This window comes from Acinetobacter sp. KB005, assembly GCF_049949095.1.
In the GTDB taxonomy this organism is placed as follows: Bacteria; Pseudomonadota; Gammaproteobacteria; order Pseudomonadales; family Moraxellaceae; genus Acinetobacter; species Acinetobacter calcoaceticus.
Genome location: NZ_CP188191.1, coordinates 3,285,202 through 3,515,887, shown reverse-complemented (window position 1 = coordinate 3,515,887; position 230,686 = coordinate 3,285,202). Strand labels below are relative to the sequence as shown.

General features: G+C 38.2%; 213 protein-coding genes, 4 tRNA genes and 4 pseudogenes (2 of these 221 running past the window's edge). 122 read left to right on the top strand and 99 right to left on the bottom strand.

The features are described 5' to 3' along the window. On the bottom strand, nt 1-964 hold the 5' portion of the coding sequence (gene mrcB, locus ACPF64_RS16835) for a penicillin-binding protein 1B (protein ID WP_426454679.1). It extends 1,433 nt beyond the left edge of the window; the window shows 964 of its 2,397 coding nt (coding positions 1-964); it begins with the start codon at nt 962-964; the stop codon falls past the left edge of the window. Between the two features lie 185 nt (nt 965-1,149). Between mrcB and ACPF64_RS16830 the strand changes: the two genes are divergently transcribed. The 3 genes from ACPF64_RS16830 to ACPF64_RS16820 all read left to right on the top strand — a co-directional run bounded on the left by ACPF64_RS16830 (nt 1,150) and on the right by ACPF64_RS16820 (nt 2,797). Next, nucleotides 1,150-2,058 carry an NAD(+) kinase gene (locus ACPF64_RS16830; RefSeq protein WP_003650688.1) on the top strand — a complete coding sequence of 303 codons (909 nt, stop codon included), beginning with the start codon at nt 1,150-1,152 and terminating at the stop codon, nt 2,056-2,058. Then, a complete protein-coding gene (locus ACPF64_RS16825; RefSeq protein WP_004643467.1) occupies nt 2,055-2,327 on the top strand; it encodes a YeaC family protein in 273 nt (90 codons plus the stop codon). Before ACPF64_RS16830 ends, ACPF64_RS16825 begins: the two co-directional genes overlap by 4 nt. A gap of 62 nt (nt 2,328-2,389) precedes the next feature. Further along, the gene (locus tag ACPF64_RS16820; protein ID WP_426454676.1) at nt 2,390-2,797 is read left to right on the top strand and encodes a hypothetical protein; all 408 of its coding nucleotides are present in this window, start codon (nt 2,390-2,392) and stop codon (nt 2,795-2,797) included. Nucleotides 2,798-2,835: 38 nt separating this feature from the next. Here the strand turns inward: ACPF64_RS16820 and ACPF64_RS16815 are convergent, their stop codons facing one another. Further along, nucleotides 2,836-3,831, bottom strand: a complete 996-nt coding sequence (locus tag ACPF64_RS16815) for a glycosyl transferase family protein (RefSeq protein WP_426454674.1) — start codon at nt 3,829-3,831, stop codon at nt 2,836-2,838. Between the two features lie 505 nt (nt 3,832-4,336). Between ACPF64_RS16815 and ACPF64_RS16810 the strand changes: the two genes are divergently transcribed. Together ACPF64_RS16810 and ACPF64_RS16805 are read left to right on the top strand one after the other, a co-directional pair. Next, a complete protein-coding gene (locus tag ACPF64_RS16810; protein WP_133746983.1) occupies nt 4,337-5,695 on the top strand; it encodes a dicarboxylate/amino acid:cation symporter in 1,359 nt (452 codons plus the stop codon). Nucleotides 5,696-5,858: 163 nt separating this feature from the next. Beyond that, complete coding sequence (locus ACPF64_RS16805) at nt 5,859-7,004, top strand: acyl-CoA dehydrogenase family protein (protein WP_056481145.1); 1,146 nt, start codon at nt 5,859-5,861, stop codon at nt 7,002-7,004. 50 nt (nt 7,005-7,054) lie between these two features. On the opposite strand, the gene ACPF64_RS16800 is transcribed toward ACPF64_RS16805, so the two are convergent. Both ACPF64_RS16800 and ACPF64_RS16795 read right to left on the bottom strand, forming a co-directional pair. Next, nucleotides 7,055-7,681: a hypothetical protein gene (locus ACPF64_RS16800; RefSeq protein WP_426454671.1), complete on the bottom strand. Its 627-nt coding sequence runs from the start codon at nt 7,679-7,681 to the stop codon at nt 7,055-7,057. A 107-nt stretch (nt 7,682-7,788) separates the two neighbouring features. Beyond that, entirely contained in the window at nt 7,789-8,733 is a 945-nt protein-coding gene (locus ACPF64_RS16795; protein WP_005046107.1) for an alpha/beta hydrolase, read from the bottom strand. A 185-nt stretch (nt 8,734-8,918) separates the two neighbouring features. On the opposite strand from ACPF64_RS16795, the gene pheA reads away from it, so the two are divergent. From pheA to ACPF64_RS16775, 4 genes are all read left to right on the top strand, one after another. After that, on the top strand, nt 8,919-10,028 hold the full coding sequence (pheA, locus tag ACPF64_RS16790; protein WP_003650703.1) for a prephenate dehydratase: 1,110 nt from the start codon (nt 8,919-8,921) through the stop codon (nt 10,026-10,028). Nucleotides 10,029-10,135: 107 nt separating this feature from the next. Continuing rightward, entirely contained in the window at nt 10,136-12,382 is a 2,247-nt protein-coding gene (locus ACPF64_RS16785) for a bifunctional prephenate dehydrogenase/3-phosphoshikimate 1-carboxyvinyltransferase (RefSeq protein WP_426454668.1), read from the top strand. Between the two features lie 127 nt (nt 12,383-12,509). Further along, nucleotides 12,510-12,893 carry a hypothetical protein gene (locus ACPF64_RS16780; protein ID WP_005046110.1) on the top strand — a complete coding sequence of 128 codons (384 nt, stop codon included), beginning with the start codon at nt 12,510-12,512 and terminating at the stop codon, nt 12,891-12,893. A gap of 170 nt (nt 12,894-13,063) precedes the next feature. Then, the gene (locus ACPF64_RS16775; RefSeq protein WP_426454665.1) at nt 13,064-14,524 is read left to right on the top strand and encodes an aminoacyl-histidine dipeptidase; all 1,461 of its coding nucleotides are present in this window, start codon (nt 13,064-13,066) and stop codon (nt 14,522-14,524) included. Between the two features lie 34 nt (nt 14,525-14,558). On the opposite strand, the gene rtcA is transcribed toward ACPF64_RS16775, so the two are convergent. The 5 genes from rtcA to ACPF64_RS16750 all read right to left on the bottom strand — a co-directional run bounded on the left by rtcA (nt 14,559) and on the right by ACPF64_RS16750 (nt 19,205). Next, entirely contained in the window at nt 14,559-15,605 is a 1,047-nt protein-coding gene (gene rtcA / locus ACPF64_RS16770) for an RNA 3'-terminal phosphate cyclase (protein ID WP_426454663.1), read from the bottom strand. Nucleotides 15,606-15,864: 259 nt separating this feature from the next. Continuing rightward, nucleotides 15,865-16,323, bottom strand: a complete 459-nt coding sequence (locus tag ACPF64_RS16765) for a DIP1984 family protein (protein WP_426454661.1) — start codon at nt 16,321-16,323, stop codon at nt 15,865-15,867. A gap of 18 nt (nt 16,324-16,341) precedes the next feature. Then, nucleotides 16,342-16,704, bottom strand: coding sequence for a hypothetical protein (locus ACPF64_RS16760; RefSeq protein ID WP_426454659.1), 363 nt, complete (start codon nt 16,702-16,704; stop codon nt 16,342-16,344). A 2-nt stretch (nt 16,705-16,706) separates the two neighbouring features. Further along, nucleotides 16,707-17,975 carry an RtcB family protein gene (locus ACPF64_RS16755; protein WP_426454657.1) on the bottom strand — a complete coding sequence of 423 codons (1,269 nt, stop codon included), beginning with the start codon at nt 17,973-17,975 and terminating at the stop codon, nt 16,707-16,709. A 255-nt stretch (nt 17,976-18,230) separates the two neighbouring features. Continuing rightward, nucleotides 18,231-19,205 (bottom strand): ribonuclease Z, encoded by a 975-nt coding sequence (locus ACPF64_RS16750; RefSeq protein ID WP_426454655.1) that lies wholly within the window; start codon nt 19,203-19,205, stop codon nt 18,231-18,233. Between the two features lie 67 nt (nt 19,206-19,272). On the opposite strand from ACPF64_RS16750, the gene rtcR reads away from it, so the two are divergent. Then, nucleotides 19,273-20,877: an RNA repair transcriptional activator RtcR gene (rtcR, locus tag ACPF64_RS16745; protein WP_426454653.1), complete on the top strand. Its 1,605-nt coding sequence runs from the start codon at nt 19,273-19,275 to the stop codon at nt 20,875-20,877. Between the two features lie 60 nt (nt 20,878-20,937). Here the strand turns inward: rtcR and ACPF64_RS16740 are convergent, their stop codons facing one another. After that, nucleotides 20,938-21,570, bottom strand: coding sequence for an alpha/beta hydrolase (locus tag ACPF64_RS16740; RefSeq protein ID WP_004643457.1), 633 nt, complete (start codon nt 21,568-21,570; stop codon nt 20,938-20,940). Between the two features lie 125 nt (nt 21,571-21,695). Between ACPF64_RS16740 and yaaA the strand changes: the two genes are divergently transcribed. Continuing rightward, nucleotides 21,696-22,469, top strand: coding sequence for a peroxide stress protein YaaA (gene yaaA, locus ACPF64_RS16735; protein WP_426454650.1), 774 nt, complete (start codon nt 21,696-21,698; stop codon nt 22,467-22,469). 19 nt (nt 22,470-22,488) lie between these two features. Next, nucleotides 22,489-23,118 carry an HD domain-containing protein gene (locus ACPF64_RS16730; protein WP_426454648.1) on the top strand — a complete coding sequence of 210 codons (630 nt, stop codon included), beginning with the start codon at nt 22,489-22,491 and terminating at the stop codon, nt 23,116-23,118. A 129-nt stretch (nt 23,119-23,247) separates the two neighbouring features. Here ACPF64_RS16730 and ACPF64_RS16725 read toward each other — a convergent pair whose 3' ends face one another. From ACPF64_RS16725 to ACPF64_RS16705, 5 genes are all read right to left on the bottom strand, one after another. Beyond that, the gene (locus ACPF64_RS16725; protein ID WP_003650728.1) at nt 23,248-24,033 is read right to left on the bottom strand and encodes a thiazole synthase; all 786 of its coding nucleotides are present in this window, start codon (nt 24,031-24,033) and stop codon (nt 23,248-23,250) included. A gap of 13 nt (nt 24,034-24,046) precedes the next feature. After that, nucleotides 24,047-24,244 carry a sulfur carrier protein ThiS gene (thiS, locus tag ACPF64_RS16720; protein WP_003650729.1) on the bottom strand — a complete coding sequence of 66 codons (198 nt, stop codon included), beginning with the start codon at nt 24,242-24,244 and terminating at the stop codon, nt 24,047-24,049. Nucleotides 24,245-24,257: 13 nt separating this feature from the next. Beyond that, a complete protein-coding gene (locus tag ACPF64_RS16715) occupies nt 24,258-24,623 on the bottom strand; it encodes a DUF423 domain-containing protein (protein ID WP_004643452.1) in 366 nt (121 codons plus the stop codon). Between the two features lie 110 nt (nt 24,624-24,733). Next, entirely contained in the window at nt 24,734-25,600 is an 867-nt protein-coding gene (gene rpoH / locus ACPF64_RS16710; RefSeq protein ID WP_003650733.1) for an RNA polymerase sigma factor RpoH, read from the bottom strand. Nucleotides 25,601-25,733: 133 nt separating this feature from the next. Further along, nucleotides 25,734-25,979: a sulfurtransferase TusA family protein gene (locus ACPF64_RS16705; protein WP_004643450.1), complete on the bottom strand. Its 246-nt coding sequence runs from the start codon at nt 25,977-25,979 to the stop codon at nt 25,734-25,736. A gap of 374 nt (nt 25,980-26,353) precedes the next feature. Here ACPF64_RS16705 and ACPF64_RS16700 point away from each other — a divergent pair, with 374 nt between their 5' ends. Further along, on the top strand, nt 26,354-26,566 hold the full coding sequence (locus ACPF64_RS16700; RefSeq protein ID WP_000126912.1) for a cold-shock protein: 213 nt from the start codon (nt 26,354-26,356) through the stop codon (nt 26,564-26,566). Nucleotides 26,567-26,668: 102 nt separating this feature from the next. After that, nucleotides 26,669-27,820 carry an ATP-dependent RNA helicase RhlB gene (gene rhlB, locus ACPF64_RS16695; protein WP_003650737.1) on the top strand — a complete coding sequence of 384 codons (1,152 nt, stop codon included), beginning with the start codon at nt 26,669-26,671 and terminating at the stop codon, nt 27,818-27,820. Nucleotides 27,821-27,856: 36 nt separating this feature from the next. Here rhlB and ACPF64_RS16690 read toward each other — a convergent pair whose 3' ends face one another. Next, nucleotides 27,857-28,237, bottom strand: a complete 381-nt coding sequence (locus tag ACPF64_RS16690) for a hypothetical protein (RefSeq protein WP_003650739.1) — start codon at nt 28,235-28,237, stop codon at nt 27,857-27,859. 210 nt (nt 28,238-28,447) lie between these two features. On the opposite strand from ACPF64_RS16690, the gene ACPF64_RS16685 reads away from it, so the two are divergent. The 12 genes from ACPF64_RS16685 (at nt 28,448) to ACPF64_RS16630 (ending at nt 40,802) form a co-directional block, all read left to right on the top strand. Then, nucleotides 28,448-29,023, top strand: a complete 576-nt coding sequence (locus tag ACPF64_RS16685) for a nitroreductase family protein (RefSeq protein WP_426454643.1) — start codon at nt 28,448-28,450, stop codon at nt 29,021-29,023. Between the two features lie 34 nt (nt 29,024-29,057). Further along, the gene (locus ACPF64_RS16680; protein WP_003650743.1) at nt 29,058-30,131 is read left to right on the top strand and encodes an NAD(P)H-dependent glycerol-3-phosphate dehydrogenase; all 1,074 of its coding nucleotides are present in this window, start codon (nt 29,058-29,060) and stop codon (nt 30,129-30,131) included. Nucleotides 30,132-30,187: 56 nt separating this feature from the next. Beyond that, a complete protein-coding gene (locus ACPF64_RS16675) occupies nt 30,188-30,643 on the top strand; it encodes a SixA phosphatase family protein (protein WP_426454641.1) in 456 nt (151 codons plus the stop codon). Nucleotides 30,644-30,666: 23 nt separating this feature from the next. Then, nucleotides 30,667-31,806, top strand: coding sequence for a type II secretion system protein GspL (gspL, locus tag ACPF64_RS16670; protein ID WP_426454639.1), 1,140 nt, complete (start codon nt 30,667-30,669; stop codon nt 31,804-31,806). Further along, nucleotides 31,806-32,285, top strand: coding sequence for a type II secretion system protein GspM (gene gspM / locus ACPF64_RS16665; RefSeq protein WP_426454637.1), 480 nt, complete (start codon nt 31,806-31,808; stop codon nt 32,283-32,285). The genes gspL and gspM overlap by 1 nt, the downstream gene beginning before the upstream one ends. A gap of 89 nt (nt 32,286-32,374) precedes the next feature. Further along, nucleotides 32,375-33,379 carry a quinone-dependent dihydroorotate dehydrogenase gene (locus ACPF64_RS16660; protein ID WP_017391991.1) on the top strand — a complete coding sequence of 335 codons (1,005 nt, stop codon included), beginning with the start codon at nt 32,375-32,377 and terminating at the stop codon, nt 33,377-33,379. A gap of 6 nt (nt 33,380-33,385) precedes the next feature. Beyond that, nucleotides 33,386-33,973 carry a CvpA family protein gene (locus tag ACPF64_RS16655; protein ID WP_198079786.1) on the top strand — a complete coding sequence of 196 codons (588 nt, stop codon included), beginning with the start codon at nt 33,386-33,388 and terminating at the stop codon, nt 33,971-33,973. 25 nt (nt 33,974-33,998) lie between these two features. Continuing rightward, nucleotides 33,999-35,540, top strand: a complete 1,542-nt coding sequence (purF, locus tag ACPF64_RS16650) for an amidophosphoribosyltransferase (RefSeq protein ID WP_003650754.1) — start codon at nt 33,999-34,001, stop codon at nt 35,538-35,540. A 78-nt stretch (nt 35,541-35,618) separates the two neighbouring features. After that, nucleotides 35,619-37,508, top strand: a complete 1,890-nt coding sequence (locus ACPF64_RS16645) for a M48 family metalloprotease (protein WP_426454633.1) — start codon at nt 35,619-35,621, stop codon at nt 37,506-37,508. A 100-nt stretch (nt 37,509-37,608) separates the two neighbouring features. Beyond that, nucleotides 37,609-38,256, top strand: coding sequence for a hypothetical protein (locus tag ACPF64_RS16640; protein ID WP_426454631.1), 648 nt, complete (start codon nt 37,609-37,611; stop codon nt 38,254-38,256). A gap of 11 nt (nt 38,257-38,267) precedes the next feature. Further along, complete coding sequence (locus ACPF64_RS16635) at nt 38,268-39,233, top strand: 2-hydroxyacid dehydrogenase (protein ID WP_003650760.1); 966 nt, start codon at nt 38,268-38,270, stop codon at nt 39,231-39,233. 141 nt (nt 39,234-39,374) lie between these two features. Further along, entirely contained in the window at nt 39,375-40,802 is a 1,428-nt protein-coding gene (locus tag ACPF64_RS16630; RefSeq protein WP_426456167.1) for a M48 family metalloprotease, read from the top strand. A 90-nt stretch (nt 40,803-40,892) separates the two neighbouring features. Here ACPF64_RS16630 and ACPF64_RS16625 read toward each other — a convergent pair whose 3' ends face one another. Both ACPF64_RS16625 and rpsU read right to left on the bottom strand, forming a co-directional pair. After that, nucleotides 40,893-41,339 carry a GatB/YqeY domain-containing protein gene (locus ACPF64_RS16625; RefSeq protein ID WP_003650763.1) on the bottom strand — a complete coding sequence of 149 codons (447 nt, stop codon included), beginning with the start codon at nt 41,337-41,339 and terminating at the stop codon, nt 40,893-40,895. 25 nt (nt 41,340-41,364) lie between these two features. Next, entirely contained in the window at nt 41,365-41,580 is a 216-nt protein-coding gene (gene rpsU, locus ACPF64_RS16620) for a 30S ribosomal protein S21 (RefSeq protein WP_001136722.1), read from the bottom strand. 145 nt (nt 41,581-41,725) lie between these two features. Here rpsU and tsaD point away from each other — a divergent pair, with 145 nt between their 5' ends. Continuing rightward, nucleotides 41,726-42,736, top strand: a complete 1,011-nt coding sequence (gene tsaD, locus ACPF64_RS16615; RefSeq protein ID WP_003650765.1) for a tRNA (adenosine(37)-N6)-threonylcarbamoyltransferase complex transferase subunit TsaD — start codon at nt 41,726-41,728, stop codon at nt 42,734-42,736. Between the two features lie 8 nt (nt 42,737-42,744). Here tsaD and ACPF64_RS16610 read toward each other — a convergent pair whose 3' ends face one another. Both ACPF64_RS16610 and ACPF64_RS16605 read right to left on the bottom strand, forming a co-directional pair. Continuing rightward, nucleotides 42,745-43,842, bottom strand: coding sequence for a DUF6670 family protein (locus ACPF64_RS16610; protein ID WP_426454628.1), 1,098 nt, complete (start codon nt 43,840-43,842; stop codon nt 42,745-42,747). Nucleotides 43,843-43,952: 110 nt separating this feature from the next. Next, nucleotides 43,953-44,834, bottom strand: a complete 882-nt coding sequence (locus tag ACPF64_RS16605) for an ATP-binding protein (protein ID WP_426454626.1) — start codon at nt 44,832-44,834, stop codon at nt 43,953-43,955. Nucleotides 44,835-45,011: 177 nt separating this feature from the next. On the opposite strand from ACPF64_RS16605, the gene ACPF64_RS16600 reads away from it, so the two are divergent. The 8 genes from ACPF64_RS16600 (at nt 45,012) to ACPF64_RS16565 (ending at nt 49,387) form a co-directional block, all read left to right on the top strand. Then, nucleotides 45,012-46,520 carry a DUF3336 domain-containing protein gene (locus tag ACPF64_RS16600; protein ID WP_005306944.1) on the top strand — a complete coding sequence of 503 codons (1,509 nt, stop codon included), beginning with the start codon at nt 45,012-45,014 and terminating at the stop codon, nt 46,518-46,520. Then, nucleotides 46,507-47,310: a protein kinase domain-containing protein gene (locus tag ACPF64_RS16595; RefSeq protein WP_426454623.1), complete on the top strand. Its 804-nt coding sequence runs from the start codon at nt 46,507-46,509 to the stop codon at nt 47,308-47,310. Before ACPF64_RS16600 ends, ACPF64_RS16595 begins: the two co-directional genes overlap by 14 nt. Before the next feature lie 105 nt (nt 47,311-47,415). Beyond that, nucleotides 47,416-47,500, top strand: a tRNA-Leu gene (locus tag ACPF64_RS16590). Nucleotides 47,501-47,553: 53 nt separating this feature from the next. Further along, nucleotides 47,554-47,627, top strand: a tRNA-Trp gene (locus tag ACPF64_RS16585). 27 nt (nt 47,628-47,654) lie between these two features. Continuing rightward, nucleotides 47,655-47,739: transfer RNA gene (locus tag ACPF64_RS16580), tRNA-Leu, on the top strand. Nucleotides 47,740-47,807: 68 nt separating this feature from the next. Further along, nucleotides 47,808-47,881 (top strand) — tRNA-Trp (locus tag ACPF64_RS16575). A gap of 458 nt (nt 47,882-48,339) precedes the next feature. Then, entirely contained in the window at nt 48,340-48,549 is a 210-nt protein-coding gene (locus tag ACPF64_RS16570; protein ID WP_003650775.1) for a cold-shock protein, read from the top strand. Between the two features lie 367 nt (nt 48,550-48,916). Then, nucleotides 48,917-49,387 (top strand): AnBLUF65 family BLUF photoreceptors, encoded by a 471-nt coding sequence (locus tag ACPF64_RS16565; RefSeq protein WP_045430269.1) that lies wholly within the window; start codon nt 48,917-48,919, stop codon nt 49,385-49,387. Here ACPF64_RS16565 and ACPF64_RS16560 read toward each other — a convergent pair. The 6 genes and pseudogenes from ACPF64_RS16560 to ACPF64_RS16535 form a co-directional block, all read right to left on the bottom strand. After that, entirely contained in the window at nt 49,362-49,709 is a 348-nt protein-coding gene (locus ACPF64_RS16560; RefSeq protein WP_045430280.1) for a hypothetical protein, read from the bottom strand. The genes ACPF64_RS16565 and ACPF64_RS16560 overlap by 26 nt on opposite strands. A gap of 533 nt (nt 49,710-50,242) precedes the next feature. Further along, nucleotides 50,243-50,848, bottom strand: a complete 606-nt coding sequence (locus tag ACPF64_RS16555) for a LysE family translocator (protein WP_426454620.1) — start codon at nt 50,846-50,848, stop codon at nt 50,243-50,245. Between the two features lie 50 nt (nt 50,849-50,898). Beyond that, on the bottom strand, nt 50,899-51,732 hold the full coding sequence (locus tag ACPF64_RS16550) for an AraC family transcriptional regulator (RefSeq protein WP_013197262.1): 834 nt from the start codon (nt 51,730-51,732) through the stop codon (nt 50,899-50,901). A 123-nt stretch (nt 51,733-51,855) separates the two neighbouring features. Then, nucleotides 51,856-53,217 (bottom strand): annotated as a pseudogene (locus ACPF64_RS16545) (MATE family efflux transporter). 1,075 nt (nt 53,218-54,292) lie between these two features. Beyond that, nucleotides 54,293-55,573, bottom strand: a complete 1,281-nt coding sequence (locus ACPF64_RS16540) for an OmpP1/FadL family transporter (protein ID WP_426454617.1) — start codon at nt 55,571-55,573, stop codon at nt 54,293-54,295. Between the two features lie 151 nt (nt 55,574-55,724). Further along, the gene (locus tag ACPF64_RS16535; protein WP_426454615.1) at nt 55,725-57,161 is read right to left on the bottom strand and encodes an efflux transporter outer membrane subunit; all 1,437 of its coding nucleotides are present in this window, start codon (nt 57,159-57,161) and stop codon (nt 55,725-55,727) included. A gap of 127 nt (nt 57,162-57,288) precedes the next feature. On the opposite strand from ACPF64_RS16535, the gene ACPF64_RS16530 reads away from it, so the two are divergent. The 4 genes from ACPF64_RS16530 to ACPF64_RS16515 all read left to right on the top strand — a co-directional run bounded on the left by ACPF64_RS16530 (nt 57,289) and on the right by ACPF64_RS16515 (nt 63,024). Next, on the top strand, nt 57,289-57,909 hold the full coding sequence (locus ACPF64_RS16530) for a TetR/AcrR family transcriptional regulator (protein ID WP_426454613.1): 621 nt from the start codon (nt 57,289-57,291) through the stop codon (nt 57,907-57,909). An 82-nt stretch (nt 57,910-57,991) separates the two neighbouring features. Further along, the gene (locus ACPF64_RS16525; protein ID WP_426454611.1) at nt 57,992-59,116 is read left to right on the top strand and encodes an efflux RND transporter periplasmic adaptor subunit; all 1,125 of its coding nucleotides are present in this window, start codon (nt 57,992-57,994) and stop codon (nt 59,114-59,116) included. After that, entirely contained in the window at nt 59,113-62,178 is a 3,066-nt protein-coding gene (locus ACPF64_RS16520; protein ID WP_426454609.1) for an efflux RND transporter permease subunit, read from the top strand. The genes ACPF64_RS16525 and ACPF64_RS16520 overlap by 4 nt, the downstream gene beginning before the upstream one ends. Before the next feature lie 39 nt (nt 62,179-62,217). Next, on the top strand, nt 62,218-63,024 hold the full coding sequence (locus ACPF64_RS16515) for an oxidoreductase (RefSeq protein ID WP_426454607.1): 807 nt from the start codon (nt 62,218-62,220) through the stop codon (nt 63,022-63,024). A 200-nt stretch (nt 63,025-63,224) separates the two neighbouring features. On the opposite strand, the gene ACPF64_RS16510 is transcribed toward ACPF64_RS16515, so the two are convergent. Both ACPF64_RS16510 and ACPF64_RS16505 read right to left on the bottom strand, forming a co-directional pair. Then, complete coding sequence (locus tag ACPF64_RS16510; protein ID WP_426456166.1) at nt 63,225-63,698, bottom strand: hypothetical protein; 474 nt, start codon at nt 63,696-63,698, stop codon at nt 63,225-63,227. A gap of 118 nt (nt 63,699-63,816) precedes the next feature. After that, entirely contained in the window at nt 63,817-64,902 is a 1,086-nt protein-coding gene (locus ACPF64_RS16505; RefSeq protein ID WP_426454605.1) for a hypothetical protein, read from the bottom strand. Between the two features lie 242 nt (nt 64,903-65,144). On the opposite strand from ACPF64_RS16505, the gene ACPF64_RS16500 reads away from it, so the two are divergent. Next, nucleotides 65,145-65,768, top strand: a complete 624-nt coding sequence (locus ACPF64_RS16500; protein WP_426454603.1) for a TetR/AcrR family transcriptional regulator — start codon at nt 65,145-65,147, stop codon at nt 65,766-65,768. 16 nt (nt 65,769-65,784) lie between these two features. On the opposite strand, the gene ACPF64_RS16495 is transcribed toward ACPF64_RS16500, so the two are convergent. Beyond that, entirely contained in the window at nt 65,785-66,804 is a 1,020-nt protein-coding gene (locus ACPF64_RS16495; RefSeq protein ID WP_426454601.1) for an AraC family transcriptional regulator, read from the bottom strand. Nucleotides 66,805-66,911: 107 nt separating this feature from the next. Here ACPF64_RS16495 and ACPF64_RS16490 point away from each other — a divergent pair, with 107 nt between their 5' ends. Continuing rightward, a complete protein-coding gene (locus ACPF64_RS16490; RefSeq protein WP_426454599.1) occupies nt 66,912-69,152 on the top strand; it encodes a fatty acid desaturase in 2,241 nt (746 codons plus the stop codon). A gap of 114 nt (nt 69,153-69,266) precedes the next feature. Here the strand turns inward: ACPF64_RS16490 and ACPF64_RS16485 are convergent, their stop codons facing one another. After that, nucleotides 69,267-70,418, bottom strand: coding sequence for an alpha/beta fold hydrolase (locus tag ACPF64_RS16485; protein WP_426454597.1), 1,152 nt, complete (start codon nt 70,416-70,418; stop codon nt 69,267-69,269). Nucleotides 70,419-70,778: 360 nt separating this feature from the next. Here ACPF64_RS16485 and gltS point away from each other — a divergent pair, with 360 nt between their 5' ends. Then, nucleotides 70,779-72,014, top strand: a complete 1,236-nt coding sequence (gene gltS / locus ACPF64_RS16480) for a sodium/glutamate symporter (protein WP_003650798.1) — start codon at nt 70,779-70,781, stop codon at nt 72,012-72,014. A 113-nt stretch (nt 72,015-72,127) separates the two neighbouring features. After that, nucleotides 72,128-73,954 (top strand): monovalent cation:proton antiporter-2 (CPA2) family protein, encoded by a 1,827-nt coding sequence (locus ACPF64_RS16475; RefSeq protein ID WP_004643402.1) that lies wholly within the window; start codon nt 72,128-72,130, stop codon nt 73,952-73,954. A gap of 125 nt (nt 73,955-74,079) precedes the next feature. Here the strand turns inward: ACPF64_RS16475 and ACPF64_RS16470 are convergent, their stop codons facing one another. From ACPF64_RS16470 to ACPF64_RS16455, 4 genes and pseudogenes are all read right to left on the bottom strand, one after another. Continuing rightward, nucleotides 74,080-74,913 (bottom strand): SDR family NAD(P)-dependent oxidoreductase, encoded by an 834-nt coding sequence (locus ACPF64_RS16470; protein ID WP_426454594.1) that lies wholly within the window; start codon nt 74,911-74,913, stop codon nt 74,080-74,082. A gap of 50 nt (nt 74,914-74,963) precedes the next feature. Next, nucleotides 74,964-75,341, bottom strand: coding sequence for a DoxX-like family protein (locus tag ACPF64_RS16465; RefSeq protein ID WP_426454592.1), 378 nt, complete (start codon nt 75,339-75,341; stop codon nt 74,964-74,966). A 334-nt stretch (nt 75,342-75,675) separates the two neighbouring features. Further along, nucleotides 75,676-77,163, bottom strand: coding sequence for a glycine betaine/L-proline transporter ProP (gene proP / locus ACPF64_RS16460; RefSeq protein WP_004643398.1), 1,488 nt, complete (start codon nt 77,161-77,163; stop codon nt 75,676-75,678). Between the two features lie 447 nt (nt 77,164-77,610). Continuing rightward, nucleotides 77,611-77,747: pseudogene (locus ACPF64_RS16455) on the bottom strand (ADP-ribose pyrophosphatase); the annotation flags it as partial. A 636-nt stretch (nt 77,748-78,383) separates the two neighbouring features. Here ACPF64_RS16455 and ACPF64_RS16450 point away from each other — a divergent pair. After that, on the top strand, nt 78,384-78,938 hold the full coding sequence (locus ACPF64_RS16450) for a TetR/AcrR family transcriptional regulator (RefSeq protein ID WP_426454590.1): 555 nt from the start codon (nt 78,384-78,386) through the stop codon (nt 78,936-78,938). Nucleotides 78,939-78,988: 50 nt separating this feature from the next. On the opposite strand, the gene ACPF64_RS16445 is transcribed toward ACPF64_RS16450, so the two are convergent. The 4 genes from ACPF64_RS16445 to ACPF64_RS16430 form a co-directional block, all read right to left on the bottom strand. After that, nucleotides 78,989-80,587 (bottom strand): bifunctional aspartate transaminase/aspartate 4-decarboxylase, encoded by a 1,599-nt coding sequence (locus ACPF64_RS16445; RefSeq protein WP_045430334.1) that lies wholly within the window; start codon nt 80,585-80,587, stop codon nt 78,989-78,991. A 56-nt stretch (nt 80,588-80,643) separates the two neighbouring features. Next, nucleotides 80,644-82,329 carry an aspartate-alanine antiporter gene (gene aspT, locus ACPF64_RS16440; protein ID WP_426454587.1) on the bottom strand — a complete coding sequence of 562 codons (1,686 nt, stop codon included), beginning with the start codon at nt 82,327-82,329 and terminating at the stop codon, nt 80,644-80,646. Between the two features lie 572 nt (nt 82,330-82,901). Then, complete coding sequence (locus ACPF64_RS16435; protein ID WP_426454585.1) at nt 82,902-83,312, bottom strand: tautomerase family protein; 411 nt, start codon at nt 83,310-83,312, stop codon at nt 82,902-82,904. Next, on the bottom strand, nt 83,303-83,620 hold the full coding sequence (locus ACPF64_RS16430; protein ID WP_004643395.1) for a carboxymuconolactone decarboxylase family protein: 318 nt from the start codon (nt 83,618-83,620) through the stop codon (nt 83,303-83,305). Before ACPF64_RS16430 ends, ACPF64_RS16435 begins: the two co-directional genes overlap by 10 nt. Before the next feature lie 93 nt (nt 83,621-83,713). Here ACPF64_RS16430 and ACPF64_RS16425 point away from each other — a divergent pair, with 93 nt between their 5' ends. From ACPF64_RS16425 to ACPF64_RS16405, 5 genes are all read left to right on the top strand, one after another. Continuing rightward, nucleotides 83,714-84,598 (top strand): LysR substrate-binding domain-containing protein, encoded by an 885-nt coding sequence (locus ACPF64_RS16425; protein ID WP_426454583.1) that lies wholly within the window; start codon nt 83,714-83,716, stop codon nt 84,596-84,598. Between the two features lie 278 nt (nt 84,599-84,876). Then, nucleotides 84,877-85,485, top strand: a complete 609-nt coding sequence (locus ACPF64_RS16420; protein ID WP_045430345.1) for a paraquat-inducible protein A — start codon at nt 84,877-84,879, stop codon at nt 85,483-85,485. After that, nucleotides 85,482-86,291 carry a paraquat-inducible protein A gene (locus ACPF64_RS16415; protein WP_426454580.1) on the top strand — a complete coding sequence of 270 codons (810 nt, stop codon included), beginning with the start codon at nt 85,482-85,484 and terminating at the stop codon, nt 86,289-86,291. The genes ACPF64_RS16420 and ACPF64_RS16415 overlap by 4 nt, the downstream gene beginning before the upstream one ends. Before the next feature lie 7 nt (nt 86,292-86,298). Further along, entirely contained in the window at nt 86,299-87,966 is a 1,668-nt protein-coding gene (locus ACPF64_RS16410) for an intermembrane transport protein PqiB (RefSeq protein WP_416658399.1), read from the top strand. Next, a complete protein-coding gene (locus ACPF64_RS16405; protein WP_426456165.1) occupies nt 87,956-88,663 on the top strand; it encodes a PqiC family protein in 708 nt (235 codons plus the stop codon). Before ACPF64_RS16410 ends, ACPF64_RS16405 begins: the two co-directional genes overlap by 11 nt. Before the next feature lie 59 nt (nt 88,664-88,722). Here ACPF64_RS16405 and uraH read toward each other — a convergent pair whose 3' ends face one another. Beyond that, a complete protein-coding gene (gene uraH, locus ACPF64_RS16400; RefSeq protein WP_151743222.1) occupies nt 88,723-89,124 on the bottom strand; it encodes a hydroxyisourate hydrolase in 402 nt (133 codons plus the stop codon). A gap of 10 nt (nt 89,125-89,134) precedes the next feature. Then, on the bottom strand, nt 89,135-89,602 hold the full coding sequence (locus ACPF64_RS16395; protein ID WP_426456164.1) for a GlcG/HbpS family heme-binding protein: 468 nt from the start codon (nt 89,600-89,602) through the stop codon (nt 89,135-89,137). A 125-nt stretch (nt 89,603-89,727) separates the two neighbouring features. On the opposite strand from ACPF64_RS16395, the gene ACPF64_RS16390 reads away from it, so the two are divergent. From ACPF64_RS16390 to ACPF64_RS16345, 10 genes are all read left to right on the top strand, one after another. Next, entirely contained in the window at nt 89,728-90,399 is a 672-nt protein-coding gene (locus ACPF64_RS16390) for a heavy metal response regulator transcription factor (protein WP_045125699.1), read from the top strand. Next, entirely contained in the window at nt 90,396-91,799 is a 1,404-nt protein-coding gene (locus ACPF64_RS16385) for a heavy metal sensor histidine kinase (RefSeq protein WP_426454577.1), read from the top strand. Before ACPF64_RS16390 ends, ACPF64_RS16385 begins: the two co-directional genes overlap by 4 nt. Before the next feature lie 96 nt (nt 91,800-91,895). Further along, nucleotides 91,896-92,459 carry a lipocalin family protein gene (locus ACPF64_RS16380; RefSeq protein ID WP_004643384.1) on the top strand — a complete coding sequence of 188 codons (564 nt, stop codon included), beginning with the start codon at nt 91,896-91,898 and terminating at the stop codon, nt 92,457-92,459. 120 nt (nt 92,460-92,579) lie between these two features. Then, nucleotides 92,580-93,551, top strand: coding sequence for an acyl-CoA desaturase (locus ACPF64_RS16375; RefSeq protein ID WP_426454574.1), 972 nt, complete (start codon nt 92,580-92,582; stop codon nt 93,549-93,551). Then, a complete protein-coding gene (locus ACPF64_RS16370; protein ID WP_426454572.1) occupies nt 93,548-94,810 on the top strand; it encodes an NAD(P)/FAD-dependent oxidoreductase in 1,263 nt (420 codons plus the stop codon). Before ACPF64_RS16375 ends, ACPF64_RS16370 begins: the two co-directional genes overlap by 4 nt. A gap of 22 nt (nt 94,811-94,832) precedes the next feature. Then, nucleotides 94,833-95,624, top strand: coding sequence for a DUF1365 domain-containing protein (locus tag ACPF64_RS16365; protein ID WP_426454570.1), 792 nt, complete (start codon nt 94,833-94,835; stop codon nt 95,622-95,624). Further along, nucleotides 95,621-96,820 (top strand): class I SAM-dependent methyltransferase, encoded by a 1,200-nt coding sequence (locus tag ACPF64_RS16360; protein WP_426454568.1) that lies wholly within the window; start codon nt 95,621-95,623, stop codon nt 96,818-96,820. The genes ACPF64_RS16365 and ACPF64_RS16360 overlap by 4 nt, the downstream gene beginning before the upstream one ends. Before the next feature lie 29 nt (nt 96,821-96,849). Next, nucleotides 96,850-97,629 carry a DUF1295 domain-containing protein gene (locus ACPF64_RS16355; RefSeq protein WP_426454566.1) on the top strand — a complete coding sequence of 260 codons (780 nt, stop codon included), beginning with the start codon at nt 96,850-96,852 and terminating at the stop codon, nt 97,627-97,629. 8 nt (nt 97,630-97,637) lie between these two features. Next, nucleotides 97,638-98,687: an SAM-dependent methyltransferase gene (locus ACPF64_RS16350; RefSeq protein WP_426454564.1), complete on the top strand. Its 1,050-nt coding sequence runs from the start codon at nt 97,638-97,640 to the stop codon at nt 98,685-98,687. Between the two features lie 29 nt (nt 98,688-98,716). Beyond that, the gene (locus ACPF64_RS16345; RefSeq protein ID WP_426454562.1) at nt 98,717-100,045 is read left to right on the top strand and encodes a sensor histidine kinase; all 1,329 of its coding nucleotides are present in this window, start codon (nt 98,717-98,719) and stop codon (nt 100,043-100,045) included. Here ACPF64_RS16345 and ACPF64_RS16340 read toward each other — a convergent pair. From ACPF64_RS16340 to ACPF64_RS16315, 6 genes are all read right to left on the bottom strand, one after another. Further along, entirely contained in the window at nt 100,042-100,737 is a 696-nt protein-coding gene (locus ACPF64_RS16340; RefSeq protein WP_426454560.1) for a response regulator transcription factor, read from the bottom strand. The genes ACPF64_RS16345 and ACPF64_RS16340 overlap by 4 nt on opposite strands. Before the next feature lie 17 nt (nt 100,738-100,754). Continuing rightward, nucleotides 100,755-101,249 (bottom strand): chalcone isomerase family protein, encoded by a 495-nt coding sequence (locus ACPF64_RS16335; protein WP_426454557.1) that lies wholly within the window; start codon nt 101,247-101,249, stop codon nt 100,755-100,757. Beyond that, nucleotides 101,216-101,788, bottom strand: coding sequence for a nuclear transport factor 2 family protein (locus ACPF64_RS16330; protein WP_426454556.1), 573 nt, complete (start codon nt 101,786-101,788; stop codon nt 101,216-101,218). Before ACPF64_RS16330 ends, ACPF64_RS16335 begins: the two co-directional genes overlap by 34 nt. Nucleotides 101,789-101,945: 157 nt before the next feature. Next, on the bottom strand, nt 101,946-102,440 hold the full coding sequence (locus tag ACPF64_RS16325) for a GNAT family N-acetyltransferase (RefSeq protein WP_209733978.1): 495 nt from the start codon (nt 102,438-102,440) through the stop codon (nt 101,946-101,948). 10 nt (nt 102,441-102,450) lie between these two features. Beyond that, nucleotides 102,451-103,011 carry a shikimate kinase gene (locus ACPF64_RS16320; protein WP_426454553.1) on the bottom strand — a complete coding sequence of 187 codons (561 nt, stop codon included), beginning with the start codon at nt 103,009-103,011 and terminating at the stop codon, nt 102,451-102,453. 32 nt (nt 103,012-103,043) lie between these two features. After that, nucleotides 103,044-103,697: an NUDIX hydrolase gene (locus ACPF64_RS16315; RefSeq protein ID WP_426454551.1), complete on the bottom strand. Its 654-nt coding sequence runs from the start codon at nt 103,695-103,697 to the stop codon at nt 103,044-103,046. A gap of 143 nt (nt 103,698-103,840) precedes the next feature. On the opposite strand from ACPF64_RS16315, the gene ACPF64_RS16310 reads away from it, so the two are divergent. From ACPF64_RS16310 to ACPF64_RS16275, 8 genes are all read left to right on the top strand, one after another. Beyond that, the gene (locus ACPF64_RS16310) at nt 103,841-104,584 is read left to right on the top strand and encodes an aspartate/glutamate racemase family protein (RefSeq protein WP_426454549.1); all 744 of its coding nucleotides are present in this window, start codon (nt 103,841-103,843) and stop codon (nt 104,582-104,584) included. A gap of 136 nt (nt 104,585-104,720) precedes the next feature. After that, on the top strand, nt 104,721-105,707 hold the full coding sequence (locus ACPF64_RS16305) for a quinone oxidoreductase family protein (protein ID WP_126645863.1): 987 nt from the start codon (nt 104,721-104,723) through the stop codon (nt 105,705-105,707). An 11-nt stretch (nt 105,708-105,718) separates the two neighbouring features. Continuing rightward, nucleotides 105,719-106,567, top strand: coding sequence for a TauD/TfdA dioxygenase family protein (locus ACPF64_RS16300; RefSeq protein ID WP_004643366.1), 849 nt, complete (start codon nt 105,719-105,721; stop codon nt 106,565-106,567). A 60-nt stretch (nt 106,568-106,627) separates the two neighbouring features. After that, nucleotides 106,628-107,680, top strand: a complete 1,053-nt coding sequence (locus ACPF64_RS16295) for a 3-keto-5-aminohexanoate cleavage protein (RefSeq protein WP_426454545.1) — start codon at nt 106,628-106,630, stop codon at nt 107,678-107,680. Between the two features lie 117 nt (nt 107,681-107,797). Next, on the top strand, nt 107,798-109,147 hold the full coding sequence (locus tag ACPF64_RS16290; protein ID WP_426454543.1) for an MFS transporter: 1,350 nt from the start codon (nt 107,798-107,800) through the stop codon (nt 109,145-109,147). Then, nucleotides 109,144-109,800 (top strand): DsbA family oxidoreductase, encoded by a 657-nt coding sequence (locus ACPF64_RS16285; protein WP_426454541.1) that lies wholly within the window; start codon nt 109,144-109,146, stop codon nt 109,798-109,800. The genes ACPF64_RS16290 and ACPF64_RS16285 overlap by 4 nt, the downstream gene beginning before the upstream one ends. A gap of 14 nt (nt 109,801-109,814) precedes the next feature. Beyond that, entirely contained in the window at nt 109,815-110,123 is a 309-nt protein-coding gene (locus ACPF64_RS16280; RefSeq protein ID WP_426456163.1) for a Rieske (2Fe-2S) protein, read from the top strand. Continuing rightward, nucleotides 110,116-111,126: a YeiH family protein gene (locus tag ACPF64_RS16275; RefSeq protein ID WP_426454539.1), complete on the top strand. Its 1,011-nt coding sequence runs from the start codon at nt 110,116-110,118 to the stop codon at nt 111,124-111,126. The genes ACPF64_RS16280 and ACPF64_RS16275 overlap by 8 nt, the downstream gene beginning before the upstream one ends. A gap of 109 nt (nt 111,127-111,235) precedes the next feature. On the opposite strand, the gene ACPF64_RS16270 is transcribed toward ACPF64_RS16275, so the two are convergent. After that, the gene (locus tag ACPF64_RS16270; RefSeq protein WP_426454537.1) at nt 111,236-112,246 is read right to left on the bottom strand and encodes an AraC family transcriptional regulator; all 1,011 of its coding nucleotides are present in this window, start codon (nt 112,244-112,246) and stop codon (nt 111,236-111,238) included. A gap of 291 nt (nt 112,247-112,537) precedes the next feature. Between ACPF64_RS16270 and ACPF64_RS16265 the strand changes: the two genes are divergently transcribed. From ACPF64_RS16265 to ACPF64_RS16230, 8 genes are all read left to right on the top strand, one after another. After that, a complete protein-coding gene (locus tag ACPF64_RS16265) occupies nt 112,538-113,143 on the top strand; it encodes an RBBP9/YdeN family alpha/beta hydrolase (protein WP_426454534.1) in 606 nt (201 codons plus the stop codon). 102 nt (nt 113,144-113,245) lie between these two features. Next, nucleotides 113,246-115,075 (top strand): DUF1302 domain-containing protein, encoded by a 1,830-nt coding sequence (locus tag ACPF64_RS16260; RefSeq protein ID WP_426456162.1) that lies wholly within the window; start codon nt 113,246-113,248, stop codon nt 115,073-115,075. A gap of 70 nt (nt 115,076-115,145) precedes the next feature. Further along, on the top strand, nt 115,146-115,556 hold the full coding sequence (locus ACPF64_RS16255; protein WP_426454532.1) for a PH domain-containing protein: 411 nt from the start codon (nt 115,146-115,148) through the stop codon (nt 115,554-115,556). 70 nt (nt 115,557-115,626) lie between these two features. Continuing rightward, nucleotides 115,627-117,003 carry a PQQ-dependent sugar dehydrogenase gene (locus tag ACPF64_RS16250; RefSeq protein WP_426454530.1) on the top strand — a complete coding sequence of 459 codons (1,377 nt, stop codon included), beginning with the start codon at nt 115,627-115,629 and terminating at the stop codon, nt 117,001-117,003. A gap of 179 nt (nt 117,004-117,182) precedes the next feature. Further along, complete coding sequence (salA, locus tag ACPF64_RS16245; RefSeq protein WP_426454528.1) at nt 117,183-118,460, top strand: salicylate 1-monooxygenase; 1,278 nt, start codon at nt 117,183-117,185, stop codon at nt 118,458-118,460. 42 nt (nt 118,461-118,502) lie between these two features. After that, nucleotides 118,503-119,858 carry an MFS transporter gene (locus ACPF64_RS16240; protein WP_426454526.1) on the top strand — a complete coding sequence of 452 codons (1,356 nt, stop codon included), beginning with the start codon at nt 118,503-118,505 and terminating at the stop codon, nt 119,856-119,858. Between the two features lie 90 nt (nt 119,859-119,948). Then, nucleotides 119,949-120,839 (top strand): LysR family transcriptional regulator, encoded by an 891-nt coding sequence (locus ACPF64_RS16235; RefSeq protein WP_003652524.1) that lies wholly within the window; start codon nt 119,949-119,951, stop codon nt 120,837-120,839. Nucleotides 120,840-120,993: 154 nt separating this feature from the next. Further along, on the top strand, nt 120,994-122,145 hold the full coding sequence (locus ACPF64_RS16230) for a sterol desaturase family protein (protein ID WP_426454524.1): 1,152 nt from the start codon (nt 120,994-120,996) through the stop codon (nt 122,143-122,145). Between the two features lie 38 nt (nt 122,146-122,183). On the opposite strand, the gene ACPF64_RS16225 is transcribed toward ACPF64_RS16230, so the two are convergent. Beyond that, entirely contained in the window at nt 122,184-123,386 is a 1,203-nt protein-coding gene (locus tag ACPF64_RS16225; RefSeq protein ID WP_426454522.1) for an MFS transporter, read from the bottom strand. Nucleotides 123,387-123,520: 134 nt separating this feature from the next. Here ACPF64_RS16225 and ACPF64_RS16220 point away from each other — a divergent pair, with 134 nt between their 5' ends. Continuing rightward, nucleotides 123,521-124,093 carry a TetR/AcrR family transcriptional regulator gene (locus ACPF64_RS16220; RefSeq protein WP_045125675.1) on the top strand — a complete coding sequence of 191 codons (573 nt, stop codon included), beginning with the start codon at nt 123,521-123,523 and terminating at the stop codon, nt 124,091-124,093. Between the two features lie 446 nt (nt 124,094-124,539). Next, nucleotides 124,540-125,838 carry a dicarboxylate/amino acid:cation symporter gene (locus tag ACPF64_RS16215; protein WP_151743196.1) on the top strand — a complete coding sequence of 433 codons (1,299 nt, stop codon included), beginning with the start codon at nt 124,540-124,542 and terminating at the stop codon, nt 125,836-125,838. Between the two features lie 172 nt (nt 125,839-126,010). Here ACPF64_RS16215 and ACPF64_RS16210 read toward each other — a convergent pair whose 3' ends face one another. The 11 genes from ACPF64_RS16210 to ACPF64_RS16160 form a co-directional block, all read right to left on the bottom strand. Further along, nucleotides 126,011-126,214: a hypothetical protein gene (locus ACPF64_RS16210; protein ID WP_003652518.1), complete on the bottom strand. Its 204-nt coding sequence runs from the start codon at nt 126,212-126,214 to the stop codon at nt 126,011-126,013. A 345-nt stretch (nt 126,215-126,559) separates the two neighbouring features. Then, nucleotides 126,560-127,291, bottom strand: a complete 732-nt coding sequence (gloB, locus tag ACPF64_RS16205) for a hydroxyacylglutathione hydrolase (protein ID WP_426454519.1) — start codon at nt 127,289-127,291, stop codon at nt 126,560-126,562. 158 nt (nt 127,292-127,449) lie between these two features. Beyond that, nucleotides 127,450-128,145 (bottom strand): methionine ABC transporter permease, encoded by a 696-nt coding sequence (locus tag ACPF64_RS16200; protein ID WP_017392060.1) that lies wholly within the window; start codon nt 128,143-128,145, stop codon nt 127,450-127,452. Continuing rightward, the gene (locus ACPF64_RS16195; RefSeq protein ID WP_045430473.1) at nt 128,142-129,167 is read right to left on the bottom strand and encodes a methionine ABC transporter ATP-binding protein; all 1,026 of its coding nucleotides are present in this window, start codon (nt 129,165-129,167) and stop codon (nt 128,142-128,144) included. Before ACPF64_RS16195 ends, ACPF64_RS16200 begins: the two co-directional genes overlap by 4 nt. 75 nt (nt 129,168-129,242) lie before the next feature. Next, nucleotides 129,243-130,115: a MetQ/NlpA family ABC transporter substrate-binding protein gene (locus tag ACPF64_RS16190; protein WP_424607675.1), complete on the bottom strand. Its 873-nt coding sequence runs from the start codon at nt 130,113-130,115 to the stop codon at nt 129,243-129,245. A gap of 485 nt (nt 130,116-130,600) precedes the next feature. Then, nucleotides 130,601-131,884, bottom strand: a complete 1,284-nt coding sequence (purD, locus tag ACPF64_RS16185; RefSeq protein ID WP_045430478.1) for a phosphoribosylamine--glycine ligase — start codon at nt 131,882-131,884, stop codon at nt 130,601-130,603. A 124-nt stretch (nt 131,885-132,008) separates the two neighbouring features. Next, complete coding sequence (purH, locus tag ACPF64_RS16180; protein WP_035361157.1) at nt 132,009-133,583, bottom strand: bifunctional phosphoribosylaminoimidazolecarboxamide formyltransferase/IMP cyclohydrolase; 1,575 nt, start codon at nt 133,581-133,583, stop codon at nt 132,009-132,011. 85 nt (nt 133,584-133,668) lie between these two features. Next, a complete protein-coding gene (fis, locus tag ACPF64_RS16175; RefSeq protein WP_001086304.1) occupies nt 133,669-133,938 on the bottom strand; it encodes a DNA-binding transcriptional regulator Fis in 270 nt (89 codons plus the stop codon). Nucleotides 133,939-134,314: 376 nt separating this feature from the next. Beyond that, a complete protein-coding gene (locus tag ACPF64_RS16170) occupies nt 134,315-135,160 on the bottom strand; it encodes a zinc-ribbon and DUF3426 domain-containing protein (RefSeq protein ID WP_003652503.1) in 846 nt (281 codons plus the stop codon). 13 nt (nt 135,161-135,173) lie between these two features. Further along, nucleotides 135,174-136,079: a 50S ribosomal protein L11 methyltransferase gene (prmA, locus tag ACPF64_RS16165; RefSeq protein ID WP_045430485.1), complete on the bottom strand. Its 906-nt coding sequence runs from the start codon at nt 136,077-136,079 to the stop codon at nt 135,174-135,176. Between the two features lie 154 nt (nt 136,080-136,233). Continuing rightward, a complete protein-coding gene (locus tag ACPF64_RS16160; protein ID WP_004643338.1) occupies nt 136,234-136,527 on the bottom strand; it encodes a hypothetical protein in 294 nt (97 codons plus the stop codon). A gap of 232 nt (nt 136,528-136,759) precedes the next feature. On the opposite strand from ACPF64_RS16160, the gene mnmG reads away from it, so the two are divergent. Further along, on the top strand, nt 136,760-138,640 hold the full coding sequence (gene mnmG / locus ACPF64_RS16155; RefSeq protein WP_017392063.1) for a tRNA uridine-5-carboxymethylaminomethyl(34) synthesis enzyme MnmG: 1,881 nt from the start codon (nt 136,760-136,762) through the stop codon (nt 138,638-138,640). A gap of 376 nt (nt 138,641-139,016) precedes the next feature. On the opposite strand, the gene ACPF64_RS16150 is transcribed toward mnmG, so the two are convergent. Next, nucleotides 139,017-140,024, bottom strand: coding sequence for a helix-turn-helix transcriptional regulator (locus ACPF64_RS16150; RefSeq protein WP_426454513.1), 1,008 nt, complete (start codon nt 140,022-140,024; stop codon nt 139,017-139,019). Nucleotides 140,025-140,251: 227 nt separating this feature from the next. On the opposite strand from ACPF64_RS16150, the gene ACPF64_RS16145 reads away from it, so the two are divergent. From ACPF64_RS16145 to ACPF64_RS16130, 4 genes are read left to right on the top strand one after another with little or no spacing between them, the layout of a single operon-like run. Then, nucleotides 140,252-141,802, top strand: a complete 1,551-nt coding sequence (locus tag ACPF64_RS16145; RefSeq protein ID WP_426454511.1) for a circularly permuted type 2 ATP-grasp protein — start codon at nt 140,252-140,254, stop codon at nt 141,800-141,802. A gap of 22 nt (nt 141,803-141,824) precedes the next feature. Beyond that, complete coding sequence (locus ACPF64_RS16140; protein ID WP_045430497.1) at nt 141,825-142,421, top strand: alpha-E domain-containing protein; 597 nt, start codon at nt 141,825-141,827, stop codon at nt 142,419-142,421. A 2-nt stretch (nt 142,422-142,423) separates the two neighbouring features. Next, nucleotides 142,424-143,203, top strand: coding sequence for a transglutaminase family protein (locus ACPF64_RS16135; protein WP_004643331.1), 780 nt, complete (start codon nt 142,424-142,426; stop codon nt 143,201-143,203). 16 nt (nt 143,204-143,219) lie between these two features. Beyond that, a complete protein-coding gene (locus ACPF64_RS16130) occupies nt 143,220-143,954 on the top strand; it encodes a proteasome-type protease (protein WP_005039584.1) in 735 nt (244 codons plus the stop codon). A 60-nt stretch (nt 143,955-144,014) separates the two neighbouring features. On the opposite strand, the gene alr is transcribed toward ACPF64_RS16130, so the two are convergent. The 12 genes from alr to ppsA all read right to left on the bottom strand — a co-directional run bounded on the left by alr (nt 144,015) and on the right by ppsA (nt 156,420). Then, nucleotides 144,015-145,085, bottom strand: a complete 1,071-nt coding sequence (gene alr / locus ACPF64_RS16125; protein ID WP_205468905.1) for an alanine racemase — start codon at nt 145,083-145,085, stop codon at nt 144,015-144,017. A 32-nt stretch (nt 145,086-145,117) separates the two neighbouring features. Beyond that, the gene (dnaB, locus tag ACPF64_RS16120) at nt 145,118-146,563 is read right to left on the bottom strand and encodes a replicative DNA helicase (RefSeq protein ID WP_005039587.1); all 1,446 of its coding nucleotides are present in this window, start codon (nt 146,561-146,563) and stop codon (nt 145,118-145,120) included. Between the two features lie 198 nt (nt 146,564-146,761). Next, nucleotides 146,762-147,208: a 50S ribosomal protein L9 gene (gene rplI / locus ACPF64_RS16115; RefSeq protein WP_004700828.1), complete on the bottom strand. Its 447-nt coding sequence runs from the start codon at nt 147,206-147,208 to the stop codon at nt 146,762-146,764. A gap of 8 nt (nt 147,209-147,216) precedes the next feature. Then, nucleotides 147,217-147,444, bottom strand: a complete 228-nt coding sequence (gene rpsR, locus ACPF64_RS16110) for a 30S ribosomal protein S18 (RefSeq protein ID WP_004791454.1) — start codon at nt 147,442-147,444, stop codon at nt 147,217-147,219. A gap of 11 nt (nt 147,445-147,455) precedes the next feature. Continuing rightward, nucleotides 147,456-147,839: a 30S ribosomal protein S6 gene (rpsF, locus tag ACPF64_RS16105; RefSeq protein ID WP_003652481.1), complete on the bottom strand. Its 384-nt coding sequence runs from the start codon at nt 147,837-147,839 to the stop codon at nt 147,456-147,458. 184 nt (nt 147,840-148,023) lie between these two features. Then, nucleotides 148,024-148,902, bottom strand: a complete 879-nt coding sequence (gene cyoE, locus ACPF64_RS16100) for a heme o synthase (RefSeq protein WP_004643327.1) — start codon at nt 148,900-148,902, stop codon at nt 148,024-148,026. Between the two features lie 10 nt (nt 148,903-148,912). After that, complete coding sequence (locus ACPF64_RS16095; protein ID WP_005039594.1) at nt 148,913-149,242, bottom strand: cytochrome o ubiquinol oxidase subunit IV; 330 nt, start codon at nt 149,240-149,242, stop codon at nt 148,913-148,915. Further along, nucleotides 149,242-149,862, bottom strand: coding sequence for a cytochrome o ubiquinol oxidase subunit III (gene cyoC, locus ACPF64_RS16090; protein WP_004643324.1), 621 nt, complete (start codon nt 149,860-149,862; stop codon nt 149,242-149,244). Before cyoC ends, ACPF64_RS16095 begins: the two co-directional genes overlap by 1 nt. Before the next feature lie 4 nt (nt 149,863-149,866). After that, the gene (gene cyoB, locus ACPF64_RS16085; protein WP_003652474.1) at nt 149,867-151,858 is read right to left on the bottom strand and encodes a cytochrome o ubiquinol oxidase subunit I; all 1,992 of its coding nucleotides are present in this window, start codon (nt 151,856-151,858) and stop codon (nt 149,867-149,869) included. 3 nt (nt 151,859-151,861) lie between these two features. Further along, nucleotides 151,862-152,896: a ubiquinol oxidase subunit II gene (gene cyoA, locus ACPF64_RS16080; RefSeq protein WP_004643323.1), complete on the bottom strand. Its 1,035-nt coding sequence runs from the start codon at nt 152,894-152,896 to the stop codon at nt 151,862-151,864. 316 nt (nt 152,897-153,212) lie between these two features. Then, nucleotides 153,213-153,968 carry an RDD family protein gene (locus ACPF64_RS16075; RefSeq protein ID WP_426454503.1) on the bottom strand — a complete coding sequence of 252 codons (756 nt, stop codon included), beginning with the start codon at nt 153,966-153,968 and terminating at the stop codon, nt 153,213-153,215. 64 nt (nt 153,969-154,032) lie between these two features. Beyond that, the gene (ppsA, locus tag ACPF64_RS16070; RefSeq protein WP_171066174.1) at nt 154,033-156,420 is read right to left on the bottom strand and encodes a phosphoenolpyruvate synthase; all 2,388 of its coding nucleotides are present in this window, start codon (nt 156,418-156,420) and stop codon (nt 154,033-154,035) included. Nucleotides 156,421-156,567: 147 nt separating this feature from the next. Here ppsA and ppsR point away from each other — a divergent pair, with 147 nt between their 5' ends. From ppsR to pgaD, 5 genes are all read left to right on the top strand, one after another. Beyond that, the gene (ppsR, locus tag ACPF64_RS16065) at nt 156,568-157,404 is read left to right on the top strand and encodes a posphoenolpyruvate synthetase regulatory kinase/phosphorylase PpsR (protein WP_003652470.1); all 837 of its coding nucleotides are present in this window, start codon (nt 156,568-156,570) and stop codon (nt 157,402-157,404) included. A gap of 386 nt (nt 157,405-157,790) precedes the next feature. After that, the gene (gene pgaA / locus ACPF64_RS16060) at nt 157,791-160,232 is read left to right on the top strand and encodes a poly-beta-1,6 N-acetyl-D-glucosamine export porin PgaA (protein ID WP_426454500.1); all 2,442 of its coding nucleotides are present in this window, start codon (nt 157,791-157,793) and stop codon (nt 160,230-160,232) included. Next, the gene (gene pgaB, locus ACPF64_RS16055; protein ID WP_426454498.1) at nt 160,232-162,058 is read left to right on the top strand and encodes a poly-beta-1,6-N-acetyl-D-glucosamine N-deacetylase PgaB; all 1,827 of its coding nucleotides are present in this window, start codon (nt 160,232-160,234) and stop codon (nt 162,056-162,058) included. Before pgaA ends, pgaB begins: the two co-directional genes overlap by 1 nt. Next, a complete protein-coding gene (gene pgaC / locus ACPF64_RS16050) occupies nt 162,058-163,305 on the top strand; it encodes a poly-beta-1,6-N-acetyl-D-glucosamine synthase (protein WP_270902639.1) in 1,248 nt (415 codons plus the stop codon). Before pgaB ends, pgaC begins: the two co-directional genes overlap by 1 nt. Continuing rightward, a complete protein-coding gene (pgaD, locus tag ACPF64_RS16045) occupies nt 163,302-163,760 on the top strand; it encodes a poly-beta-1,6-N-acetyl-D-glucosamine biosynthesis protein PgaD (protein ID WP_005039615.1) in 459 nt (152 codons plus the stop codon). Before pgaC ends, pgaD begins: the two co-directional genes overlap by 4 nt. A 38-nt stretch (nt 163,761-163,798) precedes the next feature. Here pgaD and ACPF64_RS16040 read toward each other — a convergent pair whose 3' ends face one another. The 5 genes from ACPF64_RS16040 to ACPF64_RS16020 all read right to left on the bottom strand — a co-directional run bounded on the left by ACPF64_RS16040 (nt 163,799) and on the right by ACPF64_RS16020 (nt 167,914). After that, nucleotides 163,799-164,362, bottom strand: coding sequence for a flavoprotein (locus ACPF64_RS16040; RefSeq protein WP_426454495.1), 564 nt, complete (start codon nt 164,360-164,362; stop codon nt 163,799-163,801). Nucleotides 164,363-164,510: 148 nt separating this feature from the next. Beyond that, entirely contained in the window at nt 164,511-165,515 is a 1,005-nt protein-coding gene (locus ACPF64_RS16035) for an LLM class flavin-dependent oxidoreductase (protein WP_080027404.1), read from the bottom strand. A 133-nt stretch (nt 165,516-165,648) separates the two neighbouring features. After that, entirely contained in the window at nt 165,649-166,158 is a 510-nt protein-coding gene (locus tag ACPF64_RS16030; RefSeq protein ID WP_005039624.1) for a hypothetical protein, read from the bottom strand. Nucleotides 166,159-166,395: 237 nt separating this feature from the next. After that, nucleotides 166,396-166,815: a glycine zipper domain-containing protein gene (locus ACPF64_RS16025; protein WP_005039626.1), complete on the bottom strand. Its 420-nt coding sequence runs from the start codon at nt 166,813-166,815 to the stop codon at nt 166,396-166,398. A 196-nt stretch (nt 166,816-167,011) separates the two neighbouring features. Then, entirely contained in the window at nt 167,012-167,914 is a 903-nt protein-coding gene (locus tag ACPF64_RS16020; protein ID WP_426454492.1) for a LysR family transcriptional regulator, read from the bottom strand. Nucleotides 167,915-168,032: 118 nt separating this feature from the next. Here ACPF64_RS16020 and ACPF64_RS16015 point away from each other — a divergent pair, with 118 nt between their 5' ends. The 3 genes from ACPF64_RS16015 (at nt 168,033) to prmC (ending at nt 171,068) form a co-directional block, all read left to right on the top strand. Next, nucleotides 168,033-168,872, top strand: coding sequence for a type 1 glutamine amidotransferase domain-containing protein (locus ACPF64_RS16015; protein WP_426456161.1), 840 nt, complete (start codon nt 168,033-168,035; stop codon nt 168,870-168,872). A 292-nt stretch (nt 168,873-169,164) separates the two neighbouring features. Next, nucleotides 169,165-170,253, top strand: a complete 1,089-nt coding sequence (gene prfA, locus ACPF64_RS16010) for a peptide chain release factor 1 (RefSeq protein WP_003652455.1) — start codon at nt 169,165-169,167, stop codon at nt 170,251-170,253. Then, entirely contained in the window at nt 170,253-171,068 is an 816-nt protein-coding gene (gene prmC, locus ACPF64_RS16005; protein WP_426454489.1) for a peptide chain release factor N(5)-glutamine methyltransferase, read from the top strand. Before prfA ends, prmC begins: the two co-directional genes overlap by 1 nt. Before the next feature lie 2 nt (nt 171,069-171,070). Here the strand turns inward: prmC and ACPF64_RS16000 are convergent, their stop codons facing one another. The 3 genes from ACPF64_RS16000 to ACPF64_RS15990 form a co-directional block, all read right to left on the bottom strand. Then, nucleotides 171,071-171,910 carry an ABC transporter permease gene (locus tag ACPF64_RS16000; RefSeq protein WP_426454487.1) on the bottom strand — a complete coding sequence of 280 codons (840 nt, stop codon included), beginning with the start codon at nt 171,908-171,910 and terminating at the stop codon, nt 171,071-171,073. 3 nt (nt 171,911-171,913) lie between these two features. Next, nucleotides 171,914-172,888 carry an aliphatic sulfonate ABC transporter substrate-binding protein gene (locus ACPF64_RS15995; RefSeq protein WP_426454485.1) on the bottom strand — a complete coding sequence of 325 codons (975 nt, stop codon included), beginning with the start codon at nt 172,886-172,888 and terminating at the stop codon, nt 171,914-171,916. A 237-nt stretch (nt 172,889-173,125) separates the two neighbouring features. Beyond that, nucleotides 173,126-174,154 carry an AraC family transcriptional regulator gene (locus ACPF64_RS15990; RefSeq protein ID WP_426454483.1) on the bottom strand — a complete coding sequence of 343 codons (1,029 nt, stop codon included), beginning with the start codon at nt 174,152-174,154 and terminating at the stop codon, nt 173,126-173,128. 169 nt (nt 174,155-174,323) lie between these two features. Here ACPF64_RS15990 and ACPF64_RS15985 point away from each other — a divergent pair, with 169 nt between their 5' ends. Together ACPF64_RS15985 and ACPF64_RS15980 are read left to right on the top strand one after the other, a co-directional pair. After that, the gene (locus ACPF64_RS15985) at nt 174,324-175,094 is read left to right on the top strand and encodes a 3-hydroxyacyl-CoA dehydrogenase (protein ID WP_209831082.1); all 771 of its coding nucleotides are present in this window, start codon (nt 174,324-174,326) and stop codon (nt 175,092-175,094) included. A gap of 19 nt (nt 175,095-175,113) precedes the next feature. Next, on the top strand, nt 175,114-176,250 hold the full coding sequence (locus ACPF64_RS15980) for an acyl-CoA dehydrogenase family protein (protein ID WP_198077694.1): 1,137 nt from the start codon (nt 175,114-175,116) through the stop codon (nt 176,248-176,250). Nucleotides 176,251-176,380: 130 nt separating this feature from the next. On the opposite strand, the gene ACPF64_RS15975 is transcribed toward ACPF64_RS15980, so the two are convergent. Further along, on the bottom strand, nt 176,381-176,959 hold the full coding sequence (locus tag ACPF64_RS15975; protein ID WP_426454480.1) for a flavin reductase family protein: 579 nt from the start codon (nt 176,957-176,959) through the stop codon (nt 176,381-176,383). Nucleotides 176,960-177,130: 171 nt separating this feature from the next. Between ACPF64_RS15975 and ACPF64_RS15970 the strand changes: the two genes are divergently transcribed. The 9 genes from ACPF64_RS15970 to ACPF64_RS15930 all read left to right on the top strand — a co-directional run bounded on the left by ACPF64_RS15970 (nt 177,131) and on the right by ACPF64_RS15930 (nt 188,110). Next, nucleotides 177,131-177,907, top strand: a complete 777-nt coding sequence (locus ACPF64_RS15970) for a HesA/MoeB/ThiF family protein (RefSeq protein WP_056480978.1) — start codon at nt 177,131-177,133, stop codon at nt 177,905-177,907. A gap of 58 nt (nt 177,908-177,965) precedes the next feature. After that, entirely contained in the window at nt 177,966-179,264 is a 1,299-nt protein-coding gene (locus tag ACPF64_RS15965; protein WP_426454477.1) for an ABC1 kinase family protein, read from the top strand. 15 nt (nt 179,265-179,279) lie between these two features. Further along, nucleotides 179,280-179,660, top strand: a complete 381-nt coding sequence (gene folB / locus ACPF64_RS15960; protein ID WP_426454475.1) for a dihydroneopterin aldolase — start codon at nt 179,280-179,282, stop codon at nt 179,658-179,660. Beyond that, nucleotides 179,617-180,054: a 2-amino-4-hydroxy-6-hydroxymethyldihydropteridine diphosphokinase gene (locus tag ACPF64_RS15955; RefSeq protein ID WP_045125662.1), complete on the top strand. Its 438-nt coding sequence runs from the start codon at nt 179,617-179,619 to the stop codon at nt 180,052-180,054. Before folB ends, ACPF64_RS15955 begins: the two co-directional genes overlap by 44 nt. Before the next feature lie 258 nt (nt 180,055-180,312). After that, complete coding sequence (gene kdpA / locus ACPF64_RS15950) at nt 180,313-182,022, top strand: potassium-transporting ATPase subunit KdpA (protein WP_426454472.1); 1,710 nt, start codon at nt 180,313-180,315, stop codon at nt 182,020-182,022. Between the two features lie 8 nt (nt 182,023-182,030). Further along, on the top strand, nt 182,031-184,070 hold the full coding sequence (gene kdpB, locus ACPF64_RS15945) for a potassium-transporting ATPase subunit KdpB (protein ID WP_426454470.1): 2,040 nt from the start codon (nt 182,031-182,033) through the stop codon (nt 184,068-184,070). 13 nt (nt 184,071-184,083) lie between these two features. Continuing rightward, nucleotides 184,084-184,689: a potassium-transporting ATPase subunit KdpC gene (gene kdpC / locus ACPF64_RS15940; protein ID WP_426454468.1), complete on the top strand. Its 606-nt coding sequence runs from the start codon at nt 184,084-184,086 to the stop codon at nt 184,687-184,689. Nucleotides 184,690-184,727: 38 nt separating this feature from the next. Then, nucleotides 184,728-187,382 carry an ATP-binding protein gene (locus ACPF64_RS15935; protein ID WP_426454465.1) on the top strand — a complete coding sequence of 885 codons (2,655 nt, stop codon included), beginning with the start codon at nt 184,728-184,730 and terminating at the stop codon, nt 187,380-187,382. An 11-nt stretch (nt 187,383-187,393) separates the two neighbouring features. Further along, nucleotides 187,394-188,110, top strand: a complete 717-nt coding sequence (locus ACPF64_RS15930; protein ID WP_426454463.1) for a response regulator — start codon at nt 187,394-187,396, stop codon at nt 188,108-188,110. A 101-nt stretch (nt 188,111-188,211) separates the two neighbouring features. On the opposite strand, the gene ACPF64_RS15925 is transcribed toward ACPF64_RS15930, so the two are convergent. Further along, nucleotides 188,212-189,636 (bottom strand): glutamine synthetase family protein, encoded by a 1,425-nt coding sequence (locus tag ACPF64_RS15925; protein WP_426454461.1) that lies wholly within the window; start codon nt 189,634-189,636, stop codon nt 188,212-188,214. Nucleotides 189,637-190,040: 404 nt separating this feature from the next. Between ACPF64_RS15925 and ACPF64_RS15920 the strand changes: the two genes are divergently transcribed. Next, nucleotides 190,041-190,589: a DUF2799 domain-containing protein gene (locus ACPF64_RS15920; RefSeq protein WP_426454459.1), complete on the top strand. Its 549-nt coding sequence runs from the start codon at nt 190,041-190,043 to the stop codon at nt 190,587-190,589. A 45-nt stretch (nt 190,590-190,634) separates the two neighbouring features. On the opposite strand, the gene coq7 is transcribed toward ACPF64_RS15920, so the two are convergent. Together coq7 and ACPF64_RS15910 are read right to left on the bottom strand one after the other, a co-directional pair. Continuing rightward, complete coding sequence (coq7, locus tag ACPF64_RS15915) at nt 190,635-191,270, bottom strand: 2-polyprenyl-3-methyl-6-methoxy-1,4-benzoquinone monooxygenase (RefSeq protein WP_426454457.1); 636 nt, start codon at nt 191,268-191,270, stop codon at nt 190,635-190,637. A 3-nt stretch (nt 191,271-191,273) separates the two neighbouring features. Continuing rightward, nucleotides 191,274-192,596 (bottom strand): MFS transporter, encoded by a 1,323-nt coding sequence (locus tag ACPF64_RS15910; protein WP_151743163.1) that lies wholly within the window; start codon nt 192,594-192,596, stop codon nt 191,274-191,276. Between the two features lie 166 nt (nt 192,597-192,762). Here ACPF64_RS15910 and ACPF64_RS15905 point away from each other — a divergent pair. The 6 genes and pseudogenes from ACPF64_RS15905 to ACPF64_RS15880 all read left to right on the top strand — a co-directional run. Then, a pseudogene (locus ACPF64_RS15905) lies at nt 192,763-194,344 on the top strand (POTRA domain-containing protein); the annotation flags it as partial. Between the two features lie 35 nt (nt 194,345-194,379). Further along, nucleotides 194,380-195,495, top strand: a complete 1,116-nt coding sequence (locus ACPF64_RS15900) for an autotransporter assembly complex protein TamA (RefSeq protein ID WP_426456160.1) — start codon at nt 194,380-194,382, stop codon at nt 195,493-195,495. Nucleotides 195,496-195,521: 26 nt separating this feature from the next. Next, on the top strand, nt 195,522-200,027 hold the full coding sequence (locus tag ACPF64_RS15895; RefSeq protein ID WP_426454454.1) for a translocation/assembly module TamB domain-containing protein: 4,506 nt from the start codon (nt 195,522-195,524) through the stop codon (nt 200,025-200,027). Between the two features lie 318 nt (nt 200,028-200,345). Continuing rightward, nucleotides 200,346-201,581: a lactonase family protein gene (locus ACPF64_RS15890; protein WP_426454452.1), complete on the top strand. Its 1,236-nt coding sequence runs from the start codon at nt 200,346-200,348 to the stop codon at nt 201,579-201,581. 133 nt (nt 201,582-201,714) lie between these two features. Further along, nucleotides 201,715-202,077, top strand: coding sequence for a hypothetical protein (locus tag ACPF64_RS15885; protein WP_017392095.1), 363 nt, complete (start codon nt 201,715-201,717; stop codon nt 202,075-202,077). Nucleotides 202,078-202,328: 251 nt separating this feature from the next. Then, complete coding sequence (locus ACPF64_RS15880; RefSeq protein WP_004643279.1) at nt 202,329-204,968, top strand: bifunctional aconitate hydratase 2/2-methylisocitrate dehydratase; 2,640 nt, start codon at nt 202,329-202,331, stop codon at nt 204,966-204,968. A 160-nt stretch (nt 204,969-205,128) separates the two neighbouring features. On the opposite strand, the gene ACPF64_RS15875 is transcribed toward ACPF64_RS15880, so the two are convergent. Continuing rightward, entirely contained in the window at nt 205,129-205,878 is a 750-nt protein-coding gene (locus ACPF64_RS15875) for a hypothetical protein (protein ID WP_426454449.1), read from the bottom strand. An 88-nt stretch (nt 205,879-205,966) separates the two neighbouring features. Between ACPF64_RS15875 and ACPF64_RS15870 the strand changes: the two genes are divergently transcribed. Then, nucleotides 205,967-206,188: a hypothetical protein gene (locus tag ACPF64_RS15870; protein WP_426454447.1), complete on the top strand. Its 222-nt coding sequence runs from the start codon at nt 205,967-205,969 to the stop codon at nt 206,186-206,188. Between the two features lie 109 nt (nt 206,189-206,297). Here the strand turns inward: ACPF64_RS15870 and ACPF64_RS15865 are convergent. After that, nucleotides 206,298-207,755 (bottom strand): annotated as a pseudogene (locus tag ACPF64_RS15865) (DASS family sodium-coupled anion symporter). 669 nt (nt 207,756-208,424) lie between these two features. Between ACPF64_RS15865 and ACPF64_RS15860 the strand changes: the two are divergent. Both ACPF64_RS15860 and ACPF64_RS15855 read left to right on the top strand, forming a co-directional pair. Further along, nucleotides 208,425-208,859, top strand: coding sequence for a hypothetical protein (locus ACPF64_RS15860; protein WP_426454445.1), 435 nt, complete (start codon nt 208,425-208,427; stop codon nt 208,857-208,859). Between the two features lie 122 nt (nt 208,860-208,981). Then, nucleotides 208,982-209,965, top strand: a complete 984-nt coding sequence (locus ACPF64_RS15855) for an ion transporter (protein ID WP_005039691.1) — start codon at nt 208,982-208,984, stop codon at nt 209,963-209,965. A 26-nt stretch (nt 209,966-209,991) separates the two neighbouring features. Here ACPF64_RS15855 and ACPF64_RS15850 read toward each other — a convergent pair whose 3' ends face one another. After that, nucleotides 209,992-211,191, bottom strand: coding sequence for an MFS transporter (locus ACPF64_RS15850; protein ID WP_005039694.1), 1,200 nt, complete (start codon nt 211,189-211,191; stop codon nt 209,992-209,994). A 289-nt stretch (nt 211,192-211,480) separates the two neighbouring features. On the opposite strand from ACPF64_RS15850, the gene ACPF64_RS15845 reads away from it, so the two are divergent. Continuing rightward, a complete protein-coding gene (locus ACPF64_RS15845) occupies nt 211,481-212,278 on the top strand; it encodes a DUF4198 domain-containing protein (protein ID WP_426454442.1) in 798 nt (265 codons plus the stop codon). Nucleotides 212,279-212,573: 295 nt separating this feature from the next. Then, nucleotides 212,574-213,494, top strand: a complete 921-nt coding sequence (locus tag ACPF64_RS15840; RefSeq protein WP_003652415.1) for a LysR family transcriptional regulator — start codon at nt 212,574-212,576, stop codon at nt 213,492-213,494. Between the two features lie 65 nt (nt 213,495-213,559). Here ACPF64_RS15840 and ACPF64_RS15835 read toward each other — a convergent pair whose 3' ends face one another. Then, nucleotides 213,560-214,012: a DUF441 domain-containing protein gene (locus tag ACPF64_RS15835; RefSeq protein ID WP_003652413.1), complete on the bottom strand. Its 453-nt coding sequence runs from the start codon at nt 214,010-214,012 to the stop codon at nt 213,560-213,562. A gap of 254 nt (nt 214,013-214,266) precedes the next feature. Here ACPF64_RS15835 and ACPF64_RS15830 point away from each other — a divergent pair, with 254 nt between their 5' ends. Together ACPF64_RS15830 and ACPF64_RS15825 are read left to right on the top strand one after the other, a co-directional pair. Further along, complete coding sequence (locus ACPF64_RS15830; RefSeq protein WP_004643270.1) at nt 214,267-214,485, top strand: hypothetical protein; 219 nt, start codon at nt 214,267-214,269, stop codon at nt 214,483-214,485. A gap of 89 nt (nt 214,486-214,574) precedes the next feature. Continuing rightward, entirely contained in the window at nt 214,575-215,279 is a 705-nt protein-coding gene (locus ACPF64_RS15825) for a pseudouridine synthase (protein ID WP_311075433.1), read from the top strand. Here ACPF64_RS15825 and ACPF64_RS15820 read toward each other — a convergent pair. The 3 genes from ACPF64_RS15820 to ACPF64_RS15810 all read right to left on the bottom strand — a co-directional run bounded on the left by ACPF64_RS15820 (nt 215,272) and on the right by ACPF64_RS15810 (nt 217,142). Further along, nucleotides 215,272-215,715 carry a GNAT family N-acetyltransferase gene (locus ACPF64_RS15820; RefSeq protein ID WP_004643268.1) on the bottom strand — a complete coding sequence of 148 codons (444 nt, stop codon included), beginning with the start codon at nt 215,713-215,715 and terminating at the stop codon, nt 215,272-215,274. The two genes, ACPF64_RS15825 and ACPF64_RS15820, sit on opposite strands and share 8 nt — an antisense overlap. Before the next feature lie 98 nt (nt 215,716-215,813). Further along, nucleotides 215,814-216,122, bottom strand: coding sequence for a type II toxin-antitoxin system RelB/DinJ family antitoxin (locus ACPF64_RS15815; RefSeq protein ID WP_004643266.1), 309 nt, complete (start codon nt 216,120-216,122; stop codon nt 215,814-215,816). A 111-nt stretch (nt 216,123-216,233) separates the two neighbouring features. Continuing rightward, a complete protein-coding gene (locus ACPF64_RS15810) occupies nt 216,234-217,142 on the bottom strand; it encodes a pseudouridine synthase (RefSeq protein ID WP_426454438.1) in 909 nt (302 codons plus the stop codon). A 120-nt stretch (nt 217,143-217,262) separates the two neighbouring features. On the opposite strand from ACPF64_RS15810, the gene tsaE reads away from it, so the two are divergent. From tsaE to ACPF64_RS15785, 5 genes are all read left to right on the top strand, one after another. Further along, on the top strand, nt 217,263-217,736 hold the full coding sequence (tsaE, locus tag ACPF64_RS15805; RefSeq protein ID WP_035360207.1) for a tRNA (adenosine(37)-N6)-threonylcarbamoyltransferase complex ATPase subunit type 1 TsaE: 474 nt from the start codon (nt 217,263-217,265) through the stop codon (nt 217,734-217,736). Beyond that, nucleotides 217,729-219,678, top strand: a complete 1,950-nt coding sequence (gene mutL / locus ACPF64_RS15800; RefSeq protein WP_426454435.1) for a DNA mismatch repair endonuclease MutL — start codon at nt 217,729-217,731, stop codon at nt 219,676-219,678. The genes tsaE and mutL overlap by 8 nt, the downstream gene beginning before the upstream one ends. 6 nt (nt 219,679-219,684) lie before the next feature. Next, nucleotides 219,685-220,629, top strand: coding sequence for a tRNA (adenosine(37)-N6)-dimethylallyltransferase MiaA (gene miaA, locus ACPF64_RS15795; RefSeq protein WP_004643262.1), 945 nt, complete (start codon nt 219,685-219,687; stop codon nt 220,627-220,629). 94 nt (nt 220,630-220,723) lie between these two features. Next, nucleotides 220,724-221,248, top strand: a complete 525-nt coding sequence (hfq, locus tag ACPF64_RS15790; protein ID WP_209831057.1) for an RNA chaperone Hfq — start codon at nt 220,724-220,726, stop codon at nt 221,246-221,248. 141 nt (nt 221,249-221,389) lie between these two features. After that, complete coding sequence (locus ACPF64_RS15785; RefSeq protein WP_426454432.1) at nt 221,390-222,250, top strand: EamA family transporter; 861 nt, start codon at nt 221,390-221,392, stop codon at nt 222,248-222,250. A 35-nt stretch (nt 222,251-222,285) separates the two neighbouring features. On the opposite strand, the gene nfsB is transcribed toward ACPF64_RS15785, so the two are convergent. Further along, nucleotides 222,286-222,939 carry an oxygen-insensitive NAD(P)H nitroreductase gene (gene nfsB / locus ACPF64_RS15780; RefSeq protein WP_045430645.1) on the bottom strand — a complete coding sequence of 218 codons (654 nt, stop codon included), beginning with the start codon at nt 222,937-222,939 and terminating at the stop codon, nt 222,286-222,288. Between the two features lie 139 nt (nt 222,940-223,078). On the opposite strand from nfsB, the gene ACPF64_RS15775 reads away from it, so the two are divergent. Next, complete coding sequence (locus ACPF64_RS15775) at nt 223,079-223,309, top strand: hypothetical protein (protein WP_004643258.1); 231 nt, start codon at nt 223,079-223,081, stop codon at nt 223,307-223,309. 7 nt (nt 223,310-223,316) lie between these two features. Here the strand turns inward: ACPF64_RS15775 and ACPF64_RS15770 are convergent, their stop codons facing one another. Together ACPF64_RS15770 and ACPF64_RS15765 are read right to left on the bottom strand one after the other, a co-directional pair. After that, nucleotides 223,317-224,036 carry a UDP-2,3-diacylglucosamine diphosphatase gene (locus tag ACPF64_RS15770; RefSeq protein WP_426454429.1) on the bottom strand — a complete coding sequence of 240 codons (720 nt, stop codon included), beginning with the start codon at nt 224,034-224,036 and terminating at the stop codon, nt 223,317-223,319. A gap of 15 nt (nt 224,037-224,051) precedes the next feature. After that, nucleotides 224,052-224,561 carry a peptidylprolyl isomerase gene (locus ACPF64_RS15765; protein ID WP_003652397.1) on the bottom strand — a complete coding sequence of 170 codons (510 nt, stop codon included), beginning with the start codon at nt 224,559-224,561 and terminating at the stop codon, nt 224,052-224,054. Between the two features lie 168 nt (nt 224,562-224,729). Here ACPF64_RS15765 and ACPF64_RS15760 point away from each other — a divergent pair, with 168 nt between their 5' ends. After that, nucleotides 224,730-226,457: a glutamine--tRNA ligase/YqeY domain fusion protein gene (locus ACPF64_RS15760; RefSeq protein WP_426454427.1), complete on the top strand. Its 1,728-nt coding sequence runs from the start codon at nt 224,730-224,732 to the stop codon at nt 226,455-226,457. A 104-nt stretch (nt 226,458-226,561) separates the two neighbouring features. Here the strand turns inward: ACPF64_RS15760 and ACPF64_RS15755 are convergent, their stop codons facing one another. The 5 genes from ACPF64_RS15755 to eat form a co-directional block, all read right to left on the bottom strand. Next, nucleotides 226,562-226,675: a hypothetical protein gene (locus ACPF64_RS15755; protein WP_080592263.1), complete on the bottom strand. Its 114-nt coding sequence runs from the start codon at nt 226,673-226,675 to the stop codon at nt 226,562-226,564. A gap of 170 nt (nt 226,676-226,845) precedes the next feature. After that, the gene (locus tag ACPF64_RS15750) at nt 226,846-227,568 is read right to left on the bottom strand and encodes a glutamine amidotransferase (protein WP_419297616.1); all 723 of its coding nucleotides are present in this window, start codon (nt 227,566-227,568) and stop codon (nt 226,846-226,848) included. A 166-nt stretch (nt 227,569-227,734) separates the two neighbouring features. After that, nucleotides 227,735-228,550 carry an ethanolamine ammonia-lyase subunit EutC gene (gene eutC, locus ACPF64_RS15745; RefSeq protein ID WP_426454424.1) on the bottom strand — a complete coding sequence of 272 codons (816 nt, stop codon included), beginning with the start codon at nt 228,548-228,550 and terminating at the stop codon, nt 227,735-227,737. A 10-nt stretch (nt 228,551-228,560) separates the two neighbouring features. Further along, the gene (locus ACPF64_RS15740; protein WP_426454422.1) at nt 228,561-229,946 is read right to left on the bottom strand and encodes an ethanolamine ammonia-lyase subunit EutB; all 1,386 of its coding nucleotides are present in this window, start codon (nt 229,944-229,946) and stop codon (nt 228,561-228,563) included. 16 nt (nt 229,947-229,962) lie between these two features. Next, nucleotides 229,963-230,686, bottom strand: the 3' portion of a protein-coding gene (eat, locus tag ACPF64_RS15735; protein ID WP_426454419.1) for an ethanolamine permease. 713 nt of this gene lie beyond the right edge of the window; 724 of the gene's 1,437 nt are visible here — the last part of the coding sequence; the start codon falls outside the window, past its right edge — the gene reads right to left on this strand; the stop codon is at nt 229,963-229,965.

Sequence of the window (230,686 nt, the reverse complement as noted above, 5' to 3'; positions counted from 1 at the left end):
TATTTAACACTGTATCGCGGCGTTTTTTTGCCCCTTCAGGATTTTTCCAAGGGTTATATAAAGAAGGGCCTTGCACTAAACCGACTAAATAAGCTTGTTGTGCAACACTTAGCTCACGTAATGGCAAACCGAAATAAAATTGTGAAGCCAAACCATAACCATTAATTGAATAGCTACCATTTTGGCCCAGATTCACTTCATTTAAATACGCTTCTAAAATTTCATCTTTGCTGTAATGCAGTTCGATGAGTAAAGCCATTAATGCTTCATTGACTTTACGTTTTAGTGTGCGTTCAGGGGTGAGATAGAAGTTTTTAACTAATTGTTGGGTCAGGGTTGAGCCACCTTGACGTTTTCCACCAGTGACATTACTCACTAGTGCACGAGCCGTACCGCGAATTGAAATACCATGATGATGATAAAAATTACGGTCTTCTGTAGAAATTAAAGCTTCAATGAGTGGTTTAGGAACATTATTCAGTTTAATGAGTACACGGTCTTCATTGTGTTGAGGATAAATTCCTCCAATGAGTAGCGGTTCTAAGCGTGCAACGCCGGTTGAAGAAGGTTTAGTACTTCTAACTTCAACAACTTGATCATTTGCAAAACTTAACTCTAAGACTTGTTCAGGTTCAACACTATCACCGTAGTCAAAACCACGTGTGTGGATATACATATTGCTGCCTTGAGCAACATAGCTTCCAGACTTGTCATAATTACTTGAAGTTTTGTAACCCAATAACTTTAATTCTTGAGTGAAATTTGCTTGAGAAATAGGCGCGTTGTTATAAATTTCCAAAGGTCGTGCAAACACTTTGGCAGGAATATCCCACCGCTGTCCTTCAAATTTTTCACGGATAATATTATCTAAACGAATCAGATAGATACTAAGAGCAATAAAAGCACCAATGACCAAAATGGAAAAGATTAGTGCAAAGAAACCGATACCACGTTCAAACTTCATAAAAATGAGATAAAACCCTAACAATGCCTGTAATGATGCGATAGCTTGTCATCAATTTGCAATGATAAAACTGTGAATAATTGGAAAAGTTAGATTGAATTTTACAGCATCTTGTAGTTATGTTTTTTTAAATTAATCGGGTTAATGTTATTATAGCCGAGTATCGCAGCGGAGCTTACTCATTCGTGCAAATTTCACATAAGTCCTTCAGAAACGTCGGGTTAATCGGTCGACCAGATAAATCATCAGTTGTAGAAACACTATGTTTAATTCATGATCATTTGTTGAACTTAGGTTTGAACCCCATTTTTGATCAGGAAACAGCCGAATTAGTGCCTTATGATCATGCACAGATAGTAAGCCGTCATCTATTAGGTGAAGTTGCTGATTTAGTTATTGTGGTTGGAGGCGATGGTTCTCTACTCCATGCAGCGAGAGCATTGGTCCGTTATAATACCCCTGTTATTGGCATTAACCGTGGGCGATTAGGTTTTTTAACTGATATCAAACCTTCAGAAGCCATTTTTAAACTTGACCAAGTGCTTCAAGGGCATTTCCAGCTTGATCGCCGTTTCTTACTTGAAATGGAAGTACGAACAAATGGCGAAGTTATTTATGATGCAATCGCTTTAAATGATGTTGTTTTGCATTCGGGTAAGTCCGTCCATATGATTGACTTTGAACTCAACATTGATGGTCAATATGTCTATCGCCAGCATAGCGATGGTTTAATTGTTTCTACTCCAACAGGATCAACGGCTTATGCGTTGTCAGGTGGTGGACCAATTTTACATCCAAGTATGGATGCGATTGCATTAGTTCCAATGCATCCCCATACATTGTCATCACGTCCCATCGTAGTCGGCGGGCAAAGCGAAATTAAAATTGTTATTCGCGAAAATCGAGTTTTGCCGATGGTGAGTGCTGATGGACAACATAGTATATCGCTGAATGTCGGAGATAGTTTACACATTCGTAAACATCCATTTAAACTAAGTTTATTGCATCCACCAGGTTATGATTTCTATATGGCCTGCCGTACCAAACTTGGTTGGAACCAAGATTTTGAATCTTTTCAAAGAGATGAATCATGAATATTGAACAAATGCTATCTGTTTTAAACCCTGAAATTGTAGAGCGTTTAAAAACAGCAGTAGAAATTGGTAAATGGCCAAATGGCGTTGTTTTAACAAAAGAGCAGCGTGAGACTTGTATGCAAGCTGTCATTGCTTGGGAGTTGAAAAACTTACCAGAAGAACAGCGTAGCGGCTATATTGACCGTGGTACGAAAGAAGAAGGTGAAGAGTGTGATGATGATCATCACAAGCATGAGCCAGAATTTAAACCAATTCGTTTTGTTTAATTTAAGAAGCTCAGTGATTACTGGGCTTTTTTTATGTTTATCAAAATATAATAAAGAATCCTATGAAACGTTTAAAACCTATTTACGTACTATTATTTCTAATATTGTTTAGTGGTGCTGCATCAGCCAAACAGCCGATTGAATGTTTACTCAACGTGAAGGTTGTTGCGAGTCGGAAATACACTTCACCTCAGGCTAAATATACAAGTATAAAGAACGACGGTTATCCCATGTTATTGATTGGGATTCAGGTGCTGGAGTCGCAAACAATACGAAGCTCCCAAAAGATCAAAGCGCATCATTTATATTGTAAGACACTTATTGGTCAACAACGAGATGCTTATCTTTCGGGTTCCTACGATTCTAATAAGATTACAATCAAAATAGGTGATCACTTGAAACTAAGAAATATTCATTCTTCAGGTCAGGAATATCCATTTTGGCCAGATTTTTATTATATTGAATCTTAAAACCAAGGCTATCCGATATAACCTTGGTCATTCATATATTAGAAACGACTATTCCATAACGCTTTTGCTTTCAGCATTGCCTCTTCAAAACTAGGAACAACTCCCATGGTATATAGTGCAATTCCGATGGTTTCTGTTACTGCCATTTCACCGTATTCATGGTGCTGCTGACCTAACCATACTGCTTTAAAAGTTGCTAAATCTAATTCTTCTTCAGTTGGACTACGTTCAGGTGTGAGCTTTGGTAACTCATGTTCATAGAGTTCACCATTTTTAATACCGCAAATAAGTGTTTTTGCATCTGGATTTCGCTCAAATTCACCGCCTTCACCCTTAATGACTGCACTATTTTGATAGCCTAAGCGCAGTGCACTATGTTGATGGGAAGTTCTATAAGCTGGATGGAATATGGCTTGTAAGGTGGCTTTCGCATTAAAAGGATTTATTAAGCGGGCTAAAGTATGAATAGGTGAGCGTAATCCCATCACATTTCTTAAAGAAATCAGTTCACTTAAAACAGGTGAAATCACGTCTAAAGGTAAGTAAGCGAAATTTTGCTCTGCTAACTGAGTACGCACTTCTTGTTCTGAATGACAAATTGGATAACCAAGATATTCTAAAACCTGCTCGGTATAGACGCGGTTAAGGGTATGGCCTGATGCACCGTGCATAACAATTTTATAACCGTGTTGAGCAAGGGTGAGGACTGCTAACAAGAACCACGGATAATGTTTACGTTTACCTGCATAAGATGACCAGTCTAAATCAACTTCTAAAGGTTGGAAATTAAGCTGGTCTCTAGTCGCTTGAACAAATCCTGCGAGTTCATCAATAGATTCTTCTTTAACCCGAAGCAGCATTAAAAAAGCGCCTAACTGCACATCAAGCACTTCACCTTTTAAAATCATGGTAAATGCTTGATAAGCTTCTTCATAGCTTAAAGAGCGTGAACCACTTTTTCCTTTACCTAAAATACGGACATATTGAGCAAAGGGATGTTCAGCATCTTTATAGATATTACGTTTAGTATTCATCGTAGTTCAAAAACAATAAAAATGATGGGATGCAGGCAGCTCAAAATGAAATGTCCACAAGTATTTAATCAATATGACATAAAAAACTGTCGAAAAAATATCAAAAGTGTTTCTTATACTAAAGTCTTAGGGCCACATGAGTGTTTTTTGCGCGTATTAGCCAAAAATTTAATCGAATCATTATTTAATTCGAGTACACTTTCTCGTGCTTTTTTGAGCACTCATATCATAATTTTCTGTGATTCTCCTATATCTTCAGCTTTTTATTGAAAAAGTAAGAGGTTATTTCTAACTACTCAAAGTAGTTAGGAACTTCAGGTATTCTCCTGTTTTAGAAAACAACTTTTTTTGTTTTCATTGAGGTAGTAGGAAGGTTTTTTGTTTACAAAGAACCGTTTCCCTTTTGCGGTGTTCATGTGAAAGGTTAGGGCTGTGTATTCGTAAAGAATAGACGTTTCATTTTGGTATTTCCAACGGACTTGGAAATATAGATTGAAGTAAAGTTATGGCTAAAAAACCGATTTATAAATCACTTTATTTTCAAGTGATTATTGCGATTATTGCGGGTATCTTGGTAGGGCATTTTTCCCCAAGCTCAACGCAAATTGTCAATGGTGTCGAACAGCATATTCCAGGTTTAGGTGAAAAACTCAAGCCATTAGGTGATGCCTTTATTCGTTTGATCAAGATGATCATCGCTCCAGTTATTTTCTGTACCGTGGTGAGCGGTATTGCTGGCATGGAAAGCATGAAGTCAGTCGGAAAAACTGGCGGCGTTGCCTTGTTATACTTTGAAATTGTTTCAACAATTGCACTTCTAATTGGCCTTGTTGTAATTAACATCGCTAAACCGGGTGTAGGGATGAATGTTGACCCTACCACTCTTGATACTTCGGGCATTCAAAAATACGTCAGTTCTGGTGAGTCACAATCTACCATTGATTTCTTAATGCATATCATCCCTGATACGGTGGTTGGTGCATTTGCAAATGGTGAAATCTTACAAGTCCTTCTTTTTGCAATTCTCTTTGGTTTTGCTTTACATAAATTAGGTGATGCAGGACGTCCAGTTTTAAAATTTATTGATCAAGTTGCACATGTGTTCTTTAACATTGTGAACATGGTCATGAAACTCGCTCCGATTGGCGCATTTGGTGCGATGGCATTCACTATCGGTAAATATGGTGTTGGTTCACTCGTACAATTAGGGCAACTCATCATTTGCTTCTATATTACGTGTTTACTCTTTATCTTCTTGATCTTGGGTACAATCAGCCGTATTAGTGGATTTAGTATCCTCAAGATGATTCGCATGATTCGTGAAGAGTTATTAATTGTACTTGGTACATCTTCTTCTGAATCTGTTTTGCCGCGTATGTTGCGTAAACTCGAAATTGCAGGTTGTGAAAAATCTGTAGTCGGTTTAGTTATTCCAACAGGTTATTCATTTAACCTTGATGGAACATCAATCTATTTGACCATGGCTGCAATCTTTATTGCCCAAGCAACGAATACTCAGCTTGATATTCAACATCAGATCACTTTGTTATTGGTACTCTTAATCTCATCTAAGGGGGCGGCGGGTGTAACTGGCTCTGGCTTTATTGTTATGGCAGCAACTTTGTCTGCTGTAGGACATATTCCTGTTGCAGGCTTGGCATTAATCTTAGGTATTGACCGTTTCATGTCAGAAGCACGTGCTTTAACCAACCTTGTCGGTAACTCTTTAGCAACGATTGTGGTTGCTAAATGGGTGGGGGCTTTAGATAAAGATAAGCTGAATGAAGCGTTAAATAATCCGGATGAAGTCGACAGAAAAATGATGGAACAAAAAACTCCTCAAGTCGCTGAAGGTCTAGATTAATTCGAATAAACCTATATAAAAAAGGAAGCTGTGGCTTCCTTTTTTATTGGCTGACTGAAAAGTACAGTTTTAATGAGCAGCTATGCCATGACAGTTGCTTGAAAAATGATTAGCATGCACAACAACGAGATTCGATAAAACAATAAAGCTGAAGGAAAATATTATGTTGGCATACGATGCAGATTTAGAATTATTCCGTGATAATTTTAAACGTTTTATGAGTGAGCATATTGCACCACACTACGACCAATGGGAACGTGAAGGCATTATGCCTCGTTCTGTTTGGAACCAATTGGGCGAAAATGGCTATTTATGTGTGGATGTCCCTGAAGAATACGGTGGTTATGGGGTACCGACATACTATTCATTAATGTTGGTTGAAGAGTCTGCACGTGCTGGTTTTTGTGCATTATCGACAGCTATTTCTTGTCATTCTGAAATTGCTGCACCATATATTTTACATATCGGGACAGAAGAGCAGAAACAATATTGGTTGCCGAAAATGGTAACAGGTGAAGTGGTTGGTGCAATTGGTATGACTGAACCTGGAGCAGGCTCGGATTTGCAATCAATGCGTACTAGTGCCATTTTGCAAGATGACCATTATGTGTTAAATGGTTCAAAAACCTTTATTTCAAATGGCCAACATGCTGATCTTGTTGTGCTCGCAGTAAAAACTGATCCTCAAGCCCGTGCTAAAGGCGTGTCTTTATTATTGGCAGATACACATCTGGAAGGCTTCAAAAAAGGTACAAATTTAGACAAAATCGGCCTGCATTCTCAAGATACATCTGAGCTGTTTTTTGACAATGTGAAAGTGCCTAAAAACCAGCTACTTGGTCAAGCTGGGCAGGGTTTTGCTTATTTAATGCAAGAATTACCACGTGAACGTACTGCAATTGCATCCACTGCAATTGGTGCAATCCGTGGTGCAATTGATTTGACAACGGCTTATGTAAAAGAACGCCAAGCATTTGGTCAACCCATTTCACAATTCCAAAATACGCGTTTTGTTTTGGCGCAAGCGAAAATTGATGAACTTGCTACAGCGGCTTTTTATGAAAGAAATATTGCTCTATATCAAGAAGGTAAACTAGATGTAGAAACGGCTGCAGCATTGAAAAGTTTCAGTAGCGATATGCAAATGAAAGTTGCAGATAACTTGCTTCAGCTTTTTGGTGGTTATGGTTATATGACTGAATATCCAATTTCTCGTTTCTTTGTAGATGCCCGAATTCAGCGTATTTACGGTGGTACAAATGAAATTATGAAAGAAATCGTAGCGCGTGGATTAATTGGCAAAGCCTAATTAAGCAGAGTAAAAACAGCCTGTCCTAGAACAGGCTGTTTTGTTTTTAACTATTTGGTCTTTTGTTGAATGACAGGGTAGTCTTGTTGTTTCGGTAATTGCTGTAATGCATGATTCATCTTTTTTAAAAACTCATCGGCTTCATCTTGACGAAATGAGTCTTCGGTATACTCACTGCGTTTTTGAAAGACGACACCACAACCAGTTATTTCCATATTTTTAGGATTAAATGACCAGTCATTAGGATCCTTTAGGTTAATGTTTAAATCACTTTCACAACTTTCCCATAAACGTAAAAACTCATTTGATAATTCTGTTTTAAATCCTTTCGCAGGATAGACTGAAAATCCTTTCATTTCGGGATTATAAAACTGTATAAACATGTCTACTGGCATGCCTCCCCAAACGATTGCCGTATTTTCTGGTAACGCGATAGCTGTTAAATTTTTCTCTTTTAAGGCATGTATTTGCTGAAATTCCTGCCTAAAATGTTGTGACTTGTAGGTGAGTTTAGTCTGGGCTGGCACGGGAATGCCCCGAACTTGATTGCTGGCAGTAGTTGTATAGTACGGGGACGGATCAGTACCATTGCACCCCGCGATGAGGGGGCAGCCACCACAAGCCGTTAGACTGACACTAATTAAACTCAGTAGACCTAAAACAATAATTTTATTCATTCTATTTTACTGTTGTTATGACATCTTCAGACAGTATAACTAATTCTCTCGATTAAGAGCTTTGTCTTTAAGAGGAGTGAATGCTCCTCTTAAAATTTAAGTGGGTTTTATTCAGTTGTTTGCTCTGTAGGCTCATCAAATAAAGATTTGCAGTTTTCTAAATTTTGGCATGCGGCAAACATAAGTGCTTTCGGCAAACTCGCATACAAATTGGTAATATGTTGTTCAGCAGGATTGTAAAAATGCCAATAAACAAATTGGGCTGAGCGGCGGTTTTCCAAAGCTTTAAAGAAATCTTTCTCGTTAAAGTTATGAGCAGATTGAGTACGAGGTCCGCCTTGCTCATGGGTGCCGACTGTAGTCAAAAGCATAGGAGAATTAATTTGTTTTTGACTCTGCCAATAGGTTAATTTTTGAAATAGCATGCCTTGATCAAACCAGAGGGAAGGGCTGGCTGCGATGTAACGTTGAAATGCTTCAGGTTTTTGAAAAAATTGATAAAGCACAAATAACCCTCCAAATGAGTGGCCATAAATACTTTGCTGCTGGCTATTAATTGGAAACTGTTTTGCAATTTCAGGTTTGAGTTCGTTATTTAAAAATGCAATAAACTGATCAGCACCACCATATTTATATTTACCTTGAGCCTGAAATTCAGCAGAAGGTTTAGGGGTGTAGTCATAAGCACGTTTTTGTACATCAAAAGTTTTTTGTTTAGGGTAACCGACCGCGACGATCATGAGCGGGTCTAGACCTAATTTTGTAGAACCTGCCCCAATAGATTGAGCAATATTGACTGCACTTGGAAAGGTTGCATTTCCGTCTAATATATAAAGTACGGGATAACCATGTTGGGGTGGGGCAATGGGTGGTTTATAAATTTGAATAAGATAATCATGGCCTGTATTTTTAGAGTTAATTTGAAATTGTGCTTGATTGTTTTGAAAAACGATTTTTGATTGATTTTGTGTAGAAGTTTGAGCCAAAACAGAGCCACTTACTAATGAGCTCAAAAGAAAACTGCAAGATAAAAAGAAAAATGAGTTATGCATAATAAACAAGAATAAAATTTATTATGCAAATGATAAATGAAAATCATTATCAAATAAAGCGATCTGAGGAATCCGATCAAGATGGTTTAATGAAAAAAGCCAATACAGCCATATTGCCTAACAAATCAAAGCAGACTATTGTTATACTCTCGTTTAAAAGATGATTTTGCTGAGGCTGCATTCCAATGATCAACGATGATCAAAACAAAACGACTTCTCTTAGTTTAGAACAAATTCGCGAAGATATTGATAGCGTGGATCAACAGATTCAAGAATTATTAAATCGACGCGCAAGCCTTGCTGAAGCAGTTGCGAAAGCTAAATTTGCTTCCGAAGAGAATCCTTTGTTTTATCGTCCTGAACGTGAAGCACAAGTCTTACGTAAAGTCATGGAGCGCAATCAAGGTCCTTTGTCTGATGTAACCATGGCGCGTTTGTTCCGTGAAATTATGTCTGCTTGCCTTGCTTTAGAAGCGCCGCAAAGTATTGCATTTTTAGGGCCAGAAGGTACTTTTACTCAATCTGCTGTACTTAAGCATTTTGGTAAAGATGCGGTTGTACGCCCACTTCCAACAATTGATGAAGTCTTCCGTGAAGTAGAAGCAGGTAGTGCACATTACGGTGTAGTTCCAGTTGAAAACTCATCTGAAGGTGTTGTAAACCATACTTTAGATTGCTTTAAAACATCGAATTTAAACGTGATTGGTGAAGTTGAATTACGTATTCATCATCAATTCCTTGTTTCTGAAAATACACGTAAAGACAGTATTAAGCAGATTTATGCGCATCAACAAACTTTGGCTCAATGTCGCCAATGGTTAGATGCACATTATCCGGGTGTTGAGCGCGTTGCTTTAAACTCAAATGCAGAAGCTGCACGTCGTATTCGTAATGAATGGCATTCGGCAGCGATTGCATCTGATATTGCAGCAGGCATGTATAACCTTGAAATCTTACATAGCAATATTGAAGATAATCCGGAAAATACAACACGTTTCTTAGTGATCGGCCGTGAAAAAATTCCACAAAGTGGCAATGATAAAACCTCATTATTGATTTCAGCGCATGATCGTGCGGGTGCTTTATTAGAAATTTTAGCGCCATTTGCAAAACATAATATTAGCTTAACAAGTATTGAGACTCGTCCAGCATTACCTGAAAAGTGGGCATATGTATTCTTTATCGATTTAGAAGGTCATATCGAACAAGAGAATGTTGCTGCTGCGATTAATGATATTCGCCCAATGGTGAAAGAGATTCGTATTTTAGGTTCTTATCCTGCTGCTGTTCTGTAATCACTTATGTTGGAATAATGACATGCATTAAGATAAGCATGTCATTATGCTTAAAAACAAATTGCTCAATGATTTAAATATCTTTGAGCAAAAGCAAAGTTGAAGTTATGTCACAACCCCTATTTAAAAAAGTTGCATTTATTGGTTTAGGACTCATCGGGTCGAGTTTAGCTCGTGTTATTGTTGCAGAAAAGTTGGCGACAACTATTGTGGCATCTACACGCTCACAGAAAACTTTAGAAGATGCAAAATCACTTGGCTTAATACACGAAGGATTTTCTGATCCAGTTGAAGCCGTGAAAGGGGCAGATTTAGTCGTTTTAGCCTTGCCAGTGCGTGCTACGCAAAAAGTGCTTGAGCAAATTAAACCTTATTTGTCAGAAACCACAATTTTAACCGATGTGGGAAGTACAAAAGGTAATGTCGTTGATGCAGCAAAAGCTGTATTTGGTGAAGATTTACCAGAAGGTTTTGTGCCAGGGCATCCTATAGCGGGTAGTGAACATACAGGCATTCACGCGGGCAAAGTTGACTTATTTGCAAATCATAAAGTGATTTTAACGCCGTTACCAACAAGTGCAGAATGGGCTGTTGATAAACTGATTCAACTTTGGTCGGCAGCAAAAGCTGAAGTCATTTGTATGGATGTTGCCAAGCATGATGAAGTGCTGGCACATACGAGTCATCTACCACATTTAATGGCATTTAATCTGGTCGAGCAACTTGCGAATCGTGAAGATAATCTTGATATTTTCCGTTATGCAGCAGGTGGTTTTCGTGACTTTTCGCGAATTGCGGCTAGTGACCCCCAAATGTGGCATGACATTTTCTTTGCCAATAAAACAGCTATATTAAATGCTGTAGATGGCTTCGAAAAGCAGCTTACTGTACTTAGAAAATTGATTGAAAATGAAGACTCTCATGCATTAATGGGTTTGCTTGGCCATGCTCAGGCAGCCCGTCAGCATTTCAATCATATGTTAGCCAAAAAACCTTTAATGGAGAAAAATAAGGTGACACAGCAATTCAGTATCTTACCGGGAAATAAAACTTTTAAAGGTAAATTTACCGTACCGGGTGACAAATCTGTGTCACATCGCTCCATTATGTTTGGTGCTATTGCCGAAGGCACGACTCATGTAACTGGCTTCCTTGAAGGTGAAGATGCATTAGCAACTTTGCAAGCATTCCGTGATATGGGTGTAAGCATTGAAGGCCCTAAAAATGGTGAAGTGACCATTCACGGTGTAGGCATGCATGGTTTAAAAGCACCAGCAAGTGCATTGTATATGGGTAACTCTGGAACAAGTATGCGTTTGCTTTCAGGTATGTTATCTGCACAGAAATTTGATTCAGTCATGACAGGTGATGCTTCACTTTCTAAACGTCCAATGGAGCGTATTGCTAAACCATTGCGTTTAATGGGGGCGCAAATTCAAACTACAGGTGAAAAAGGTACACCACCTGTAAGTATTACTGGTGCTCAGCAATTAAAAGGTATTCAATACGATTTACCTATGGCATCGGCTCAAGTGAAGTCTGGTATTTTACTTGCGGGCTTATGGGCTGAAGGCGAAACTTCGGTAACTGAACCAGAGCCAACTCGTGATCATACTGAACGCATGCTTCGTGCATTTGGTTATGATGTTAAGACTGAAGGCAACAAAATTTCCCTTGTTGGTGGCGGTAAATTAGTGGGTACTGACATTCAAGTACCATCGGATATTTCATCTGCTGCTTTCTTTATGGTGGGTGCTGCAATTACTGAAGGCGCCGACGTTGTGCTTGAAGCGGTAGGGATTAACCCAACACGTACTGGTGTAATTGAAATTTTAAAACAGATGGGTGCTGACCTAACTGTTGAAAATGAGCGCATTGCTGGTGGTGAACCTATTGCTGATATTCATATTAAAGGCTCGCGTACACTTAAAGGCATTCATATGCCAGAAGACCAAGTGCCTTTAGCAATTGATGAATTCCCAGCATTATTTATTGCAGCAGCTTGTGCAGAAGGACAGACCGTATTAACTGGCGCAGCAGAGCTTCGTGTGAAAGAGTCTGACCGCATTCAAGTGATGGCAGATGGCTTAAAAATCATGGGTATTGACTGCACACCAACTGAAGATGGCATCATTATTGAAGGTAAGGGTAAGTCTGGCGATTGGTCACCAATTTTTACTGGCGGTGAAGTTGAATCACACCATGACCACCGTATTGCCATGAGCTTTAGTATGGCAGGCCTTCGTAATTCTGGTCCGATTACGATTCAGGGCACTGAAACAGTTGCGACAAGCTTCCCAACTTTTACTGAGTTGGCGAATCGTGCAGGCTTAACGATTGAAGTTAGCCAATAACTTTTTACCTAACACATTTTATAATTGCTAACACAATAGCAACGGCAGCAGCGGGCTAAAGGCTTGGCTGCTGTTTGTTTATTGCTTATGCTAAGCGCAGATAATGATAATAGTGTTAGGACAAAGGATGAAAAAATTACAATTTATTGCCAGTTGCCCACAACATGGGGTGCTTGATCATCCACCAAATGAATGCCATATCACTCAAGAATATGTAGCGGCTTTATTATTTAAACAATTGGGGCATTATGGTTTTGATGCACAACATATTGTGCATGAACATGAAAAAGTAGAAGTGAGTATTGATAATCATCTTTTACCCTTGTCTATTACTTGCCAAAAAACAGACCATGATGGGCATTTGATGTGTGAAATCTCTGCCAACCCAGATGAAGAACAAGACTGGTTTGAGAAAATTGAAACACAAAGCATTATTCGTCAGCTTGCACAGGCTGTTGAAAATAGTTTGAAAGCCGATCAAAGTTTTTCCGCATTTGAATGGAAAAGTTAAATAAAACGTTTCTTAAGACTCTTTCATTAAGTACGACTTTTAGAAAAGTCGTACTTTCTATTTAAATTAAATATAAAAATACAAAATCTTTACTCAAACCTCTACCTATCTTTAATGTGTTGTGTATATTGAAATTATTAAGATATTTACATAATTAGAGTGTGGTTTTCATGACACAAGTTGATATTGCAGCGTTATCTCCTCAAGTCGTTTGGCAGCATTTTCAAACACTTTGCACAATTCCTCGACCATCAAAGCATGAACAGCAACTTCGCGAGTTTTTGCAAAACTGGGCTGAAAGTCGGCATCTAGAAACTTACGTAGACGAAGTAGGAAATTTGATTATCCGTAAAAATGCGACTGCGGGTAAAGAACATGTATCTGGGGTCATTCTTCAAGGCCATTTAGATATGGTCACACAAGCCAATACGGGCACAGCACATGACTTTTTTAAAGACCCGATTCGCCCAATACTCGAAGATGGCTGGTTAATCGCTAAAGACACCACTTTAGGTGCTGATAATGGCATTGGGGTAGCCTTGGCTTTAGCAGTTTTAGATTCAAATGACATTGCTCATGGCCCTATTGAAGTTCTTTTAACAGTGGACGAAGAAGCAGGCATGAGTGGTGCGCGGCTTTTACAGGCAGGTGTGCTAAAAGGTAAATGGTTATTCAATATTGATACAGAAGAGTGGGGCGAGTTATATCTCGGATGTGCTGGAAGTATTGATGTTGAAGTCGAGCAGCCACTTAATTATGAAAAAATCCCTGAAAACTTGAGTGTTGTGAACATTCAGGTTGCTGGTCTTAAAGGTGGTCATTCTGGTGTAGATATTCATTTAGGACGTGGCAATGCCAACGTTATTTTAGCTCGCTTTTTAAATGAGTATTTAGCAAAGTTTGGTGGAAGGCTTGTCGAGTTTAGTGGTGGTTCAGCTCGTAATGCACTACCTCGCGAAGCTGTAGCAACCATTGCAATTTCATTTAACCAATTACCTGAACTAGAAAAATTACTTGCTGAATATCAAACGACATGGAAAAAACAGCTACAGGGTATTGATGACAATCTACAATTAACTATTCAACCGAATAGCGCTGACGTGACGGGAGTGATTGCTCAACAGCAGCAAAACGAATGGTTGCAAGCTTTGGCAACAAGCCCATACGGCGTTGCAAGTATGAGTCAAGCTCTTCCAGATGTGGTTGAGACTTCAAATAATATTGGGGTTGTAAAATTAAATCGAGAGGGTGGAAAAGCTGTCTTAATGGTCCGCTCCATGGTGAACCAAGAAGCTGAAGATTTTGCAAAGAAGATTCAGGCACATTTTAGTCAATTTAATATCGCCTCTACACTCACGCCGTTAGTTTCGGGGTGGACGCCAAATCCAGATTCGGCTGCTTTAAAGTGTTTACAACAAGCCTATCAAAAGGCGTTTAACATTGAGCCAAATCTTAAAGTGATTCATGCAGGCTTAGAGTGTGGGATTATTGCTGAGCATTATCCACATTTACAGATGGTTTCATTTGGACCTGATATTCAAGGTGCACATGCACCGGGTGAGCGAGTAAAAGTTGATACTGTAGATAATTGCTGGAAGTTGTTGGTGACGGCTTTGGCATCTGTAGAGTAATTTTTTAGAAATAAGAAGCTCATTAGTGAGCTTCTTAAACTTTGACCTTTACATGAAAATGATTTGTACCTAACTCGATAAATTCGATTTCACAATCAATAAATTTTTCAATCATAGCTGCTTGAGTACGCGTATGCTCGCTAATACATTGTGCGGTGAACTCACCACCTTGACCCAAGGCTAACGGCAATAACAACTGATCTGCTAAATACTCATCCACAGCAGCATTAGTTTCCATATAATGCTTCACTTGTTCAGCCAAATGATTGGCAATTTGTTCTGCACTTTTTCGCATTTCGCCTAAAGAGGTAAATAGCTGGGTATGATGTTTGTGTTCAAGTTTGACATACACCGTATTGCCTTGGCTGATTCCATTCAGCTGAAATTGCTTTTGTGTATCCAATTTCAGTCTTTTATTTAAAGTTGCTAATTCTCGTTGTGCAATTTGCGCTTCTTCTGAAAGATTTAATACTGCTGCAAAAGCCTCAGTACATTGCAAAGCACCACGATCTAATAAATTTAGTTTGTTGCGATGTTGCCACGGCTGAATCGTAACTTGAATTTCACCTGCACCAATAGGAAAGAAGCCTGCTTTATTTAATTTAAAGTCGACGTGAATTCCAATTTTTGTTAGAGCAGGTAAAAAGCACTGTTCAATAAAATCCGCCGTTGGTGCAAGCGGGTTATGTGTGCCACCTGAAATAGTAAGCTCAGAGACTTCATTTTGTAATAACAAAACAGGTAGAAGCGTTTGTAAAACCAGTGTTGTACTACCTGCGGAACCGATTTGAAATTGATATTTCCCACTTTGAACATGTTGAGGTGCGAAATATAACCGTTGGCTATGTAACTCAGTACCTTCAACATAAGCTTGGCTAATTTGTTGAGATGCCTGTACACAAACCAAATGTTGACGCATTAAACCTGGTTTTTTACGCCCAGCACGTATATTAATTAATTCAAACGGCTGGCCTGTAATCATTGAAAGGGCAAGGGCAGTTCTTAAAATCTGCCCACCGCCTTCACCTTGTGAGCCATCAATTTGAATGGTTGTTGGCATATTTGCCAAAGCTTTATTCACTTCTATTTTCCTTATTTTCTAATTTAATGAACATACTGTCAGTACATGGTGGTGCGAAGTAACGCGTGACTTTGCTTTCGACAAAGGTTTGCTAGGTGCATAGTGCTGAGCCTGATAAGTGAATATCGATGCACGGCTCACATGCTGCCATAGCCGCCTGAATTGTTTTCAATCCCTCAGATCGGAGTAACGCGGGATCTTGTACTCGCCCAGTATGCCCAAACTTTGATTGTGAAAATGATTCCACAAAATTTGTTGTTTAATCAACTAAATCGATCTGCCAATTGGCAGCTTGAATTTTGATATTTAAATCACGCAATTTCGCACTGATATCATCCGCCTGCTTTTGTAAGCTAGAAACAGGAATGACTTTCTTCCACTTAATTTCACGTGAGCTATAACGATCAGATTCACGATGTGTATTGGCAATCGCATCCATTAAGATCTTATGCTGTTCAGCATAACTATCTCTTAAGCTCAGTAGTGATAATAACGTTTTTCCATCTTCTAACTTTGCTTGAGCATTGGTTAGATGAATACGATAAATCAACTGATTGCTTTCTTGGGTTAAAGCAAACACCTGTTTGATGAGCTCATTTGGCTCTTCACTTGGTTCATCACCATCTTGTACCAATACATTGGCATTGATACGTTGTTTTAACGAAGCGAGCTTTTTTTGTTGATCGCTTCGCAGTAAAAGAGCTTCTGCGAGTTTCATTATTCTATTTCCTTAATATTAGAAATAACCACCTGAGGCCTCTTGCCACATTTTATAACCCTCAAGTTCTTCTTCACCTGTTATGCCGCTTTGAACAAAAAGTAATTTATAGGTCGCTAATGCTGAATAAGAAAGTGGTAAGTGCCCAATACTTAAAACTTCATTAGTTGTATTGTATTTTCCAAAAGTTAATGTCGTCTCATCTATATATTTGGGAAAATGCTTATATTGATTTTCATACATTGCAATATGAGCGCCATAGTCATCAAGTTTTAATATTTTGATGACTTGTAACTTGCCATTATCAGAAGGAGAGACATATAAGCTACCTTCTTCGAGTTTGATTGACTCTAGTTGCAAGGGGAAAAATAAATTTTTCATAATCACCCTTTAACACACACCACTTGTCTTAATGTATAAACCACTTCAACCAAATCGCTTTGGGCTTTCATTACATCTTCAATAGGCTTATATGCCGAAGGAATTTCATCAATGACTGCTGCATCTTTACGGCATTCCACACCTTCAGTTTGTGCAATTTGATCCTCAACAGTAAAGCGTCGTTTTGCTTCAGTACGGCTCATAACACGGCCTGCACCATGCGAACATGAACAGAAAGATTCCTGATTTCCAAGCCCACGGACAATAAACGACTTCGCTCCCATTGAACCTGGAATAATTCCATATTCACCTAGACGTGCACGGACAGCACCTTTACGGGTGACCATTACTTCTTCACCGTAGTGCTCTTCCTTTTCCACATAGTTATGGTGACAGTTCACTGCTTCCAAACGTGCTTGAAAAGGCTTCGGTACAATCGTAGCCAAGGCTTTAATTGCAGATTGCATCATGATTTCTCGGTTCTTCATGGCAAAGCGCTGAGCCCAACCTACAGCAAACCAGTAATCATCAAAGTGTTCAGTTCCTTCGACTAAATATGCTAAATCTTTATTTGGCAAATTAATAAAATGCTTCTGCATGTCTTTACGGGCAAGTTCGATAAAATGATTACCGATAGCATTTCCTACACCACGAGAACCTGAGTGCAACATAATCCACACATGTTCATGTTCATCTAAACAGATTTCGACAAAGTGGTTTCCTGTACCTAAAGTTCCCAAATGCTTGCGGTTATTGGTGTTTTTCAAACGTGGATGTTTGGCACAAATGTATTCAAAATCTGCAACCAAATCCGCCCAAGCTTGATCTACCATTTCTGGTGGAGTTTCCCATGACCCACGATCGCGTCCGCGTTTAGTCATTCCATGTGGAATTAAACGTTCAAGTTCAGTACGTAAAGAATGTAAGTTATCTGGTAAATCTGAGGCAGTTAAACTTGTACGGGTTGCCATCATTCCACACCCAATATCTACACCCACAGCAGCAGGAATAATTGCCCCTTTGGTTGGAATCACACTACCAATAGTTGCGCCTAAACCGAAGTGTACATCTGGCATTACAGCCATCCATTTATAAATAAAAGGCATTTGAGCAGTTTGCAATAATTGTTGTTTTGAGTTGTCATCAACAAGCACGCCTTTAGTCCACATTTTGACTGGCATAGTTTTTTCATTTTGCAGAACTTGGTAAGCACGTTCTTGCTGCTTTTGTTCAAACTGAGCTTGTTGGTTAATTTCTTCAACGACAGACATTTTCTTTTCCTTTCAAAGCCTGCCTGCCAAGCGTTTGCAGGCAGGTGTTATTCACAATATCCCAATGATGTTGTGTGCTTTGTACTATTGCACTGAGTGTGCCAACTTTTTGAAAAAGCACTTAATTAAAATATAAGTTATTGAAAATAATATATAAAAATAATTAATTTCTCTGTGTGATTAATTTTTATTGGAGATTTTAATTTTTAAAATGTATCTAAAAAGATATTTAAATATCTTTTTAGATATGTATTATTAATGGGCTTTACGATTTTTATCGACTTTTAAAAGCTGTCCAGCTTCGTTTAAGGTAAAATCATCAAAATCATTTGCTAAATAAAAATGACCTTTATAAAACTGGCGAACTTCTTCAATAATAGCTTGCTGTCCAGTTCTATCCTGATGTCTAGGGCTAAAATGCGTCAGAATTAAATTACCCAGAGATTGCTGTTCTGCAAATTCAGCCACCATTTTTGCTGAACTATGCATTGGACCTTTGCCGACTTTATCTAAAACCGTTTGCAAGTATGTTGATTCATGAATAAGGAGTTGAGCATCTTTGCAAGCGTCTGCTAACAGTTTAGGTTGGTCATTATCTCCACCTATAACTGCATGAATTTGCTGGTTTTGAACTTTGATAAGGTCTTGAGCTTTTAGAGTTTGTCCCTCAAATTCAACATTGTAGCCTCGTTTTAAATGGCCCCACATATCGCCTTGAGGTACGCCAAGCTGAGTTAGAGCTTGGGTATCTAACTTCTTCTGAATGGATTTGATATAAATGCTAAAAGCAAAACTTGGAACACGATGGCTTAGTGGGGGTGCTTGAACAATGAATTCATCGGTGATCTGTTGTGGTTGAGTTGCTTCATTCACATCAATAAAATGGAGTGAATAGGGTAAATGTAAATCTGTAAGTTGGGCAGTGATTTCAAACCATTGCTGAATTTCTTTCGGTGCAATCACGATTAAGGGTTTGCTACGGGCATTCATGCCTGCACTTGCAAGTAAACCAACTAGACCATAACAATGATCACCGTGAACGTGTGTAATACAAATGGCAACTAGGTTTTGTAAGGAAAGTTTGGCTTGTTGAATGCGGTGTTGTGTCCCTTCGCCTGCATCAATTAAAATCCAGTCCTTATTCTTGTTATTACGAACTGCTAATCCTGAAACATTACGTGTCAGGGTGGGTACACCTGAAGATGTGCCTAAAAAAGTAAAATGAAGCATATTCTTGGAATTTTTTGGTCAAATGCGTATTGTATATTATAGACACTTATAAAATTTTATAGAAATTATGGCGGATGCAAAGAAAACAGTCGTTATTGGCTTTGTCGGTTCTACACTTGATCAGGGAAGAAAGCCAGATCGCTGGCAGCGTTGGCGTCCTACAATTAGCCTGTTAATGCATGAAGATTTGCTTGTAGATGAATTGGTGTTGTTACATGATCGGCAACATCATAATTTAGTTAAATCTATAGCAGCAGACGCGAAAGAAATTTCTCCACAAACACAGATTTCTGGACATAAAGTCAGTATTAAAGATCCTTGGGATTTTGCTGAAGTTTATGGGGCACTTTATGATTTTGTAAAAACATATCCGTTTGATGTCGAAAAAAATAACTATTTATTGCATATCACTACGGGAACACATGTTGCTCAAATTTGTTGGTATTTATTGGTCGATGCACATTATTTGCCAGCTCAACTTATTCAGAGCTCTCCTAATGAACAAAAGACCTCAGAAGGTGAATATAGAATTATTGATCTGGATTTATCTCGATACGATGTTTTAAAACAGCGATTCGATGATGAACAAAAGCAAAATTGGCAACAACTTAAAGCAAATATTTCTACTCATAATAAAGCCTTTAATCAGCTTATTGAGGAGGTTGAATTAGTTGCAACTCGCTCTAGTGCGCCTATTTTAATTATGGGTGCAACAGGTGTTGGTAAGTCTCATTTGGCAAAACAGATTTTTCAGTTAAAGAAAGATAAATTTCAATTAAGCGGTCGTTTTATTGATGTTAACTGTGCGACTTTACGTGGTGATAGTGCCATGTCCACTTTATTTGGTCATATAAAAGGTGCATTCACAGGAGCAGCTGCTTCTCGTGCTGGTCTACTAAAAAGTGCTGACCAAGGCATTTTGTTTTTAGATGAAATTGGTGAGTTAGGGCTTGATGAACAAGCAATGCTTCTTAAAGCGCTTGAAGACAAAAGCTTCTTTCCAGTTGGAAGTGATAAGGAAATTCAGGCAGATTTTCAGCTGATAGCGGGTACCAACCGTGATTTACGTAATGAAGTTCAGGCTGGTCGTTTTCGTGAAGATTTATGGGCCCGTTTGAATACATGGACATTCTTTTTACCAAATTTAAAAGACCGTATAGAAGATATTGCCCCCAACATTGATTTTGAGCTACAACGTTTTGCAGCAATTCATCAAAGACAATTACGTTTTCAACGTGATGCTTTAGAAATGTATTTAAAATTTGCTAAGTCAGCAGATGCATCATGGCAAGGAAATTTTAGAGATCTAGCCGCGAGCGTGACTCGTTTAGCAACTTTATCGCAAGGTGAGTTAATTCGCCGTGAAACTGTAGAAAAAGAAATTCAACGGTTAAAGCAACTTTGGCTTATTCAGACCGCATCTTGCAATGATGGAAATAGAGATGTAGACATTCTATTGAACTATTTGAGTTCTGAACAACTAGAGCAAATAGATGAATTTGACCAGATTCAATTACGTGGGGTACTTGAGGTTTGTGAAAATTCAAAATCAATGGCAGAGGTGGGAAGACAACTCTTTTCGGTGTCTCGTCAACAACGTAATACAACGAACGATAGTGATCGAGTGAAAAAATATTTGGCCCGTTTTGGATTAAGTTGGAATAATTTTTAGTAGTTACAGGGCTTATGAAATGATGGACATAGACTCAATCTATGTCCATCAAACTACTGCTTATTTCATAATAATAAAGCGTGTAATGATTTGGCGAAGCTGTTTTAAATACCCTGTAAAGAAGTGGTTAGCGCCCGGTAAAATCGTAATTGGGTGCTTTTGTGGTTTTGCCCATGCAATTGCATCTGAAAGCAAGGTAATGTCATCTTGCTCACCATGAATGAGTAGAATATCACCTTGAATTTCTGGAGTTTTATAGTGGCGCAAACCCACTACGGTAGCCGTTGGTAAACCACACAAAATTAACTGTACAGGTCGTAATTCAGGATTAAGCTGTGCAAAGCATTTTGCCAAAACATGTGAGCCGAAGCTAAAGCCACCTGCATAAAATGGCAGACCTTCATGAAGCTTACGAACATGCTCAATTACAGCTAAGATATCTTCAGTTTCACCATGGCCTTCATCATGAATACCTTCACTGCCGCCTAAGCCACGGAAACTAGGGCGATAAACAATACAGCCATATTCATTAAAGATTTGGGTTAAAAGGGCAGGGACTTTATGTTGAGGGGTTCCACCTTGCAATGGGTGCGGATGACAAACAACCGCAAAGCCTTTGATTTCACCTTCAGGGCGGTCAACGAAAAGTTCAATTTTACCTACTGGACCCTGGATGAAAGTTTGCTCAGACATATAAGAACCGCTAAATAACAATACGTGATGCTATTTTACCGATAGTCGTCATTGAAAACACGAGTTAGCATTAAAAAATATCTACTGTTATAGTTGGGATTAAGAATAATTTTTTCAGGTTGTCTATGCTTGCTTTAATTTCTCCTGCAAAAACTTTAGATTATGAAACAGCTTTACCTACAGATGAGTTTACTCAGCCTCGCTTGTTAGAACACTCAGCACAATTAATTGAGGTTTGCCGAAAACTTTCTGCTTCCGAAATTGCCAATTTAATGAGTGTCAGTGAAAAAATTGCCACGCTAAATGCAGACCGATTTAGAGATTGGAAGCCTGAGTTTGATTTTTCAAATGCTCGTCAGGCAATTTATGCATTTAAAGGTGATGTGTATACAGGTTTAGATGCGTACCATTTAAAAGATAAAGATATTGATTTTGCACAGCAGCATTTGCGTATGCTATCTGGCTTATATGGTTTATTACGTCCTTTAGATTTAATGATGCCTTATCGTCTTGAGATGGGCACTAAATTAAAAAATTTACGTGGTCATAATTTGTATGAGTTCTGGGGGGGAATTATTACGAACCAGATTAATGAAGATTTGGCGGCAATTAAATCTGAATTACTCGTAAATCTTGCTTCAGATGAGTATTACAAATCAGTCAATGAGAAGAAAATTAAGGCTGAAATTGTTAAGCCTGTTTTCCTTGATCAGAAAAATGGCAAATATAAAGTCATTAGTTTCTATGCGAAAAAAGCACGTGGTTTAATGGCTCGTTTTATGATTGAAAACCAATTAAATAAAGCTGAGGATATTAAAGCCTTCAATACCGATGGATACTACTTTGATGCTGAAAACTCATCAGCAAAAGAGCTAGTATTTAAACGCGATGAGCAATAATCCTGAGCGTGGTTAATATATGATGATGCAGCTTTACTTATTAAAACTGGAACATGTTTGGTTTGAGCTGCATCAGCATTATCATTTTTCTGACCCACAAAAAATCTTAAATATACTCATCGCTGCCTATAGTGAAAAGCAGCGGGCCTATCATACTATTCAACATTTATATGAATGCTTGGCTTTACTCGAATCAGTTCGATCTGATTTGAATGATGCCTATGCGGTTGCATTGGCACTCTGGTTTCATGATGTTATCTATGATCCACAAGCTAAAGACAATGAGTTTAAAAGTGCTGAACTCTTTGAGCAATGTATGGCTCAAGATTTACCAGTAAATACGGTTCAGAAAATAAAACAGTGGATTCTTGCCACGCAAAAGCATATAGCGACTGATGAGTTAGATTTACAATTTTTATTGGATATCGATTTAGCCATTTTAGCAGCTACACCAGAACGTTTTATGCAATATGAACAGCAAATCCAGCAGGAATATGCTTGGGTCGATCCAGAAGTATATTCAATCAAAAGAAAAGAAGTTCTAGCGCATTTTTATCAGTCAGACCCACTTTATCAGACGACTTATTTTCAACAGAATTTTGAGTTAAGAGCAAAGCAAAATTTACAGAGGACATTAGGCATAGCCTAAGTAAATATAAGAATTTAGATCTGTTGATTTGAATAAAGCGATATAGATTTTAAAACTTTTAGAAAATTAAAAATGGTTATATGAGGGGGAGAGGAACCACTGAAAAATCAGTGATTCCTTAGAAATAAATTATTTAAAGAAATAACCTGTTTCTGGCGAGCTCGCATTTGCCATACGTTTACGTGGCATACGACCTGCTAAAAATGCTTCACGTCCTGCTTCAACAGCTTTTTTCATTGCAGAAGCCATCAAAATAGGATTCTGAGCAGCTGCAATCGCAGTATTCATTAATACGCCGTCACAACCGAGTTCCATAGCAATTGCGGCATCACTTGCTGTACCAACGCCTGCATCTACCAAAACTGGTACTTTCGCATTTTCTTTAATAATTGAAATGGTATGCGGGTTTAAAATTCCTAAACCTGAACCAATGAGACTGCCTAAAGGCATAATTGCAACACAGCCCATACTTTCAAGTTCTTGAGCAATGATCGGGTCATCAGAGGTGTAAACCATAATCTCAAAACCGTCATCAATCAAAGTACGTGCCGCTTTTAAAGTCTCGGTTACATTTGGATATAAGGTCTTTTCGTCACCCAAAACTTCAAGTTTTACCAAGTTGTGACCGTCTAGAAGTTCACGCGCTAACATGCAAGTACGAATTGCGCTGTCAGCATCAAAACAACCTGCGGTATTTGGTAAAATTGTATACTTTTCTGGCGGAATGACAGAGAGTAAATTTGGCTGATCTGGATGTTGTCCAATATTCACACGGCGGATTGCAACAGTAACGATTTCTGCACCACTCGCTTGAATGGCTAAATCTGTTTCATTTAAGTCTTTATATTTGCCAGTTCCTACCAATAAACGAGATTGAAAAGAACGTGAACCAATAATGAGAGGTGTGTCTTGCATGGATAACTCCGACTTAGCCGCCGCCAACAGCGTGAATAATTTCGATACGGTCATGTTGAGCGATAGAAATCTGCTCTAATTTGCTTTTTGGAATAATTTGCTGGTTGTATTCGACCGCAAATCTTTTTCCTTCAAGTGCCAAAGCCTGAATGAGCTGCATTAGGTTTTGACAAGGCGTGTCCGTTAATTCGCCATTTAAATAAATTTGCATGATCACATTCCAATTATTTTGCGTATTTGAGGGCATTCCAAGCCAAAACGAGCCATCCAGCTATCATAAATGCTCCACCAATTGGGGTAATTGCCCCTAAAATTCTCGGTAATCCAAGCGCCATGATATAGAGTGAACCACAGAAGAATAAAATACCAATCTGAATCAATATGAATGGCAATTTAATGGGGAACGTAAGGATAACTTTGCTTAAAATACCAAGTGCTAAGAGACCTAAAGCATGGTAAAAAAAGTAGTCGGTTGCAGTATGCCACCAAACAAGTTGCTCAGGACTCGCATGAGCTTTAAGACCATGTGCTCCAAAAGCACCCAACATGACTGCAAAGGCAAGATTAAGGGCTGAAATGGCAATCCACATAACAAAAAACGCAAATGAATAATGAAGGGCAACGTTATCATAGATTGGGTTGGCTAAACATAGCCAGATAAAACAAAAGGGCTAATCGCCCTTTTATTTTTAAACTTATTTTAGCTTGCAGACATGGCAATTTTAATTTTTTCCATTGCATTCTTTTCAAGCTGGCGAATACGTTCTGCTGATACATTATATTCGGCCGCTAACTCGTGGAGAGTAGATTTGTCATCATCTAACCAACGACGTTGTAAAATATTACGCGAACGGTCATCTAACTGATCCATTGCATTATGTAGGGCAGATGTACTTTGCTCTTCCCAGTCCTCATTTTCGACTAAACGGGCTGGATCATAGCGATTATCTTCAAGATACAATGCCGGTGCAGTATGTGGGGTGTCATCGTCGTCGTCGCCTTGAGCTTCGAAAGCAGCATCATAAGCGGTTAAACGACCTTCCATCTCCAGAACTTGTTCTGCAGTTACATTTAAGTCATTCGCAATCGATTGAGCTTCTTCGAGCGTTAATTTTTTACTCGATTTTTTTAAACTCCGTAAATTGAAAAATAATTTACGCTGTGCTTTGGTCGTTGCAATTTTGACAATACGCCAGTTACGGATAACGTATTCGTGAATTTCTGCCTTAATCCAGTGGACGGCAAAAGATACAAGACGCACGCCCATATTTGGGTCGAAACGCTTCACGGCTTTCATTAAGCCTAAATTACCTTCTTGAATAAGGTCGCCTTGTGGTAGGCCATAACCTGCATAGCTGCGCGCAATGTGAACGACGAAACGTAAATGCGACATTACCAGCATTTTTGCGGCATCAAGATCTTGGTCATAATAATAACGTTCAGCAAGTTCTTTTTCTTGCTCGGCCGTTAAAATAGGAATCTGATTGACAGTACTGATATATGCACCAAGGTTTACACCGGGCGCAGACAATGACAGGGGCATCAATTGATTGCTGCTGTCACTCATGATTTCTCCTTATAGGATCGGATGGGATAACCAATAAATTCATCTTAGTTTGAATCAGCTTCATAATTAAGGAAAATTGGGTAGAGAAATGTAAAATTTTATGCAATTTCTAATCTTTTAGTTTATCAAAGAATTATTGAGTTTCAATTAAATAGTGAAATTCTCTTTCGGATATATGTGTGGTTTGACACATAAAATGATGTAAACCACAGTAACGAGTTACATCTATTTCACTATGGGGGTCAGAAGATTTTAATAAAAATAGCTGTTTACCCGATACTTTTTTGAGTTCGCGTTTAAGCATTAATAAAGGCATCGGACAAGGTTGGCCCAAGGCATTAATTTCAATAAGTGCTGTAGTAGAGGAAGTGTTGGTCATTCATCATCAAAACAACTAAAAAGATTATTCTAACAAATTTTTTATAAACACCGCACATTTTATAAAAGAAGAAACAAGCAATTACCTATAAAAAATATTGTAATAAGCTGTTTAAAAAAAGGACTAAAAATAGGGGGAATAATTGAAAAAAATTCTATTAATTGTCATAAACCCGTGGTAAGCTCGAACCGTTTTAGGATTTACCACACACTTAAATTGGTTTAAAAATCTTATAACAAATGGATGTAACCGGAAATTGTTGATAGTTTCACAGAATGATTACAAGCTTTAAGATTATAAATATTTTAAAAACTTGTTTGCTCTGCTGTTTGCAACACCGGAAGGTCCTTTTTTCAACATCTGAGGATTGACTTATGACAGCTCGCGAACAAGGCGTAGTAAAGTGGTTTAACGACACTAAAGGTTTTGGCTTTATTCAACGTAACGGCGGTGACGACGTATTCGTTCATTTCCGTGCAATCGTTGGTGACGGTCACCGTTCTTTACGTGACGGCCAACGCGTAGAATTTAGTGTAGTACAAGGTCAAAAAGGTTTTCAAGCTGAGAACGTTCAGCCTTTAGACTAATTCATCTTTTGATGAATCACGGACGCTCCAATTTTTGAATTGGGGCGTTTTTGTTTATAATGATCTTCTCATTAGAGAGATTGTTTGTTAGAGCACGTATTTATGACATCTGGTTTTGAAACCTTGAATTTACATCCGCAACTTAAAAAGGCGATTGATGCTTTAGGGTTTAAGCAAATGACCCCGATTCAGCAAAAGGTTTTAAAATATACGTTGGGCGGGCATGATGCAATTGGTAGAGCACAAACAGGAACAGGTAAAACTGCTGCTTTCCTGATTAGTGTAATTAATGACTTGTTACATAACCCGATTCAAGAACAGCGCTTTCGTGGTGAGCCACGTGCCTTGATTTTGGCGCCTACTCGTGAATTGGCATTGCAAATTGAAAGCGATGCAAAGTTACTCACAAAATTTTCAGATTTACACGTCGTGACATTGTTAGGTGGTGTAGATTTTGATAAGCAAAAGAAACAGCTAGATGCTAATTTTGTCGATATCATGGTTGCAACACCTGGGCGTCTAATTGATTTTGTAGAACAAAAAGAAGTTTGGCTCGATCAAATTGAATTCCTTGTCATTGATGAAGCAGACCGCTTATTGGACATGGGTTTTATTCCGTCTGTAAAACGTATCGTGCGTTATTCCCCGCGTAAGGAAGAACGTCAAACCCTCATGTTCTCGGCTACTTTTAGTTATGACGTGCTTAATTTGGCGAGACAATGGTTGTTTGAGCCAATCACTGTTGAAATTGAGCCTGAGCAAAAAACCAATAACGATGTTGAGCAACGTGTTTATGTAGTAGCTAAACAAGATAAATATCGTTTGCTACAAGATATTTTGCGTGAAGAGCCTATCGATAAAGTCATGATTTTTGCTAATCGACGTGATCAAGTGCGCCGTCTTTATGACCATTTAAAGAGAGATGGGTATCGGGTCGGGATGCTTTCAGGTGAAATTGCTCAAGATAAACGTTTAAAAATGTTAGACCAGTTTAAGCAGGGTAAAAATAACATCATGATCGCAACTGATGTTGCTGGTCGTGGTATTCATGTTGATGGCGTATCTCATGTGGTTAACTATACCTTACCTGAGCAGTCAGACGACTATGTGCACCGTATTGGCCGTACAGGCCGTGCTGGGTCACAAGGTGTAAGTATTAGTTTTCTTTCAGAAGATGATGCTTTTTACTTGCCGGAAATTGAAAAAGCAATTGGTAAGAAATTGCCATTAACCCGTATAGAGGGTTATTGCTAATAAAAATCCCAATCATTTGATTGGGATTTTTTTTGATTAATTAATTTTGCAATAGAAGGTAAGTGTTGTTTGATAATCATCATCTTTTGCTAGAGATGCATTTTTACCAGTTAATGTGCCAATCACACCAGCTGCTGCTTCAACCATTTGGCCTGTTTTCTCGCTTACTACATCTTTTAATACACCGTTGTATGTTGTTTTTTCATCTACCACAACAGGGCTGGTGCTTTTTGAACAAGTTTTTTGAGCGGCAGTAATCGCATTATTTTTTGCAATTAGATTTGTTTTACCAATGCCTGTGACTTCAAATTGATTATTTTCTTTTTGAACCGCCAAGGTGTTTTTAGGGGTAGTGGCACAAGCTCCTAGTAATAAAACAACACTGCTCAACGCACTCGCTAAAATTATTTTTTTCATGTTTCACCTAATATCGTTAATCGTAAAAAGATCTCACTATTTGAACACAAGTTTTCTAATTGACTTTGAAGACGTTGTATTAGTTTTGATGTTTTGTCTTAAAAATATGTCAAAGCATGAGCTCGTTGTTTTTTATGTTCTAGATACAATGGTGGATTATCTGTAGATTATGCTAATCTATTTTGAATTTTTTGAGTTAGATCAATATTAATGACGGATTCAGCAACACATATAATTCATCAGAATATTCACCAACGTCAATCTATTGGTCAATTGATTGAGCCTGCACCAAATGCAGATCAATTAGAGTTGGCCTTTCAAGCTGCTTTAACTGCTCCTGACCATCATAGACTTAAACCAACACGTTTTGTCGTTATCGAGTCTGAACAACGTGCTGCATTTGGTGAGGTTTTAGCAAAAGCACTGGCTGATTTGGGTGAAACTGACTCAGCGCAACTTGAACGAGTTAAGCAACATCCTTTCCGCGCGCCTTTACTCATTTTAGCGCTTACGCAATTGCAAGACCATCCTAAGGTTCCGCATTTTGAACAGATTTTAAGTACAGGGGCTGCCGTACAGAACCTTTTATTGTCTTTACAAGTTCAAGGCTTTTCCACCATGTGGCGTAGTGGTGCGGTTGTTGAATCAAATTGGCTAAAGCAGCATTTAGGATTGCAACCACATGATTTAATTTCAGGTATTATTTATGTGGGCACGGCAGCTAAAGCGATTGCACCGCGCGCAGAGATTGAAAGTAAAGAATTTGTAAAAGTTTGGCAGGCTTAATGAGCCTCAAAAGTAAGAAATAGGATAATAAAGCATGGCTGAATTTAAGTTTACAGATTTAGTGGAACCTGTTGCTGTCGATAAAAAAACGGCATTACGTATTACCGTGTTGGGTGGAGGTAGCTTTGGTACGGCGATGGCCAATTTAGCTGCACGTAATGGTTGCGACACCATGATCTGGATTCGTGATGCCGAAACAGCAGAAGAAATCAATAAAACCCATATTAATAAACGTTATTTGCCAGACTTTGTTTTAGAGTCATCATTACGCGCTGTGTCTGATCTAGAACAAGCCGTGTGTGATCGAGATATTATTTTGGTGGCAATTCCTAGTCATTCATTTCGTGATGTATTAAAACAAATTGCGCCTTTTATTACTGCACAAGCGGTTGTTTCTCTAACGAAGGGCGTCGAGGCTAAAACTTTTAGCTTCATGAGCGATATTATTCGTGAAGAATTGCCAGAAGTTCCTTATGGGGTGTTATCTGGTCCAAATCTCGCTAAGGAGATTATGGCAGGTATGCCATCTGGTACTGTTATTGCCAGTGATTCTGAATTAGTTCGTTATGCTGTGCAGCATGCTCTTCATAGTGCCTTATTCCGAGTTTTCGGTAGTGATGATGTGCATGGTGTTGAACTAGGGGGCGCACTTAAAAATATTTATGCAGTTGCAATGGGAATTGGTGCTGCTTACAAGATTGGTGAAAACACCAAGAGTATGATTTTAACGCGTGCCTTGGCCGAAATGAGTCGTTTTGCAGTCAAACAAGGGGCAAATCCGCTAACGTTCTTAGGTTTATCTGGCGTTGGTGATTTATTTGCAACCTGTAATAGTCCTTTAAGCCGTAATTATCAGATTGGTTATGCTTTGGGTTCAGGTAAAACACTTGACCAAGCGAGTAAAGAGTTGGGGCAAACCGCTGAAGGAATTAATACCATTGTTCAGGTGCGTGGTAAAGCAGAAGAACTAGACGTATATATGCCTATTACCAATGCCTTATATGAGGTTATTTTTGAGGGTGCGCCACCTTTAAATATTGCTTTATCTCTTATGAAAAATGGACACCGTAGTGATGTTGAGTTTGTTTTACCTCATCATGAAGTCTGAAGAAGAAATGTCATAAATTACGGTTATAATGCAAGAATTATTAACAAGGAATATTTATGCAACTGACATTGGTTCGTCATGGGGAAGCCGCTCCTCCAGTGAATGGTAATGACACTAAACGTCCACTTACCGCTCGTGGGCATGCTCAAGCTGGGCAGACAGCAACATTTTTAAAAGATATTGTTAAGCCTGATATTTTTGTAGTTAGTCCTTTATTGCGTGCTCAAGAGACATTGGCGCATATTCAAGCTTATTTTAAAGATGTTCCTGTGCTGTTATGCGATAAAATTAAACCAGATGATAATGCGAAAGAAGCAGTTGAGTGGTTGTCTCAGATTCCTTATGAGTCAATTGTAGTCGTGTGTCATATGAACGTGGTAGGGCATATTGCTGAACTACTAACACATGAAAACTTTAATCCATTTGCACTTGCCGAAGCTCGAATTTATGATCAGGCTGTTATTGCAACTGGTTTATCAACACAAAAAAATAGTTTTATACCCACAATATAATTAAAAAGGTCATTTAGCCCATTATGCTGTATTTATGGATGCCTGAAACCAATGGAATATGGCATTGGTCTAACGGAGAAAACTGGTTGCAGGCAGCAAGTCTTGATCAATTAATACAAGACCTGCAATTACATCAAGGAAAAGAAGCTGTCATCTTTTTCCCTAGTCGCCATGCTCAGGTACTCCAGCAGCAGATGGCAAAGTCTCATTACAAGCAACTAGGGGCAGATGGTGTTAAATATTTGCTTGAAGAATTTGTAACTTTGCCTATTGATCATATGAAAGTAGTGCATCATTTTCATGCTGATCAATTAACCGTATTGGGAGTGGCAAAAACAACAGTTGAAACATGGCAGCATGCAATGGCTTTGCTGCCTATTAAACTCGTTGCTTTATTGCCAGACTTTCTGATTTTACCTGAACCTCAAGAGCAGCAAGTGGTTTTGTGTAATATTGACCAGAAATTACTTGTGCGTGAAAGTAAATGGGTGGGTAATTCGCTAGATGATTTAGCATTATTTTTAGAGTTTCAATCAGTCGAAACTCATTATCAATATAGTGGTTTGACAACAGAGCAACTCGAAAGCTTGGTGGCAGCCTCGGATGCAGAACATCATTCTGAATTTATTTATCAATTTCAGGGTTTAGATAAACCCAAACAGCATCCTTTTAATGTTCTGCCTAAAGCTAAAGGACAAGAGCATACTGTTTCTGGTTATTGGAAAGCGTGTGCCGCTATTGTTTTAGCAATTATAGTGGTTCAGTTTAGTTATGATTTTTTGCGTTGGATAAAGTTAAGAAATGTGGCTAATCAAACCGCCGAACAGACGGTCGAGCAATATAAATATTGGTTTGGCCCTTCTAGTCGGGTAAATGAGCAAAATATAAAAAGCCAGTTTGAAAGTCATTTACGCATGAGTAAGCAAGGTGATACACAAGCACTTTCTTTATTGAGCCGTGTTGGTCCTATTTTAATGCAAAGACAAATTTTAGCTCAGCAGTTAGCTTATGATGCTTCAACACTGACCATGGCATTAAAAGCAAAGTCAGCAGATGATTTGCAAGCTTTAACACAGCAACTTAACCAGCAGGGATTCAAAGCGGAGCTAGGTAATGTTCAAGCCGATGGTAGTGGGGCAATTGGGGTGGTGAAAATACAATAATGAAAATGATAACTCAATTGCAAAACCGCTTTGATCAGTGGATTGAACAAGTCACTCAATATTTAGACCGTTTGACTGTGCGTGAGCGGGTTATGGTGGTCTTTACTACAATTTTTGTTGTGGTTGTCATTGTGGGTGCTTCACTTTGGAAAATGCATTCCTTGGCAGAACAACAGCAAAAACGGTTAAATGATTTAAAAGATTTGATGGTATGGATGCAGAGTAATGCAGTTACCATGAAACCAGCGAATGAACTCGAATTAGGCCAATCGGAAAAAATACAACGAGTAGCTCAGCAACAAGGCTTAACGGTCACTTCTCAACAAAATGGTGAGCAGTTACAAATTATTGTTACTCATCAGAATTATGCAATTTTAGCGAACTTTTTAACCCAACTTGCGCAAATGGGCTTAAGTATTGAAAAAATGGAAATGGTTTCAAGTGATGGACAGATTAAATTAACAGCGACGGTTCAATAACATATTAAAATATGGTGTTCTTAAGCATGGTGTTTTGTGCTACCTGTGCCTATAATATGCCTACCTAAAATCAGTAGACTGTGATTGGTATGTTATATTCACTTGCTCGCCCGATGTTGTTTAGTTTAGCACCAGAGCGTGCCCATGAATTAACATTATCTATGCTTGATAAAGCGCATAAGTTCGGCCTGCTGCGCCAGAGCGTAGAATCAAAACCGACAACCTGTATGGGAATTGAATTTCCAAATCCGGTAGGTTTAGCGGCTGGGCTTGATAAGAATGGTGCACATATTGATTCTTTAGCCGGACTGGGTTTCGGTTTTATTGAAATTGGAACAATTACACCTCGTCCTCAGTCGGGTAATCCACAACCACGATTGTTCCGTATTCCTGAAGCGAAAGCCATTATTAACCGCATGGGTTTTAATAATGATGGTGTTGATAAACTTGTTGAGAATGTTAAAGCTTCAAAATTTAAAGGAATTCTAGGTATCAATATTGGTAAGAATGCAGATACGCCTGTAGAAAAGGCTGTTGATGATTACCTGATTTGCCTTGAGAAAGTTTATAACTACGCTTCTTATATTACCGTTAATATCTCATCTCCAAATACTAAGAACTTAAGAAGTTTACAAAGTGGTGATGCATTAACTGAATTATTGCAAACCTTAAAAGAAAGACAACTTGAGCTTGCCGAGCAATATAACCATTATGTTCCTTTAGTTTTAAAAGTTGCGCCTGATTTAACAGCAGAAGATGTTGAGTTTATTGCAGCGCAATTATTGCAATTTAAAATTGATGGTTTAATCGTTACCAATACGACTTTATCTAGAGAGGGTGTAGAAAATCTTCCTTATGGTAATGAGTCGGGTGGCTTATCAGGTGCGCCTGTTTTTGAAAAAAGTACCGAATGCTTACGTTTATTTGCCCAAACGTTAAAAGGACAAATCCCGTTAATTGGCGTGGGTGGAATTTTGTCGGGTGAACAAGCAGCAGCCAAACAGCAAGCTGGAGCAACACTAGTACAGATCTATAGCGGATTGATTTATACCGGTCCTATATTAGTGAAACAATGTGTTGCAGCCATGACTTAAGTGAATATGAACACAATTGATATCATTATTCTGATACTTTTGCTCATTGGGGGGCTAAACGGTTTGCGACAAGGATTTATCAAAGCCTTTGCGAACTTGGTAGGATGGATCATTGCATTAATTATGGGTGCAAAATATGCTGTCCTCCTTGCGCCGTCCATGTCGGGTTTAAGTCATGATCCGGTTGTTCAAAAAATTGCAGCTTTCGCATTTATAGCACTTATGATCATTGTTTTAACATGGATCGTCACTGCATTTTTAAATGGCCTCTTGAAAAGTCTAAAATTGGGGCCATTAAATCGTTTAGCAGGTGGTGCTTTTGGTTCCTTAAAAGGCTTGTTAGTTGTGTTGATTACAATGCAGGGCGTAGGGCCTTGGGTTGAAAGTTCACCAAACTGGAAACAGTCCATACTTATACAATTTTTACTGCCTTATGCACCTTTAGCGACTGAGTTGTCTAAAGATGCAGCGAGTGAGGCATTTCATCAAATAACATCTGGAGGTAGTGCATCAAGCACCCCTTCAAAAACAATGGACGAATCGGAAGATTTAGAAAACCGATCCGACCATTCGACAAAGAATCCTTTTTATTAATTCCTAGCTTGTCTGCGAGGTTGCTATGTGTGGAGTTGTTGGTATAGCCGGTAAATCGCCAGTGAACCAAATGTTGTTTGATGCTTTAACGATGTTGCAACATCGTGGGCAAGATGCAGCTGGAATAGTAACCTGCCATGAAGGCCGTCTTTTCCTTCGTAAGGATAACGGTATGGTGCGTGATGTTTTTCATACTCGTCATATGAGAGCATTACTTGGTAATTATGGTATTGGCCATGTACGTTACCCAACTGCTGGTTCTGCTAGCAGTGCTGAAGCACAACCATTTTATGTGAACTCACCTTACGGTATTACGCTTGCACATAATGGTAATTTAACCAATGCCGAAGATATTCATGATGACCTGTTTAAAACAGATTTACGTCATATGAATACTGATTCTGACTCAGAAGTTCTTTTGAACGTATTCGCGCATGAGTTGCAGAAGAACGGTACTTTAAACCCTACACCAGATGATATTTTCCATACAGTTACTCGTGTACACGAGCGCTGTCTAGGTGCATATGGCGTAGTGGCGATGATTACCGGTCATGGTTTGGTTGGTTTCCGCGATCCAAACGGTATCCGCCCACTCATTTATGGTTCACGTATGACTGAACAAGGTGAGATGGAATACATCATCGCTTCTGAATCAGTTGCTATTACAGCGCTTGGTTTTAAAATTGAGCGTGACATTGAACCTGGTGAAGCAATTTTTATCACTGCTGATGGTGAGTTGTTCACAAGACAATGTGCAGCTAATCCAAAATACCGTCCATGTATTTTTGAATATGTTTATTTTGCACGCCCTGATGCCATCATTGACGGAATTTCAGTTTATAAAGCCCGTTTAAAAATGGGTGAAAAGCTTGCTCATAAAATTTTACGTGACTGGGGTGAGGACCATGATATTGATGTGGTTATTCCAATTCCAGATACGAGCCGTACTTCAGCATTAGAACTTGCAAATATTCTAGGTGTTAAGTTCCGTGAAGGTTTTATGAAAAACCGTTATATCGGTCGTACCTTCATTATGCCAGGTCAGCAACAGCGTAAAAAATCTGTACGTCAGAAATTAAACCCTGTTGAGTTGGAATTTAAAGGCAAGAACGTTTTATTGGTTGATGACTCAATTGTTCGTGGTACAACCTGTAACGAAATCATCCAGATGGCCCGTGATTCTGGTGCAAAAAAAGTATACTTTGCATCAGCTGCACCTCAGGTTATGTATCCAAACGTTTACGGTATTGATATGCCTGCTAAAACTGAGCTAATTGCTTCAGAACGCAGCGTAGAAGAGATCCAAGAAATTATTGGTGCAGATCGTTTGGTTTTCCAAGAATTGGAAGACTTGAAAAATGCTGTACGTACCAGCAAAGTGCCTGATCTAACTGAGTTTGATTGCTCTGTATTTGATGGAATTTATGTAACAGGTGATATTGATGGTGCTTATCTAAATAATTTGGAGCAGAAGCGTAATGATTCTGCTAAAAAGAAAAAAGATGGTTACATTGATGTGAATGTTGATGCTGCTTCTGTAGATTTAACAGGCATTAAAGAAGAATAGGAATAGCTGAAAAAAGCGGGTGTTTCCCGCTTTTTTCTTTTATGATGAAACCTAACAATGTAATTGGGATTATTTACATTGAAAGAAGTAAGCCACTATCTAATCGAAAATAAGAATATGGCATGGTCCATCACTATGTGTTTGGTTGCTGTGCTGCTTACTATTTTTATTTTAAATTTAATTTTAGGTTTGCTCGTTCATTTTTTTGATTATAGTCAGCCAATTTGGTGGCACACTTTAAGTCCTTATTTTGTCGCACTATTACTTTTTATTATGGTTTGGTCTGTAGTTACCGAACTTTATATCCTGCGTAAAGGTGGGCATTCTTTAGCGAAACAACTTAAAGCACGTCGTTTGGTGAAAGAAGAAAGTACCCCAGAAGAACTTGCAGCATTAAAAATTACAGAAAATTTGGCGCAGAATTTCTCACTAAAAGTTCCAACCTTGTATGTTTTACCTGATGAGGTCGGGGTCAATGCACTCACAGCAGGTTTTCACCCTAAAGATATTGTGATTATTCTGACATGGGGAGCCTTGCAGAATCTGGATAAACTTGAACTATATGGCTTGTTGGGCCATGAGTTTAATCAGATTTTATCGGGTGAAGCTGTTGAAAACACTAAATTAAAGATTTTATATAGTGGTTTAACAACCTTTAGTCAGTGGGGTAGTAAATTAGCGAAACAGGGGTTTAAACGCTATAGCCCAGGTTATAAGCATAAGTTTGAAACCGTCTTTGTTGCGGTGGGTGGTGTAATTTGGTTAGCGGGTAGCCTTGGGGTATTGATCACTCGATTTATTAAATACTTAACTCTGAGTGGTCGCACATTTCGTAATGACCAAAAAACAGTACGATTATTAAAAAATAGTTCGAATACTCAGACTTTATTGCGTATTTATGTTCACCATTCGGGTTCTCAAATTCATAGTGCTTATTCAGAATCAATCGCACATATGTGTTTTGCAAACTCACTTAGCCCTCAAAGCTGGATGAATATTCATCCGAGTATTCGTGAACGCATTTATGAATTAAACCCGACTTTGCTTCAAGATTTACAATTAGAAAATTTGAAAAAACTACGTAACCGTCCGTTACTTAGCTTATTTCATTTTTTAGAAGAATCTGAAAAAGAGATTTATATTCCATGGTCATCTCCACAGCCCCTACCTTTACTAAGGTTGTCGCCTATTAGTTTTGCACTAAATGATGCCATCAAGCCTCTTAGTAGTGATGTGCGTCGCAATAAAAAGCGTCCTGAGTTAATTCAGCGTGCGCTACAAACAGCTACAGGGTCACGTGAAGTAATGGTGGCTATTTTGATGATTCGTCAATATCGAGAATTCATCCCTAAAGATGCGCCAGTTAGCCATGCCATTATTGATGCCTTATTAAATCTGGATGGTCGTATTCATATTCAGATATTTCATGATGCCTGTAAAAACATTGGACATATGCCGGCAAGCATTGCGCGGCAATTTCTCACAAAACTAGCACTCATTATTCAAGAAGATGGCGAGATTGGGTTGCTGGATGCGCTTTTGTTAGAGCGGGTTAAATATGAACTGAATTTGATGCCGCTGCATTTACCAACTGCATTTGAAGAAGTAAAACCCCAAATTGTTCGCTTGGTTGATGCTTTACTTCATGTTCAACAAATTAACAGCCCAAATCAGTTAGAAGTCCGTGATCGTATTTTACGTTCTTTGCTCAATCCTGATGAAATGAATATTTATGATGAAATTTCGGATGAGCCTTTAGATCTTGCTGAAATTTTAAATGATATTGCGGGTTTATTGTTACGTGACCGTCTGAGTATTTTAGCGATTGCGGAAATGTGCTTGTGGAGCGATCGCATTATTACTCAAGATGAGTTGGATGTACTTGAATTACTTTATTGGCGTTTCGGCTTTGAGACAGAAGAAATTGTTGAGCAAATGCAAAAAAGAAATAGTGTTATGATTATTTAAAAGACATCTACGATTATAAAAACAGCTGAACGAAATAAAAAACTGAAAAAAAAACTGAAGCCCGTTAGAATGTAGATTGAGTAGAGGTATTGATTCAAACATGATTGGGCAGCAAAGAAATATACTGGCAACTTTAGGAATTGATTTATGGATTCCTAAGACACAGGTGTGCCAAAAAAATAATGCTCAAAGCCTTTGGCGAGATCATGTTGTTGAAGAACCTGAACCGATTATATTGCCTTCTGTAGAACCAGTCGTTCTTGAGCAGCCTACAAAGCCACAAATCAACGATATTCCAAAAGTTGAACCTGAAATTGTGGCGCCAGTCTCAATAGATGTTCAGCCCGTTATAGCACCTCACAATGAAGTGCAAGCACCTGTAATTAAGATTGCATCATTTGAGTTGCAGGCTTTTTCTCTTGAAAAATGTGTTATTTTTTTAGATGTTACGAATTTAAGCGAAGAAGAAAAACAGCTTTGGAGTAACATACAAAAAGCAAAAATAGGGCAGTATGCTGAATTAAAATGGCCTTTTCCTTTAGCGACTTATCAAGATCAACGGGGCGCTGGTTCATATATACAAGGTTTTTTAGATGCTCTCGCAGCAGAGAAAAAGATATTGTGTCTTGGTGACTGTTCTTATATTCAACATGCGAATATTATTTATTTAGCAAGTTTAAAAGAAATGCTGGAGAAACCACTCCTTAAAAAAAGGTTATGGAAATTAATGCAAGATAACAACGAGTAGTAGGGATTTACATGAAAAAAGTTGTAGTATTTAGCCAAATTGATGAAGAAATTTTGTCTCGATTACAACAGAATTATCATGTTGTAGTTCTTAACCCAAAACTGGGTGATATTAATGAACAAATACGACAACACGTTGTAGATGCTGACGGGATGATTGGTGCAGGACGGTTACTCAATGAAAATAACCTTGCGCCAGCCCAAAAACTAAAAATTATTTCATCTGTAACGGTGGGCTATGACAATTATGATCTGGCTTATTTAAATCAAAGAAAAATCTGGTTATCAAATACGCCTCATGTTTTAACAGAAACAACAGCTGATCTTGCTTTTACATTATTACTAAGCGCTGCTAGAAAAGTTCCTTTTCTTGATCATTGGACAAAGCAAGGTGAATGGAAAAGAACTGTAGGGCCTCAGCAATTCGGTTTAGATGTTTTTGGAAAAACACTAGGAATTATTGGACTTGGCAATATTGGGGCTGCAATTGCTCGACGTGGTTTTTATGGATTTAACATGAATATTGTTTACCATAATCGTCGTGAAAAGCCTGAATTAGCTGAGCCATTAAACGCACAATATCTTGGTTTGGATCAATTACTACAACAGTCTGATTTTGTAGTAACCGCAGTTGATTTAAATAACGAATCGAAAGCTTTAATGGGCAAAGCTCAATTTGAGCTTATGCAAAAACACGCTATTTTTATTAATATTGCGCGCGGTTCGGTAGTTGATGAGCAAGCTTTGATTGAGGCTTTGCAGCAAAATCAGATCTTTGCTGCTGGTTTAGATGTGTATGAAAAAGAACCTTTACAAGATTCAGCACTTTTTAAATTGCCGAACGTAGTCACTTTACCTCATGTGGGTTCAGCTACTGCTGAAACCCGTAAAAAAATGGCAAATCTTGCCTATAAAAATCTGGTTGAGGCTTTAGAGGATAAAACACCTAGATATCTGGTAAACCCAAACTTTATATAAGTGATGAATAACACTTCATTGCAAAACTAGTCGATTTCCAGTGATATAGTAAAAGTCTATTGATTGAACATCATTTTTATGGTTCACATCAGTAGACTTTTTTTATGGTTTAATTTTAATAGAGAAAAATTTTTGAGATTTTTGCCAGTTATTTTAAGTGCGACTTTTATAGCAAATGCTGCGTATGCACAGTCTTTCGACCCTTGGTCATCTGCGAATCAGGTGGAAATTCCAAATATTGGAAGTGGGATAGGCTTGCTTGATCAACAAAAAGAAAAATTTATTGGTGAAAAAGTATTCCGTGAAGTTCATAAGCAAATGCCAGTTCTCCAAGATATTTGGCTCGAAGATCAATTTTTCCAAGTATTTTCAAGTATTTTGAGTGAGACTCAACTTGGTCAGCCTATTGGTCTAGTTGTAATTAAAGATCCACAAATCAATGCATTTGCTGTTCCGGGTGGCTTATTCGCGCTTAATACTGGCCTTATTGCTTCAGCTCGCAATATTGATGAAATTGCTGGGGTTATGGCGCATGAAATTGCACACGTATCTCAAAGACATTTTAGTCGTTCAGAGGAAGCCTTTAAGGGGCAAACTTTATTAAGTTTGGCTGGGCTTTTGGCAGGTGTGGCAATCGCTGCACAGGGCGGTGGAGATGCTGGGGCAGCAGTGATGTTGGGAACACAAGCTGCACTAATGGATAGCCAGTTAACATATAGTCGAAATCAGGAGCGTGAAGCAGACCGTATTGGCATGCAATATATGTATGCAGCGGGTTATAACCCTCAAAGTATGGCAGACTATTTTGAAACAATGCACCGTGCGACGAGTCGGGTAAGTTTTTTACCAGATTTCTGGTTGACTCATCCATTGACGACTGAGCGTATGAGTGAAGCTCGACTTCGTGCGAACCAGATGCCTAAAGTTAAAAATCGTATATATGATGCCGATTTTGAAATTTTAAAATGGTACACAATGGTGGTTTCAAATCAGGCTACTGAAAATCAACTACAGAGTTTGGCCTCTCAAAAAAATATTGCTGGTCTTATTGCTTTGGCGGCTTTTTACGTAAAACAAGGTGATTATGCACAGGCACAGTCCACCTTGGATCAAGCCAAATCTAGCGGAAAACCTCTTGTTGCGCTATTGCAGACAGATATTTATCTAGGGCAAAACAAGCTTGACCAAGCCTATTCCTCAATTGCTTCTACACAAATGACTATGCCTGAAAATAGAGCTTTTAGCTATAAATTGGCTGAAGTGCTATTACGTCAAGGAAAATTTGCACAAGTTCAAACTCTTGTTCAACGATTTATTAATAAAAACCCAAGAGATATACAAGGTTGGCAATTTTTACAGCAAGCTGCGAATTTGGACAAGGCAGGAAAGTTGAGAGCAGTTAATGTTTTGCGCTATCGAGCAGAAGCTGAATATTGGTCGGGGAGTGAAGAGAATGCAATTAAATCGATGTTGCATGCTCAACGATTAGCAAAAGACAATCAAGCAATGTCGGCTAGAATAGACAGTAGATTAAAACAAATGCAAGATGAGCGACGAATGAAAATCTAAAAATATATCTTTTAAAATTTTCAGATATGCAAATATGCACAAACTAAAAGGAATTTTGGTTTGAAGGAATATAAAATTTAAGAGAGGAAATTAAGCTAATTTAGCTTTAATTTTTGCTGAAACGATAGAAGGATCGGCACGCCCGGCTATGATCGGACGTAGAGAATTCATCACCTTACCCATATCTTTCATGCTAGTTGCTTCTTGAGCAGAAATCGTTTGCTCAATGAGAGAATCAAGCTCTTCCTCAGTCATAGCTTCTGGTAGAAACTGAGATAAAATCTCAGCTTCGGCTTGTTCTTTACTAGCTAAATCATCACGACCAGCACCTTCAAAGGCTTTGATCGATTCTTTACGTTGTTTAATTTGCTTTTCAATGACCGCAAGAACCTGAGCGTCGCCAAGCTCTATGCGCTCATCGACTTCGATTTGCTTAATTGCTGCTTGTAGACTACGCAAAACCGTCACTGTTGCCATATCTTTGGCACGCATAGAAGTTTTTAATGCATCAGTAATTTGGTTTTTTAAAGTAGTCATAATTCAGCAGTCAATCACAAATTAATTAGTAAAGGCGAGTAGTACGTACAGATTCGCGAGCCAATTTCTTTTGGTAGCGTTTAACTGCAGCAGCTTTTTTACGCTTACGTTCTTGAGTTGGTTTTTCGTAGAATTCGCGTTTACGAACGTCAGCTAAAACACCAGCTTTTTCGCATGAACGTTTGAAACGACGGATAGCTACGTCAACTGGTTCGCCTTCTTTCAACTTAACTTGTGGCATGTAAAATCCTCTAGATTATGGATAAGATCAAGCACACTATTGTGCCGGATCACAAGTGAAGGTCAGTATTTTACTCATTTACAACTCATATCACAAGTCTATAATAGCGATTGCAATATTTTGACTCATATAAAAGGCAGTTTTGATGATTGTTTTAGGCTTGGAAACTTCTTGTGATGAAACAGGGTTGGCACTTTATGATAGCGAACTCGGCTTGCGGGGACAGGTTCTTTATAGCCAGATTAAACTTCATGCCGAATATGGTGGGGTAGTACCTGAACTTGCTTCTCGTGACCATGTTCGTAAATTAATTCCTTTAATGAATCAATTGCTTGAGCAAAGCGGAATAAAAAAACAAGAGATTGATGCAGTTGCTTATACGCGTGGTCCTGGCTTAATGGGAGCCTTAATGACAGGGGCTTTATTTGGAAGAACTTTAGCTTTTTCTTTAAATAAACCTGCAATTGGTGTTCACCATATGGAGGGGCACATGTTGGCACCTCTACTTTCAAGTCAGCCACCCGAATTTCCATTTGTGGCTTTATTAGTTTCAGGTGGACATACACAATTAATGGCAGCTCACGGCATTGGTCAATATGAGCTTTTAGGTGAGTCTATTGATGATGCAGCTGGAGAAGCTTTTGATAAAGTTGCAAAAATGATGAGCTTGCCATACCCCGGTGGTCCCAATATTGCAAAATTAGCTTTAAGTGGTAATCCGTCAGCATTTGAATTTCCGCGACCAATGCTTCACCAAGGTTTAGATTTTTCTTTTAGTGGTTTAAAAACAGCAGTTTCTGTGCAATTGAAAAAATTGAATGGTGAAAACCGAGACGCGGATATTGCAGCTTCATTCCAAGAAGCAATTGTAGATACCTTGGTAAAAAAATCAGTAAAAGCTCTAAAGCAAACTGGACTGAAACGTTTAGTTATCGCAGGTGGCGTAAGCGCAAATTTACGATTACGTGAACAGTTGGAAACTTCATTGGGTAAAATTAAGGCACAAGTTTACTATGCTGAACCTGCCTTATGTACTGATAATGGGGCAATGATTGCTTTTGCGGGTTATCAACGGTTAAAAGCAGGACAACATGATGGTTTGGCTGTAACCACGACACCACGTTGGCCAATGACGGAACTCACTATTCCTGAGTAAAAGTATTCCTATTTAAAAGCTTCTTGGTTTTCGATATCAATGTATTCGATATAACCACGGCCTTGAACTTCATTGCCGAAGTAATTACCAGTAAATTTATAGCCACTAGCATAACCACGCCCATGACCATAGCGGAATGGGCAGTCAATTTCTGCCTGAATATTCAAAATAATTTGTTTATTCTCATTTCGAGCAATCCACGAAAAGTATTTCGGAAGTCGCATTTTTTCTCCAGTCGGTGAGATGTAGTCATCGACTTGATGAGAAATAACGTCAAAGCTAACATCTGTATAAATTTCAGCTGGCTGATCAAGATATCTAATATGCAGGGTATAAGCTACCGTCTGTCCCGCAATATCTGCTTTAGTAAGAAGAAGTTGAGTGGTCTCGTTTAAATTAATAATTTGATAAGTAAAAAAATCAAGCGGCAGTTTATAAGCGTCAGGAAGAAGTTTGTTGATGAAACTATGTGGGCCAGCCGCTCGTGCATATTCATACGTACAGAGTCCTTCACTTTCAATGCGTTCTGCTTGATAACTTAAAAAGCCTTTAAACTTTGCCAATAAACTAAAATGATCATAAATTGGTGTTTTTATAAACCATGAAGCATGTGTTGTAACATCAATATCAAAGTCGAAATCAAGCCCATCATAATGTCCATGGATATGAACTTGCGGGAACTTTCCTTGAATTGAAATTTCTTTGCCTAGTCCTATTAAGCTCCCATCTTTATTAATTTTCGTCTCTTTGGGAATGATATACGCCTTAAGCAAAGCTTGCTCAACCGCGGCAGTACTTGAAAAGAATGTGGCTGTTTTTCTGGGGTCTTCATTAATGATGTCATCATGATCAAAGGCTAGCGCACCGGGCGTGCCTAATAAAATCATAATGTTTAGATAACGATGCGGTTCGGGTAAAAGGGGAAAAAAGATACCGTAATGTGTCCAGCTATAATATTTTTCCTCAACTCGTGGGCGGATGATATGAGACTGAGTAAAAGGAAGCGTTGAGTATTTTTCTGCTTGATCCAAGGCACCTTGCGCGAGCAATAAGCTTTTACCAAGGACTTTGCTGCCTATGGAAATTTTTGGGAATTGTTTTTTCATATATAAACCTAAATAAGGATAGGACTATCTTTGTTTTAGGTTATGAAAAACAACTGCCAAATCTAAGCGGTTTTCAGGCCAAAGCCAAGGCTTTGCGGGACATTCGTCATTTAATTATTAGACAACTGTTTTAACCCATTTAAACCAATCCAATGCTTTGAGAACTGGTAAGCAGCACGGCCAGAGCGCTGACCACGCATTTGGCACCATCGTAAACTCTCGGCACGAACTTCATCATTAAAAGACATATTTGCCTTTTGAATATAATGTTCTACGATTTCTAAATATAAATTCTGATCCATTGGATAAAAAGATAACCACAAACCAAAACGATCTGACAAAGAGATCTTTTCTTCAATCGCTTCTTGAGGGTGTAGTTCAGTATATTGAGGAACATCGACCTTGGTTACAGGTGTATTTTCATGCATGAATTCGGGTAACAAATGGCGACGGTTACTGGTCGCATAAATAATAAAATTACTCGCACCAGATTGTAATGAGCCGTCCAATACGCTTTTTAAACTACGATAGTTTTCATCTTCAGCATTAAAAGCCAAGTCATCGCAATATACGATGTATTTTTCAGGTCGATTTTTAATGAGTTTTTGAATTTTAGGTAAATCTGCCAAGTCATCACGTTCAATTTCAATTAAACGTAACCCTTGAGGGGCATATTCAGTCAATAAAGCACGAACAATAGATGATTTACCTGTACCACGTGAGCCAGTTAGAAGAACATCATTTGCTGGCAAGCCATTTAAAAATTGCAAAGTATTTTGAATGATTTTTTCTTTTTGGCGTTCAATGCCTTTTAAGTCATCTAAATAAATATTCTTTGGAGTATAGATGGCTTTAAGTTGCTGATTTTCCCATCTAAAAGCAGGTGCAGTAAAATCTGTCTCTTGTTTAGGTTCAGGTAAGACCTGCTGTAACTGATTTAATACAAGTGATAATGTCTGAACTAAATTGTCTGGTAAATCAATGGTAGCCATGGTAAGTCAATCATGTTAAACAGTAATTTACTAGGATACTAACACCGAAATTAACAGGCTGACAAAAAAGTTGTTGCTATACAGTTTATCGGTTTTGCAATTGATTGAAATCTTCAGACCGCGCATAGTGTGGTCATGTCTATTCAGTAAAATCATCTGTGAAGATGAGGACGAAATATGTTTGAAAAAATACGAAGTGATATGAATCCGCATCAGGCTTACCGTATCAAAAAATTACAACGTCAATTAGACATGGCTGAATCTTATGAAGAGTGGAAGTCTTTTGCATTAAAACTAGATGAAGAAACAGGGGTGCAAGAGTGGAAATTCGATAATAGTTCACCTTATTTCGATGCAGAGCTCATTTCTTATCGATATACCTTACTGAAAAGATACCGCCAGCAACATCGAACGCTAGACCTCATTTATCTACTCAAAGAAGGCCTAACCTACGATATTGCAAATATTGGTCACCCTATGCTTTTTGCTGCAACTCATGTGGGCACAAAAAAACTAATTGAAGACTATATTGAAGAAGTTAGCCAAAGCTTGGCCTATATAGCTTCAAGTGAATGTATTACTTTCCAACGCAAAGAAAAAATTGAGTTTTTTGAAAATTGTGAAAAAGCATATGGACAACCGGCTCTTATGTTCTCGGGTGGAGCGACTTTAGGTCTTTTTCACACAGGGGTGTGTAAAGCTTTAATTGAACAGGATTTAATGCCTAAAGTGTTGTCTGGCTCAAGTGCAGGGGCAATTATGACAGGTATGCTTGGAACTTCTGCCAGTGAAGATGTTCAAAATTTATTAAATGGAGAACAATTCTTTAGTGATGCTTTTCATTTTAGAAAACTTCGTGAACTCATTAAAGGAAATGGTGGAATTGCCGATGTGCACTATTTGAAAAAATTCCTTGTTGAAAACTTAGGTGATCTTACTTTTGAGGAAGCTTTCAAAAAATCTGGTTTAAATATTAATGTTGCGGTTGCGCCCTATGATGCAACAGAAAACCCGCGAATTATGAATGCCATTATGACCCCTAACGTTTTGGTATGGAGTGCTGTATTGGCTTCATGTGCTGTACCTGTGTTATTTCCACCAGTGCGTTTAACTAGTAAACGTTATGACGGTGAACATACACCTTATATGGCAAATACAAAATGGGTTGATGGCAGTGTAAGAAATGATTTTCCGCAAGAAAGAATGGCGCGTCTATATAATTTGAACTACACCATCGCCAGTCAGGTTAACCCGCATATTGTGCCCTTTATGCAAAATGATGCTGACCGTTTTCGTAAGGATGTTTTAAGCTGGCCAGAACGTATTTTAAGACGTCAAGGTAAAGTACTGTCGATGGGACTTATGGATTTTACCCGTCAAAGACTTGGTTCTATATCTCCGATTAGGAGATTACTCGATCATGGATATGGCGTAATGGGGCAGCGTTATTATGGTGATGTTAATATTATTGCTAAATATGGCTTGAGTCACTATACCTATACTTTGCAAAACCCGCGTCCACATTTGTTTAAACGTTTGCAACGAGAAGGGGAACGCGCGACTTGGCCAAAAATTTCTTCGATTGAGACCCATGCTCGTATTGGCAAGACGATTCAGCATTGCTTAGAAGTTTTGCGTTTTGAAGAAAAGCAACAACAGCCAGAGTCGTACTATGCTGAAGCATGATTTTGCTTCTCATATAGAAAACTTAACATATGTTACAAAGCCCAGAAGTTCAGCTTTAGGACGGCATCTATGGACATGTTCTATAGATGCTAGAAATTACTGGTTAAAATATCACTTGTCTGAAACGCATGTTCAAAGTGAGCAAGACTTCATACATGAACAATTGTTTTACGAAGAAATTAATCACAAGAACCCTGCGTGGCTTTTACCCTATAAATTAATCGAAGTTACTGCACTTCCTCAATTAAACCATTCTTTAGGTCAGGTTTTAATTTTACCTGATACTGATTTGTGGTTTGGTTCATTGCCTCATGAAACTCATTTAACAGATGTGTACCATACGATTTGGTTCGCGCTAGATAAGCTCTCGGAACTTCATAGATTAGGTTGGATTCATGGAGATATTAAAAGAGAACACTTTCGAAAGTTTCAGCAAAAACCTTACTTGATTGATTTTGAGAAAGCCCGACTTTTGACGAGTTCAGATTCAGTGATGGATGCAACACCACGTTATATGGCACCTGAACTCTATCAAGGTCATGGCAAGAGTGTACAAAGCGATTTATATGCACTTGGAATTGTTTTGTATGAATGGTTAGCCCAAACTCGATTAGAAGCAGGGAATTACTATGATTGGGCAGTATTGCATTGCCAAAATTTAACCATTCAATTACCAACACAGTTTATGAATTTTTATCCATTACTTTCAGGTTTATTGCAAAAACAACAAAAAAATAGGTTTGCAAACGCGTTTGAAGCGCTCAATTGTTTAAAAGCAGTTTCAATCTGATAAAAATCATTGATCTAGTATCTGTATACAATTTACACGGTCAGTTTTTTTTAGAAAAAAAACACTTGTCACTGTTAGATCTTATCGCTAATATACACAGCCATCGGGGGCGTGGCGAAATTGGTAGACGCACTGGATTTAGGTTCCAGCGCCGCAAGGTGTAAGAGTTCGAGTCTCTTCGCCCCCACCACTTTAAGTTAAATCTTAAAGTTGATTTGGATGTTAAGTCATCTAGATCTTGGAAGAGGATTGGTGTAATGGTAGCATGACGGTCTCCAAAACCGTTCGTCAAGGTTCGAGTCCTTGATCCTCTGCCACATTTATTTTAAATAAATGTCCCAGATGGGGGCGTGGCGAAATTGGTAGACGCACTGGATTTAGGTTCCAGCGCCGCAAGGTGTAAGAGTTCGAGTCTCTTCGCCCCCACCATTAAAAGAAGCAAGACGATGTTCTTGCTTTTTTTATGATTAAATCATTAGTTATTTAATCATAAACATAGAGGATTGGTGTAATGGTAGCATGACGGTCTCCAAAACCGTTCGTCAAGGTTCGAGTCCTTGATCCTCTGCCAATGATTTAAAAATGAAGCTCCTTTTTAGGAGTTTTTTTATTGCCTGAATTTTTAAAGCTCAAATTATTTCAAGTATTCGTTCATATTTTCATCTGCCACTTGATAAGTTATAAGTAGTTATCTTTCTGTTCCTCGATATTTTATCTAATCAGACGTAAGGTGTTGGTTAAGTAGGGAATATACTAAATTTTTAGTTGCTTTATTAAGTTATTGTTTTTCTAATTTTTATTATAATTTATAAATTTTTTTTCATAAAAAGCTTGAATAGAAATTTATTTCATGTATCATGCTCTTAACTAGAAAAAAGTCTTGTTAGTAAATCTTCTTTAAAGTATCGTAGTTTTAGTCATAATCCTTCGTTTTTTAAGATCTTAACTCAATTTGTTATTCTTTTTTCAAAGTTATGTTAGTGTCATTATTAAATGATACTAAAATATTAGAAATCAGTAGGATATATCATGTCTAATACAGTAAGTGGTACAGTAAAATGGTTTAACGAAACTAAAGGTTTCGGTTTCATTCAACAAGATAATGGTCCAGATGTGTTTGCTCACTTCAAAGAAATTTCTGGTTCAGGTTTCAAAACTTTGCACGAAGGTCAACGTGTAACGTTTACTGTTACTCAAGGGCAAAAAGGCCCAAATGCTGTAAATATTATTCCACAATAATATTTCAGTAAGAAAAAAAGCACTTTTTAGTGCTTTTTTTTATTTTAGTCATTTAAAAGAAATTCTATTGTTCTTTTAAATGCTATAAAAGCCCTCTCTCTTATAGAGGGCTTTTTATTTCTATCCAGTATGTAAGTCTAATAATATCTCTTATCTCTTATCTCTTATCTCTTATCTCTTATCTCTTATCTCTTATCTCTTATCTCTTATCTCTTATCTCTTATCTCTTATCTCTTATCTCTTATCTCTTAAATTAGTCATTTGTTTAATGCTTAGCATAGGGAAGAAATATAAATTATCAGGAATAGATATATGTTAGATTGAAGAATCTTTAGATAAAGAAATTTTATATTTCACGGAATTGTTAATGAACGTTCGACTGTGTTATGCCAGCCAACGAAACGAAAAAAATGAAGACTTACTGCAAGATTTACGTGATATCTTGACAGAAGCTCGAAATTTCAATGATTTGAATCAAATTTGTGGTGTGCTCTATTATGCTGATAATGCTTTCTTTCAATGCCTAGAAGGTGAACAAGAGTTAGTAGAAAGATTATTTGAAAAGATTAAAAATGATCAAAGACATTACAATGTTAAATGGCTATGTACATATTCCATTGAGAAGAATTCTTTTCAGCGTTGGTCGATGAAATATGTACAGCGTAATACAAATATTGAATCTTTCTTTTTAAGTATGGGAGAAACTAGTTTTAATCCCATTCGTCTTGATGAGCAGAATTTAAAAATTTTCTTAAATGAATTATTGATTGCTGATCAAACCAAGATGAATACGGTTAAGAAAGTAGGAATGGTTAAGCGTGGGGTGAACCCTTTCTAGCTGTTTGACTATCACAAATATGGAGGGTCTTGAGTTTAGGAATGATTTTAGTCATAACAAGATAGACAATAATTGAACTTGCGAGCATCCATATCACTTCTAAACTTTGGCTGATAACAAACATTGCCCAGTAAAAAAAGCTAAATAAGGCAAGACATAGGCCGCTACCTTTGAAATACCAAGTAATAAATATTCCAAAAAGTGCAGAAGAGAGCAGAAGGTTGGTTGTTTCATTCATTCCTAGGTAGTTAAAGAAAATAATCAGTAAGCATAAAGCTAACATTGATAGTAAATATACAAATATATTTTTTGCAATAAACATTTTCTATATCCTATCTGATGACTAAAAAGTTATCTTTCCTCTGTTTCCAGAGGAAAGATAGTACATATTAATTTTTGAGATTCTTTTTCTATTATTAGGAGTTTTTATATTAATAAAGATAATGTTACCGATTCTCCAGATCTCTTCATTAATATTCAGCTTTCTATTTAATAGTAAAGAGTGCTTATATGTACTGAAATTAATTATAGGAAAAACAATTGCTTATGATGTAGGTTTTGGCTTACATAGTTGTGAGAAATTGCCTACATTTGTTCAAAAAATAGGCAAAATTTACAGAATAATATTTAATATAAAATTATATTTAACAATGGCTTATTTGGTTTTGCTGTTAAGTTGATTTTTACATAAATAACAAAAAGTAACATGTGTTTTAGGGAGCATGTTTCTCAAAATAAAAAATATTAGGTCATTAAATGAATATTCAGTAAAAATTTATTTTATGAAATTATAAGAATAAGTATTTTTTAATATAGAAAATTATTAATAAAAATTTATATGACCTAATTTATGCATTAAAAAGTAGATAGGGTTGGTAACCATACAGAGATGAGTAGTGTTAGCGCCATCATTTTATTAAAAATGTTCATATGCTTTGTTTGTGAAAATAATCGATTGCTTAGCCTGCCTGCTAAGGCCCATATGTAAAGGCAAGGAATAGCTATAACGAAAAAAATGAAGGATAAAATTGAGACATTCATCCAGATATCTTGCCCTTGTTTTGTGTAGACACTAATCACTGCAAAAGCCATCATCCATGTTTTAGGATTAATTGCTTGCATAAAAAAGCCAGTAATGAAACCAATCGGACCTTTTTCTTTGTCTTGTTGGAAATGAATAATAGGATTGTAGTTATATAATTTCCAAGCCAACGAGGTTAGCCAGATTAAACCAATGAGTGTCATTATTTTTTGAATAATTGGGTAAGCCAGAAGGGTTGAACCCAGTCCAATGCCAACAATGAGCACAAGTAGGGCAGCCCCGATGCAAGAACCTAAAATGACAGGAAACGTTTTAGAAATTTTATAACGGCTACTTAAATTTAAAATTATAAAATTAGTTGGACCGGGAGTAATTGAGGCAACAATAGCAAATAATGAAAATGCAGTGAGGTTTTCCATCTTGTCTACTTGAGTTAATAGGGAGAGATAAGATGAAATAATTAAGATTTTTAATCTTGAAGATTTGTGCAGATTTTTCTATAGGCAGCAGGTGTTAATCCATAGCAGCGCTTAAACCAGCGACTTAAATGACTTTGGTCAGCAAAGCATAAATCTGAAGCAACTTGTGCGGGAGATATGCTTCTGGCGAGTAAATCACGCGCTCGTGTAAGTCTGAGTTGAATGAGATATTGATGAGGTGCTAAGTGAAAAGTTGCTTTAAAAATGCGGTGAATATGGTATCGGTCTAAGCCTATCATGCGAGCGATGTCTTCAAGCCCTATATCTTCAAATAGATGATCATGCAAAATATCTCGGATTTGGTGTGCGATTCGAGGTGTGTGAGTAGAAGATGATTGGTGAGCTTTTTTTAACCATTTCCCTTGTGCGATATGATGAATAAGTAGGTCTAGACTATTATCTTTGACAATATTCATTTCTTTATAGTGCAGATGCTGGAATGCTTGAGAAGTAATAATAGCGAGCTGTTCATCTGACTTTAATGGTGCATCAATCACTAACTCGTAGTGATCAGGGCTATTATGAAATAAACCTTGGATACGTTGTTTCAACCAGTCTGGATGTAGGTAGAGCATTTGGTAGGTAAAGCCATCAGACGCAGGAGCATGTCCATCATGGATTTCTTCTGGTTCAAGCATAAAGACTTGTCCCGCATGACTATTGATTTGCTTTTTACGACAGTGAAATTGTTGAATGCCGGATTCAGTTACACCAATTAAATAGCTCGAATGCCAGTGGGGATCATAAGCATGACCAGTAAAATGGGCACGGATTGTTTCAATACCTGTATTGGTATCTTTTGAAATATCCACCCAGTTACCCATAACAATCCACCCATAAATTTTAAGTTTTGCCCTTAGAACGGTACAAAAGAGGTGAGTGTAGTTCTAGAAGATTTGTGCAAAATCTTTAAGAAAATTGAGCAATTTTTTGAACTCAATGCAATTTTATCTATGGATAAAATTTGCCAAGCAGGACACCAAACCAAATATCAAAGCACTCAGGCCAATAACTTAAAAGAAAGTTGATAAACTTGCATCAAAATATAGAACAGCGATACTTCCGAGGACAGCTGCAATAATCATTCTGATGGTACCAGCTAAGATAGGGCCTAATAATCGTTTTGAACCTTGGCCTGCAAAATAAAGTGCCATACCTATACCTATTGCTCCGTAAAAAGGCGCAACATGCTGCAAGTAATTTGTTCCAGTCTGAAGGACAGATGGATCATGACTGAAAAAACCAAGCCAAATGGAAGGGAAAATACTAAAGAAAAGTCCTATTGAGCCAGTAATAAGAAATGTAATAAAAACCCCGATCCATGTGATACGACGTGCTCTTTGAAATTGCCCAGCTCCATAATTAATACCTACCATGGTCATGATTGCTGAGCCGATACCGAACATAAGCGGAACTTGCACGTAGTCTAGTCGGGAAGCAATACCGTACCCCGCGATTGCATCAGAACCAAATTGACCAACTAAGGTTGTTACGATGACAACAGTTAAATTGAGTTGAATTATTCCAATAGCAGACAGTGAACCAATACCAAGAATATCTTTGAAGAACTGAAAATTGATAGGCTTGATCGATAATTTGATAATGCTATGCGTTGTTCGCATGTGCCTAATTAAGCATATGATGGCAAAAATATAATAACTTAAGACAGCGAGCCCAGCTCCAGCTACACCCAATGAGGGAATGAATCCCCAACCAAAAATGAAAATGGGTGATAGGGGTAAAAGTAGTACTCCACCTAGAAGTGTTATGCGGGCCGGAGTTTTTGTATCACCTGCACCACGTAATGCGGCTGAGAGTAGGGCTACAGCCCATATAAGGGGGGAACCTATAAAAATAATATTGGAATATTTTAGGGCTGCATCTAAAGCTAAGCCAGTAACGCCCATTAAGTGATATATCATCTGGGCTGAGGTGAACATAACAATACTAAAAACTCCTCCCAAAATGCCAGCAAGAATTACACCATGCCAGACAAGGGATTGGGCATCTTCTGATCGACCTGCTCCAGAAGCCCGAGCAATTGCTGAAGCTAGTCCTCCACCAAATCCACCATTCGCTAGCATTTGCATGAGCATAAGAATTGGAAACACTACGGCTACGCCAGCTATTACATCCGTTCCTAGAGAGCTAACAAAATATGTTTCTAGTAATCCAATCAGAGTTTGTACAAGCAAAACAGCTATGGTTGGTAACCCCAGTTTTAGCATTACTTGGGGAATTGGTCCGTTTAAGATCGCATGATTTAAATCATGTGTATTTAACGGCTGGCGTACTGATTGTTCCCGCATAATAATTCTCGCTTTATAAACTGCTACAGCAGTAAGGACTGAATCAGTTTGTACCTGTACTTTTCTATCCGTGAATTGCAAAGCATTAGCTCATATTGGTAAGACAACGAGAGTTTTAGACAATATATTTATCCAATGTTTTGAATAATTATTAATGGTGACTATATTATAATATGGTCACTATTTGTCAATAATAAATAGGTCGAGTTAAACTTTCATTTTCAAAAAAGGTCAAATAAAAATATGAATCGGGAAAAGAGTAGTTATCTTCTCCCGACGCGAGGACCAGAAGATCATGAGGTAAGAGATCAAATCCTAAGTGCTGCTACAGAGCACTTCAGTCGCTATGATTATGAGAAAACTACAGTTTCTAGTTTTGCAAAATCTATAGATTTTTCTGAGCTGATTTATATAATTTAATTAATTAATTATTTTTTAATCAGTAATTTATTATGAAATAGGGAGGCAAAAAATTATTACACGAAATGATGCAAAAACGATGTGGTTTTGTTTATTGTAAAAGAAATAATTGAGTTTCTAAAGCAGTCAAAGCGATTTTCCTAGTGATCAACTTATTTATATCCATTATTTTGCAATAGAGAATTAATCATCAATACGAATGTACTAAGGCTGTTTTTTGATCTTATATTAAGAAATTTATCGCCTTAATGGGTTTGTGACTTATGATTGATTTGGTTATTTTTAAATAGTTTCTTAAAAATTTTACAGGACGTCGGTTCTAATATGCTTTAGTGCCTTATTCCATATACTGCAATATATTTAATTCCATTATTTTCATTAAGTTGTGCTGATAATACTAAACAATACACAAGTGACCCACGAGCTTTCACTGATAAGATATAAGTAGGATTGGAGAGTTTTAAATACATAAATCTAAAGATTTCTAAGGCCAAGAATTAAAGCAATTAATAAACAGGACAAAACCGTGAAAGAACAAAGAATAAATTTAATAGACTGAGCCCCGTACGTTACAGAACTCAGTCCAAAAAGCCGTTAAATCAAGCCAACTAACTTTTGGGTTCAGGTCATCTAAATGTTTTTTTAATATCAATCATTAGAACTTATAGCCCATTTTTAATCCATATGCGATGGCATGATTATCTTTAAACTCCGCAACATAATTTGGTGTATTAAATTGCGCACTAGTTTGTAAGTTGGCATCACCTAACCAGAAATATTTTACCCCACCTGAAATGAACGTTTGTGGTGTTGGGCTGAATTGAGCACCTAAGCCAAGATTCCAATATCCTTCTGTCGGCCCTAATGCAGTCACAAGGTTACCTGCCCCAGAATCCCAACCTACAGAAATATTTCCTGTCCATTGGTCATTTAATTTACGGCCTATACCAATATTTGCTGACCATTGGTCATCACTATAGGCAGCTAGATCAAATCCATTTGGTTTGCCAACTGAGGGCCCTGCGATTTCTGAAGCTACACCGAACGCATAAGGGCGGATTGTGAAATCTTTCCAGTTCACCCAGCGCGCATTTGCAAATACAACTGTATTCGCCATGATACCTGTTTGAAAATCTAGATTAACGGATTGAGGCGTAGTAATTTTTGTTTGCTCCAAGCCATTATTCATATTAATAAAAGTGCCAATATTTTGCCCTAATGTTGCAATAGAGCTCTCATTAATTGTCATTTCATGATCAATTTCAGAGCGATAAGTAACAGATGCTTTTAATGCAATTTCTGGAATTTGATATGCAATACCAACCAACCAGCCAACACCGTCAGTTTCTTTAATGTTGAGATTATATCCACCAAAGCTGTTATTCCCACCAAATGCTAAGCCACGAAATTGAGCATCACCTTCAATTGTTTGGTAAACGGGACCTGCATAAAAATTAAAATTTTCATTTGGTTGGTAGCCAAGCAACATTGAAATACTTTGGGTTTTTACTTCAACTTCCAGTGACTCTGTACCATTGTGAAATAGTCCTAAGCCACCTGCAGCAGCTGATGCTGGGTCAGAGAGCGAGTAAGTAACATCTGCGCCAAATGGTCGGTCATAAATTAGACCAAAAGAGAAGTTGTCTGTTACTTGTAGTTTTAGCGCAGCGCTAGGGGAGTAATAATCATCCCCCATGTCACTAATATTTGTATTTTGTAAACCAATCACGCTTGGTGGAGTTGCATTTGGTGAATATTCATTACGCACTTTACCTGAAACGTTTGGATCTAATATAGAAATACCCGCTTCAAAGTAATTACCTGATTGCAAGAATGCAGAGATAGACTGACCTGAGCGGTCTAGAGATGCAGCCAAGGTCCCCGTCATTGGTAAAGTTACTAAAATAATTACTGTACCGAATGTTTTAAATTTCATTTGTGTCTTTCCTTGAAGTGAAAATGTTTGTCGGACATTTTGTGTTTATGTTTCCTAGAGAATTTGGTTAATCGAAATGAAATCATTGCTCCTGTAGGTATGAGGTAATCCACCATCTCATTCAGTGATTTTAAATTTTTGAAATTTCATATTAATAATCATTGGGTTGCCAGCCACCACCCAGGGATTTATAAACTGCTACGGCAGCAAGGGCTGAATCAGTTTGCACCTGTACTTTTCTATCCGTGAATTGCAAAGCACTTGAATCTGCTTGTAATACTTCTATTCGACTGTTAATTCCTTTTTTATAGGCAATTAGAGCGATTTTCTGTGCATGGTGTAGCGCATTTTTACCATCTTGAAGTGCTACGAGTTGTTCTTGTCTTTTAGATAAAGTTGATAATGAGTTCTCTACATCTTCCGCTGCATGTAAGACGGCTAACTGGTAGGCTGCAAGTTTTTCGGCTTCTTGTCCCTTAGCTAAGCGAATTTCTGCATTAATTCGACCAAAATCAAATAAACGCCAACGTAAGCCTAATAAGCCAGCAGCCTGATTGGCACCACTTGAAAATAAGTTTCCACTTGCTGTGGTTGCGCTACCTATCAAACCGCCTAAAGAAACCTTTGGGTAATACTCTGCAATCGCACTGCCAATACGTGCATTTGAAGCTGCCAGTTGCCTTTCAGCCATGATGAGATCTGGTCGTCTACGTAAAAGATCGTGAGGTGTTCCTGTTGCTGTAATGTTAGGAATAACTGGAATTGGTTTTAGTTCTGTTAGTTCTGCTCGGTGAGTTCCTGGTACGGTTCCAAGCATGACGTCGAGTGCATTCATGGCAATGTCTAGATTCATGCCAAGTGCGGGAACTACAGCTTGAACTTGAGCAACATTCGCTTTAGCTTGTTTGACCTGAAATTCAGATGCCAATCCTTTGCTATATAAAAGTTGAATAATTGAAAGAAGTTTCTGTTGCGTTTGTAATTGTTGCTGGGCAATGTCTAATCGAGATTGTAATCCTCGAATATTAATATAAAGATTTGCTGTTTGTGCTGCGACCATTAAACGAACTGCTGATGCTCCTGCATTCGAAGCCTGATAGTTTGCTAGAGCACTTTCACGGTCTCTTCGAAGGCCTCCGAAAATATCTAATTCCCAAGTGGCACTTAGGTTTGCCTCATAAGAACTACCATGTCGGTCAAAATTAGGCATTGAATTTAAAACTTGCCCCAGTGGAGTTTCAACGGATTGGTAAACTTTAGCTGCTTGCGCATCAACAGTACCTATTGGGCGTAAAGAAGCATTAACTGCCGATAAACCTGCTTGGGCTTGAGTCACACGGGTATATGCTTGGGCCAGATCAAGATTTTGTTTTAATGCTAATGTGACATATCGAGTAAGTTGAGGGTCATTAAAACTTTTCCACCATACTTCAATATCTGCTTTGGTTTCGTCAATTGGTGAGTTTAAGGGAGCGCCAAGATATTGCTCGGGTAGAGATATGCTAGGACGTTTATAATTAGGACCTACGGTACAAGCAGCAAGAATGCTGGTGAGTATTGGTAGGAGAACGATAGATCTAGATAACATATTTTCCCCAAGGCGAGATTTTGAACAATGGTTTAATTGTGACTATAATACAATTTAGTCACTTGTTGTCAATATCAGGGGCCAAGAGTTAAACTACTACTTTCACACAAAGGTTTAAATTGAAAATATGAATAAAGAAAAAAGTAGTTATCCTGTTTCAAAGCGAGGACCGGAAGATCATGAGGTAAGGGACCAAATCGTGGTTGCTGCTACAGAGCATTTCAGCCGCTATGGTTATGAGAAAACTACAGTTTCTGATCTTGCAAAATCTATAGGCTTTTCTAAAGCTTATATTTATAAATTTTTTGAATCTAAACAGGCAATTGGCGAGATGATTTGTGCCAATTGTTTGCGTGAAATTGAAGATGAAGTTAATGCTGCCATTCAAGAAGCTGAATATCCTGCTGAAAAATTGAGAGTGCTTTTTAAAGTAATTGTGGAAGGGAGCCTTCGTTTATTTTCTCAAGATCGTAAGCTCTATGAAATTGCAGTTTCTGCAGCCTCTGAGAAATGGGATGCTACGGTTGCTTATGAAAATCGAATTCTTAAAATGCTACAAAATATTATTCAAGAAGGTCGTCAAACTGGTGATTTTGAAAGAAAAACACCAATTGATGAAGCAGTTAAGGCTATTTATTTAGTTATGAGACCTTATCTACATCCATTACTTTTACAACATAGTATTTCATATAACGCTGATGCTCCAGTGTTGCTTTCTAGTCTTGTGCTGAGAAGTTTATCGCCATAATAAATTTGTGACTATTGACTAAATTGGTCACTTGATTAAAAATGAGTCTCCTGATTAATTTCTTCAAGGGGGGGACTCTAATATGCGTTATCGTCGCCTTATTCCATTTGCTGCAATATATTTATTTCCTTTTTTCTTGCTAGGTTGTGCTGAAAATACACAATCTGACCCCCGTACTTCGGCACCATTGGTACGAGTCGCAACTGTGCAAGAAGAAATTACTTCTGACTCAAGAGCATTTACAGGCACGATAGGCGCACGGGTAGAAAGTGATCTTGGTTTTCGTGTCTCTGGCAAAGTAATCAAACGGTTTGTTGAAGCCGGTCAGACGGTAAAACGCGGACAGTTACTGATGCGTATTGATCCGGTTGATTTAGAACTTGCTGCCAAAGCTCAGCAAGAAGCTGTAGGCGCAGCCAAAGCACGTGCTGAACAAGCAGAAAAAGACGAAGCTCGATATCGTGATTTGCGTGGAAGTGGTGCTATATCTGCTTCCGCCTATGATCAGATTAGGGCAGCAGCAGATACGGCGAGAGCACAGCTAAGTTCAACGCAAGCTCAAGCTAAAGTTGCATTAAACGCCAGTCACTATGCCGACTTAACAGCCGATGGTGATGGCACAATTATGGAAACACTGGTTGAACCGGGGCAAGTTGTAAGCGCGGGTCAAACAGTAATTCGTTTAGCTCATTCTGGTCAAAGAGAAGCAGTTATTCAGCTTCCCGAAACTTTACGCCCTGCAATAGGAGCTATTGGTCAAGCCACTCTCTTTGGTAAAGAAAATATCAGTGTCCCCGCTAAGCTTAGACAGTTATCAAATACAGCAGATCAGCTTACTCGTACTTTTGAAGCACGTTTTGTATTAGACGGAGATTTGGCAAACGCTCCTTTAGGTTCAACCGTTACTGTACGTATTGGAGCTCAAAATCAGAGTTCTCAACATTTTTTACAAGTACCGATTGGTTCACTACTTGATAAAGGAAAGGGAGCAGGAGTATGGGTAATTAATGGAAAAACTCAGAAAGTAACGTGGCGTTCTGTTGTTGTAAAACAGGTTGATGATGAATATGCGTATGTAACTGGCAATATTCAGAGTGGAGATCAAATTGTTGCTCTAGGTGCACATTTACTTCGAGAAGGCGAGTTAGTCCGTATTGCATCACAGGCAAATAATCCTTCAATTGGAAATGAAGGAGGACACTCATGAGTGAGAAAGGTTTTAACCTGTCAGCTCTTGCTGTTCGTGAACGGGGTATCACTCTATTCCTGATTTTTCTAATTTCAATTGCAGGCATTGTTGCATTTTTTAAGTTAGGTCGAGCTGAAGACCCAGCCTTTACAGTTAAGGTCATGACCATTGTGACTGCTTGGCCCGGTGCAACTGCACAAGAAATGCAAGATCAAGTTGCTGAAAAAATCGAAAAACGGATGCAGGAGCTACGTTGGTACGATCGAACAGAAACCTATACAAGGCCTGGGCTAGCTTTTACGACACTAACCTTACTTGATAGCACACCTCCATCTCAAGTTCAGGAGGAGTTTTATCAAGCGAGGAAGAAAGCAAATGATGAAATGAGCAATTTACCTTCAGGGGTAATTGGGCCACTTGTTAATGATGAATATGCGGATGTAACCTTTACTTTATATGCTTTGAAGGCAAAAAATGAAGCACAAAGATTGTTGGTGCGTGATGCAGAAACAATTAGACAGCAGCTACTTCATGTATCTGGGGTAAAAAAGGTCAATATTATTGGCGAGCAACCTGAACGTATCTATATTGAATTTTCACATGAGCGCTTGGCAACACTAGGCGTAAATCCACAAGATGTGTTTGCTGCACTTAATAATCAGAATGTACTTACTCCAGCTGGTTCTATTGAGACCAAAGGTCCTCAAGTTTTTGTCAGATTGGATGGTGCTTTTGATAAGTTACAAAAAATTCGAGACACACCTATAACTGCTCAAGGTCGTACCTTGAAATTGTCAGATATTGCGACTGTTAAACGTGGTTATGAAGATCCTGCAACATACATTATTCGTAATGATGGAGAACCTGCTTTATTGCTAGGTGTAGTCATGCGTGAAGGGTGGAATGGATTAGATCTTGGTAAAGCATTAGAGAACGAAGTTGGCTCAATCAATGAAGATTTACCCCTTGGTATCAGCTTAAATAAGGTGACCGATCAAGCGGTAAATATTAGCTCGTCGGTAAATGAGTTCATGATTAAGTTCTTTGCAGCATTACTTGTGGTGATGTTTGTAAGCTTTATCAGCATGGGGTGGCGAGTTGGACTTGTTGTTGCTATGGCTGTACCACTCACATTGGCTATTGTTTTTGTGGCGATGTTGGCAACGGGCAAAAACTTTGACCGAATTACACTGGGCTCTCTTATTCTTGCCTTAGGGCTCTTGGTTGATGATGCCATTATTGCCATTGAAATGATGGTCGTCAAAATGGAGGAGGGCTTTAGTCGAATAGCTGCATCTGCTTATGCATGGAGCCATACCGCAGCACCTATGCTTTCTGGAACATTAGTCACCGCTGTTGGATTTATGCCAAATGGCTTTGCCCGATCTACGGCTGGTGAATATACCAGCAATATGTTTTGGATTGTCGGCATAGCCCTTATTGCTTCATGGATTGTTGCAGTCGTTTTTACACCTTATTTAGGTGTGAAGATGTTACCTGATTTTAAAAAAGTCGAAGGTGGACACCATGCAATTTATGACACACCACGATATAACCGTTTCCGTCAAATTCTTGAACGTGTGATTGCGCGTAAATGGCTTGTTGCTGGTAGTGTTATCGGATTATTTGTTTTGGCAATAGGTGGAATGACATTGGTAAAAAAACAATTTTTTCCAATCTCTGACCGACCTGAAGTACTTGTTGAAGTACAAATGCCTTACGGTACATCGATTACGCAAACTAGCGCTGCTACAGCCAAAGTTGAAGCTTGGTTATCTAAGCAAAATGAAGCAAAGATTGTGACATCGTATATTGGCCAAGGCGCCCCTCGGTTTTATTTATCCATGGGACCTGAGTTACCAGACCCATCCTTTGCCAAGATTGTAATACGAACTGACAATCAAGAAGAACGGGAAGCCTTAAAACATCGCTTAAGACAAGCTGTTTCGAATGGGCTTGCTTCTGAGGCGCAGGTACGTGTTACACAACTGGTCTTTGGACCATATTCACCCTATCCAGTGGCTTACCGTGTGACAGGGCCAGACCCAGAAAAATTGCGTGTAATTGCAGCTCAGGTTCAGCATGTTATGAATGCTAGCCCAATGATGAGAACTGTAAATACCGATTGGGGAACTCGTACACCAGCCCTTCATTTCACATTACAGCAAGATCGCCTACAAGCAGTTGGTCTCACCTCAGCTTCAGTGGCACAGCAACTACAATTTTTGTTAACAGGTATTCCGATAACATCTGTGCGCGAAGATATTCGTACAGTACAAGTTGTTGCTCGTTCTGCGGGTGATATAAGACTGGATCCTGCAAAAATTGGTGATTTCACACTCACTGGGGCAAATGGACAACGTATTCCTCTGTCACAAATTGGCAAGATTGAAGTGCGGATGGAAGAGCCTGTTATACGCCGTCGAGATCGCGTACCAACAATAACCGTTCGTGGAGATATTGCTGAAGGATTGCAACCACCAGATGTATCTACAGCAATTACCAAACAGCTTCAGTCAGTTATAAAAAATCTACCGAAGGGTTATCGCATCGTTGAAGCAGGTTCTATTGAAGAATCGGGTAAAGCTACTAAAGCCATGCTTCCTATTTTCCCAATCATGTTGGCAATGACTTTGCTCATTATCATTCTTCAGGTGAGATCTATAGCTGCAATGATTATGGTGTTTCTCACCAGTCCATTGGGATTAATCGGTGTGGTACCGACGCTTCTATTATTCCAGCAGCCTTTTGGTATCAATGCCTTAGTTGGGTTGATTGCATTGTCTGGAATTTTAATGCGAAACACACTCATCTTGATTGGTCAAATTCAGCAAAACAAGCAAGCTGGACTTGATCCGTTGGATGCCGTTGTGGAGGCGACAGTACAACGTGCCAGACCCGTCATATTAACGGCTTTGGCTGCTATTTTGGCTTTTATTCCTCTGACTCATTCGGTGTTTTGGGGAACGCTAGCTTATACACTGATTGGTGGAACACTGGCTGGAACCATTTTAACTTTGGTTTTCTTGCCGGCTATGTACTCAATCTGGTTCAAAATTAGAGTCAAACCAACAGCTTAACCATCAGATTCTTAAGTTTAAAAATTATTCGGAGTTCATATGTCAAACTCACAAGTAGTGGTAATTACCGGTGTTTCATCAGGAATTGGTCAAGCCACAGCAGAAAAATTTGCTAAAAAAGGCCATAAAGTATTTGGAACAGTCAGAAATAAAGTAAAAGCCCAACCTATAGAAGGGGTTGAGCTCATTGAAATGGATGTGTCTGATGAGGACTCTGTCCAACTTGGGATTCATTCTATTATTGATAAGGCCGGGCGTATTGATATCTTAATTAATAATGCTGGAGCAAGCCTGACTGGGGCAATAGAAGAGACCTCTATAAAAGAAGCAGAATTTTTATTTAATACGAATGTATTTAGTATTCTTCGTACGATACAAGCGGTATTGCCATATATGCGAATACAACATTATGGAAGAATCATAAATATTAGTTCGGTATTGGGTTTTCTTCCTTCACCTTATATGGGGGTATATTCTGCAACTAAACATGCAGTTGAAGGATTATCCGAATCTTTAGATCACGAGCTTCGTCAATTTGGGATTCGCGTGACATTGGTACAACCTTCTTTCACCAAAACCAATCTAGATAAAAACGCACCTGTAGTAAGTTCTAAAATTCCTGAATATGACAATGAACGTAATTTAGCTACACAGGCCATATCGAATCAGATTAATCATGGATCCCAACCAGATGCTGTTGCAGATACGATCGTTACAGCGGCATTGAATGATTGGCAAATGCGTCGTACACCATCTGGACAGGCGTCTTTGTTAAGTAAGTTACGTCGTTTCATGCCAAGTGGCCCTGTTGATAAGAGCATTAGAAAGACTTTTGGGTTGAAATAACTTATTCATTATTTTTAATATTATAAAATCTAAGCATAAATTTTATGCTTAGATTTTAGTGTTTGTGCGAACCAATTTTTGAAACATTATTTAGTAAATATGATTGACTCATATTTTTTATTTTTAGCTTTATTGACTGAATCTAGGTGTGTGAAGTTAAAATTTTAAATATCAATTATTTTAGACAATATATAACTGAGTTACTTAAGAATAATGAACTTATTGGTAGTAAAGTTTTGAATAAATAAAGATTTTTTAAGAGGGCAGATTAATGCTCTTCGATTCATGATTCCATAAATTAAATATACATATTCTTGTGATGAACCAACTAATGCAAAAAGTTGATCTTGCTGATCAATACCAATAAGAATTTCATTGGTTAATTTTAACATATCAAAAGGTGAGGCGTTTTTCTTGGCCTCAACAGATATATTGAAATTTTCAAAAGTTTTCTTGATATCAAGTAATGAATAATAGAAATTTTGCTGATTTCGTTGAGCTTGTAAATAAACAGCAATACGTTCTATATCTATTGGTTTATTGTGTTTTGCAGCAACTGCTGAAGCAACAATAAAAGAAATGTTTGAAGTATTTGAGTCTATTGAGCCCACTTTAAGTTTAGAAATAGAACTCTGGATATTATCAGGTATATGTTTGACGGAAGCTGAGCACATATTTATTGACCTATAGACTGTGGTAGCTTGGGATGTATTCAGCCCTGCTAATAGTGGTATGAAAACCATGAGTTGTTTTAATTTAAGCGTCATATAAAAGCTTGTATAAAGTTTTTACTTAGCAAAACTTTAAGTTCCCGTAGCAGTTTTTGATGCCTATCTGTCCAGAGTCAATAGGATTAATAATTAACTCTCTACCCACTAATCCTCCTAATGCCTCGCCAAGTCCTACATCAATCCGCTGTTGTGTTTCGATATCAGTAAGTATAACTTTCGGTAAGGAAAGCCACCATCCAGGTTGAGCGGCAACAGTATTGTCGAAGCTACCAGAACTTATTTTTTGCCACTGGATAGCTTGTTTTTGTAAGGATAGTGATGTGTTACTAGTAGGAATTGTTCCTGCTGCATCTTGGGCTAGTAAAATTTCATGGAAACCAGACAGAGGATAATCTTTTAATGTGGCATTACTGAGAGTTAAACCTAAAGGTAGATCTAAGATACCTAATAGTTTTAGTGGACCAGTTTTAGCGACTACATTATCCAGCGTTGCTGTTGTAGAGCGGTTAAGAATAAGCGGTTTGTTATAATCATTAATATGTGCTTCTGTAGAGATCAATCCATTTTCAATCACTACATTCTTCAGAACAGTATTCGTAAGTGTTAAATTCAAATCACCAGATAAAGAGTTAATTCCTCCTGTGTCATCAGCTAATGTTGTTAAATCTATATTTGATCCCAATCCAAGTTTGCCTAATATGCCTAATGCCCCAAGGCGAAAACCAACAATTTCTCGAGTAGAAGCACTGTCCGGCGATTTTATAGCAAACTCGATAAAAGGATTAGTAATAACGGCATCTGATCCTGCATAGCTACCATTTACGGGGAGGACACCTGCTAAACTAATATTTTCAATATCAATGTCACAACCCACTCCTTTAGTCCCACCGCAACCTAACTGTAAACTTTTAATATTTGCATTTAACTCTACTTGTGCTTCCATTCCGAGACGATAAAACCCTACATCTGTATTTGGATTACCATTTTGATTAGCTGCAATATTGGTTAGATTAAATAATGCTTGACCAGTTACACCAGATAAACTCTTATCATCTAAGAGGTTGAGTTCTGCTTTCACAAGTGAACTGACCAACATCAATGGTATTGTAAATAACAAAGCCTGTTTTATACTTCTAAAATTGTTCATATCAGTTCCTTTGCTTAAAGATGATTTAGCTCAAAGGAAAGTTTGCATTTCTTTATAAGCTCAATACTCTTTTGTTTTCATAGGCCTAGTATTATTAATGTCCTTTCCTAGGCAATATGGATATTTATAAGCAGCTCTATTGAACGGGAATTATGATTTGCTCTTTTGTGTGAATTAAACAACAATAAAGCATAATGTGTTCAGTGCACACATTATGCTTATAATATGTGTGCGGTGTCAACATGTCTTCTATACAATCTCAAAAATCAAATTATCATCATGGAAATGTGCGTGAAGAATTATTAGATGCAGGATTAGCTCACCTAAAAAATAGTGATGCCGAGAGCCTTAGTTTTCGAGAAATGGCGAGACAAATTGGGGTAAGCGGAAATGCGGTATATCGGCATTTCGAAAATAAAGAGAGCTTTTTAGCAGCCTTGGCAGCAAAAGGATTTCAGCTCTTGCAAGAGGAGCAAAGCCAAACGTTGCAAGATGCTAATTCTCAGCCAGAGGCGTTAAAATTATTTGGTTTAGCCTATATTAACTTTGCAAAAAATAATCGAAATCTCTTTGCCTTGATGTTTAATCCTGACTTACAAAAGAATGAAGCACTTGAGTTAAAAGAGGCTGTGGGTAATACATATACTCAGTTACATCAATTAACTGCTTCAATATTAGGTGTGGATGAAAATGACGCTCAAGTTGAAGTATTAGCAATGTTGAGTTGTAGCCTTGTACATGGTCTATCTCATCTTTTATTAGAAGGGCGTTTAGCTGAATCAGAAGAAAAAGCGAATAATTTAGTCTTATTAATTATGAATTATGCTACGAGTTTGCTTATTGGAGCTGGCGTGGATAAGCATTAAAATATTAAATATAAATTTATTTTTGCCACCTAAAATTTCGGGGAGAAATGCCTTTCCAACGTTTAAAGGCTCTGGAAAATGCTGAAACTTCGGAATAACCCAATTGAATGGCAACTTCTTCAACTGTTAAATTGGTGGTTTTGAGTAAGTCTTCGGCTAAGTCTTTACGAATGTCATCTATAAGCTGTTCATAGGTAACTCCTTCAATTGCGAGATGACGTTGTAATGTTCTGAGGTTGACCTGAAGATGGGCTGCCATTTCATCAATTCTGGGCATGTGTGAGGGTTGATGGAGTAAAATATTTCTGACCTTTTGGCTATAGCTGCCTAGAGAACTTCTTCGCGTCCAAAGTTGTTGGCATTCTTCTTCATAACGTGCACGAATAAATGGGTCTGCTTGAGGTAACGGTAAATCAAGCAAACTGCTTTCAAAGATAATACAGCTACGTGGTTGATTAAATTGAATTGGATATCCCGTTAATTCGGGAAATTTATCGGCATACACAGGTGCAGGTAAAGCAATATTAATGCTCATTACAGGAAACTGTATAGGCAAGACATCTCGTTGAATTGATATAACAGTTATAAGATCTCTTTCAACCAGAAAACACGCTAAGTCATCAGGTAATTGACTATGATCAAAAATCAGTAATGTATATATATCTTCCTGAATAACTTCTAAATTGCAAAAAATAGAACTAAGTTGAAAGTATCGCATAGCAAAATGTAAGGCTTCTTTCATTGTCTGACTACTAAGAATGGCAAAACCCCATGCACCAAATGTGGTTGTATGGTGCCTTAGACCTGCTTCTATACTTAAGGGAAGTGTAGGATCTAGTAGTTTAAGTAAGTTTCGAATAACTAAAAATTCTTGTTCTGCTTTTACCTCAAAGTTAGGTTGCGACAAATCATCCAAAGAAATATGCGTGTTTTCAATACAACTTTCAGGTGTTAAACCATATTGCTGACCTATCATAAGCAATATGCGAATAGCACTGATACTGCGAGGAAAATCCCAATATAATTGTATAGACATGCTTTATGTGTCATGAAATGTCAAGTTTGGTAGTATAAAGTCATTCTGCTAATGTTCAAAACTTTATATCTTTTCGGATAGGATCAAATCCGATAGGGATATATAAAATGCTAAATAATAAAGACGGCAAGCACGAAAGTTTAACGGCAGCTTTAAAAGCTTTATATGATCAAACTAAAGCAAAAGTTGGTGATGCAGACCTGGAACATATCAGAAATGTTGCCGCTTACTCTCAAGCTATTAAAGCGCGTAGTAATGAGTTGATCCAACAAGGTGGAAAACCTAATGCCATAATGCGTGGTGCGATATTAGGTGCATTGCATACATTACTTGAGTTTTCTGAACTTGGTCATAACATCATGCATGGTAGTTATGATCATTTGCCAAATGCAGGTTCTTTCCATTCTGAACGTTGGGTTTGGAATTTTATGGTGGATCCTTATGAATGGCGTGTGATGCATCATCAAAATCACCATCCTTTTACTAATATCGTTGGCGTAGACCATGATTTGGGATATTCCTTTTTACGTATTAAGCCAGGTCAGCCATGGTATGGTCACCATACTTTGCAACTTCCACTGTTGTGGGTTTTATTATTAACAACACCTAATCTTGTATTTTCTTTATTTACTGGAGCATCAGCCGCTAAAACAGAAGGGCGTAAAGTACTTAGTCGAACAACCATTGAACAAACCTTAAAGCTGACAAAAAAATATATTGCCCAGCATTTTTGGAAAGATCCTCTTTCGGTCTCTCCTCATCGGATATTGCCGACATTTTTTGGTAATTATCTGAGTACAGTTTTGGGCTATGATTTGACTGTTGCAGTCTTATTTCTGGAACACCATTCACCCAATGTTGAGTTATTTAGTGACCCGGGATTGAGTGAAACAGAAGAAGAGTATTTTCGTCGTCAAATTTTAGCAACAAGTAATTTTACGCCTTATGCCCAACTTGATAATTATTTTAAAACATTGTTGGAAGAGGAAGTTGAATTCGATAATCCACCTGCATTTGATGTGTTTTATGGTGGATTGAACACCCACTTAGAGCATCATTTATTTCCAGACCTACCATGTAATCGTCAAAGAGAAATCCAGCCCTTTGTTAAAAAAATCTGTTTGCAGCATGGCTTACCTTACAATGTTATGTCTCTTGAAGATGTTGTGCCAGATATGATGGTCAATGTACTCAAATTGGCGAGTCCTGTAGGCGAGCAAGAAAGAGGAAATTTTTTTAAAATACTAAAAAAACCTAAGGAGTTATTACGTCGAGTCGTATATGGAGCCCAATATAAACTGCCAGATAATATGACGTATTTAAATAAGCCTCGTTTTTATAATGTACCTGTTAAGGTCCTTGCTGTTTTTCCGCAAGCAGGAAATCAGGCATTAATGATACGTTTTGAAAAACCTCAAGGATGGGAGAGCGTAATTTGGGAAGCTGGTGCATTTATTTCTGTACGGATTGAAGTCGAAGATGAAAGTCTGGTTCGACAATATAGTTTGTTAAGAGACAGTCACGAGGCTGATAATTGTTTGGAAATTGCCGTCAAACGTGTAGAGGGCGGACGTGTTTCAAATTATATCAATGATCATATTAAGAAAAATTCACATATGATTTTGGTAGGAGTACCGCAGGCCTCTCCCGATTTTATTCTGAAAGAAGTACCTAAACAGATCGTTTTCCTTGCGGGTGGTGTTGGTATTACACCAATTTTGAGTATGTTACGTAAGGCACGACGTGAAGCTCCACATAGCCAAGTTAAGTTACTTTATTTTAACCGTAATGAGAGATCTATTATTTTTGAACATGAATTACGTGAAGTTGCCAACTTATTTGGTTTTGATGTGCATTTTATATGTAATGAGATAGACCCTAATTATCCGATTTCAGGGCAGATGTATCAGGCGAAACTAAGTGCTGAATTACTAGCTAAAGTTGTTCCCGATATAACAGCACATGAAGTGTATGTTTGTGCTCCACCAGGATTTATTACTGCCTCAAAATCTATGTTACTGGATTTAGGATTACCTGAAATACAATTTCATACAGAGAGTTTTACCCCTCCGGTAGTAGAGCACCCAACTGATGGTAAAGATCATGTTATCCAGTTTGCACGGAGTGGTATTGAGATTGTGGTTGATGGCGGGACAACGCTATTAGAAGCTGCACGTTTAGCTGGCGTTAATATTCCATCGGGATGTGAAAGAGGGTTATGCCGTGCTTGCGTCTGTAATAAGCTACAAGGTGTTACTACTTTAGATCAATACAAGGCACAACCAGATTTACGAATTACCACCTGCAACAGTTTGCCTCGTTCGGATAAGTTAGTACTGGATATTTAACATCTTTGAATATGGAATTATTAATTTTTACTTTAAAGCTTAAGAGTTAATCACCGCAATAATACAAACCAGCGTATGGTTTGCTACGCTGGTTCCCAATATTGTTTAAACGAACTAACCTGAACGCTCAACTAACCAAGTACTTATTTCAGGCCAGGCCGCTGTAGGTGCTTGGCTTCCGGAAACGACACCCATGTGTCCACCCGGTACGACCTTAAACGTTTTATCTTGGCTGCTAATTAAATCCATGAGTGGCTTAACAGCATCAGCGGTCACAATAATGTCCGTACTACCCCCCAGTGCTAACACTGAACATTCAATATCTTTTAGATAGGCTGTAAGTTCACCGAATTTCACTACACCGTTGGATAATTCATTATCAATCCAGAAACGAAGGATGATGTCACGCATGACTCCACCCGGATACGCCAGCATATTGTCGATAAATGAACTAGAAGTTGCGTGGTCAACAATAAATTCTCGGTTATCGAGATTTTTAAAAAGTTCCCAATACGTTTTTAGATTTCCAATCGGGTCGGTTAATTTAAAGCCTAGCGTGTTTTGCCATCCATGAATATGAAATGCCTTACTTGGCACATGGTGGCGAATACGAAACGGCGTATGTTTGCGAACCCATTGGGCAGGTTTGGTTAAGCTGCCATAGAGTTTGCCCATATATCCAGCTTTATGCGTATCGATAGGGGAAGCTAAAATAATTAAGTTTTTAATATCTTTGTCTTTAAATAATGCGGTATAGCAGAGTGAAAGTGCACCGCCTAAACTCCAGCCATGTAAAGAAAGCTGTTGTTGACCACTGTGTACGCGGACCTGTTTTAACATTTCAGGCATAAAGACTTTAATGTAGGTGCCGAAATTGTATTTTGCTTGGTGTCGGGTGGGGACGCCCCAGTCAATCAGATATACATCAAAACCTTGTGCTAAAAAGAAGCGGACAAAGCTGCGAGTAGGAAACAAATCATAAATGAGCATGTTAACTGCTAGTGGCGGAACGATAACTAACGGTACGCGGTGTTTAGGTGTAGAAGTATTCGTCTCATTTCTATAATGCCGTAAGCTAATAATTTCATGCTTATAAATCACGTCAAATGGCGTTTTTCCTGACAAGGCAATTTGAGGACCTCTAAAAAATAGATCCGATGCATTGATCAGCATGTGAGGTATTTTTTGACCAGCACGTGTCTGAAGAGATTTTTTAATGGACTGTAGCTGTGGAACGTTCTGACGAACTTTAAGCAATAAACTCATTGAACATAAAACCTATAAAGATGTTGCCCAGAACAATAACGAGCTGGTCTTTTAAGGATATTAAAGGGAATGAGAGTGAAGTTCAGTGACTTAAAAGACAGGATTTTTTGCTTAAGGTATCAAGGGGTAATTATTTCTAATTAACAATATTTAATATTAAGGATTTGAAATTAAATAATTAAATTAATTGTATGGGATAATTTTGTATAAAATATTTAAAAATTTAAGTTTTTCTTAAGAATCGTGAAAATTGATTGCTAGGGTAATTTTGTAAAGTTTATTTGTGTTTTTTTTACATATTAAAAAATAAAATATAATTATTTTACAATCCGTTAGGAATGTAATTAGAAAGTAGTATATATGGAATTTGTTTTTAATGGTTTTTATACACTAATTTCGGCGGTCATCGTTCTATTATTGGGCCGCTTTCTTGTTAATCGAATTGATTTTTTAAAACGCTACAATATTCCCGAACCTGTAGCAGGCGGTTTGGTTGCTGCGGTCGTCTCGCTACTTGTCCATACCATATGGGGATATAGCATTGTTTTTAGTAGCGAATTACAAACCAGCTTTATGCTCGTATTCTTTGCTTCTATTGGTTTAAGTGCCAATTTTATGAAGCTTAAAGAAGGCGGTATGGCTTTGGTTATCTTCTTAGTCTGTGTAGCGTCTTTCATTGTTGTGCAAAATGCGGTAGGCATGAGTCTTGCGACGTTGCTTGGTCTTGACCCACTCATTGGCTTAATTGCGGGTTCAATTACCTTAACAGGTGGTCACGGTACAGCCGGAGCTTGGGGTGAAATTTTAGAAACTCAGCATGGTATTCAGGGTGCTCTAGCTTTAGGAATGGCGAGTGCGACTTTTGGTTTAATTATTGGTGGTGTGATTGGTGGCCCATTAGCAAAATTGCTTATCAATCGTTATAGCCTTGCTCAACCAAAAACTAATGCTGAAATCCAACAGCGTGATGGTCATGTTGAACAAAATTCTGATGATCTTGCGCCGTTTGAAAATCCTCATCAAGTTCGTTTAATTACAGCCGACAATGCAATTACTACATTGGGTATGTTCGCAGCGTGTTTGGCATTTGCTGAATTTATGACAGGCTTTAGTAAGGGAACTTGGTTTGAGTTACCAACCTTTGTTTGGGCGCTGGGTGGTGGTGTAATTTTAAGAAACATCTTAGAAAGTGTCTTAAAAATTGATATTTTTGACCGTGCAATCGATGTTTTTGGTAATGCATCATTATCACTTTATTTAGCAATGGCATTGCTTTCATTAAAGCTTTGGCAACTTGCAGATTTGGCTGGGCCACTTGTGGTGATTTTGGGTGCTCAAACTATTACGATGGCGTTATATGCTGCTTTTGTGACCTTCCGTGTTATGGGCAAAAACTATGATGCAGCAGTCTTGTCAGCAGGGCACTGTGGTTTTGGTATGGGTGCAACGCCAACAGCAGTTGCAAATATGCAGGCCATTACCAATATGTATGGTCCATCGCATAAGGCATTTTTAATTGTTCCGCTTTGTGGTGCATTCTTTGTCGATTTAATTAATGCAACAGTTATTCAGCTCATGTTGAAATTCGTTGTTTAATCAAAAAAAGCCCGTCAGGGCTTTTTTTATGGATTCTTTTTCTCAAAACTAATAATCGCCCTTAAACATAGTTTCACATAGAATAAATTGCAGATAAATAAAATGAGAAATGTATGAGCGCAGAAGCACATTCAATTAGCTTGGTTGCCCCTGTGGTTTTATTGGCGGCGGCTGTAATTGCAGTCCCTATTTTTAAACGTATTGGTTTAGGTTCAGTATTAGGTTATTTAATTGCGGGTCTGATTATTGGCCCATTCGGTTTTGCCTTTTTTCAAGATTCCACCGCAATTTTGCACATTGCCGAGTTAGGAATTGTGATGTACCTATTTCTGATTGGTTTGGAAATGCAGCCGTCACATTTATGGAGCCTTAGACGCGAGATTTTTGGCCTTGGCACACTACAGATCATCATTTGTGCACTGGCTTTGACTGGCGTCGGACTGTTATTTGGTTTTACATGGCAAGTTGCTTTTATTGGTGCAGCAGGGTTTGTATTAACGTCGACTGCTATTGTGATGCAGTTATTGGGCGATCGCGGTGACTTGACTCAGCCTCGTGGGCAAAAAATTGTAGCCATCTTATTATTTGAAGATTTACTGATTGTACCATTGCTCGCTATTGTTGCTTTTATGGCACCTAATCATGTGGTCGAAAGCACATCTGTACGTTTAGAAAATATAGGCATTGGTTTAATCGCAATTGCAGGTCTTATTGCGGCAGGTTATTGGTTACTTAATCCATTATTTAGACTCTTGGCGGCTGCTAAAGCCAGAGAGGTCATGACTGCCGCCGCCTTATTGGTTGTGTTGGGTGCAGCGTTGCTCATGCAAGTCAGCGGTTTGTCCATGGCGATGGGTGCTTTCTTAGCGGGTGTGCTTTTATCTGAATCAACCTTTAGACATCAAATTGAAGCTGATATTGAACCATTCCGAGGAATCTTGCTGGGCCTGTTTTTCCTTGGGGTTGGCATGTCATTGGATTTATCAGTGGTTGCTCAAAACTGGCAGCTCATTGTCAGTGGTGTAATTGCCCTCATGCTTGCCAAAGCACTCATGATTTATATTGTCGCCCGAATAACTAAAAGCCCTCATACTGAAGCGTTGGACCGTGCCTTACTCATGGCTCAGGGCGGAGAGTTTGCCTTTGTACTTTTCTCTGCTGCATTAAGTGCCCAAGTCATTGACGGTACAATTAAATCTAATCTTACCGCTATTGTTGTGCTTTCAATGGTGTTGACTCCAATTGTAGGTATTATTTTTAAACGGTTCACTCAATTTAAAGCGAATGTTTCGTTAGAAAACGTCAATATTGCCGAGGGCTTAAGCGGTAGCGTTTTAATGATTGGATTTGGACGCTTTGGACAGGTCACCAGTCAATTATTATTGGCAAGAGGGGTAGACGTCACCATTATTGATAATAATACGGACATGATTCGAAACGCTGAAAAATTTGGTTTTAAAATTTATTATGGCGATGGCTGCCGCTTAGATATTCTACATGCTTCTGGCGCTGCAACAGCACAAGCGATTGTGGTGTGTGTAGACAGTAAAGAGACAACCAATAGAATTGTAGAACTCGTCACACATGAATTTCCTTTAGCGAAATTATTAGTCCGTTCATATGACCGCGAGCACTCACTGCATTTAGTCAAACAAAAAGTAGACTTCATGATTCGTGAAACGTTTGAATCTGCGATTAAGTTTGGGGGAGTAATTTTACAAGAACTTGGTGTAGATGAAGACGAAGTAGAAAGAATTACTGAGGAAATTCGAGATCTTGATAATGAGCGCTTTGAAACTGAAATCGCAGCAGATGATGTAAATGCGGGAGTAGGTATGCAATATACACATACGCATCCACGACCAACAGCACCATTGATTCGACCAAAACGGGAAGGGCGGATTTTAAATAAAGAAGATAGCTCAGATAACGATTCTTGATAAGTATAAAGTTCAGTAAAAGCGCTCTTTAGAAGAACTTTTACTGAACAATAAACCTGATGCGCCTGCTAATCAAACCATCTTAACCGAGTGAGATTAAATTTTTAGTCATATTATAAGCCCGACTACAAATGCTCTAAAGCTGTGCCTTTCACTGGGTTTCTACGCCAGTAATAAGGTTGCAAAAATCTAAGGAAAAGCTTCCACGGCGTGATCCACGCGATGCGTCGGTTGGCTTTTTTATTTTGCATAATTTGCTTTGCTAAATATGCACAAACGACTTCTGGCGGGTCAATCACAAAGAAAAATAACCGTTTCATCTTTTTCCAGTTTTGAATGTTGCCATTGGTCCAAGAAGAAACTAATAAGTCGGTTGCGACCATGCCCGGGCTGAGTGTGCCAGTTAAAATTGGAGTCGATTTTGTCTCTTTATAAAGTGCTTTACTAAAATAACTTACGGCCCGTTTGGTGGTTGCATAAGGCGTCATGCCTGCACTCCATTCGCCGTTGCTTCCCCAACCTTCCATGTTAAAGATTTGACCATAACCTTGTTTGAGCATTCCCTTTAGAGCTACTTGTGAGCCAAGCATCGTGCCTAGAATATTGGTTGAAACGGCTGCGTTTAACTCTTCTGGCTGAAGGTCGATAAAGTCTTTAGTGGGGTGGCAGCTTCCTGCGTTATTAATCCACACATCGACTTGCCCGAAGCGCTCAATTGCACCATCCCATAGGGTTTGCACATCAGACACTTGAGTTACATCGCAACACAAGCCAATGAATTTTTCTTTATTGAAATGAGTTTCTAAATGAGAAAGAGCCTGCTTAAGATGCTCTGGGTTACGTCCAGCAATGACAACAGAACATCCAAGATCTAAAAAAGCATGGGCAAGGGCTAAACCAATACCTTTTGTACTGCCTGTAATGACCACACTGCAAACTTCAGTTTTGGGTAAACTCATTGCACTCTCTATATAAAATCTTTAAAAATAGTTAAATGAATGGCTATAAGTTAATTTTGCTCACTTAATAAGATGAGATAGACAATAGATAAACTTATCATTGAAAGATTCATTACGATAGGGTTGTAGGGCAAGATCAGGGTAGAGGGTATTAAGAAACCAATTAAAAGAAGCAGCCCAAGCAAACCCAAAATACTTAAATAATGAATATATTTATGTGCAGTAAAGAGAAAACATAAACCAAAAATTATTTCAGCTATTCCACTTGCATGGCCTGCAAGTTTTGCATGTTCAAGTGAGAGTCCTAGCCATTGCCATACAAAAATTTCATCAGAATTAAGAAATAGAAATTTCGGAACGAGACCTTGATAAAACCATAAAAAGGCCAGCACAAGGTTTATAAATTTGAAGATATTAATATTTTTCATGGAGGTACTCTAAAACTTTAAAATGTATATAATTCATATTCGTTATGGTAGGGCAGAAGAGGGACGCCTTGTGCGTGCTGGAGTCTAACCAGTCTGTCAACCCTCTTTTGCTCTACTATCATTTATTTAAAACCATCAAAATCAGCAATATGCTGCCCTGTAATAAATAAAAAATACAGTTAAATATGCATCTTAAAATAAATTTTTTTAAATGTTTAGCAGAACTATAATTCAGCTTAATTAATGATTAGTTAAAGTATCTAATTAAATGAAAAACAAATTAAAAAAATAGCGACACTAAAGTCGCTACTTTTATGAAAGAACTTTGCTTCAATCAGGCTATATCAGGGTGTTTATCTGCAAGCTTTTGACGTTTTTGCTGAAGCTCTTCAATTCTCTGATCAATATTTTCAATTTTTTGCTCAATAGTTTCATGAAATTCTTCAAGTAACTCCTGCGCTTCCTCTATGTTATGGGCAATAGGCACGCCACCAATTAAAGGCTTATTGGCTGTTTCCTTCAAATATATTGCAGTAGCAATACCCACCACACCACAAATCATCAAGTAATAGGCCGGAACCATCAGATTATGGGTAGTTTCAACCAGAGTTGCGGTAATAGTTGGGGTTAAACCAGCAATAACGACTGAGAAATTAAAGGCAATGCCTAAAGCGCTATAACGGATTTCAGTTGGAAATAGGGCGGGTAAAGTTGATGCCATCACTCCGATAGACATATTGAGGGATAAAGCAAGAATCAGTAAGCCTATAAAAATTTGATAACTTACCCCAGAGTTAAGTAATACAAAAGCAGGATATGCCAAGAAAACAAGGGAAAAGCTTCCAATAAAAATAAATGGGCGGCGACCAAACTTATCACTCAAATAACCAATCACGGGTTGTACAAATAACATCCCAACCATAACGGCAATGATAATAAGTGCACCATGTGCTTCTGAATAGCCTAAGTTATGCGAAAAATAGCTTGGTAAATAAGTTAGCAACATGTAGTAAGTGACGTTAGTGCTGATTACTAGACCAATGCACACCAATAAACTACGCTTATGTTTAACAAAAATTTCTTTGAAACTAAATTTTTGAGGTTTGCTTTTTAGTGCTTGTTGCTCTGCATGCTGTTGATACACAGGGGTTTCTTCAAGGCGGTTTCGTAAATATAAACCGATTATGCCCAGTGGTAGAGCAAGAAAGAAGGGAATACGCCAACCCCACTCGGCAAAGCTTGCTTCCCCCACGGCGTGTGTGATCAAAGCGACGGTTGCAGCACCAAGTACAAAGCCCGCTATCGATCCAAAATCAAGCCAGCTTCCCATAAAACCACGTTTTCGGTCTGGAGAATATTCAGCGACAAAAATCGCAGCACCTGAATATTCGCCCCCAATAGAGAAGCCTTGTACAATTTTTACAATGAGTAAAAGAATAGGTGCCCATAAACCGATTGTTTCATAAGATGGAATAAGGCCAATACCAAAGGTACTGATGGACATAATAATGATAGTAATGGCAAGAACTTTTTGACGCCCGTATTTATCACCTAAATGTCCAAAGTAAACACCACCTAATGGGCGAAAAATAAAAGGAACTGAAAATGTAGCAAGTGCGGCAATCATTTGCACGCTTGGTGAAGCATTTGGGAAAAATACTTTACCGAGAACGTATGCCACATAACCATAAACACCGAAATCAAACCACTCAATTGCATTACCTAATGCAGCCGCAGTAATCGCTTTTTTGGTTTTTTCGTTCTCGATGATATTGATATCATCAATCTCAATAGGTTTTACTTGTTTTTCAGATGTGCGCATATTTAGCCTAAGAATTGAATCTCAGTATTTAAAGTGAACATATACGGTTTTAAATACTGAATTAAAAAATTGCAGAATAAAGAGGCAGAATAACGATGAGTTATTCAAGAAAAGGAAATTAAGAGGTGTCCTCTTAATGATCAATAAGATAGCAAAATATTTTTAATTGTTTGTTTATGTTAAGGTTTTAAATTGTGAAGAAATTGTATGGATAAAGTTACATAACTTTACTTAGTGGTAAAACTGAATTATAGGGAAAATTTTTTATAGAAAAATTGATAAAAGACATGATATTAGCGTAAAAGTTAAGCGCTATTTTTTGAATTTAAGAGAGCAAATTTTTTACTTTTCATATACAAAATCTCAACTTGCCTTTAATTTTCACCATAATTTCAATGTTGGGGCAACACTCCAAATATAATGAAGTGGATTTATATTAGGTTTTGATTAATCGAACTTCTTTGCTTCTGGGATTAACTCTAAATAATCAAGAAATTGTTGTATCTGTTCTTCAGTTTTCCGCGCTGTAGAAATAGGAATAATTCATCTTTACCAAGGTAACCGACCTAGGGTGTTTCAATACTTATGTAACGATTGATAAGTATTTTATAAACCTAATTTAACAATAAGTTATTCATTATTTATCCTTACTTTTTAATGATCTATTTTAAAACAAATGTCATTTTGCATGCTTGACTGTAATAGGGTAGAGCACTATCCTTTGCCTGCTGGCCTACATTGCTAGCCGGTTTTAGCAGACCGAGAGCGTATAGCACATCAAAAAAGCAATTTTTTGGTGGCGAACTCGTTCGTCCCCCTTCGTAGCGGTAGGACGGAAGGGGGACGCCTTGTGCGTGCTGGTTCTATATGCCCAGTCTGCTAACCCCCTTTCGTTCTGCCACCATCATTTAGCAGTGATTGGCAGAAATTTTATGCATATAGGAGTTCGCTCATGCGTACTATTTCTTCTTATTTTTTGGCCTTTGCCAAGCTCTCTCTATCCATACCGCTTAAATGGTCTTTAAAACGGTTTAAACATTTATAGGTTTAACCTTTAGATCGTTACGACTAAAAAATCATATCAACAATAAAGTTTGAGATAGGTTAGCGCATCCTTTTTGTGCAGCTTTCGCATGCCTGTTTTTAGCACTCATTTTAAGAGTGAAGGCCTTTCTATCTCTTTTATATACAACAAAAAATTATCTTTGAGCAGAATATTTATGCCAAATTTAGAAAATTCATTTAGAGCATTAAGAGTGCTCCACGCGGCAAGAGATCTATTTAATCAACATGGTTTTCATAATGTAGGTGTCGACCGAATTATTGCTGAAGCCAGAATTTCCAAATCCACTTTTTATAATGATTTTCACTCCAAAGAAAAGCTCATCGAGATGTGCCTAACTTTTCAAAAAGATGCATTAAAAGACGAGGTGTTTTCAATTATCCATTCATATCGTGAACTCATGTTGTTCGATAAGCTCAAGAAAATTTTCTATTTACATGCAGATTTAGAGGGCTTTTACCATTTGCCATTTAAAGCCATTTTTGAAATTGAAAAGCTTTATCCAACCGCCTATAAGGTCGTAATTGACTATCGAAATTGGCTAATTCAAGAAATTTATAAACTACTTCTAACGCTAAAAGTTACGGCTTCAATTGAAGATGCTCATCTGTTTTTATTTGTGATTGATGGCGCTATGGTTCAGCTTTTAGGGGAAAATCAGGTAGATGACCGAGATAGATTACTAAATTATTTTTTGACTATGGTGCCTTAGGTCTAGCTTATATAAAGTGAGGCTACTAGAGCCTCACTTTATATAGGTGCTTATTTTCCTTTTTTGGTTTTTAAATACTCTGCATAAGCTTCATCCGCAAAGCGTCTTAAAGAGTCACCAATAGCAGCATATTGATATTCATTTAGGTTAGCTAATGATGCACGGGCAGAAGGGTGCTGGACACCGAAGCCAGAACCCGGTAATAAAACCACACCTGTTTCATCAGCAACTCTAAATAAAAGTTCGGTCGGATTTTTATTTTTCATTACCCAGTCCGCAAACTCATCTCCATAGAGAGTACGTGAGGTGTTTTCAAGGTTGACTAGAGTGTAGTAGTCCACGGCATTTGGATCGGTTGGAACATCGACGCCAAGTTGTCGATAAAGTGCTGCATCACGTTCACGTACAACAGACTTGACCGCTTTTTTATAGCTTTGGCGTGAGTCCATCAGATTAAACAATGCAAATAAAACCATTTGAACTTGCTGTGGTGTAGACAGACCAGCAGTATGGTTTAAAGCAACATTACGGCTATCTGCAACTAAACGATCAATAAATTTAATGCTTGCAGGGTCAGTCGTTAAAGATGAATAGCGCTCTTCAAGTTCTTTCTTCTCTTTTTTCGATAAGTTCGCAATTTGTTTATCAAGCACATTGTTATTTGAAAGTGCAATGACACCAAGTCGCCAACCGGTAGCACCGAAGTATTTAGAGAATGAGTAAACCAAAATTGTGTTATCTGGACAGATTGCGAAAAGCGATTTGAAGTTGTCGGCAAAAGTACCGTAAACGTCATCTGTTAAAATAATCAGATCAGGACGTTTTTTAACGATATCTTCCAAAATCGCAAGCCCTTCATCACTCATTTTTACAGATGGCGGATTACTTGGATTCACTAAAAAGAATGCTTTAATCGATGGATCTTCTAACTTTCTGAGTTCCGATTCTGGATATTGCCAACCGAGTTTAGGGTCGGCCTCAATGAGTACTTCTTCAAGTTGATAATCATTGAGTTTTGGAATTTCCAGATATGGCGTAAAAATTGGGCTACCAATTGCAATACGGTCACCGTTTTTAATAATTTTATTTTCTTTTAATGAGTTAAAGATATAGGCCATTGCTGCTGTTCCACCTTCAACCGCAAACAAGTCTAAATCTTTTTTCTGCATGCCTTGTACGCCCATTTCTCGTAAGACGTACTCTTTAATAATCGTTTCACTCACTCTGAGCATACGGTCTGGTACAGGATAATTACACCCTAAAATGCCTTCAACCATTTCAAGCAGAAAAAGATCTGGGTCTAAACCTAACTGATCTCGCACATAAGACACGGCTTTGCCTAAAAAGACGACGCCGGGTTTGTCACGGTTTTCCAAAATAAAATTATCAAATCGTGACTGGAGTCCAACGGGGCGAGGGAAGCCACCTAGACCTTCTGGCATGTAAGAAAATGAAAACTCAGATTCGGTCGCCGAAAACAAACCCAATTGAAAGAATGCTCTACGAGGAACGGTTGCGAGAAAGTTTGGATTACCTCGCCCAGCATTTAACATCATTCTGTCAGTTCTGCTTTGAGCTAACTCTATTAAATTATCTTTTAGTTCAAATGGGCTGAGTTTTGCATATTTAGAATAATCGACTTTCCCCATGGGACGTCTCCTTAATTATAGTGAGATGAATAAAATTTCTAATTCAATGTATAAAATCAGGCCAAGCCTATGATGAGTGGTCCGAGTAAGGTCAAGAACACATTTGCCAAGGCATAGGTGATTGCAAAAGGAACAGTCGGAATTGAGTTTCCTGCTTTATCTAAGATTGCCCCAAATGCAGGGTTTGCACTGCGTGAACCCGATAGCGCCCCTGCCATCACTGCAACGTTGTTATAACGCAGAACATAACGTGCAAAGAGCATAGAAAGTAGGAGAGGAACCAGTGTTACGACAACTCCAATCATAAAGAGTGAAAGGCCACTTTCTTTAATGGTTTGAATGGCTTGTAAACCTGATTGTAAGCCGACGGCAGCAACGAATCCTGCCAGACCTAAATCTTTAAGAAGCTGTGAAGCGGCTAGAGGCATATTGCCATGTACCTGATTTCTGCTTCGTATCCAGCCAAATAGAAGACCTGATAGTAAAGCTCCGCCACCTGCTCCGAGTGTTAATGGCACATCACCTAAACGAATTACGAAAAGACCAATCACTAAACCGACCACAAGGCCTGCACCATGAAAAATCCAGTCCGTTTTTAAGCTTTCAGGTAAGGCTTTACCAGCCTCTTTCACTAAACGTTCGAGATCGCTTTTTGTACCGTATACAGTGACCACATCACCTTGTCGTAAAAGAGTATCATCGCTTAACGGTTGTGATTCATCGTTATGTTTAATCGCAAGTACATAAATACCGTGCTTCAAATAAGCAGGCGTATTGGCTTTAATGTCTCCTAAAGTACGGTTAAGATATTTGGAATTTCTTAGGATGACATCGCTGGTATCCATAATCATTTCCATACCTTGCGATGACTGTAATTCGCTCCCGATTTGCTCGGCAACTGAAACTACATTGGCACGGCGCCCAACCAGTAATACGACATCATCAGTTTGTAAGGTTAGTTCGGGTGCAACATCAATAAACTGATCTTTACGTTTTAACCGTTCAATCGTAATACTCGGCTGTTTTGCTTCAATTTCCGCAATCGTGTGTCCATCGGCTTGTTTGACTTTATAAATACGGCCAACAATTTCCGGCATCGCAAGTTCTTGACCGGGTGCGAGTTCAAAAGCACCTTTGAGTCGTTCACTTTGAGCTTTTAAAGCATCGTCGTGGATTTCTTTACCCATAAATTTAGGCAAGATATTCACACAAACAATGATCGCTCCCAATGAACCAAAAATGTAGGTCACTGCATAGCCAATCGCGACATTTGCCTGAAGCCTCTGAATTTCAGCCAGTGGTAGATCGAGCCTAGAAATTGCATCTCCAGCAGTACCAATAATGGCAGATTGAGTCATGCCGCCAGCAGCGAGACCCGCAGCCAAGCCTTTATCGAGGTGAAAAATTTTAGCCATCACTAAGACGGTCACTAAACCACAAACCGCCATGAACACTGCTAAAAGAATTTCTTTTATGGACTGTGGCCCCAGCGATTTAAAAAACTGAGGACCACTTTCAAAGCCTACCGCGTAAATGAAGAGGGCAAATAAAATTGCTTTAACGCCGTTATCAACAGGTACGCCAATAAGACTTAAAATAACTGCGACGAGTAAGGAGCCTGCGACTCCGCCAAACTGAAATTTTCCAAATTGAAACTGTCCAATCCAGAAGCCTATTGCGAGTGATAAGAACAATAATATTTCGGGGCTGTGCTTTAAGACACTTTGTAACCATTCAATCATTTTGATCTCACTTTTATTATTAAATCTATCTTTAATATATAAATTTATTTATTTTTCATTTTTAAAATACTATATGAAAATTACTTAAGCAAACCTTCAAGACTGGTGCTTTTCTTGAATTTAATTATAAAAATAATGTGCTTAAATTGCTTGTGATCCCATGTGTATCAGTAATTCTGAGTGATTAAATCAACTTTTGTTTTTTAATATAAAGTAAAATTTTATTACAATAATATAAAGAATGTCTGGTAATCAATAATGTTAATGATTTATTAATCTATTGATATTAATCAATTTATTATTTTATTCTGAATATAATTTTTATAATTGAGCTAAACTGGAAATTAATTTACTTAAAATAATTTTTTTGTTAATTGGGTCTCATAATTATGGCGGTGTTCTAATTGTTAATTATTTCTTTATAATGTTTTTTATTTTAAATAAAATGTGAAAAAGAGGTTTTTGTCTTTGTGAATATTGAAGTTAATTAAACATTCTCTTTGTCATTAAAATTTTACATATAATGTGATAACCCTAAAAAATAAATAGTTAGGGTTATTTTTATTTTGAAATTACGCTGTTGAAGCTATTGTTTTCAAATAAAGATCGGCGCGCTGTGCATGCCCAAAACACCAATCTTCTGCACTATTTTGCACAATCACAAACATGACATCTTGTTCTGGGACATCAAAATTCTGTTTAAGCTGTGCTGTAACATGCAGCATTAAATCTGTTTTTTGTTGCGCCGATCGGGGCTTGCCTGAGGTGATATAAAGCAAGATGAACTTTTCAGTACGTGCGGTTTTAACCCAATAATGAGAGTCAACAAAAACCTGTCCTTGCGGTATTTGTTCAAAAATATGAAAACAATCATTTTTAGGCGTATCGAAATAGTTTTCCATACAAGTTTGCACAACTTTAGATATTTGCGCTTTTTCTAAATCGGTATATGGATAGCTGGTTGTAAAACGAATCATGGGCATGACCATATCTCCTCTGGCATATGTTCAAGTGCTGAAATAGCGGTGGGTAGTCCTGCATAGAAAGCAAGATGGGTAGTAACCTCAATAATTTGTTCCTTAGAGATCCCTTGGCTTAGGGCATTTTTGATATGCCATTCGAGCTGTGAATAGCGCCCCTGCAAAATGAGCGCCGAGATTGTAATGAAACAGCGTGTTTGAGTATCAAGGATTGGTCTTTGCCAGATATCTGCAAACAAATAATCTTTGCCGAGCTCATAAAGTTTGGGAGCGACAGTTTCTAAATTGTTGATATCAATTTTTCTAAACATCTTAAAACTCTGCGTTGGGGGATGTTGTAGTGACTATGGCAGTTTGTTATATTTTAAAAAATCAAAACTTTTTGAACCTATGGTTCAGTTTTTATGAATGATTATGCGAAAGTACCTACTAACCTTGATTTAGATGCCTTACGGGCATTTGTAAAAGGTATAGAGCTAGGCAGTTTTTATTTGGCTGCTCAAAACTTATGTCGTTCTCCAGCTGCAATTAGTGCTCAATTAAAAAAATTAGAGCATCAGACTGGGTGCCAATTATTAAGAAAAAACGGAAGATTGTTAGAGTTAACGCCGAGCGGTGAATTATTATTTAGCCATGCAAAAAGTGTGTTGGCAATGAATGATAGGGTACTTTTACAACTTCATCAGACTCAAGCGACAGGGGTTATTCGCTTTGGATTACAAGAAGATTTTGCTGAAGGCACGCTCCAACAATTAATAGCTCAGTTTATGTTGCAATATCCTAAAGTTCAGTTTCAAATTCAGGTCGATCGAAATCTTAATTTATTAGAAAAAGTACAAAAACAAGAGCTGGATTTAGCGCTTATCTGGCAACAAGATGAAGCCCGTGAAAATTTTTATGAATTGCAGAATGTAGATACAGAGTGGTTATTTTGCTCTCATCCACACATCCAGCAGATTCTTGAAACTGGAACTTCGATTCCATTGGTTGTATTACAGCAGCCTTGTATTTTAAGACAAATGGCAATTCAGGCGTTTGAAGAGAAGGGCTTGGAGTGGCACATTGCCTATGAGTGCAATTCTGTTCAAGCTTTGTGGCCTGCGGTACGTGCAGGCATTGGAATCAGTTTAAGATCATTGTTTCAAATACCTTCAGATATCAAGATCTTAAAAAGTACTGAATTACCTCTACTTAAATCTTTATCGTTTGGGCTATATTCTAGTTCAAAATTAGAATCTGGTTATATTGTTCAGCAATTTCAAAAATATATTGAACAGCATCTTCAATAATTTATCTGTCTAAAAAGTTGAATTTAATTAGATAGTCTTTGGTTTAATTTGTATTTTCATTTAACTTGGTAGCAAAGAGATTCTCTATAAATTATTTTGGGTAGCAGTAAAATAATCAAAATTTTCATTTTTCTTCTATCTTTCTTAACTTGAATGTTGATATACCAATGCTATAAGTTAAATTTTTGGAATGATATTTGCGTGTTAGGAGTCATTGTTTTTAGGTAAAACAAGCTCGTTGAAGAATGTAATCAAACTATAAATTTCAGAGTATCACTATGAAGCTTAAAGAATTAGCAGGTTGTGAGGAGTGCGATACAGTCTATCGTAGAGCTCCGCTTGCTTATGGAAAAAGAGCTTATTGTGTTTGCTGTGGTGCAGAACTTTATCGGCACACCAAACCTTTTTCAACGTTGTTAGCTTTGATTTTAACTGCCTTAATTGTATTTATTCTTGCCAATAGTTTTCCCATCGTAAAAATTGAATTACAAGGAAATACTTCCGAGACTACTTTACTAGGGGCAGTCTGGGTGATGTTTCACTTTGATCGGGCATTCGTTGGTGTACTCATCTTAATTACCACTTTTATTGTGCCGCTTTCCTATCTTTTATTACTTAGCTATGTGCTCGGTACAGTGAGTATATTGAAAAAGAGGCCAACGTTTTTGGTGATGGCCTTACGCACACTTTTCTTTATGAGAGTGTGGGGAATGGTTGAGGTGTTCTTAATCGGAATTTTGGTCACGCTTGTGAAGTTAATGGGAATGGTATTGGTGATTCCCGAAATTGCTTTATGGGCATTTGCGATCTTAAGTGTATTGTTGGTCTATATTACTTCCATAAAGGTAAGTGATATATGGAACGAAATTGATAGGTCACTGCCATGAAAACAATAAAAAATGTGACCTCAGAAAAAACCGTAAATACTGGTGTGAACTTAACTCAATATCCACGAGCTAAAGATCTCTCATTAATTGTGTGTCATTGCTGTGGGGTCGTAAATTCTGCTCAAAATGGAAAAAGACGACGAGATAAAAGCCATCAAGTTTTACGTTGTATTCGGTGTAATAGCGTGCTGCATTCACGTAAACCAGCGAGTTTAAATCGAACCTTTGCCTTAGTAGTAGCTGCAACAATTCTCTATATTCCAGCCAATGTACTTCCCATGACGGTGACTGACTCACTTTTGGGCAGTCAGCAAGATACGATCATGAGTGGGGTCATTTACTTCTGGCAAAGTGGAGACTATCTGGTTTCAGTCGTTATTTTCATGGCCAGTATTTTTATTCCCATGTTGAAACTGCTGATTTTGTATTTTTTATTATTTGCTGTATATCTACAGAAATCGGCAGGTTGGAAATTTTTACCCGAGCAATGCGTTAAATTATATCGAATTGTCGAGTTTATTGGACGCTGGTCAATGATTGATGTCTTTGTGGTGGCACTTTTAACAGCCCTCATTCAGATTCAATCGCTTGCTACGATTTTAGCTGGGCCAGGTTCGATTGCTTTTGGCGCAGTTGTGGTGTTAACCATGTTCGCATCACTTAGTTTTGACCCACGTATTATTTGGGATAATTTTTATGCATCTCAAAATACAAACAAACCGTCTTCTGTTGCTTCTGAAAAAACAACGATTATTCAGGCAGAACATTCGCCTTTGAATAATGATTCTATTAATCCCAGTCAATAAAAGAACAATGAGTATGTCTGAAAATGAAATAACCACTGGTAACTCAGATCATCGCAATGCAGATGTTGAACTGGATAGCATGAATGATTTACCAGAGCCCCAAGAAAAGAAGAGTCGGTGGAAGCCTTTATTAATTTGGCTTATTCCATTGATCGCGCTTTTAATCGCGCTTTCATTAGCTGTAAAAGCGCTATTGTCTCATGGCCCTACAATTGATGTGTCTTTTAGAACGGCTGAAGGGTTAGTCGCTGGTAAAACAACAGTCCGTTATAAACAGGTGGATATTGGTGTAGTACGGCAGATTGATCTTTCAGATGATCGTTCACACGTTATTGCCAGAATTGATTTGCGTAAAGGTGCGAGTAACTTTGCAGCAAAAGATTCACGATTTTGGGTTGTGCGACCACGTATTGGGACGAGTGGAGTTTCAGGAATAGACACCTTATTGTCAGGTTCATATATTGAAGTGGATGGCGGTAAATCAGCAGAAGATAAGTTTGAATTTACTGGATTAGAAGTGCCGCCAGTCATATCTTCAGATGTTCCCGGAAAAGTATTTTTCTTAAATGCAGATGATCTTGGTTCGTTAGATATAGGTTCTCCAATTTATTATCGTCGAATTAATGTAGGGCAAATTACAGCCTATAAATTGTCCGATGACGGTAAAAATGTTGAACTACAAACGTTTATCCGTGCGCCGTATGACAAGTTTGTAACCACCGATGCACGTTTTTGGCAGGCGAGTGGGATTGATGTGACCTTAAATGCTTCGGGCTTTAATTTAGATACTCAATCGCTGGCAAGTATTGTCGCAGGTGGTATTGCTTTTGGAATCCCTGAAAGCTCGCGTGCTACTACAGCGGCGAATCATAGTCGCTTTAATCTTTGGGATTCAAAAGGTGATGCATTAAAAGAGCCTGATGGGCAACCTCGTGGTGTGATTATGTATTTTGATCATTCATTACGCGGGCTTACTGTCGGTGCACCAATTGATTTCATGGGTATTGAAATTGGTAATGTTAAATCAGTAAATGCCGAGTTTTATGACCACTATAAACAGATTCGTATGCGTGTTGAGGCAGTCATCTATCCTTCACGAGTTGAAAATGGTCAGGCACTTAACCCGAACAGTGAAATTTTTAAAGATTTTATTGAACATGGATGGCGTGCTCAAATGCGAACAGGCAACCTTCTTACTGGACAAAACTATATTGCCCTAGATAAGTTCCCTAAAGCCAAACCAGCTACGTTACAGATTCTAGGTGATAACCGTGTGGTGATTCCGACAACGCCAACTGAACTGAGTGGCTTACAAGCACAGGTTTCTCAGATTGCAGACAAGTTAACGAAATTCCCGTTAGTTGAAATTGGCCAAGATGTGCGTAAAACGCTTAACAATATGAACACAGCGATTGAGTCTACCGACAAGCTGGTTAAACAGTTAGACGGTAAAGTTGCACCTGGTTTACAAGCAACTTTAGACGATGTTCGTAAAACTGTAAGATCATCTGAGTCTATTTTGTCGAGCGATGCGCCGTTGCAACAAGACGTACGCAAAGCATTGCAGCAAATGACACGTGCCGCTGCCTCTTTACAGTTAATGTCAGACTATATTGAACAACACCCTGAATCAATTATTCGTGGTAAGACACCAGAGACCGATGATGAAAAATAAAAACCATCTATCTTTTCAACATCCTAAAGCAGCCAAATGGCTGCTTGGGAGTGGCTTGTTTTTAACGGCAGTTGCCATGACAGCATGTTCGAGTTCGCCAACGCCAAACTACTATACGCTTACACCTAAAGTCACTCCGGTCACTAGCTCAACTGTGCAGGTGATTGAGGTGTTGCCAGTCGGGATTCCAGACCGATTAGACCGTGCGCCTTTGGTGCTCCAAGACAGTAGTGGTAAGTCTACGGTGCTAAACAATGAGCGGTGGACATCGACCATGGGTACGCAATTACGCGATACCTTGTCGGCGGGTTTACAACAAAAGCTAGGCGCAATTGACAGTTATAGCAGTGGGCTTGCTGGAAACAATCAGCCTTTATATCGAGTTTCTACAGACTTTTCTCATTTTGATATTGTAGATCACAGCAATATTAATATTGCTGTGTCTTGGGTGGTGAAGCGTCAAATACCGCCTACTCAATTAGAGTCAGCTAATGCAAAAGTAATCACTAATAGAGGAGCTCAGCTCAACTGTAGAATTGCTTTTAAACAGCCGATTGATCAAAAAGCTAAAAAAATGGAAGCCATTGTAAGTGCATCAAGTGAGGCGATGACCCAAATTATTAATACGGTTTCTTCTTCAATTGTGGCGCTAGATTCAAACAAAAAATCGGTGATTAGCAATGGGGTTTGTTCGTAAAACGAATCGCTTTGAATTAACCCCTTTATTTGTGCAAAACAGATAAAGGGGTTTTTATTTTAATTACCTCGATAGGTTGAATAGCCATAAGGGCTAAGTAGTAGAGGAATATGGTAGTGATTTACGCTTCCATCGACTTTAAAAATTACAGGTACTTCGGCAAAAAAAGTTTGTTGTTTATTCTTTTTGAACCAGTCTTCAGTTTTAAAAGTAACCTTATAAACACCTTGCTCTAATTTTTTATTTTCTGGATAGAGCGCAGTGATACGACCATTTGAATCGGTCACTTGCTGGTTGAGTTTAACCCACTGGTTATTGGTATTTTTTTCTAAAACGACTTCAACCTGAGAAGAGGGCAACCCCGTTTCTAGATTTAACACATGCACACTTAGCGGATTAGTTTGTGCAAACGTAGCCGAAGCAACAAATAAAGAAGATAAAGCAATAAATGATTTAGTCATGGTGAACTCCTTATGAATGAAAAATGGTTTCAATGGCTTTGCTTGCACATTGATTGTCATTTTGTGCGCCGCCAGCACCTGCAACACCAATCGCTCCGATCACTTGGTTCTCAAAACGAACAGGTAAACCGCCTCCTAACAACAATAAATTTGCCAGTGTGGTTAAATTTTTTGCATCGGGGTTTTGGTTACTGTTTTGGCTTAAAACCAAGGTCGATGTTTTTGTAGATAGTGCTGTATAGGCCTTTTTTTCAGCAGCAATTAAATTATGTGGACCAACCAACTCATGCCGTTCGGCAGTTAAAGGGTTACCACCACGGTCAACAACAACCACTGCAATGTTTTGATTTAATTTTTTGCATGCCTCTTTAGCACTGTCCGCTAGTAGGTGCGCAGTTTTAAGATCTAACGAATAAACTTGATTCAAAGCAGGGGGCTGTGCAAAAGTACTATTACCGAATAGCACGGCTGCTAACATCAGCCATTTCAATTTGTTCATAATGATTGCCTCTATGTTGCTTTGAAAATCTTAAACAAATTGCTTAATTTCAAGCATGACAATCCCATTACAAAGTTGTCATCTTTCAAATGAGTCTCTACAAAATGCGTATCCTTATTATTGAAGACGAGATCAAAATTGCCACTTATTTGGTCAAAGGATTAAAAGAATCTGGATATCAAGCGGAGTGTGTTCATTTAGGACTTCAAGGTTTGGAAATGCTAAAGAGAGATCAATACGACTTGCTTATTCTTGATGTGATGTTGCCTGACATAGACGGTTGGAGCGTATTACAAGTACTACGCCAGTTTTCAAAAATTCCGGTTATTTTCTTAACGGCAAAAGATCAGGTGATGGATAGAGTCAAAGGTTTAGAGTTGGGTGCAGACGATTACTTGGCTAAACCTTTTTCTTATATTGAATTGTTGGCACGTATTAAAAGCCTGTTAAGAAGACAGCAATATCTGCAAGAAAATGAGCTGTCTATCAGTGATTTAAAAATGGATTTGGTCGGACATAAAGTATGGCGTAATGGCAACTTAATTGAACTGAGCAAAACCGAATTTAATTTATTGCGCTATCTATTGATCAATAAAGAGCAAATCGTGACGCGCAGGCAAATTGGTTCCGAAGTGTGGAATATTAACTTTGACACCGATACCAACTTTATTGATGTCGCTGTACGCCGTTTACGAAGCAAAATTGATGAAGGATATGAATTAAAACTCATTCATACCATCCGTGGCTTGGGCTATAAAATTTCGGTTAGCTTATGAACTTTAAATTTCTGCGTTCTCTTGAAGTCCGTATTACATTACTGGTCACACTTTGTTCTGCCTTAATTTTATGTTCAGTCGGCTTTATGACCTATTTAGGCATTAACCAAATTTTATTAAAGCAACAAGATAAAGCTTTAGCAGACAGAATTAACCGTTTGGAAATTTTACTACAGGATAGCGAAAATGTAGAGCAAATCATTGCGCGGCCAAAGCTGTACCAAAACATGCTCGGCAACCAAGACAATTTGTTTCTGCTTATTCATAAAGACAAAGCTTTAATTAATATTAACCCGCTCCATATTCACTTACCTCAACTTGCACAGCGCAACAGTCTTCAATTTCAAGATTTAGCTAACAACCCATATCCAACGCGAATTGCATGGAAAAGCATAAAAATTAATGACGAGCCTTATCTGCTCATTGCAGGTAAACAGTGGTCGGAACGCATCAATATTCTTTTACCTTTTCAAGAAAGTCTCTTGATGTATGTGGTAGGAGGCGTGTTTGCAATCTTTGTGCTTTGCATTTTAGCGTGTCACCTAGGTTTAAGGTCGCTACAACAGCTTCGCAAGCAAACTCATTCTATTAACGTAAATCAGCTACAGAAACGATTAAACCTCTCAAATTCACCTTTAGAAGTTGAGCTACTTTCAAAAGATATAAATCACATGCTGGAGCGTATTGAAAAGGGTTATACACAGCTCAACCGTTTTTCTGAGGATATTGCTCATGAGTTCCGTACGCCTTTAAATAATCTGATTGGGCAAACCGAGATTGCTTTAACTGGCGAACGCTCAGTTGAGCAATATGAAGATTTGCTGGTGTCTCATTTGGATGATTACCACAGATTAAAACGCATGATTGATAGCATGCTTTTTTTAGCAAGAGCCGATCAGAAAATGGTTCTTGTAAACAAACAAGAAATAAACGTCCAAGATGTTATAGATGGGCTATGCCAGATTTTTGAATATCAGGCCGAGGAACAAGAGTGTTATTTTAGTTTTAACTTAGAAGCTCAAACCTTATTTGCAGATCCTGAGTTATTTCAAAGAGCAGTCTACAATCTCATTTTAAATGCGCTGGTACATGGTGGTGATAAGCGATCTATTTATATTGCCACTAGACATAAGATGATTGAGCATACGCAATGGGTGAGCCTGACTGTTGTAACAGGTGGTATTTCAATTGCTGACCATCAACTTGAGCATCTTTTTGAAAGATTTTACCAATGCCACTCAAGTCGAAGTGATGAGAACCAGACAGGTGGATTAGGGTTATCGATTGTCGCTTCAATTATGGATCTACATCATGGCCTATATCGGGTTTATAACACGCTCGATGGCGTATGTTTTGAGCTTGATTTTCCAATTGCAGATGTTCCAAAGAAATACAATTAAATCCTTATTAATGTTCTTTAATTTTTAAAATTCACACTTTGTTCACAACCCTCTGGCGTATGTTTAAACATATGAAATAAATAGAAGAGGGTCGTTATGAAATTATTATTTAAGTCACTTGTCATCAGCAGCAGTCTTGCAGCGGTTAGCTTAACGCTTCCTTTGAGCACCTTTGCTGACACAAATACGAAACCAGTCGCTGTTGAATCTATTGATATTAATAAATACGCAGGTAAGTGGTATGAGATTGCGCATTTACCTATGTTTTTTCAGCGTAATTGTGTAGCCAATACAACTGCAAACTATTCCATTAACGCGGACAAAACCGTTGGTGTTTTAAATAGTTGTACCAACAAAGATGGCAAAATGATTTCATCTGAAGGTGTGGCCTATTCGCAAAATGAGGGCAACAGTAAATTAAAAGTGAGCTTTTTGCCTTCAGGCCTAAGATGGATTCCTTTTACAAAAGGCGATTATTGGGTTTTAAGAGTTGACCAAGATTATCAGGTCGCTTTAGTGGGTGGCCCAAGTCAGAAATATTTATGGATTCTTTCTCGTAGTCCTCAAATTGATGAAGCGACATATCAGTCTTATCTGCAAACCGCAAAAAGCTATGGCTACGATGTTTCTAAACTTGTTAAGACAACACAGTCTAAATAGTGACGTTGCTGGTTATGTAGATTCTTATATTTATCTCTTAATCGTGTGAACTTCACATAAAATTCATTGCGCATTTTCTAAATTAGAACCAAAAGAAATGCTTTAGATCAGGAAGAATCAATGTCTAAATTTTTTCTGCGCTGGATCGATAGCTGGTCAGATTCAGAAAATGCGCAAGTGGGTACTTCTAGCGAATATGTCATTGAAAAGAAAATTCAATGGTTAAGAATAATTCCTTTTATTTTATTGCATATCGCTTGTTTAGCTGTGTTTTGGGTGGGCGTATCTTGGTTTGCAGTTGTCTTCATGCTGGGGTTTTACTTTCTTCGCATGTTTGCAATTACTGCTTTTTTTCACCGCTATCTTTCACATAAAACTTTTCAAACATCACGTATTGTCCAGTTCATTTTTATACTCATTGGAACCATGAGTGCACAGCGTGGACCGTTATGGTGGGCAGCGCATCACCGTTATCACCATCACTTTACCGACACCGATCAGGACCCGCATTCAGCGAAAGCAGGCTTTTGGTATTCCCATGTAGGCTGGTTTTTGAATGAGCAGAATTTTGCTATTCGAAAAAAAGTGATTAAAGACTGGTTGAAATATCCTGAGCTGATTTGGCTTGACCGATTTAGTTTGCCTATTGTGATTTTTACAGCTTTGGCAATTTATGGTTTTGGTTCGTGGCTTGCGCAACATTTCCCTGAGCTGGGAACTAATGGTTTACAGCTTTTGGTGTGGGGATTTGTGATTTCTACCGTTCTATTAACGCATGCAACCTTATGTATTAATTCACTCGCGCATCGTTATGGTTCACGAGAGTTTAATACCCCAGATGATAGCCGTAATAACTTCCTACTTTCTTTGATTACCCTAGGTGAGGGATGGCACAACAACCATCACTTTTACGCGGGTAGTGTGCGTCAAGGTTTTTATTGGTGGCAGATTGATATCACCTTTTATTTGCTCAAACTGATGTCTTTATTTGGTTTGGTGTGGGGGCTAAAGCCAGTACCAGCGAAGGTCTATCAATATAAAAAGATTAAAGATCTACCGATAGAAAAAATTGAAAATGGGGAAGTGTTATGAAAATTGCCATTGTGGGTTCGGGTATATCGGGACTTTATGCTGCATGGAAATTGTCAAAACAACATCAAGTTACCGTATATGAAAAAAATAACTATTTTGGTGGTCATACTGACACTCATGAGTTGGATATAGAGGGTTCTAAAGTTTCGGTAGATAGTGGTTTTATTGTGTTTAATGACTACAACTATCCCTTATTTACCGACATGCTTAAAAATTTGGGAGTTGAAACTCAAAGCAGCGACATGAGTTTTTCGGTGAATAATCTGGTCAGTGGGCTTCAATATAACCCCTCAAAAAAATGGTCGCTCTTTGCACGTCCACAGAACTTTCTAAACCGTAAATTTCTACAAATGCTCTCAGATCTGCTGCGTTTTTATGATGATAATAAAAATATTGATGTAGCAGATTTTGACCCTAATTTATCTATTGAAGACTATTTAGACCTACACAAATATAGCCATGAGTTCCGTTATGAGCATCTTTATCCGATGTGCGGGGCATTATGGTCGGCTCCGGTTGAGCAGGTAGGTCAGATTCCATATCGATTTGTCGTGAGCTTTTTTCAGCATCACCGCATGCTACAGCTAAAAGAGCGGCCACAATGGCAAACAGTCAAACACGGTTCAGCAAGTTATATACATGCTATTCAACAAAACTGTCCATCCATTGAGTGGAAGTTTGCAGAAGTAAAAGGTGTGAGCCGTTCACAAGAAACCGTGTTTATCGAAACGACTGAAGGGCAAGCCGAATATGACTGGGTGATTTTCGCAAGCCATGCGGACGATAGCCTAAGTTTAATTAAAGATGCTTCATCTCTTGAACGAGAAATACTAAGTCAATTTAGCTATCAAGATAATCACATGGTGGTTCACCGTGACACTTCAATTATGCCTAAAAGCCGTTTGCAATGGGCAAGTTGGCATGTACATGTAACGCCAACATTGCAAGTTCAAAGCAATGAGTCCGACATACATTATGGTTTTACCTACTGGATGAATAATTTGCAGAATTTACCCTGCAATACTCAAGTTTTTTCTACTTTAAATCCGAATATGAAAATTAAAGCCGAAGACATCTTGGTTGAACGCCAATATCGTCATCCTGTGTTTGATACTAAAGCGATTCAAACTCAATCTCGTTGGCAAGAAATTAACGGACAAAACAGAACTTCATTTTGTGGAGCGTATTGGGGCTGGGGTTTCCATGAGGATGGTGCCCGCAGTGCAGCACGTGTTGTAGAGCAAATTTTACACTTTTAAAAATAGGTAAGGAGCTTTTCAAATGTTATTAAATAAACTTGCTATAGCTCCTACACTTATTCGTCACCGACGCTATAGCCCCAAACAGCATCAATTCACATCGACCTTAAATTACTTATGGTTCGATCCAGATCAATTAAATGAGATTGCAAAAGATTGCTCACTTTGGTCAACCAATCATTGGAATGTCTTAGAACTATCCAAAAATGATTTTTTAAATATGTATCACGGGTCTATAAAGGAAAAAGTAGAAAAAGCGATACTGCAAAATAACAACTTACATATTAGACCAGACTGGCAAATCAGAGTATTGGCTTTACCTCGTTGTTTGGGTTTTCGGTTTAACTCTGTGGTCTTTTATTTTGTTTTAAATAAAGCCGGAAAACCGCTATTTATTCTTAGTGAAATCACCAATACCCCTTGGAATGAACGAAAAGTTTACATACACGACTGTATGAATCAACACAGCCATGTAGGTGGTTATGAAAGCTTTGATTTTAACTTTGAAAAATCATTTCACGTCTCGCCGTTTATGCCCATGCAGTTGACTTACCGTTGGCGATTTAGTTTTTCAGACCAGCAAAATGTCATTCACATGCAGCTCTTTGAAGAACAAAAACAAGTGTTTGATGCCACTATGCGGTTTGAACTTGTGCCCATCACATTTCCTTCACAGCAGTATCGATATGCTCTGATGAACAGCCTAGCCCCTTTTAAAATGGTGTTTTCAATATATTTAGAGGCATTTAAGTTGTGGCGAAAAAAAGTTCCATTTTATCGTCATCCTAAAAAGATCAAGGTAGATAAGACATGATAAAAACATTTCTTTATGGTGAAGATGACTCACTACCGTTACTGCTCAAGAGTCTTCTCAAACTACGTCATGGACAGATCACTTTTCAGGGCGCGTGGAGTGGTACGGTTGGTGAGGTTTCAGACTTACATGCTGTGATTGAAGTTCGCAATCCTTTGCTGATGGATCTCATTTTAAAAAATGGTGTTTTAGGAGCAGCTGAAGGCTATATCCGTGGTGATTGGAGCAGCGAACAACTTGTAGAGTTGGTTCAGATATTGGCACGTAATCGAGATGTATTAGACCAGTTTAACCAGAATGTTATTGCACAGGCGAGCCAGTTTTTTCTGAAGGGTTGGTATAAAAATAGAAAAAATTCTATAAGCGGGAGCCGTAAAAATATTGCTGAGCACTATGACTTAAGTAATGACTTTTTTAAATTATTTTTAGACCCGTCGTTAATGTATTCGAGCGCCGTTTTTGAAAGTGAAAACATGTCACTTGAAGATGCATCTGATTTTAAAAAAGAGCTTATCTGTAAAAAGTTAGATTTAAAACCGATGGATCATTTGGTTGAAATTGGAAGTGGGTGGGGTGGTTTTGCAATTTATGCAGCCCAACATTACGGCTGTAGAGTGACCACCATTACCATTTCACAAGCTCAATACGATGAAGCCGTTATTCGTGTAAGTGAAGCTGGGTTGGCACATAGAATTGATGTGCAATTAAAAGACTACCGCTTGCTCGAAGGAAAGTTCGATAAGTTGGTTTCAATTGAAATGGTTGAGGCCGTAGGTGCACAATATTTATCAACATATTTTGATCAGTGTAAAGCGCTGTTAAAACCGAAAGGTTTGGCATTTATTCAAGCCATTACCATTGAAGATTTCCGTTATAAAAAAGCATTAAATACAGTCGATTATATTAAGCGTTATATTTTCCCTGGTAGCTTTATTCCTAGTGTGAGTGTATTGACTCAAACCGCCTCTGAAAGTGGTTTAAGGCTAAAGCATTTAAATGACATCGGTTTAAGTTATGCAAAAACAATTCATCACTGGCGAGCACGGTTTTTAATCGCACGAGAGGAAGTATTGGCTCTGGGGTTCGATGAAAACTTCATTCGCATGTGGGATTTCTATTTATGTTATTGCGAGGGTGGTTTTAAAGAAGGCGTGATAAGCAATGTTCACTTGTTGTTTGAAAGTACCAGTTACTAACTCAAACACATCAAGCAAGGAGACTGCTCATGTTTTGGAATTTACTGATTCTAGATTTAATGATCATGTTGCTGAGCTGGCTACTTGCTACAGCAAATGGTCGAGCTGGAATTGTAGATGCTGCATGGAGTTTCTGTCTGGCAGTAAACATTATTGTGTCTTCTTTACTTATTTCAGTTGCTCCAGTTGAAGTGCGACTTTTTGTCGGTATTTTTAGCGGCTTATGGTTTTTAAGACTATTTTGGCACCTGTTAAGACGTTATCAATCCGAACAAAAAGAAGATGGTCGTTACGCGAACATGCGTCAAGCCATGGGTAAGTTCCAGCACTTTGGCTTTTTATTATTTTTTATTTTTCAAACCCTTTTGGTGCTTTTGTTCTTTTTTCCGATGTGGACGCTACTCAATGTAGAAGCAATTGAATGGAGTAGTGGATATAAAATTACCTTAGTGATTGCTGCTGTCATCATGGTGATTGCCTTTATTGGAGAGCAGCTCGCTGATCAGCAGTTATACCGATTTAAATTAAATCCGGAACATCATGGCAAAACGATGGATCAGGGTTTATGGCGTTATTCACGTCACCCAAATTATTTTTTTGAATGGTTACACTGGTTTGCCTATCCAATCATTGGTTTAGCTGCGGGCCAATATTTATTGTGGATTTATCCGTTACTGATGTGGCTATTTTTATACTACGTCACGGGTATTCCATTTAGTGAAAAACAAGCAATTAAAAGCCGCGGCCAAAATTATCTTGATTATCAACAAAAAACATCAATGTTTATTCCGCGAAAACCCAAAAAATAGGTGCGCATATGGATTTTATTGTTCATCAGTCTTTAAAAATTGTTGAAAGTGGTGTGATTCCAGATCATGCAATTCGGGCAGCAATCCGTGCTTTAAGCAAAAAGCGCTTAATTCAAGAAGGGCGTTATGACCCTGAACAAGGAGCACAGCGCTATATGGATGTGCTTAATATGCTGAAGAAGAGCGAAATCGCCGTTGAAACGGACAAGGCAAATGAGCAGCACTATGAATTGCCGACTGAGTTTTTTCAGGCAGTGCTTGGAAAAAGACTCAAATACAGTGCTTGCTATTTTCCGACTAAAACAACAACTTTAGATCAGGCAGAGGAGCTGGCACTTCAGCTTTATTGTGAACGTGCACAACTCAAAAACGGCCAACATATTTTAGAGCTAGGCTGTGGATGGGGTTCTCTAACATTATGGATGGCAGAAAACTATCCGCGCTCACAGATTACTGCTGTTTCAAACTCTGCAACCCAGAAAAAGCATATTCTTGGACAAGCAAAGTTGAAGGGTTTGAACAATATTGAAGTGCTTACATGTGATGTGAATGTGCTGGAATTAGACCAAGATCAATTTGATCGGGTTGTATCGGTTGAAATGTTTGAACACGTTCGTAACTATCAACGTCTTTTTGAGAAAATTCAGGGATGGTTGAAGGCAGATGGGCTACTTTGGTGTCATATTTTTTGCCATCGCTTTTTACATTATCCTTTTGAAGTAAAATCAGATTATGATTGGATGTCCAAGTATTTCTTTACTGGCGGTTTAATGCCTGCGACGTCAACTTTTTTGCATTTTCAAGAGCATTTAGAGTTGGCTCAACAGTGGCAGTGGTCGGGCGAGCACTATATGAGAACCGCAAATGCTTGGCTTGATAATATGGATAATCAAGAAGTTGAATTGAAGCCTCTGTTTAAAAAAATCTATGGAAAAGATGCCAATATTTGGTGGCAACGCTGGCGTATTTTCTTCATGGCTTGTGCTGAACTATTCGGTTTTGAACAAGGTCAAGAATGGGTCATTGGTCACTTTTTATTTAAAAAGAGAGCATTGTAATTTCTACAGCCTATCCCGGCGATAAAGATATGATAAGAACTCGACATGATGGCAAATCTAGTCATCCATTAGCCAAAATGTTCAATCGATATTATTGGTTGCAGATTGGTCTGATTGCATTATCGATCGTAGTCGGGTTGGCTTGTAGTGCATGGGTCATTAAAGGCTCTTTACTTAAAACCGCTTTAGAGCAGGAAATGGAGCATTACTGGTTACGCATAGAACGTGACCCAAATGCAGATTTACCGGATACGAAAAATTTATATGGATATCGTTGGAATACAGAGGTTGCACCTCAACCATTTCGGGGTATGCGTTTAGAAAGTGGGGTGCACCGAGTATTCGTTGATGGTAAAGAGCGAATGACAGTCTATGGTGAGCATAATGGTCAACATGTTCTGTTGGTATTTGGCGAGAGCAATGTCAATAAGCTGATCTGGCTATTTGGGCTGGCTCCGCTCATGTTTAGTTTGTCTGTGCTATATAGCTTTTTATGGTGGTCAAATCGAAAAGCCAGACGCTATTTTTCCCCAATTACACGCTTGGCAAATGCTTTAGAAAATATCGATTGGGCACATCAAGACACTCAAGCATCTCCTTTTAGAGATATTAATACCAATGGCAACATGGAAGCAGAATATCTCAAGCAAGCCTTGGAAAAATATCATCAAGTTTTAAGTGATTTTATTCGACGCGAAAGAGAATTTACGGGAGATGTGAGCCATGAGCTGCGTACTCCGCTAACCATTTTGAAAGGTAATGTGCAACTTTGTCAGGCGAGATATGGAGATGATAAAGCCTTAGTTCGTCTTCATAATACGATTGAGGATATGCAGTTATTAGTTGATACCTTACTGGCGATTGCACGTAATACAGTAAAAAGCTTACCGTCTGAGAAGAATTTTTTATCTAGAATTGTGAAGGATTTAGTCGAAAGTTTACAAGCAGTGAGTGAGAGTAAGGGAATACATATTCATATTCAACTCGACCTTTCTGAACAGCCGCGCTGGTTATATCCCTCTATGACTAAAATGGTTTTAAGCAATATTTTACGTAATGCATTGAACTATTCTCAAGGCTCACAAATCGACATTATTCAACAAAAAAACAGCCTGATTATTGCGGATAATGGAATTGGAATTTCTCTACCTAATGATGTGAAAGTACAAGAGCTCAGTGACTCCCAACTTTCTTTAAAAGTTAAAGGCCACGGAATTGGTTTGCAATTGGTGCAAAAGCTTTGCAAACAACTAGGATGGCGAGTGGAGTTGTTTGATCGACAGTACTATTTAGCTACTCATCCTGAGTTGGACTTAGAACAGGCAACAGGTTTAATTGTTGTGGTCTATTTGAGCTAACTTGCAGAACTTTCTAAAGCAATTTTTAAACCGACGCCTGCCACTGTATGTAATAGCTTAGGGTCAAAAGGTTTATCAACCATTTTTCTTAAATTATAGATGTGACTACGTAACGCATCACTTTCTGGTTCTTCATCGCCCCATAACTCCATCATCAGTTCTTGTTTGGTCACCACTTTTGGCGACTGACGCATCAAAATTTTTAATAATTTAAATTGAATAGGCGGCAATTCGATATTATTTCCGGCACGAATAACTGTTTGGGTTGCGCTATCAAGAATTAAGTCATGAATCTGAATTTTATGGTGAGTAACTTCGCCAGCTGCTCTTTTAATTAATGCACGAATCCGCATCACTAGTTCGTTAAAATCAAAGGGTTTTACTAAATAATCATCTGTTCCAGCGGTAAAACCTTTAAGTTTGTCATCTAAAGTATCTCTTGCTGTCAGCATAAGGACTGGAATATCAACACCTTGTTGGGTGCGCAGCCAGTTGCATAGGTCATAACCTGAGCCGTCGGGTAAGTTTATATCGAGCAGCAAAAGATGATAATGCTGCGATTTGAGAAAAGTCCGTGCAGCATCTAAATTACGCGCATGATCGATGATATAACCATGCACTTCAAGAAATTCGCAGACGGTTGCTGCAAGTTCAAAATGGTCCTCAACCATGAGGATAAAATGATTACCCATAAGATTTTATTAAGCCATTAATTTAATAATTGTTGTTTTAATTTAGCATTAAATGGTTCGCTACCAAACCAGATTTTAAAATATTGATTTGCATTCGGATTGTTTAAAGAACCGAGTAGCTTCTGGTTTAATTTGAGTTCTAGTTTTTGATTTTCGTGCTGGTAATACAAACTATATAAGTCTCCATTTTTGATGGGTCTATAAAGTTCATTAATATGATTAAGCGGAGATTTTGCATCAAATCCACTAATATTCTTTTTCAAATAATGGGTTGCTGCACGTTTAAAAGCCCACTCGGGAATATCGCGGTTATAGCTAAAGTCCATTTTGATGCTTTGACTCTGCCAATTTTTTAAGCAATCTTCAGCAAAGTAACTGACATTTCCCACTTTCTTACTGGTTACCATCAAAGGTGCTGAACTACATTTTTTCAGTTCAGCCGCGTTAGCTTGAGATATGATTAAGATTCCAAGAAATATTAAGACTCGACTTTTTTGAATGGTAATATCCATTTATAGACTCCTCCAAAGATTGGTAAAGAACGGTAGAGGCCATTCGCCGGATCCCAATAATCTTGCTGGAAAATAATTTTTTGCTGATCATTAATCTTAATTTGACTCATTCCATAAGAAGCCATAGTTTTTGAGCGGCCTAGCATTTTAAAGTCATAGGTCATGTACCAATGGATATAGGCGGTATCTTGATGGTGAGTTGCACTAATCAGTTTTACAGTGACATTACTTACTCGGGCATTCATGCCTTCAAAATGTTTGATCAGATCTTTTTTTTGAGAGAACTGCGAGAGTGTATCGTTGATATAGAGCTGATCAGCGTAGAGATTGCCAGCATTGCTTACAAAAGAAGGGGTGCCAAGCGTATTAAAGGCGGCAACAAAACGATTGCCGATATCTAACGCCTGTTGGTCATTTAATGTTATTCCAGTAATTTTTTGTTCGGCTTTGCCGTAGTCACCTGAGTAGCTAGGCACACTTTTACACGCTGTTAAACCTACCAAGGTAATCAGCCCTAGGGCTGTGGTTATAATTTTCATGTCTATATCCGAGCCAACTTTATAAGATTAAATTAAAGAGCTGGTCGTGAAGTTTGCGTGAATTCTTATGTTTTTAGATTGACGTTTAGAGGCTGTTTTTTAGAAAGGGTTAGATACCATCTCTCTCAAAATATCTTTGAAATAATGCTTTAAAAATTTACAGTTCTTTCCTGAAAAAGATAACATCCATATTCATGTAACTAGATGAATTTGTTTTTTCAAAACCAAGCTTATTTAATAGGTTGTGGGCAGGTAAATTATCTTTTTCTGAAAAAGCGATCACATGCTTAAAGTTTCGATTTTTCATGTCTTCTAGTAATTTAAGTGAAGCTTCAACAATATAGCCTTTATTTCGTTCACTTTTAATAAGTCTAAAACCTAGCTCAGTTTCTGTCTTGCCATCCACCTCACAAGTTTCAAAACCACAATAACCAATAATTTTATGGGTATCTCTTAAGACGATAGCCATTTTGCCAAAATTATGATTTTTATAATGTTCTAAAATTTCTAAAAATCGACGAGTTGCAGCTTCAGTAGACAAGGCACTGTAAGGCGAAAAGGCCATAAAATCTTTGTTTTGAAACATCTCGATCATGATGGGTAAGTCTTTATCGAGAAATGGTTTTAAAATTAAGCGATCTGTCTCTAACATAGTGTTCTTATTAAATGGTTTGAAAAGTATTTTTATCTATAAAGATTTTTTTGTATAGCTCAAATGCTATCTTTGAAGGTTCTTCATTTGTTAAAATCCTTTGGCATTTTAAGTTTATATATAAAGGAAATCTGTTTCTAATTTTCTTTTCTTCATTCCCTGAAGAGCAATTTAAATACTCTCTTTGTAGTTGTCTTCTTACAATTTCCTTCACGCAAATTTCAAGCTCGAAAGAAGGTAAAAGTAAAAAGGTCAAAGAACTTTCTTCAATCTGGGTCTTTATCTCCTCATAATTATCCATAAGTTCATTAGGGTAAGTCATAAATCCTGATGAACATACAATTACGTTTATAAGATCAGGGTTTATAGTTGTTATTAGACTTCTATATAACTCAATGTTTTTAATAGCATATTCTTTATAACTATATTTGGCTATAAATTGAGAAATATCTCCTATTTTAAGCATAAAGTGCTCATCTAAATCATAATAAATAGCACCGAAATCTATAGCAAATTGTTTAGCAAGACTTGTTTTTCCAGCTCCACCCGGACCTATGAAATGTATAAGCAAGAGGCAACTTCCTTTATTAATTCAGCATTATTTCACCAATAAATATAGTTTATGTTTTCACCAGAAATCTGTCTCATAGCCGCGATGAGCAATCTTTCCATTATCTTATCAAGAGCTAGATAATTTGGAGGAAAACTCTCTAACGTAATAACATCGGTACTTATTTCCCATAAGTTTTCTTTAACTCTCATACTCTCTTTTATTTGAATAGAATTTATTTTTTGTTGAAGTAAATCAATACAATCATTTATTGGAGCTTCTACAAATCCTACGATCTCATTATCTTTCGGCTTGAGCTCGGATAAATCAATATTTAAAGGCAATAAAAAGATATGTTGAAATTCATTTGCAATGTAATTTTCTGCTATATGGCAAGCCGTTTGTCGAATTCCAATAGAAATTAATTGATTAAATCTCACATCAATTCCTAATTCTTCTTGGCATTCTCTTATGCCATCTTCAATGGTTTCACCTGCCTCATAGTGGCCGCCCACAGAGATATCAAGAAAACTTTTTCTGTCGAAAGTATAGTTATCAGAATTTTTTAGCTGAAAATAAACATATTGAGTTGATGGGTTGTATACAAGGCAAGTAAAAACCCTATGCCATAGTCCCAATTGATGCGCTAATTTTTTATTAACAATACCCATGTATTCGTAATTATCATTAAATATATCAATATCCATGTTATTTTTTAATCGACTATAAAGTTTAAGAACATATTTTATGTGGTTTATAAGATAGAAATTAAAAGAAAGCAATTTTATTCTAGCTGCGCTTTACTCATAAGAGATATAGATTACATTTGAATAAATAGGAAGTTTAAATAATGAAAACAATTGGTTTATTAGGTGGAATGAGTTGGGAATCCACAGCGCTTTATTATCAACAAATTAATAAAATGGTTCACGGTAAATTAGGAAAATTGCATTCTGCTAAAGTGATTATTAATAGTGTTGATTTTGAAGAAATCGCAGCCTTGCAAGCGAAAGGTTTATGGCAAGAAGCGGGTGCATATTTAGCTGAGCAAGCACTAAATTTAGAGAAAGCAGGGGCAGAGTGTATTTTAGTGTGTACCAACACCATGCATAAAATTGCACCGCAGATTGAGAATGCTATTACGGTTCCTTTTATACACATTGCCGATGCGACAGCAAAAGAAATTGTGAGTCAAGACATTGGTAAAGTCGCACTCTTAGGGACAGCTTTCACCATGGAGCAAGATTTTTATAAAGCTCGATTACAGGATCATGGAATTGACGTGGTTATTCCAAATGAAGCCGACCGAAAGATAGTACATCGTATTATTTATGAAGAACTTTGTTTAGGTGTGATTAACCCAGATTCAAGGCAAAAATACGAAGCTATTGTAGAGGCGCTCATAGCTGAAGGTGCAGAAGGAATTATCTTGGGTTGTACTGAAATTTGTATGTTGATTGGTGAGCTTAAATTCTCGGTTCCTTTATTTGATACTACGACCATTCATGCAAAAGAGGCGGTGAGTTTTAGCTTAAACGAAAATACAAACTCTAAAAGCGCTAATCTACGCATGACTGCTGCGAATATTCTTTAGCAATATTTCGAATATCCTTTGTCATTAATCGTTAAGCCTGTGTCGTCAAATGTAAAGTGGCCCATATCCTTCTTATTGTAGTTTTAGTTATTGCTTTTATAGGCACTTAATAAAAAACCAAAATATGGGATAGGACATGACGTTGACGAAAGCTATACGTTTCTATGGAACAGGAACACCTGAAGTAATGCGCTATGAAGATGTAGAAGTAGGAGATCCAAAAGCTGGAGAAGTACGCCTACGTCATGTGGCAGTCGGCCTAAATTATGCCGATACATATTTTCGTAATGGAACCTATCAAATTCCAATGCCTAATGGCATGGGCGTCGAAGCTTCAGGTGTTATCGAAGCTTTAGGCGAAGGAGTGACTCAGCTCAAAGTAGGTGATCGCGTCACCTATACAGGGTTTTTAAATACGTTAGGTGCATATAGTACCCACCGTCTAATTCCAGCCAATGCTTTAATTAAATTACCCGAAGAAATTTCTTGTGAAACAGCGGCAGCCATGACTATGCGAGGGCTGACCGCTGCTTATCTGATGCGCCGCATTTATGATTTTAAAGCTGGCGATTCAATTTTATTACATGCAGCCGCAGGTGGTGTTGGCCTGATTGTTTCTCAGTGGGCCAAATTACTTGGCTTGACTGTTATCGGTACCACATCTTCAGAAGAAAAAGCTGCCGTAGCAAGAGCTCATGGTTGTGATCATGTCATTAACTATAGCCATGAAAATGTTGCTGAACGTGTACGTGAGTTAACAGGTGGCGTTGGTGTAAATGTCGTTTTCGATAGCGTTGGCCAAGCCACTTTTATGAGTTCATTAGACTCCCTTAAACGCCGTGGTTTGTTGGTCTGCGTAGGAACTGCTTCGGGTCCAATCCCTGCTTTTGATCCGGTATTACTTGCAGTCAAAGGTTCGCTATTTGTGACACGTCCAGCTTTAGCCGATTACATTGCAGATCCTGCCGAGAAGAAAGAACTGGCCAATGAATTATTTGATCATGTTCGACACGGACGAATCAAAATTGAAATTAATCAGCGTTATGAGCTAAAGGATGCCGTGCAAGCTCATCGTGATTTAGAAGCACGCAAAACAATAGGTTCATCAATTTTTGTAATTTGAAGGGATTTCTTATGCAAATTGAACAGTTAACTTGCAATATAGGTGCAGAGTTAAGTGGTGTAAAACTTGCTGATGCAATTTACGACGATGGTTTATTTTCTGAAATTCGCACTCAACTACTTAAACATCGTGTTTTGTTCTTGCGAGATCAGCATTTAACTCGTCAGGATCATGTCGCATTTGCAGAAAAATTTGGACAGTTAGAAGATCATCCAGCGGTCGGAAGTCACCCTGACCATCCGGGTTTAGTACAGATTTATAAACATCCAGAAAGTCCAATCGATCGTTATGAAAATGCTTGGCACAGTGATGCAAGCTGGCGCAAGGTTCCACCAATGGGGTGTGTACTACATTGTGTCGAATGCCCACCTGTGGGTGGTGATACGATGTGGACCAATATGGTCATGGCCTATGAATCTTTACCTGAAGATATTAAGGATAAGATTGCAGACTTACGTGCTTACCACAGCATAGAAGCAAGTTTTGGTGCTGCCATGCCGCTTGAAAAACGTTTGGACTTAAAAGCAAAATTCCCTGATGCTGAGCACCCAGTGGTACGTACTCATCCTGAAACGGGCGAGAAAATTTTATACGTCAACGCATTTACAACCCATTTCAGCAACTATCACACCAAAGAGAGAGTCAGATTCGGGCAAGATGCTAATCCTGGCTCAGCCGAACTTTTACGTTACTTAATTTCTCAAGCCTATATTCCAGAGTTTCAAGTGCGCTGGCGTTGGAAGCCTAATAGCATTGCCATCTGGGATAACCGTAGTACACAACACTATGCCGTGATGGACTATCCGCCATGTCATCGAAAAATGGAGCGGGCCGGCATTATTGGTGACGCAACCTATTAAATCTACAGATTAAAAATTCCTATCTGATTGAAAATTCTAAAAATATATGAGGAGATGCATATGCAATTCTTTGACGACTCATTGCACCCAGAAAATATGGAAAAAGTGGTAATCACGGTTGCGCCGTATGGACCGGAATGGATGCCTGAAGACTTTCCCGAAGATATTCCTGTGACCATGGATGAGCAAATACAAAAAGCGGTCGAGTGTTATGAAGCGGGTGCTACAGTACTGCATTTACATGTCCGTGAGCTTGATGGCAAAGGCTCTAAACGTCTCTCAAAATTTAATGAACTCATCGCAGGTGTTCGTGAAGCTGTACCTGACATGATTATTCAGGTGGGCGGTTCGATTTCATTTGCACCAGAGAGTGAGGGTGAGGCGGCACTATGGCTAAGTGATGACACCCGACATATGTTGGCTGAACTTACACCAAAGCCCGATCAGGTCACGGTGGCAATTAACACCACACAAATGAATATTATGGAATTGCTCTATCCTGAATATTTAGAAGGGACTTCATTGGCACATCCAGCGACTCAGGCGGCATATGCGGAGATGACTGTGCCAGCAGGGCCTGCATGGGTTGCTGAACATATTAAGCGCTTATGTAAAAATAATATTCAGCCGCACTTTCAATTAACAGGAATGCACGGACTTGAAACCCTAGAACGTATGGTGCGTAAAGGGTTGTATATGGGGCCGTTAAACTTAACTTGGATTGGAATTGGTGGTGGTTTTGATGGTCCAAACCCATTTAATTTCTTTAATTTTATTCATCGCGTACCTGATGGATGTACTTTGACATCCGAATCTCTGCTCAAAAATGTATTGCCTTTTAACACCATGTCGATGGCAATGGGTTTACATGCCCGTGTGGGTAACGAAGACACGATCATTGATCATCACGGACGCCGTTTTTCATCTGTAGAGCAAATTAAGCAAACTGTTCGAATTGCCCATGAATTAGGCCGTGAAATTGCCTCAGGAAAAGAAGCCCGTGAAATTTATCGTATTGGGGTGCAATACAATAGTATTGAAGAAACCCTAATCGCAAATGGTATGTCACCCAACCGTAAAGCAGGGCAAAAAGGCATTCCTCAACGTAACTAATGTGACAAGGTCTAACGGAGTTTAGACCTCAATTGTAGTGCAGCTTATTCGCTTTGATTTTAAAAGTGCGCTGCTGCACTAGCTAAATAGAAATTATAAAAAATACAAGGAGGTCTTATGAATGCGCATCAGTATTCAGATCAGATGAGCGATGTTGATACGTCAATCAGTATACCTCGTCGTTATGCATGGCTTGTTTTTGCTTTGACATTTGGCTTGCTCATTTCCGATTACATGTCACGCCAAGTATTAAACGCTGTCTTTCCATTGCTCAAAACGGAATGGTTACTCAGTGACAGCCAGCTAGGTTTGCTCAGTGGTATTGTCGCCTTAATGGTAGGTTTATTGACTCTGCCGTTATCTTTATTAGCAGACCGTTTTGGACGAGTTAAAAGCTTAGCCATTATGGCGGCATTATGGAGTTTGGCGACTTTAGGGTGTGCACTTGCTGAAAACTATGAGCAAATGTTTATTGCTCGTTTTATGGTTGGTGTAGGTGAGGCGGCCTATGGCAGTGTTGGTATTGCTGTGGTTGTAGCTGTTTTTCCAAGGGAAATGCGTGCAACACTCGCAAGTGCTTTTATGGCTGGCGGTGTATTCGGTTCATTTTTGGGTATGGCTCTAGGTGGTGTTCTGGCACAGCACTTTGGCTGGCGTTGGGCTTTTGGCGCCATTGCTTTATTTGGCCTCATTTTAGCTTTTCTATATCCAGTTCTAGTCAAAGAAAAAAGAATAGCTTCTTCACATCAAAATAAGAATCGTAGCAAAACCAAGCACATTCAAAGTCCTTTAAAAACTTTATATTCAAGTCGTTCAGTCATTGCCACTTACATTGGTAGTGGGTTGCAATTGTTTGTTGGCGGCACGGTGATTGTCTGGATGCCGAGTTATCTCAATCGCTATTACGGCATGAGTACCGACAAGGCTGGTGTAATGGCGGCAGTTATTGTGCTGTGTAGCGCTGTAGGCACAATTCTATGCGGCATCTTATGTGATTATTTGGGCCGTAATTGTCCTGATCGTAAGGTCAGTTTAGCCATTACATACTGCTTGGTTAGTTGTGTGCTTTTATTAATTGCTTTTGCTGTTCCTGCGGGACGCAGCCAGTTACTTCTAATTTGCCTTGGAATGTTTATTGCCTTAGGAACCAATGGTCCATCCAGTGCCATGGTGGCCAATCTCACACATAACTCAGTTCATGGCTCTGCGTTTGCAACGCTCACCTTGGCTAACAATTTTCTTGGCTTAGCTCTTGGTCCTTTGGTGGTCGGCAGAATATCTGATGTGATTGGTTTACACAGTGCATTTCAACTGATGCCATTGGTCAGTATTGCAGCCGCTGCCGTATTTTTTTATGCCAAACGTCATTATCACAAAGATATTGCACGCTTTGAGCAGCAAGGAATGACTGAACTGAAAAATCATTCAGATAACCAAATACAAAAATGCGGGATGAATAATAAATGATAATTCGGCAATTACACATTGATGTATTTTTTGACTTTATTTGTCCTTGGTGTTTGATCGGAAAACGTCAACTACTGATCGCTATAAATAGATTTTATCAGCTTCACCCTAGCGTCAAAGTTGTCGTGCATTGGCGAGGTGTTCAGCTCATACCGGACTTAGCAGTTGAAGGAGTGCCTTTTCAAACATTCTATTTGAAAAGATTAGGTAGCTTGACAGCAGTTCGCATGAGACAGGAACAAGTTAATAAAGCCGCAAATAAAGTTGGACTCAAGATCGATTTTGAACAAATTAAGCGCATGCCAAACACGGCTAAAGCTCATCGCTTATTTGATAAAGCTTTAAAGATAGGCACTCCTGAGCAGTGCAATGCGTTGTTAGAACAACTATTTGCCGCATATTTTTATGATGGCTTAGACATCGGAAATACCACCACTTTATACAAAATTGCAAAACGTTGTGGCTTCCCACCTGAGCTAATCAAAAATTTACTGATTCAAGATCATCAAGATTTTATCTCTGCAAGTACAGGAGGTAATGGTGTGCCTTACTTTATTTTTGATCGGGCTGCTGCCTTAGTTGGAGCGCAATCAGCAGATGCACTTTATCAAGTGATGCATGAGGCACTTGTTGTTCAGGGAGAATTAATGTGACTACTCGATTTGAAGTGCCCCTGGAAAAAATACCGAATGTAGGTGGACGGGCTTTTTTGAAAATTGGAGATAAAACTCTCGCGCTATTTAATATTGAGACTCAATTTTATGCAATCGATGACAGTTGTCCTCATCAGGGAGCATCACTATTTAGTGGACGTCTAGAAGGACGAGTAATTCAGTGTTGTGCCCATGGTCTACGCTTTGATTTAACAAATGGCTGTTTAGTTAATTCTTCTCAGCTCAAAGTTGCAACATATCCCATAGAAATTGTTAAGGAAAAGATATTTATTGTGATGAGCTCTGGGGAAAATCATGGCTAGCTTAGTTTTGAAAAATTTTACCCAGCGCACACGAGAATTAGTACCGGGTTTTGTGGTCAGTTCGGTCGTTGCTGCGGCTGCCTGTTTTTTATCTGAGCACTATGGTGCCCCAGTCATGTTATTTGCCTTACTGCTAGGTATCAGTCTAAATTTTTTAGCAGCCGAAAGTAAATGTAAGGCAGGTATTGAATTCACCGCACGTACTGTGCTTCGAATGGGTATTGCCTTACTCGGCATGCGTATAACTTTAGGACAAATCACTGCACTAGGGTGGCAGCCTGTAGCCTTAGTCATAACTCTGGTTATTGTCACAATTGCCGTTTCTGTCATTGCCGCTAAAATTTTAGGTTTCCAAAAACTATTTGGCATGCTCACTGGTGGATCAACGGCAATCTGTGGTGCTTCAGCTGCATTGGCGCTATCGGCTGCTTTTCCAAATCATCCCCAAAAAGAAAAAGCGACCTTGTTTACTGTCATTGGGGTCTCTGCACTTTCAACATTAGCAATGATCGTCTATCCAATGATTGCGAAGTGGTTAGAGTTATCGCCACAAGCTGCTGGCGTGTTTCTTGGTGCTACGATTCACGATGTGGCGCAAGTGGTAGGAGCTGGTTATAGCATGTCTACCGAAACAGGTGATACTGCGACTGTAGTTAAACTGATGCGTGTAGCAATGTTACTTCCAGTGATTGTTTGTGCAGCAATGATTACCCGCATGCAAGGTACAGATACAATGGGGGAGCGTCCACCATTACTACCTTGGTTTGCAGTTGGCTTTTTAATACTCGCTTGTATTAACAGTACAGGATGGGTACCAGTAATGATTCAAAATGGAATAAACGATTTATCACGCTGGTTTTTAGTCATCGCAATTAGTGCTTTGGGTATGAAAACTCAGTTGAAAGAATTGGCATCTGTCGGGATTAAACCAATTCTTCTCATGGTCGGTGAAAGCATATTTTTAGTGGTATTAGTCTTAGCATTAATGCACTTTTGGTTTTAACTTAATTTTAAATCTTTTGAGGAGGTTTTGGGTTATTCACAAAACTTCTTCTTTTATTTAAAGCTGTGTTTGAATCAATTCATCTTCTTTACTCTAAATACACCTGTGCTTAATTCAGTAGCGATTTGTTATGGCTACGCCACATGTTTGGTGACATCCCAAATTGACTAATGAACCAACGAGTAAAAGAACTTGGCATTGAGTAACCTAAAATATCAGACACTTGAGCGAGTGAATAATTTAGATTTTTTAAATAGCGAAATACGAGGTCTTTACGTACTTCATTGATTAAATCACTAAAACTCGTCTGTGCTTCTTCTAAGCGACGCTGTAAGGTCCGGACATGAATACCATGTGTTTGAGCGACTTGATCAATCGTAGCGCGACCCATTGGTAAAAGAAGATAAATACTTTTACGAATATCAAAAATCATGGTTGATTCATTACTATTCTGTAAAATATCTAAATAACGCTGCGCATGGTTGGCCATAGCCAGATTTGCTTGAGGATTTGTTGTATCAAGTTCGGCTGCGGTACAAACAATGCCATTAAAGTCACTGCCAAATTCTAAGGCACAGCCAAAAATCCTTCGGTGTATGCTTAGATCATTCGGTGGGTTATGGGTAAAGTGAACACTTAATGGTCGCCACTTTTGCATCAGTAACGCTGCACAAAAACGATGGGTAATTCCTAAAGCAAGTTCAGTGGCTTGGCGACTATATCCGCAAGTTGTGGTCACAACTTCTTCTCGAATAACCACCGTATCGTCAATTTCTTCTATATAAATCTCAAGTGAGTTATTGAGTAAATTCCTATAACGAACAATCGTTTGTAAGGCATCTCGTAAAGTGTGCTGATAATTTAACAAAAGGCTAATTTCACCAAAATCTGCAATTTCGCGTTGCTCTGCCATATGTAAACCGAAAACATCACAGCTACTCATTTGGGCTGAGTCTTCAAGCAAAGTAATTGCCTTATCTACAGGAATGCGTTGTTTAAGATCATTCAATTGAGCTTGACTAAGCCCAACACGTGATAATAAATGGTAGGGGTTTAGATCTAATTGTTGAGCAACTGCCAAATAATTTTTTAAAGAGGCCGTATGCGCAAGAGGTACCATTTTATTATCTCCTTGTTCTTAATCAGCCATATTCCTTACAGCCTATATCTAGTTATAACTAAAATATTCACATTACAAAAGCTTTTATTTAAGCGCCTCATCGTGATGTCTATTTAATTTTAAAGCTATTCTTTTGGCTCATTTGTAATTACAAAAACTATTTTAATTAATTTACGAAATTTTAAAAGGATGTGTCGTCAAATGAAAAGTCCGTGACGTCTTATGTACACCATTAACTGAAATGAGCCTTTATTGTGAATGGAGTTTTATAAAAATTCTTAAGCCTCCTAGATGGCAAAATTCACAGGCGTTGAAATGGAAAAAATACAAACCAAAGCAACAATTTTAATTATTCCGGGGTTACGCGATCATGTTCCCGAGCATTGGCAAACGATTTTAGAAACAAGACTAGCGAAGGTTCGTTCTGTACCACCTGTACAAACCAATCAACTCAATTGTGAAAATAGAGTTGCTGCCATACAAGCACAACTCGAACAAATACAAGGTCCTGTCATTTTAGTTACCCACAGTGCGGGTGTTCTGATGACTATACACTGGGCTGCCAAACATCAAAGATCAATTCAAGGTGCTCTACTTGTTGCTCCACCTGACTTAAACGAAAGTTGGCCTGAAAATTATCCGAGCCCAACTGTACTCCATCAAGAAGGATGGAGTCCTTTACCTCAGCAAAAGTTACCTTTCCCCAGCATTTTGGTTGCAAGCACCAATGACCATTTAGCTCGCTATGAAGCTGTAAGTGAAATGGCTGAAAAATGGGGTAGCCAACTCGTAAATTTAGGTGCGGTGGGACATTTAAACCCTGCATCAGGCTTTGGTTATTGGCCTTTAGCTGAGCAATTTATTCAACAGTTAGATCAGGTGGAACAACCCGCCTAGTACGAAAAAACATCTGCTTATATAAACCATTTAAAAGCCAATGGATGGCTTTGAGTAATAAGCAATAAATAAGAAAAATCATATTTATAGGGAGATAATATGATGAGGCATTACGTATATTTAAATCAAACAAACCAACATATTTTATATATTCAAAAAATAGGCATTTCATTAAGTCTGATTTTATTTATGTCTAAAGCGAATGCAGCTAGTTTTGATATTGATAAAGACTGGAAGTTCGATACAAAAACGACATTAAGCTTAGGTGCCAGTTGGAGTACACAAGATCCATCCGTTTCATTACTTTATCGGCCTGATGCAAACAAAATTGGTAAACAAGGCTCAAGCATTGATGTGAATGGTGATGATGGGCGCATGAATTTTAGTAAATATGATGCCATTTCACAGATCATTAGAGGCATAACAGAAGTTAAGCTAAATGAAAAACAACAAGGTGCAGTCATTAGCACTAAATACTGGTATGACCATGCCTATGAGACAGGAGAAGGAGACTTTAAACCCTTTAATGATTCAGCGTGGCCAAGGCTCGCAAAGTTCAAAGGAATTGATTTATGGAATGCCTATATATGGAAAGATTTTGAACTTAACGATGGACGAACCATAAATTTAAAATTAGGCAAACAGACTTTAAATTGGGGGAAATCTCAGTTTTTCCAAAACGGTTTAAATTCGGTGAGTGCATTTGATTTTGCTGCAATTAACCGACCGGCTGGTGATGCAAAAGAAAGAATCATTCCAACCGAAATGTTTTCATTCGATACAAGCATTAATAAAAATTTGAAAATAGAAGGGTTCTATCAATTTAAATTTAGACCTTCAGTTGTTGATGGTAGCGGAACTTTCTTTGAGATTTCAGACTTTGTGCCTGAAAACGCAGGTCCAGTTCTGATTGCTGGAGGTGGAGATAAGTTATCTGATACTGCAATTCGTTTACGTACCTATATTCCACGTGCAGAAAGTAGAAAAGCAAAGGACAATGGCCAATATGGTCTTGCTTTAAAACAGACTTTATCAAACCTCAATAATGCCGAACTGGGTATTTACTATGCTAACTACCATAGCCGCAATGCACACTTTGATGGCACAGCTGTAACAGCACGGGGGCCAGAGCACTTTAATACCGCAAGTTATTTTTCTATTTATCCTGAAAATATCAAAATGTTTGGATTAAGTCTGGCTGGTAAAGTTGGCACAACAACAGTTTTTAGTGAATTAACACACAAGCCCAATCAACCTTTGCAATTAAACGGTACAGATATTGTCTATGCTCAAGTGTTATCAGAAGGCACACCATTTGCACCGCCGGGGGAAACCGTTCAATTAGGTCAATATATTCAAGGTTATGTACGCTTACCTGTAACACAATTTTCGGTCGGAGCAACTGACAGCATATTTAATATTTTGGGCGCAAATTCGATGACATGGTCTACAGAGTTTGCCTTAAATCATATCGCAGATATTGCTAATCATCGGATTGGTCGGACAGGAGCATTTGGTCGTAGTGAGCTTTCAACAGGTGCTTATAATCCAGAGACAGGAGCATTTAAATGTACGCCGTACGGTACAGCTCATCTTACAAATGCAGAAATTGACAACTTAAATGAACGGTTTTGTAATAAAAAGGGATTTTTTAATGAATGGTCATTTGGTTACCGATTACGTGGCGCATTAAGCTATCAAGATATTTTACCTTCAACAGTTATTACTCCAAGTCTTAGTTTTAGACATGATGTTTATGGATATAGTCAAAACTTTCAAGAAGGGCAAATGAGTGTAAGTACAGCGTTATCTATGACTTATCAGAAAAAATATACAACTGAGATTGCCTATAATAACTTTTTTGGTTCTAATGAGTTTAGTACTATAGATGATCGAGATTTTATATCTTTAACATTTAAAGCTAATTTTTAGTTCAATTATTTTATTAAAAAAATTATACAAAGACCCGTTATAAATGAAATTTTAGAATGGAGGATAACTTTTGAAATTTAGATCAAAAATTGATTGGTGGCTTTTATTAATATTTATTGTTACTACGGCCATCATTGTTATGAAAATTTATGAAGCAAATCATAATTATTCTTTAGCTTCAAATTTTCCGCATCTCATTATTTATAGTTTAATTATTTTTGTCATTTGGCTTCCAATTTTTAACACTTATTACGTAGTAGAAAATAACACATTAATTATTAAGAGTTTGGTATTCCGATGGAAAATTAATATTAATGATATTACTCAAATAGAACCTACTCATAATCCACTTTCATCTCCAGCGCTCTCATTAGATCGACTCAAAATTTATTATATGAAGAATGGAGAAATTACTTCAGTGATGATTTCACCAAAAGATAAAGAACGTTTTTTTCAAGCCATAAACAAAAGACTCCATTAAAGTTGCTTGTTTAATTGCAAACATAAATTACGCTATTTCCATGACGACAAAAAATAAATGGAGATAAACCATGCTTACACGTTTTTTACTGCCAATTTTCGGCACTACGGTTTTAATTACATTAGCTGGATGTGCTTCATCCTCTCAATCTCCTATTACCGAGAGCTATGGGCCTGAACCAAAACTGCCTGAGCCTAAATCAAGTTTATTTCCAACTGTGAATATAGCACCAGCAGAAGGCTGGCCGAGTGGTGTTATGCCAACACCAGCAGAAGGTCTGAAGGTAAAAGCATTTGCAAAAGGGCTTGAACACCCGCGTTGGCTTTATGTGTTACCCAATGGTGATGTATTGGTTGCTGAAACAGATGCCCCACCTAAACCAGAAGACGGTAAAGGGATTAAGGGTAAAATTATGACTTTTGTGATGAAACGTGCAGGATCATCTCATCCGAGTGCCAACCGTATTAGCTTACTTCGTGACACCAATGGAGATGGCGTCGCTGACCAGAAAACGGTATTTCTTCAAAACTTGAATTCTCCGTTTGGTATGGCATTAGTAGGTAATAATTTATATATCGCCAATACGGATGCACTTGTGCGTTTTCCTTATCAAGAGGGCGAAACTCAAATTACAGCAAGTGGAACTAAAGTATTGGACTTACCGGGCGGTCCTTTAAATCACCACTGGACCAAAAATGTGATTGCTAACCCAGCAGGAAGTAAGCTGTACATTACTGTCGGTTCTAACAGTAATGTTGCTGAAAATGGTATGGATAAAGAAAAAGGTCGCGCACAAATTATGGAGTTTGATATTGCAAGTGGTCAGTCACGCCCATTTGCAACGGGACTGCGTAATCCGAATGGTATGGCTTGGCAACCTCAAAGCGGCAAACTTTGGACGGTTGTTAATGAGCGCGATGAAATTGGCAGTGATTTAGTACCTGACTATATGACGTCAGTTCAAGACGGTGCTTTTTATGGCTGGCCTTATAGCTACTATGGTCAACATGTGGATGTGCGAGTAAAACCACAAAATCCTGAACTGGTCGCACGTGCAATTAAACCTGACTATGCACTAGGTAATCACACAGCCTCTTTAGGTCTTGCATTCTATGCAGCTGAACTCATGCCACAATATCGTGGTGGCGCATTCATTGGTCAGCATGGTTCATGGAACCGTAAACCCCACAGTGGTTATAAAGTAGTTTATGTACCATTTAGAAGTGGTCAACCATCTGGTCCACCGCAAGATGTTTTAACAGGGTTTTTAAGTGACAAAGGCAAAGCTTATGGGCGCCCTGTAGGTGTAGCAGTTGATTTTTCAGGTGCTGTGTTAGTTGCAGATGATGTTGGCAATACGATTTGGCGTGTTTCACCAGTTGCGGAGACGACTTATGAAGCTCCAATGAAACGTCCTATTGGAACGCCATCCACTACAACTCCATAAGAGTGTATCGAAAATATCTTATAAGCATGGGCAGCCTTTAATATTTATTAAGGGCTTGCCTAAGTACCTATTATTTAATTTTTAAATAATTGAACGAAAAAAATACTAATTGGACTTTATAAGCCAACTTCTCAAAAATGGATATGTGAAAACAACAATGATGTTTAAGGATAAAACACATGAATACACATATTCGAATTGCCGTGGTTGGTGGCGGTATTGCTGGTCTAGCTTTAGCAAGTAATTTAAGTAAACACGCTCATTTAGATGTCCAAATGTTTGAATCCGCACCTCAGTTTTCTGAAATTGGGGCAGGGATTTCTTTTGGTGCCAATGCAGTCAAAGCGATTGAACTGCTAGGTTTAGCCAACGAATATCACGCAATTGCAGATAAGGTATCTGCACCATTTCAAGATGTTTGGTTTCAATGGCGCAATGGTTATACCGATGAATATTTATCTGCATCGGTAGCGACAGGTGTAGGGCAGTCTTCTGTTCATCGTGCAGACTTTCTAGATGCGATTATTCCTCACATGCCTACGCAAAATGTCCACTTTTCTAAACGACTTGAGTCTATTGAAGAACAAGAAGATCAAGTCATTTTACATTTCAATGATGGCAGTCGGCACGAATGTGATTATTTGATTGGGGCTGATGGTATTCGCTCTGTTGCTCGCCAATATGTTTTAGTTACACATGCTTTGCCGCCTATTCATCCACGCTTTTCAGGAACTTGGGCATATCGTGGCATCATTTCACATGCTTCATTTAAAGAAGCTTTGCAGCAAATAGATGGTGATACAGACCTAGCTGATATTCCACAAATGTTATTGGGTAAAGATAAGCATATTTTGACGTTCCCAATTCGTAAGGGTGAGCAAATCAATATTGTTGCCTTTTGCTCAAACCGTGAAGATACGGTATTACCAGCCGATACACCGTGGACTAAACCTGTCGATAAAGCTCAAATGCTTTCCGATTTTTCAGACTGGAGCGAAAGCTGCCAAACATTACTCGGTTTAATTGAAGAGCCTACCATTTGGGCCTTACATGAAATTGAGGAGCTTTCGAGTTATCAAAGTGCCTCGGGTCACGTGATTCTTATGGGTGATGCCGCACATGCCATGTTACCTCATCAAGGTGCTGGAGCAGGGCAAGGTCTTGAAGATGCTTTAGTTCTTGCTGCCTTACTGGCAGGGAAAAACTTACAAGTAGACCAGCTAACCGATGTGTCTTCAATTTATGAAAAGCTCCGTTTAAAACGCGCTTGTCGTGTTCAACAAACCTCTCGTGAGTCTGGCGAAATTTATGAGTGCTATTCAACTCAGTACTCAACGTTTGCAAAAATTGGCGAGCACCTTGAACATCGTTTTGACTGGTTGTGGCAACACGATTTAGAGCAGGATGTTGCAGAGGCACAGCAACAATTAAAACAGCTAGGAATGGCGACTATTTAAATCATGTGATGCTTTATAAACAATTTGCTAAGGAAAGCAATTATGGAAAAACTAAATGCAAATCAATTGATTGATGAAGCAAAATTAACGCCATTGCATTGGCGAGTGATTTTGCTGAGTGCACTTATTATTATTTTTGATGGGTATGATCTGGTCATTTACGGTGTTGCATTACCTAAGCTCATGCAGCACTGGCAGTTAGATAGTATGACTGCTGGGCTTTTAGGTAGTGTTGCACTATTTGGCATGATGTTTGGTGCAATGCTGTTTGGAAGTTTAGCGGACAAATTAGAATCTTATGGCTTTAGCCGTAAACGCCTTATTATGTTATGCATCATGATTTTCAGCGGTTTTACTGTGTTATGCGGTCTTGCCGATAGTCCAAAAGCGTTTGCAATATACCGTTTCATTGCGGGTTTAGGTTTAGGCGGCGTAATGCCCAACGTTATTGCCCTAATGACAGAATATGCCCCCAAAAAGTTAAGATCTACATTAGTTTCACTGATGTTTAGTGGCTACGCCATTGGGGGTATGGGCTCGGCACTTTTAGGCATGTGGTTGGTGCCTAGTTTTGGTTGGCAAATCATGTTTATTTTGGCAGGTATTCCGTTGGTTCTATTACCGATTATTTGGAAATATTTACCCGAATCGATTGATTATCTAATTCGCCAGAAGAAATGGGATGAGGTACGACATTTACTTCAACAATTGGCCCCAGAACAAAATATAAGTGTCCAGACCAATATTGTTTTACATCAGGAAAACCAACAAGTTGCTGCTCGTCCTTTGGTTGCTTTGTTTACTGAAAATCGTGCCCTAGTTACCATCTTTTTTTGGCTCAGTGTCTTTATGGCTTTACTTATGGTGTATGCCCTAGGTAATTGGATACCAAAGTTAATGGTAGAAGCAGGCTACGATCTATCAACCAGTTTGGTATTTTTACTGGCATTAAATTTAGGGGGAATGCTGGGCGCAATCGGTGGCGGTTTCTTTGCTGATCGTTTTCATCTCGGCAAGGTCATTTGTTCACTGTTCTTAGCAGGTGCAATTTCACTTTATTTATTAAGCTATGCGTTACCTATGGTGATTTTATATCTCTGCATTGCTGTTGCAGGTGCGGCTTCTATTGGAGGGCAAATTTTATTACTGGCTTATATGGCGCAGTTTTATCCTTCACCAATTCGAAGTACAGGCATTGGTATGGCCTTAGGTGTGGGGCGTATTGGCGCTATTCTGGGACCGATTTTATGTGGCTGGCTTTTAAGTTTGCATTTACCAATTGAATATAATTTTATCGCTCTAGCCATTCCTTGTGTGCTGGCAACCTTAAGTGTTATTGCCATAAGTATTTGCAGTCGAACCAAACGGGTCATGTTGAATTCAAGCATATCCCCATAAGTGTTAAGCATTTTTTATCCCGATAAAACAAACTAAACTCTAAACAAAGAAGTTAAGGTCTTTGTTTAGAGTATTTAAAGGATCAGAACCATGGATTTAGGTTTGATTAAAGTTTTTGTCTGTATTTATGAGTCTCGTCATATTAGTAAAGCTGCCGATAAATTAAATTTAAGCCAGCCTTCGGTGACTTATAATTTGAACCGATTACGCCGTCAGTTGAATGATGAGTTATTTACCCGAAGTCGAGGAGGAGTGGAGCCAACAAAAGTCGCTCATGAACTTTATCCAATTTTCCATCAAGCGATTTTTAATATTGAATCGGCGATTGCTCAAGCACAGGAATTTCATCCTGAAAACTCGAATAAAACGTTCAGAATTGGACTGTCAGATGCTGGTGAAATTTGTCTTTTGCCTAGCCTTATGGCTTTTTTACAAAAAGCAGCCCCACATATTCAAATTGAAATTGAAGAGATTCGATCAGATAAGGTTGAGCAGTGGCTCATTGACGGTTTTTTAGATCTGGCTGTCTTTAATAGTACGCAGACAATAATGCCGAAAATAGAAACACGTACACTATTTGAAGAAAGATATGTATGTATTGCTAGAGCTGACCATCCGAGGCTACAACAGCAACTGACTTTAGAACAGTATTTGCAAGAAGATCATGTTGCCATTAAATCATCGACAGGGCATATCCAAGTTGAGCAATATTTAAAAACAATGGATTTGAAGCGACGTATTCGTTTAGAAGTCCCGCATTTTAGTGTTTTGCAAGGCGTTTTACAGAGTTCAGATATGTTGGTGACATTACCGTCACGAGCAGCTCGGCATTATCTCGCTCATGGTAATGTTCAAATGTTTGAATTACCTTTCGCTATGGATTCTTTTAAAGTGAGCTTGAACTGGTTTAATCGTAGTGATGACATTATTGCCAGAAAATGGCTGATTCAATCTGTCGGTCAAATATTTGAAGTTTTATAAAGCTATTAATATCTAATATCTGTGTTGAAAATTATATTTAAAATTCAATTTTCAGATTAATGGATCTGATCTGAGAAGTTAAAGTTCTTTCCAATTTATTATTAAATTTTGATAGCATTCGCGGCATACACAATAAGAACTGTTGATACGAATTATGACCGATCAATTAAGAGCAAAATTTGAAAATTTAGAACTTAACGCAGGTTTAGGGAAAATCAGCGCCTTTATTTCAATGTCACTCAGCTTGCTTTGCTTATTTGGTGCTTTATGTTTTTTATTTCCCAGTGTATTAACCACCCCAGAACTTCGTCCTCTTTACGCAAAGCACTATAATCTTTTCTATTATGGTTTGATCACTGGCATTGTGATTAGTGTTGGTTTTGGTGCATTTAGCGCGATTGTTCGTCAAAACCGATATGGGTTCTACGGGCTATGTTTCTCACTTGTTGCAGCAGTTTTGGGTTGCGGCGTAATTGAAGCACCCGTTTTACCAAGTGTACCGTTTTATGCAGGTATCGATTATTTTGTACTGACCTTGTTCATTTTAGCGTTTGTCTTTATTCCTCTTGAAGGCTTTTTTGCTAAAAATCCTGAACAAAAAATATTAAGAGTCGGTTGGGTGACCGATATGAAGTATTTCATGGTCAGCCATGTTGGGATTCAACTATTCAGCTTTTTAACGGTTATGCCAATTCAATATTGGATTACGCACCTGCCTGATAACCCAATTGTGCCTTATGTACAAGCTCAACCAATTTGGCTTCAATTTATTGAGTTACTGATTGTGGTGGATTTTACGGTGTATTGGTTGCACCGTGCTATGCATGAAGTTAATTTCTTATGGCGCTTTCATGCGATTCATCATTCGACAGAATATATGGATTGGTTAGCATCTTCTCGTTTGCATGTCATAGAAGTATTAATGACTCGCTTTATTGCGACTTTACCGATTTTCCTGTTGGGTTTTCATACTTCAGCTGTTTTTGCTTATTTAGTTTTTATTTCATTTCACGCTATTTTTATTCATTCCAATGTACGTTTTCGCTTTCCATATTTACGCTGGATTATTGCAACACCAGAATTCCACCATTGGCATCATTCTTCAGAAAAACCAGCTATTGATAAAAATTACGCTGCTTTTATCCCACTCTATGATGTTATTTTTAAAACCGTCTATATGCCTAAACATTTGGCAAGTGTATATGGAACGGTTGGCTATAAAATCCCAAATAGTTTTGTGAAACAATTTACTTGGCCTTTTAAAAAGTATGTAAAGCGGTTTTTAAAACCTTGGCGTGATCAGTAAAGTTAAAAAAAGCCTCATTAGAGGCTTTTTTTAAATCATTATTTGCTTTTAATATTTTTAAAAATCATCACAAGGGCAATCAGAGCAAGGCCAATAATTAAACTCATATAAATATTAGCACTGTTCATAAGTCCAATTTTACCCACAAAATAACCTGCAAGAATTGCCGGAATACTAAAAGCCAAATAGCTTTCAACAAAAAATGCGGCCATAAGACCAGCACGTTCTTCTGGTAACGCAAGCGGCATGACTGTGCGAATTGCTCCCATAAAAGCGGTACCAAAACCTACTCCAGTAATAATAGAGCCTAAAAATAAAACCACTGCACTTGTAAAATTAATCGCTAAAAATAAAACGGTTGCCCCAATAATGATAGATAAGGTACCCGTGAGCAAAATACGAAAATTTGTAGATTTTCTTAGGGTTAATATGCCGGCTGCACCTGAAAGTGCAAGCGCCATAAACATAATTCCGTTTAGCCATGCAGAAGAGGTTTGAAAAATCTTTGCGAGTAAAGAGGGCATAAGTGATAAGAAAAAACCACTGACCATCCAAAGTGCAATGTTAATAGGGCTAATGCTTAATAAAGCACTTCTCGCTTGAGGAGGAATAGCCATGTTGGGTTTTAAAGAAGCAAGTGCACCCGATCTTTTTTGTGCAGTTTCAGGATTAAAAAAACTTAAAATGAGTTGAAATGCAAAGAGAACACATAAAAGCTCAAAAACGAGCTGCAAAGGTTGAGCTGAGAATTGCAAAATAGTACATGTAATAAAGATGCCAGCTGCCATGCCGACCATTGGAGCAATACTATTAATCAGAGATCCTTGATGCTTGCTGAAATCTAAAATTGCGGCGCCTATGGCAGAAACAGCAAGTCCGGTCGCGATGCCTTGCAGCCCACGAGCAATAAATAGCATAGAAACATCTGAGGCAAAAAGGAAAAAGCTCATTGAAACGATTTGTAGAAAAATCGCTGAAAGAATGACAGGTCGACGTCCAATATAATCAGATAAGGAACCAATAATGAGTAAAGAGGCAAGTAAGGTAAACGCGTAGGTCGCAAAAATTAAGGTTAATGTAACAGGCGAAAATTGCCATGCTTGCTGATACAAGCGATATAGAGGAGTCGGTGAGCTGGACGCGGCCATAAATGTCATGAGCGTGATCGTGTTTAAGGTCAACGCAACTCTTGAATCTAACAAAAAAACAGATCTAGACCGTTTCGAACTTGAATTGTTCATATAAGATGAATAACATAAAAGCGAATATTTAGCTTTTATACATTATTTTTAGACTAAAGCAAATCTTTAGCTTTAGCGTATTTTGTATATGCAAATAATATTTTAATTGTTTTTTATTGAAGTAGAGCTGATTAATGGCAAAAGTTGTTACTGGGTTACGACCGGGCGGCCGTAGTGAAAGAATTCAAACTGCGGTACACCAAGCAGTCAAAGAGCTTCAAAAAACATTGGAGCAAAGCCAAATCACCATACCCATGATCGCTCATGAGGCAGGAGTAACACCTTCAACAATTTATCGCCGCTGGGGAGACATTAATCAGTTATTTTCAGACGTTGCTCTAAATGAACTCAAACCCGATATGGAGCCAAAAGATTTAGGTTCATTTCAACTTGATGTTACCGCATGGGTCGAACAGTATTTTGAAGAGTATTCTTCTGAAGTGGGACAGGTCTTACTACGTGATGTGTTATATGCAGCTGAATCTTCAAATGCCCGACAATGCGAAACCTTAATTATTCAGCAACTCGATATTATTCAAGCTCGATCAAAACTACGTCATGAACCAACCATATCGAATCAAGAAATTATCGAAGCAGTCATTGCTCCAATGTTGTTTAGAATCTTATTCACTGACCGCACCTTATGCTTAGACTATGTCCATATTTTATTAGAGCGGTTATTTAAGGCTCACCCCAATTTTAGTTAATTTATAACGGCCTATTAGTCTAAATATTTAACAAGAAATAGACACGGTTTCTTATTAAAAAATCATATATCAGTTTTTCTTATTATTTTTAAAATAAATTTTCATAATTTATAATTCATATGTTTTACATAAAATCATTTATTTAATAAATGGTTGGCTTTGGGTGGATAAACAAGTACCCATGGCGGGTTTTATCACTTTTTATGGTGTAAAATTTTAATATAAATAACAACTTATTTAAAAAATTAACTATTTTTATGATATTTAAAGCTTAAAAATAAAAAGTATTCTATACAATTTAATGCATGATTTTTGAATTTAACATTTTTTAAATTTATGACACAGGGTGTTTTTTATTCTTTACAATGGCTTTTCCTTGTTAAAGCAGCTTGTGGTGCTTGCTTTATATTTTATTTTTTTATCCCCATCGAAAAGGTATTTAGATAATGGATTTCAATACCCTTGACCAAGAAGCAGTACAGAAAAAACAGAAATTTCACCAAATTTTGTATGTACAGGTCATTTTTGCAATTATTTTGGGCATTTTAATTGGTCATTTTTACCCAGAACTTGGCGAAAGTTTAAAACCACTTGGTGATGCATTCATCAAGATCGTTAAAATGATTATCGCTCCCGTCATCTTTTTAACTGTTGTTACAGGCATTGCCAGTATGACAAACATGAGCCGAGTCGGCCGTGTAACTGGTAAAGCTATGCTTTATTTCCTTACTTTCTCAAGCTTGGCGCTTGTGGTTGGTATGATTGTGGCAAATATTATCCAACCGGGTAAAGGCCTTAACATTGATCCAGCTACCTTAGTCAACGACAAAGTAAATACTTATGTTGAAAAGGCGCATGCAACAAATATTACCGACTTCTTCATGAATATTATCCCGCAAACATTGGTCAGTCCTTTGGCTGGTGGCGAGATTTTACAGGTGTTATTTGTAGCGGTGCTATTTGGTATTTCTTTGGCTGCTTTGGGTGACCGAGCACGTCCAATTACCGATTTCTTAAATAACTTAACAGCTCCAGTTTTCTACTTGGTTGGTATGTTAATGAAGCTCGCCCCAATCGGTGCTTTTGGTGCAATGGCTTTTACGATCGGTGCGTATGGAATCGAATCAATTGGTAATTTATTACTGTTAATCATGACGTTCTACATTACTGCTGTGTTATTTATTCTAGTAATTTTAGGTGCAGTAGCTCGTTATAACGGTTTTTCAATTATTCATTTAATTCGTTATATCAAAGATGAGCTTTGGTTGGTTTTGGGAACAAGTTCTTCTGAAGCAGCTTTGCCATCTTTAATGGACAAAATGCAAAAAGCAGGTTGTGAAAAATCAGTTGTAGGTTTAGTCATTCCAACAGGTTATTCATTTAACCTTGATGGTACAAATATCTATATGACTATGGCGGCTCTGTTTATTGCGCAAGCTTGTAATGTAGATTTATCAATTAGTGAGCAAATCGCATTGCTTTTAGTGGCAATGGTCAGTTCTAAAGGGGCAGCAGGGGTGACTGGTGCAGGCTTTATTACTCTGGCTGCAACTTTATCGGTTGTACCAGCTGTTCCTGTCGCAGGTATGGCTTTAATTCTTGGTATTGACCGCTTTATGTCTGAGTGCCGTGCTTTAACAAATCTAGTGGGTAATGCATGTGCAACAATTGTTGTGGCACGTTGGGATAAGGCTTTAGATAAAGATCTTCTTGATAAAGCATTAAAGAACCATAAAGCAGATTAATCTTACAAAATAAAAAAATCTGTAGCTAAGGGCAATTTGGGAGAGTAGCCCTGCTACAGATTTTTTATTTAATAACTAAAAAATATATTTTAATTAAGCCATTCTAAAGTTCTGCAACATTACTTGTCTTTTAACAAAGACAGTACTGTAATTAAAATCGAGTCGTGAAAAATTATGCTTTTAAGTGATCCTCAAACTCTTCACCTAATTGCATAGCTAATGAATTACCTGCTAACTCACAAGTCACCAAACCATATTCTTTTTTAAAACTAAAAGTAAAACCTTTCCCGTCAGCAAGATTTTTAACTGAATACCCTAACTTTTCTAACCAAATACGAAACGCAATCAAATTTTTAGCTTTAACAACCTTTTTCACGTGAGAACTCCTTCTATCCGTGGCATTACATCTTATTTATTAATAGGGTTTTAATTAGATTTTTTAAAGGGGTAAAAGTTTTTTTTATTTTTCAACTTGTAAAAAAGTAAGAAAAGATTTTATTTTTATAAAATCATAAGTGTGTTATGTTACTAAAAAATAATAACTTTTTATTTAAAGAGCTATTTTCTTGAGTGTTTTTAAAAAATATAAATTCAACGTTGTTTTTAGAATAATGAGCAAATAAAAAACAGAGTAAATGTAAAAAATAATTACAGGCAACAGGTAATAAGCAAAAAAGATACAGTTCTTAAATGAAACCATATCTTCTTTGAAAGCTTAATTTTAGAAATTATCTTTAAGAGCACGCAGGTGGGCGAAGTCTTCAACACTTTCTGCGCGAAGAAAGGGGTTGGTTGTTAATTCAAGTTCAATCGTGCTTGGTAGGGTGATTAATCCTTGTTTACGTAGCTCACGGACTTCTTCAGCTCGTTCTGATAAGGCATGGTTATGCGGTTCTACCGTTAAGGCAAATTCGGTATTTGAAAGCGTGTATTCGTGCGTGCAATATACTTTTGTATGTGTGGGTAGTGCTGCTAAACGGCTCAGTGAGTGATACATTTGTTCAGCTGTGCCTTCAAATAATCGACCACATCCCATTGCAAATAAGGTATCACCGCAAAATACAGCCTCTAATTCTTCAATAAAATAGACAATGTGCCCTAAGGTATGACCTGGGGTTGCAATAATCTCTACTTTTAAATCATTAAATTTTAGATGATCGTCATGTTGTAAGGGGTGGGTAATTCCCGGAATTTTTGTGAGCTCATCGCGTGGGCCATACACAGTAATATTTTGGGCAGCAGTTAAATCAGCAACACCACCTATATGGTCTTTGTGCCAATGAGTAAGCCAGATTTGTTTTAAATTTAACTGATTGTTCTGACAAAATTGAGTTACCAGTTCCGCTTCTGTTGGGTCGACTGCAACAGCTTCTTGGGTTTCAGTATCTTCTAAAATCCAGATATAGTTTTGGAGGGCATTCTGCACATCAATAAAATGAATTCTATAACGCATTGTTTTATCCTGAAACTAAATCCAAAGAGTAAATGAATAATGACTAATTCTGATCATACCAGAAAATGGTATTGAGCCATGCACTCAACTGTCTTTAAGAACAGGGTGATATAAAACAAAAAAAGCCCCCTAGAAGAGAGCTTTTTTGTATGGATGACTTAACGGAGCTTGGCGAGCCAGTTCCCTAGTGTCTGTACAATCTGTACTAATAGCAATAGGATAATAACTGTTAAAATCACAACGCTAGTATCAAAACGTTGATAACCATACGAAATTGCTAAATCACCAATACCACCTGCGCCAACTGCACCAGCCATGGCGGTTGCACCAATAAGGCTAATTGTCGCTGTGGTAAGGTTTAAAATGAGTGAACTACGTGCTTCAGGCAAAATAAAGCGATAGATAATTTGCCAAGGTGTAGCACCCATTGCTTGAGCAGACTCAATAATTCCTTCATTGACTTCAAGTAATGAAGTTTCAATCAGACGTCCCATATAAGGACCAACATAAATAGTCAATGGAACAATAGCTGCCCATGTACCAATTGAAGTACCTACTAATAGCTTAGTAAGAGGAATCACTGCAATAAGTAAAATAATAAAAGGAAGGGAGCGTAAAGCATTTACAATTGGATTAAGTAAATGATAAATCACTTTATTAGGTAAAATGCCTTCTGGACGGGTAACTAATAAAATAATTCCCTGAATAAATCCCCAAATACCGCCAAACAAAAGTGCGAAGAAAACCATATGAAAGGTTTCTTGCAAAGCTGTAACGAATTGATCAATAGAAAGGGAACTGTGCCAGAAAGGTTGAGTAAGTTCAGTTAACCACTGTACGATTAAATCTCTCATACTTGATCTCCTGATTGAACTACACCTACTTCATTTTGTTCTAAAAACTCAATAGCTTGTTTGATGAGCTGAGGGTCACCTAAAAGCTGCACAAACATTTGACCAATGACTGTGCCATTAATTTCAGTCATGTTGGCAAATAAAATATTTAAGCTAATATCGAATTTTTTAATCAGTGACTGAATTACAGGTTCTTGAGCAGAACGCCCTAAAAACTGTAAACAGTAAATACTATGATGATGTTGGTTTTCGAGCTGATTTAAAATATTCACAGGCAACTGTTGATGTAAAACAGTTTGAATGAAGTTTTTAGTGGTTGGATGTTGAGGTTTGCTAAAGATATCAATCGTTGAACCTTGTTCAATGACTTTACCTGCTTCCATTACAGCCACATGATCACAAATAGTTTCAATGACATCCATTTCATGGGTCACCATAACAATCGTGATTTTTTGCTCTTGATTAATTTTCTTTAGTAGTTCTAAAACTGACTTGGTTGTTTGCGGATCTAGGGCAGAGGTTGCTTCATCACATAAAAGAATTTTTGGATGATTTGCTAAAGCACGGGCAATACCAACACGTTGCTTTTGACCGCCAGAAAGCTCATCTGGGTAAGCATCTTTTTTATGCTTAAGATCAATGAATTCTAATAACTCATTTAAACGCTTTTCACGTTCTACCTTATTGTAATTCAGTAGACGCATTGGCATTTCAATATTTTCAGCAACCGTCTTGGTTTGTAGCAAATTGAAGTGCTGAAAAATCATACCAATATTTGCACGCTCCTGACGTAATGAGCGTGCATCCAAAGCGGTGAAATCTTTTTGATTAATAATAATCTGACCTTCATTTGGTCGTTCGAGTAAATTAATCAGGCGAATTAAAGTACTTTTACCTGCACCACTATAGCCAATAATGCCGAAAATACTGCCTTCTGGAATCTCTAAATTGATTTGATCGAGTGCGCGTATGGTTTGGCTTTTGAGCTGATAGTGCTTTGAAATGTTTTTAAATTGAATCATATCGTCAGAAACTATGCTTGAAAGAAAAAACAGGCAAATAGAATTTGCCTGTTTCACGTTTGGGCTATTATATTACTATTTAGCTTCTGAGAGATAGCTCATTGGTTTGTCTACGTCAACTTTTGTTCCACCAAAGTGTTCTTCAACGTATTTTTTAACAGCTGCATTGTGGTAAAGCTTACCAACTTTTTGCAAGACAGGATCATTTTTACGTGATTCAGTAGTTGCTAGAACGTTGACACTAAGTTTTGAGATTTGATCAATAGGTTCATAGAACATAGAATCTTTGAGTACGTTTAAACCTCCCTCGAGTGCTATGGTATTATTTAATACAACTGCATCAAATTCATTTTTAAGACGTAATGCAGTTTCCATTTTGATTGGTTTGATGTTGATCTTTTTGGGATTTTCGATAACATCAATTGGACTGCCCTGAACAGGATTAAAGTCAGCTTTAAGCTTGATTAAGCCAGCAGTTTGTAACAAGAGTAGCGCACGAGATTCGCTGGCAGCATCATCCGGGATTGAAATAATTGCACCTTCAGGAAGTTCTTCAATTTTTTTGTATTTACTTGAATAAATCCCCATTGGCTCAATATAAGTGGTAGAAACCGCTGCAATCTTATCCGGGTTTGAATTATTAAATGCAGTAAGATAAGAATAAGCTTGGAATGCGTTCAAATCTACTTCTTTATTTGCAATTGCTGTATTCATTGAAACGGAGTCTGTGAAGTTTTTCACTTCTAACTTTAAGCCAGCAGCTTGGGTTTCAGGTAAAGTTGCGATATAACGCCAAATATCAGCATCTGAACCTGTAGAGGCAATCACTACAGTTTGTACTTGTGAGCTATCATTGTTTTGTTCGGCTTGTTGAGCATTTTCTTGTTTGCTACATGCTGCCAATAATACTACTGACATGCTTAAAAAAAGGCTGATCAGCTTTTTCATTTAAAAAAGTCCTGATTAAGATATAGAACAATAAAGATTGATCTATGTCAATATGAAAAGAGAGGAGTTGAAATTACAACTAGTCTAAACTCTGTGATCTTTTTCTGGGGTTCCATAATTTGCTTGCATATTTTGGCTATAACAGAGGGTAATTGTTCAATAAACAAAAACTGTTTCCCCAAACAGTTCATCCCCAACAGTAGCCAAACGAGCATTCATAAATTTAGAACATTAAAAAACTCTCTACAGTCATAATGTGTAGAGCAAGTCTTTATGGAAATTATTAAAACAGCAGTGTCTGATGACAGTTACAACTATGTACTAATGATAGCAATAAAAGTATGCTTGATATAGGGGGCTTCTTTTTATTTGTTGATATCTTTAGCAAAATTTTAAAGATTTATACGATTTTCTTATATCATGATACGTAATAAAAAAGCCTCTATATAGAGACTTTTTTATTAGCATTTTAAACTTGTAGGTTTTTAAGCTTTTTCACGTGCGATTGCGCGGTAGCCAATGTCGCTACGATATTGCATACCCGTAAAGTTAACTTGTCCGCATACTTCTAGCGCGTTAATTTGTGCTTCCAGAACGCTGTCGCCTAATGCTGTTACACAAAGAACTCGACCACCAGAAGTCACAATGTGACCATCTTCACTAGTTGCAGTGCCTGCATGGAAAATTTTAGTATCTTCAGGTGATTGTCCGATACCTGAAATTACATCGCCTTTGCGTACACTATCAGGATAGCCTTCTGCTGCGAGTACAATACCGATTGACTTGCGTTCATCCCATTCAGCTTCTTTTGGTAAGTTACCAGCAATACCAGCTTCTACCAATTCAACAAGAGATGACTTTAAACGCATCATGATCGGTTGAGTTTCTGGGTCGCCAAAACGACAGTTAAACTCGATCACACGTGGTTGGCCTTGCTCATCAATCATTAGACCAGCATATAAGAAACCAGTATAAACATGTCCGTCAGCAGCCATACCTTCTACGGTTGGGCGCATGATTTCAGACATAACACGTTCGAAAATGTCAGAAGTTACAACTGGAGCAGGAGAGTATGCACCCATACCGCCAGTGTTAGGACCTTGATCACCTTCAAAAATACGCTTGTGATCTTGTGAAGTTGCCATTGGTAAAATATTTTTACCATCAATCATACAAATGAAAGAAGCTTCTTCACCTGCAAGGAACTGTTCAATCACAACGCGTGAACCAGCATCACCAAATTTGTTGCCTGCAAGCATGTCATCAATTGCTGCAAAAGCTTCTTCGTTGGTCATTGCAACGATTACACCTTTACCGGCAGCAAGGCCGTCAGCTTTAATTACAATTGGCGCACCATTTTTTTCAACATAAGCTTTGGCTGCATCTACTTCAGTGAAAACATCATAGAAAGCAGTTGGAATGTTATGACGCTTTAAAAAGTGTTTGGCAAATGCTTTTGAGCCTTCAAGCTGTGCTGCATATTGAGTAGGTCCCCAAATTTTTAAACCTGCTTCACGTGCAGCATCTACCACACCATTAACTAATGGTGCTTCTGGACCAACAATAATAAGATCAACATTATTTTCTTTAGCAAAAGCAATAATTGCTGGATTGTCTAAAATATCAAGCTGAACATTAAGACATTTGTCTTCTGTTGCAGTTCCAGCATTACCTGGTGCAACAAAAACTTGAGTAACATTGGTATCTTGCGCAATTTTCCATGCTAAAGCATGTTCACGACCACCACTACCTAAAACTAAAATATTCATTTTTAATTTGTTCCTTAACTTTAATCCTTTTCATCTCCCTCTATCCCTCAAGTTGGAGAGTTAGCTCCATTATTGTGGAAAACCCTCCTGAATAAAAGGAGGGTTAGGGAGGACTAAATTTAAATTAGTGGCGGAAATGGCGCATACCAGTGAAGACCATTGCAATACCAGCTTCATCAGCTGCTGCAATAACTTCCTCATCACGCATAGAGCCACCTGGTTGAATAATGCATTTAATGCCAGCTTTAGCCGCATTATCAATACCGTCACGGAACGGGAAGAATGCATCAGATGCCATTACAGCGCCTTCAACAACCAAACCAGCATGTTCAGCTTTAATGGCAGCAATACGAGCTGAGTTAACACGGCTCATTTGACCAGCACCTACACCAATAGTTTGGCGGTTTTTCGCATAAACAATTGCATTTGATTTTACATATTTCGCAACTTTCCAAGCAAAGATGAGGTCATCAATTTCTTGTTCAGTTGGTGCGCATTTGGTTACTACTTTAAGATCATCTTTAGTAATCATACCTAAGTCTTGATCTTGAACTAATAAACCGCCATTAACGCGTTTGTAGTCAAGTTGTGGTGCACGTGCGTCAATCGCAGGTAATTCGCCACAAACTAAAACACGTACGTTTTTCTTCGCGCCAGTAACTTCAAGCACGCCATCAGCAATACTTGGAGCAATGATTACTTCAACGAATTGACGCTCTACAATTGCTTGAGCAGTTGCAACATCTAACTCACGGTTAAATGCAATAATACCGCCGAAAGCAGATTCTGGGTCAGTCGCATAAGCTAAATCATAAGCAGCTTTAATGCCGTCTAAAGAAACAGCAACACCACAAGGATTAGCGTGTTTCACAATCACACAAGCAGGTTTTGCAAATGATTTCACACATTCAAGTGCCGCATCTGTATCTGCAATGTTGTTATAAGACAATTCTTTGCCTTGTAACTGTTTTGCTGTAGAAACTGACGCTTCTTTTGCATTTGCTTCAACGTAAAATGCAGCAGATTGATGTGGGTTTTCACCGTAACGTAAATCTTGTGCTTTGTTCAATTGAGTATTGAACGTACGAGGGAATAAATCAGCTTCACCTTCGGTCTTGCCAACACGAGCACCTAGGTAAGAAGCGATCATGCCGTCATATTGAGCTGTATGTTCAAATGCTTTAACCGCTAAATCGAAGCGTGTTTCATAAGAAAGTGAACCAGCAGCTTTTAATTCAGTAATAACTGTATCGTAATCTGAAGCATTTACAACAATACCGACAGAAGCATGGTTTTTAGCAGCAGCACGAACCATTGTTGGACCACCGATGTCGATATTTTCGATAGCATCAGCAAGTGAACAGTTAGGTTTTGCAACTGTTGCAGCGAATGGGTAAAGGTTCACAACAACAAGATCAATCGGATCGATGTTGTGTTCTTCCATTACTGCTTCGTCTAAACCGCGACGAGCGAGAATACCGCCATGAATTTTTGGATGTAATGTCTTAACACGACCATCCATCATTTCAGGGAAGCCAGTATGTTCAGATACTTCAACCACAGCGATATTATTATCTTTAAGCAACTTGTATGTGCCGCCTGTAGATAATAGTTCTACCCCTAAAGCTGCAAGGTTTTGAGCAAATTCGACAATTCCTGTCTTATCAGATACAGAAATCAAAGCACGTTTAATAGTCATGATGTTTAATTCAACAATTTCAAGTCTACGGATTAAAACCAATAAGCATAAAAAAATGCCCACGACGTCGTGAGCATTTTATCATTTATTCACTCATCAAACCGTGAGCTTTTAACTTTTTGCGTAAAGTGCCACGGTTGAGTCCAAGAATCTCTGCAGCACGGGTCTGATTACCACGTGTATATTCAAGAACTACAGATAAAAGAGGTTTCTCCATTTCTGCTAGCACCATGTCATATACCTGAGATGGCTGCTCACCTTGCAATTGTGCAAAATAATGACGAACTGCGCGATCCACGTGGATGCGAAGAGCAACATCAGATTGTGCAGTAAAAATAGGAGATTTGCTATTCATGCGAGTTAATCCGAAAATCAAATACTAGCTTGGATAAAGTAGTATATAAATGTGGTCTAAAAATACGGAGCCCTGTTTTAGATCCTAAAACAGTGACTCTAAAACATAAGAACAATTAGCTTGCCATATTTCTTCGTATTGAATAAAAAATAAGCGTAACAATAGTTAAATATTTGTTACAGCTCCCTCAAAAACAAAAAAAGTTAGGCTATGTGCTTAATGTAGAAAAGCACACATGCTTAACAGTATTTTTTTTGGATTGAGAGCGAGGAGTATACGAGTCAAAGCTTTCGTGGCGCGTATCATACCATTGTCTAGGAAAAAGTGAGCAAATTAACTGCATTTTTTTTTATTTTTTTTTCACTTTTTTTACATTTTAGGGGTGGACAATTTCTAATCGATAATTTAGTAGGCTTTTTTTGCTTCTGTTTAGCTCAAATTGGAATCGGAACGGGGTATTCGAGGGAATGCGCTGAATACCTCGTAAGTTTTCAACAAGATACTGTTGAGGAGTCAATATAATTTCTTCTTTTTTGTTTGACTCTGTTGCGAAACTCAACTTTAAGTTAGGAAGTTCAATACTTTTATCATTCTGATTAAGCAATATGCCTGAAAATTGCGTATGACTTGTGTCAACTTTGCGGAGTTTTAACTTTTCTATATAAATAAGTTGATATTGTTCAGCTGACTTATTGCAGTGCAGTATTTCACATACATAATTAAATGCATGGCTGACGGTTGGGCTTGCATGCATGAGCTTAGGGTTAAACCAGAGAATTTGAAAAGTGAAAACTAAAATTAAAATAAGGTTGGCAGAGCTCCAAAGCGTGTAGTACAGCCAACTATGCTTTTTATTATTGTCTTGTTCTTGTGAAGATGCTTGTTCAGCTAAATTAAGATTTGGTAGAGCGTTAATAGGTTCGTTGTGAAAATAATTTAAGTTGTTGAGATAGGTTAAAAGATCAATATTCGAATTCTCAACTTTTTGATCAAAGATATCTAACACGTGAGAGTGAGTCATATATCTAGTTTGCATTGAACCGTTGACTAATGTAGATGAGTTAACCATAACAGGCTGTTCAATATTAATCAGATGGGTGAGTGCATTAAAGCTCGAATCACATTTAGGGCAACAAACCATACCCTGAGCAACAGTCAATTGAGTAAGAGACACTTTATAGACTGTTAAGCATTTAGGGCAGCGGGTTTGTTTTTCATTCATGAGTTAAAAAATCTCAATTTATTGTTTTACGTTTTCCTGAAATGCGACACCAATTTTCTTCGCGTTTTTCCACATCTAATATATCAAAAAATTCAGAATAAACACGTGAAACATCAGCAACTTGCTCTTCAATTACACCTGCAAGTGCGAACTCGCCGTCAGATTTAAGTAAATTTGCAAACTCCGGCGCAAGTGCCATTAATGGACCCGCTAAAATGTTTGCAACTAAAACATCTGCCTGTTGAGGTTTGAACTCTTGATCAAACTCTTCAGGAAGACCTACATATAGTCGATCTAATACGCCATTAAGTTCAGCATTTTGTTTTGTTGCTAAAACAGCCTGAGGGTCAATATCAGTAGCATATACTTTTTTAGCGCCTAATAATAAAGCTGCTACACCTAAAATGCCTGAACCACAGCCATAATCAATGACGATCTTATCTTTAACGTCAGTTTTACCTAACCATTGTAAACATAAGAATGTACTTGCGTGGTTACCTGTACCAAACGCAAGACCTGGGTCTAGCTTAATATTCGTTGCATCAGCTTCTGGTGGCTCTAGCCATTCAGGTACGATCCAGAACTTTTCCCCAATTTGAATTGGCTCGTAATAGTCCATCCAAGCGCGTTCCCACACTTGATCTTCAAGTTCTTCATGACGGATAGGAGCTTCTGGAAGTTGAGCTTTTAAGAAAGCTTCTAAAGTGTCGACATCAATAGGGTCTTGTTCGTCTTGTTGATAAATGCCTGTCACAATCACTTTATTCCATAAAGGTGTTTCACCTGGTAATGGTTCAAGTAAAGCCTGATCTTCAGCATCATCCAGAGTTACGCTTACCGCACCTAGAGACATTAAAAGTGTTTCTGTGAACTCAACTTGTGCTTGATCAACGGTAATGTGTATTTGTAACCACTTCACGAAAAGGACCTAAAAATTTATTTAAAGGCGCATTGTAGCTGACTAGACAGTTTTAAAAAAGAAAGCGGCCCATCTTTAATGGACCGACTTTAAAAATACTGAGGAGGTATAGCGGAAAATAAATTGCTTCTTCTATACCTCATGTCGAAACAGATTAAGGAGCAGGGGCCTTAAATTGTAACTTACCATTTTCATTTGGTTGGCAAGTACCATTAAAGATTACGCCATTATGGTTGTAAGCTACCCATTCACCTTGACTTTTTTTAGTACAAGCTCTCAGCTGTTTTTGCATCTCTGATCTGCTTGACTCAGCAGCATGATGAGCTGTTTTGCTTGATTTAGCCATATGAGTCGATTTAGCAGTATGATTAGTCGCAGCGTGGGTCAACGTTACGCCTGAAAAACAAAGTAGAGATGCGGTTAAGATTTTTAACATAGTCGTTTTCATTTTGTATTCCTTCTTGTTGCGTTAATTTTAAAGTCATAGAAGTGCTGTACATTTTTTATTCTAAGATGAATTTGTTTTAATAACATTCACTTTGTATTGAGTTCATGAAACAAAATGTCAAATCATGTGGCGTACCGTAAATTATGTGAAGATGATTTTGTAATTATGTACATCAATAGACAGATAATTTTGCTATAATGTTCCGTCTTTTTTTTTCTGGTGTTTTGTACTCATGCACTACCCTAAAGTTTATGATGTTATCGTTATCGGTGGCGGTCACGCAGGTACGGAAGCGGCCCTTGCTGCTGCGCGTATGGGACGACAGACTTTGCTTTTGACCCATAACATTGAGACTTTGGGTCAAATGAGTTGTAACCCAGCAATCGGTGGTATTGGTAAATCACATTTAGTACGTGAAATTGATGCACTTGGCGGTGCAATGGCTTTAGCTGCCGATAAAGGTGGTATCCAGTTCCGTATTTTAAATTCACGTAAAGGTGCGGCAGTACGTGCAACACGTGCTCAAGCTGACCGCGTTCGCTATAAAGCTGCCATCCGCGATACTTTGGAAAATCAAGCAAATCTTGATATTTTCCAGCAAGCGGCTGATGACCTGATTGTTGAAGGTGATACGGTTAAAGGCGTTGTTACCCAAATGGGTATTCGCTTTGACGCTAAAACTGTTGTGTTGACTACGGGTACATTCTTGGGTGGGGTAATCCACGTTGGTTTAGAAAAATCAAGCGGTGGTCGTGCAGGTGATCCTCCTTCAATTGCACTTGCTCAGCGTCTACGTGAATTAAAATTACCTGTGGGGCGTTTAAAAACGGGTACACCACCACGTATTGATGCACGTTCGGTTGATTTTTCAGTCATGATTCCACAGCCGGGTGATTTCCCATCTCCGGTTATGTCATTCATGGGTGATGCTTCTATGCATCCTGAACAAGTAAATTGTTATATCACGCATACCAATGAAAAAACCCATGACATTATTCGTGGTGGTTTAGATCGTTCACCAATGTATACCGGTGTTATTGAAGGTGTGGGGCCACGTTACTGCCCATCAATCGAAGATAAAATTCACCGTTTCGCAGATAAAGATTCTCATCAGGTATTCTTGGAACCAGAAGGTTTAGATACACACGAACTTTATCCAAATGGTATTTCGACTTCGCTTCCATTTGATGTTCAGTTCGAACTGGTTCGTTCTATTCGTGGTATGGAAAATGCGCATATTTTGCGTCCAGGCTATGCGATTGAATACGATTATTTCAATCCGCAAGCTTTGAAATTCACTCTTGAAACTAAAGCTATTAACGGGTTGTATTTTGCTGGCCAAATTAACGGTACAACAGGTTACGAAGAAGCAGGTGCTCAAGGTTTACTTGCTGGTTTAAATGCCGCACGCCGTGCGTGGGAGCAAGAAGAGTGGACACCTAAGCGTGACCAAGCTTATATGGGTGTATTGGTTGATGACCTCATTACTTTAGGTACTAAAGAACCATACCGTATGTTTACCTCACGTGCTGAATACCGTTTGATGTTGCGTGAAGACAATGCAGATCAGCGTTTAACGACTGTTGGTCGTGAACTTGGTTTGGTTGATGATGTGCGTTGGGCTGCTTATTGTGAAAAAATGGAAGCGGTTGAGCGAGAAACTTCCCGTTTACAACATTTGTGGGCGGCACCAAATAACCCTATGGGTAAAAAATTCGTTGAGATGACTGGTGCTGACTTAAGTAAAGAGTGTAGTGCGATTGATTTGCTTAAACGCCCTAATATTAACTTTGGTCAAATTGCAGAACTTACTGGTTCTGAAGTTTCTGAGCAAGTTGGTGAGCAAATCGAAATTGCTGTGAAATATGAAGGTTATATTAACCGTCAGCATGAAGATGTGGCTCAGTTAAAGCGTCTTGAAGAAACTAAAATTCCTACCGATTTTAATTATGATGTAGTGTCTGGTTTATCTCGTGAAATTACTCAGAAATTAAAAACGGTTCTTCCGGAAACATTAGCTCAAGCAAGTCGTATTCCTGGTGTTACACCAGCAGCTGTTCAACTTGTAATGATCACAATTCGTAAAAATAATATGATTAAGAAAACAGCTTAATCTTTTAAATGCAAAAAAGCCCAGTTAAGACTGGGCTTTTTTATTTTTTGTTCAAAAATATATGAAAACTTCCTAAGGAAGAAAATAGATTTCGCTTCCTTTTTTTCTTATTTCACATATTTCAAGCAGCCAGTTATATTAAATTCACGTTCAAACAAGAGGGCTTTAACCATGACAATGAAATCAATTCGCTACAATAGAGATGAAATGGCATGCCAATGCTTATGTTCAAAATAGCGCAAAAGAAAGAGCAGGTCAGTTTTGTAGGGGGAGAACACATTGATCTGAAAACAAGTATAAATATAAGAGCCAATATAAAATTAAGAAAATTATAATTCAAAATCTAAAGAGAACCTTATGGTTCTCTTTTTTATATCTATTTATTCTCAGATTCAATTTCTCGTACAGCATTGTGTACTTGTATAGGCTCGATATGCAGTAACTTCTTGCCAAAACTACGCAACCACCACACCAGTTGAGATGTAAAAGGTACGGTCGCTGTAACTTCTACAATATTTTCTTCAAGTGGAATTATAGTTTGGTCTTTACTTAACTGACTTTCATAGAAAGTTCTAGCAGTTTGCTCTGTCATGGTTAATGTGAGTTGAATTGACTCAGTTGGCTGCTTGTAGTCCACTCTAAAGCCTAAAGCGCCTGAATCGATATAATAATCAATATCAAAATTGACAGGATGTAGTGCTCGACTATCTAAGACTTTTGCTGATTTAAAACGGTGCAAGGCAAATGTTTGAACTTCAGTTTTGTCATGTCGGGTGCAAATTAAATAAATTACCGCACCTTTTTGTACCAAAGCCAAAGGATTTAAAATATAGGTTTTGTCCTCGCCCTGATTAACTCGTGCCCGATAAATACATTCTATTTGTTTGTCTTGGAGTAGACCTTCATAAATTGCTTGTTGAGCATTTCGATCGACTACAGGCGGGATAAGAGGTTGGCTGGCTGGTACGATGCGTACTCGGTTAATCCATTGCCTAACATTATTTTGTGTAGAGAGACTGCGTTTAGCCAAATCAAACCAAGGCCCCATCTCATCAAGCAGACTTGGTGGAAGTAAGTGTTTAAGATGCTCCTCAACCATCATAAATGTTACTGCCTGAGAGCTAGTCATGTGAGGTAAGCTCTGAATAGGCGCATCGGATTGCCACCGCCAGCCCTGAGGTACAGCCTTATTACTTTCTATTGGAAAGCGCTGAGCAATTTGATTTAAATCACGCTGAATAGTCCTTAAACTGATATCAATACCTTCACGTTCAAGCATTTCCTGTAACTCCCGCGTCCCGATCCATTTACCGGTAGGGAGGCGAGATAAAATCTGCCATTGGCGATATAAACTATTTGAAGTTTCTTTTTCTATTACAGACATAAGCGTAATACATCTATATCCAACTGCTTTGGTGTCAACACAATAAAAAATCTTTACACATTTAGCAAGTTTGTCAGATTCGGTTTATAGGTCCTTTTACAATCGATGTTAAGATTTAGAAGAAGAAAGTTATAAAAAAGCATCGTAAAAATATTAAAGATATATAAATGGCACTGAAATTGCTTATTTAAAAATGAAATATAGATAAATGATAAGACGAGGTGGTTATGTCAGAACAAGAGCATGAATTACATATAGATAATGATTTTTTTATACAAGAGCAGACGACTAAGGCAATAATTAACCCAACCTCTTTTTTAGAACATATTTCCGTACAAACCAATCTATTTGAGCAGCTAAAATCACAGTTTTTTAATGAGATGCTTGATGATGTAACATCAAATGGTGCGGCTTCTAAAAAAATTGAGCAATGGTTGAGTATCCGTACTTTAGATGAATTAAAAGAATTGAATGCTCAAGCGAAGCAACATTTTCTTTATCACGGCATTACTTTTAACGTATATGCTGATAAAGAAGGTGCAGAGCGAACAATTCCTTTTGATTTAATTCCAAGGGTGATTGAAAAAAAACAGTGGGAGAAAATAGCTTCGGGCTGTGCACAGCGCGTTAAAGCTTTAAATTACTTTTTAGATGATATTTATCATGGACAACATATTTTAAAAGAACAGCTCGTTCCCGAAGAGCAAATTATGGGAAATGATGCTTTTCAGCCACATATGCTTAAACACTCTTTGAAAGGTAAAATTTATTCACAAATTAGCGGAATTGATATTATCCGTGATGGCGAGGGAGAATTTTTTGTATTGGAGGATAATTTAAGAACACCTTCTGGCGTGTCTTATATGATCGAAAGCCGAAAAATTAGCCAAGAATTGATGCCGGAACTATGTGCAACCAATAATTTACAGGGAATTGAACATTATCCAAAACTTTTAAAAGAAATATTGCAGGAGAATTCACCTGCGGACAGACCTTTTATTGTGGTGCTAACACCGGGACGTTTTAACAGTGCTTACTATGAGCATGCTTTTTTAGCACGTGAAATGGAGGTGCCACTGGTTACGAATCGGGATTTATTTGTAGAAAATGATCAAGTTTTTGTTAAAACGATTCGTGGGCGTCAAAAAGTAGACGTAATTTATCGCCGTTTAGATGATGATTTTCTGGATCCGTTAGCATTTCGACCAGACAGTGCTTTAGGTGTAGCAGGCCTTATGTCTGCTTATTTGCAAAAAAATGTTGTTATAGCAAATGCGCCTGGAACAGGTGTGGCTGATGATAAATCTATTTATCCTTATGTGGATCAAATGATTCAATATTATTTGGGTGAAACACCAATTCTAAAAAATGTACCTACTTACCAGTGCCGTAAAGATGAACACTTAGATTATGTACTTTCTAATCTGGACCAATTAGTTGTTAAAGAAGCACAGGGTTCAGGTGGTTATGGCATGTTAATTGGGCCTAAAGCAAGTTCGTGTGAAATTGATGACTTTAGAAAAAAATTGATCGCCACACCTCATATGTACATTGCACAACCTACCTTGGCCTTATCTGTTGCTCCAACTTTAACTACATCTGGGGTGGCTGAACGTCATATTGACTTACGTCCATTTGTATTGAGTTCACCTTATCGTACAGAAATAGTGCCGGGTGGCTTAACGCGAGTGGCCATGCAGGCTGGCTCTTTAGTCGTAAATTCGTCCCAAGGTGGCGGCATAAAAGATACATGGGTGGTTGAAACATTACATTCCTAATTGTGGGTTAAAGAGGAACTTTATGGTTTTACTCAATTCGAGTGCGCATCAAATATATTGGTTGGGTCGATATTTAATGCGAGTTAAATTTGCAGCCTCTCATTTACCCTTTACACAAGATGAGAAAGCAACAAAATTTGCAGCAGCATTTGGTTTGGTAATAGAAAATGCTGAATTACTAAATCACTATATGTTAGACAAGAAGCAAACATTTTCATTACTGAACCAGCTCGTTATTGCTAAAGATAATATTCAGGAACTAAGAGGTATATTGTCATCAAATGCTTATGCAGAATTAAATAATGTGATTAACACGCTTCAAGCCCAACCTGAGGCTCTGAGAAAAGCTGTTGAACAATGTACTCATATACTAGAAGCGGAGAATGAAGATGTTTGTTTATTTCTGCATTTAGGTCAAAAAATAGAGCAATTTGATATAGAACTACGTTTTGGGCAAGATTTATCAGGCCTCGTGTCAGAGCTAGATGTTGTGGTGCAACGGCTTGTTAGCTTAGGTTGGGAGAATATAGATCAAAATTGGCAAGTACTAAAGCATCAGCTAACGTGGGACGCTTATTATACTTTTACACAGCAGCTGGAAAATATGTTTGAGGTCTGATTATGAAATTGATGGTTAATCATCAAACGCATTATAGCTATACTGAAACTGCTCAAAACAGTATTCAGTATATTAAAATGATGCCTCAAACATCACCGCATCAACATGTTATGAATTGGGCGATTAGCGTGCCGGGTGACAAAACGATAAAAAGGGACATATTTAACAATGTATGGATGACAGCTAGCCAGCGTTATCAATACCAACATCTTACATTTATGGCTCAAGGAATCATTGAACTTCAAAATGTAGAGCTAGGTTGTGTAAATCTATCTACACCGACAAATTTGTTTTTGCAGATGACAAGTGCAACCCGATGTGATTTGGCAATGTTGGACTTTGCTAAAAATATTGTGGTGGTCAAAGACCGACAGCATATTGCATTATTAAGTGAACATATTTTGCAGAAAATACTCTATCAGCCTGAAAGTACTTCGGTTCAGACAACTGCAACTGAAGCATTTCATGCTGGACAGGGTGTATGCCAAGATCATGCTCATGTTTTAATTGCGATGTGTCGTGCGCTACAATTACCAGCACGTTATGTTTCTGGTTATCTATTTGATCAAAACTATCCGCACCTTGCCAGTCACGCTTGGGCGGAAGTATTTTTAGAAAATCAGTGGTATTGTTTTGATGTAAGCAATCAGTTGTTTACACCCAAACATCATATCTACCTTGCAGTAGGCCGTGACTATCTTGATGTGGCACCAATTCGTGGTGTAAGAGAGCAAGGTGGGGTGGAAAACATGATGTCTGTGGTTCAGGTGTTGGCATGTTGAATGTAAAGAGAATGAAATGACCTATTGTTGTGCGCTTAGATTGGAACAAGGTTTAGTGTTTATTAGTGACACGAGAACTAATGCAGGAGTTGATCATATTTCTGTGTTCCGAAAATTGCATACTTTCGGCGTTACCGGAGAGCGTTTCATGGCTTTACAAACAGCAGGTAATTTGGCGACCACACAAGCTGTTATAGGTCATTTGCAAAATGCTCTCACTTTGCAGCAAGAACCTAACTTATATAGTGTCAATACGATGTTTGAGGCGGCTGAACTGATTGGTAAAACCTTAAAAAGTGTTTTAGAGGATATTAGTTCAGACACTCAAGAACAAATGAATTATGCGTGTAGTATTTTAATAGGTGGGCAAATTAAAGGCGGTGAAATGCAGCTTTATAATGTCTATCCGCAAGGTAATTTTATTTGTGCAACTACGGATACACCCTATTTTCAAATAGGAGAAAGCAAATACGGAAAACCTATTTTGGATCGTGCCCTATATTATGCGATGCCGCTAGATGATGCATTACGTTGTAGCCTGATTTCTTTTGATTCAACCTTGCGCTCAAATGTTTCTGTTGGCTTGCCGCTTGATGCATTGGTTTACAATAAAGATAGTTTCATTATTCCGGTGGGTAAGCGAATTACCGAAGATGATCCGTATTTTTCACAAATTAGTAAGCAATGGTCCGATACTTTACGCCGTGGTTTGCAAGAATTGCCAAAACCGACTGATGATTACTGGCGATAAAATTTTTAAAAGCTGATAAAAAAAATCCAAGCATGCTTGGATTTTTTTATATTTTACTATTTAACTGCTTTTACGAATAGGGCGATTACTTAAGCGACAGAGTAATTCATATCCTATTGTTCCGTTTGCATCGGCGACATCATCAACTAGACGATGTGCTCCCCAAAGTTCGACTTGAGAACCTAATTTAACTTGAATAGCTGTAACGTCAATTGCAAGCATATCCATGCTGACTCTGCCGACTACAGGACATAATTGCCCATTAATCGCTACATAATTTTGTTTAATATAAGCTCTCGGATATCCGTCACCATAGCCAATAGAAACTATTGCAATATCCATTTTTTGTTGCGCACAGAAGGTTGAACCATAACCTACATGTTCTCCAGCTTGAATGTGATTCAATGCAATCACTTCTGCTGTAAAGGACATGACTGGTTTTAGCTCAAGATCATGTACTGTTTTATCTGCAAAAGGCGAAGCGCCGTAAAGCATAATGCCCGGGCGAACATAGTCAAAATGTAATTCTGGCCATTTATAAATAGCAGCAGAATTACAGCAAGATGCTAAAACAGGATCACAAGCTTGCTTAACCTGTAAAAATTGTTGTTTTTGTTGCTCATTGAGTGGATGGTCCACATCTGCATTTGCGAAATGCATCGCTAGTACACAGGTAAAGCCTTCAGATTTTAAAGTTTTAATGACTTCAATAATTTCAGGAACTTTAAATCCTAAACGGTTCATGCCGCTATTAAGCTTAACCCAGACTTTTAAGCCTTGAGCGATGTATTCTTGCTTATGTTTAATTAACCACTCAAACTGCTGTTGATGGTGAATCACACATTCAAATTTTTGCTCAATTGCAATAGGCATTTCATCTTCAGAAAATGCCCCTTCAATTAAAGTAACAGGTTGTTGAAATCCAAGTTCGCGAATTTCTAAACCTTCTTGTAGGCAGGCGACGCCAAAGGCATCTGAGGCATTTAAGGCTGCTAAACAGTCTTTGATTCCATGTCCGTAAGCATTAGCTTTCACCATACTTACAATTTTTGAATTTGCTGCGAGTTGTTTGACACGGTTTAAATTATATTGAAGCGCATGGCGATCAATATAAACTGTTGCTTGGCGCACCCTCATTTACTCCTTTGGGCTAGAGATAGAGTTTATTCTTCATCATCATATTGGCTGTAATACTCAGGAGAGAGATTACTAAATCGAGTATATTGACCTTCAAAGGCAAGACGAACTGAACCAATTGGGCCGTTACGCTGTTTACCAATAATAATCTCTGCGGTACCAGCTTCTTTCGACTCTTTGTTATAAACCTCATCACGGTAAATAAACATAATCAAGTCGGCATCCTGCTCAATCGCACCAGATTCACGTAAGTCTGACATTACTGGGCGTTTATTTGGTCGGTTTTCCAGACTTCGGTTAAGCTGGGAAAGTGCGATAACAGGGCAGTGCATTTCTTTTGCTAAGGCTTTCAAGCTACGTGAAATTTCTGAAATCTCACCCACACGGTTATCACCCATGCCAGGAACTTTCATGAGCTGTAAATAATCGACCATGATACAGCCGATTTTACCATCATGCATTTTGGCAATGCGTCGAGCACGGGCACGAAGTTCCGTTGGAGGTAGGGCAGATGAGTCATCAATATACAAATGCATTTGTTGAAGCTGCAAAATTGTACCAGTAACTTTGGTCCATTCATCAGCATCTAAGTTCCCCGAACGTAAATGCCCTTGGTGAACTTTACCCATTGCAGAAATAAGACGCATCGCAATTGAGTCTGCTGGCATCTCCATCGAGAATACTAGAGCGGGTAGCTTGTTATATTGTAGAACGCTTTCAACCAAATTCATGGCGAAAGTGGTTTTACCCATAGATGGACGTGCAGCAACAATAATTAAGTCACCAGCTTGCATACCAGATGTTTTATTATCCAGTTCTAAGAAACCTGTGGTTAAACCTGTAATATTGCCATCTAGTTTTGAGAGTTCATCAAGTTTACTAATTACATCGGCGGTAACAGAACTAATAGATTTGGGGCCTGCATCTTTTTTATTGTTATTGTGCTGTTCTGCTAAAGAGAAAATACTGGTTTCTGCTAGATCTAAAATTTCACTAACACCTCGACCTTTTGTGTCATAAGCATTTTGTAAAATTTCAGTACTGACTTTAATCATACTACGAAGCGTAGAGAACTCTTTAATTTTGGTGGCATAAGTTTCTAAGTTATAGAAGCTTGATGGGGAGTCAGCCATAAGCTGCATTAAATATTCTTCGCCACCAATAGCATCAAGTAAATTTTGTTTTAAAAGCCAATCGCTAACTAAGACCGCATCATAAGGTGAATTTTCTTGTGCGAGTTTTTCGATTGCACGGTAAATATATTTATGGCGAGTCGCATAGAAATCATTTTCTTTTAACATATCACTAACTTGCTCGAAAGATTCGGCAACTGTCATTAGTGCAGCAAGTACAGCTTGCTCAATGGCTAAATTGTGTGGGGGAGTGCGAAACTCTTTAAGTTGACCTGATTCACTCGTCTTATTTTCTGTTGGAGATGAACGGGTTAAAGAACTGGCATTCGCCTGAGACATAATTAGACCTGATGATAAAGAAAGGTGTACGCAAATAGCCTGTGAGGCCGAGAACTATCTTAAAACAAAATTAAATAAACTACCTAATTAAAAAACCAATTAAACTAAAGAACTGATCAGGAATTAATATATCTTATTTTAAAAATAGGGCACATAAAAAAAGAGCATGCAAAAGCATGCTCTTTTTTTGATGAGAAATTACTCAGATACGATAGTAACGAGAACTTCTGCAACAACATCATGATGCAATTGGATTGCGATGTTGAATTCACCAGTGTGACGAAGCGCGCCATTCGGTAAACGAACTTCTGCACGGTCAACTGTAAGACCAGCATTCGTTAAAGCGTCAGCGATGTCACGAGTACCGATAGAACCGAAGAGTTTACCTTCGTCACCAGCTTTAGCAGTGATAACGATGTTAACTTCATTCAATTGTTCAGCACGTGCTTGAGCAGCAGCTAAAATTTCAGCTTCTTGCTTTTCAAGTTCAGCGCGACGAGCTTCGAAAGCAGCAGTGTTAGCTTCAGTAGCTGCAACTGCTTTACCTTGAGGGATAAGGAAGTTACGGCCGTAACCAGCTTTAACTGATACTTTATCGCCTAATTTACCAAGGTTTTTAATGCGTTGTAATAAGATAACGTCCACAGATCACCTCACTTATGGTTGTCAGTGTACGGAATCAAAGACAAATAGCGAGCTTGTTTGATAGCAAGTGCTAATTGACGTTGATAACGAGCTTTAGTACCAGTGATACGGCTAGGAACAATCTTGCCGTTTTCAGTGATGTACTGTTTTAAAGTGTCGATATCTTTGTAGTCGATGTACACAACATTCTCAGCTGTAAAGCGGCAGAACTTGCGACGACGGTAAAAACGTGCCATTGATGTTCTCCTTATTCAGCTTCGTGAGTAACTTGCTGTGCTTCTTCGCGTTGAGCTTTACGCGCACGCTTTTCTTCAGCACTTTTAGCAAGCAATGACTCTTCAGTGATTGCGTGTTCACGACGGATGATAAGGTTACGAATGATCGCGTCGTTATAACGGAATAATTCTTCTAGCTCATCAAGCGTAGTTTGACCACATTCAACATTCATAAGAATGTAGTGTGCTTTGTGAATTTTGTTAATTGGGTAAGCCAATTGACGACGGCCCCAATCTTCTAAACGGTGAATTTGACCTTCAGCTTCTTTGATCTGAGAGATATAGCGTTCAACCATACCTACAACTTGATCGCTTTGATCTGGGTGTACTAAAAGTACGATTTCGTAATGACGCATTGTCAGCTCCTTACGGTTTAAACAGCCCCTAATAAATAAAAAATTAGAAGCAAGGAGTCATAACTTAATAAGTTATGTCGCAAAATTTGCGAAGGGTGAATTATAGGTAAAAATTCGACTAAAAACAAATTTTTTGATGAGAAAAGTAAAATTTCTTTACTATAAGGAGGAAATCCTCCCTTATTTAAAAGAGAGGAAGATTTGGAGCAGGGGATTGATAGGTAAAGCTAAAGCTCAAACTTAACAAGGTGATTAATATGACCGAGTAAAGGAAAAAACGTTTAGCCCAAAGTTGGTCATTTTCAGCTTTAAATCCAATAATTGATAAATATAACCAATATGCTGTTAATGCATTAAAGGTTATTAGGAAAAATATATTGGTATAGCCAAAACAATATAAACCATTCAATACGGCTGCAAACAACAGAATATAAATGACACACTCTACTTTCGTGCGATAAATAGAGCGTGCAACTGGCAGAATGGGGATTCCCGCATTTTTGTAATCGTCAAAACGATAAATAGCAATTGCCCATGAATGTGGCATTTGCCATAGCGCATAAGCCAAAAACAAAAGTAAGGCGGCTACATCAAAATGATGAGTTACTGCTGTATAACCAATAACAGGAGGACTCGCTCCGGAAATACTACCAATTACGGTTTGATGGATTGAGGTACGTTTTGTCCACAAACTATAAAAACCGACATAGACAATAAAACCAATTATTGCAAACAAGAAAGCGTAAGCATTTACACCGAACCACAAAATACTAAAACCGATAAATCCCAGAACAAATGCATATATCAGTGCAACAGTAGGAGAGATGGTTTTTTTGACCAATGCACGGTTTTGCGTGCGCTGCATTTTGATATCGATATCTTGGTCTATAACATTATTTACAACACAACCAGAAGCTACAACTAAAGTTGTTCCAAGTAAGGTGAGTAGTAGTAATAAGATGTCTATAGAGCCTTGGGCGGCTAAGAAAAAGCCGCCCAAGGTGGTAATGAAATTACCGAAGAGAATTCCTGGTTTAGTCAGGAATAGATATTTTTTCAACATGACAATCAGTTTAGATCATCATATTGTAGTGAAGGTAATTCATAATCCACACAGAACCGATTAAAAGTACAGCGATACATAAGATTGTGTAGATGAATGCAATCATATTCCAGCGTTGTTCAGATGATGTATTCATGTGTAGGAAGTACACAAGCTGTACAAGAACCTGAGCAACAGCAGTGATTGCAATTACTGTAACTAAGATGCCACGACTGAAACCACCAGCCATCACCATCCCGAACGGGATGATGGTGAGGATAACAGAAAGGATAAATCCAACAGTGTATTGCTTAAAGTTACCGTGTGACGCACCTGCAGCATTATGGTCATGACTACTCATTAGAGAACTCCCAGTAAGTAAACGACGCTGAATACACAGATCCAAACGATGTCAAGGAAGTGCCAGAACAAGCTTAAGCAAGCTAGACGACGTGTATTCGGTAATGTCAAACCTTTAGTTTTGATTTGATACATCAAGACCAACATCCACACTAAACCAGAAGTTACGTGGATACCGTGTGTACCAACCAAAGTAAAGAACGATGATAAGAATGCACTGTGAGTTGGACCATGACCTTCATGTACAAGGTGATGGAACTCATAAAGTTCCATTCCAATGAACGTTGCACCAAAAAGGAATGTAATAAATAACCAAGTGATGACTTGATTTACATTCTTTTTATAAGATGCAAGTACAGCAAAACCGAAAGTTACCGATGAAATCAATAGGGCAAATGTTTCAGTTAACACGTAGCCTAATGAGTCATGGAACAGGTCATATGCACTTGGAGTTCCTGGTGGAATATGACTGCTTAATACAGCGAACGCAATGAAGAGTGATCCGAAAAGAATCAAGTCACTCATCAAGTATGTCCAGAAACCAAAGACCGTTAAGTCGGTATCATCATGTTCATGATGACCATCGTGGCCGTGGTTGTCGTGATGAAGTACTTCAGCCATTTCCTTAGTCCTTCTTCAAGTGTTTTTCAAGTAAAGCATAGCGTTCGTTTTCAATACGCTCAACTTCAGCAGCCGGAACATAGTAATCAACATTCTTAGTGAATGAGCTTACGATCAAGCTAACAACAGCTGAAACGAATGAAACAACAACAAGCCACCAAATATGCCAAATGAGTGCAAAGCCAAGGATCGTAATGAACATTGCAATGACAAAACCAGCAGCACGATCAGTCGGCATGTGGATGTCTTCATATTTAGTGTTACGTGCGTATGCTACACCATTTTCTTTGTCAGTCCAGAAACGGTCAATACCGCTTGCATCTGGTTCATGCGCAAAGTTATAGAACGGAGCAGGGGAAGAAGTCGCCCATTCAAGCGTACGTGCATCCCATGGATCGCCTGTAAGGTCCATGTTGTCTTTGCGTTGTAAGAAACCAACAATGATTTGCATTAAGAAACATGCAATACCAATCGCAACGAGAACAGCACCAAATAATGCAATTGCAAGGTAAGGATCCCATTCTGGGTTGTCATATGTATTCAAACGACGAGTCATACCCATGAAACCAAGGATATAAAGTGGCATGAATGCAAAATAGAAACCGAAGAACCAGAACCAGAACGCAGCTTTACCCCATGCTTCATTGAGCTTCCAACCAAACATTTTTGGCCAGTAGTAAATGATGCCGGCAAACATACCAAACACCACACCACCGATAATTACGTTATGGAAGTGAGCGATCAAGAATAATGAGTTGTGTACAAGGAAGTCCGCAGGTGGAACAGCCATAAGTACACCAGTTAAACCACCGATACCAAATGTTATAAGGAAGCCAAGCGTCCACAACATTGGAGTAGTAAAGGTGATGCGACCTTTATACATGGTGAATAACCAAGAGAAGATTTTCACACCAGTAGGAATCGCAATAACCATGGTCATGATACCGAAGAACGCGTTAACGTTCGCACCAGCACCCATGGTAAAGAAGTGGTGAAGCCATACAACGAACGCAAGAACAGTAATCGCGATAGTTGCATACACCATAGACTTGTAACCGAACAACGCTTTACGAGAGAAGGTTGCAACGATTTCTGAGTATAGACCAAATGCTGGTAATACTAAGATATATACTTCAGGGTGACCCCATGTCCAGATCAAGTTCACATAAAGCATTGGGCTACCGCCAAGCTCATTTGTGAAGAAATGGAAGCCGAAGTAACGGTCTAGAGTTAACATTGCAAGTGTACCTGTTAATACAGGGAACGATGCAATGATTAATACAGCCGTACAAAGTGAAGTCCACGTAAAAATAGGCATATCCATCAATTTCATGCCAGGTGCACGCATTTTGATGATGGTAACGAAGAAGTTAACACCAGATAAAAGCGTACCTAGACCAGAAACCTGAAGTGCCCAGATATAGTAGTCAACACCTACACCAGGAGAATATTGAATGCCAGACAGAGGAGGGTAAGCCATCCAACCAGTCGCAGCAAATTCACCTAATACAAGTGAAAGCATCATCAAACCAGCAGCACCAGCGAATAACCAGAAGCTTAACGAGTTCAATAATGGGAATGCAACGTCACGAGCACCAATCTGTAAAGGTACAGAGATGTTCATCATACCAACAACGAGACCCATTGCTACGAAGAAGATCATGATTACACCGTGTGCGGTGAAGATCTGGTCGTAATGGTCTGGATGTAGATAACCTTCGCCGCCGCCTTTAGCGAGGAAAAGTTGTAGACGCATCATAATTGCATCGGCGAAACCACGCAAAAGCATGACCACAGATACAAGAATGTACATGATACCAATTTTTTTATGGTCTACCGTAATAAACCACTCATTCCACAAATATCCCCATTTTTTGAAATAGGTGATACCGCCAAGCACAACAATTGCACCAAGTGCCATAAGGACCATGGTGACAAGCACGATTGGCTCTGTCGGGATAGAGTCCCAACCCAGTTTACCAAAAATCATATCCATGTCTTATTCCCCTTGAGCAGCGTGTTCAGCTGTTGCATGCGCAGCAGAGTGGTCAACACCATGATAGTTACTCATATAATGGTTGATAATTGTTTCAAACAATTTTGGTTCAACTGAAGAGTAATAAGTCACAGGGTGTGGCTTAGTCGGGAACGGTTTCATAGCTTCAGCTTTAGCAAGCGCTTCTTCGTCACCAGCAGCTTTAGCACGATTTACTAAATGCTCGATTTGGTGTTTAGAACGATCGCCATCACGTAAGGTTGCTAATTCAGCTTGGTCAAGCGTAGTTTTTTGAACTGCTTCTGGATTAATAGTAGAACCATTACCCGCTTTTACAGCTGCTACCCATTCGTTGAATTGTTGCTCTGTAACACTATGCGCCTTGAAACGCATTTGAGAGAAACCATAACCTGAGTAGTTAGAAGAGAAACCACGATATACGCCAGTTTCATTTGCTAACAAATGAAGGTGAGTTTGCATACCTGCCATTGCATAAATCTGGCCGCCTAACTGTGGAATGAAGAATGAGTTCATTGTAAAGTTAGAGGTGATTTTAAAGCTTAACGGAGTTTTTTCAGGGAAACGTACTTCGTTAACTGTTGCAATGTTTTGTTCAGGATAAATGAAGATCCATTTAAACTGTTCAGCAACAACTTGAATAGTTAAAGGAGCTTTATCTGATTCTAAAGGACGGTATGGGTCATACTTGTGGGAACCCCACCAAGTTAACCAAGCTAAAATACCAATAATAATGACAGGGATACCCCATACTACAACTTCAATTGTAGTTGAGTGTGCCCATGTAGGTTTATAGTCTGCATCTTTATTTGACGCGCGATATTTCCAACCAAACCATAATGCCATGATGATTGAAGGAATCACCACAAGTAACATTAAATAGATCGCAGTCATCATAAGGTCACTTTGACCTTGACCAACTGGACCTTTAGAGTTTAGAAGTACCATATCACCACCACACCCAGTCAAAAGTGCGGCAAGCGTTGATAAAGACAATACAGCTAAAATCGTTTGTCTCATTTTACAACCTCGGTGAAGAGTCCCATTCCCTAATTAAATATGGGATAGCGATTAAAGTGTCGCATGATTGAGAACGCTAATCCTTAAATTTAGACTTCTCAATTATATGACACCGCTACGTTGTAGGGCATTATGCCTCATATCGACAAACTAAGCTATACATAAAGTAGCCTGAAATAATTGTTTTAAAACCCGATTTTTTTTGTAGGGTATCTAATCTCTATAGAGCTTTTATTTAAATATCAACTCTCTATAGAAAAAAGGAGGCGGGGTACCTCCTTTTTTTTTAGACCTTAAATGAATGAGTCATTCGCTATCATTTGATCACTTTTGTTCTTGCAATTTTGTCATGTAGCGCTTGTCGCTTTTGCCCTAATGCAAAAGCATAGTCAATAATTGTACTAATAGGCATAAACAGCAAGTTGAGTATGATGAAAACAATACTTCTTAATAAGAAGATGCGAGTTAAATTAACTTTACCATTGCTTTCGGCATCTACAATTTTAATTCCAACAATTTTCTTACCTATACTTTGTCCAAACTTTGTTAAAAGAAAGGCTTGAATTGCAAGCATGATTACGACGTAAACAAGCATAGAATGCCAAGCTTCAATAGGAATTAAAGTAAAAAGTTGATGTTGTAGCTCTGCTGCTTTAGTTGAAGCAACTTCAGTTGATTGCATTTGTTTTTGCAACTCAAATAATTGCTCATACTGAGATTCATTAAAGAAAAAAGAAGGAATTGCAGCTATTGGTAACCAAAGCAATAAATCAATAATTTTTGCCAAAGCTCGAGATGGAATAGAGGCAAGTTCGTGAATTTTAGGCTCTACACGAATTTGACGAATCGTTTCATTAGATGAGCTGTTTGTGTTTATGACAGGTGCAGAATAACCGATAGGTTGATATACAAGTTTACCTTGGGTTAATTCTCCTAAAGCTTTCCATTCTGTCATGCCTTCATGCCAAGCTAAATCAGTTAACAAAATTTGTTGGCTAGCCAACATTTGATTTACTTGCTCTAAGGTGTAAGGCCCAGCTTGTTGATTATTACGTGCCAAGTAAATTTGCATAAATAAAAATTCTCTGTTCTAAAGATGAAAAAAGACCCACGGATGGGCCTTTTTTTATAACATATTAGATTTGTTTGATTTTTTCTTCAGCAAGGAAGAACCATGTATCTAAAACTGAGTCTGGGTTAAGAGAAACAGACTCAATACCTTGTTCCATTAACCACTTTGCAAGATCGGGATGATCTGAAGGACCTTGACCACAGATACCTACATATTTACCCGCTTTACGGCAGGCATGGATTGCCATTGAAAGAAGTGCTTTAACTGCTGCATCACGCTCATCGAATAGGTGTGAAACAATACCTGAGTCACGGTCAAGACCTAGTGTTAACTGAGTTAAATCATTCGAACCGATAGAGAAACCATCGAAATGCTCTAGGAATTGTTCAGCTAATAGGGCGTTAGTTGGTAATTCACACATCATGATTACTTTTAAGCCGTTCTCACCACGTCTCAAACCATTTTGTGCTAGTAACTCAATAACGCGTTTTGCTTCAGATACGGTACGTACAAAAGGAATCATGATTTGAATATTGGTTAGACCCATTTCATCACGAGCTTTCTTAAGTGCACGGCATTCTAATTCGAAACAGTCACGGAAGTTATCAGATACATAACGGCTTGCACCGCGGAAACCGAGCATTGGGTTTTCTTCTTCAGGTTCGTATAACTTACCGCCAATCAAGTTTGCATATTCATTTGATTTGAAGTCAGACATACGAACAATAACTGGCTTGTCACCGAATGCAGCAGCAAGGGTCGCAATACCTTCAACCAATTTTTCAACATAGAAATCTACAGGTGAAGCATAACCAGCAGTACGAGTCAGAACTGCAGCACGAGTTTCACGAGGTAGGCTATCAATGTTGAGTAGCGCTTTAGGATGCACGCCGATCATACGGTTAATAATGAACTCAAGACGAGCAAGACCAATACCTTCATTTGGAATTTGAGCAAAGTCAAACGCGCGGTCTGGGTTACCTACGTTCATCATAATTTTGAACGAAAGTTTAGGCATAGATTCAATTGAGTTACGCTGAACTTCGAAATCTAAAGCGCCTTCGTAGATGAAGCCCGTATCACCTTCAGCACAAGAAACAGTTACTTCTTGACCATCAGTCAATACTTCTGTTGCATTACCACAGCCTACAATAGCGGGTACACCAAGTTCACGTGCAATAATTGCTGCGTGACATGTACGACCGCCACGGTTAGTAATAATTGCCGCGGCACGTTTCATTACCGGTTCCCAATCGGGGTCGGTCATATCTGATACAAGAACGTCGCCTTCTTGAACTTTGTCCATTTCTTTAATTGAGCTAATAATGCGGACTTTACCAGAACCAATACGTTGACCAATTGAACGACCTTCACAAAGAACAGTGCCTCTTTGTTTAAGAAGATAGCGCTCCATTGTGCCTACATTTTGACGGCTTTTTACAGTTTCAGGACGAGCTTGAACAATATAAATTTGACCATCATCGCCATCTTTCGCCCATTCGATATCCATTGGCGCACCGTAGTGCTGCTCAATAATAAGCGCTTGTTTAGCTAGTTCTTGTAACTCATGATCATTTAAAGCAAATTGTTGGCGCTCTTGTTTCTCAACATCAACAACGACAACAGATTTACCAGCAGAACCTTCTTCACCATAAATCATTTTCTGGTGTTTTGAACCAAGGTTGCGGCGTAAAACTGAATGTCTACCAGCATTTAATAATGGTTTAGATAAGTAAAATTCATCTGGGTTAACTGCACCCTGTACAACCATTTCACCTAAACCATAAGATGCGGTAATAAATACAACTTCACGGAAACCAGACTCGGTATCAAGTGTAAACATTACACCCGCAGCGCCAGTTTCAGAACGAACCATACGCTGAACGCCTGCAGAAAGTGCAACGACGTCATGGTCAAAACCTTGATGTACACGGTAAGAAATTGCACGGTCATTATATAAAGAAGCAAATACTTCTTTAATCGCAATAAGAACGTTATCAATACCGCGAATATTCAAGAAAGTTTCTTGCTGACCTGCGAATGAAGCATCTGGTAAATCTTCAGCAGTTGCAGATGAACGAACGGCAACCGCGATTTCTGGGTTGCCGTTAGAAAGTGTTGTAAAAGCGGCGCGAATTTCTTGTTCTAGGCTTGCAGTGAGTGGAGTCTCTACAATCCATTGACGAATTTTAGCACCTGTTTCTGCAAGAGCATTTACGTCATCAACATTGAGTTGAGCAAGTTCTGCTTGAATTCGAGCGTTAAGACCGCTTTGATCTAAGAACTCACGATAGGCATCAGCAGTAGTTGCAAAACCGCCTGGTACCGATACACCAGCATTTGATAAATGACTGATCATTTCACCCAAAGATGAGTTTTTCCCACCTACGAGTTCGACATCGTGTTTCCCTAATTTTTCTAGACCGATTACGCGCGCTTCCAAAGTTTTCACTCCACTTTTGCAGTATTAATGTCTATCTTGGCATGAAATTATAAAAATAAAGTGCTTAGTTGAGAATTATACTAAGCGACAGTCATGTAAGATCAGTTTACTATAAAGATTATATAGTACTAAGACAAATGTTTAAGGAGAATTTTAATGTCAGAAAGTAAACAATTTAAGCGAAGCGTTTTTTTTATTTCTGATGGAACTGCAATTACTGCAGAGACTCTTGGACATTCGTTATTAGCACAATTTCCCAATGTAGATTTTGATATTCATATCATGCCGTATATTGCAACCGAAGAGGCTGCAATGGAGATTGTAGTCGAGATTAATCGATGTCAAACCAAAGATGGTTGTCTGCCTTTAGTATTTGATACTTTAGTTGATCCACACGTGCGAGAAATCATTAATACGGCTAAAGCAGTTAATCTTGATGTATTTGAAGGTTTAATCAGTAAATTAGAACAAGAACTAGGTACACCACCCACTACATTAGTTGGACAGACACATGCCGTGACTGATTCTGAGTCTTATAAAGCCCGTATTGATGCTGTTCATTTTGCGCTTGATAATGATGATGGAGCACGTACTCGCCATTATGATAAAGCCGATTTAATCTTAATTGGAGTTTCTCGTTCGGGGAAAACACCGACTTCTATTTACTTATCGCTTCAATTCGGTATTCGTGTTGCAAACTATCCATTAACAGAAGAAGATTTGGATGATAACCGTTTACCAGCAGTACTAAGACCACATCGTAATAAATTGTTTGGTTTAATGATTGATGCTGAGCGATTAGTTGCGATTCGTAGTGAGCGTAAAGCTAATAGTCGTTATGCAAGTTTTAGTCAATGCCAAATGGAACTTAGAGCAATTGAAGGAATCTATATTTCAGAAGGGATTAAATATTTAAACGTGACTGAAATGTCGATTGAAGAAATTTCAACGCGTGTTTTGCAGATGACAGGATTAAAACGTCGTATTGGTTAATTTAATCAACTGCTTATTTTAACCATTCGATTTATGTATATTAATTTATAAATAAATTGAGTGGTTTTTAAAATATAAATACAATAAAAATAAAAGTTTTAAATATAAAACCAAACATTATTAAATGTTTTTTATTGGTTATAAACCTGTACTTCTTTTGCAACTCATTTGTAAATTTAAATAATACTATTGAAAAGAAGTGTATGTATTTTATTGTGCTTAAAAATGGTAATTGTTTAATTTTACTAAATATTTTAAAAAAACAATCAAAAAAAATCCATAATTCAAAAATGTTAACTAGATCACACTATTTTGATGTTATGTGATTATTTATTTGTTTTTAATTATACTTTCCCACCTCGATATGGGACTATCCGATTATCAAAATGCTAAAAAAATGTGTTTTTTCATTGGTATACATCTTGCCTCTCAATTTATATGCTGCTCAAGTGGATGAATTGAGAGAGCAGGCTATTCACACTTATAAAACTGGACAAACTCACCAAGCAATATTTCAACTGGATCAATTGCTAAATAAATACCCGCATGACCAAAAATTGTTAGCTGATTATTTAGTTGTAATGTCAAATGAAAAAAATGATCTAGTAACTTTTTCTCAGCATTTAGCAAATATTAATCCGGTTACTTTTCCACAATATGGACAGTTACCTTTAATACGTAATTTTCGTGATTTTAAACACTTTAAAAATGCGATTGATTGGTCGAATAAATTTAATATTCAAAAAACACTTGATGGGCAGATTTTGTTAGCAGTTTTATATGCTGAAGCTCAGGATGTTGTAAAAGCCAAAGCACAGTTAGCACAAGTTAATAGTAAAAATTTGAAGACTGATCAACTCGTGCAAATAGCTTATGCCTATCGTCTTATCAATTTACCTGTAGATGCTTTATCTGCAATTGAACAAGCATATAAGCAGCAGCCTAAGTCTTTTGCAGTTTTACAAGAATACAGTTATGACTTAGCGGCTGTGGGGGCTTATAACAAGGCTCAGCAGTTATTGCTTGGTAGCGATAAAAATGCAGAAACAGAATCGTTACAACACTGGCTACAAGTGAGTGAGTTTTCTCAACGTGTAAATAACGCAATTGCTCGCTACAAATATTTAAATCGAGAAGGCATGTCCGATAGTGAAGGCTTTGCTGAACTTGATGCTGTATTGAAGCAAGGCGAGCAAATGCAGCCTTTGATTCAACCGTCAGACCCTAATTATTTAAGATTTCATTATGACTATATATATGCGTTAGATTTCCGTGGGCGTACTCGTACAGTCTTGGATCAATTTACTAAATTAAATATACCTTTAGAAAAACTGCCTGCCTATATTCGTCATGCAATAGCTGATAGTTATTTAGCTGAAAGACAGCCACAGCAAGCTGAACTTGCCTTTAAAACCTTGCTTACGGAAAAAAACTATCCAGATATGACGGTATATACTGGACTGTACTATTCATATATTGAACAAGAAAAATATAAACAAGCTGAACAATTTTTGAGTGAGGTTGAACGACTTGTTCCGATGTATAAATATAGTCAGGCAAAAGGGGTAGACAAAACAAGTCATCCTGATCGTGATGACTATATTACTTTAGAGGGTATGCATTTAGCTTATGCAAATCATCTTGATCAAGCAGAAAAGCATTTTCAAAAACAAGTAGATCTTGCGCCTGCTAATGAAGGTTTAATTAATAATCTGGCTCGTGTTGAACGCTGGAGAGATAAACCTCTACAGTCCAAGCAAACTATTTCTCGTTTAAATGGTTTAACTCCAGTTGCCAAAGATACTCGAATTAACCAGATGCAAAATGCTCAGGCTTTAGGGGATATTCCAGAATGGCGTAAAAATACTGAAAGTCTTTTGGAATATTACCCTGAAGATGGTGGAGTAATTAAAAGTCGAAAAGAGTTAGATGACCGCAATAGACCGACAATTTCTCACTCAACAACTTGGGGGCAAAGTAAGGCAGATAGTAGTAGCGATTCTGTGAGTGGTCAGAATGGTTTAAAAGATCGTGAAATGGAAACTCGTCTGAATAGTCCATGGATCAAAGATAATTATCGTTTATTCGCTTGGCATCAAGATCGTTACGGAGAATACGGTTTTGGTGATGTACATGACCAACGTTATGGTGTCGGTGCTGAGTGGCAAGCAAACCGTAAGGCATTGTCGGCAATTTTGTCGCAAAGTACAGATGGTGGACAAGCAGGTGTTCGTCTCGATTGGTCGCAATGGTTAAATGACCACTGGCAGTATCAATTGCAATATGACAGTCAGGCTAATATTCCATTACAGGCAATTGATGCTGGTGAAGATGGACAAGCTTACCGTGCTGCTTTGACATGGCAAAAAGATGAGTCACGTCAGATTGGGGCGAGTTATGGTCTAACTGATATTAGTGATGGTAATAAACAACAAGAATTTTCGACTTTTTGGCGCGAACGATTATTTGATGCGCCGCACCATATTACCTACGGGACCGTTCGTGGATTTTATGGCAGCAATAGCCAAGATCAGACTGCCTACTTTAGCCCCAGCAACCATTACAGTGCTGAGTTAAATTTAAGTCATGACTGGGTAACTTGGCGAGAATATGAGCGTTCATTTAAGCAGCATTTTGAAGCTGGAGTGGGGCTCTATAAGCAAGCAGATTATTCGGCTAGACCAACATACTCTCTGCAATATCAGCATCAATGGCAGCTCTCACGGACTTGGCAGCTCAATTATGGAATTGGTTGGCAATACCATCCATACGATGGTCATGATGAACAGCATACCTACGGTATTTTCGGATTTGAAGGGCGTTTTTAATGAATAATATGATGTCAAAAATGTTGAGCTGTGTGTTTGCTTCAACATTATTACCCGTACAATTTTCTCATGCCCGCATTGAAACTGAACTACCAAAAAATCATACGGTTTCTTTAACTTTTCATGATGTGCGAGATGATGTGTTAAAGGAAGGTGACCGTGACGTTTATGCGATTCAGACCAATAACCTGGCGCAGTTTTTAGATTGGCTGAGTCAATCTGACTGGAAGCCGATTCGTTTAAAAGACATTGAGGAAGCTCGTAAGCAAGGTAAAGAATTGCCTCATAATTCTATTCTACTTACTTTTGATGATGGGGCTTTGAGTAGTTATAGCCGAGTATTTCCATTACTTAAGCAATATCAGATTCCGGCAGTTTTTGCTCTTCCGACCAGTTGGATAAATGGCAATACGCAGGCAGGTTATGAAGCCTATGGTCAAGGTAACTTGGTGAACTGGGCTCAAGTTCGTGAAATGCAAGCTTCTGGTTTAGCTGAGTTTGCAAGCCATAGTGACGATTTACATCATGGCATATTGGCCAATCCTCAAGGCAATGAGCAACCTGCTGCGACTTCGTATGCATATTTAAAATCGCAATCACGTTATGAAACGGATGCAGAATATCAACAACGTATTTTGCAAGATTTGAAAAAATCCTATGCAGCTTTGAAAAAAGAAGTCGGCGTTAATCCTAAAGCAATTATCTGGCCTTATGGCGCCGTGAATGAGCAACTGGAAAAACTAGCGCAGCAGGCAGGCTTTGAGTTTTCTTTCAGTTTGGGTCGTGATGGTATGAATCGGGTGAGTGATTCAACTTTTAAACGAAGCTTGGTTATAAATAACCCTACAGCTGAACAGCTCACTGAAGGCATGTTAAATATTTTAAATTTTGAAGAGTCAGATTTATTTAAACAGCCTCGTCACTTTGTGAGTATGGATTTAAAGCAGTTAGCAGCGCCACAAAACACCCAAACAGATGAAAAATTAGGGCAGTTGTTATCAAAACTATACAGCTTAAAAAACAATGCCTTAATCTTAAAACCTTTGGAAGATAAAGATGGAGATGGGCAATATGATGTTGCTTATTTCCCTACAGATAAAATGCCTGTTCAACAAGATATTTTAAACCGTAGTTTATGGCAGGCTCAAACTCGTGCGGGTCAAGCGGTAATATTAGAGTTACCTGCTTATCTTCAAAAAGATAAGCCATTTTTAGCAGTAGATTTGGCAAAAGATATTGCACGCTTAAATAGTAATTTAAGTGGTATTCAGCTTAATGCGGGCACATCTTTAAATTGCGAAATGCAAGCCGTAACCGCTCAAGAGAATAGTTGTATTGAACAATCAAAACATCTTGCTCAACTCAGCCAACTTACCAAAAAAGCTGTAAAGCCTTATTTAAATATGAGTAACCAAGGGCAGTTTATTTTATTGCTTACTCCTGATTTAGATCATGCAGAAAATCTACCAGCACTTTTAAAAACACTTTTATCGCAACATGATTTGGTCAATTTGAAGTTCGACATGATTGGCAAGAAAAAGCAATTTAATCAGGTGTTAGCACTATTAAATACGCTTAATGAAAAAGATAAGCAAAGAATTATGCTGACTTTAGTGTTGCCAGAAAATGCTTCAAAGACCAATTGGGAAGAAGTACAGCAAGGGCTCTTTTCGATTCAGCGAACAGGGATCCAGAAGTTCGGGATTGATGGCTATAGTTTTGAAAAATCAAAAGATGTACATCAGTATTTATATAATCCACTTAGTTTGAATTATAGCCCTGTCATGTATCAGCCTTTTGCTGGATTAGTAGAGGGGAAAAAGTAATGAGAGTATTACTCGATATTCTATTTGCTTTTGCCTTTTTATATCCTTTACTCATGGCTTGGACATGGATGGTAGGAGGGCTTTGGTTCTTTTTTAAAAGGGAATACCGCGAACAAACGCTTCCCGAACCAACCAGCGAAGGGTGCAGTATCATTATTCCGTGTTTTAACGAAGAAGCTCAGGTACGACAAACCATTCGTTATGCACTGCAAACTAAATATCCTAATTTTGAAGTGATTGCAGTCAATGATGGAAGTAGTGATAGAACAGCTGAAATCCTTGATGAATTGTCAGCGCAAGATTCACGACTTCGTGTGGTGCACTTAGCAGAAAATCAGGGTAAGGCTGTAGCTTTAAGATCGGGAGTACTGGTCAGTAAATACGAATATCTTGTTTGTATTGATGGGGATGCATTGTTACATCCGCATGCTGTACTTTGGTTAATGCAACCATTTATTAACTTCCCGCGAATTGGTGCTGTAACGGGGAATCCACGAATTTTAAACCGATCAAGTATTTTAGGAAAATTACAGGTTGGCGAATTTTCTTCGATTATTGGTTTAATTAAACGTGCACAGCGTACATATGGTCGTATTTTTACAGTGTCTGGTGTGATTGCCGCATTCCGTAAAACAGCGCTCGTTCGAGTCGGGTTTTGGTCTGACGATAAAATTACTGAAGATATTGATATTTCATGGAAGCTACAGCTGGACCATTGGGATATTCAGTATATTCCGCAAGCGCTTTGCTATATCTATATGCCCGAGACATTTAAAGGCCTATGGAAGCAGCGCCTTCGCTGGGCACAAGGTGGGGTAGAGGTTCTTTTAGAATATATTCCACAAATGTTCAAATTGCGCGTACGTCGTATGTGGCCAGTGATGCTTGAAGCTCTTGTTAGTATTATCTGGTCTTATGTGATGATTATGATCTTCACTCTGTTTTTTGTGGGATTGTTTGTTGACTTACCTCTGCAATGGCAGATCAAAACACTGATGCCACAGTGGTACGGCGTGATATTAGGCGGAACATGTTTAATCCAGTTTTTGGTTAGTTTGTGGATTGATCAACGCTATGACCGCAGCCGCTTTTTTAGAAATTATTTCTGGGTCATTTGGTATCCTTTGTTTTTCTGGTTACTTACTTTATTTACTAGTGTTGTAGCGGTACCAAAGACTTTATTTAACACTAAGAAACGTGCTCGCTGGGTAAGCCCAGATAGAGGCTTCCGTGGAGATAACCCATGAAACCTGAGGAAAACAAGGATATAGAGACTTTAGATATCCCCGAATATATTGATCAACCTGAATATGTCAAAAATAAAACAGCAAACTATACGTTACAAACGATTGGGTGGATTTGTTTGATGTGGTTGCTTTTCCCATTGGTTTCACTGTTTTTATGGGTTTTTGAAGGGCATCTAATTTATGATTATGTTTGGGTCGATCATTTATCAGAAGTTAAGACCTTACTTCATTTAGCATTACTCATTGGAATTAGCGCGCTTATTTTAATTTTGTGGGCGAGTTATAACTGGATTAGGTTCAGTGGTGAAGACCGTCGGACTAAAGCACCGAATAGTTCTGTTGAATTACTAGCAGCTCAATTTTCGGTTAGTCCCGAGATCTTGAGTGAATTGCAAAAGAAACAACGCATTATTTTGCATTACGATGATCATGGCAATTTGCAAAAATATGAGTAAATGAGAAAAAGCATGGCCTAAAGCCATGCTTTTTATTTTTATGTAGTTATTCTGATAATGATGTCGACGGGTTGCTCTACACCATCCATGCTTTGAATTGATGTATTGGTTACCTTAACAATAGGCCAAGTTTGTAATTTACAGTTAGATTTTTGGAGTGCAGCATAATAACTATCAGATTTAAAAAATACTTTTTTAGTCGTTGCCGTATTGGGTGTTAAAAGGCGCTTAAGCCATGTTTCATTTACTTGAGTCTCAAGAAAACGTAAGGCCAAAAGACTTTTTACACGATTGTTAAATAATCTCCGGTTTTTAATAATGAGTGGATGCGTAATTAACTTATGTGTGCCCATTTGACTATGGGGCAAAATAAAGTGAGGTGTAATTTGGAATACAGTCACAAATTTTGCTTGTTGGCAGATTTTTTCAAGATGGGTCACAGTATCTTGATTTGTACCAATAATCGCGACAGATAAATGTGAAAAATCAAACTCTTTAATTGAGGTTGACGGAATAACTTGACCAGCAAAGTCTTCAAAATCTTGAGCCGTATTTTGAAAAATTACTGATTTTGAAGCGTTATTTTTAATATTAATACTCATTTTCCAAAAGTCCTTTTGGTTTTTCAATCATGATGTTTTTATCGTTTTAATATAAATAACCAAGCAGGAAGTTGGGGTAAAGTCTTTTCAGATAGATGGTCATCCCATACTCGAAATCAATTCAAGTATGGGAAAATCAAGTCGAGTTTTAATGTTCTGTTTTTACATTCATGAGTTGCGTAAAACTGTCTAGACGCTTCGCTGTGTCGTATATATCACATGTAAAAATAAATTCATCAACATCGTATGTCGTTAAAAGTTTTTGTAAACCAGTGCGAACAGTCTCAACCGAGCCAATCTGTGCCATTGCATAGAAGTTTTCAACGGAAAGCTCTTCTGCTGTATTCCAGAGTCCCTGCATTGATTCAACCGGTGGTTTCAGCTTTAAGCTTTCACCACGAATTAAGCCTAATACACGTTGGTATGCACTTGTTGCTAAAAACTGTGCTTCTTCATCAGTCTCTGCTACAACAACAGGTACACCCATAGAAACGTAAGGTTTATCTAAATAAGCAGAAGGCTCAAAGTTCTCACGATAGAGTTGGATGGCTTGACCTAACATACGTGGTGCAAAATGCGACGCAAATGAGTAGGGTAGACCAAGTTTTGCAGCCAATTGCGCACTAAAAAGGCTAGATCCAAGTAACCAAACAGGCACATGTGTATTTTGCCCTGGCGTTGCAATAATTTTTTGTCCTGCTTGCGGTACATCAAAATATTTTAGGATTTCGACAACATCTCTTGGAAATTGATCTTCTGTTTCTTGATGCCCACGACGTAAAGCTCGCATGGTGAGTTGATCTGTACCAGGAGCACGGCCTAAACCCAGTTCAATACGATTTGGATATAAAGTAGCAAGTGTTCCAAATTGTTCTGCGACAACTAAAGGAGCATGGTTAGGAAGCATAATTCCGCCTGAACCTAAGCGAATATGCTGTGTATGTGCTGCAATAAAACCGAGTAAGACAGCCGTAGCAGAGCTCGCAATTCCATCCATGTTGTGATGTTCTGCAAGCCAGAAACGTTCATAACCTAGTTTCTCTGCATGTTGTGCTAATTCTAATGCGTGACGTAACGAAAATTCGATGGTTTTATCATTACGAATAGGAGCAAGTTCCAAAATTGAAAACTTGGTATCTTGAAGTGATCGCATGCGATATTCTCGAATAAGGATATATCGAAATACTACGATATATAGGGATTAATGTATATCGTTTTTTTTCGATATTAGGTTTTATCTCTCAATAAAAAAGCACCCGAAGGTGCTCTTTTGATTCATATATGAATTAGCGGTTTTTGTACCAGCCGCGATGTAAACCATTGTCATGACGGCGATGACCACCTTTATAGTAACGACGGTCGCCATCGTCATATCTACGATCATCTCGATCATAACGACTACCACGATCATAGCGATCATTGTAGTCACGATCTTCAGAAACTTTACGACCTAGCGCTGAACCACCAGCAGCACCTACCGCAGCACCGATGTAACCACCGTTGGTACCGCCCATGTTTTTACCGACGGTATAACCAGCTCCACCACCTAAAGCACCACCAATCGCAGCTTCTGTACGATTGCGACGGTCACTCGCTGCGGCTGCACCACCAGCACCACCTAAAGCCGCACCAATTGTAGCGCCTGTTGTGCCACCCATGCTTTTACCAATTGCTGTACCAACCACACTACCTAATGCAGAGGTTGCAGCAACACGGGTACCATTATCTGCATGTGCAACTGTCACCATAGACGATGTTGCAATTAATGCACTAGCTAACCAAATATTCATTTTCATCTTGCAGCTCCATGTCCTTTTTACTGAGAAGGACAGTATTTTTATCTTGAGATAAATGTAATCAAAAATTTCGTGATAATTATGGAGAACCCCAAAGGCGATACGCTAGTTTTGTGTCTGTTTGTATTGTTTCTATTAATTTGTGGATAAATCCTGAGCAAAAGAGAGATGGTGAATATTTGTTGATCCTAATAAAAAAGCACCCGAAGGTGCTTAGTAACGTTTCATCAAATTTGATTAGTGATGACGACGGTGTTTTTTCTTCCAGTGCTTAGAAGATCTGTCAGCATCACGGTCTTTAGAAATCTTATTACCTAGAGCAGAACCACCCGCAGCACCTAACGCAGCGCCAACGTAACCACCATTTGTACCGCCCATGCTTCTACCAACGGTATAACCAGCACCACCACCTAAACCACCGCCAATCGCAGATTCTGTGCGGTGACGACGGTCACTTGCAACTGCTGCACCACCAGCACCACCTAAAGCAGCACCAATTGTTGCGCCAGATGTACCACCCATGCTTTTACCAATTGCAGTACCAGCGACACTGCCTAAAGCAGAAGCGGCTGCTACATGTGTTGTATTGTCAGCATGAGCTACAGTAACCATAGAAGTTGCTAAAACAGCGCTACATAACCAAGCATTTAATTTCATTTTTTACTCCGTGTCCTTAGCAGCAGGACCCTATATCTTTTGTTACGGCAAATGTAACAAAACACGTTTCTTAAAATATGGAGAACCATCAATTCATTATTGTAGTTTAGTGTCAGGTTTGTATGTTTTCTATTAAAATAGAATGTTTAATACTCATATAGATAAATATGAGTCTCATTTAGTTTTAATGAGTTCATTATTCGCCATCTGAACAGAGAAAATTGATCAAAGCTCTTGTGGCAGAAGACATATGTTTATGTTGTGCGTACAGTAAAGAGAAGGGACGAGTGTGGCCTGCATAACTCTCCAGTAAAGGTTGTAATTTTCCTTGTCGAATTTTTTCATTAACAATAAAGCTGTAACTCTGACATATCCCTAATCCACTTTCAGCAAGAGAAACTACGCCTAAAATATCTTCTTTTACTAAAATCCGATTTGTTGGTGTCCACTGAATTTCTTGATCTACATCTTTAAAGAACCATGGGGTTATCTTGCCACTACTTGGCAATTCAAAGGCAATACATTGGTGATGATTTAATTCTTCTAAGATTTGAGGAATACCTACGCGCTTTAAATAATTTGGTGAAGCAACCAGTTGAAGAGGGGCAAGTTCGAGTGGTCTTGCCACAAGAGAGCTATTAGGAAGATGGCCTTGGCGAATGGCTAAATCAAAACCCTCAGCAATTAAATCAACATTTCGGTTAGAGATGCTGACCTCAATTTGAATGTCTGGATATTGCAAAAGAAATTTTTCTAATAACGGTGGTAAGCGATAGTGTCCATAAGTTGTAGGAACGCTTAATTTGATTTTTCCAGAAATTTGCAGTTGTTCACCTTGAACCACACGTTCTGCATGGTCAATTAGCTGAAAGGCGTGCTGCATTTTCTCATAATAAAGTTGACCTGCTTCAGTCAAGCTTAAATGCCGAGTAGTTCTTCTAAAAAACTGGATACCCAACTTTTTCTCTAGCCGTGTAATTGTTCTACTAATGACTGAAGGTGTAGTAGACAAATGAATTGCAGTTGCACTAATAGAAAGCTTTTCAGCCACAATTAAAAACACTTCAACATCGGCAAGATGGTCAAATTGACGAGACATTTTGTCCTCAAACGCAAAAAAGATTTGTAAATGTGGTTTTTTTTCTACCTTGTTGGCAAAAATAGAATATATCCATCCTAGTTATAAATCTAGCACAGGCTGGAATGAAGGTTGAATGATGAATTCTCTAAATAAAATAATGCTTGCAGTAGTTACCGCTTCAGCAGCATTAAGTGCAAATGCTGCTCATGTATTAGTTGTATTGTCTGATGAGGGGCAGTTAGAGCTAAAAAATGGTCATATTTTTAAAACAGGCTTTTATTTAAATGAGTTGATGCAGCCTACAAAAATGCTTTTAGATGCAGGGCACACAGTAACTTTCGCTACACCAAAAGGGAAAGCCCCGAAGTTAGATGAGTCATCAAATAGTGCGATGTACTTTAATCAAGACGAAAAGGCATTAAAGCAATATGCGGGTTTATTGCATGACCTTAAGTTAACATCACCTCAAGATTCTCCAGTTTTAAGCCTGTCTCGTATTGAGCAAATTGGTATTGATCAGTTTGATGCTATTTATATTCCAGGTGGACATGCACCTATGCAAGATTTATTAAAAGATAAACAGCTTGGGAAAGTTCTGACAGCTTTTCATAAAGCTAGAAAACCTACAGCATTAGTTTGTCATGGTCCTATAGCTTTGATGTCAACATTACCTAATGCTTCTGAAGTCGTTCAGCAACTTGAGCAAGGCAAAACCGTAAAAACTGGAGAGTGGATTTATAAGAACTATCGGATGACTGTGATTAGTAACCAAGAAGAAGAACAAGCGAAGGCTTTGTTAAAAGGTGGTGAAATGAAGTTCTACCCACAAACGGCATTACAGTCAATTGGTGGTAAATATCAAAGTAATACGAATGCTTGGACTCCAAATGTAGTGGTAGACCATGAACTTATTACAGGACAAAACCCAGCCTCGGCTGTTCTGGTGGGTAAAACATTATTAGAAAAATTAAAATAAATAGACATGGTAAAGAGGTTTTATGAATAAAGCCTCTATTGCTTTATTGGGTAAAAAGGTGACGTATTAATTTCTATAAAAAAAGCTAAATTATAGGCGAGTAAATAAATCTCATCTGAAATCATTATATTTATAAGTTGCCACTTACTGTGAAAGTTGATGAATTGGCTGATTATATATGTCATTTGAGCGGCATAATCTGTAAACTATGCGCTATTTTTACGATTTTGCTTATCTTCTATATTTACATAGCGTTCGATAAGCTTTTTGGACTTTTGAGATATTTCCTCTTATGAAAGCGTCACTCCGTTTACGACTTGATCAACTCTGTGATCGACATGAAGAACTTACCGCGTTGCTTGCAGATGTGGAAGTCATCTCCGATAACAAACGTTTCCGTAAATTGTCTCGTGAACATAGTGATTTATCTGAAATTACCGAAGTTTGGGGCAAATACCGTCAAGCAGAAGAAGATATTGAAACTGCTGAATTGATGAAGTCTGACCCTGACTTTAAAGATATGGCAGAAGAAGAAATTCAAGCGAATAAAGCGTTGCTTGGAGAGTTAGAAAGCCAGCTTAATATTTTGATGATTCCAAAAGATCCAAATGATTCTAATGCAGCTTATTTAGAAATTCGCGCCGGAACGGGTGGTGATGAGGCTGCAATTTTCTCTGGTGACTTATTCCGCATGTACAGTAAATATGCCGAGACACAAAATTGGCGTATAGAAGTACTTTCTGAAAATGAAGGTGAGCATGGTGGCTTTAAAGAAGTCATTTGCCGTGTAGATGGCGATGGTGTGTATGGCCGCTTGAAGTTTGAAAGTGGTGCGCATCGTGTGCAACGTGTACCTGCAACTGAGTCACAAGGTCGTGTGCATACATCGGCTTGTACAGTTGCAATCTTGCCTGAGATTGATGTCGATACAAATGTCGAGATTAACCCAGCAGATTTGCGTATTGATACTTACCGTGCCTCTGGTGCAGGTGGTCAGCACATTAACAAAACGGATTCGGCGGTACGTATTACCCACATTCCAACAGGTACAGTAGTTGAGTGCCAAGAAGAACGTTCACAGCATAAAAACAAAGCTAAAGCGATGGCTCTTTTGGTATCGCGTTTAGAAAATGCAAAACGTGCGGCGGCGGATGCAGCAACTTCTGAAATGCGTCGTGACTTAGTAGGGTCTGGTGACCGTTCTGAACGTATCCGTACTTATAACTACCCACAAGGTCGTATGACTGACCACCGTATTAACCTCACTTTATATAAGTTAGATGCCATTATGGAAGGTGATTTAACTGAATTACTTGATAGCTTGCATCGTGAATATCAAGCAGATCAGCTTGCAATGCTTGCTCAGGAAAATGGCGGCTAATGAACATTGCTCAAGCGCTTGCAATTCGGGGTGAGCCTGACAGTTATGAACGTCAGGAAAATGCTTGGTTACTTGAGCATTTTCTAAAAATCAATTCGCTTGAATTAAAGTTTAAACTTGAGCAAGAGTTAACTGTCCAGCAAGAGCAAAACTACTTGGCTGGGCTTGAGCGTATTCAAAATGGTGAACCTTTAGCTTATGTAACAGGTTCACAGCCATTTTGGACGCTGGATTTAAAAGTAACTTCCGATACTTTAGTGCCACGACCTGATACCGAAGTTTTAGTTGAAACCGTTTTAAATCTAAATTTGCCAAAGAATGCAAATATTGTTGATTTGGGAACGGGGACAGGTGCAATTGCACTTGCTTTAGCGAGTGAGCGTCCAGATTGGCAAGTAACGGCAACTGATATTTATGCACCTACTTTAGAAGTTGCAAAAGAAAATGCGCAAACCCATGGTTTACAACAAGTAAAATTTGCTTGCAGTGCTTGGTTTGATGCACTGGAACCACAGAATTTTGATTTAATTGTTTCTAATCCGCCGTATATCGACCCTGAAGATGAACACATGCAAGCTTTGGCAACAGAACCACGCCGTGCATTGGTCGCAGATCAGCAGGGTCTAGCTGATATTGAAATTATTATTGCTCAAGGGAAAAACTGGTTAAAACCACAAGGCTGGATTGCACTTGAACATGGTTATGATCAGGGACAGGCCGTTCGAAATATATTTGCTGAGCATGGTTTTAGTGAAATTAAAACCATTCAAGACTACGGCCAAAATGATCGAGTCACTTTGGCGTGCTGGATTTAAAGTTATTTTTGTAGCGTATCTCGCCAACGTAATAACCAGTTTTCTATAAGTTTCATTAAGCTATCCGTTACTTTACCCAATAGGGCTAATAAAATAATCGCAATAATGACAATATCAGGGCGGGATGTTTCTCGACCATCACTTAATAAATAACCGATTCCTTGAGTGGCTGCAATCAGTTCAGCTGCAATCATAAACATCCACGATAAGCTTAAGCTGTTACGTAAACCGGTTAAAATTCCCGGAGATGCTGCCGGCAAAATAATCGATACAATACGTTGAAAAGCATTGAGCCGATAAACTTTTCCAACTTCAATAAGCTTTCTATCTACGTTATGAATCGCTGCAACTGTATTGGTATAGGTTGGAAAAAAAGCACCGATTGCAATCAGCGTAATTTTAGAACCTTCATCAATTCCTAACCAAAGTAATAACAATGGAATCCATGCAAGACTTGGAATTGATTTAATTGCTGAAAAGGTTGGTTCCAAATACGCTTCGGCTTCTTTACTTAATCCAACCCAAATTGCAAAAATTAACCCTAAACCACCCCCTACAATGAAACCTACTAAAACACGCCATGTACTAATATAAATATGGGCAAAAAGATCACTGTGAGCTAAATCCAAAAAAGATTGCCACAAACTACTTGGCGCGGGTAGTAAATAAGCATCGACGTAGCCATTTCTGACTAAAAACTCACAACCCACTAAAAAGATTACGGGAATGAGCAGTGCTTTAAACCAACGTGTAAATTTATTGTTTAAATGCTTTTTTTGAGATTTTAAAGCTTGCTGAGCTAAGAAGTGATTTAGCTCAGCTTTGTTAAATGAATCACTCATATATTATTTCACGACTTTTTGAGCAAAACGTGGGTCTAACAACTGGTCAACCACTTGATTGACGTTGGTGCCTTTTCTAACCAAGTCTTCTTCTGTCAAAATTTTCCCCGAACGTTTCAGTGCTTGTGCTTGAGTTGCCGATGGAATGCTTTGATCAAAGTTGGTTCGGCTCAATTGTAGTTTAGCCACAGGTAGGGGAAGTTTTGATTCTTGAGCTAAAAGTGCTGCCACTTTATCAGGATTAGCTTTTGCCCATTTTCGGGCTTGTTCATAGGCTTTAATCACTGCTTCAACCGCTTCAGGACTTTGCTTTGCAAAGTCTTCTTTAACACTCAGTACGCTATAGCTGTTAAATCCAACATTACGATAAAGTAATTTGGCGCCTGACTGAATTTGAGCCGCAGCCATTAAGGGATCAAGCCCAGCCCAAGCATCTACTTGACCACGTTCTAATGCAGTTTTTCCGTCAGGATGCTGTAAATGAACCAGTTGTACATCGCGTTTACTTAGGCCTACTGTGTCTAATGCCTGTAAGGTAAATAAAAACGGATCTGTGCCTTTGGTTGCTGCAATTTTCTTACCTTTTAAGTCTTTTAGATTTTTAATTGGTGAGTCTTTTGACACCACAAGAGCGGTCCATTCTGGCTGGCTTTGTACATAAACAGTTTTAATTGGGCTGCCATTCGCTCGACTTAATACAGCTGCTAACCCAGCGGTAGACGCAAAATCGATGCTATTGCTGTTGAGATATTCTAGCGAGCGGTTACTGCCTTGGCTAAAAACCCATTTAATTTGAGTATTTGGAAGTGCTTTCTCGAGAAGTTTTTGATCTTTTACGACTAAGCTGGTTGGTGCATAGTAGGCATAATCAAGTTTAAGTGTGGTTGGAACTGCTGCAAATGCAGATGAAACAAATACAAACCCCAATGTTGATGCTAACAAAGTTTTTGTTAGAAAAAATTTTGGTTTTAAAGACATAATAAAAATAGGACCAGAATAAATAATAGATCATCCTTCCATGGGTTTGATGACTTACAAACTTAGTTATTTTGATTTATAAATCAGATTGAAAGATAAAAGTTTAGATAAAATTATAACTCACTGTTTTTATAGTAATTATTGAGTTTTAAGGAATGTACTTATCTGAAATATTGAATTTAAAAGATATAAATATCATAAGCTTAAGCATTATTTTTTAAGCTTGTGATATTTATATTATTGCTTGTGTGAAGTTAAATTATTTCGATAAGCGCCTGGGCTGACGCCAGTCCATTTTTTAAAGGCACGGTGAAACGCGCTTGGATCTTGGAAGCTTAAGTCTTCACTAATATCTTGAATTGAATCGTTGGTTTTACTTAAACGTTCAACAGCAATATCATAGCGAATTTCATTTTTAATTTGCTGGTAGCTGACGCCTTCATGTTTCAGTCGGCGTTGAACTGTAGCTTCAGAAATATTGAGTTGTTGTGCAACATCTTTAAGTTCGGGCCATTGTGCGGGATGAAGTTTCAATAAATGACGACGAATAAGAAGGCTCAGTGCATTTTCATTTTTAAAGCGAACTAAAAGATTTTGCGGTGTTTGCTCTAAGAAATCATAAAGTGCTTTTTTATCTTTTTTAATTTTAATATCTAAATAGTGAGCATCGAATTCAACGCGATTTATCTCGGCATTAAATTTTATATCTTCACCAAAACGTACGAAATAGTCCTGAATATCTTGGGGTTTAGGACAACGTAGCGATATATTATTCAAGCCAATTCGCTGGTCAACTAACCAGCACATGAGTCCATGCACTAACATTAAAAAAGTTGCGTAGGTAAACATACGTTTGGGTTGTTCACGATCACGAATGACCAAATAGGCTTTTTGCTGGTCCCGAATTAATTCACCTTGTAGATCATCCAAAATAAAGTTAAAAAACTTCAAAATATCGTAAAGCGCCTTTTCTAAAGTTTCCGCCGTACTGACAAGTTTAGTAAGTAATTTATAGCTACCTCGACGCATAGGGTGGCTATCCATACCAAAAAATTCATCGTTCATGGCATTGGCAAGTTCTATCCATAGTTGCGCATATGTTGTAACAGGCACACGTGCTTTGGGAGACATCAGTAATTCGGCAGGAATTCCAACTTTATTTAGAATTATTTGAGTATTTAGCCCTTTGGCATAAGCAGCACCCAGTGCTTCATGTACCAGTGCAATTGAAATTGTTCCTTTACTTAAAGAAGATTGGACAACCATGTCAAAGACTCATATTTTCTTCATATATTTCAAGTGAAATATTTCATATTTAAAATTTGGATTGATCAAAAGCTGCAAACATTTTGAGGCTTTTTGAAATTGTATCGGAAAACAACAACTTTTACTCTCACTACTAAGTTTAAAGAACATTTCTATAGGACGTTATATAATGAAAATTCAAGGGAAACATTTCGTGATTACAGGTGGTGGCTCTGGTTTAGGTGCTGCAACAGCTGAATATTTGGTAAAGCAAGGTGCCTCTGTCACATTGGTAGACATGAATGTAGAAGCAGGCGAGCAGCAAGCGAAACAATTAGGGCCAAAAGCTGACTTTGTAAAACTTGATGTAACCGATGAAGCTGCTGCTGAACAGTTCTTTAAGGATGTATTGGTCAAACATGGCAGTTTGCATGGTTTGGTTAACTGTGCGGGTATTGGCCCTTCGGCTAAAGTGGTTGGCCGTGAAGGTGTACATGATTTGGCGTTATTTTCAAAGACTCTGCAAATTAATGTGACAGGTACATTTAACATGCTGCGCTTTGCGGCAGATGCGATGAGTAAAAATACAGTTGAAGCAGGGGACGAGGACCGAGGTGTAATTGTAAACACAGCCTCAGTTGCAGCATTTGATGGTCAAATTGGTCAGGCAGCTTATTCAGCATCTAAAGGCGCTATTGTTGCCATGACATTGCCAATTGCTCGTGAGCTTGCGCGACATGGCATTCGAATTATGACGATTGCACCGGGAATTATGGAAACTCCGATGCTTAAAGGTATGCCACAAAATGTTCAGGATGCTTTGGGACAAATGGTGCCGTATCCGTCTCGTTTAGGAAAGCCAGAAGAGTTTGCTCGTTTAGTTGGGCATATTGCTGAAAATTCATATTTAAATGGTGAAGTCATCCGTTTGGATGGTGCAATTCGTATGGCAGCAAAATAATAAAAATAAGGATGTTGAAATGATTTTAAGTGCTGAACAAAGTATGGTTCAGGAGATGATGCGTGATTATGCGCAAAATCAGTTAAAACCTACAGCTGCTCATCGGGATAAAACCCATGAGTTTCCTGCTCAGGAATTAAAAGATTTAGGTGCTTTGGGGGCAATGGGTATGACCGTTCCAGATGAATGGGGTGGTGCAGGAATGGATTATGTATCTTTAGTGCTCGCAATTGAAGAAATTGCCGCAGGTGATGGTGCCATTTCGACAATTGTAAGTGTTCAAAACTCATTGGTTTGCGGTATTACATTGGCATATGGTTCAGAACAGCAAAAACAGACCTATTTACCAAAATTTGCATCGGGTGAATGGTTAGGGTGCTTTTGTTTAACTGAGCCACATGTTGGTTCTGACGCCAGTGCGATTTTATGTAAAGCTGAGCAAGATGGGGACCAGTGGGTACTTAATGGCGTAAAGCAATTTATTACCAGCGGTAAAAATGCTCAAGTAGCTCTGGTGTTTGCAGTAACTGATAAACAAGCGGGCAAAAAAGGGATCTCGTGTTTCCTTGTTCCGACCAATACAGAAGGTTACTTAGTTACTCGTATTGAAGACAAAATGGGGCAGCACGCTTCAGACACAGCAACCATTACCCTTGAGGACTGCCGAATTCCTTTAAAGAATTTGGTTGGCCAAGAAGGTGAAGGTTATAAAATTGCTTTATCAAACTTAGCTGCTGGTCGTATTGGGATTGCTGCTCAATCGGTTGGTATGGCACGAGCTGCTTTTGATGCCGCTGTGCAATACGCAAATGAGCGTAAAGCCTTTGGCGTAGAGTTAGTCCAGCATCAGGCGGTAAGTTTCCGTTTAGCAGATATGGCAACCCAGATTGAAGCGGCACATCAGTTGGTTCTACATGCGGCAACTTTGAAAGATGAGGGACTACCTTGTTTAAAAGAAGCCTCAATGGCAAAGCTGTTTGCTTCTACAATGGCTGAGCGAGTTTGTTCTGATGCAATCCAGATTCATGGTGGCTATGGCTATGTGAGTGATTTTCCTGTTGAGCGAATTTATCGTGATGTTCGAGTGAGCCAGATTTATGAGGGCGCTTCGGATATTCAACGTTTAGTGATTGCTCGTGAAGTTACCCAAGTTTAAGCATTAGCTTTTTAAATAATGAAATTCATTGCAAAAAACCGCAATTGTTATGCGGTTTTTTGCAATCGTAATTTTCTGGTTTTAATTCAATTCAATACATTTCGAAAAGATAAAAACTATATTTTTATGTTTAGAGATCAGCTTTAACTTGCTCACCAATTAAATAAAATGTTCCGCCAGCAATATAGTGCAAGCTTCGAAGCTCTTTTGGTGCATCTTGAAAGTGCCAATGCCCGTCTCGGAAAACACGACTATCTGCCCAAGCACCGACAACAGAACCAATAAATAAATCATGCGCTGACTGATTGTGAGGTTCAGGAATAAGTTTACATACGAGCCATGCGATGCAACCAGATACTAATGGGCTGGTAAGACCTTCTTGATAAAAGAGCTCGACACCGCAATGTTCAAGTTTTTGTGGATCATCTAATTTGCTAATTGTACCAAGTTGATGGGTCATATCGAGCTGCGTATAGCAGGGAACTTGTAGGGTGAAATAACCACTTTGCTCAACAAGCTGACGAGTTTTAGTACTTTTGTCGAGAACAACGGTTACTTTGGCTGGGGTGAGTTCTAGTGCACATGCCCAAGCGGCTGCCATTACATTTCGGTCATTTCCATGCTGAGCAGAGACAAGTACAGTTGGGCCATGATTTAACAAACGATAAGCTTTTTCTAACTCTACAGGTGCAATATATGATTGGGACATATTTAGCCTAAGTAATACAGAAAATAGATATTTCTATTGTTGCAGAAAGCTTGAGAGAAGTAATGCGGTGGATAAAAGTTTAAAGAATAAAATGCTGTTTTTATTTTATACCTTTCCTAATGCCTGACTTAGTCATAAAATCATTTCGCTTCTAAGTGAAAGGATTAACGCGTGACCGAGCTTCAAGATATCGATTTTGTAGAGTTAAGTGATGAAGAAATGCATCTCTATAGCCGTCAGATTTTACTTGATGGATGGGATATAGAAGCTCAGGAAAAACTCAAACTTGCTAATGTGCTTATTGTTGGGGCTGGTGGAATAGGATGTAGCAGTGCAGAGCTACTAGCGCGAGCAGGGGTTGGAAAGATTACACTCATTGATGCCGATACTATTGAGATAAGTAACTTACAACGTCAAATTGCATTTGGTCATGAAGATATTGGTCGTTATAAAGCTGAAGTTCTTGCAAAGCGGTTACAGAAAATTAACCCTTATATCTGTGTTGAATACTACAACGAACGTTTAGATGAACATAACATTGATAGACTTGTTGAACACCAAGATGTGGTGTTGGATGGATGTGATAATTTTACAACACGTTATTTAGTAAATGCTGCTTGTAAAAAGCATCAGGTCGCATTAATTAGTGCTTCAGCAATTGGTTTTCAGGCACAAATGTTTATGGTTGAAGGTGATTCAGCTTGTTATGAATGTTTATTCCCTAAAGAACAGCATAGCAATGAAGGCCTACGCTGTGCAGAATCAGGCGTACTTGCGACTACTCCTGTAATGATAGCGTCATTACAAGCACATCACACTTTACTATATCTAGGACTCAATCTGACTCCTTTAAAACAGAAACTGTTGCTTTGGGATGGCTTAAACATGACACAACGCATTGTTAATTTTGATAAAGATGTAAATTGCCCAGTTTGTCAGGCAAGTTAATCAGTAAATGAAATAAAATTTGCTACACTCAACCTGAATGATTTGGTTTTGAAGAAATATGAAAAAAAATATTTTGTTTGATGGGCTACGTTCTGTCGCCCGTATTGGTGAAACAGCAGTGGTTGCCGCCAAAGCTGGGATTAAATACGCAACTGAAAAACCAAGTAATGCCAAACTCATGCGGGAAACCTTTGAATCTCTTGGCTCGACTTACATCAAACTTGGTCAGTTTATTGCGAGTACTCCATCGCTTTTCCCTCGTGAATATGTAGAAGAATTTCAAGGTTGTTTAGACCAGACACCAACACTGCCATTTAGTTATATTCAAGGTGTACTTGACTCTGAGTTTGAAGGGCGCGATTTAAGTCAGATTTTTAGCTATATTGATGAAAAACCATTAGCTTCTGCTTCAATTGCTCAGGTTCATGCAGCTAAATTGACCACAGGCGAAGATGTCGTTATTAAAGTACAAAAGCCGGGTGTTGAAACCATTTTATATACAGATTTAAGTGTGGTGCATTGGGCTGCCAAATTGCTTGAGCGTGCAGTACCTAAAATCAAATTTGCTGCTCTTTCAGAAATTGTTGATGAAATTAAAAGCCGTATGGTTCGTGAAGTCGATTTCATTGAAGAAGCACAAAACTTAGATGACTTTATTGAATATCTGAATATTTCACAAAACAAAGCTGCGACTGCACCTAAAGTTTATCATCAGTTTTCTACACGTCGTGTTTTAACCATGCAACGTCTATATGGTGTGTCTTTGACAGATTTTAGTGTGGTGAAACAATACGCCAAAGATCCATCACAAGTGCTGATTACTGCAATGAATACATGGTTCGGTAGCCTTATGCTATGTAAGAGTTTCCATGCAGACTTACATGCTGGAAATCTAATGCTGCTCGAAGATGGCCGAATTGGTTTTATTGATTTTGGTATTGTGGGACAGTTAAAGCCAGAAGTCTGGACAGCGTGTATGGCCTTTATGGATGCATTGCAAAAGACTGATTATAAAGCGATGGCCGAAAACATGCTGAAAATGGGCATGACACATAACAAAGTTGATGTGGATGTATTGGCACAAGATTTGGAACGTTTATTTAATGGTGTATTAATGGCTGATCCACAGCAAATTCTGTCTACTAATCCTGCCGATTTAAACGACATTATGATGGATATGGTGGGGGTTGGTGAGCGCCACGGTATTAAATTCCCTCGAGATTTTGCTTTATTATTTAAGCAAATGCTTTATTTCGATCGTTTTATGCGCGTACTCGCACCATATACCGATATTTATGCAGACCAGCGTTTGAAAATGGTTCAAAATATGGAACCTGCTTCGTTGTTAAAGCACTAAGGTCAGTTTAAATTTATGGATGCCATTGTTATTGAAGGGTTAAAGGTTGAGACAGTGATTGGCTGTTTCAACTGGGAAAGACAAATCATTCAACCTTTAATGTTGGATTTAACCATCCATAATGATTTGAGCCGAGCTGCACAGTCTGACAAACTTGAAGATACACTCAATTATGCACAGATTTGTGAGTTATCGGCTCAAACTATTCAACAAGCCAAGCCAGAATTAATCGAACATGCAGCACATCTCGTTTTGGAATGTTTGTTCGAAACTTTCCCAACGATTGAAAAAATTACCATTACCATCCGTAAGCCCGCCATCATTGCAGAAGCTAATGCTGTAGGAATTCGTCTTGAACGCACCAGAAATAATTTTTGCGCTCGCTCTAGCGAGTAATTTAGACGCAGAACAACACTTTACTTTTGCTTATACGCAATTGGCAACATTGGGGAAAGTGCAGTTTTCATCGGTTTATCAAATTCCATGCCGAGATGGCATTGGAGATGATTACTGGAATTCAGCATGTCTATTAAAAAGTTCTTTAAATCCTTCAGAAATCGAAGCTTTCTTAAAAAAACTTGAATCAGACACAGGGCGTATTCGTCCATCACATCATATTTCTTTAGATGTAGATTTGATTGCATGGGGAACTGATCTAGACCATATGCAATTTAATTCTAAAAAATTACCTTTGGCACTAGACGTAAAAATTCCTTTATATGAATTATGGAATTGTGAAACCCTAAAGTCTGAAGCAGTACTTTATCCGGTAGTCAATTTTAAACTTTAACGTCTTTTACTCTATATTTTACGCAAATTTTACGCGGGCTTTGAGTTCCTCAATAGAGAATTTACGAGCATTTTACCGATACTGAAATTCACTAAATTAGTGTTATTTCAGGACAATAAAGATGCTTATAAATTCTCAAATGCGCATCTTGCATCAGTCTGGCATTGTCTTATGCGGACTTAAAAAAAATGATATTTCTTTATTTCTCCTTATTTCCAGTTTGGCAAGTCAAGCCATGGGATTTAGAGGAGAATAGCCATGCTAGAACTTATACTTGTTTTATTTATTGCTATTTTTCTAGCATGGTGTCTCAGTAAATATTTATCCAAAGTGATGGTAAATCAGCCGATGGTTGGTGATGGATTATTTCGTTGGATTGAAAATCCTGTTTACCGCTTGTTAGGTGTATCTCCACAACAACAAATGAACTGGAAACAATATTCTCTAGCATTTGTTGTTAGCTGTATTTTTCTTGCAGTGGCTATTCTTGCTATTTTTATGACGCAAGCATGGCTACCATTAAATCCTAACCATGCACCAAATATGAGTTGGGATTTAGCGTTACACACTGTTATTTCATTTTTAACAAACACCAACCAACAGCATTATTCTGGTCAGGCTCAGTTATCTTATTTGTCGCAAATGACAGGTATTGTGGGCCTGCAAGTCATTACTCCAATGATGGGGTTGGCTTTGGTTGTCGCAACTTTAAGAGCGTTCTTTTATCAGCGTCCAAGCCATATCGCAGCTGATGTTGCCGAGCAACCAGATCAAATTTTAATTGGTAGCTATTGGGCAGATGTAATTCGCCCTACAGTACGCTTTTTGCTTCCACTCTGTTTTGTCTGGTCATTATTGCTCAATAGCCAAGGTGTACCGGCAACTTTCCAAGGCGGGCCAGAAGTACAACTTATTGATAAAGCCAATACTGTAGAAACTCAAAAAATTCCTTTGGGACCAGTTGCACCGATGGTGGCTATTAAGCAATTGGGTAGTAACGGTGGTGGATGGTACGGTCCAAATAGTTCTGTGCCTTTAGAAAATCCAACACCAGTTTCTAATTTGCTAGAAATGATTGCGATTTTACTCATTCCAATCACAGTAATTTTTATGGTCGGGCATTTTACTCAGCGTAAAAAGTTTGCTTACTTTGTCTTTGGTAGCATGCTTTTTATGTCGGTTATTTCTGGCGCAGCTGCTGTCTGGTCTGAAAGTATGTCATCTACAGCATCTCAACTCGCCGTAATGGAAGGTAAAGAGCAACGTTTTGGACCAGCAGCATCAGCGGTTTGGGCAGCTGTCACAACTCAAGTAAATAATGGTTCGGTCAATATGATGCATGACTCTTCTGCGCCGCTTACTGGTCTGGTCGAACTCATCAACATGTTGATTAATGCCATTTGGGGCGGCGTAGGCTGTGGTTTGCAACAGTTTATGATTTATCTATTACTTGCAGTATTTATTGCCGGTTTAATGACAGGTCGTACCCCTGAGTTGTTTGGGCGCAAGATTGAAGCCGCAGAAATTAAATTACTCGCGATTATTATCTTGATTCAACCTCTGGTTATTCTTGCCTTTACTGCATTAACCCTCAGCATTCCGGGTCTATCAGGCATCAGCAATTCAGGACCGCATGGTATTAGCCAAGTGTTTTATGAATATGTCTCTGCATTTGCCAACAATGGTTCAGGTTTTGAAGGCCTTGGAGATAACACCGTATGGTGGAACGTCACTTGTAGTATCGCTCTTCTTTTAGGACGTTTCCCGACATTAATTTTACCATTAATGATTGCTACGCGATTAGCTGCAAAAAGGAAAGCGCCTGAAACAGCAGGAAGCCTCCAAGTTGAAACTCCAACTTTTGCCTTAACGCTGATCACGATTGTGGTGTTGCTTACCTTATTACAATTTATGCCAGTTCTTGTCCTTGGGCCAATTGCCGATCAACTTTTGTTGGTTAAAGGCTAAGGAGGCGAGTGAAAATGAATACACAAACTCATGTAAATAGCCATAAAAAAACCATGGCAGTACCAAATTTTGAAGTTTGGAAAAATGCATTTGTGAAATTGCTACCACAACATGCAATTAAAAACCCTGTGATGGCAATTGTATGGCTTGGGACAGTGGTTACTGGAATCAGTACCATTTTGGGTTACACCACACTTTTATTTGGTTTAGCGGTTACAGCTATCCTGTTCATTACCATTTTATTTGCTAATTATGCTGAAGCTGTTGCAGAGGCTAGAGGTCGTGGTCAGGCATCTTCATTGCGTGCAGCAAGAGAAAATTTAACCGCTCGAAGACTCAATTCTTTGACCGACCGCCAAGCGACTCAAGTTGCAGCAACTGAACTTCATTTAAATGATTTTATTGAAGTTCATGCAGGTGAGCTTGTTCCAGCCGATGGTGAAATTGTAGAAGGTTTTGCCACTATTAATGAATCGGCTGTTACAGGTGAATCGGCACCAGTATTACGTGAAGCTGGAACTGACCGTTCTGGTGTTATTGGCGGGACTAAAGTACTTACAGATCGTATTATCGTTCAGGTTACTGCTGAGTCTGGCCAAAGTTTCTTGGACCGTATGATTGCTTTAGTTGAAGGTTCAAATCGTCAAAAAACACCGAATGAGATTGCACTTGGCTTCTTGTTAATGGTGATGACACTTACGTTTTTAATTGTCGTGATTAGCCTACCGTTTATTGCTCATTATTTGCATATTGAACTTGATCCAGTTGTGCTCGTGGCACTGTTGGTCTGCTTAATTCCAACAACCATTGGTGGCTTGTTACCTGCGATTGGGATTGCGGGTATGAACCGCGCACTTAAAGCCAATGTTTTGGCGAAATCAGGTAAAGCCGTAGAAGTTGCTGGTGACATTGATGTGCTTTTACTCGATAAAACCGGAACCATTACCTATGGCGACCGTCAAGCGACCTCTTTTTATCCTTTGACTTCGGTAACTGAGTCTGAGTTACGAGTGGCTGCTTGGGTAAGTTCGCTTGCCGACCCAACACCAGAAGGAAAATCGATTGTTAAATTGGCAAAAGAACAAGGGCTAAAACAGCAAGAACCTGAGCAGGCTGAATTTATCTCTTTTAGTGCATCAACCCGAATTTCTGGTGTGAATTTCCCTAATGGTGATCAAATTCGTAAAGGTGCGTTAGATGCCATTTTGAAATTTGTCGATGAAGATTATTCTCAAGATTTAGAGTTAAAAGCACGTGTTGAACAAGTCGCAAAAAAAGGTGCAACCCCATTGGTTGTGGCAAATCAACATCATGTATTGGGCGTGATTGAACTCTCAGATGTGATTAAACACGGTATTAAAGAACGTTTTGCTCGTTTAAGAGAAATGGGCATCAAAACCGTAATGGTCACAGGTGATAACCCACTAACTGCTGCTGCGATTGCTGCTGAAGCTGGGGTAGATGACTATATTGCCGAAGCAAAACCAGAAGACAAATTGGCTTGTATTCGCACTGAACAACAACAAGGCCGTTTAGTTGCGATGGTCGGTGATGGAACCAACGATGCACCTGCATTAGCTCAGGCAGATATTGGCTTAGCCATGAATTCTGGTACACAAGCTGCGAAAGAAGCCGGCAATATGGTCGATTTAGACTCAGACCCGACCAAACTGCTGGCTGTGGTTGAAATTGGTAAACAGCAGTTGATTACTCGTGGTGCTTTAACAACGTTTTCTTTAGCAAATGATGTGTCGAAATACTTTGCAATTTTGCCTGCATTATTCGCTGCAGCGATTCCGCAAATGCAGGTTTTAAATGTGATGCATCTGGCGAGCCCAAGTAGTGCGATTTTATCGGCATTAATCTTTAACGCGATTATTATCCCGCTATTAATTCCAATTGCTCTTCGAGGTGTGAAATTTAAACCTTCAACTGCAACTCAATTATTACGTCGAAATATGTTGATTTATGGTGTGGGTGGTGTGGTTCTACCATTTATTGCCATTAAAGCGATTGATGTGGTGATTGTTCAATTATTTGGTTTGTAATCTGGAGTTTGAAATGAAAACTTATGTACAAAATTCAGAAGCAAATTTGGGTCAGACCTTAAGAGCATCGTTAGGATTATTAATTTTTACTCTAGTGGGGTGTGGTGCTGTTTACAGTGCTATCGCTACTGGCGCTGGGCAGGTTTTATTCAACGATCAGGCCAATGGTAATTTGATTGAAATAGATCAGAAAGTTGTTGGGTCAACTTTAGTGGCTCAGCCATTTGTCGGGAACGAATATTTTCATCCACGCCCTTCGGCAGCAAATTATGATCCCATGGCAATGGCGGGTACAAACTTAGCTCGTACTAATCCTGAGTTACAAAAGCAAATCGACGCTCAGATGCTCGCAGTGAAAAAGCAAGATCATACAGGCAATACACCTATTCCAAGTGATTTGGTGACTAAATCTGGCAGTGGTATTGATCCGCATATTAGTCCCGAAGCTGCTCAGCTACAAGTTGGCCGAGTGGCTCAAGCGCGCCATTTAGATCTTAAAGTTGTAGAAGAGCTATTGCAAAAGCATATTGAGCCCATGCAGTTTGGTGTATTAGGACAAGCTCGTGTTAATGTATTAGAGCTCAATATTGCTTTAGATCAATTACAATCTACACATTAACTTAAAAATAAAGTTGTTAGTTTACCGGATGATATCAAGTGCAAAGCAATCGCGAAAATCAGGCTGAGGCCTTATTAAATCATGTCAACAGATATCAAGCCGGTCGACTAACGGTCTTTCTCGGTGCGGCGCCTGGTGTTGGAAAAACCTATGCCATGCTTGCTCGTGCCAAAGAGTTGTTTCAACAAGGTACAGACGTTGTTGTAGGTATTGTCGAAACCCATGGGAGAACAGAAACTCTAAAAATTTTGGAAGGGTTGCCTCAGATTGCTAGAAAGGAAATGCAGTATCAGGGGCATAGTTTAGAAGAAATGGACTTGGATGCTATTTTACTTAGGCATCCCGAAATCGTTTTAGTTGATGAGTTGGCTCATCGAAACATACCAAATAGTCGTCATGAACGCCGTTGGCAAGATGTCAATGAATTACTAGATGCAGGTATTGACGTATTCACTACCATGAATATTCAGCATTTAGAAAGCTTAAATGATGTGGTGTACCAGATTACGGGCATTAGGGTAAGTGAAACTGTACCAGATAGAGTGTTTGATCGTATTCGAGACATTCGTTTAATTGATTTGCCAGTCAGTGAACTCATTGAAAGGCTCCATCAAGGAAAAGTCTATGTGCCCGATCAAGCAAATCTGGCATTACAAGGCTTTTTTAGCATTTCAAATTTAACTGCACTACGTGAACTAGCAATGCAATGCGTTGCAGAACATGTTGATTCAGATTTAAAAGAGAGTTATGCCTCTAAAGGTTTGAAATCTATATCGTTGCAAAATGAATTAATGATTGCGATAGATGGGCAAGGTTCTTCTGAATATTTAGTACGGGCAGGTTGCCGTTTAGCAGAACGTTATGGGGCTGCGTGGACGGTAGTGAATGTTGCTAAAAGTTTGGACTTTGGGCAGAGTTCAGGAAATTCATATAAAAAAGAATATATTGAGATTGATCGTGCATTTGAACTGGCTCGGCAACTCGGTGGTCGCACAGAAGTAATATATGGCCATCAGGTTGCATCTGTTTTAATGGATGCTGCTGTGGATAGGGGAATCTCAAATCTGGTCATTGGCAAAAGTATTTCGCCGTGGTGGTTAAAGTTATTTAAGAAAAATTTAGCTCAACAATTATTGAATCAAGAAAACTCAATTGCTTTAACCATTTTGCACCCAGAACAGGGCACCAAAAAGACAACTCAGCTTGAAAAGCCATCATTTTTATCACTAAAAGAAAGTATTTTTGTTTTAGCGGTTACCTGTGCGAGTATTTTTATAGCGCACTTTGCTGAAGTTTTATTAGGGATTGAAGACTTTTCTGTCATTTTCATTATTTCAGTTTTAATTGTCGCCACTAAAACCAGAATGCTCGCTGCGGTAGTGGCAGCTCTTATTTGTTTCTTGGCTTATAATTTTTTCTTTATTGCACCGCGTTTTACTTTTCAGATTTCAGCACATCAAGGTGTGGTTACCGTTGTTGCTTTTTTTGCGGCCGCTTTAATCGCTGGGCGCTTGGCTTCTCAATTACGTCAACAGGTTTTGTCTTTGAAAGCTGCGAATGCCTACACCACGGTGATGCAAGACTTGGCACGTAAGCTCTCTAGTGCAGTGAACCTTGAAGAAGTCATGCAAACAGGACGTATGACCTTAGAAACACAACTTCAAACTAAAGTATGGATTTCTATTCAAGATAGAGTGATTTCATCTGACATAGAGCTAAACGACAAAGAAAAAGTGGCAGCAGATTGGTGTTTGAAGCATCAACAACCATGTGGGCGTTTTACCGATACGCTTAGTCAGTCAAACTGGTGGTTTTTACCTCTTTTAGAACAAAAAAATAGCCTAGGTATTGTGGGAATTTACTTTAAAGACGAAGTTGTTTTTTTAAATTTTGAGCAAAAAAAACTGACTGAAAGTGTAATTGAATATATTGCGCAGGCAGCACTTCGAACTCAATTGGTCAATGAACTTGAACAAGCAAAAGTAACCAGTGAAACAGAGCGATTACGTTCTGCTTTATTATCGTCGGTATCACATGATTTACGCTCACCACTTGCTTCTATTATTGGAGCAGCTGATACGCTTGCCCATTTTAAAGCAGATATGTCAGAGCAAGATCAGCAAGATTTACTCGAAACCATTCATTTAGAAGGCGAGCGCTTAGATCGTTATATTCAGAATTTGCTTGATATGACACGTTTGGGGCATGAAGGCTTATCTTTAAAAAGAGACTGGATTGGTGTAGATGAATTAATTGGTTCGGCAACCCGCCGTTTGAAGCGTTATAAACCAGATACTCAAGTGTTGGTCGAATTACCTGAACAAACCATTAGTTTATATGTTCATCCAGCACTCGTAGAGCAAGCTATTTTTAATGTTTTAGAAAATGCTGCAAACTTTTCACCTCCAGATGAACCAGTCATGATTCGGGCTTCTCTTTTGTCTGATGATGAAGTGAAAATAGAAATTGAAGATAGAGGAGCGGGAATTCCTGAAGATGAAAGAAACCGCATTTTCGATATGTTTTATACTATGGAACGCGGAGACCGCGGAAAATTTGGTACAGGTTTAGGACTGACAATTGTGAAAGCGATTATTGGTGCTCATATGGGTACAATAGAAGCATTTTCAGGACGCCAAAATAAAGGTACTTTAATTCAAATCAGATTACCCATTCACCCAGTAAAAGAATAAGTTGTAAAGTCATGATAAGTTCAGAAACATCACCTGTAGAAACACGTATTGTGATTATTGATGATGAGCCTCAGATTCGTAAATTTTTAGACATTGCTTTAAGAACACAAAAATATAAAACCACGCTCTGTGAGACTGGTTACAAAGGTTTGGAGGCTTTGGCCACACAAGGTGCTGATTTAGTTATTTTAGATTTGGGTTTGCCAGATTTAGACGGTAAAGAAGTGCTTCAAGAGTTACGTAGTTGGTCGAATGTTCCTGTGATTGTTTTATCTGTACGTGCAGATGAATATGAAAAAGTTGCCTTGCTAGATGCAGGTGCAAATGACTACATGACCAAGCCTTTTAGTGTTCAAGAGTTATTGGCGCGCATACGAGTCATTTTAAGAAACCAACCCATTCAACAAGAAGCCCATATTTATGATGACGGCTACCTTAAAGTCGATGTCATGCAGCGTTTAGTTTGGGTTGAGCAACAGCCCATTACTTTAACTCGAAAAGAATTTCAATTGCTGACGCTATTAATGCGCTATCAAGGTCAGCTTTTAACACAGCCACAACTTTTAAAAGAACTTTGGGGGCCAACCCATCAGGAAGATACTCATTATTTACGTATTTTAGTGGGCAAGTTGCGCGGTAAACTTGGAGATAATGCAATTCAGCCACGTTATATTGCAACTGAACCTGGTGTTGGATTGCGTTTTTTAGCTAAACAAAATAATCATTAGGTTTATATTAATTAAAGATAAAAAAAAACCTTAGGGAATTTCTCCCTAAGGGTTCGCTAAATACAGTGTTTCTTTATTTTTATGTCATAGTATTTTTTTAGTTATATATCCCAATGTTGTTCTGCTTCGGTCATTTGACTATAAATATTTTGATATTCAGCCTGTTTAACTGTGTACCAATGCTCTACAAAGTCTGCCCCTAAATATCCTTTTAAAATAAGACTCCCTTTAAATATTTTTAAGGCTTCCGGCTGATTGTTGGCTAATAGAATGTGCTCATCAGGAAATTTTAAAAGATGTGCAGGTTTTGATAGCGGTAACTTATGAGATAAGCCATAAGATACACCCGCTAAAATCGTAGCTGTAACCAAATAGGGGTTACAGTCGGCTCCAGCAACCCGATATTCTAAGCGTTGATTTTTTAAATCTGAGCATGGAATTCGAATTGCGACATTGCGATTATTGGTACCCCAATTTGCTTCTAACGGTACATGGTGCCCAATTTTAAAGCGTCTATAAGAATTAATATTGGGCGCTAAAATAGCCATAGATGCAGGCATTAATTCAATTAGACCACTAATCGCGCTGAGTAATTTGGCCGAAGGTTCATCTTTTTCTACTGCTGAACTAAATACATTTTCATGGTACTGATTGAGCAAGCTCATATGAAAATGCATACCACTACCAGCCTTTGCTAAGTTGGGCTTCGCCATGAAACAGGCGGTTAAATCATGTTTTCTTGCGACTTGTTTTACAATTCTTTTTAAAGCATTAATTTGATCGCACAGCTTTAAAATATCATGAGTGTGTTGAAGGTTTAGTTCGTATTGTCCAGGTGATGACTCTGCAACAATAGCGGTAATTTCAATAGATTGTAGTAAGGCGGCTTTTTCAACTTCTTCTAGGACTTGTTGATAGTTATTTGGTGCATCTATGTCAAAACATTGGTTTTCCAAACATGTTTCAGTGTGATGGTTTGGGGAGACAAGATAAAACTCCAGTTCAGCAGCCATGACAGGAAAATAATTGTTAGTGTGTAACTGATTTAATAATTTTTTTAATATATTGCGTGGTTCATATCGACAATCTGAGCCACCTTCTTCTTGCATTGTGAGGAAAAGCTGAGCATTCAATTCGGGGGATAAGGCACTTGGTTGCAAGCTGCCTAAAATGGGTAGGCAAAGTCTGTCTGGTTCACCAATGTATTTTCCTAAGCCTGTCTCTTCAATAACTTTTCCATCAAGACTCATTGCATAAACAGAAAGTGGAAAATAACATCCGTTAGAGAGATTTCTCAAACTTTTAACATCAATTCGTTTGCCACGAATATGTCCGTTTAAATCATGTAGGCAAATATCAATATGTTGAGTATGAGGATATGAGTTTAAATATTCATCGACTTCTTTCAAAAATAAATCGGGTTGGAAAGTACCGGCTTGTGTCGGTGGAGTAAAATCGTTTGATATTTTAAAAGCCTTAAGGTGAGAGTCTTGTAAGTTTAAGTTTGGATAAATATGTGTACTCATTATAAAAACCTTGGTGGTTATTTAGCTAAAATCCTACAGCAAGCTGTGAGGTTAATAGCATAAAAAAAGAGTAAAATGATTAAAGAATAATTTTTGGAATATTTGGATTTTTTGTATGAATAATCAATTATTTGAGTCTAATTTTTATAATTAAAAATTTAAGTAAAATTAGCGTATAAGGGCAGTCTAAGAGTTAGCAAATTTCTTAGAATTTTATTTTTAAATTAAACAATATTAGTAATTATGACCTTTCAATTTGGTGAGAGGGGCAAACTGATTTAAACTTAAGGCTTATCCAGTGAGGCACTTATTTTTGAAGTCTTGAATAGAGCAGGACCTTTTAGGGTGTTTACTGGAATTTTATTTTTGCGCTTTTTTTAATTTATTTTTTGAGTTCTCTTAATATGAAAAATATCGGTTTAGCCATTCTAGCCATCAGCCTTTCAGGTTGTGCTGCAATGAGCGTAGAAGAATGTAAGACTGCGAATTGGTCATTAGTGGGTGAGAAAGATGGTTCAAAAGGTTCGTCACCACGTTTAGATCAATATTACAAAGCATGTGGAAAAGCCAATATTGTTCCAGATCAAAAGTCATATGAACGCGGGTATAAAGAAGGGCTAGGGTATTATTGCCAGCCAACAAATATTTTTTATAGTGCTTTAGAGGGTAGTGGCAATATCAATGTGTGCCCAGTTGAGCAGCGTAATCGTTTAAGACCTTATTATCAGGCAGCTTCCGATTACTACAATGCAAAAAATGAATATGACCTTTATGACGAAAAGTTTAAGCAATATTCTGACAGTGCTTATAACGAAAAATTAAAGCCAGAAGAGCGTGAACGTTATCGTAAGCTTTTAAGAGAATTACAAAATGATCGTGACCGTATTAATCGGAACTATTGGAACTCAATTCGAGATATTGAGCGTTTCAAATATGATCATGGCTTAAAATAATATTTTAAAAAGGATTGATCCGAATTAGATCAATCCTTTGTTTTTTTAAAGATAATAACTGGTTTTTGTCATGAGCTTTGAAATGGCTGTCATGGTGATTTTTACCGCATACGGTAATTCAACACCACCTGCTTCAAGTGCAGTATGACGGTGATGTAACTCATCTTCATTCATTTGCTCTAAAATTTTACGAGAGCGATCATCTTGAGCAGGTAACTGGTTTAAATGATCTTGTAAATGAAGGCTGACTTGGCGTTCGGTTTCAGCCACAAAACCTAAGCTATATTTGTCACCAGCAATGCCAGCAAGAGCACCCATGCCATATGAAAGCCCATACCATATTGGGTTTAATAAACTGGTATGACTATTTAGCTCTTTTAAACGAACTTCACACCACGCTAAATGATCTTGTTCTTCAATTGCTGCTTGTTGCATTTCTTTACGTACATTTGGCAATTTCGCTGTTAATGCTTGTCCATGATAAAGGGCTTGAGCACACACTTCACCACTATGGTTAACTCGCATTAAACCTGCTACATGGCGAGCATCTTCTACACCTAGTTTTGCTTCAACTGTTTCGGCTGGATTTTGGCGCTGTGCTGCTGTTGCACCCGGAACAAGACTACGTAACGCCTGATCAAAAGAGTTAATGAGTTGATCAATTCCAGTATAGTGGCGCATAAATTAGTCCTCCAAAGAAAGATGTGCTGTGGCAAGCATTGGTTTTAGTCGTGCTAGAAGCCAAATACTAAAGATTGCACTAAGTACAGCTGTAATAATAAAAAGTATTTTAATATCAATTTTTAAAACACTTAAGATTAAGATTGAAAAAATTGCAGAAGAAACCATAAAAACGGCATTTAAAATGTTATTAGCCGCAACAACACGGGCACGATGTGAGCGCGGAGAATAAGCCTGCATCATGGCATAAAGGGGAACAATATAAAAACCGCCGCTAATCCCCAGTAACGTCACTGCTAACATTACATGATAGTAAACCCAGCCTTGAGTAAATATATCTTTTAACGTAAGTAATGCCCCAGTTCTTTCTGGAACAAAAGCTAAACTGGCAGCAAGGTAGAGTGCAAAAACAGTAAGGCCAATTGCACCAATCGGAACCATTTTAATATTAATTTCTGAACCACCAATTTTACGGCAAAGAAGTGACCCAACACCAATACCGACTGAAAAGAAAGTAAGCAAAAGACTAACAACGTTTTCTGAAGCATGGAGGTTTTGTTGGGTCAGCTGTGGAATTTGCGTTAAATAAGTAGCGCCATAAAACCAGTACCATGAGTTACCTAACAAAATAGTGAACACTAAAGGTAAGCTTTTGGCATATTGAATGGTTTGAAAACTCGTACGAATGAAATTCCAGTCAATCTTTAAATCAGGAGCGGCAACTTTTTGAGGTAAAATGAAGCGACTACATAAATAGCCTATGCAAGCAATAATCACAACCGTAAGACTAATCCACAATAAGTTCCCATGTGATGATGCAATTACCGCACCACCTAAAATCATCCCAAATAAAATTGCCATTGAAGTGCCCGATTGAAACAGAGCATTACCAGACATTAACTCGTGCGGTTTTAAAATTTCAGGCAAAATTGCGTACTTGATAGGGCCAAAGAATGTTGAATGTGTACCCATTAAGAATAAAGCAAGAAGAAGCAACCATAAGTGCCCCAATAAAAAACCAGCAGAACCAATGAGCATAATAATAATTTCTAAAATTTTTATGCCACGAACAAGTTGTGAACGCTCATATTTATCTGCAATTTGTCCAGCAGTGGCCGAAAAAAAGAAATAGGGCAAAATAAACAAGAGAGCCGCTAAGTTATTAAGGGTACTTACTGGGGCAGATTGTTGCTGAATCAAACCATAGGTAATCACTAATAATAAAGCTTGCTTAAAAACGTTATCATTTAATGCGCCAAAAAACTGGGTAAAAAACATCGGTACGAACCGACGTGATGTCATCAGGTGCTCATCTTGTTTCATCATGTGCAAACTTCATTGTGTTTTATAAAAAAATGTGACCGATTGTTAATTTGCATCGAAAACCATGTATGATATTTTTAACGCTTGATTAAATGAAAAATCAATGGTTTTGAGTGAGTTTTACACTCACCTTGGTGCGTTTTATTAAAAAATAAGTCTAGAGTTTTCTATGCCTTCTAAAATTAAGTTTAAACAGTCAACTCTCACTCATTCTATGCATTTAATTTTAAAAATGCAGGGGATTCCTAAACTTATTTGTAGCAGCTTGTTGTTAAGTGTTTGTGTAACGCCAAGTTTTGCTCAAACTTCTGTTGCAGCTAGTTCATCAACTGCAAGCCCAACGGTGTCTGATACTTCATCAGAACAATTAGTGTCAGTGGATCAACAAAACACTGCTCCAATTACAGATATTGCTACACTTGTGACTCAAGCTCAGCAACAACAAGATAGCTTGGCTATATTGCAACAACAAGAACAATTTCCAAATCAAATTAACGAATTTAAGCCAATTACACTGGATAATCTCGAAGATTTACCAGATATGCCTGTTGACCAAAACATGGCAAATGAAATTTATAGGGTAGCGGAAGAAGCTAAAAATGAAGCGCAGAGTTTTCAAAATGGGACTCAGAAGCTACCTGAAGTAACGGTAAGTGATGCAACGCAGTCTGAAGTACAGGAAATTAAACAAGCACCTGTAAATATTGACCAGCTTATGCAAGAGATTCAATCTGATAGCAAGATTGTAGTCGAAGCCAATGAAACAGGAAAAACCTTACCAGAGTTAACGCCAGAGACCGATGAACCACCTGAACAAGCTGGTTTCTTTAAGCGTATTTTAAATAAAGTGCGTCCGCCACGTGCAATTCCAATGGAACAAGTACCGCGTATTAGTGCAGAAGTAAGTGGTGCCTCAGATTTGCTAGCTAAAAACATTAAAGGTAAGTTATCGACATTTACTCAAGAGTCATTTGAAGATTTCAATGCTGCTTTACCTCAACTTAGAACATTAAGTAATCAAGCAGCACAGGCGGTTGGTTATTATAATGCTGAGTTCCGCTTTGAAAAATTAAGTTCGAGTCGGGTTCGTGTAAATGTTACGCCTAATGAACCAGTACGAATTAATGAGCAAAATATTGAATTTACTGGTGCAGGTGAAAAGCAACCACAGTTTCAGGTTATTCGTTTAGTTCCTGATCAGGATGTAGGTGACATTTTTAACCATGGTTTATATGAAACCACTAAAAGTCGTATTGTTGATGCCGCATCTAATAATGGTTATTTTGATGCTTACTGGCGTTTGCATGATGTGAAAGTGAGTCAGCCAGAAAATAAAGCTGATATTAACTTACGCTATGAAACAGGTGAGCGTTACAAATTAGATAAGGTTGAGTTTCGTATGAGTGATCCATCGAAATCTCTGCCATTAAATTTGAATATTTTAGAAAGTATGGCGCCGTGGAAAGAGGGCGATGACTATGCATTTTGGCGGGTAAATACTTTAGCAAATAACCTAACCAACTCACGTTATTTTAATTACACTTTAGTTGACTCTGTTAAACCAGATCCAATTGAAAAACAACTTGAGCTACCACCAGATTTACAAGCTTTGGTCGATGAACAAAACATTGATGTTGATGAGTCTAACTTACTTTCACCTGAACAACGACAATTGGCTAAAGCACGTCAATTAGCCACGTCTAATAAAGAAGTTACACAAAATGTAGTTGATGAAAAACAGTTTGCCGGAACCCAAAATAACCAAGAAGCTAGGGCTAAAACGGCCATGTTGCAAAGCGCGCCCGTTCAGCAGGATGAACAAGAAACTGAACAGGACCGCCTGCAAGCACAAGCACGTGAAACTAAAAGAATTCCAGTCATTGTGACTTTAAATGCAGATAAGCTAAATAGTTTGGAAACAGGTGTTGGTTACGGCACCGATACAGGTGCACGTTTACGTAGTCAGTATCGCCGTTCTATTGTCAATAAATATGGTCATTCTTTTGATGCCAACTTGGAAGTCTCACAAATTCGTCAATCTATTGATGGCCGATATAGTATTCCCTATAAACACCCATTAAATGATTACTTTAACATTGTGGGTGGATATGAGCGTGAAACCCGTGATGATATTGGTCCAGATGTAAGTTTACTTACTGAATCCGCTGTTGTTGGTGGAGAGCGTATCATTAAACGTCCTTTAGGGAACTGGCAACATACTTTTGGTGTCCGCTATCGTTTAGACCGTTTAACCCAACAGGGTAATGTTGATATTTCTGAATTACCAGATGCTTTTAAAACTGCTGCATCAGAGCAAGAAGCATTATTATTTAGTTATGAAACTTCTAAAACTTCTAGTAATACACGTTTAAACCCAACTAAGGCTTTTAAACAAACCTATAAAGTAGAATTAGGTAGCGAGAGTTTACTGTCCGATGCCAATATGGCAATAGCAAGTGCGGGTTGGAGATTTATTTATTCTCTTGGCGAAAATGATGATCACCAATTCGTTGGAAGATCTGACCTTAGCTACATTTTTACCGATGACTTTGACAAAGTTCCGTACAATCTTAGATTCTTTACGGGTGGTGACCAAACCATTCGTGGGTTTGACTATAAGAGTCTTTCTCCAGAAATAGATGGATATAAAATTGGGGGACAAGCTTTGGCTGTCGGTTCTTTAGAATATAACTATCAGTTTAAGGATGGTTGGCGAGCCGCTGTTTTCTCTGACTTTGGTAATGCCTATGATAAAGACTTTAGTAATCCAGCAGCTTATAGCGTTGGGGTTGGAATTCGCTGGAAGTCTCCAATCGGGCCAATCCGTTTAGATGTCGCTTCGGGTATTTCAGATGAAAACCATCCGATTCGTTTACATTTCTTTATAGGCCCACAACTTTAAAAATAAAATTTTATTAGGTTTATTTTATGGCGGATGTAGAACAGCAGCCAACTTCGGCACCTAGTTCACCTAAGAAGCGGCGCATTTTGCGTAGTTTCGTGCTGACGATATTGATCATATTTTTATTATTAGCGTCTTCGTTAGTGATCATGATGTCAACAGATCGCGGAAGTCGTTTTTTATTAGATCGGGTTTTAGACGCTCAGAAAATAATTAAATATGAATACGAAGGCGGGAACTTACTGCGCGGAATTATTCTTAAGAATGTTTTGGTGCAATTAAAGGACGTTGATGTTTCATTAGATAGAGCTGACGTAGGTTTAGGATGGCGCTCTTTATTATTAGAAAAAGAGGTGCATTTGAGCCATGCGGATGTGCGTAACTTACGTATTATTAATAAAACTCCGCCCTCTGGTAAAGCATTCGAATTTAAGCCTATTAAGTTGCCATTTGTTCTACGTGTTGATGAAGCCGATGTTGATCATTTAGAGATTAAGTTAGCGACCTCAGATGTAAGTTTTCATGATGTTCATTTGCAAGATGCAGTTTGGTCAGAGACCAAACTGGAATTTGAAAAATCCAGTATGGATATGGGCTATCTCTCAGTTCACAACGCCACAGGAAAAATGGATTTCAGTGGTAAATATCCATTAAATGCTACAGCAGATTTAAGAATCCCATCTTTAAAAAGTTTAAATATTCAAAATATTAAAGTCGTAGCACGCGGAAGTTTAGATACTTTAAAAGCTGGGGTTGCAACAACAACTCCCGATTTGTTAACGGGTTGGGTGGTGTTGCATCCTGTTCGTGATGAAGTTCCAATGCAAGGTGAGTTATTACTCAAAAATTATCACTTACCTTTATTGGTTGAACAAAAATTATTTGCAAAAAATGGTGTGATCAAGTTTCAAGGCGATATTAAACAACTTAATTTGGCAGTTGATACAGATTTAAAGGGTGAGAATTTACCTGAAGGTCAATACAACGCTTTAATGAATACTGACTTGGTTCATCAGTTGAATATCACTGATTTTAATGGCCAAGTCATGAAAGGTGCTGTTAACCTTAAAGGTTTGGTGAATTGGAAAGATCATGTTACTTGGGATATCAAAGGCCGTTTAGATCATATTAATCCTAAAGACAAAGCAATTCCTCAGGTCGTTCAAGACTTTTTACCGCCAAGTTTAGATGCTGCTGTTGCTTCAACCGGCTCTTTGGAAAAAGGTACTGAAGTATTTGCTAATGTTGATTTTGACCGTTATGAGTCTTGGAAGCTTAAGTTTAATCAGGCCCCAGAAAAAAATAATAAACCTCAACCGATGCTCATGAATGTGGCTTGGACGAAAATAGACCGTGCGATGCCTTATATTGGATGGCTAAGCAGTGATAGTGGTCAGGTTGATTTAACATTACGTGATGGTCAGCAAGATATTAAAGTTGCTACAAAAGTATATCAGCATGAAAAAACTTTATTGCCAGCAGGACAATATCTAGCCAATCTTAATATTAAAGATAATGTTTTAAATGTTCCCAATTTTAGTTTTACTGCTGAAAAAGGTAGTTTAACTGGTCAGGCTAAAGTGTTGCTTCCTACCGAAAAACGTCAGTTGGTTTGGAACGCATTGTTAAATGCAAAAGATTTTAATCCACAAAGTATTCATGCAGCAGCCCCAGTTAATTTGTTAAACGGTTCGATTAAAGCAAATGGTTTTGCTAAACCAAACCAGCAAATCATTCAATTTGAGAAAATTGATTTAACTGGTCGACTGGCTCAAGCAGGTCAAGAGACTGTAACTTTAGGTGGTAAAAGTACAGCAGCATTATTATTCAATGATGTGAAAGCTGGTGGTGGCTTTAAAGGTTTTGCAGTTAATTATGATGGATCTTTAAAAGCCTTAAAACAGGCAAATGGTTTATTGAAGTTTTCTATAGCCGGTACACCAGATTTCATTCGAATTAATCAGCTACAGCACGATGGCGTCGCTGGAAAAATCTATGCAACAGGTTCTGTAAATTTAAAAGATGGCATTGCATGGGATATTAATAGTTCATTGGTACGCTTTAAACCCCAATATTTTACCTCAGCGGTAAAAGGCGAAATTTCAGGGAATCTGAAAACCCAAGGGGTTTGGGCAGACCATTTGAAACGAATTAATATTCAGCAATTGAATCTTGCTGGTTTTATAAATAATAAACCTGTTCGAGGTAAGGGTAATTTATCTTTATTGATGGACTCTAATCAAAAGGGCTTTTTTCCTCAGCAGTTTGAAGCCAATAATTTATTTTTAGTGTATGGGCAGAATCAGCTACAAGCGACAGGTAATGCACAAAATCTAAAAATCAAGCTCAATGCACCTGCACTCTACGAATTATATCCGGGGTTGCGTGGTCGAGCTTATGGCGATCTAAATGTACAATCGCAGCCACGTTTAAAAGCAACAGCAAATATCGCAGTAGATAACTTTGCATTTAATAATTTAGTAAGTGTGAAGAGGTTGAGTATTCAGGGAGAGCTTCCAACATCGGAAACAACACCGACTCAATTAACCGCAAAATTAGATAATTTGCGTAGTGGAAATAGACAAATTCAGTCTGCCGAATTGAATTTAACTGGAACAAGAAAAGCGCATCTATTGAAAGTACTCGGTAATAATAGTATTTCCAAATTCTATGTTCAGTTGGCAGGTGGCTTTAACCAAAATAATGATTGGTTAGGTCAAATTCAAAAAGGAAGTTTTGATTCAAGACGAATCCGTCTGGCACAAAATCAAAATGCTCCAGTGATTTTTTCTTCGGCACGGTCTGAGCTATATGTAGGTCAACACTGTTGGCAAAGTGCGAATAGCCAGCTCTGTTTTGACCAGCCGGTACGGGTAAGTAAAGCACGCGGTAATATTTCGTTTGTAACTCAGAACATGGATTTAAGTGACTTCGCGGCATTTATGCCAGAAGGCTTAGCGATGACTGGACAATTAAATGGTTATGCCAAGGCAGCGTGGGTAAATGGAGGAAATCCAAAACTTGATGCCCGTTTAATTACGCGCAAAGGTGAAATTGGTTTAGCTGCGGAAGATCCTCAAGATCCTGCAACCACTCTGGCTTATGATGAACTAAGTGTTATTGCAAAAAGTGTATCAGAAGGTCTATTGTTCCGTGTTGATGTTAAAACACCTGATATTGGTACAGGATATGCGAATGTTATTATCAATCCATTCCAACCATCAATGCCAATGCATGGTGAGGTCGCTTTTAATGATGTTCAATTAAAAGTCTTGAAACCATTTATTCAAGATGTCCGTACACTAAGTGGAACTTTAGCCTTGGCTGGTAAAGTCAACGGTACATTAACTCAGCCACAGTTTACTGGTGAAATGCGTCTGAAAAATGGTGCAATCAGTATGATTTCGCTGCCAGTTAATTTAACTAATGTTCAGGTTTACTCATCAATTCGTCAGAACATCGCAACCATTGATGGCGCGTTTAACAGTGGTCAAGGTGTGGGGCTTTTAAAAGGTAGTTTTGAATGGAAAGATGCACCACGTCTTCAATTAAACCTCAAAGGTGATAATTTACTTGTACGTCAGGCGCCATTAATTACTGCAATTGCCAATCCAAACCTTACACTTGATATGTATCCTTTCGATAAGCGTTTAAGCTTAAAAGGATCGGTGGATGTTCCTCGCGCGCGAATTTCAATGCCAGAAACAACTGCTCCAGTCATTAATACCTCATCAGATGTCCGCATAGTTCGACAAGGCCAAGACCCACTTGCAATTTTACGTGCTGCTAAACCTTGGGATATTCGAGCGGATATTGCTGTTAATATTGGAAAGCAAGTCATATTCCAAGGCTTTAACAGTAATATTCCATTAGTTGGTCGTCTAAACTTAAGTCAACGTGGCTACGAGACTGCAATGAGAGCTAATGGGGCAATTGGTGTCAGTCAAAAAGTAAAAATTGAAGCCTATGGACAAAGTCTAGATTTGAACCGAGCGATTGCACGTTTCAACGGCCCATTGGCAAACCCGACTTTAGATATCGATGCCAATAAAAATGTTCAGGGTAGTATGGTTGGGGTACGTGTTACAGGTACTGCGACCTCTCCAAACATTCAAGTTTATAATGATGCAGGACTATCTGAGCAAGAAGCATTGAATGCGCTCGTCACGGGACGTATTAATGAAGGTTCAAGTGGTTTAAGTAATGCAGAAGGATTTAAGTCTGATGTAAATAACACCATTGCTGCTGCTGGTATCAGTATGGGCTTGGGCGGTACTCGTGCTTTAACTAATCAGATTGGGCGTACTTTCGGTCTAAGTGGATTAGCTTTAGATGCTCAAGGTACAGGTGATGATACTCAGGTGAGTTTAACTGGCTATATCACACCGGATCTGTTTATTCGTTATGGTGTTGGTGTGTTTACACCAGTCAATAAGCTTACGTTACGTTATCAAATGAACCGCCGTTTATATTTAGAAGCGAGTCAATCTTTAGAAAGAGCGATCGATTTATTCTACAACTGGCGTTTCTAGTAGATGGAAATTAAGTATTAGAAAAGTACGCTTGTAATGCTTTCATTGATTTTAATCAGTAATAACTAAATTAAGAGCTCACCTTCGGTGGGCTTTTAATTTAATAACACCTTCATAACATTTAAAAAAATTGAATATTTACTATATAAACCATCGATTCTCTTAAAAGTAAGCAAACCTTGAGCTGACCTCTGATTAAAGAAAATTCACTTGAAAATTGCTGTTTTATAAATTAGTTTTCAGAAACATTAAATGAAATTAGATTGATAATACCTTGTTGATAAGTGCAAATAAGGTGAATTTTTCAAGGAAATAAACGTGAAAATAGATACTTATGTTGAAATAAAATATGGCAAGGACAACGATACAAATATTAAATATCGTGGGCTAATTCACAAGTTAACAGCAACATTGTCGTTGACGCTTTTGTCATTTGGATGGTGCTCCACTGTAAATGCTGCACAGCAACAAATCGCTTTAGTGGGAACATGGACATCTATCCCTGATGCACCGCTTGTGCAAAAACCCAAACGAGCCAGTGAAGGTCTGTACCAGCTTCAAGTGAATAGCGATGGGACTTTAACTCCTGTTAAGGTGTTGAAAATGAAAAGTCCTTCTTGGGTTGTAAAATCTAAAGATGGTCGTTTTGCATATACCACTAATGAAGAAAATGAAGGAGCGGTGACTGCATTATCAGTTCAAAATGGTAAGGTAAAAGTGTTGAACACAGTGAATAGCCATGGTGGACATCCAACACACGCATCAATCAGTTTAGATGGTAAATTCTTATTTGTGTCGAACTATTCGGCATTCGATAAAGGTCGTGGTGGGGTGGCTGTTTTGCCAATTTTGCCAAACGGACATTTGGGTGAAATGGTTCAAAATATTGTTTTTAGCGAAGGTTCTGGTCATGTTAAAGGTCGTCAGGAGAGTGGTCATGCACATTCGACAACTTTCAGCCCAGATGGCAAGTATTTATATGCTAGCGATCTTGGAAATGACAAAGTCTATACCTTTCATTATAACCCGAATAAGCCTCAACCACTCGAAGCGGACAGTAGCCGAGATGTGACTTTTACCCATGGTTCTGGTCCACGTCATATGGTCTTTTCACCAAATGGCAAACATGCGTACATTACCGCAGAAATGCGAAGTGAAATTGTGACATTTAACGTACAAGATGGTCATTTGAAAAAAGTAGCTGAGCTAAAACTAATTCATGAGGACAAAACACCTGAATTTAAGAGTGCGAGTGGAATTATCCTCAGTCCAAATGGCAAATATGTGATTGCTGCCAATCGTGGTGCAGACAACAAACTTTTGGTATTTAAAATTCAACAAAATGGATTGCTAGGTAAACCAACAGTTTATAAAGCGAATGGTGTTGAACCACGGGCTTTCTCATTCGATGCGTCTGGTAAATATCTTTATGTAACCAATGTTTTTACTAATAACATTAGCTTGTTCCGTTTTGATGCCAACAAAGGCACATTAAAACCCGCTGGTGATGCAGCAAAAATATCAACACCGACTGATATCAAATTTTTTAATTAACCAGACTCATGAAACTGGCATTTCTAATGCTTGTATAAAAAGACCGAGGTTTTTATCTCGGTTTTTTTATGGCAATTTTTGCAAAAATGATGATTTTCCGTATGATATCAACAGCAATAATTAGTGTAGTGAAATGATGAAAAAGATTTTATTGATTGCAGTGAGCTTGTTGTTTGTTGGTTGTTCAGAAAAGAAGCCTTTAACACCCGAAGAGCAGTGGCATGGCTTTTGTACTAGCGTAGGAAATGCAGCGAGAAGTATTGTTTTTGATCGTCAGCAAGCAATTGAAAAAGCTCAAGCAGTTGAGCATGCAAATAAGATTGAAGATGACATTACGAAAAAATTTATTCTTAATGTTATTGAAAAAGTTTATGCAATTCCAAAAGAAGAACTGACTAAAGATTCTCAAGCACTCCAAGAAAAAGTTAGAAAGCAAGCAATGGATGAATGTTTGGCAACGCCTCATGACAAAATGCCAAAATATAAATCGTTCTAATTGTGTAAGGTTATTGAATTTCCTCTCATGTAAGGCATTTTTGCTTAAAAATAGCCCAGATTTGGCTAATATGCTTATTATTTATACATGGGTATTTAGATACAAAATAATGGGCATCACGGAGAAACACCCCGTTTTCATTAACTTTTACCTTGAACTCTAGTAAACTTTTGTAGTCCATATTACTTGTGAAGCTTTTTAAGAAAGCTGGAATTTGCAAGTAATTTTTCAAAAAAAGAGGAATGAACACCGTGCTAGAAGCTTACCGCCAACACGTTGAAGAACGTGCCGCACTCGGAGTCCCACCGAAGCCACTTGATGATGCTCAAACAGCTCAGCTTGTTGAACTATTAAAAAATCCACCAGCAGGCGAAGAAGCGTTCTTGGTTGATTTGCTTGAAAACCGTGTTCCTGCAGGTGTTGACCAAGCAGCTTACGTAAAGGCAGCGTTCTTGGCAGCAATTGCAAAAGGCGAAGCAACTTCACCACTCGTTTCTAAAGAACGTGCTGTTTACTTACTTGGCACGATGCTTGGTGGTTATAACGTAGCACCACTTGTTGAGCTTCTTGACAATGCTGAACTTGCAAGCCTAGCTGCTGAAGCGTTGAAGAAAACACTTCTTGTATTTGATGCATTCCATGACGTAGCAGATAAAGCAAAAGCGGGTAATGCCAATGCTAAAGCTGTTTTACAATCTTGGGCAGACGCAGAATGGTTCACAAGCCGTCCTGACGTTCCAGAAGAAATTAAAATCACTGTGTTCAAAGTAACTGGTGAGACAAATACTGATGACTTGTCTCCAGCACAAGATGCTTGGAGCCGTCCAGATATCCCATTACACGCAAATGCAATGTTGAAAAACGAGCGTGATGGTATCAATCCTGAAAAACCAGGTGAAGTTGGTCCATTAAACCAAATCAAAGAACTCATCGCGAAAGGCAACCAAGTTGCTTATGTTGGTGACGTTGTTGGTACGGGTTCTTCACGTAAATCTGCAACTAACTCTGTACTTTGGTTCTTCGGTGACGAACTTCCACACATTCCAAACAAAAAAGATGGTGGTGTGTGCTTAGGTTCTAAAATCGCTCCAATCTTCTTTAATACAATGGAAGATGCAGGTGCATTACCTGTAGAAATCGACGTTGCTAACATGAACATGGGCGACGAAGTTGTATTGAAAATTGACCACGCTGCTGCAAAAGTTACTGCTTTTAAAGATGGCGTACAAATTTCAGAAGCAGAACTTAAAACTCCAGTACTTTTAGACGAAGTACGTGCTGGTGGTCGTATTAACTTGATCATTGGTCGTGGTTTGACAACTAAAGCACGTGAAGAATTAGGTCTTGCACCTTCTACATTGTTCCGTACACCTGTACAACCTGCTGACACTGGCAAAGGCTTCACGCAAGCTCAGAAGATGGTTGGCCGTGCATGTGGTTTAGCTGAAGGTCAAGGTATCCGTCCGGGTACTTACTGTGAACCTAAGATGACGACTGTTGGTTCTCAAGATACAACTGGTCCAATGACTCGTGACGAGTTAAAAGACTTAGCATGCTTGGGCTTCTCAGCTGACTTAGTGATGCAGTCTTTCTGTCACACTGCTGCGTATCCAAAACCAGTTGACGTAACAACTCACCATACATTACCTGACTTCATCATGAACCGTGGTGGTGTATCTTTACGTCCAGGTGACGGTATTATCCACTCTTGGTTAAACCGTATGTTACTTCCAGATACAGTAGGTACTGGTGGTGACTCACATACTCGTTTCCCAATCGGTATTTCTTTCCCTGCGGGTTCTGGTCTTGTTGCGTTCGCAGCTGCAACTGGTGTTATGCCACTTGATATGCCAGAGTCTGTACTTGTTAAGTTCAAAGGTAAAATGCAACCTGGTATCACTTTACGTGACCTTGTACATGCGATTCCTTACTACGCGATTCAAGCGGGTGACTTAACTGTAGAGAAGAAAGGCAAGAAAAACATCTTCTCTGGTCGTATCCTTGAGATCGATTTATCAGAAATGGAAAATGACTTGACTGTTGAACAAGCATTCGAACTTTCTGATGCATCTGCTGAGCGTTCAGCTGCTGGTTGTTCAATCACACTTTCTGAAGAGAAAGTTGCTGAATACTTACGTTCTAACATCACCATGTTGAAGTGGATGATCGCAGAAGGTTATGGCGATGCTCGTACAATGGCGCGTCGTGCTGAAAACATGCAGAAGTGGTTAGACAACCCAAGCCTGTTAAAAGCTGATGCTGATGCAGAATACTTAAAAGTTTACGAAATCGATCTTGCTGACATCAAAGAACCTATTCTTTGCTGCCCGAACGATCCAGATGACGCGAAACTTCTTTCTGACGTTCAAGGCGACAAAATTGATGAAGTATTCATCGGTTCTTGTATGACTAACATTGGTCACTTCCGTGCAGCTGGTCAGTTACTTGACAAAGTACCTAGTGGCTCATTGTCTACTCGTTTATGGTTGGCTCCACCAACACGTATGGACGAGCACCAATTAATGGAAGAAGGCTTATACAACATCTATGGCCGTGCTGGTGCGCGTACAGAGATGCCAGGTTGTTCACTTTGTATGGGTAACCAAGCACGTGTAGCACCGAACACAACATGTGTATCGACTTCTACTCGTAACTTCCCGAACCGTTTAGGTCAAGGTGCAAATGTTTACTTAGCATCTGCTGAGCTTGCATCTGTAGCTGCGGTTCTAGGTAAATTACCAAGCCCAGAAGAATATCAACAGTACGCGTCGCAAATCGACAGCGCTTCTGCTGAGATCTACAAATACTTAAACTTCGACAAGATGAGCGAATATACTAAAGAAGCTGATCAAGTTGATACTAAGAAAATCTCTGCTGCTCAATTGACTTAATGAGCTAAGGATCAAGAAAAGCCGAAAGGCTTTTCCCTAGCGCAAGAGCAAATCTATGATTTGCTTGAGCAAAAAGATAAAATAAGGGCTGATTAATCAGCCCTTATTTTTATTAACTAAAAATATTTAATGAAGCCAATGCTAAGGCAATTAAAAATACTTAATAGAAAATAAACTCTTCTAATTCTCCAATGAATATAACCTTTCGGTTAGCAATCCACTCAGCTCCACTTCGTTCATTAACATCAATGAGATAAAAATAATTGATAAAAAACCAACCGATGTGTTCGCTAAAACTAAAACCAAATTGATTCGGCTTATCTGATAAATTGTAATACGTCATTTCAGTTTTCCCGACTAATGAGTAAAAGCAATCTTTGCCTAATGTATTTATAACTTTTTTATTCAAACTCATTGTAATTTTTAGACCAGTTCTAAAGTGATTTAAATCGTTTTTAATTATCTCAACTATATCAAAAGGAACTTCAAAATTTGGATTAGCATATATTCGACAACCAAAAGATTTTAAAAAGTATTTGAATAAATGAGTTTGTTGGGATGAAAAATCATCTCCATATACGTCTTCGAAATCAATAAAACGTTTTTCTAAAATGATTTCACTATTATCAATTATGTATTGAGTGAATTTGTCATATGCACGGTCATATGGTTGACTTAGTGTATTATTACATTGTTTACATAAGTCTTTAGGATTTTTAATTACATCGGAGTTTGGACCCTGTAGTTTAGTTTGCTTACCATCCTTGAAATGTATTGGCTTTTTTTCTCCTAACTTATGGTAAGAACCCTTACCATACGCACGAACAATATCATTTTTTTTAAGGGCATGTTCTGCTGTGTCAGCGATATTGGTTTTACATATCCAACATAATCGAGAATTGTGCAGCATATATAACTATTAGCTTATATTAGTATGATGAAAAATAGGGTAAATAAGATTTATAATTTAATCAACTCGTTATATATCTTCGTATTCAATGGCTAAACAATCACGTTTCTTATGTATTGGTGGATTTCTTAATGGTTCTGCTGTTAAAGATCAAGGTGATAGTTTTATCTGTGTCGAAAATGACAAACACGTAACCTATCACAAAAAGGAAATCTTCCATCAAGACTCGTGGGATCAAAATTACTACGTCTGCGAAACTACAACAGACCAACAAGCACGAAATTGGGTTTATGATATCAAGCCCGATTAATGAACTTGATATAATTTTATTCGGTGAATAGGCTTATAATTTGGTATTTTTTAAATACATACATGAAAAAGCCCCTTTGGAAGGGACTCTTTTTAGAACTAAAACAATTCTACCAATAACCCAGCACTTTCCACCAAACTCCGCCAATCACTACAAAGATAATGATATTAACAACGCTCATGACAAAGCCAGCTTTCCACCATTCACCCAGTGTGGTGTAGGCCGAACCGAACACTACTGGGGAAGTGCCAGTAGCATAATGGGTTAAGGTCATCATAATGCTTGAAGCCGCTGCCATTATTAAGGCAAACAACATTGGCGGTGCACCGATTGCAAGTCCAGCAGTATAGAAGGCTGCGAACATCGCGGTAATATGTGCCGTAGTGCTAGCAAACATATAATGTGCATACAGATAGGCAAGCATTAACAATAAACAAGCAGGCATCCAGCTTAGACCTAAATGACCAATACTAGTTTCTAAAACACCCGAGAACCACGTGATTAAACCCAATTTATTTAAATAAGTCGCCATCATGACTAATGCTGCGAACCAAGTAATAGTATCCCATGCATTCTTTTGCGTCAGAATATCATCCCAAGTTAAAACACCTGTAAGTAGCAATAATCCTAAACCAATAAAGGCAGTCGTAGTTGGGTCAACAGCCCAAGCAGAGCCAAAAATCATGGCAGGAATACCCGCCCATAGCATCAATAAAATACCGAATACACCAAGCATAATGATTTCATTTTTACTGACAGGTCCCATTTCTTTTAATTTAGTTTTAGCAAACTGAGCTGCATTAGGTGTTTCTTTGACTTCTGGTGGATACATCAAATACATAATCAAAGGCATGATGATTAAAGCAATTAATCCTGGTAGTAACATCGCCAGTGCCTAAGTGCTCCAACTTAAAGAAATTTCACTATTAGTAGCCTTTGCCACTAAATCAACTACTAATGGATTGGGGGCAGTTGCTGTAATGAACATTGCAGAGGTAATCGGGTTGGCTTGGTAGTTAACCAATGATAAGTATTTTCCCATCCGACCTTCAGTGCCTTTAGCAGGATCGGAGTCATAACTAGTAGAAATTGCCAGTACAATCGGGTGAATAATTCCACCACCACGTGCCGTATTGCTGGGTGTTACAGGGGCGAGAATGAGTTCTGAAAGTACCATGCTATAGCCAATACCAATGGTTTTTTTGCCCCAAACTGCGATAAATAAATAGCCTAACCGTGCACCCAATCCAGTTTTTTGCAAACCTTTAGAGATCATGATGGAAATACCAATCAACCAGATTAGGGGATTTGCAAAGCTACTAAGGGCATCTTGAATGGCTCCACTTGGGCTGTCATTGGTAACACCTGTCACAGCGACTAAGGTGATAGCAATAATCGCAATGGCACCAATTGGCATCGCTTTACCGATGATTGCGGCAATCACACCTACAAACATCGCCAATAAATGCCATGCATCAGGGTCGACTCCAGTAGGTACAGGAATCACAAACCAGATTAACAATGTAATAAATAAAGAAATAAGTGTAGGGAGGGCTTTAAATCCCATGTAATTTCCCCTTGTTTTCATATGTTTAAAAAAAATAAAGTTCTTTATGAGTGAATCGCTAAAGAAAATAAGTATTAAAGTTCTATTATCGATTAAATGATACAAAAATTCAAAAAACTTAAAAATAACGAGTGGGAAGTACTAATTTTCATCTTAATAAAAGGGATAAAATTTTGTGTTAAGAATTTCTTTGTTTTATTTGGCATTATTAAGTTTTTCTGAAATTTTGACTCTGAAATTGATTCAAAAATTATAAATTCTCTGTATGGATATCAGCCTAATAAATAGTACCTAGTATTGTTAGTTTTAGAAAAAGCTATAAAGATATCTAATTAAATTAATATATTCTAATACTAATTTTTAGAAAATTTTAAAGATTAAAAATAATATATATATATAGATTAAGATATAAAGAGTGAAAAAACTATTTAATAAAATAACTTATATATAATTTTGGGTAAAAAATAGACTTTTGAAATTATTATTTTCACTAAAAGTGTGAATTGTTTCATCTATTTATTTAAAAACACTAAATGTGACATTTTTTAATCTGATATATATAAAATTAAATATAGTACTAGAAATTAACTGGTTTTTTGTTTTAAAATAATTAAACGAACTTAAAAATAATTAAAAAAAATATGGGTATTTTATATAGGGAATTTAAGAATGCTAAAGACAATTGTTGAATTTAAATTTGATGATTATCAACGATATGATCAAAAAACATACTCCGATGAAGGAGGTATTTTAGTTCAAAAAACTGAAGATATTGCACAATATATTTTTAGTATTTTGAAAAATAGATATCATTTAAATATAGAGCTATATAGTGAAAACTGGGGATGGCAAATTGAAATTCCTTTGCCTGAAATAACCATGTATCTTGGAATCAGTGTCTATGAAGAATATAGCAATGGATTCGCAATTTTTATTTCTCCAAATACACCTATTTTAAGAAAGTTTTTATTTAGAAAGCTTGATATTACTCACCACATTATGTTGCTGCAAAACTATATTAATCTTATTTTGAAATCACACCCAGGCATCTATGATGTGCAGTGGTGGGAAGAAAATGAATTCCGATGTGAAGTGATGACTTGACCTGAGAAAAAAGTAGAAAATTTTAAATGCTCAAGTGAGTGAAGCAAAATTTATTAAAGACTATATTGGTGAATAGAGGGCGAGAGCTTACTATATCTTTAATATCAAGTGGTCAGATCAATATGCAAAATTCAGCTTGGAAGGGATTGCGTAAGTTTTTCTATAATAATCTTCATAATCATGACTATGAAACTACGGTAAGTAGATGTATTAATTATTTTTTAGTTGTTTTAATTGTTGGCAACGTCGCTGCCGTTTTGTTAGAAACAGTAAATGATTTGTACACAAGCTATCATGTTTGGTTCGACTATTTTGAAGTTATTTCAATTGCAATTTTTAGTATTGAATATCTATTAAGACTATGGAGTGTTGCAGATCGAGATACGACACAATCTGCATGGAAAATCCGCTTGAACTGGATGAAAAGTGGGGAAGCAATTATTGATTTGATGGCAATCTTACCTGCTTATCTCAATTTCTTCGTACGAATCGATCTTCGTATGCTCAGAATATTACGTTTACTTCGTTTATTAAAATTGACGCGGTATTTTATCTCACTACAGATATTGTTATGTGTGATTAAGCGTGAGAAGGGCTCTTTTCAGGCAGTTATCTTTATTTTAATCATTATGATTATTATGACTGCTTCTGGTATTTATGTGGTTGAAAATAAAGCTCAGCCAGAAGCTTTTAGTTCAATACCTAAATCTATGTGGTGGGCGGTGGTTACTTTAACTACAGTAGGTTATGGCGATGTTACCCCAGTGACCAGTTTAGGAAAGTTATTAGGTGCACTCATTACCATTTTAGGTGTTGGTATTGCAGCTTTACCAGCTGGTATTTTAGCATCTGGGCTTGCAAATGAACTCAATCAACGGAATCAAAGGCTAGAGCAAGAGTTTCGTGAGTTACTTCAAGTACGAGGGATTGATATTTTACATGACGAAGCTGAAATAGAACGAATCCGTCAAAAAGTCGGGTTGCCAAAAGAACAAGCGCATAACCTGATTATTCAAATTATGCGTGAAAAAGTATTAGAGGAAGAAGAGTCGGTTAGAGAAACAAAATGTTATTGTCCTCACTGTGGCGGTAAGCTAACTGATTAGAAAAAATTAGTTAGCTTCTTCTTTGATTAAATTTTCTTACTTGTTTTTTCTACTGCAAAGGCAATAAGTAAAATGATAAGACCACCGAGGCTTAAGACAAAACCGACCCAGATTGGCGCGATCCAGCCCATTTGGTGACTGAGTACCCATCCACCTAGAAATGCACCTAATGCGTTGGCCATATTAAAGGCAGAGTGGTTGAGTGATGCTGCTAATGTTTGAGCATCGCCAGCGACATCCATTAGACGAGTCTGTAATGCTCCACCTAATCCCATTACGGTAAGACCGATCAAAAATAATGAGGCAATAGCAGTATAAATATTACTCATTAAGAAACTAGCCACAACAAAAGCGATAGCTGAGCTAATGAGTACGCCTACAATCGTTTTATTCAGATTTTTATCTGCAAGCCATCCTGCGGCTAAGCCACCAATAACCATACCAATACCCCAAATAGCCAAAGCGATAGGGACGATTTGGATATTCACTTGCGTATATTCAGTCAAAATAGGTGAGACATAGCTGTAAACAGAAAACATGCCTCCAAAACCGATTGCACCTACCGCTAGTGTTAACCACATGTTGATATTTTTAAGGCCAGCTAATTCTGTTTTTATGCTTGCTTTTGCTTGGACTGGAATATTGGGTACAAAGAAGCCAACAGCAATTAAGGTGAAGAAAGCGATAGTCGCTGAAAATTCAAAGCCTGCTCTCCAACCAAAATTTTGACCTAACCAAGTTGCCAAAGGTACACCAATCACAGTTGCCACTGTAAGCCCCATCATCATTTGGGCAACAGCAGATGCTCTTCGTGAAGGACCTGCTAGTTCAGCTGCAACTAATGCACCAACACCAAAATATGCTCCGTGCGGTAAACCTGCAATAAAACGTGAAACTAAAACAGTTTCAGGTGTATGGGCTAAAGCAGTACAGGCATTTGCGATACCGTAAAAAAGCATTAAGCCAAGTAATAACGTTTTTCTAGGAACTTTGGCACCAAGAATAGCAATAATGGGAGCACCAATAACCACACCTAATGCATAAGCACTAATAAAGTGTCCAGCTTCTGGTACTGTAATTTTTAAGTTATTGGCAATTTCCTGAATCAGTCCCATTGCGACGAATTCGGTGGTTCCAATACAAAAACCACCTACAGCGAGTGAGAAAATTGCTAAAAAGAGTGAATAGTGTTGATGTGTAGATAGAGGAGATTGCGGGGACGCCATAATAGGTTAAGAAAAGACTCAAAAAGAGAAGTATAAGGGAAAAGAGTACAGAATAATAAAAAACTAAAATTAAGACTGCCGAGGCTAAATGCAAAATCAACCAGATTGGAACGATTCAATCCATTTGGTGACTCTAAGAACTCAACCAGTTTCTTTTTGAATAAAAAATTAGAGAATTTTAAATTTGAATATTAAATGATAATAATAATGATTTTTATTTATGTATACTGTAGCTGCGTATCTTTTGTCTGATTTTTTTTAACTTTGTGTACAACAGGATTTTGTAAGAATGAATAAATTTTTAATTGTGCCTCTTGCATTTATATGTACCACAGGCTTTGCTCATGAACCCTATGTAGCGCCTTTAGCTTATAAAACAGAACAAACTCAAGTACCCGTAATTGCAGGTTATGCCGAAGAAGCATTAAATAGTGAGTATGCTTTAAAGGATGCCAAACTTACCGTAATTACTCCTAAAAATGAGCTTAAGACGATTACGACGGAAGCTTTGCATAAATCGGCCACGGTTTTTGATGTAGATTTGCCAGCAGAGGGAACTTATATCATTCAGACACAAGCAAGTTATCCTTTAAAATATGTATATGACCAAAAAGCATGGCATTTATTTTTTGATATGCCAGCTGATAAGGCTCCACCGAAAGCAGAACGTGAATATTTAATTCCAGCTGACATTAAAGCGAAAAATATTAAAACAGAAGAAGTAACACGAGAGTGGGTATTACAAAGTTATCTTTCTAAAGGAAAAGTTTCAGATATTCAACTTCCAAACACACCGATTAAAGTTAACTTCTCTGTACATCCCAACGCAATTAAAGTTGCTCAACCTATTAAATTAACCATAAGTGAGAAAGGAACGAGTCTCGCGAATGCTGAAATTAATTTAAGAGAAAAAGGCGCGACTGATAAACAAGTGCAGCAGTTTAAAGCAGATAGCAACGGTCAGGTTGAGCTTAAATTTCCAAAGGCTGGAGAGTATTTAGTAGAAGTAACAGCTCCACTAAATTTAAAGGTAAAACCTAAAAATCAAAGTTATACGATTATTAGCTTAAATGTGTGGGCGCAGTAATTATTAATTTTCATAAGAAATAGACCTAGATTGGGTCTATTTTTTGTTTTTATAAAATTCTTTTCGATTGCAATGAAGCAGTAATTGTAAGCTACACAGTTGTACCTTTAAATTAAAAAAATTCATCTGATAGGATAATTATGAAAAATAATTCATGTTGAGACAAATTAATTAATTCCATGGTAAAATGAATAATATTCATTAGTGAAGATTTATCTACAGTCATCCTATTTGTTGAAAGGCAAAGATGAGATTAAGACATTCATAGATAAATCTCTTTTTTAGGCTTGGGCCCATGTTAGAAATACGCCACCTTAAAACTTTAGTTGCCTTACGTGAACATGGTTCATTAGTTTCAGCAGCGAATGATCTTTGTTTAACACCCTCTGCTATTTCTCACCAACTAAAAGAATTAGATCATTGGTATGGGGTAGAGGTGGTGAATCGACGTAGTCGGCCTGTTAGCTTTTCTAATGTTGGGCAACGCTTACTTAAGTTAGCTGATGATGTTTTACCGCAAATCCAGATTACACATAGTGATATTACTCGTATTGTACATGGACAGACCGGCAGAATTATCTTTTCATCTGAATGCCATAGCTGCTTTGACTGGTTAATGCCGTTATTGAATCAATATCGACATCAATACCCAGATGTTGATTTAGACTTTGCTTCTGGATTTGAAGCTAATCCACATGAGCTTTTACAAAATGCTGAATTTGATTTGCTTATTACAGCCGATCCAATTGCATTAAAAGGAATTGAGTATTTTCCTATTTTTGAATATGAATCGCGTTTGGTTCTATCCAACACGCATCCATTGGTTCGTGCTGAAAATATTACGGTTCAAGAGTTAGCAGAAGAAGTTTTAATTACTTATCCAGTTGATAAGCATCGTTTAGATATCATGTCGAAACTTTTCATTCCGGCAAATATTCAGCCTAAGCAGATTCGAACAACAGATTTAACCCAAATGCTCATTCAACTTGTTGCAAGTGGACGTGGCATTGCTGCTTTACCTGATTGGGTAGTAAATGAATATGAACAAAAGGGATGGGTCACGAGTCGCCGTTTAGATTGTGTTTCACCCACAGGCTTACGACGGACGTTATATGCGGGCTATCGAACTGAAGAAAAAGAAAAAAGTTATTTTGAAGGGTTCTTAAAGCAGTTAGAAAAGTTCTCTTTAAAACGAACTTCGTATTATTCTGGCTAGAGCAATTCATTTAGCCTAAGTATAAAAAAGGTGCCTAATGGCGCCTTTTTTAATATCGAAAAAATTTATTTACCGATAAATAGCGAGAGCAAGCCTGCTGCAATAAGAGGGCCGACAGGTACACCACGGAGCAAGGCGACGCCAGCAACTGTGCCAATTAATAGACCTGCAACAACATCAGGCTGACTCGACATAAGTTTTACACCGCGGCCACCTAACCATGCGACTAACAGACCGATTGCAATGGCAACCAGTGATTTAATACTAACAAAGGACTTTAAAATACTCTCTCCACTCAGTTTTCCACTGGCAATGGGTGTGAGTACCCCAATCGTTAAAATAAGAATTCCTAAATTAAGACCGTGAGCTTGAATAAAAGGGAAAAACTGATTTAAAGGCGTAATTTTAACGACAATTAACACACCTGCTGCAATGGTTACAGCTGCATTTTGACTTAGTAAACCACAGATAAGTAGAACTAGAAGGACAACTAAATTAACATCAAATTGGGCAAGCATGGGAGCGGGATAGGCAAGTAAATAAAATGGAATTGTATAATATTTAAGAGTAGGAATGTGAAAGCTTTAAACGATTCAACAGATCTTAGATTTTATCTTTAATAAAATTTCATTGTATATCGCTCATTGATAAAGAGTTTTAATTTTCGGTTACGCTTAGACACAATGTTATATAAATTAACAAGTTAAATCTTATAGTTTTTCGAAGTTATGTTATAAAAATAGTCATTACTCATGAACATAGGATAATGACTATGGAAATTGTAGATATCAAAATTAAAGATCAGTTTGATCAGATTCATGATGCTAAGGCTCAACTAAAGCAAAATTTAGTTGAACACGAAAATGAAACTTTAAAGCTAAGCCAACGTATTGAACATATTATTGTTGATAATGAAATTATTTTACCTACAACTGAATTGTTATTTGAAAGTGAACAGAACGAAAATATTTATCGAGTAATTGAAGAATAGAGCGCAGTTTAATGAACTAAATGCAAAGAGTAGTGAGTAGGGAGTTGAAACTGCGTTAAAATGAGTGTTTTGTTCTAAAGAGAAACTCTATGCTGCTGGAAAAAATTTTACAATCACAAGGGTTTGGTTCACGTAAATATTGTCAGCAGTTAATAAAAAATGGTTCTGTAAGTGTTAATGGAGAAATTGCCGATGATCTTAAAAAGCAATTTTCTCCTGAAAATTTAGAATTTTCGCTTTTTGGACAAACTTACCAGTATCGAGAACAAGTTTATATTGCATTAAAAAAACCAAAAGGTTTTGAATGTTCACATCAGCCTCAGCATCATCAAAGCGTTTTTAGTCTTTTACCTGAAATCATGATTCATCGAGGCGTCCAAGCAATTGGGCGTTTAGATCAAGACACAACAGGCTTACTTTTATTGACTGATGATGGTAAATATCTTCAAGCTTTAACTCATCCTCGTAAACATGTTCCAAAGGTTTATCATGTTACTACCATTGATCCAGTGACACCTGAGCAAATCGCAATGTTAAGCGAAGGTGTCAGCTTACATCAGGAAAAAGGCATTTTTGCTGCAACCGATGTAGCAATGTTGGAAACTCACAAATTAACGATGACCATTCATCAAGGTGTTTATCACCAAGTCAAAAGAATGATTGCTGCTGTAGGAAATAAAGTAGAAGCATTGCATCGCCATCAAGTAGGTCAATTGGTTTTACCTGAAATAGCAGATGGGGAATGGATTTATTTATCAGAGCAGCAAAAGCAGCTAGCACAAAATATTATTTAAGAAAGCAATGGAATGTCTGGAACTCACTATCCCGAATGAAGCCCATTTGTTCATATAGACGATGAGACTCATGGTTATTACTTTGAGTTTCTAGGCTAATGCGTAGGGCATTTTGTTGTTTTGCAAATAAAATGGCAGTATCGATTAACTGTTTGGCTGAGCCTTGGCGACGAAAAATTGGCGTAACATATACATCATCTAAAATATAATATGTTGAACAAGCAACTGAAGAAAAACCTAAATAGAGTAGAACGAATCCGGTGATTTTTTCATCTTTAATATGAATAAAAAAAACACTTTCTCTATTCTCAAAACGTTGTTTAAGAAAGTAAAGTGATTCATTAAAATTAGAAGAAGCCCCATAAAACTGGCGGTATTCATCAAACAAAACGGCGAGTTGGTCTAAATCTTCAAAAGTCGCTCGTCTAACGATCATTTGGTACTCCTTGTAACTTATCATTATATTTTTACAAAGAGAGCATAACGAAAAAAAGAGCTTTTTGACGTTAAAACTTGTTTATAAATGCAACAGTGTTAAGTTTTGTCGCTCTCACCAAGAAGTGCGTTTAGTTCTTCAAACAAATCTTCATGGTCATCATCTTCGCTTAAAGTCGATGGGTTTTGATTTAATGAAGATGCTTTTGCTTTTCGGAGTTTTAATAATTGTTCCATATTAATACTCTGATTTTCGATCGCAAACGGAATAGATTTAGTTAATACGACCTGTTTAAAAAAAAGTCGTACCGCTTGGGCAGGGGTAATTCCCAATTGTTTAAAAACAGCAAAAGCCTGCTTTTTCTCTTGGGAGTCCAGTCGAACCTGATAAACTTCTGTTTTTCGCATGAATAACAAAACCAAATGATTTTTAATTTTTAGGAATTTATTTTAAACCATCGCAATGTAATTTCAATGTTTTTCGGCATAAAAAACAATCTTTTTGTCATTACGCTTACATTACAACGTCAATTCAAACTGAGAATTGAAAAACATTTCCCCTTTCGTGAGTGGATCGACAAATGAAATGTGCTTAGCTAAAAGTTGTAATGGCTCTGAAAAATCATCATCTGCCTTATGTTGAACAGTCGGGTAAAATGGATCATTCTTAATCGGAATATCTAGATAATTAAGATGTACACGAAGCTGGTGCTGTTTACCTGTCGTCGGTGTTAAACGATATTTAGCCCAAATCAGGTTGTGTTCAATAAGCTCAATATAGGTCTGAGTGTTTTGTTTAGCATTTGCCACAACTTGCATGGTGTAAAAAGGAGTACCTTTATCTAGATGTAAATGTAATGTTTGAGGAAGTTTTAATTCTTTTTTATAAGGAGCGATAGCGTGGTAAGTTTTATTGACTTGACGCTCCGCAAATAACTGTTGGTAAATACCTCGCGATTCAACCCGTTTGCAAAATAGAACAACCCCAGCAGTTTCACGGTCTAATCGATGTATCGGTGTTAAAAATTCATTGCCTGTCTGTTTTTTAAGTCGAACTAATAATGTTTCTTGCACATATTGTCCGGTTGGGCTAATTGTTAAAAAATGAGGTTTATCGACTACCAATAAGTCATCATTTTCAAATAAAATCCGATGTTCGAAAGGAACATGTGGCTCATAGGCAAGAAATCGATAATAAAAAATATGGGTATTGCTTTGATAGGGACTATCTAATGTTAATTTTTGTCCATTTGCCCCATAAATAAGTCCATCTTGAAATCGTTGCTGCCACTCTTGCGTTTTAATATGTTGAAAATGTTGGCATAGATACTCATAAATAGTTTGAGTATTTGTTTGTGCAGGAAGATAAACTTGGCTTGCGCTTACACCATCAACCATAGGTGGCAAAAAATCGTTCGGACTAGACATAAAAAAGTATAAATATGTAAGAGAATTGATATAAAAAAAGCCAACTTCTAGGGCTTGAGTAGGCTTTTAAGGCAGGGCAATGTTATCATATCGATTATTTTGAATCATGTTATGTGTGCTATGTCGTATTCATTGAAATTGGTCTTAAATCATGAAGAAGATACTGGGCGTCTAGCTCAAGCGTTGGCGCAACATGTTCAGTCAGGTGTGATTTATTTAATTGGAGACTTAGGTGCGGGTAAAACCACACTTACGCGCTATTTCTTACAGGCTTTGGGTCATAAAGGCTCTGTTAAAAGTCCAACCTATACACTAGTTGAGCCGTATAAAATCAATGAGAAAGAAATTTTTCATTTTGACTTATATCGTTTGAATGACCCTTATGAACTTGAATTAATGGGAATCCGTGATTATTTAGATGTCGCAGATGCATTATTTTTATTTGAATGGCCATCAAAAGGTGGTGATGAAATTCCACAGGCAGATATCATCATCGATATTCAAAAGTCAGAGGATGAGCTGAGTCGTTTTGTAACTTTAACTCTACCCACAGAACCTTTGTATCAGACTTTGCAGGAACAGCTTCATGACTGATGAAAAGCTAACACAACGTCGTATTCATACTTTAGACGCAGCGTTAGCCAACCAGATTGCTGCTGGTGAGGTGATTGAACGTCCTTCATCTGTTGTTAAAGAATTATTAGAAAACTCCATCGATGCGGGTGCAACTGAACTCATTGTACGGATCGCTCAAGGTGGTTCGACCCTCATAGAAATTATTGATAATGGGCATGGCATTCATTCTGAAGATTTGGCATTAGCTGTCATGCGCCATGCGACAAGTAAAATTAAAACGGCAGAAGATTTACACGCTATTGTAAGTTTGGGATTTCGCGGGGAGGCACTTGCTTCGATTGCCGCAGTTTCAAGATTGACATTGACCAGTAGCCAAGATGAAAGTGGTATTGGCCATCAGGTTGAAGTCAATGGTACAGCCTTTGATCATCAAGAAGTACAAGCTGTTGCTGCTCAAAAGGGAACCCACATACGTGTTCAGGACTTATTTTTTAATGTTCCTGCACGCCGTAAATTTTTAAAGAAACCAACCACTGAATTTGGTCATATTGAAGAGATTGTTCGTCGTCTGGCTTTAACGCATTTTGATATACGTTTTGTGCTTGAGCATAATGATAATATTAGAATTAATTTACCTATAGCAGATAGCGGAGAACTCCGTTTTCAGCGAGTACAGCAATTATTAGGCTCGCAATTTGTACAAAATGCATATTGGATGGATGCCGAAAGTATTAGTATGCGTTTATCGGGGTGGCTTGGCCATCCTTCAGATGCTCGTGCGCAGGCTGATATGCAATATGTCTACGTAAATGGTCGTATTGTTAAAGATAAAACGATTTCACATGCACTACGTATGGCATATGACGGTATTTTACACGGCCACCAACATTCATCATATTTACTTTTTTTAGAAGTTGATCCTGAAAATATCGATGTGAATGTTCATCCTACAAAACATGAAATTCGCTTTTTAAATCAGAGAGAAGTGCATGAGTTTGTAAGACATTATGCAAAAGAAACTCTGTCACAATTTCAGACAGCGAGCGCTGATTTAGCTCAAGCGATGAAAGTGGATGAAACTTCAGATTATTCTGTACAGCCTCAACCTAAATATCAGGAACAATTTACGCTGCATCGGGCAAATGAAGCTTTAAATCCAGAAAATGAAGCGCGAGCTCAGAATGCACCGACAGAGCTATTAACTGATTTTAATGCTAGTCGTCCGCAAGCTATTCACTATGCAGATCAAACGCCAAAATATAATGGCTCTGCTCAATTAAATAATGCGTTAAAGACATACTTAGCGCCACTGCGTGATCAACCTGCTAATTTTTCAGTAAATGAAGATATTGAGCCAGTAACTAAAGTCGATGAATTTCCGTTAGGCATCGCAATTGCTCAACTTCATGGAATTTATGTTTTAGCGCAAAATACTGAAGGGCTGATTATTGTTGATATGCATGCAGCACATGAGCGTATTTTATTACAGCAAATGAAAAATGCTTGGGACAAACCAGAGTTTTGGACATCTCAACAGTTACTCATACCTAAAGTCATTTCTATTAGCCGTATGCAGGCAGTGAGGGTAGAAGAATTAAAACCTCAACTGGAGCGTTTAGGACTGGAAATTGATTTATATGGGGATGAGCAGATTATTGTTCGGGGAGTGCCAGCCATATTACAAAAAGCTGACTTTGAAAATCTTATTCCAGAGCTTTTAAATGATTTAGACCCAAATGATGAAGCACAAGGATTACTTCAAAAAAGAGATGAGCTATTAGCTGGAATGGCGTGTCATGGGGCAGTGCGTGCACATCGACAACTCAGTCTTTCTGAAATGAATGCTTTACTTCGTCAAATGGAACAAACTGAATTTGCGAGCCAATGTAACCATGGGCGGCCAACTTGGCGTGCATTCCCATTATCTCAATTAGATAAATTATTTGCTCGAGGAGAGTAGTTTTACATGTCAAATCAATTGCCCGTCATCAATTTAATGGGACCAACTGCAAGCGGTAAAACCGCTTTGGCATGTGAATTATACGAGCGTGGAAATTTTGAGCTGATTTCTGTTGATTCTGCTCTCGTTTATAAAGATATGGATATTGGTACTGCTAAGCCAACTCGTGAAGAACAAGCGCTATATCCTCATCATTTAATTGATCTGATTACTCCTCTTGAAGTTTATTCAGCTGCTCAATTTGTTGAAGATGCATCTAAGTTGATTGATGACATGCATTCACGTGGGAAAACTCCTATTTTAGTAGGAGGCACAATGTTGTACTTTAAGGCATTATTAGAAGGTCTATCGAGTAATTTGCCAAGCGCAGATGCCCAAGTTCGGGCAGCAATTGAAGAAAAAGGTTTAAATGAAGGGTGGCAGGCTGTTTATGACGAATTAGTTTCTGTAGATCCTGCCGCGGCTATAAAATTTAATGTGACTGATAAGCAAAGGATTATTCGAGCACTAGAAGTTTATAAGCTTACGGGTGAGCCAATTACTAAATTGCAGGCAGAACAACCAAAAAACGTACCATATCGATACATATTTCATAATTATGCTTTACTTCCAGATCGGGTAGAATTACATCAACGCATTGAGCAAAGATTGAGCAAAATGTGGGATATCGGTTTTTTGAGTGAAGTTGAAGCTCTAATTGAAAAATACGATTTAGATGAAAATTTACCCTCAATGCGTTCGGTGGGTTATCGACAAGCACTAGAATTTCTATTAAAAAGTGATATAAGTCTCAAAAGTAAACGTGAAATGGAGGATAAAGCTTTATTTGCAACACGACAACTTGCCAAACGTCAATATACGTGGTTACGTTCTTTGCAAGAAATACACGATTTTAAAACTTACTTGACGATAAAGCAGGCGAAAGAAGACTTGCGAAACTCTTATGGATAAAGCAAAATTTGCACACTGTCTTTTTATAATTTTTAGTTGAAAAATAAAGATAGTTTTTTTGCGCTGATTTAAAAATTTTTTTTTGGAGTTAAAAATGTCTAAAGGTCAAACTTTACAAGATCCGTTCTTAAATTCTCTCCGTAAAGAACGTATCCCTGTTTCTATTTTCCTTGTGAACGGTATTAAATTACAGGGTCATATTGAATCATTTGACCAATATGTTGTTTTATTAAAAAATACAGTAAGTCAAATGGTTTACAAACACGCGATTTCAACTGTTGTTCCAGCTCGTAACCCACGCCCAGCAGGCGCGCAAGGTACAGGCTTCCCAGCACAAGGTGGCACACAAGGCGGTTTTGGTGGTCAACCTACTGGTGGCTTCGGTGGCGGTCAAGGCGGTGGCTTTGGTGGTGCTCAAGGTGGCTTCGGTGGCGCTCAAGGCGGCTTCGGTGGTCAAGGCGGCTTCGGTGGTGGTCAAGGTGGCGGCTTCGGCGGTCAAGGTGGCTTCGGTGGTCAAGGCGGTGGTTTCGGTGGTCAAGGCGGCTTCGGTGGTCATCAAGGTGGTTTTGACAACGACACTAAATTTGAAGATGGTCAAGAAGACGAAAATAATCGTTAATTGATATCTAAAAAAGAAACCAGTCAGATAATGACTGGTTTTTTTATGTTTATTTAAAAGTTAATTCAAAATATTAAACTCATCAAAGGTCATAATTTGACCATGGTGACTCATATATTTAAATAAATAGAGTTTTAATCGATGATATTAATATTGGCTGCTGCTTTAAGTAGTGTTTTGGTGTCTATCCTATTAAAAAACTTAAAGAAAAAAGGGTATCAGCCGTTACAAATAATTGCATGGAACTATGCGAGCGCGAGTCTTCTTTGCTTTTGGTGGTTTCAGCCTGATATTCAACACATTTCAATATCAAAGACCCCTTGGTGGTTAATTATTGCATTGGGACTGATTTTGCCCAGTATTTTTCTGTGTTTAGCTAAGTCACTAGAATATGCAGGAATTGTTAAGACCGAAGTTGCACAGCGTCTTTCTGTCGTACTTTCTTTACTCGCAGCTTATTTCTTTTTTCATGAACAATTTAATGCATTAAAGCTATGGGGAATAGGTTTAGGAATTTTTGCTGTTTTACTTGTTCTTTTTGGACAAATGAGTAATTCTTCGAATCATCAATCTCGAAAAGCAATTTTTGCTCTATTAAGTGTTTGGTGTGGATATGCCGCAGTAGATATTCTCTTAAAATATACGAGTAGTTTAGGTCTTCAATTTACACTCACTTTGAATCTTATTTTTATTACAGCTTTTATATTATCAATTTCATATTTATTGGTGCAGAAAACCCAAAAATGGCAGTTTAAAAGTGCTATAGCTGGGTTGGTGCTGGGGGTACTTAATTTCTCAAATATTGCTTTATATGTGAAAGCTCATATTCTTTTAAAGGATTCACCTGCAATTGTTTTTGCAAGTATGAATATTCTTGTGGTGCTATTAGGCATTGTAAGTGGCGTTATTTTATATAAAGAAAAATTAAAATGGCCTACCACTTTAGGTATTTTATTTGGGATAAGTGGCGTGATTTGTTTAGCTAGGGCAATGGTTTTATAGTTCAAGAGACTTGAATCTCTTGAACTATTCTAATTTTATAAATAGGTAAAAATAACTTCATCTGGTAGGCGTGATTTTGGTAGTTTGGCATTAAAATCGTTTTCACTGCGATAACCTAGGGAAACAATGACTGAACTACGTAGGCCTTTTTCAGTTAAACCTAACTCATTATTTAAAATGTCTTCATCAAAGCCGCCCATTGGTGTTGCATCAATTCCTTCTAAACCCGCAGCAAAAAGCAGTTGCCCCAGAGCAATGAATGTTTGATTTTCCATCCATCCAAATAAATTTTTCTGCTCATTTCGATAGAACTCAACATAGCCATGGCGAGTATCTTTTTGGCCTAATTTAGCTTTTTCATCTTTAAAACGGCCACTTAAATCATCTTGTTCAAGTAATTGATTTAAGTATTCAGATGAAATGTCTGTTTTTGTGCAAAATACAAGTGTGTGTGATGACTCAAGCACTTTGGGACCATTGTAAGCATATTTACCTGTTAAGGCTTTCGCTATTCTTTCTTTAGCTGCAAGGTTATCTGCAACGAAAAAGTGCCAAGGCTGTATATTCACTGAAGAAGGTGAAAAACGTAAAATTTCTAATAATTTATTAATTTTTTCTTGGGGGATTTTCTTTTCAGAATCGTACGCTTTTGTTGTATAGCGGCTTTTAACAGAATTCAATAGGTCCATAGGTCTACTCCATATCAATCTTATGGCAATTGAGAGAATTTAATCTTTGCCATCATACGCTATTTTATTCAAAAACATTTCCTATGTAATTTGATAAAGAAATATAATGTTTATATAAAATTTTAGTAATCTATTGAAAATGATTGATTTAATGCCAACCGATGCAAAGAGTAAGTTGCGAGAAATTAGAATTGTTAAAGCCTTTATCATTCTTATATTTGTATTGAGTCTTCTTATTTTATACATTGAGTATCACGATCATGCACATATAAGCTGGAAATTTATATTTATTGCCAGCATGTGTGTGATTTACGATTCTGATTTAAATAAAAAAATTAAAGAATTGAAAGTTGAAATAAAAAGTGACTAATTACTAGCTAATAATTCCAGACAACCAATTCGAGCTGTCGCATATTTGAAGATGGATCAATTTCTAAAATATAAGCCTGATCTTCACGCCAATCGCCAAGAACAATTCGTTGTTTATCTTGCACTTGATGAATTGAAGGGCGGTGAGTATGCCCATGAATTAGTGTATCTACATCTGCTAAAGCAGACAGAACTGCTTGCTCATTCACATCCATGATTTCATAGCTTTTTTGCTGTTTGTCCGCGGAGCTTCTCTTGCGGAAGCCATTAACCAGCTTAGTGCGAAAACTGAGTGGAGTTCGACGTAAAAGAGCGACTAAGAGCGGATTTCGAATAATCTTTTTAAATCTTTGATAAGAAACGTCATCTGTACATAATGCATCGCCGTGTTCTAGACGATATTGATGTCCTGCAATATTGAGGGAATAAATGTCAGGGAGTAAAACGCCATTAAATTTATTGAGGAAAACTTGATTAAGAGCAAAATCCCGATTGCCTACTTGAAAGTAAACTCGATTACCCTTTTGAGTAAAAGCCTTTAAGGCATCGACAATTTCATCGAGCCATGGTGCTGAATAGTCATCTCCAATCCAGGCATTAAACCAATCGCCTAAAATGTAGAGCTGAGTATTTTTATCTTGGTAATGCACCAATAAGTCTAAAAACCCTCGAACGAGTCGAGGGTGTTCAGGTGACAAATGTAAATCTGAGATAAACAGATAAGTCACAGCTTTATCCTAAAATTATTCAGAAATAATTTTAGCAGATTCGATTACAACGTTTTCTAAAGGAACGTCAGCGTGATAACCACGGTTGCCAGTGCGAACACCTTTGATCGCTTCAACAATGTCTAGACCTTCAACAACTTTACCAAATACAGCATAACCCCAACCTTGAGCAGTTTTAGAGGTATGGTTCAAGAAAGAGTTATTTTTCACGTTGATAAAGAATTGAGCAGACGCTGAGTGAGGAGCTTGAGTACGTGCCATTGCAATCGTACCTTCGTCGTTGCTTAAACCGTTATCAGCTTCATTTTCAATTGAATCACGTGTTGCTTTTTCTTTGAAGTTTTCATCCATACCGCCACCTTGGATCATGAAACCATCAATGACGCGGTGGAAAATAACGCCGTCATAAAAACCGTCACGTACATATTCTAAAAAGTTTGCTACTGTTTTAGGTGCTTTTTCAGCATTCAGTTCAAGAACAATACGACCTTTATTGGTGTTTAATTCGACTTGAGGAAAACTCATTACATTAATCTCCTAAACATGGGCTTATGACCATGGGTTTTTGGTTGAGAGAAGCATAAGCAAACTGTAAACTACAAGGCAAGTAAAAAACGTTAAAATCTTTGTTAAAAATGAAGATAGCGTTTAAATTTTTCGAAATTTTATCTACAAAGAAGTGATTGATACACTATGAAGCCTAATGATGTTGTCTCGAGCCTGCCAAATAACCCGACACCGAATACTCATGCCTCTGTCGATTCTGCGCAGCAAGAACAACAGGCTGGCTTAGATTTTGTTCGCCAAGTCATTACTGAAGATTTGGCTACTGGACGTGCAAAGCAGATCGTAACGCGTTTTCCACCAGAACCAAATGGTTATTTGCATATTGGTCATGTAAAAGCGATTTGCCTAAACTTTGGTGTGGCTGAAGAGTTTGATGGTCTATGTAATTTACGTTTTGACGATACAAACCCTGATGCTGAAGAACAAGAGTACGTTGACGGTATTGCGAATGATGTGAAATGGCTTGGTTTTAACTGGAATGGTGAGCCGCGCTATGCATCAAGTTATTTTGATCAATTATATGCATGGGCTGTTCAATTAATTGAGCAAGGCGATGCTTATGTTGATTTACAGTCTCCAGAAGAAATTAAGTTAAACCGCGGTAGTTTTGTTGAACCGGGTAAAAATTCACCATACCGTGATGCATCTGTTGAAGAAAACCTTGCTCGCTTTGAAAAAATGCGCAATGGTGAATTTAAAGAGGGTGAAGCTGTTTTACGTGCCAAAATTGATATGGCAAGCCCAAACGTACACATGCGTGATCCAATTTTATATCGCGTATTGCATTCAGAGCATCACCAAACAGGTGATAAGTGGAAAATCTATCCAATGTATGACTATGCTCATCCATTGTCTGATGCTATTGAGGGGATTACTCATTCGCTTTGTACATTAGAGTTCCAAGATCACCGTCCGTTTTATGACTGGATTGTAGAAAAGGTAAAATCTAAAGCAGTTCCACATCAGTATGAATCTTCACGTTTAAACGTGGACTACACCATTACATCAAAACGTAAATTACGTAAGTTGGTGGAAGGTGGTCATGTGAATGGTTGGGATGACCCGCGTATGCCAACAGTAGTGGGTATGCGCCGTCGCGGTTTTACTCCAGAAGGTTTACGTGATTTCTGTAAACGTGTAGGTGTGTCAAAAACTGATGGTATTGTAGATGTTGCAATGCTTGAGTTCTGTATTCGCCAATCTTTGGAAAATACAGCTGCGCGTGGTATGGCTGTTTTAAGTCCACTTAAAGTGACTTTAACTAATTTACCAGAGGATATGGATCTTACGCATGCTCGCCATCCTAACGTTGATATGGGTGATCGTGTAATTCCTTTAACTAAGGAAATCTATATTGACCGTAAAGACTTTGAGGAAGTACCGCCAAAAGGCTTTAAACGTTTAATTCCTGACGGTGAAGTACGTTTACGTCATGCTTACGTGATTAAATGTGATGAGGTCATTAAGGATGCTAATGGTGAAGTGGTTGAGCTGAAATGTTCAATTGACCCTGAAACTTTAGGTAAAAACCCTGAAGGCCGTAAAGTGAAAGGTGTAATTCACTGGGTATCTGCAACAAAAGGTATTCCTGCTGAAGTACGTATTTACGATCGTTTGTTCACAGAAGCAGACCCTGAAACAGGTGATGATTTCTTGGCAAACCTAAATCCAGATTCGATGAAAGTATTAGAAGCTGTAATTGAACCTGCTTTAGCACAAGCGAGTCCTGAAGATCGTTTCCAGTTTGAACGTGAAGGTTATTTCGTTGCAGATCAGCACGATCATTCACCTGAAAAACCAGTGTTTAACCGTATTCTTGATTTGAAAGATAGCTTTAAGCCTGAGAAAAAGTAACAGGTTTTGAGTAAATAGCAGATATAAAAAAGCCCAACTCAGTTGGGCTTTTTTATATCTATCCTCTTACATATATTATTCTTTATTACGCTTTGGCAAATAAGCTAAGCTGGATTAACCACATAAAAATAAAGAACAATGATTATAAGAAGAATAAATGCTAGCGATAAATAAGTATTCACCGTGTTAAAGCTTTTAATAAATTTCAGGATTTCCATAGTAAATCAGCGTTTATTTTATGTTACAAAATGAATAAATTAATAATACACGGAAATTAATTATAAAGGTTCCCAAAGATAGATTAATAATCTACCTTTGGGTAAAAAGTAAGCATTTGGCTTTATGGATATAATTTAATTAATCAATTGTTAAATTGTATTTTTATAATTTAACCACTATATCCAATGCGTTTGAGAAATTTTTGAATAATTTCAAATGCAGCATGTTCTAGCGCTTGAGCGTATTGCAAATTATCTTCGCGAAGCTTTGGAATCGAAATATTTGCATGGCGAAGTTCACATGTATGACCAATTAACCACTTTTCAAAATGCTCTTCAGTGGTTTCAATGTGGAACTGCAACGCAAGAATATTATTTCCGACTTCAAATGCCTGATTGGTATAAACATCAGAACTTGCTAAAAGCACTGCATTTTCAGGAAGGTCGAACGTGTCACCATGCCAATGTAGAACATGCACATTATTAAGCAAACCAGATAAAACTTGATTAGCGCGTAGGCTTAAACTCAGTGGACCCCAGCCAATTTCTTTTTGATGTCCTGCATATACTTTTGCACCAAGTGCATGAGCAATAAGCTGTGCGCCTAGGCAAATGCCCAGAGTAGGTTTATCGTCTGCTAAACGTTGTTTGAGTAAAGCAATTTCATCTTTTAAGAATGGATAATCGTCAGTTTCATAAACCCCGATTGGACCACCTAAAATAATGGTTAAACCTTCATGTGAAAAAGCAGGGGTTAAATCATCAACTCCCGCCTCAAAATAACGGACTCGAAATCCGAGTTGATAAAAGACATCTTCTAATGAACCTAAGTCTTCGAAAGCAAGATGCTGAATGGCATAAATAGTTTTTGGGAAGGCGTTTGTTGTGCTCATAGAAATGATTCATAGAAGATCAATACGTGGAGTATAGCGATAAATATAAAGAAGAGAATATCTGTATAAATCGCCAATACCCGAAAATTGGTATTTTTCGTTAAAATGATGTTGTTATGCAAAGGATTATCTATTTATGAATAAATCCCTAAACATATTCTACTGTTTAAAATAATAGCTTTTGAGTTTCCTCAAGGCCTATGTTTGAAAGTTGATGTTCGTCTTTTAAATTAACGCCTGAAAATCCGAGTTGTTTTGATTTTTTCATTAATGTGATTAAACGTTGTACCGCAACTGGAATACTTAAGCCTGCTGGGCGAACATTGGAAATACAATTGCGTTTCGCATCGAGGCAGCCTGAATATGCATTCCATGTATAGTAAATGCCCATACTGTCCGGAGAGCTTAATCCTGGACGTTCGCCAATAAGCATCACAAGCATAGAGGCTTTGAAAATTTCTGCGACTTCATCGCCAAGAGCAACTCGACTACCTGTCGCAAGTGCAATTGGTGCAAGACTCCAGTTTTCTTGCTGAATTTGTTCACTCAGCGCTGCAATAAATGCCACAGCATTCGCTTCAATTGCTCTTGCAGAGAGTCCATCACCTACCACAATACACACATCGTACTGTTGTGGATTTTCTGCATATTCCTTAATTAAGACATCTTTTGATTGGCTTGAAAGCTGACGTCCTAAATCTGGGCGTTTGAGATAAATTTCTTTATTAGATGCATTACTTTGTACATGAATGCTTGGAAGCTGCTGTTGCTGTAATTGTTCAGATAAATGGAGAACGTCCAAATCTTGATAAACAGCATCTTTTGCTTGTGCATGAGATAGCTGAAACTCGAGTAAGGCTCGTGTTGGGATACTGCAACCCGCACGGCCCAAAGCAATACGGGCATCGGTAAACTGTTTAAGTTTTTCCCACTGATCTTGATGGGTAGAGGAGGGATATTGAATATCTCGACTGAGTTTCATAGTGTTCTCCCTAATTCATGAGCAGGCGAGAGAATTGGTCGGGCATGTGATCTGCCCAGCAAATTTGAGAGTTTTGTTGTTTAAAAATGCCCTGTTGTTCAAGCCACGCAGAAAACTCAGGAGCGGGTTTTAAACCTAAGAGTTGTCTTAGGTAAAGGGCATCATGGAACGAAGTCGTTTGATAATTGAGCATGACATCATCTGAACCTGGAATACCCATAATAAAGTTGATGCCCGCTGCGCCAAATAGGGTAAGGAGAACATCCATGTCGTTTTGGTCGGCATCGGCATGATTGGTATAACAAATGTCGCAACCCATTGGTACACCAAGTAATTTGCCACAGAAGTGATCTTCTAAACCTGCACGTATAATTTGTTTACCATTAAATAAATATTCGGGGCCAATAAAACCTACGACAGTATTCACCAAAAGTGGATTATATTTTCGGGCTACGGCATAGGCACGGGTTTCTAATGTTTGCTGGTCAACGCCGTGATGTGCATTGCTTGATAATGCACTACCTTGACCAGTTTCAAAGTACATAACATTTTGCCCAATGGTCCCGCGTTTAAGTGCGAGCGTGGCTTCATAACCTTCTTGCAGTAAATCAAGTGAAATTCCAAAACCTTCATTAGCCAGTTGGGTGCCAGCGATTGATTGAAACATTAAATCAATTGGCACATTTCTTTCAGCCAGTTGAATACCTGAGCTGATATGGGTGAGCACACAGGACTGCGTTGGAATTTGATATTCCTGAATGACATGATCAAGCAATTTCAGTAGCTCTGACAAATTATGTAAATTATCTGTCGCAGGGTTAATGCCGATCACGGCATCACCATTGCCATACATCAAGCCATCTAAAATACTGGCGGAAATACCAAGAACATCGTCGGTAGGGTGATTGGGTTGCAAACGGGTAGAAAGATGGCCTTTTAGGCCGATGGTGTTGCGAAACTGGGTAACGACTTCACATTTACTGGCAACATAAATCAAATCTTGATTGCGCATAATTTTGCTGACAGCAGCTACCATTTCTGGAGTTAAACCCGATGCTAATGCTTTTAAGCTTTGAGCAGTGGCTTCTTCTCCAAGTAACCAATTTCGGAAATCACCTACTGTAAAGTGTGAAATAGGAGCAAAGGCTGCCAGATCATGTTCATCAATAATTAGTCGTGTAATTTCATCAGTTTCGTAATCGACCACAACTTCATTCAAAAAGGTTTTAAGAGGTACATCGGCCAAAGTCATTTGTGCCGCAACATGTTCGGTTGCGTCTCTGGCGGCTACACCTGCTAACTCATCGCCAGAACGTAACGGCGTTGCTTTTGCCATTAAAGTTTTTAGGTCAGTAAAGTGATATTGCTGATTGGCGACAATCTTGCGATAACTCATGGTTGCATCCTTTTATTTATAGCTCTTGTTCTGCGGCTTTAATATTTGCAAACTCTTCTTCTGGTGTACCTTTCACTAAATGATAGCGGCTATAGAATAAAAAGTAAGCAATAAATGCCACGTAAATAGCTGCAGCAATAAACCAGACTTTAGGGTTAACCACAAAACCTGCAACTACCGCAGCCACTGCTAAAACTAATGCAATGCTTGAGGTCACAATGCCACCTGGTGTTTTATAGGGACGAGGCATGTCGGGTTTAGAGAGGCGTAGTTTGATATGGGATAAAAGAATCAACACGTAGGAAATGGTGGCACCAAAAACCGCGATTAAAATCAGTGAATCGCCTTCTTTGGTAAGTGAAAGCAAGAACCCAATAATGCCCGGAATAATAATTGCCAGATAAGGGGCTTTATTTTTATTGGTTAAAGAGAGTGAAGTAGGTAAGTAACCAGCACGTGACAATGCAAAAATTTGACGTGAATAGGCATAGATAATTGAAAAGAAACTTGCGATTAAACCTGTTAACCCAACAAAATTTACAAAAGTCGCAAGCCAAGTGTTGGTGCCATAAACTTTAACCAGAGCATCGACGAGAGGAGCGCCTGAGTTTTGTAAAGTACTTGCACCTGCTGCGCCCGCACCCAAGAATAAAATGAGCATGGCAAACGCCGTTAGTATGAGCATGGCACCTATTAAACCGCGTGGGAGCGATTTGGCTGGATCTTTTGCTTCTTCTGCT

Coding starts and splice junctions, on each gene's coding strand:
- ACPF64_RS16825 (WP_004643467.1), top strand. CDS start 2,055: ATGAATATTGAACAAATGCTATCTGTTTTAAACCCTGAAATTGTAGAG.
- ACPF64_RS16820 (WP_426454676.1), top strand. CDS start 2,390: ATGAAACGTTTAAAACCTATTTACGTACTATTATTTCTAATATTGTTT.
- ACPF64_RS16815 (WP_426454674.1), bottom strand. CDS start 3,831: ATGAATACTAAACGTAATATCTATAAAGATGCTGAACATCCCTTTGCT.
- ACPF64_RS16810 (WP_133746983.1), top strand. CDS start 4,337: ATGGCTAAAAAACCGATTTATAAATCACTTTATTTTCAAGTGATTATT.
- ACPF64_RS16805 (WP_056481145.1), top strand. CDS start 5,859: ATGTTGGCATACGATGCAGATTTAGAATTATTCCGTGATAATTTTAAA.
- ACPF64_RS16800 (WP_426454671.1), bottom strand. CDS start 7,681: ATGAATAAAATTATTGTTTTAGGTCTACTGAGTTTAATTAGTGTCAGT.
- ACPF64_RS16795 (WP_005046107.1), bottom strand. CDS start 8,733: ATGCATAACTCATTTTTCTTTTTATCTTGCAGTTTTCTTTTGAGCTCA.
- pheA (WP_003650703.1), top strand. CDS start 8,919: ATGATCAACGATGATCAAAACAAAACGACTTCTCTTAGTTTAGAACAA.
- ACPF64_RS16785 (WP_426454668.1), top strand. CDS start 10,136: ATGTCACAACCCCTATTTAAAAAAGTTGCATTTATTGGTTTAGGACTC.
- ACPF64_RS16780 (WP_005046110.1), top strand. CDS start 12,510: ATGAAAAAATTACAATTTATTGCCAGTTGCCCACAACATGGGGTGCTT.
- ACPF64_RS16775 (WP_426454665.1), top strand. CDS start 13,064: ATGACACAAGTTGATATTGCAGCGTTATCTCCTCAAGTCGTTTGGCAG.
- ACPF64_RS16765 (WP_426454661.1), bottom strand. CDS start 16,323: ATGAAACTCGCAGAAGCTCTTTTACTGCGAAGCGATCAACAAAAAAAG.
- ACPF64_RS16760 (WP_426454659.1), bottom strand. CDS start 16,704: ATGAAAAATTTATTTTTCCCCTTGCAACTAGAGTCAATCAAACTCGAA.
- ACPF64_RS16755 (WP_426454657.1), bottom strand. CDS start 17,975: ATGTCTGTCGTTGAAGAAATTAACCAACAAGCTCAGTTTGAACAAAAG.
- ACPF64_RS16750 (WP_426454655.1), bottom strand. CDS start 19,205: ATGCTTCATTTTACTTTTTTAGGCACATCTTCAGGTGTACCCACCCTG.
- rtcR (WP_426454653.1), top strand. CDS start 19,273: ATGGCGGATGCAAAGAAAACAGTCGTTATTGGCTTTGTCGGTTCTACA.
- ACPF64_RS16740 (WP_004643457.1), bottom strand. CDS start 21,570: ATGTCTGAGCAAACTTTCATCCAGGGTCCAGTAGGTAAAATTGAACTT.
- yaaA (WP_426454650.1), top strand. CDS start 21,696: ATGCTTGCTTTAATTTCTCCTGCAAAAACTTTAGATTATGAAACAGCT.
- ACPF64_RS16730 (WP_426454648.1), top strand. CDS start 22,489: ATGATGATGCAGCTTTACTTATTAAAACTGGAACATGTTTGGTTTGAG.
- ACPF64_RS16725 (WP_003650728.1), bottom strand. CDS start 24,033: ATGCAAGACACACCTCTCATTATTGGTTCACGTTCTTTTCAATCTCGT.
- thiS (WP_003650729.1), bottom strand. CDS start 24,244: ATGCAAATTTATTTAAATGGCGAATTAACGGACACGCCTTGTCAAAAC.
- ACPF64_RS16715 (WP_004643452.1), bottom strand. CDS start 24,623: ATGTGGATTGCCATTTCAGCCCTTAATCTTGCCTTTGCAGTCATGTTG.
- rpoH (WP_003650733.1), bottom strand. CDS start 25,600: ATGAGTGACAGCAGCAATCAATTGATGCCCCTGTCATTGTCTGCGCCC.
- ACPF64_RS16705 (WP_004643450.1), bottom strand. CDS start 25,979: ATGACCAACACTTCCTCTACTACAGCACTTATTGAAATTAATGCCTTG.
- ACPF64_RS16700 (WP_000126912.1), top strand. CDS start 26,354: ATGACAGCTCGCGAACAAGGCGTAGTAAAGTGGTTTAACGACACTAAA.
- rhlB (WP_003650737.1), top strand. CDS start 26,669: ATGACATCTGGTTTTGAAACCTTGAATTTACATCCGCAACTTAAAAAG.
- ACPF64_RS16690 (WP_003650739.1), bottom strand. CDS start 28,237: ATGAAAAAAATAATTTTAGCGAGTGCGTTGAGCAGTGTTGTTTTATTA.
- ACPF64_RS16685 (WP_426454643.1), top strand. CDS start 28,448: ATGACGGATTCAGCAACACATATAATTCATCAGAATATTCACCAACGT.
- ACPF64_RS16680 (WP_003650743.1), top strand. CDS start 29,058: ATGGCTGAATTTAAGTTTACAGATTTAGTGGAACCTGTTGCTGTCGAT.
- ACPF64_RS16675 (WP_426454641.1), top strand. CDS start 30,188: ATGCAACTGACATTGGTTCGTCATGGGGAAGCCGCTCCTCCAGTGAAT.
- gspL (WP_426454639.1), top strand. CDS start 30,667: ATGCTGTATTTATGGATGCCTGAAACCAATGGAATATGGCATTGGTCT.
- gspM (WP_426454637.1), top strand. CDS start 31,806: ATGAAAATGATAACTCAATTGCAAAACCGCTTTGATCAGTGGATTGAA.
- ACPF64_RS16660 (WP_017391991.1), top strand. CDS start 32,375: ATGTTATATTCACTTGCTCGCCCGATGTTGTTTAGTTTAGCACCAGAG.
- ACPF64_RS16655 (WP_198079786.1), top strand. CDS start 33,386: ATGAACACAATTGATATCATTATTCTGATACTTTTGCTCATTGGGGGG.
- purF (WP_003650754.1), top strand. CDS start 33,999: ATGTGTGGAGTTGTTGGTATAGCCGGTAAATCGCCAGTGAACCAAATG.
- ACPF64_RS16640 (WP_426454631.1), top strand. CDS start 37,609: ATGATTGGGCAGCAAAGAAATATACTGGCAACTTTAGGAATTGATTTA.
- ACPF64_RS16635 (WP_003650760.1), top strand. CDS start 38,268: ATGAAAAAAGTTGTAGTATTTAGCCAAATTGATGAAGAAATTTTGTCT.
- ACPF64_RS16625 (WP_003650763.1), bottom strand. CDS start 41,339: ATGACTACTTTAAAAAACCAAATTACTGATGCATTAAAAACTTCTATG.
- rpsU (WP_001136722.1), bottom strand. CDS start 41,580: ATGCCACAAGTTAAGTTGAAAGAAGGCGAACCAGTTGACGTAGCTATC.
- tsaD (WP_003650765.1), top strand. CDS start 41,726: ATGATTGTTTTAGGCTTGGAAACTTCTTGTGATGAAACAGGGTTGGCA.
- ACPF64_RS16610 (WP_426454628.1), bottom strand. CDS start 43,842: ATGAAAAAACAATTCCCAAAAATTTCCATAGGCAGCAAAGTCCTTGGT.
- ACPF64_RS16605 (WP_426454626.1), bottom strand. CDS start 44,834: ATGGCTACCATTGATTTACCAGACAATTTAGTTCAGACATTATCACTT.
- ACPF64_RS16600 (WP_005306944.1), top strand. CDS start 45,012: ATGTTTGAAAAAATACGAAGTGATATGAATCCGCATCAGGCTTACCGT.
- ACPF64_RS16595 (WP_426454623.1), top strand. CDS start 46,507: ATGCTGAAGCATGATTTTGCTTCTCATATAGAAAACTTAACATATGTT.
- ACPF64_RS16570 (WP_003650775.1), top strand. CDS start 48,340: ATGTCTAATACAGTAAGTGGTACAGTAAAATGGTTTAACGAAACTAAA.
- ACPF64_RS16565 (WP_045430269.1), top strand. CDS start 48,917: ATGAACGTTCGACTGTGTTATGCCAGCCAACGAAACGAAAAAAATGAA.
- ACPF64_RS16560 (WP_045430280.1), bottom strand. CDS start 49,709: ATGTTTATTGCAAAAAATATATTTGTATATTTACTATCAATGTTAGCT.
- ACPF64_RS16555 (WP_426454620.1), bottom strand. CDS start 50,848: ATGGAAAACCTCACTGCATTTTCATTATTTGCTATTGTTGCCTCAATT.
- ACPF64_RS16550 (WP_013197262.1), bottom strand. CDS start 51,732: ATGGGTAACTGGGTGGATATTTCAAAAGATACCAATACAGGTATTGAA.
- ACPF64_RS16540 (WP_426454617.1), bottom strand. CDS start 55,573: ATGAAATTTAAAACATTCGGTACAGTAATTATTTTAGTAACTTTACCA.
- ACPF64_RS16535 (WP_426454615.1), bottom strand. CDS start 57,161: ATGTTATCTAGATCTATCGTTCTCCTACCAATACTCACCAGCATTCTT.
- ACPF64_RS16530 (WP_426454613.1), top strand. CDS start 57,289: ATGAATAAAGAAAAAAGTAGTTATCCTGTTTCAAAGCGAGGACCGGAA.
- ACPF64_RS16525 (WP_426454611.1), top strand. CDS start 57,992: ATGCGTTATCGTCGCCTTATTCCATTTGCTGCAATATATTTATTTCCT.
- ACPF64_RS16520 (WP_426454609.1), top strand. CDS start 59,113: ATGAGTGAGAAAGGTTTTAACCTGTCAGCTCTTGCTGTTCGTGAACGG.
- ACPF64_RS16515 (WP_426454607.1), top strand. CDS start 62,218: ATGTCAAACTCACAAGTAGTGGTAATTACCGGTGTTTCATCAGGAATT.
- ACPF64_RS16510 (WP_426456166.1), bottom strand. CDS start 63,698: ATGTGCTCAGCTTCCGTCAAACATATACCTGATAATATCCAGAGTTCT.
- ACPF64_RS16505 (WP_426454605.1), bottom strand. CDS start 64,902: ATGAACAATTTTAGAAGTATAAAACAGGCTTTGTTATTTACAATACCA.
- ACPF64_RS16500 (WP_426454603.1), top strand. CDS start 65,145: ATGTCTTCTATACAATCTCAAAAATCAAATTATCATCATGGAAATGTG.
- ACPF64_RS16495 (WP_426454601.1), bottom strand. CDS start 66,804: ATGTCTATACAATTATATTGGGATTTTCCTCGCAGTATCAGTGCTATT.
- ACPF64_RS16490 (WP_426454599.1), top strand. CDS start 66,912: ATGCTAAATAATAAAGACGGCAAGCACGAAAGTTTAACGGCAGCTTTA.
- ACPF64_RS16485 (WP_426454597.1), bottom strand. CDS start 70,418: ATGAGTTTATTGCTTAAAGTTCGTCAGAACGTTCCACAGCTACAGTCC.
- gltS (WP_003650798.1), top strand. CDS start 70,779: ATGGAATTTGTTTTTAATGGTTTTTATACACTAATTTCGGCGGTCATC.
- ACPF64_RS16475 (WP_004643402.1), top strand. CDS start 72,128: ATGAGCGCAGAAGCACATTCAATTAGCTTGGTTGCCCCTGTGGTTTTA.
- ACPF64_RS16470 (WP_426454594.1), bottom strand. CDS start 74,913: ATGAGTTTACCCAAAACTGAAGTTTGCAGTGTGGTCATTACAGGCAGT.
- ACPF64_RS16465 (WP_426454592.1), bottom strand. CDS start 75,341: ATGAAAAATATTAATATCTTCAAATTTATAAACCTTGTGCTGGCCTTT.
- proP (WP_004643398.1), bottom strand. CDS start 77,163: ATGCGCACATCTGAAAAACAAGTAAAACCTATTGAGATTGATGATATC.
- ACPF64_RS16450 (WP_426454590.1), top strand. CDS start 78,384: ATGCCAAATTTAGAAAATTCATTTAGAGCATTAAGAGTGCTCCACGCG.
- ACPF64_RS16445 (WP_045430334.1), bottom strand. CDS start 80,587: ATGGGGAAAGTCGATTATTCTAAATATGCAAAACTCAGCCCATTTGAA.
- aspT (WP_426454587.1), bottom strand. CDS start 82,329: ATGATTGAATGGTTACAAAGTGTCTTAAAGCACAGCCCCGAAATATTA.
- ACPF64_RS16435 (WP_426454585.1), bottom strand. CDS start 83,312: ATGCCCATGATTCGTTTTACAACCAGCTATCCATATACCGATTTAGAA.
- ACPF64_RS16430 (WP_004643395.1), bottom strand. CDS start 83,620: ATGTTTAGAAAAATTGATATCAACAATTTAGAAACTGTCGCTCCCAAA.
- ACPF64_RS16425 (WP_426454583.1), top strand. CDS start 83,714: ATGAATGATTATGCGAAAGTACCTACTAACCTTGATTTAGATGCCTTA.
- ACPF64_RS16420 (WP_045430345.1), top strand. CDS start 84,877: ATGAAGCTTAAAGAATTAGCAGGTTGTGAGGAGTGCGATACAGTCTAT.
- ACPF64_RS16415 (WP_426454580.1), top strand. CDS start 85,482: ATGAAAACAATAAAAAATGTGACCTCAGAAAAAACCGTAAATACTGGT.
- ACPF64_RS16410 (WP_416658399.1), top strand. CDS start 86,299: ATGAGTATGTCTGAAAATGAAATAACCACTGGTAACTCAGATCATCGC.
- ACPF64_RS16405 (WP_426456165.1), top strand. CDS start 87,956: ATGAAAAATAAAAACCATCTATCTTTTCAACATCCTAAAGCAGCCAAA.
- uraH (WP_151743222.1), bottom strand. CDS start 89,124: ATGACTAAATCATTTATTGCTTTATCTTCTTTATTTGTTGCTTCGGCT.
- ACPF64_RS16395 (WP_426456164.1), bottom strand. CDS start 89,602: ATGTTAGCAGCCGTGCTATTCGGTAATAGTACTTTTGCACAGCCCCCT.
- ACPF64_RS16390 (WP_045125699.1), top strand. CDS start 89,728: ATGCGTATCCTTATTATTGAAGACGAGATCAAAATTGCCACTTATTTG.
- ACPF64_RS16385 (WP_426454577.1), top strand. CDS start 90,396: ATGAACTTTAAATTTCTGCGTTCTCTTGAAGTCCGTATTACATTACTG.
- ACPF64_RS16380 (WP_004643384.1), top strand. CDS start 91,896: ATGAAATTATTATTTAAGTCACTTGTCATCAGCAGCAGTCTTGCAGCG.
- ACPF64_RS16375 (WP_426454574.1), top strand. CDS start 92,580: ATGTCTAAATTTTTTCTGCGCTGGATCGATAGCTGGTCAGATTCAGAA.
- ACPF64_RS16370 (WP_426454572.1), top strand. CDS start 93,548: ATGAAAATTGCCATTGTGGGTTCGGGTATATCGGGACTTTATGCTGCA.
- ACPF64_RS16365 (WP_426454570.1), top strand. CDS start 94,833: ATGTTATTAAATAAACTTGCTATAGCTCCTACACTTATTCGTCACCGA.
- ACPF64_RS16360 (WP_426454568.1), top strand. CDS start 95,621: ATGATAAAAACATTTCTTTATGGTGAAGATGACTCACTACCGTTACTG.
- ACPF64_RS16355 (WP_426454566.1), top strand. CDS start 96,850: ATGTTTTGGAATTTACTGATTCTAGATTTAATGATCATGTTGCTGAGC.
- ACPF64_RS16350 (WP_426454564.1), top strand. CDS start 97,638: ATGGATTTTATTGTTCATCAGTCTTTAAAAATTGTTGAAAGTGGTGTG.
- ACPF64_RS16345 (WP_426454562.1), top strand. CDS start 98,717: ATGATAAGAACTCGACATGATGGCAAATCTAGTCATCCATTAGCCAAA.
- ACPF64_RS16340 (WP_426454560.1), bottom strand. CDS start 100,737: ATGGGTAATCATTTTATCCTCATGGTTGAGGACCATTTTGAACTTGCA.
- ACPF64_RS16335 (WP_426454557.1), bottom strand. CDS start 101,249: ATGGATATTACCATTCAAAAAAGTCGAGTCTTAATATTTCTTGGAATC.
- ACPF64_RS16330 (WP_426454556.1), bottom strand. CDS start 101,788: ATGAAAATTATAACCACAGCCCTAGGGCTGATTACCTTGGTAGGTTTA.
- ACPF64_RS16325 (WP_209733978.1), bottom strand. CDS start 102,440: ATGTTAGAGACAGATCGCTTAATTTTAAAACCATTTCTCGATAAAGAC.
- ACPF64_RS16315 (WP_426454551.1), bottom strand. CDS start 103,697: ATGGATATTGATATATTTAATGATAATTACGAATACATGGGTATTGTT.
- ACPF64_RS16310 (WP_426454549.1), top strand. CDS start 103,841: ATGAAAACAATTGGTTTATTAGGTGGAATGAGTTGGGAATCCACAGCG.
- ACPF64_RS16305 (WP_126645863.1), top strand. CDS start 104,721: ATGACGTTGACGAAAGCTATACGTTTCTATGGAACAGGAACACCTGAA.
- ACPF64_RS16300 (WP_004643366.1), top strand. CDS start 105,719: ATGCAAATTGAACAGTTAACTTGCAATATAGGTGCAGAGTTAAGTGGT.
- ACPF64_RS16295 (WP_426454545.1), top strand. CDS start 106,628: ATGCAATTCTTTGACGACTCATTGCACCCAGAAAATATGGAAAAAGTG.
- ACPF64_RS16290 (WP_426454543.1), top strand. CDS start 107,798: ATGAATGCGCATCAGTATTCAGATCAGATGAGCGATGTTGATACGTCA.
- ACPF64_RS16285 (WP_426454541.1), top strand. CDS start 109,144: ATGATAATTCGGCAATTACACATTGATGTATTTTTTGACTTTATTTGT.
- ACPF64_RS16275 (WP_426454539.1), top strand. CDS start 110,116: ATGGCTAGCTTAGTTTTGAAAAATTTTACCCAGCGCACACGAGAATTA.
- ACPF64_RS16270 (WP_426454537.1), bottom strand. CDS start 112,246: ATGGTACCTCTTGCGCATACGGCCTCTTTAAAAAATTATTTGGCAGTT.
- ACPF64_RS16265 (WP_426454534.1), top strand. CDS start 112,538: ATGGCAAAATTCACAGGCGTTGAAATGGAAAAAATACAAACCAAAGCA.
- ACPF64_RS16260 (WP_426456162.1), top strand. CDS start 113,246: ATGAGGCATTACGTATATTTAAATCAAACAAACCAACATATTTTATAT.
- ACPF64_RS16250 (WP_426454530.1), top strand. CDS start 115,627: ATGCTTACACGTTTTTTACTGCCAATTTTCGGCACTACGGTTTTAATT.
- salA (WP_426454528.1), top strand. CDS start 117,183: ATGAATACACATATTCGAATTGCCGTGGTTGGTGGCGGTATTGCTGGT.
- ACPF64_RS16240 (WP_426454526.1), top strand. CDS start 118,503: ATGGAAAAACTAAATGCAAATCAATTGATTGATGAAGCAAAATTAACG.
- ACPF64_RS16235 (WP_003652524.1), top strand. CDS start 119,949: ATGGATTTAGGTTTGATTAAAGTTTTTGTCTGTATTTATGAGTCTCGT.
- ACPF64_RS16230 (WP_426454524.1), top strand. CDS start 120,994: ATGACCGATCAATTAAGAGCAAAATTTGAAAATTTAGAACTTAACGCA.
- ACPF64_RS16225 (WP_426454522.1), bottom strand. CDS start 123,386: ATGAACAATTCAAGTTCGAAACGGTCTAGATCTGTTTTTTTGTTAGAT.
- ACPF64_RS16220 (WP_045125675.1), top strand. CDS start 123,521: ATGGCAAAAGTTGTTACTGGGTTACGACCGGGCGGCCGTAGTGAAAGA.
- ACPF64_RS16215 (WP_151743196.1), top strand. CDS start 124,540: ATGGATTTCAATACCCTTGACCAAGAAGCAGTACAGAAAAAACAGAAA.
- gloB (WP_426454519.1), bottom strand. CDS start 127,291: ATGCGTTATAGAATTCATTTTATTGATGTGCAGAATGCCCTCCAAAAC.
- ACPF64_RS16200 (WP_017392060.1), bottom strand. CDS start 128,145: ATGAGAGATTTAATCGTACAGTGGTTAACTGAACTTACTCAACCTTTC.
- ACPF64_RS16195 (WP_045430473.1), bottom strand. CDS start 129,167: ATGATTCAATTTAAAAACATTTCAAAGCACTATCAGCTCAAAAGCCAA.
- ACPF64_RS16190 (WP_424607675.1), bottom strand. CDS start 130,115: ATGAAAAAGCTGATCAGCCTTTTTTTAAGCATGTCAGTAGTATTATTG.
- purD (WP_045430478.1), bottom strand. CDS start 131,884: ATGAATATTTTAGTTTTAGGTAGTGGTGGTCGTGAACATGCTTTAGCA.
- purH (WP_035361157.1), bottom strand. CDS start 133,583: ATGACTATTAAACGTGCTTTGATTTCTGTATCTGATAAGACAGGAATT.
- fis (WP_001086304.1), bottom strand. CDS start 133,938: ATGAATAGCAAATCTCCTATTTTTACTGCACAATCTGATGTTGCTCTT.
- ACPF64_RS16170 (WP_003652503.1), bottom strand. CDS start 135,160: ATGAATGAAAAACAAACCCGCTGCCCTAAATGCTTAACAGTCTATAAA.
- ACPF64_RS16160 (WP_004643338.1), bottom strand. CDS start 136,527: ATGAAAACGACTATGTTAAAAATCTTAACCGCATCTCTACTTTGTTTT.
- mnmG (WP_017392063.1), top strand. CDS start 136,760: ATGCACTACCCTAAAGTTTATGATGTTATCGTTATCGGTGGCGGTCAC.
- ACPF64_RS16150 (WP_426454513.1), bottom strand. CDS start 140,024: ATGTCTGTAATAGAAAAAGAAACTTCAAATAGTTTATATCGCCAATGG.
- ACPF64_RS16145 (WP_426454511.1), top strand. CDS start 140,252: ATGTCAGAACAAGAGCATGAATTACATATAGATAATGATTTTTTTATA.
- ACPF64_RS16140 (WP_045430497.1), top strand. CDS start 141,825: ATGGTTTTACTCAATTCGAGTGCGCATCAAATATATTGGTTGGGTCGA.
- ACPF64_RS16135 (WP_004643331.1), top strand. CDS start 142,424: ATGAAATTGATGGTTAATCATCAAACGCATTATAGCTATACTGAAACT.
- ACPF64_RS16130 (WP_005039584.1), top strand. CDS start 143,220: ATGACCTATTGTTGTGCGCTTAGATTGGAACAAGGTTTAGTGTTTATT.
- dnaB (WP_005039587.1), bottom strand. CDS start 146,563: ATGTCTCAGGCGAATGCCAGTTCTTTAACCCGTTCATCTCCAACAGAA.
- rpsR (WP_004791454.1), bottom strand. CDS start 147,444: ATGGCACGTTTTTACCGTCGTCGCAAGTTCTGCCGCTTTACAGCTGAG.
- rpsF (WP_003652481.1), bottom strand. CDS start 147,839: ATGCGTCATTACGAAATCGTACTTTTAGTACACCCAGATCAAAGCGAT.
- cyoE (WP_004643327.1), bottom strand. CDS start 148,902: ATGTTGAAAAAATATCTATTCCTGACTAAACCAGGAATTCTCTTCGGT.
- ACPF64_RS16095 (WP_005039594.1), bottom strand. CDS start 149,242: ATGAGTAGTCATGACCATAATGCTGCAGGTGCGTCACACGGTAACTTT.
- cyoC (WP_004643324.1), bottom strand. CDS start 149,862: ATGGCTGAAGTACTTCATCACGACAACCACGGCCACGATGGTCATCAT.
- cyoB (WP_003652474.1), bottom strand. CDS start 151,858: ATGGATATGATTTTTGGTAAACTGGGTTGGGACTCTATCCCGACAGAG.
- cyoA (WP_004643323.1), bottom strand. CDS start 152,896: ATGAGACAAACGATTTTAGCTGTATTGTCTTTATCAACGCTTGCCGCA.
- ACPF64_RS16075 (WP_426454503.1), bottom strand. CDS start 153,968: ATGCAAATTTACTTGGCACGTAATAATCAACAAGCTGGGCCTTACACC.
- ppsR (WP_003652470.1), top strand. CDS start 156,568: ATGTCAGAAAGTAAACAATTTAAGCGAAGCGTTTTTTTTATTTCTGAT.
- pgaA (WP_426454500.1), top strand. CDS start 157,791: ATGCTAAAAAAATGTGTTTTTTCATTGGTATACATCTTGCCTCTCAAT.
- pgaB (WP_426454498.1), top strand. CDS start 160,232: ATGAATAATATGATGTCAAAAATGTTGAGCTGTGTGTTTGCTTCAACA.
- pgaC (WP_270902639.1), top strand. CDS start 162,058: ATGAGAGTATTACTCGATATTCTATTTGCTTTTGCCTTTTTATATCCT.
- pgaD (WP_005039615.1), top strand. CDS start 163,302: ATGAAACCTGAGGAAAACAAGGATATAGAGACTTTAGATATCCCCGAA.
- ACPF64_RS16040 (WP_426454495.1), bottom strand. CDS start 164,362: ATGAGTATTAATATTAAAAATAACGCTTCAAAATCAGTAATTTTTCAA.
- ACPF64_RS16035 (WP_080027404.1), bottom strand. CDS start 165,515: ATGCGATCACTTCAAGATACCAAGTTTTCAATTTTGGAACTTGCTCCT.
- ACPF64_RS16030 (WP_005039624.1), bottom strand. CDS start 166,158: ATGAAAATGAATATTTGGTTAGCTAGTGCATTAATTGCAACATCGTCT.
- ACPF64_RS16025 (WP_005039626.1), bottom strand. CDS start 166,815: ATGAAATTAAATGCTTGGTTATGTAGCGCTGTTTTAGCAACTTCTATG.
- ACPF64_RS16020 (WP_426454492.1), bottom strand. CDS start 167,914: ATGTCTCGTCAATTTGACCATCTTGCCGATGTTGAAGTGTTTTTAATT.
- ACPF64_RS16015 (WP_426456161.1), top strand. CDS start 168,033: ATGAATTCTCTAAATAAAATAATGCTTGCAGTAGTTACCGCTTCAGCA.
- prfA (WP_003652455.1), top strand. CDS start 169,165: ATGAAAGCGTCACTCCGTTTACGACTTGATCAACTCTGTGATCGACAT.
- prmC (WP_426454489.1), top strand. CDS start 170,253: ATGAACATTGCTCAAGCGCTTGCAATTCGGGGTGAGCCTGACAGTTAT.
- ACPF64_RS16000 (WP_426454487.1), bottom strand. CDS start 171,910: ATGAGTGATTCATTTAACAAAGCTGAGCTAAATCACTTCTTAGCTCAG.
- ACPF64_RS15995 (WP_426454485.1), bottom strand. CDS start 172,888: ATGTCTTTAAAACCAAAATTTTTTCTAACAAAAACTTTGTTAGCATCA.
- ACPF64_RS15990 (WP_426454483.1), bottom strand. CDS start 174,154: ATGGTTGTCCAATCTTCTTTAAGTAAAGGAACAATTTCAATTGCACTG.
- ACPF64_RS15985 (WP_209831082.1), top strand. CDS start 174,324: ATGAAAATTCAAGGGAAACATTTCGTGATTACAGGTGGTGGCTCTGGT.
- ACPF64_RS15980 (WP_198077694.1), top strand. CDS start 175,114: ATGATTTTAAGTGCTGAACAAAGTATGGTTCAGGAGATGATGCGTGAT.
- ACPF64_RS15975 (WP_426454480.1), bottom strand. CDS start 176,959: ATGTCCCAATCATATATTGCACCTGTAGAGTTAGAAAAAGCTTATCGT.
- ACPF64_RS15965 (WP_426454477.1), top strand. CDS start 177,966: ATGAAAAAAAATATTTTGTTTGATGGGCTACGTTCTGTCGCCCGTATT.
- folB (WP_426454475.1), top strand. CDS start 179,280: ATGGATGCCATTGTTATTGAAGGGTTAAAGGTTGAGACAGTGATTGGC.
- kdpA (WP_426454472.1), top strand. CDS start 180,313: ATGCTAGAACTTATACTTGTTTTATTTATTGCTATTTTTCTAGCATGG.
- kdpC (WP_426454468.1), top strand. CDS start 184,084: ATGAAAACTTATGTACAAAATTCAGAAGCAAATTTGGGTCAGACCTTA.
- ACPF64_RS15930 (WP_426454463.1), top strand. CDS start 187,394: ATGATAAGTTCAGAAACATCACCTGTAGAAACACGTATTGTGATTATT.
- ACPF64_RS15925 (WP_426454461.1), bottom strand. CDS start 189,636: ATGAGTACACATATTTATCCAAACTTAAACTTACAAGACTCTCACCTT.
- ACPF64_RS15920 (WP_426454459.1), top strand. CDS start 190,041: ATGAAAAATATCGGTTTAGCCATTCTAGCCATCAGCCTTTCAGGTTGT.
- coq7 (WP_426454457.1), bottom strand. CDS start 191,270: ATGCGCCACTATACTGGAATTGATCAACTCATTAACTCTTTTGATCAG.
- ACPF64_RS15910 (WP_151743163.1), bottom strand. CDS start 192,596: ATGATGAAACAAGATGAGCACCTGATGACATCACGTCGGTTCGTACCG.
- ACPF64_RS15900 (WP_426456160.1), top strand. CDS start 194,380: ATGTTGCAAAGCGCGCCCGTTCAGCAGGATGAACAAGAAACTGAACAG.
- ACPF64_RS15895 (WP_426454454.1), top strand. CDS start 195,522: ATGGCGGATGTAGAACAGCAGCCAACTTCGGCACCTAGTTCACCTAAG.
- ACPF64_RS15885 (WP_017392095.1), top strand. CDS start 201,715: ATGATGAAAAAGATTTTATTGATTGCAGTGAGCTTGTTGTTTGTTGGT.
- ACPF64_RS15875 (WP_426454449.1), bottom strand. CDS start 205,878: ATGCTGCACAATTCTCGATTATGTTGGATATGTAAAACCAATATCGCT.
- ACPF64_RS15870 (WP_426454447.1), top strand. CDS start 205,967: ATGGCTAAACAATCACGTTTCTTATGTATTGGTGGATTTCTTAATGGT.
- ACPF64_RS15860 (WP_426454445.1), top strand. CDS start 208,425: ATGCTAAAGACAATTGTTGAATTTAAATTTGATGATTATCAACGATAT.
- ACPF64_RS15855 (WP_005039691.1), top strand. CDS start 208,982: ATGCAAAATTCAGCTTGGAAGGGATTGCGTAAGTTTTTCTATAATAAT.
- ACPF64_RS15850 (WP_005039694.1), bottom strand. CDS start 211,191: ATGGCGTCCCCGCAATCTCCTCTATCTACACATCAACACTATTCACTC.
- ACPF64_RS15845 (WP_426454442.1), top strand. CDS start 211,481: ATGAATAAATTTTTAATTGTGCCTCTTGCATTTATATGTACCACAGGC.
- ACPF64_RS15840 (WP_003652415.1), top strand. CDS start 212,574: ATGTTAGAAATACGCCACCTTAAAACTTTAGTTGCCTTACGTGAACAT.
- ACPF64_RS15835 (WP_003652413.1), bottom strand. CDS start 214,012: ATGCTTGCCCAATTTGATGTTAATTTAGTTGTCCTTCTAGTTCTACTT.
- ACPF64_RS15830 (WP_004643270.1), top strand. CDS start 214,267: ATGGAAATTGTAGATATCAAAATTAAAGATCAGTTTGATCAGATTCAT.
- ACPF64_RS15825 (WP_311075433.1), top strand. CDS start 214,575: ATGCTGCTGGAAAAAATTTTACAATCACAAGGGTTTGGTTCACGTAAA.
- ACPF64_RS15820 (WP_004643268.1), bottom strand. CDS start 215,715: ATGATCGTTAGACGAGCGACTTTTGAAGATTTAGACCAACTCGCCGTT.
- ACPF64_RS15815 (WP_004643266.1), bottom strand. CDS start 216,122: ATGCGAAAAACAGAAGTTTATCAGGTTCGACTGGACTCCCAAGAGAAA.
- ACPF64_RS15810 (WP_426454438.1), bottom strand. CDS start 217,142: ATGTCTAGTCCGAACGATTTTTTGCCACCTATGGTTGATGGTGTAAGC.
- tsaE (WP_035360207.1), top strand. CDS start 217,263: ATGTCGTATTCATTGAAATTGGTCTTAAATCATGAAGAAGATACTGGG.
- mutL (WP_426454435.1), top strand. CDS start 217,729: ATGACTGATGAAAAGCTAACACAACGTCGTATTCATACTTTAGACGCA.
- miaA (WP_004643262.1), top strand. CDS start 219,685: ATGTCAAATCAATTGCCCGTCATCAATTTAATGGGACCAACTGCAAGC.
- hfq (WP_209831057.1), top strand. CDS start 220,724: ATGTCTAAAGGTCAAACTTTACAAGATCCGTTCTTAAATTCTCTCCGT.
- ACPF64_RS15785 (WP_426454432.1), top strand. CDS start 221,390: ATGATATTAATATTGGCTGCTGCTTTAAGTAGTGTTTTGGTGTCTATC.
- nfsB (WP_045430645.1), bottom strand. CDS start 222,939: ATGGACCTATTGAATTCTGTTAAAAGCCGCTATACAACAAAAGCGTAC.
- ACPF64_RS15775 (WP_004643258.1), top strand. CDS start 223,079: ATGATTGATTTAATGCCAACCGATGCAAAGAGTAAGTTGCGAGAAATT.
- ACPF64_RS15765 (WP_003652397.1), bottom strand. CDS start 224,561: ATGAGTTTTCCTCAAGTCGAATTAAACACCAATAAAGGTCGTATTGTT.
- ACPF64_RS15760 (WP_426454427.1), top strand. CDS start 224,730: ATGAAGCCTAATGATGTTGTCTCGAGCCTGCCAAATAACCCGACACCG.
- ACPF64_RS15755 (WP_080592263.1), bottom strand. CDS start 226,675: ATGGAAATCCTGAAATTTATTAAAAGCTTTAACACGGTGAATACTTAT.
- ACPF64_RS15750 (WP_419297616.1), bottom strand. CDS start 227,568: ATGAGCACAACAAACGCCTTCCCAAAAACTATTTATGCCATTCAGCAT.
- eutC (WP_426454424.1), bottom strand. CDS start 228,550: ATGAAACTCAGTCGAGATATTCAATATCCCTCCTCTACCCATCAAGAT.
- ACPF64_RS15740 (WP_426454422.1), bottom strand. CDS start 229,946: ATGAGTTATCGCAAGATTGTCGCCAATCAGCAATATCACTTTACTGAC.